218 protein-coding genes, 3 tRNA genes, 1 other RNA gene, 2 pseudogenes and 1 riboswitch (1 of these 225 only partly in view) are annotated in these 228658 nt (G+C 54.6%); of the genes and pseudogenes, 99 read left to right on the top strand and 125 right to left on the bottom strand.

Annotation, left to right across the window (positions count from 1 at the left end; genetic code table 11):
- Nucleotides 1-731: the 3' portion of a bifunctional ornithine lipid synthase OlsF gene (gene olsF / locus F3J28_RS17520; RefSeq protein WP_166878231.1), read on the top strand. Its footprint begins 985 nt before the window's first position; 731 of the gene's 1716 nt are visible here — the last part of the coding sequence; its start codon lies off the left edge, out of view; it ends in the stop codon at nucleotides 729-731.
- 30 nt (nucleotides 732-761) lie between these two features.
- Here olsF and F3J28_RS17515 read toward each other — a convergent pair whose 3' ends face one another.
- Entirely contained in the window at nucleotides 762-1631 is an 870-nt protein-coding gene (locus F3J28_RS17515; RefSeq protein ID WP_205247236.1) for a LysR family transcriptional regulator, read from the bottom strand.
- Between the two features lie 104 nt (nucleotides 1632-1735).
- Between F3J28_RS17515 and F3J28_RS17510 the strand changes: the two genes are divergently transcribed.
- The gene (locus F3J28_RS17510) at nucleotides 1736-2233 is read left to right on the top strand and encodes a lactoylglutathione lyase family protein (protein WP_166878228.1); all 498 of its coding nucleotides are present in this window, start codon (nucleotides 1736-1738) and stop codon (nucleotides 2231-2233) included.
- Between the two features lie 50 nt (nucleotides 2234-2283).
- Here F3J28_RS17510 and F3J28_RS17505 read toward each other — a convergent pair whose 3' ends face one another.
- Complete coding sequence (locus F3J28_RS17505) at nucleotides 2284-3180, bottom strand: LysR family transcriptional regulator (RefSeq protein WP_166878225.1); 897 nt, start codon at nucleotides 3178-3180, stop codon at nucleotides 2284-2286.
- A 112-nt stretch (nucleotides 3181-3292) separates the two neighbouring features.
- Here F3J28_RS17505 and F3J28_RS17500 point away from each other — a divergent pair, with 112 nt between their 5' ends.
- The 3 genes from F3J28_RS17500 (at nucleotide 3293) to F3J28_RS17490 (ending at nucleotide 5503) form a co-directional block, all read left to right on the top strand.
- Nucleotides 3293-4051, top strand: a complete 759-nt coding sequence (locus F3J28_RS17500) for an SDR family NAD(P)-dependent oxidoreductase (protein WP_166878222.1) — start codon at nucleotides 3293-3295, stop codon at nucleotides 4049-4051.
- Between the two features lie 331 nt (nucleotides 4052-4382).
- Nucleotides 4383-5024, top strand: coding sequence for an epoxyqueuosine reductase QueH (locus tag F3J28_RS17495; RefSeq protein ID WP_166878219.1), 642 nt, complete (start codon nucleotides 4383-4385; stop codon nucleotides 5022-5024).
- 59 nt (nucleotides 5025-5083) lie between these two features.
- A complete protein-coding gene (locus tag F3J28_RS17490; RefSeq protein ID WP_166878217.1) occupies nucleotides 5084-5503 on the top strand; it encodes a GNAT family N-acetyltransferase in 420 nt (139 codons plus the stop codon).
- A gap of 77 nt (nucleotides 5504-5580) precedes the next feature.
- Here F3J28_RS17490 and F3J28_RS17485 read toward each other — a convergent pair.
- The 7 genes from F3J28_RS17485 to xerD form a co-directional block, all read right to left on the bottom strand.
- Nucleotides 5581-5654: transfer RNA gene (locus F3J28_RS17485), tRNA-Gly, on the bottom strand.
- A gap of 88 nt (nucleotides 5655-5742) precedes the next feature.
- The gene (gene actS, locus F3J28_RS17480) at nucleotides 5743-6495 is read right to left on the bottom strand and encodes an amidase activator ActS (protein ID WP_286178305.1); all 753 of its coding nucleotides are present in this window, start codon (nucleotides 6493-6495) and stop codon (nucleotides 5743-5745) included.
- 66 nt (nucleotides 6496-6561) lie between these two features.
- Nucleotides 6562-8079, bottom strand: a complete 1518-nt coding sequence (gene lysS, locus F3J28_RS17475; protein WP_166878215.1) for a lysine--tRNA ligase — start codon at nucleotides 8077-8079, stop codon at nucleotides 6562-6564.
- Between the two features lie 9 nt (nucleotides 8080-8088).
- Nucleotides 8089-9187 (bottom strand): peptide chain release factor 2 gene (prfB, locus tag F3J28_RS17470; RefSeq protein ID WP_156107000.1). Its coding sequence is split into 2 segments (ribosomal slippage): nucleotides 8089-9111 and nucleotides 9113-9187, totalling 1098 coding nucleotides; the frame shifts between segments, so codons are not numbered across the junction.
- A gap of 139 nt (nucleotides 9188-9326) precedes the next feature.
- A complete protein-coding gene (gene recJ / locus F3J28_RS17465; RefSeq protein ID WP_166878213.1) occupies nucleotides 9327-11060 on the bottom strand; it encodes a single-stranded-DNA-specific exonuclease RecJ in 1734 nt (577 codons plus the stop codon).
- Between the two features lie 6 nt (nucleotides 11061-11066).
- Nucleotides 11067-11783 (bottom strand): bifunctional protein-disulfide isomerase/oxidoreductase DsbC, encoded by a 717-nt coding sequence (gene dsbC, locus F3J28_RS17460; protein WP_008461630.1) that lies wholly within the window; start codon nucleotides 11781-11783, stop codon nucleotides 11067-11069.
- A gap of 26 nt (nucleotides 11784-11809) precedes the next feature.
- Nucleotides 11810-12706, bottom strand: coding sequence for a site-specific tyrosine recombinase XerD (xerD, locus tag F3J28_RS17455; RefSeq protein WP_166878211.1), 897 nt, complete (start codon nucleotides 12704-12706; stop codon nucleotides 11810-11812).
- A 102-nt stretch (nucleotides 12707-12808) separates the two neighbouring features.
- On the opposite strand from xerD, the gene fldB reads away from it, so the two are divergent.
- Nucleotides 12809-13330, top strand: a complete 522-nt coding sequence (gene fldB / locus F3J28_RS17450; protein WP_166878209.1) for a flavodoxin FldB — start codon at nucleotides 12809-12811, stop codon at nucleotides 13328-13330.
- Here the strand turns inward: fldB and F3J28_RS17445 are convergent.
- The gene (locus F3J28_RS17445) at nucleotides 13327-13749 is read right to left on the bottom strand and encodes a protein YgfX (RefSeq protein ID WP_166878208.1); all 423 of its coding nucleotides are present in this window, start codon (nucleotides 13747-13749) and stop codon (nucleotides 13327-13329) included. The genes fldB and F3J28_RS17445 overlap by 4 nt on opposite strands.
- The gene (gene sdhE, locus F3J28_RS17440) at nucleotides 13730-13996 is read right to left on the bottom strand and encodes an FAD assembly factor SdhE (RefSeq protein WP_166878205.1); all 267 of its coding nucleotides are present in this window, start codon (nucleotides 13994-13996) and stop codon (nucleotides 13730-13732) included. The genes F3J28_RS17445 and sdhE overlap by 20 nt, the downstream gene beginning before the upstream one ends.
- A 246-nt stretch (nucleotides 13997-14242) precedes the next feature.
- Between sdhE and ygfZ the strand changes: the two genes are divergently transcribed.
- Nucleotides 14243-15229, top strand: a complete 987-nt coding sequence (gene ygfZ, locus F3J28_RS17435; RefSeq protein WP_166878203.1) for a tRNA-modifying protein YgfZ — start codon at nucleotides 14243-14245, stop codon at nucleotides 15227-15229.
- A 58-nt stretch (nucleotides 15230-15287) separates the two neighbouring features.
- On the opposite strand, the gene trhA is transcribed toward ygfZ, so the two are convergent.
- The gene (gene trhA, locus F3J28_RS17430) at nucleotides 15288-15941 is read right to left on the bottom strand and encodes a PAQR family membrane homeostasis protein TrhA (protein WP_008461624.1); all 654 of its coding nucleotides are present in this window, start codon (nucleotides 15939-15941) and stop codon (nucleotides 15288-15290) included.
- Nucleotides 15942-16115: 174 nt separating this feature from the next.
- On the opposite strand from trhA, the gene F3J28_RS17425 reads away from it, so the two are divergent.
- The 3 genes from F3J28_RS17425 to F3J28_RS17415 all read left to right on the top strand — a co-directional run bounded on the left by F3J28_RS17425 (nucleotide 16116) and on the right by F3J28_RS17415 (nucleotide 19078).
- Nucleotides 16116-16709 carry an HD domain-containing protein gene (locus F3J28_RS17425; protein WP_166878201.1) on the top strand — a complete coding sequence of 198 codons (594 nt, stop codon included), beginning with the start codon at nucleotides 16116-16118 and terminating at the stop codon, nucleotides 16707-16709.
- A gap of 42 nt (nucleotides 16710-16751) precedes the next feature.
- Nucleotides 16752-17480 (top strand): MurR/RpiR family transcriptional regulator, encoded by a 729-nt coding sequence (locus F3J28_RS17420; RefSeq protein WP_166878198.1) that lies wholly within the window; start codon nucleotides 16752-16754, stop codon nucleotides 17478-17480.
- Nucleotides 17481-17644: 164 nt separating this feature from the next.
- The gene (locus F3J28_RS17415) at nucleotides 17645-19078 is read left to right on the top strand and encodes a 6-phospho-beta-glucosidase (protein ID WP_166878195.1); all 1434 of its coding nucleotides are present in this window, start codon (nucleotides 17645-17647) and stop codon (nucleotides 19076-19078) included.
- Nucleotides 19079-19149: 71 nt separating this feature from the next.
- Here F3J28_RS17415 and F3J28_RS17410 read toward each other — a convergent pair whose 3' ends face one another.
- Together F3J28_RS17410 and F3J28_RS17405 are read right to left on the bottom strand one after the other, a co-directional pair.
- On the bottom strand, nucleotides 19150-20616 hold the full coding sequence (locus tag F3J28_RS17410; protein WP_166878191.1) for a sensor histidine kinase: 1467 nt from the start codon (nucleotides 20614-20616) through the stop codon (nucleotides 19150-19152).
- 4 nt (nucleotides 20617-20620) lie between these two features.
- Nucleotides 20621-21334, bottom strand: a complete 714-nt coding sequence (locus F3J28_RS17405) for a winged helix-turn-helix domain-containing protein (RefSeq protein WP_008461615.1) — start codon at nucleotides 21332-21334, stop codon at nucleotides 20621-20623.
- Between the two features lie 144 nt (nucleotides 21335-21478).
- Between F3J28_RS17405 and F3J28_RS17400 the strand changes: the two genes are divergently transcribed.
- From F3J28_RS17400 to F3J28_RS17390, 3 genes are read left to right on the top strand one after another with little or no spacing between them, the layout of a single operon-like run.
- Nucleotides 21479-22090 (top strand): cytochrome b/b6 domain-containing protein, encoded by a 612-nt coding sequence (locus F3J28_RS17400; protein WP_166878188.1) that lies wholly within the window; start codon nucleotides 21479-21481, stop codon nucleotides 22088-22090.
- 9 nt (nucleotides 22091-22099) lie between these two features.
- Nucleotides 22100-22861 carry a molybdopterin-dependent oxidoreductase gene (locus tag F3J28_RS17395; RefSeq protein WP_166878185.1) on the top strand — a complete coding sequence of 254 codons (762 nt, stop codon included), beginning with the start codon at nucleotides 22100-22102 and terminating at the stop codon, nucleotides 22859-22861.
- Between the two features lie 35 nt (nucleotides 22862-22896).
- Nucleotides 22897-23154, top strand: coding sequence for a pentapeptide MXKDX repeat protein (locus tag F3J28_RS17390; RefSeq protein WP_061275656.1), 258 nt, complete (start codon nucleotides 22897-22899; stop codon nucleotides 23152-23154).
- Between the two features lie 43 nt (nucleotides 23155-23197).
- Here F3J28_RS17390 and F3J28_RS17385 read toward each other — a convergent pair whose 3' ends face one another.
- From F3J28_RS17385 to F3J28_RS17350, 8 genes are all read right to left on the bottom strand, one after another.
- Nucleotides 23198-23941 (bottom strand): SDR family oxidoreductase, encoded by a 744-nt coding sequence (locus F3J28_RS17385; RefSeq protein ID WP_166878182.1) that lies wholly within the window; start codon nucleotides 23939-23941, stop codon nucleotides 23198-23200.
- Between the two features lie 219 nt (nucleotides 23942-24160).
- The gene (gcvP, locus tag F3J28_RS17380) at nucleotides 24161-27034 is read right to left on the bottom strand and encodes an aminomethyl-transferring glycine dehydrogenase (protein ID WP_166878180.1); all 2874 of its coding nucleotides are present in this window, start codon (nucleotides 27032-27034) and stop codon (nucleotides 24161-24163) included.
- Nucleotides 27035-27089: 55 nt separating this feature from the next.
- On the bottom strand, nucleotides 27090-27479 hold the full coding sequence (gcvH, locus tag F3J28_RS17375; protein WP_126354671.1) for a glycine cleavage system protein GcvH: 390 nt from the start codon (nucleotides 27477-27479) through the stop codon (nucleotides 27090-27092).
- Between the two features lie 29 nt (nucleotides 27480-27508).
- Complete coding sequence (gene gcvT, locus F3J28_RS17370) at nucleotides 27509-28606, bottom strand: glycine cleavage system aminomethyltransferase GcvT (protein ID WP_166878177.1); 1098 nt, start codon at nucleotides 28604-28606, stop codon at nucleotides 27509-27511.
- Nucleotides 28607-29096: 490 nt separating this feature from the next.
- Entirely contained in the window at nucleotides 29097-30296 is a 1200-nt protein-coding gene (gene ubiI, locus F3J28_RS17365) for an FAD-dependent 2-octaprenylphenol hydroxylase (protein WP_166878174.1), read from the bottom strand.
- Nucleotides 30297-30308: 12 nt separating this feature from the next.
- Complete coding sequence (gene ubiH, locus F3J28_RS17360; RefSeq protein ID WP_166878171.1) at nucleotides 30309-31487, bottom strand: 2-octaprenyl-6-methoxyphenyl hydroxylase; 1179 nt, start codon at nucleotides 31485-31487, stop codon at nucleotides 30309-30311.
- Nucleotides 31484-32800 carry a Xaa-Pro aminopeptidase gene (gene pepP / locus F3J28_RS17355; RefSeq protein ID WP_166878168.1) on the bottom strand — a complete coding sequence of 439 codons (1317 nt, stop codon included), beginning with the start codon at nucleotides 32798-32800 and terminating at the stop codon, nucleotides 31484-31486. The genes ubiH and pepP overlap by 4 nt, the downstream gene beginning before the upstream one ends.
- Before the next feature lie 23 nt (nucleotides 32801-32823).
- Nucleotides 32824-33402, bottom strand: coding sequence for a YecA/YgfB family protein (locus tag F3J28_RS17350; protein WP_008461600.1), 579 nt, complete (start codon nucleotides 33400-33402; stop codon nucleotides 32824-32826).
- A 168-nt stretch (nucleotides 33403-33570) separates the two neighbouring features.
- Between F3J28_RS17350 and zapA the strand changes: the two genes are divergently transcribed.
- From zapA to F3J28_RS17335, 3 genes are all read left to right on the top strand, one after another.
- Nucleotides 33571-33900, top strand: a complete 330-nt coding sequence (gene zapA, locus F3J28_RS17345; protein WP_008461599.1) for a cell division protein ZapA — start codon at nucleotides 33571-33573, stop codon at nucleotides 33898-33900.
- Between the two features lie 41 nt (nucleotides 33901-33941).
- Nucleotides 33942-34125, top strand: a non-coding RNA gene (ssrS, locus tag F3J28_RS17340) — 6S RNA.
- A 20-nt stretch (nucleotides 34126-34145) separates the two neighbouring features.
- On the top strand, nucleotides 34146-34742 hold the full coding sequence (locus F3J28_RS17335) for a 5-formyltetrahydrofolate cyclo-ligase (RefSeq protein WP_166878164.1): 597 nt from the start codon (nucleotides 34146-34148) through the stop codon (nucleotides 34740-34742).
- A gap of 37 nt (nucleotides 34743-34779) precedes the next feature.
- Here F3J28_RS17335 and serA read toward each other — a convergent pair whose 3' ends face one another.
- Together serA and rpiA are read right to left on the bottom strand one after the other, a co-directional pair.
- Nucleotides 34780-36018, bottom strand: a complete 1239-nt coding sequence (gene serA, locus F3J28_RS17330; protein WP_008461595.1) for a phosphoglycerate dehydrogenase — start codon at nucleotides 36016-36018, stop codon at nucleotides 34780-34782.
- 303 nt (nucleotides 36019-36321) lie between these two features.
- Nucleotides 36322-36981: a ribose-5-phosphate isomerase RpiA gene (gene rpiA / locus F3J28_RS17325; RefSeq protein WP_166878161.1), complete on the bottom strand. Its 660-nt coding sequence runs from the start codon at nucleotides 36979-36981 to the stop codon at nucleotides 36322-36324.
- A 188-nt stretch (nucleotides 36982-37169) separates the two neighbouring features.
- Here rpiA and argP point away from each other — a divergent pair, with 188 nt between their 5' ends.
- Nucleotides 37170-38069, top strand: coding sequence for a DNA-binding transcriptional regulator ArgP (gene argP, locus F3J28_RS17320; RefSeq protein WP_008461592.1), 900 nt, complete (start codon nucleotides 37170-37172; stop codon nucleotides 38067-38069).
- Nucleotides 38070-38122: 53 nt separating this feature from the next.
- Here argP and F3J28_RS17315 read toward each other — a convergent pair whose 3' ends face one another.
- From F3J28_RS17315 to tkt, 12 genes are all read right to left on the bottom strand, one after another.
- Nucleotides 38123-38860, bottom strand: a complete 738-nt coding sequence (locus F3J28_RS17315; RefSeq protein ID WP_008461590.1) for an oxidative stress defense protein — start codon at nucleotides 38858-38860, stop codon at nucleotides 38123-38125.
- 110 nt (nucleotides 38861-38970) lie between these two features.
- On the bottom strand, nucleotides 38971-39606 hold the full coding sequence (argO, locus tag F3J28_RS17310) for an arginine exporter ArgO (protein WP_166878159.1): 636 nt from the start codon (nucleotides 39604-39606) through the stop codon (nucleotides 38971-38973).
- Between the two features lie 142 nt (nucleotides 39607-39748).
- Nucleotides 39749-40609, bottom strand: coding sequence for a small-conductance mechanosensitive channel MscS (locus tag F3J28_RS17305; RefSeq protein ID WP_008461586.1), 861 nt, complete (start codon nucleotides 40607-40609; stop codon nucleotides 39749-39751).
- A 171-nt stretch (nucleotides 40610-40780) separates the two neighbouring features.
- On the bottom strand, nucleotides 40781-43075 hold the full coding sequence (pflB, locus tag F3J28_RS17300) for a formate C-acetyltransferase (protein ID WP_166878156.1): 2295 nt from the start codon (nucleotides 43073-43075) through the stop codon (nucleotides 40781-40783).
- A gap of 29 nt (nucleotides 43076-43104) precedes the next feature.
- Nucleotides 43105-44313, bottom strand: coding sequence for a propionate kinase (tdcD, locus tag F3J28_RS17295; protein WP_166878153.1), 1209 nt, complete (start codon nucleotides 44311-44313; stop codon nucleotides 43105-43107).
- Nucleotides 44314-44349: 36 nt separating this feature from the next.
- Nucleotides 44350-45681 carry a threonine/serine transporter TdcC gene (gene tdcC, locus F3J28_RS17290; protein ID WP_166878150.1) on the bottom strand — a complete coding sequence of 444 codons (1332 nt, stop codon included), beginning with the start codon at nucleotides 45679-45681 and terminating at the stop codon, nucleotides 44350-44352.
- Between the two features lie 15 nt (nucleotides 45682-45696).
- Nucleotides 45697-46695, bottom strand: coding sequence for a bifunctional threonine ammonia-lyase/L-serine ammonia-lyase TdcB (gene tdcB / locus F3J28_RS17285; protein ID WP_166878147.1), 999 nt, complete (start codon nucleotides 46693-46695; stop codon nucleotides 45697-45699).
- 101 nt (nucleotides 46696-46796) lie between these two features.
- Nucleotides 46797-47735 carry a transcriptional regulator TdcA gene (tdcA, locus tag F3J28_RS17280; protein ID WP_166878144.1) on the bottom strand — a complete coding sequence of 313 codons (939 nt, stop codon included), beginning with the start codon at nucleotides 47733-47735 and terminating at the stop codon, nucleotides 46797-46799.
- 402 nt (nucleotides 47736-48137) lie between these two features.
- A complete protein-coding gene (gene fbaA, locus F3J28_RS17275) occupies nucleotides 48138-49217 on the bottom strand; it encodes a class II fructose-bisphosphate aldolase (protein WP_085542353.1) in 1080 nt (359 codons plus the stop codon).
- Nucleotides 49218-49314: 97 nt separating this feature from the next.
- Nucleotides 49315-50478, bottom strand: a complete 1164-nt coding sequence (pgk, locus tag F3J28_RS17270; protein ID WP_008461573.1) for a phosphoglycerate kinase — start codon at nucleotides 50476-50478, stop codon at nucleotides 49315-49317.
- A gap of 21 nt (nucleotides 50479-50499) precedes the next feature.
- Nucleotides 50500-51546, bottom strand: coding sequence for an erythrose-4-phosphate dehydrogenase (gene epd, locus F3J28_RS17265; protein WP_008461572.1), 1047 nt, complete (start codon nucleotides 51544-51546; stop codon nucleotides 50500-50502).
- A 327-nt stretch (nucleotides 51547-51873) separates the two neighbouring features.
- The gene (tkt, locus tag F3J28_RS17260; protein WP_008461570.1) at nucleotides 51874-53865 is read right to left on the bottom strand and encodes a transketolase; all 1992 of its coding nucleotides are present in this window, start codon (nucleotides 53863-53865) and stop codon (nucleotides 51874-51876) included.
- 268 nt (nucleotides 53866-54133) lie between these two features.
- Between tkt and loiP the strand changes: the two genes are divergently transcribed.
- A complete protein-coding gene (loiP, locus tag F3J28_RS17255) occupies nucleotides 54134-54892 on the top strand; it encodes a metalloprotease LoiP (protein WP_008461569.1) in 759 nt (252 codons plus the stop codon).
- A 36-nt stretch (nucleotides 54893-54928) separates the two neighbouring features.
- On the opposite strand, the gene speB is transcribed toward loiP, so the two are convergent.
- The 4 genes from speB to yqgG all read right to left on the bottom strand — a co-directional run bounded on the left by speB (nucleotide 54929) and on the right by yqgG (nucleotide 58422).
- Nucleotides 54929-55849: an agmatinase gene (speB, locus tag F3J28_RS17250; RefSeq protein WP_008461568.1), complete on the bottom strand. Its 921-nt coding sequence runs from the start codon at nucleotides 55847-55849 to the stop codon at nucleotides 54929-54931.
- Nucleotides 55850-56049: 200 nt separating this feature from the next.
- The gene (speA, locus tag F3J28_RS17245; protein WP_008461567.1) at nucleotides 56050-58026 is read right to left on the bottom strand and encodes a biosynthetic arginine decarboxylase; all 1977 of its coding nucleotides are present in this window, start codon (nucleotides 58024-58026) and stop codon (nucleotides 56050-56052) included.
- Entirely contained in the window at nucleotides 58019-58159 is a 141-nt protein-coding gene (yqgB, locus tag F3J28_RS17240) for an acid stress response protein YqgB (protein ID WP_442892300.1), read from the bottom strand. Before yqgB ends, speA begins: the two co-directional genes overlap by 8 nt.
- A gap of 107 nt (nucleotides 58160-58266) precedes the next feature.
- A complete protein-coding gene (gene yqgG, locus F3J28_RS22640) occupies nucleotides 58267-58422 on the bottom strand; it encodes a small protein YqgG (RefSeq protein ID WP_502685432.1) in 156 nt (51 codons plus the stop codon).
- 427 nt (nucleotides 58423-58849) lie between these two features.
- Here yqgG and metK point away from each other — a divergent pair, with 427 nt between their 5' ends.
- The 8 genes from metK to ruvX all read left to right on the top strand — a co-directional run bounded on the left by metK (nucleotide 58850) and on the right by ruvX (nucleotide 66155).
- On the top strand, nucleotides 58850-60004 hold the full coding sequence (gene metK, locus F3J28_RS17235; protein WP_008461565.1) for a methionine adenosyltransferase: 1155 nt from the start codon (nucleotides 58850-58852) through the stop codon (nucleotides 60002-60004).
- A gap of 391 nt (nucleotides 60005-60395) precedes the next feature.
- The gene (locus tag F3J28_RS17230; protein WP_166878142.1) at nucleotides 60396-61802 is read left to right on the top strand and encodes a sugar porter family MFS transporter; all 1407 of its coding nucleotides are present in this window, start codon (nucleotides 60396-60398) and stop codon (nucleotides 61800-61802) included.
- A 70-nt stretch (nucleotides 61803-61872) separates the two neighbouring features.
- Nucleotides 61873-62388 (top strand): SprT family zinc-dependent metalloprotease, encoded by a 516-nt coding sequence (locus F3J28_RS17225; protein ID WP_008461561.1) that lies wholly within the window; start codon nucleotides 61873-61875, stop codon nucleotides 62386-62388.
- A 92-nt stretch (nucleotides 62389-62480) separates the two neighbouring features.
- Nucleotides 62481-63188: a deoxyribonuclease I gene (gene endA / locus F3J28_RS17220; RefSeq protein ID WP_166878139.1), complete on the top strand. Its 708-nt coding sequence runs from the start codon at nucleotides 62481-62483 to the stop codon at nucleotides 63186-63188.
- A gap of 145 nt (nucleotides 63189-63333) precedes the next feature.
- The gene (gene rsmE / locus F3J28_RS17215) at nucleotides 63334-64065 is read left to right on the top strand and encodes a 16S rRNA (uracil(1498)-N(3))-methyltransferase (RefSeq protein WP_166878137.1); all 732 of its coding nucleotides are present in this window, start codon (nucleotides 63334-63336) and stop codon (nucleotides 64063-64065) included.
- A gap of 12 nt (nucleotides 64066-64077) precedes the next feature.
- The gene (gene gshB, locus F3J28_RS17210; RefSeq protein ID WP_008461555.1) at nucleotides 64078-65025 is read left to right on the top strand and encodes a glutathione synthase; all 948 of its coding nucleotides are present in this window, start codon (nucleotides 64078-64080) and stop codon (nucleotides 65023-65025) included.
- Nucleotides 65026-65172: 147 nt separating this feature from the next.
- On the top strand, nucleotides 65173-65736 hold the full coding sequence (locus F3J28_RS17205) for a YqgE/AlgH family protein (protein ID WP_045783933.1): 564 nt from the start codon (nucleotides 65173-65175) through the stop codon (nucleotides 65734-65736).
- Nucleotides 65736-66155, top strand: coding sequence for a Holliday junction resolvase RuvX (gene ruvX, locus F3J28_RS17200; RefSeq protein ID WP_008461550.1), 420 nt, complete (start codon nucleotides 65736-65738; stop codon nucleotides 66153-66155). The genes F3J28_RS17205 and ruvX overlap by 1 nt, the downstream gene beginning before the upstream one ends.
- Before the next feature lie 4 nt (nucleotides 66156-66159).
- On the opposite strand, the gene F3J28_RS17195 is transcribed toward ruvX, so the two are convergent.
- The 3 genes from F3J28_RS17195 to F3J28_RS17185 form a co-directional block, all read right to left on the bottom strand.
- Nucleotides 66160-66615: a type II toxin-antitoxin system HicB family antitoxin gene (locus F3J28_RS17195; RefSeq protein ID WP_166878364.1), complete on the bottom strand. Its 456-nt coding sequence runs from the start codon at nucleotides 66613-66615 to the stop codon at nucleotides 66160-66162.
- Between the two features lie 23 nt (nucleotides 66616-66638).
- A complete protein-coding gene (locus tag F3J28_RS17190; protein ID WP_166868646.1) occupies nucleotides 66639-66821 on the bottom strand; it encodes a type II toxin-antitoxin system HicA family toxin in 183 nt (60 codons plus the stop codon).
- A 61-nt stretch (nucleotides 66822-66882) separates the two neighbouring features.
- Nucleotides 66883-67908 (bottom strand): type IV pilus twitching motility protein PilT, encoded by a 1026-nt coding sequence (locus F3J28_RS17185; protein ID WP_166878134.1) that lies wholly within the window; start codon nucleotides 67906-67908, stop codon nucleotides 66883-66885.
- 16 nt (nucleotides 67909-67924) lie between these two features.
- Between F3J28_RS17185 and F3J28_RS17180 the strand changes: the two genes are divergently transcribed.
- Genes F3J28_RS17180 through hemW form a run of 5 tightly spaced genes read left to right on the top strand, consistent with a single transcriptional unit; the run spans nucleotide 67925 to nucleotide 71246 of the window.
- Complete coding sequence (locus tag F3J28_RS17180) at nucleotides 67925-68629, top strand: YggS family pyridoxal phosphate-dependent enzyme (protein ID WP_166878131.1); 705 nt, start codon at nucleotides 67925-67927, stop codon at nucleotides 68627-68629.
- Between the two features lie 24 nt (nucleotides 68630-68653).
- Nucleotides 68654-69208, top strand: coding sequence for a YggT family protein (locus F3J28_RS17175; RefSeq protein WP_008461544.1), 555 nt, complete (start codon nucleotides 68654-68656; stop codon nucleotides 69206-69208).
- On the top strand, nucleotides 69205-69504 hold the full coding sequence (gene yggU / locus F3J28_RS17170) for a DUF167 family protein YggU (RefSeq protein ID WP_008461542.1): 300 nt from the start codon (nucleotides 69205-69207) through the stop codon (nucleotides 69502-69504). The genes F3J28_RS17175 and yggU overlap by 4 nt, the downstream gene beginning before the upstream one ends.
- A gap of 13 nt (nucleotides 69505-69517) precedes the next feature.
- On the top strand, nucleotides 69518-70111 hold the full coding sequence (locus F3J28_RS17165) for an XTP/dITP diphosphatase (RefSeq protein WP_166878128.1): 594 nt from the start codon (nucleotides 69518-69520) through the stop codon (nucleotides 70109-70111).
- Complete coding sequence (gene hemW / locus F3J28_RS17160; protein ID WP_166878124.1) at nucleotides 70104-71246, top strand: radical SAM family heme chaperone HemW; 1143 nt, start codon at nucleotides 70104-70106, stop codon at nucleotides 71244-71246. The genes F3J28_RS17165 and hemW overlap by 8 nt, the downstream gene beginning before the upstream one ends.
- Before the next feature lie 159 nt (nucleotides 71247-71405).
- On the opposite strand, the gene F3J28_RS17155 is transcribed toward hemW, so the two are convergent.
- The 3 genes from F3J28_RS17155 to trmB all read right to left on the bottom strand — a co-directional run bounded on the left by F3J28_RS17155 (nucleotide 71406) and on the right by trmB (nucleotide 73237).
- Complete coding sequence (locus F3J28_RS17155) at nucleotides 71406-72122, bottom strand: YggN family protein (RefSeq protein WP_166878122.1); 717 nt, start codon at nucleotides 72120-72122, stop codon at nucleotides 71406-71408.
- Nucleotides 72123-72191: 69 nt separating this feature from the next.
- On the bottom strand, nucleotides 72192-72518 hold the full coding sequence (locus F3J28_RS17150) for a YggL family protein (protein ID WP_166878120.1): 327 nt from the start codon (nucleotides 72516-72518) through the stop codon (nucleotides 72192-72194).
- Complete coding sequence (gene trmB, locus F3J28_RS17145; protein WP_085542334.1) at nucleotides 72518-73237, bottom strand: tRNA (guanosine(46)-N7)-methyltransferase TrmB; 720 nt, start codon at nucleotides 73235-73237, stop codon at nucleotides 72518-72520. The genes F3J28_RS17150 and trmB overlap by 1 nt, the downstream gene beginning before the upstream one ends.
- A 155-nt stretch (nucleotides 73238-73392) precedes the next feature.
- On the opposite strand from trmB, the gene mutY reads away from it, so the two are divergent.
- From mutY to mltC, 3 genes are read left to right on the top strand one after another with little or no spacing between them, the layout of a single operon-like run.
- On the top strand, nucleotides 73393-74475 hold the full coding sequence (gene mutY / locus F3J28_RS17140; protein WP_205247233.1) for an A/G-specific adenine glycosylase: 1083 nt from the start codon (nucleotides 73393-73395) through the stop codon (nucleotides 74473-74475).
- A 2-nt stretch (nucleotides 74476-74477) separates the two neighbouring features.
- Nucleotides 74478-74753 (top strand): oxidative damage protection protein, encoded by a 276-nt coding sequence (locus F3J28_RS17135; protein ID WP_008461529.1) that lies wholly within the window; start codon nucleotides 74478-74480, stop codon nucleotides 74751-74753.
- A 43-nt stretch (nucleotides 74754-74796) separates the two neighbouring features.
- Nucleotides 74797-75876 carry a membrane-bound lytic murein transglycosylase MltC gene (gene mltC, locus F3J28_RS17130; RefSeq protein ID WP_205247239.1) on the top strand — a complete coding sequence of 360 codons (1080 nt, stop codon included), beginning with the start codon at nucleotides 74797-74799 and terminating at the stop codon, nucleotides 75874-75876.
- 103 nt (nucleotides 75877-75979) lie between these two features.
- Here mltC and F3J28_RS17125 read toward each other — a convergent pair whose 3' ends face one another.
- A complete protein-coding gene (locus tag F3J28_RS17125) occupies nucleotides 75980-78115 on the bottom strand; it encodes an ornithine decarboxylase (RefSeq protein ID WP_166878114.1) in 2136 nt (711 codons plus the stop codon).
- A 432-nt stretch (nucleotides 78116-78547) separates the two neighbouring features.
- Here F3J28_RS17125 and F3J28_RS17120 point away from each other — a divergent pair.
- Nucleotides 78548-78623: transfer RNA gene (locus tag F3J28_RS17120), tRNA-Phe, on the top strand.
- 213 nt (nucleotides 78624-78836) lie between these two features.
- Here the strand turns inward: F3J28_RS17120 and F3J28_RS17115 are convergent.
- The 13 genes from F3J28_RS17115 to F3J28_RS17055 form a co-directional block, all read right to left on the bottom strand.
- Complete coding sequence (locus tag F3J28_RS17115; protein WP_166878361.1) at nucleotides 78837-79463, bottom strand: ParB N-terminal domain-containing protein; 627 nt, start codon at nucleotides 79461-79463, stop codon at nucleotides 78837-78839.
- Entirely contained in the window at nucleotides 79463-80683 is a 1221-nt protein-coding gene (locus F3J28_RS17110; RefSeq protein ID WP_166878112.1) for a phosphoadenosine phosphosulfate reductase, read from the bottom strand. Before F3J28_RS17110 ends, F3J28_RS17115 begins: the two co-directional genes overlap by 1 nt.
- A gap of 513 nt (nucleotides 80684-81196) precedes the next feature.
- Entirely contained in the window at nucleotides 81197-83059 is a 1863-nt protein-coding gene (gene gss, locus F3J28_RS17105; protein ID WP_166878110.1) for a bifunctional glutathionylspermidine amidase/synthase, read from the bottom strand.
- A 211-nt stretch (nucleotides 83060-83270) separates the two neighbouring features.
- A complete protein-coding gene (iolB, locus tag F3J28_RS17100; RefSeq protein WP_166878107.1) occupies nucleotides 83271-84089 on the bottom strand; it encodes a 5-deoxy-glucuronate isomerase in 819 nt (272 codons plus the stop codon).
- Nucleotides 84090-84098: 9 nt separating this feature from the next.
- Nucleotides 84099-84989 (bottom strand): myo-inosose-2 dehydratase, encoded by an 891-nt coding sequence (gene iolE, locus F3J28_RS17095; RefSeq protein ID WP_166878105.1) that lies wholly within the window; start codon nucleotides 84987-84989, stop codon nucleotides 84099-84101.
- 10 nt (nucleotides 84990-84999) lie between these two features.
- Complete coding sequence (locus F3J28_RS17090) at nucleotides 85000-86913, bottom strand: bifunctional 5-dehydro-2-deoxygluconokinase/5-dehydro-2-deoxyphosphogluconate aldolase (protein WP_166878102.1); 1914 nt, start codon at nucleotides 86911-86913, stop codon at nucleotides 85000-85002.
- A 9-nt stretch (nucleotides 86914-86922) separates the two neighbouring features.
- Nucleotides 86923-88056, bottom strand: a complete 1134-nt coding sequence (locus tag F3J28_RS17085; protein WP_166878099.1) for a Gfo/Idh/MocA family protein — start codon at nucleotides 88054-88056, stop codon at nucleotides 86923-86925.
- A 160-nt stretch (nucleotides 88057-88216) separates the two neighbouring features.
- Nucleotides 88217-89245 carry an ABC transporter permease subunit gene (locus F3J28_RS17080; RefSeq protein ID WP_166878096.1) on the bottom strand — a complete coding sequence of 343 codons (1029 nt, stop codon included), beginning with the start codon at nucleotides 89243-89245 and terminating at the stop codon, nucleotides 88217-88219.
- A gap of 11 nt (nucleotides 89246-89256) precedes the next feature.
- Entirely contained in the window at nucleotides 89257-90804 is a 1548-nt protein-coding gene (locus F3J28_RS17075; RefSeq protein WP_166878093.1) for a sugar ABC transporter ATP-binding protein, read from the bottom strand.
- 51 nt (nucleotides 90805-90855) lie between these two features.
- The gene (locus tag F3J28_RS17070; protein WP_166878090.1) at nucleotides 90856-91785 is read right to left on the bottom strand and encodes a sugar ABC transporter substrate-binding protein; all 930 of its coding nucleotides are present in this window, start codon (nucleotides 91783-91785) and stop codon (nucleotides 90856-90858) included.
- A gap of 35 nt (nucleotides 91786-91820) precedes the next feature.
- Nucleotides 91821-92807 carry an inositol 2-dehydrogenase gene (gene iolG, locus F3J28_RS17065; RefSeq protein WP_039287703.1) on the bottom strand — a complete coding sequence of 329 codons (987 nt, stop codon included), beginning with the start codon at nucleotides 92805-92807 and terminating at the stop codon, nucleotides 91821-91823.
- 318 nt (nucleotides 92808-93125) lie between these two features.
- The gene (gene iolD / locus F3J28_RS17060) at nucleotides 93126-95054 is read right to left on the bottom strand and encodes a 3D-(3,5/4)-trihydroxycyclohexane-1,2-dione acylhydrolase (decyclizing) (RefSeq protein WP_166878087.1); all 1929 of its coding nucleotides are present in this window, start codon (nucleotides 95052-95054) and stop codon (nucleotides 93126-93128) included.
- 11 nt (nucleotides 95055-95065) lie between these two features.
- A complete protein-coding gene (locus tag F3J28_RS17055) occupies nucleotides 95066-96571 on the bottom strand; it encodes a CoA-acylating methylmalonate-semialdehyde dehydrogenase (protein ID WP_008457016.1) in 1506 nt (501 codons plus the stop codon).
- 249 nt (nucleotides 96572-96820) lie between these two features.
- On the opposite strand from F3J28_RS17055, the gene F3J28_RS17050 reads away from it, so the two are divergent.
- Together F3J28_RS17050 and mgrA are read left to right on the top strand one after the other, a co-directional pair.
- Nucleotides 96821-97672, top strand: coding sequence for a MurR/RpiR family transcriptional regulator (locus F3J28_RS17050; protein ID WP_166878084.1), 852 nt, complete (start codon nucleotides 96821-96823; stop codon nucleotides 97670-97672).
- 79 nt (nucleotides 97673-97751) lie between these two features.
- Nucleotides 97752-98792 carry an L-glyceraldehyde 3-phosphate reductase gene (mgrA, locus tag F3J28_RS17045; RefSeq protein ID WP_166878081.1) on the top strand — a complete coding sequence of 347 codons (1041 nt, stop codon included), beginning with the start codon at nucleotides 97752-97754 and terminating at the stop codon, nucleotides 98790-98792.
- Between the two features lie 33 nt (nucleotides 98793-98825).
- Here the strand turns inward: mgrA and F3J28_RS17040 are convergent, their stop codons facing one another.
- A complete protein-coding gene (locus F3J28_RS17040) occupies nucleotides 98826-99323 on the bottom strand; it encodes a TIGR00645 family protein (RefSeq protein ID WP_008457009.1) in 498 nt (165 codons plus the stop codon).
- An 86-nt stretch (nucleotides 99324-99409) separates the two neighbouring features.
- Nucleotides 99410-99913 (bottom strand): ESA_00282 family adhesion-associated protein, encoded by a 504-nt coding sequence (locus F3J28_RS17035; RefSeq protein ID WP_166878078.1) that lies wholly within the window; start codon nucleotides 99911-99913, stop codon nucleotides 99410-99412.
- Nucleotides 99914-100006: 93 nt separating this feature from the next.
- Between F3J28_RS17035 and F3J28_RS17030 the strand changes: the two genes are divergently transcribed.
- Both F3J28_RS17030 and F3J28_RS17025 read left to right on the top strand, forming a co-directional pair.
- Nucleotides 100007-100408, top strand: a complete 402-nt coding sequence (locus F3J28_RS17030) for a hypothetical protein (RefSeq protein WP_166878075.1) — start codon at nucleotides 100007-100009, stop codon at nucleotides 100406-100408.
- 4 nt (nucleotides 100409-100412) lie between these two features.
- A complete protein-coding gene (locus tag F3J28_RS17025) occupies nucleotides 100413-100796 on the top strand; it encodes a cytoplasmic protein (RefSeq protein ID WP_166878072.1) in 384 nt (127 codons plus the stop codon).
- A gap of 803 nt (nucleotides 100797-101599) precedes the next feature.
- On the opposite strand, the gene exbD is transcribed toward F3J28_RS17025, so the two are convergent.
- Complete coding sequence (exbD, locus tag F3J28_RS17020; protein WP_061277273.1) at nucleotides 101600-102025, bottom strand: TonB system transport protein ExbD; 426 nt, start codon at nucleotides 102023-102025, stop codon at nucleotides 101600-101602.
- Nucleotides 102026-102031: 6 nt separating this feature from the next.
- Nucleotides 102032-102766: a tol-pal system-associated acyl-CoA thioesterase gene (gene exbB, locus F3J28_RS17015; protein ID WP_166868526.1), complete on the bottom strand. Its 735-nt coding sequence runs from the start codon at nucleotides 102764-102766 to the stop codon at nucleotides 102032-102034.
- Between the two features lie 256 nt (nucleotides 102767-103022).
- Between exbB and metC (F3J28_RS17010) the strand changes: the two genes are divergently transcribed.
- Together metC (F3J28_RS17010) and yghB are read left to right on the top strand one after the other, a co-directional pair.
- Nucleotides 103023-104210, top strand: coding sequence for a cystathionine beta-lyase (metC, locus tag F3J28_RS17010; RefSeq protein ID WP_166878069.1), 1188 nt, complete (start codon nucleotides 103023-103025; stop codon nucleotides 104208-104210).
- A gap of 176 nt (nucleotides 104211-104386) precedes the next feature.
- A complete protein-coding gene (yghB, locus tag F3J28_RS17005) occupies nucleotides 104387-105046 on the top strand; it encodes a DedA family general envelope maintenance protein YghB (protein ID WP_166868533.1) in 660 nt (219 codons plus the stop codon).
- Between the two features lie 60 nt (nucleotides 105047-105106).
- Here yghB and F3J28_RS17000 read toward each other — a convergent pair whose 3' ends face one another.
- The gene (locus tag F3J28_RS17000; RefSeq protein WP_008460951.1) at nucleotides 105107-105994 is read right to left on the bottom strand and encodes an AraC family transcriptional regulator; all 888 of its coding nucleotides are present in this window, start codon (nucleotides 105992-105994) and stop codon (nucleotides 105107-105109) included.
- Between the two features lie 187 nt (nucleotides 105995-106181).
- Between F3J28_RS17000 and yqhD the strand changes: the two genes are divergently transcribed.
- The 6 genes from yqhD to phnE (F3J28_RS16970) all read left to right on the top strand — a co-directional run bounded on the left by yqhD (nucleotide 106182) and on the right by phnE (F3J28_RS16970) (nucleotide 112171).
- Nucleotides 106182-107345, top strand: coding sequence for an alcohol dehydrogenase (yqhD, locus tag F3J28_RS16995; protein WP_166878067.1), 1164 nt, complete (start codon nucleotides 106182-106184; stop codon nucleotides 107343-107345).
- A gap of 103 nt (nucleotides 107346-107448) precedes the next feature.
- Nucleotides 107449-108276 (top strand): 2,5-didehydrogluconate reductase DkgA, encoded by an 828-nt coding sequence (gene dkgA, locus F3J28_RS16990; protein ID WP_166878064.1) that lies wholly within the window; start codon nucleotides 107449-107451, stop codon nucleotides 108274-108276.
- Between the two features lie 225 nt (nucleotides 108277-108501).
- Nucleotides 108502-109344 (top strand): phosphonate ABC transporter ATP-binding protein, encoded by an 843-nt coding sequence (phnC, locus tag F3J28_RS16985; protein WP_039287781.1) that lies wholly within the window; start codon nucleotides 108502-108504, stop codon nucleotides 109342-109344.
- A gap of 35 nt (nucleotides 109345-109379) precedes the next feature.
- Nucleotides 109380-110321: a phosphonate ABC transporter substrate-binding protein gene (phnD, locus tag F3J28_RS16980; RefSeq protein WP_008460942.1), complete on the top strand. Its 942-nt coding sequence runs from the start codon at nucleotides 109380-109382 to the stop codon at nucleotides 110319-110321.
- A gap of 102 nt (nucleotides 110322-110423) precedes the next feature.
- Nucleotides 110424-111293 carry a phosphonate ABC transporter, permease protein PhnE gene (phnE, locus tag F3J28_RS16975; RefSeq protein ID WP_205247232.1) on the top strand — a complete coding sequence of 290 codons (870 nt, stop codon included), beginning with the start codon at nucleotides 110424-110426 and terminating at the stop codon, nucleotides 111291-111293.
- Complete coding sequence (gene phnE / locus F3J28_RS16970) at nucleotides 111290-112171, top strand: phosphonate ABC transporter, permease protein PhnE (protein WP_166878058.1); 882 nt, start codon at nucleotides 111290-111292, stop codon at nucleotides 112169-112171. Before phnE (F3J28_RS16975) ends, phnE (F3J28_RS16970) begins: the two co-directional genes overlap by 4 nt.
- Nucleotides 112172-112211: 40 nt before the next feature.
- On the opposite strand, the gene F3J28_RS16965 is transcribed toward phnE (F3J28_RS16970), so the two are convergent.
- The 6 genes from F3J28_RS16965 to F3J28_RS16940 all read right to left on the bottom strand — a co-directional run bounded on the left by F3J28_RS16965 (nucleotide 112212) and on the right by F3J28_RS16940 (nucleotide 120493).
- Nucleotides 112212-112874, bottom strand: a complete 663-nt coding sequence (locus F3J28_RS16965; protein ID WP_166878055.1) for an HAD family hydrolase — start codon at nucleotides 112872-112874, stop codon at nucleotides 112212-112214.
- Nucleotides 112875-112991: 117 nt separating this feature from the next.
- On the bottom strand, nucleotides 112992-115160 hold the full coding sequence (locus F3J28_RS16960) for a YgiQ family radical SAM protein (protein WP_166878052.1): 2169 nt from the start codon (nucleotides 115158-115160) through the stop codon (nucleotides 112992-112994).
- Nucleotides 115161-115352: 192 nt separating this feature from the next.
- Nucleotides 115353-116765 carry a cell division protein FtsP gene (ftsP, locus tag F3J28_RS16955; RefSeq protein WP_039297975.1) on the bottom strand — a complete coding sequence of 471 codons (1413 nt, stop codon included), beginning with the start codon at nucleotides 116763-116765 and terminating at the stop codon, nucleotides 115353-115355.
- Between the two features lie 62 nt (nucleotides 116766-116827).
- Nucleotides 116828-117583 (bottom strand): 1-acylglycerol-3-phosphate O-acyltransferase, encoded by a 756-nt coding sequence (locus F3J28_RS16950; protein WP_008460931.1) that lies wholly within the window; start codon nucleotides 117581-117583, stop codon nucleotides 116828-116830.
- Nucleotides 117584-117673: 90 nt separating this feature from the next.
- Nucleotides 117674-119944, bottom strand: a complete 2271-nt coding sequence (gene parC, locus F3J28_RS16945; protein WP_166878049.1) for a DNA topoisomerase IV subunit A — start codon at nucleotides 119942-119944, stop codon at nucleotides 117674-117676.
- Nucleotides 119945-120091: 147 nt separating this feature from the next.
- Nucleotides 120092-120493: a YgiW/YdeI family stress tolerance OB fold protein gene (locus tag F3J28_RS16940; RefSeq protein ID WP_166878046.1), complete on the bottom strand. Its 402-nt coding sequence runs from the start codon at nucleotides 120491-120493 to the stop codon at nucleotides 120092-120094.
- 191 nt (nucleotides 120494-120684) lie between these two features.
- On the opposite strand from F3J28_RS16940, the gene qseB reads away from it, so the two are divergent.
- From qseB to F3J28_RS16920, 4 genes are all read left to right on the top strand, one after another.
- Nucleotides 120685-121347: a quorum sensing response regulator transcription factor QseB gene (gene qseB / locus F3J28_RS16935; RefSeq protein WP_166878043.1), complete on the top strand. Its 663-nt coding sequence runs from the start codon at nucleotides 120685-120687 to the stop codon at nucleotides 121345-121347.
- On the top strand, nucleotides 121341-122702 hold the full coding sequence (qseC, locus tag F3J28_RS16930; RefSeq protein WP_166878040.1) for a quorum sensing histidine kinase QseC: 1362 nt from the start codon (nucleotides 121341-121343) through the stop codon (nucleotides 122700-122702). Before qseB ends, qseC begins: the two co-directional genes overlap by 7 nt.
- Before the next feature lie 116 nt (nucleotides 122703-122818).
- The gene (locus F3J28_RS16925) at nucleotides 122819-123400 is read left to right on the top strand and encodes an NAD(P)H-dependent oxidoreductase (RefSeq protein WP_166878037.1); all 582 of its coding nucleotides are present in this window, start codon (nucleotides 122819-122821) and stop codon (nucleotides 123398-123400) included.
- A 30-nt stretch (nucleotides 123401-123430) separates the two neighbouring features.
- A complete protein-coding gene (locus F3J28_RS16920) occupies nucleotides 123431-123748 on the top strand; it encodes a putative quinol monooxygenase (RefSeq protein ID WP_166878034.1) in 318 nt (105 codons plus the stop codon).
- A 65-nt stretch (nucleotides 123749-123813) separates the two neighbouring features.
- On the opposite strand, the gene parE is transcribed toward F3J28_RS16920, so the two are convergent.
- The 5 genes from parE to nudF all read right to left on the bottom strand — a co-directional run bounded on the left by parE (nucleotide 123814) and on the right by nudF (nucleotide 128357).
- A complete protein-coding gene (parE, locus tag F3J28_RS16915; protein WP_008460924.1) occupies nucleotides 123814-125706 on the bottom strand; it encodes a DNA topoisomerase IV subunit B in 1893 nt (630 codons plus the stop codon).
- Between the two features lie 45 nt (nucleotides 125707-125751).
- A complete protein-coding gene (gene yqiA / locus F3J28_RS16910) occupies nucleotides 125752-126327 on the bottom strand; it encodes an esterase YqiA (protein ID WP_008460923.1) in 576 nt (191 codons plus the stop codon).
- Entirely contained in the window at nucleotides 126327-127154 is an 828-nt protein-coding gene (gene cpdA / locus F3J28_RS16905) for a 3',5'-cyclic-AMP phosphodiesterase (RefSeq protein ID WP_166878031.1), read from the bottom strand. The genes yqiA and cpdA overlap by 1 nt, the downstream gene beginning before the upstream one ends.
- 142 nt (nucleotides 127155-127296) lie before the next feature.
- On the bottom strand, nucleotides 127297-127722 hold the full coding sequence (locus F3J28_RS16900) for a DUF1249 family protein (RefSeq protein ID WP_166878029.1): 426 nt from the start codon (nucleotides 127720-127722) through the stop codon (nucleotides 127297-127299).
- A 2-nt stretch (nucleotides 127723-127724) separates the two neighbouring features.
- The gene (nudF, locus tag F3J28_RS16895; protein WP_166868565.1) at nucleotides 127725-128357 is read right to left on the bottom strand and encodes an ADP-ribose diphosphatase; all 633 of its coding nucleotides are present in this window, start codon (nucleotides 128355-128357) and stop codon (nucleotides 127725-127727) included.
- A gap of 212 nt (nucleotides 128358-128569) precedes the next feature.
- Between nudF and tolC the strand changes: the two genes are divergently transcribed.
- The 3 genes from tolC (at nucleotide 128570) to F3J28_RS16880 (ending at nucleotide 132232) form a co-directional block, all read left to right on the top strand.
- On the top strand, nucleotides 128570-130054 hold the full coding sequence (gene tolC / locus F3J28_RS16890; RefSeq protein WP_166878026.1) for an outer membrane channel protein TolC: 1485 nt from the start codon (nucleotides 128570-128572) through the stop codon (nucleotides 130052-130054).
- 333 nt (nucleotides 130055-130387) lie between these two features.
- Nucleotides 130388-131065, top strand: a complete 678-nt coding sequence (locus F3J28_RS16885) for a DUF1190 family protein (RefSeq protein ID WP_008460913.1) — start codon at nucleotides 130388-130390, stop codon at nucleotides 131063-131065.
- A gap of 6 nt (nucleotides 131066-131071) precedes the next feature.
- Complete coding sequence (locus F3J28_RS16880) at nucleotides 131072-132232, top strand: glutathionylspermidine synthase family protein (protein WP_166878023.1); 1161 nt, start codon at nucleotides 131072-131074, stop codon at nucleotides 132230-132232.
- A gap of 35 nt (nucleotides 132233-132267) precedes the next feature.
- Here the strand turns inward: F3J28_RS16880 and ygiD are convergent, their stop codons facing one another.
- Both ygiD and ribB read right to left on the bottom strand, forming a co-directional pair.
- Entirely contained in the window at nucleotides 132268-133056 is a 789-nt protein-coding gene (ygiD, locus tag F3J28_RS16875) for a 4,5-DOPA-extradiol-dioxygenase (protein WP_166878020.1), read from the bottom strand.
- A 178-nt stretch (nucleotides 133057-133234) separates the two neighbouring features.
- Complete coding sequence (ribB, locus tag F3J28_RS16870; RefSeq protein WP_008460907.1) at nucleotides 133235-133888, bottom strand: 3,4-dihydroxy-2-butanone-4-phosphate synthase; 654 nt, start codon at nucleotides 133886-133888, stop codon at nucleotides 133235-133237.
- Nucleotides 133889-133982: 94 nt separating this feature from the next.
- Nucleotides 133983-134131, bottom strand: a riboswitch (FMN riboswitch).
- Between the two features lie 122 nt (nucleotides 134132-134253).
- On the opposite strand from ribB, the gene ubiK reads away from it, so the two are divergent.
- Entirely contained in the window at nucleotides 134254-134514 is a 261-nt protein-coding gene (gene ubiK, locus F3J28_RS16865) for a ubiquinone biosynthesis accessory factor UbiK (RefSeq protein ID WP_008460905.1), read from the top strand.
- Nucleotides 134515-134563: 49 nt separating this feature from the next.
- On the opposite strand, the gene F3J28_RS16860 is transcribed toward ubiK, so the two are convergent.
- On the bottom strand, nucleotides 134564-135730 hold the full coding sequence (locus F3J28_RS16860) for a M20 aminoacylase family protein (RefSeq protein ID WP_166878017.1): 1167 nt from the start codon (nucleotides 135728-135730) through the stop codon (nucleotides 134564-134566).
- A gap of 15 nt (nucleotides 135731-135745) precedes the next feature.
- Nucleotides 135746-137080, bottom strand: a complete 1335-nt coding sequence (locus tag F3J28_RS16855; RefSeq protein WP_166878014.1) for an MFS transporter — start codon at nucleotides 137078-137080, stop codon at nucleotides 135746-135748.
- Between the two features lie 178 nt (nucleotides 137081-137258).
- On the opposite strand from F3J28_RS16855, the gene F3J28_RS16850 reads away from it, so the two are divergent.
- Nucleotides 137259-138194: a LysR family transcriptional regulator gene (locus F3J28_RS16850; protein ID WP_166878011.1), complete on the top strand. Its 936-nt coding sequence runs from the start codon at nucleotides 137259-137261 to the stop codon at nucleotides 138192-138194.
- A gap of 52 nt (nucleotides 138195-138246) precedes the next feature.
- On the opposite strand, the gene tsr is transcribed toward F3J28_RS16850, so the two are convergent.
- Entirely contained in the window at nucleotides 138247-139911 is a 1665-nt protein-coding gene (gene tsr / locus F3J28_RS16845; protein ID WP_166878008.1) for a methyl-accepting chemotaxis protein, read from the bottom strand.
- A 213-nt stretch (nucleotides 139912-140124) separates the two neighbouring features.
- Here tsr and fimW point away from each other — a divergent pair, with 213 nt between their 5' ends.
- The 4 genes from fimW to fimZ all read left to right on the top strand — a co-directional run bounded on the left by fimW (nucleotide 140125) and on the right by fimZ (nucleotide 143636).
- A complete protein-coding gene (gene fimW, locus F3J28_RS16840) occupies nucleotides 140125-140727 on the top strand; it encodes a fimbria biosynthesis transcriptional regulator FimW (protein WP_008460898.1) in 603 nt (200 codons plus the stop codon).
- A gap of 252 nt (nucleotides 140728-140979) precedes the next feature.
- Nucleotides 140980-141690 carry an EAL domain-containing protein gene (locus tag F3J28_RS16835; RefSeq protein ID WP_166878006.1) on the top strand — a complete coding sequence of 237 codons (711 nt, stop codon included), beginning with the start codon at nucleotides 140980-140982 and terminating at the stop codon, nucleotides 141688-141690.
- A gap of 20 nt (nucleotides 141691-141710) precedes the next feature.
- The gene (locus F3J28_RS16830) at nucleotides 141711-142439 is read left to right on the top strand and encodes a DNA-binding response regulator (RefSeq protein WP_286178284.1); all 729 of its coding nucleotides are present in this window, start codon (nucleotides 141711-141713) and stop codon (nucleotides 142437-142439) included.
- A 564-nt stretch (nucleotides 142440-143003) separates the two neighbouring features.
- The gene (fimZ, locus tag F3J28_RS16825) at nucleotides 143004-143636 is read left to right on the top strand and encodes a fimbria biosynthesis transcriptional regulator FimZ (RefSeq protein WP_008460895.1); all 633 of its coding nucleotides are present in this window, start codon (nucleotides 143004-143006) and stop codon (nucleotides 143634-143636) included.
- A gap of 75 nt (nucleotides 143637-143711) precedes the next feature.
- On the opposite strand, the gene sfmF is transcribed toward fimZ, so the two are convergent.
- The 6 genes from sfmF to fimA form a co-directional block, all read right to left on the bottom strand.
- Entirely contained in the window at nucleotides 143712-144233 is a 522-nt protein-coding gene (gene sfmF / locus F3J28_RS16820) for a fimbria assembly protein (protein ID WP_166878001.1), read from the bottom strand.
- A gap of 9 nt (nucleotides 144234-144242) precedes the next feature.
- On the bottom strand, nucleotides 144243-145247 hold the full coding sequence (fimH, locus tag F3J28_RS16815; RefSeq protein ID WP_166877998.1) for a type 1 fimbria D-mannose specific adhesin FimH: 1005 nt from the start codon (nucleotides 145245-145247) through the stop codon (nucleotides 144243-144245).
- 27 nt (nucleotides 145248-145274) lie between these two features.
- Nucleotides 145275-147869 carry a fimbrial biogenesis usher protein gene (locus tag F3J28_RS16810; RefSeq protein WP_166877996.1) on the bottom strand — a complete coding sequence of 865 codons (2595 nt, stop codon included), beginning with the start codon at nucleotides 147867-147869 and terminating at the stop codon, nucleotides 145275-145277.
- Nucleotides 147870-147900: 31 nt separating this feature from the next.
- Nucleotides 147901-148596 (bottom strand): type 1 fimbria chaperone FimC, encoded by a 696-nt coding sequence (gene fimC / locus F3J28_RS16805; RefSeq protein WP_166878358.1) that lies wholly within the window; start codon nucleotides 148594-148596, stop codon nucleotides 147901-147903.
- 44 nt (nucleotides 148597-148640) lie between these two features.
- A complete protein-coding gene (gene fimI, locus F3J28_RS16800; RefSeq protein ID WP_008460884.1) occupies nucleotides 148641-149186 on the bottom strand; it encodes a type 1 fimbrial protein subunit FimI in 546 nt (181 codons plus the stop codon).
- 78 nt (nucleotides 149187-149264) lie between these two features.
- Nucleotides 149265-149819, bottom strand: a complete 555-nt coding sequence (fimA, locus tag F3J28_RS16795) for a type 1 fimbrial major subunit FimA (RefSeq protein WP_039298013.1) — start codon at nucleotides 149817-149819, stop codon at nucleotides 149265-149267.
- 588 nt (nucleotides 149820-150407) lie between these two features.
- On the opposite strand from fimA, the gene nepI reads away from it, so the two are divergent.
- Complete coding sequence (nepI, locus tag F3J28_RS16790; protein ID WP_166877993.1) at nucleotides 150408-151589, top strand: purine ribonucleoside efflux pump NepI; 1182 nt, start codon at nucleotides 150408-150410, stop codon at nucleotides 151587-151589.
- 52 nt (nucleotides 151590-151641) lie between these two features.
- Here the strand turns inward: nepI and F3J28_RS16785 are convergent, their stop codons facing one another.
- The 10 genes from F3J28_RS16785 to F3J28_RS16740 all read right to left on the bottom strand — a co-directional run bounded on the left by F3J28_RS16785 (nucleotide 151642) and on the right by F3J28_RS16740 (nucleotide 160948).
- Complete coding sequence (locus F3J28_RS16785; RefSeq protein ID WP_008460879.1) at nucleotides 151642-152049, bottom strand: type II toxin-antitoxin system HicB family antitoxin; 408 nt, start codon at nucleotides 152047-152049, stop codon at nucleotides 151642-151644.
- Nucleotides 152050-152094: 45 nt separating this feature from the next.
- On the bottom strand, nucleotides 152095-152277 hold the full coding sequence (locus F3J28_RS16780; RefSeq protein WP_166877989.1) for a type II toxin-antitoxin system HicA family toxin: 183 nt from the start codon (nucleotides 152275-152277) through the stop codon (nucleotides 152095-152097).
- Nucleotides 152278-152353: 76 nt separating this feature from the next.
- On the bottom strand, nucleotides 152354-153202 hold the full coding sequence (gene tauD, locus F3J28_RS16775; protein ID WP_166877986.1) for a taurine dioxygenase: 849 nt from the start codon (nucleotides 153200-153202) through the stop codon (nucleotides 152354-152356).
- Nucleotides 153199-154026 (bottom strand): taurine ABC transporter permease TauC, encoded by an 828-nt coding sequence (tauC, locus tag F3J28_RS16770; protein ID WP_166877984.1) that lies wholly within the window; start codon nucleotides 154024-154026, stop codon nucleotides 153199-153201. Before tauC ends, tauD begins: the two co-directional genes overlap by 4 nt.
- Nucleotides 154023-154790, bottom strand: coding sequence for a taurine ABC transporter ATP-binding subunit (tauB, locus tag F3J28_RS16765; RefSeq protein ID WP_166877981.1), 768 nt, complete (start codon nucleotides 154788-154790; stop codon nucleotides 154023-154025). Before tauB ends, tauC begins: the two co-directional genes overlap by 4 nt.
- A gap of 15 nt (nucleotides 154791-154805) precedes the next feature.
- Entirely contained in the window at nucleotides 154806-155780 is a 975-nt protein-coding gene (gene tauA, locus F3J28_RS16760) for a taurine ABC transporter substrate-binding protein (RefSeq protein WP_166877979.1), read from the bottom strand.
- Between the two features lie 174 nt (nucleotides 155781-155954).
- On the bottom strand, nucleotides 155955-157406 hold the full coding sequence (gene murP / locus F3J28_RS16755) for a PTS N-acetylmuramic acid transporter subunit IIBC (protein ID WP_166877976.1): 1452 nt from the start codon (nucleotides 157404-157406) through the stop codon (nucleotides 155955-155957).
- A gap of 2 nt (nucleotides 157407-157408) precedes the next feature.
- Complete coding sequence (gene murQ / locus F3J28_RS16750; RefSeq protein ID WP_166877973.1) at nucleotides 157409-158317, bottom strand: N-acetylmuramic acid 6-phosphate etherase; 909 nt, start codon at nucleotides 158315-158317, stop codon at nucleotides 157409-157411.
- Nucleotides 158318-158470: 153 nt separating this feature from the next.
- Nucleotides 158471-159661 carry a cystathionine beta-lyase gene (metC, locus tag F3J28_RS16745; RefSeq protein WP_166877970.1) on the bottom strand — a complete coding sequence of 397 codons (1191 nt, stop codon included), beginning with the start codon at nucleotides 159659-159661 and terminating at the stop codon, nucleotides 158471-158473.
- A 42-nt stretch (nucleotides 159662-159703) separates the two neighbouring features.
- Nucleotides 159704-160948, bottom strand: coding sequence for a dicarboxylate/amino acid:cation symporter (locus F3J28_RS16740; protein WP_166877967.1), 1245 nt, complete (start codon nucleotides 160946-160948; stop codon nucleotides 159704-159706).
- Nucleotides 160949-161173: 225 nt separating this feature from the next.
- On the opposite strand from F3J28_RS16740, the gene F3J28_RS16735 reads away from it, so the two are divergent.
- Together F3J28_RS16735 and F3J28_RS16730 are read left to right on the top strand one after the other, a co-directional pair.
- Nucleotides 161174-162097, top strand: coding sequence for a LysR family transcriptional regulator (locus tag F3J28_RS16735; RefSeq protein WP_166877964.1), 924 nt, complete (start codon nucleotides 161174-161176; stop codon nucleotides 162095-162097).
- 206 nt (nucleotides 162098-162303) lie between these two features.
- On the top strand, nucleotides 162304-162561 hold the full coding sequence (locus F3J28_RS16730; RefSeq protein WP_166868601.1) for a YjhX family toxin: 258 nt from the start codon (nucleotides 162304-162306) through the stop codon (nucleotides 162559-162561).
- 232 nt (nucleotides 162562-162793) lie between these two features.
- On the opposite strand, the gene F3J28_RS16725 is transcribed toward F3J28_RS16730, so the two are convergent.
- Nucleotides 162794-162994: a glycogen synthesis protein GlgS gene (locus F3J28_RS16725; protein ID WP_205247231.1), complete on the bottom strand. Its 201-nt coding sequence runs from the start codon at nucleotides 162992-162994 to the stop codon at nucleotides 162794-162796.
- A 119-nt stretch (nucleotides 162995-163113) separates the two neighbouring features.
- Complete coding sequence (locus F3J28_RS16720; RefSeq protein WP_166877958.1) at nucleotides 163114-164301, bottom strand: MFS transporter; 1188 nt, start codon at nucleotides 164299-164301, stop codon at nucleotides 163114-163116.
- A gap of 138 nt (nucleotides 164302-164439) precedes the next feature.
- On the opposite strand from F3J28_RS16720, the gene F3J28_RS16715 reads away from it, so the two are divergent.
- Nucleotides 164440-165093 carry an ArsR/SmtB family transcription factor gene (locus F3J28_RS16715; protein WP_166877955.1) on the top strand — a complete coding sequence of 218 codons (654 nt, stop codon included), beginning with the start codon at nucleotides 164440-164442 and terminating at the stop codon, nucleotides 165091-165093.
- Here the strand turns inward: F3J28_RS16715 and F3J28_RS16710 are convergent.
- Both F3J28_RS16710 and F3J28_RS16705 read right to left on the bottom strand, forming a co-directional pair.
- A complete protein-coding gene (locus F3J28_RS16710) occupies nucleotides 165090-166283 on the bottom strand; it encodes an anthrax toxin-like adenylyl cyclase domain-containing protein (protein ID WP_286178283.1) in 1194 nt (397 codons plus the stop codon). The genes F3J28_RS16715 and F3J28_RS16710 overlap by 4 nt on opposite strands.
- Before the next feature lie 133 nt (nucleotides 166284-166416).
- A complete protein-coding gene (locus F3J28_RS16705) occupies nucleotides 166417-166749 on the bottom strand; it encodes a YegP family protein (RefSeq protein ID WP_166877952.1) in 333 nt (110 codons plus the stop codon).
- Between the two features lie 217 nt (nucleotides 166750-166966).
- Here F3J28_RS16705 and F3J28_RS16700 point away from each other — a divergent pair, with 217 nt between their 5' ends.
- From F3J28_RS16700 to F3J28_RS16680, 5 genes are all read left to right on the top strand, one after another.
- Complete coding sequence (locus tag F3J28_RS16700) at nucleotides 166967-167665, top strand: Crp/Fnr family transcriptional regulator (protein ID WP_502706912.1); 699 nt, start codon at nucleotides 166967-166969, stop codon at nucleotides 167663-167665.
- Between the two features lie 58 nt (nucleotides 167666-167723).
- Nucleotides 167724-168470, top strand: coding sequence for a nucleoside phosphorylase (locus F3J28_RS16695; protein WP_166877949.1), 747 nt, complete (start codon nucleotides 167724-167726; stop codon nucleotides 168468-168470).
- Between the two features lie 2 nt (nucleotides 168471-168472).
- Nucleotides 168473-169189 (top strand): nicotinamide riboside transporter PnuC, encoded by a 717-nt coding sequence (gene pnuC / locus F3J28_RS16690; protein WP_166877946.1) that lies wholly within the window; start codon nucleotides 168473-168475, stop codon nucleotides 169187-169189.
- 470 nt (nucleotides 169190-169659) lie between these two features.
- Nucleotides 169660-170187: a superoxide dismutase family protein gene (sodC, locus tag F3J28_RS16685; RefSeq protein WP_166877943.1), complete on the top strand. Its 528-nt coding sequence runs from the start codon at nucleotides 169660-169662 to the stop codon at nucleotides 170185-170187.
- Complete coding sequence (locus F3J28_RS16680; protein WP_166877941.1) at nucleotides 170184-170708, top strand: DUF3455 domain-containing protein; 525 nt, start codon at nucleotides 170184-170186, stop codon at nucleotides 170706-170708. Before sodC ends, F3J28_RS16680 begins: the two co-directional genes overlap by 4 nt.
- 70 nt (nucleotides 170709-170778) lie before the next feature.
- Here F3J28_RS16680 and F3J28_RS16675 read toward each other — a convergent pair whose 3' ends face one another.
- From F3J28_RS16675 to F3J28_RS16665, 3 genes and pseudogenes are all read right to left on the bottom strand, one after another.
- Entirely contained in the window at nucleotides 170779-171237 is a 459-nt protein-coding gene (locus F3J28_RS16675) for a DUF943 family protein (RefSeq protein WP_166878349.1), read from the bottom strand.
- A 65-nt stretch (nucleotides 171238-171302) separates the two neighbouring features.
- On the bottom strand, nucleotides 171303-171764 hold the full coding sequence (locus F3J28_RS16670) for a DUF943 family protein (protein WP_166877938.1): 462 nt from the start codon (nucleotides 171762-171764) through the stop codon (nucleotides 171303-171305).
- A 99-nt stretch (nucleotides 171765-171863) separates the two neighbouring features.
- A pseudogene (locus tag F3J28_RS16665) lies at nucleotides 171864-172550 on the bottom strand (YPO3983 family protein); the annotation flags it as partial.
- A gap of 275 nt (nucleotides 172551-172825) precedes the next feature.
- On the opposite strand from F3J28_RS16665, the gene F3J28_RS16660 reads away from it, so the two are divergent.
- Complete coding sequence (locus F3J28_RS16660; RefSeq protein WP_502706911.1) at nucleotides 172826-173104, top strand: DUF3455 domain-containing protein; 279 nt, start codon at nucleotides 172826-172828, stop codon at nucleotides 173102-173104.
- Between the two features lie 70 nt (nucleotides 173105-173174).
- Here the strand turns inward: F3J28_RS16660 and F3J28_RS16655 are convergent, their stop codons facing one another.
- The 3 genes from F3J28_RS16655 to F3J28_RS16645 all read right to left on the bottom strand — a co-directional run bounded on the left by F3J28_RS16655 (nucleotide 173175) and on the right by F3J28_RS16645 (nucleotide 174995).
- Nucleotides 173175-173633 carry a DUF943 family protein gene (locus F3J28_RS16655; RefSeq protein ID WP_166878346.1) on the bottom strand — a complete coding sequence of 153 codons (459 nt, stop codon included), beginning with the start codon at nucleotides 173631-173633 and terminating at the stop codon, nucleotides 173175-173177.
- Nucleotides 173634-173704: 71 nt separating this feature from the next.
- Entirely contained in the window at nucleotides 173705-174160 is a 456-nt protein-coding gene (locus F3J28_RS16650) for a DUF943 family protein (protein ID WP_166877935.1), read from the bottom strand.
- Entirely contained in the window at nucleotides 174144-174995 is an 852-nt protein-coding gene (locus F3J28_RS16645) for a YPO3983 family protein (RefSeq protein WP_166877932.1), read from the bottom strand. Before F3J28_RS16645 ends, F3J28_RS16650 begins: the two co-directional genes overlap by 17 nt.
- 244 nt (nucleotides 174996-175239) lie before the next feature.
- Between F3J28_RS16645 and F3J28_RS16640 the strand changes: the two genes are divergently transcribed.
- Together F3J28_RS16640 and F3J28_RS16635 are read left to right on the top strand one after the other, a co-directional pair.
- The gene (locus tag F3J28_RS16640; RefSeq protein WP_286178279.1) at nucleotides 175240-175380 is read left to right on the top strand and encodes a hypothetical protein; all 141 of its coding nucleotides are present in this window, start codon (nucleotides 175240-175242) and stop codon (nucleotides 175378-175380) included.
- 6 nt (nucleotides 175381-175386) lie between these two features.
- Nucleotides 175387-175710: pseudogene (locus tag F3J28_RS16635) on the top strand (DUF3455 domain-containing protein); the annotation flags it as partial.
- Nucleotides 175711-175775: 65 nt separating this feature from the next.
- Here the strand turns inward: F3J28_RS16635 and F3J28_RS16630 are convergent.
- A complete protein-coding gene (locus tag F3J28_RS16630) occupies nucleotides 175776-176165 on the bottom strand; it encodes a putative T6SS immunity periplasmic lipoprotein (RefSeq protein WP_166877930.1) in 390 nt (129 codons plus the stop codon).
- Entirely contained in the window at nucleotides 176162-176713 is a 552-nt protein-coding gene (locus F3J28_RS16625; protein WP_166877927.1) for a type IV secretion protein Rhs, read from the bottom strand. The genes F3J28_RS16630 and F3J28_RS16625 overlap by 4 nt, the downstream gene beginning before the upstream one ends.
- A 213-nt stretch (nucleotides 176714-176926) precedes the next feature.
- On the opposite strand from F3J28_RS16625, the gene F3J28_RS16620 reads away from it, so the two are divergent.
- The 5 genes from F3J28_RS16620 to qatC all read left to right on the top strand — a co-directional run bounded on the left by F3J28_RS16620 (nucleotide 176927) and on the right by qatC (nucleotide 182081).
- Complete coding sequence (locus tag F3J28_RS16620; protein ID WP_166877924.1) at nucleotides 176927-177379, top strand: acyltransferase; 453 nt, start codon at nucleotides 176927-176929, stop codon at nucleotides 177377-177379.
- A gap of 118 nt (nucleotides 177380-177497) precedes the next feature.
- Entirely contained in the window at nucleotides 177498-177755 is a 258-nt protein-coding gene (locus F3J28_RS16615; RefSeq protein ID WP_166877922.1) for a helix-turn-helix domain-containing protein, read from the top strand.
- A gap of 320 nt (nucleotides 177756-178075) precedes the next feature.
- Nucleotides 178076-179935 carry a KAP family P-loop NTPase fold protein gene (locus F3J28_RS16610; protein WP_166877919.1) on the top strand — a complete coding sequence of 620 codons (1860 nt, stop codon included), beginning with the start codon at nucleotides 178076-178078 and terminating at the stop codon, nucleotides 179933-179935.
- 2 nt (nucleotides 179936-179937) lie between these two features.
- Nucleotides 179938-180801 (top strand): Qat anti-phage system associated protein QatB, encoded by an 864-nt coding sequence (gene qatB / locus F3J28_RS16605; protein ID WP_166877915.1) that lies wholly within the window; start codon nucleotides 179938-179940, stop codon nucleotides 180799-180801.
- Nucleotides 180798-182081, top strand: a complete 1284-nt coding sequence (gene qatC / locus F3J28_RS16600) for a Qat anti-phage system QueC-like protein QatC (protein WP_166877913.1) — start codon at nucleotides 180798-180800, stop codon at nucleotides 182079-182081. The genes qatB and qatC overlap by 4 nt, the downstream gene beginning before the upstream one ends.
- A gap of 304 nt (nucleotides 182082-182385) precedes the next feature.
- On the opposite strand, the gene F3J28_RS16595 is transcribed toward qatC, so the two are convergent.
- Nucleotides 182386-182470 (bottom strand) — tRNA-Leu (locus tag F3J28_RS16595).
- Between the two features lie 266 nt (nucleotides 182471-182736).
- On the opposite strand from F3J28_RS16595, the gene F3J28_RS16590 reads away from it, so the two are divergent.
- The 4 genes from F3J28_RS16590 (at nucleotide 182737) to ahr (ending at nucleotide 186514) form a co-directional block, all read left to right on the top strand.
- Nucleotides 182737-183759, top strand: coding sequence for an HNH endonuclease (locus F3J28_RS16590; RefSeq protein ID WP_166877910.1), 1023 nt, complete (start codon nucleotides 182737-182739; stop codon nucleotides 183757-183759).
- Nucleotides 183759-184337, top strand: coding sequence for a class I SAM-dependent methyltransferase (locus tag F3J28_RS16585; protein ID WP_166877908.1), 579 nt, complete (start codon nucleotides 183759-183761; stop codon nucleotides 184335-184337). The genes F3J28_RS16590 and F3J28_RS16585 overlap by 1 nt, the downstream gene beginning before the upstream one ends.
- 18 nt (nucleotides 184338-184355) lie before the next feature.
- Nucleotides 184356-185414, top strand: coding sequence for a Gfo/Idh/MocA family protein (locus tag F3J28_RS16580; protein ID WP_166877906.1), 1059 nt, complete (start codon nucleotides 184356-184358; stop codon nucleotides 185412-185414).
- An 80-nt stretch (nucleotides 185415-185494) separates the two neighbouring features.
- Nucleotides 185495-186514 carry an NADPH-dependent aldehyde reductase Ahr gene (gene ahr / locus F3J28_RS16575; protein ID WP_166877903.1) on the top strand — a complete coding sequence of 340 codons (1020 nt, stop codon included), beginning with the start codon at nucleotides 185495-185497 and terminating at the stop codon, nucleotides 186512-186514.
- Between the two features lie 32 nt (nucleotides 186515-186546).
- On the opposite strand, the gene F3J28_RS16570 is transcribed toward ahr, so the two are convergent.
- The gene (locus F3J28_RS16570; protein WP_166877900.1) at nucleotides 186547-188187 is read right to left on the bottom strand and encodes a dihydroxyacetone kinase subunit DhaK; all 1641 of its coding nucleotides are present in this window, start codon (nucleotides 188185-188187) and stop codon (nucleotides 186547-186549) included.
- A gap of 136 nt (nucleotides 188188-188323) precedes the next feature.
- On the opposite strand from F3J28_RS16570, the gene F3J28_RS16565 reads away from it, so the two are divergent.
- Nucleotides 188324-189826, top strand: a complete 1503-nt coding sequence (locus F3J28_RS16565) for a helicase HerA-like C-terminal domain-containing protein (RefSeq protein ID WP_166877897.1) — start codon at nucleotides 188324-188326, stop codon at nucleotides 189824-189826.
- A gap of 439 nt (nucleotides 189827-190265) precedes the next feature.
- Entirely contained in the window at nucleotides 190266-191495 is a 1230-nt protein-coding gene (locus F3J28_RS16560; protein ID WP_166877894.1) for an amino acid permease, read from the top strand.
- A 125-nt stretch (nucleotides 191496-191620) separates the two neighbouring features.
- On the opposite strand, the gene lptG is transcribed toward F3J28_RS16560, so the two are convergent.
- Nucleotides 191621-192700 (bottom strand): LPS export ABC transporter permease LptG, encoded by a 1080-nt coding sequence (gene lptG, locus F3J28_RS16555; protein ID WP_166877891.1) that lies wholly within the window; start codon nucleotides 192698-192700, stop codon nucleotides 191621-191623.
- A complete protein-coding gene (lptF, locus tag F3J28_RS16550) occupies nucleotides 192701-193801 on the bottom strand; it encodes an LPS export ABC transporter permease LptF (RefSeq protein ID WP_166877888.1) in 1101 nt (366 codons plus the stop codon).
- A gap of 274 nt (nucleotides 193802-194075) precedes the next feature.
- On the opposite strand from lptF, the gene pepA reads away from it, so the two are divergent.
- From pepA to F3J28_RS16530, 4 genes are all read left to right on the top strand, one after another.
- Complete coding sequence (pepA, locus tag F3J28_RS16545) at nucleotides 194076-195587, top strand: leucyl aminopeptidase (protein WP_008460793.1); 1512 nt, start codon at nucleotides 194076-194078, stop codon at nucleotides 195585-195587.
- Between the two features lie 116 nt (nucleotides 195588-195703).
- Nucleotides 195704-196162 (top strand): DNA polymerase III subunit chi, encoded by a 459-nt coding sequence (locus tag F3J28_RS16540; protein WP_166877885.1) that lies wholly within the window; start codon nucleotides 195704-195706, stop codon nucleotides 196160-196162.
- A 6-nt stretch (nucleotides 196163-196168) separates the two neighbouring features.
- The gene (locus tag F3J28_RS16535; RefSeq protein ID WP_166877882.1) at nucleotides 196169-199024 is read left to right on the top strand and encodes a valine--tRNA ligase; all 2856 of its coding nucleotides are present in this window, start codon (nucleotides 196169-196171) and stop codon (nucleotides 199022-199024) included.
- Between the two features lie 108 nt (nucleotides 199025-199132).
- On the top strand, nucleotides 199133-199654 hold the full coding sequence (locus tag F3J28_RS16530; RefSeq protein ID WP_085938923.1) for a GNAT family N-acetyltransferase: 522 nt from the start codon (nucleotides 199133-199135) through the stop codon (nucleotides 199652-199654).
- Between the two features lie 21 nt (nucleotides 199655-199675).
- Here F3J28_RS16530 and F3J28_RS16525 read toward each other — a convergent pair whose 3' ends face one another.
- From F3J28_RS16525 to rraB, 10 genes are all read right to left on the bottom strand, one after another.
- Complete coding sequence (locus F3J28_RS16525; protein ID WP_008460785.1) at nucleotides 199676-200128, bottom strand: DUF1198 domain-containing protein; 453 nt, start codon at nucleotides 200126-200128, stop codon at nucleotides 199676-199678.
- A 155-nt stretch (nucleotides 200129-200283) separates the two neighbouring features.
- Entirely contained in the window at nucleotides 200284-201675 is a 1392-nt protein-coding gene (gene uhpT / locus F3J28_RS16520) for a hexose-6-phosphate:phosphate antiporter UhpT (RefSeq protein ID WP_039298084.1), read from the bottom strand.
- A gap of 138 nt (nucleotides 201676-201813) precedes the next feature.
- Nucleotides 201814-203142, bottom strand: a complete 1329-nt coding sequence (locus F3J28_RS16515) for an MFS transporter (protein ID WP_166877879.1) — start codon at nucleotides 203140-203142, stop codon at nucleotides 201814-201816.
- 9 nt (nucleotides 203143-203151) lie between these two features.
- Nucleotides 203152-204654: a signal transduction histidine-protein kinase/phosphatase UhpB gene (uhpB, locus tag F3J28_RS16510; RefSeq protein ID WP_166877876.1), complete on the bottom strand. Its 1503-nt coding sequence runs from the start codon at nucleotides 204652-204654 to the stop codon at nucleotides 203152-203154.
- Nucleotides 204654-205244 carry a response regulator transcription factor UhpA gene (gene uhpA / locus F3J28_RS16505; protein ID WP_008460776.1) on the bottom strand — a complete coding sequence of 197 codons (591 nt, stop codon included), beginning with the start codon at nucleotides 205242-205244 and terminating at the stop codon, nucleotides 204654-204656. Before uhpA ends, uhpB begins: the two co-directional genes overlap by 1 nt.
- Before the next feature lie 94 nt (nucleotides 205245-205338).
- Nucleotides 205339-206154, bottom strand: a complete 816-nt coding sequence (locus F3J28_RS16500) for a topoisomerase II (RefSeq protein WP_166877873.1) — start codon at nucleotides 206152-206154, stop codon at nucleotides 205339-205341.
- An 11-nt stretch (nucleotides 206155-206165) separates the two neighbouring features.
- The gene (gene miaE / locus F3J28_RS16495; RefSeq protein ID WP_166877870.1) at nucleotides 206166-206930 is read right to left on the bottom strand and encodes a tRNA isopentenyl-2-thiomethyl-A-37 hydroxylase MiaE; all 765 of its coding nucleotides are present in this window, start codon (nucleotides 206928-206930) and stop codon (nucleotides 206166-206168) included.
- Nucleotides 206931-207047: 117 nt separating this feature from the next.
- A complete protein-coding gene (locus F3J28_RS16490; RefSeq protein ID WP_166877867.1) occupies nucleotides 207048-207491 on the bottom strand; it encodes a lysozyme inhibitor LprI family protein in 444 nt (147 codons plus the stop codon).
- Complete coding sequence (locus F3J28_RS16485) at nucleotides 207482-208249, bottom strand: LysM peptidoglycan-binding domain-containing protein (protein WP_166877864.1); 768 nt, start codon at nucleotides 208247-208249, stop codon at nucleotides 207482-207484. Before F3J28_RS16485 ends, F3J28_RS16490 begins: the two co-directional genes overlap by 10 nt.
- Before the next feature lie 207 nt (nucleotides 208250-208456).
- Nucleotides 208457-208879 carry a ribonuclease E inhibitor RraB gene (gene rraB / locus F3J28_RS16480; protein WP_166877861.1) on the bottom strand — a complete coding sequence of 141 codons (423 nt, stop codon included), beginning with the start codon at nucleotides 208877-208879 and terminating at the stop codon, nucleotides 208457-208459.
- Between the two features lie 163 nt (nucleotides 208880-209042).
- Here rraB and argF (F3J28_RS16475) point away from each other — a divergent pair, with 163 nt between their 5' ends.
- The 9 genes from argF (F3J28_RS16475) (at nucleotide 209043) to ridA (ending at nucleotide 218503) form a co-directional block, all read left to right on the top strand.
- Complete coding sequence (argF, locus tag F3J28_RS16475; RefSeq protein ID WP_166877858.1) at nucleotides 209043-210047, top strand: ornithine carbamoyltransferase; 1005 nt, start codon at nucleotides 209043-209045, stop codon at nucleotides 210045-210047.
- Between the two features lie 649 nt (nucleotides 210048-210696).
- Nucleotides 210697-211917: an arginine deiminase gene (arcA, locus tag F3J28_RS16470; protein WP_166877855.1), complete on the top strand. Its 1221-nt coding sequence runs from the start codon at nucleotides 210697-210699 to the stop codon at nucleotides 211915-211917.
- 13 nt (nucleotides 211918-211930) lie between these two features.
- On the top strand, nucleotides 211931-212845 hold the full coding sequence (locus F3J28_RS16465; RefSeq protein ID WP_166877851.1) for a carbamate kinase: 915 nt from the start codon (nucleotides 211931-211933) through the stop codon (nucleotides 212843-212845).
- Between the two features lie 186 nt (nucleotides 212846-213031).
- A complete protein-coding gene (gene argF, locus F3J28_RS16460) occupies nucleotides 213032-214036 on the top strand; it encodes an ornithine carbamoyltransferase (RefSeq protein WP_166877842.1) in 1005 nt (334 codons plus the stop codon).
- Nucleotides 214037-214109: 73 nt separating this feature from the next.
- Nucleotides 214110-215579 (top strand): arginine-ornithine antiporter, encoded by a 1470-nt coding sequence (gene arcD, locus F3J28_RS16455; RefSeq protein ID WP_166877839.1) that lies wholly within the window; start codon nucleotides 214110-214112, stop codon nucleotides 215577-215579.
- A gap of 158 nt (nucleotides 215580-215737) precedes the next feature.
- Nucleotides 215738-216217: an arginine repressor gene (locus F3J28_RS16450; RefSeq protein ID WP_008454718.1), complete on the top strand. Its 480-nt coding sequence runs from the start codon at nucleotides 215738-215740 to the stop codon at nucleotides 216215-216217.
- Between the two features lie 416 nt (nucleotides 216218-216633).
- Nucleotides 216634-217566 carry an aspartate carbamoyltransferase gene (pyrB, locus tag F3J28_RS16445; protein ID WP_166877836.1) on the top strand — a complete coding sequence of 311 codons (933 nt, stop codon included), beginning with the start codon at nucleotides 216634-216636 and terminating at the stop codon, nucleotides 217564-217566.
- 16 nt (nucleotides 217567-217582) lie between these two features.
- Entirely contained in the window at nucleotides 217583-218044 is a 462-nt protein-coding gene (pyrI, locus tag F3J28_RS16440; RefSeq protein ID WP_008454720.1) for an aspartate carbamoyltransferase regulatory subunit, read from the top strand.
- A 72-nt stretch (nucleotides 218045-218116) separates the two neighbouring features.
- Nucleotides 218117-218503, top strand: a complete 387-nt coding sequence (ridA, locus tag F3J28_RS16435; protein ID WP_008454721.1) for a 2-iminobutanoate/2-iminopropanoate deaminase — start codon at nucleotides 218117-218119, stop codon at nucleotides 218501-218503.
- Between the two features lie 51 nt (nucleotides 218504-218554).
- On the opposite strand, the gene F3J28_RS16430 is transcribed toward ridA, so the two are convergent.
- Nucleotides 218555-220945, bottom strand: a complete 2391-nt coding sequence (locus F3J28_RS16430) for a beta-N-acetylhexosaminidase (protein WP_166877833.1) — start codon at nucleotides 220943-220945, stop codon at nucleotides 218555-218557.
- 114 nt (nucleotides 220946-221059) lie between these two features.
- Entirely contained in the window at nucleotides 221060-223777 is a 2718-nt protein-coding gene (gene mgtA / locus F3J28_RS16425) for a magnesium-translocating P-type ATPase (RefSeq protein WP_166877830.1), read from the bottom strand.
- 498 nt (nucleotides 223778-224275) lie between these two features.
- On the opposite strand from mgtA, the gene treR reads away from it, so the two are divergent.
- From treR to treC, 3 genes are all read left to right on the top strand, one after another.
- The gene (treR, locus tag F3J28_RS16420; RefSeq protein WP_166877826.1) at nucleotides 224276-225223 is read left to right on the top strand and encodes a trehalose operon repressor TreR; all 948 of its coding nucleotides are present in this window, start codon (nucleotides 224276-224278) and stop codon (nucleotides 225221-225223) included.
- A gap of 120 nt (nucleotides 225224-225343) precedes the next feature.
- Nucleotides 225344-226762: a PTS trehalose transporter subunit IIBC gene (gene treB / locus F3J28_RS16415; protein WP_008454726.1), complete on the top strand. Its 1419-nt coding sequence runs from the start codon at nucleotides 225344-225346 to the stop codon at nucleotides 226760-226762.
- 198 nt (nucleotides 226763-226960) lie between these two features.
- Nucleotides 226961-228619: an alpha,alpha-phosphotrehalase gene (treC, locus tag F3J28_RS16410; RefSeq protein WP_166877824.1), complete on the top strand. Its 1659-nt coding sequence runs from the start codon at nucleotides 226961-226963 to the stop codon at nucleotides 228617-228619.
- The last annotated feature ends 39 nt before the right edge of the window (nucleotides 228620-228658 follow it).

The raw sequence follows: 228658 nt of genomic DNA, 5'->3' as shown, positions 1-228658 counted from the left end.
GCGCCGTAGGTGAAGGCTGCGGCAAACGCCGGGATCTCGACAGGTATGATGACGATTACCTGCATTTAATCCTTTGGGATGAGCAGGACCTGGAGATCGTCGGCGCCTACCGCTTTATGCCTACCGCTCAGCAGATCAAAAAACGCGGTTTAGACGGGCTTTACAGCTATAGTCTGTTCCACTACGACGAAAAAATGGACGATGTGCTGCAGCACGGCATCGAGCTGGGGCGCAGCTTTATTCAACCTCGCTACTGGGGCCGCCGTGGCCTGGACTATTTATGGTCGGGGATTGGCGCTTACCTGGCCCGTTACCCGCAATATCGCTACCTGTTCGGCCCGGTATCTATTTCCGGTGGCCTGCCGCCGGACGCACGCGATCTGCTCGTCGCCTTTTACCGGCTGTGGTTTCCGGCGAGCCATCCGCTGGCCTCGTCCCGCAGCCCTTATCCGGCAAGCCTCCCCGACGTGCTGGCGCAATTCAAGGGAGAGGATTACGGCGAAGATCTGACTCGGTTAAAATCCCTGCTCAGCAATATGGGCTGCGGCATCCCGACGCTGTATAAGCAATATTCGGAACTCTGCGAGCCGGGCGGCGTGCAGTTTATTGATTTTGGCAGCGACCCGGCCTTCAACAACTGCGTCGATGGGCTGGTGCTGGTGGATTTAACCTTCCTGAAAAAGAGCCGCTATGAGCGGTATGTTGGAATGCATTTGTCGGCAGAAGCTTAAAATAAGCCGCAGAAATATTGCCGGGGAATGTTAAGCCAGCGTTTGTTTGATGAGCTTAATCATGGCCTGAATACGCAGGGGCTGCGGATGATAGCGGCGCGTCACCAGATAAACTGGCTCAAAAACCTGCTGCTCAAGGCGGTGAATGCGTATTTTATCCTGTTGGCTGAACGCCTCTACCGCGTGGCGGGCCAGTACCGTAAAGCCTAAGCCTTTAGCGACCGGTGCCAGGATGGTGCTGATAATATTGCAAAAACCACGCCGCGGCATGTTATCCAGGTGATCAAACTGCGGAAAATTGGCCTGCAGCAGGCGCGGGGCATTCCAGGACCCGTCGGGGTGGCTAATAAAGCCCAGCTGGCATAAGGCCTCCCAACTGGGCGTCAGGCAGTTAGCGGGCGTGACCAGGAGCAGCTCCTCCCGCGCTATCTCTTCAGAATGCAGCGTCGTCAGGACTGCAGCCCTGGTCGTCAGTGCGACGTCCAGGCGACGTTCGGCAATATCCCGCTCCACTCCATCATTGGAGCCTATATGGTAATCAAGCTGGAGATCGGGGTATTGCCCCTGCCACCCTAACAGGGCCGGATATAGCTTGAGGGCCAGGCTGCCGGGGCTGGCGATACAGCACTGCCCCCGCCAGGGGTCATCCTGACGCACGCTTAGCGTCAGGGCATTGAGATCCGCCAGTATCTGCCGCCCCTGCTGAAATACGCTTTCTCCTTCATGAGTCAGGGTGAAGCGCTTCCCCTGACGCACCAGCAGGCTTTTACCCAAGCTGGTTTCCAGCTTTTGAATATGCTGGCTAACACCGGGCTGCGTCATATGAAGTTTTTCCGCAGTCCGGGTGAAATGGCCGGTTTCCACCAAGGTACAGTACGTTTTTAGCCATTCGAAATTCATAATGATTCCTTATCAAAACTATCTATTTTGATAATTATATATTTTTATCCTGCCGCGTTATTGTGCTTTCCACAAGTTCACAGGAATATAATTTCGAGGCAAATATGAATCAGACTTACCCGCGTAATTTCTCCCACATCGGCCTGTCAGTGCCGGACCTGGACGCCGCCGTGAAGTTTTATACCGAGGTGATGGGCTGGTATTTAATTATGGAGCCGACCACCGTTCATCACGATGACAGCCCTATCGGCATTATGTGTGATGACGTATTCGGCAAAGGCTGGGGGTCATTCCGCATTGCCCACCTGGCAACCGGCGATAAAATAGGCATCGAAATTTTTGAGTTCAGCAATGCCGAAAACCCGCAGAATAACTTCGAATACTGGAAAACCGGGGTATTCCACTTCGCCGTTCAGGACCCGAATCTGGAAGATTTGGTTGAAAAAATTGTTGCCGCCGGAGGGAAGCAGCGAATGCCGGTACGTTACTACTACCCGGATCGGAAACCTTATCGCATGGTGTATATGGAGGATCCCTTTGGCAATATTATTGAAATCTACTCCCACTCTTACGAACTGACCTACAGCGCCGGCGCTTACTAAGGTGCATTGCCTGCAGGCTACAAAACCCTGCGACCTGGCGGGCACCGCTATCACTTACCGCTACGCTGCACAAATCTTATGGCCGCTATCAGCCCTTTCAACTGGGCGCTGACCTCTCCCGTCCTCCAGACGAGAGCCACTTCATTAGCCGGCGCGTCCGTCAGCGGCACAAAGGCAATATCTGGCCGGGAATAGTAGCGGGAGACAGAGGCGGCCACGGGAGCCACCCCTTTATTGGCCGCCACCAGCGTGAGCAAGGACTGAAAGCTGGCCACAGATTCTCCTCTGGCTATCGACAGGCCCGAGGGAGTCTGGCGCGGAACATGATGATCCCACCAGTAAGCCGGGGCATTGCCCTCCATGGAAAACAGTGTTTCCGTGGCCAGGTCGTTAAGGCTTATTGATGCGCTTTTCGCCCAGCGGTGCTGAACGCTGACTGCCAGCATAAATGCTTCCCGGATCAGAATCGGCCCAACCGTTAAATCATTTTCACGGACCGGCAGGCGGGTCAGCAAAGCCTCAACCTCCCCCCTCTGCAGCGGGCCCAGCGGATCGCTAAACTGAGTTTCTCTCAGTTTGACGGTGCAGCCGGGGTGCAGTCGCTGGAATTGCGCCAGGATCAGAGCGGTCAGCTCATTAGCCGCTGAGCCCATAAAGCCCAGGACCAGTTCCCCCGTGATTCCTTTCGCCTGCTGCTGCGCTTGGGTGACAGCAAACTGCAATTGCTTCCAGGCCGGCTCCAGCGCCTCGTGCAACTGTTCGCCGAGAAGGGTCGGCGTGACGTGCCGGCTGGTGCGAACGAATAGCTCGCCGCCAATTTTTTGCTCGGCCAGCCGAATTAACTGACTCATTCTCGGCTGAGAAACGCCAATATCGGCTGCAGATTGGCCAAAATGGCCCAGTCTGAAAAGCGTTAAAACCGCCTCGATTTCCCTGATCTCTAACATGCCGCAACCATCATCAATAAGTTTTACTTATTGAGTATGAAGCGCACTCATCTTGTTCGTCAACAAGGCGGCGGGGATACTCCTCCCGTGTTGAATCATCTGGAGAAAAGAAATGGCTAATCACGAGTTACAGGGTAAAACGGCCTTGATAACCGGCGGCGGCAGCGGCATTGGTTTTGCCAGCGCACAGGCAATGATCGCCCGGGGGGCAAGAGTTGTGCTGGTCGGGCGTCGCGAGGATGTCCTGATGCAGGCCAAAGAGACTCTTGGCGATCGGGCCTTTGCAATAGCGGCAGATGTCACCTCATCCACAGGGCTGAGCTCGCTGTTCAGCGAGCTCGAAACCCGCTTCGGCGCGCTGGATATTGTGTTTGCTAATGCAGGCTATGGTGTATTCCGCCCCTTCAGGGAGATTGATGAAACGGATTTTAGCAATCAGGTTGATATTAATTTTAAAGCGGTGTTCTTCACGCTACAGAAAAGCCTGCCGCTGATGAGCAGGGGCGGGGCAATGATTATCAATGCCTCCTGGACGCATCACCGCCCAATGGGACAGGCCTCTCTTTATGCAGCAACCAAGGCGGCGGCGGCAAATCTGAGCCACAGCCTGGCGGCCGAGCTTGCTCCGGAAGGCATCCGGGTCAATGCCATCAGCCCTGGCTACGTGAATACCCCTCTGTTTAACGAAACCAGCCTCTCGACAACAGAAGCTAAACTGCGGCAGACAGAGATCCCGCTAATGCATTTTGCTCAGAGTCAGGAAATCGGCGAGGTAGTCGCCTTTCTTGCCGGCCCGTCGGCATCCTATATTAACGGCCAGGATATCCTGATTGATGGTGGCATGGTCAGGAGCAAAATGGAGTCTTTCTAAACCGGCACACCGCCGACATTTCCCCCTGGGAAATACCACACTCAAAGCTGAAATATTAAGACTGGGGGCAAAATATATCGCATAGCTACGGGGGAGTCGTGGGCTTGCCGCCTCCCGTAGCCCGTTAGGGTGGCGCCGATGGGTTTAACATTCTTGAAAAATTCTACGGGCGATATGTTGGGATGTATTGACCGGCAAAAATGTAAAATAAGCCGCCGACACGAGAAAGTTCAGGCTCTTCCTCCCACGCCGAATCCAGGCTGTGGCCCGCCATTAACCACAAAGTTAATGGTACAATCTCCGCCATCTTGTTCTTTCCGTTGACATAGCCATGATACCCACCGAATTTAAGCGCCCGAAGCTTGTGCTGCCGGACGGTGCAAACAAGCTGTTATTGCATACCTGCTGCGCGCCCTGCTCTTCCGAAGTCATCGAGGCTTTGCTTGCCTCGGATATCGACTTTACGATTTTTTTCTACAACCCCAATATCCATCCGCAAAAGGAATATCTCATCCGCAAGGAGGAGAATAAGCGGTTTGCCGGGCAACACGGCGTGCCCTTCATCGACGCGGATTATGATACCGATAACTGGTTTGCGCGCATGAAAGGTATGGAGTGGGAACCCGAGCGCGGCGCGCGCTGTACGGCCTGTTTTGATATGCGCCTGGAGCGCACCGCGCTGTACGCGGCTGAACACGGCTTCGAGGCGATTTGCAGTTCGCTGGGAATTTCACGCTGGAAGAGTTTTCAGCAGGTTTGCGAATGCGGCCAGCGAGCGGCGGCGCGTCATCCGGGAATGTTTTACTGGACCCACAACTGGCGTAAGCAAGGTGGCTCCGCGCGCACGGTAGAGATCTGCAAACGCGAGCAGTTTTATCAGCAGGAGTATTGCGGCTGCGCTTATTCTTTGCGGGATGCCAACGCTTATCGAACATCGCTGGGCAAAGCGTTAATCAAGCCGGGGAAATCATGATTGTGCCGTGACTGATTCAATGTTAGTGATAATAAGCTCCCCTGAGAATGAGGTTAACAATGGACTCAAAATACACGCTGATTAACACGGTTCCCTCCCCCGAAGATTTCTGCCGCCTGAGAGTTATTTCAGGCCTGAGTCCCCGCCCTTTAGAAGCGGCCCGCAAAGGGCTACCGGCAAGCTGTTACGGCGTTCATATTAAGCATTTTGGGCATGTTGTCGGCATGGGCCGAATTGTCGGCGATGGAGCGTTGAACTTTGAAATCGTCGATGTTGCAGTCGATCCGGACTATCAGGGGCAAGGCCTTGGGCGTGCAGTCATGGAGAATTTGATGGCATGGCTTGAGCAGCTGTCTCCCGAGGGCGCATATATTACTCTCGTCGCAGATGTACCTGAGCTGTATGAAAAATTCGGTTTCAAAAGTGTGTGTCCGGAAAGCGAGGGGATGGCTCTGGTGTGGGGCAAAAAGGCTCTGTGAGTTATTGATCGTCAAGCTACAGCCGGGCAAGTTCAGCCGTTATGCAATCAGAGAGAATAGATATATCAGGGAAGTATTGGAGCGGGCGAAGGGAATCGAACCCTCGTATAGAGCTTGGGAAGCTCTCGTTCTACCATTGAACTACGCCCGCTTTGAGGTGCGTTACGCATTATAGACTTTCAGCACTCGCTGGCAAGTGCCTTTGTGTCCAGGTGATGGTTTTTCAAGCACTTTTTAAATTAACACGACGGTTTTAGATAACGCTGCGGGTCAATTGCTGTGGCCCGGTAGCGAATCTGAAAGTGCAAACGCACCGAATCCGCCCCAGTGTTGCCCATCGTGGCAATTTTCTGCCCGGCCTTCACTTTCTCTCCGGTATTCACCAGCATCGTATCGGTATGAGCATAGGCGGTGATGTACTCTTCGCTGTGTTTGATCATCACCAGATTGCCGTAGCCACGCAGCTGGTTACCGACATAAACCACCGTTCCCGCGCCGGAAGCATAAATAGGCTGCCCGCGAGAGCCTGAGATATCAATGCCTTTATTGCCGCCGTCGCTGCTGGAGAACGGTTCAACAATGTTGCCCTTCGTCGGCCACAGCCAGCAGCGTGCTCCCACCGGCGGCGGTGCCACCTTTGCTATGGTCGTGTTTTGCGAACGAGCTGGCGCAGTGGTGTTTTTGGCCGTGGCGGTGTTTTTCGGCCTGATGGCAGAGCCTGAGCCTTTGATCCGAATACGCTGGCCCACCTGGATAGTATAAGGCGCAGGGATCCCGTTCAGTCGGGCGAGGTCACCCACGCTGCTGCCGGTCATTCTGGAAATTTTTGAGAGCGTATCGCCGCGCTTAACGGTGTAAACCGAGCCGCTAAACGTGCCTTCGTTTCGGGTACTTTTGGCTGATTTTGAGGAGGAGCAGGCCGTCAGCATCAGGCTCGTCATGATAATGAAAGCGGTGATGTGCCAGCGTTTTAAAATGCTTTCCTTGCGCAAACCAGGCCCCGGAAACGTTGATGAGCTTGAGGGAAATCCCCCTCCTTGCGGAGAGGGATGAGGGCGTTACTTAGTCGGACGCAGAGCCGGGAACAGGATAACGTCGCGGATGGTGTGGCTGTTGGTGAACAGCATAACCATACGGTCGATACCGATGCCCAGACCCGCCGTTGGCGGCAGGCCGTGCTCCAGCGCGGTGACGTAGTCTTCGTCGAAGAACATCGCTTCGTCGTCGCCTGCCGCTTTCGCGTCAACCTGGTCCTGGAAACGCTGCGCCTGGTCTTCCGCGTCATTCAGCTCGGAGAAGCCGTTGCCGATTTCACGGCCACCGATGAAGAACTCAAAGCGGTCAGTGATTTCCGGGTTTTCGTCGTTACGGCGCGCCAGGGGAGAGACTTCTGCCGGGTATTCGGTGATGAAGGTCGGCTGAATCAGATGGCTTTCCGCAACCTCTTCGAAGATTTCGGTCACTACGCGGCCCAGGCCCCAGCTCTTCTCAACTTTGATACCGATACTTTCCGCGATGGCTTTCGCAGAGTCAAAGTTATCCAGGTCGGCCAGGTTGGTTTCTGGACGGTGCTTTTTAATAGCTTCACGCATGGTGAGCTTTTCAAACGGTTTGCCGAAGTCGAAGGTCTCTTCGCCATACTGCACTTCGGTGGTGCCCAGCACGTCCTGAGCCAAAGTACGGAACAGGGATTCGGTCAACTCAATCAAATCTTTGTAGTCCGCGTAAGCCATATAGAGTTCCATCATGGTGAACTCTGGGTTATGGCGCGGGGAGATGCCTTCGTTACGGAAGTTACGGTTGATTTCGAAGACGCGGTCGAACCCACCCACCACCAGACGCTTCAGGTACAGCTCTGGCGCGATACGCAGGTACATGTCGATGTCCAACGCATTATGGTGCGTGATGAACGGACGAGCGGATGCGCCGCCAGGGATCACCTGCATCATTGGGGTTTCAACTTCCATAAAGTCGCGGCCCACCATGAACTGGCGGATGCCGGCCATGATTTTAGAGCGCACTTTAAAGGTATTGCGGGACTCTTCGTTAGCGATCAGGTCCAGATAACGCTGGCGATAGCGGGTTTCCTGATCGGCCAGGCCGTGGAATTTGTCCGGCAGCGGGCGCAGCGCTTTGGTCAGCAGACGCAGTTCGGTACAGTGAATGGACAGCTCGCCGGTTTTGGTTTTAAACAGCTTACCGCGCGCGCCCAGGATATCGCCCAGGTCCCACTTTTTGAACTGCTCGTTGTAGATGCCTTCCGCCAGGTCATCGCGGGAGACATACAGCTGAATACGGCCGCCAACGTCTTGTAAGGTCACGAAGGACGCTTTACCCATGATACGGCGGGTCATCATACGACCAGCCACGCTTACCTCAACGCCGAGGTCTTCCAGCTCTTCGTTCTCTTTCGCATCGAAATCAGCGTGCAGTTGGTCTGAGGTGTGATCGCGGCGGAAATCGTTCGGGAATGGGATACCCTGCTCACGCAGAGCTACCAGCTTCTCACGGCGCGCTTTCAGTTCATTGTTAAGATCGGCTGCTGCGTCAACGCCCTGTGCTTGTTGTTCAGACATGTTGGTTCCTCATAACCCTGCTTTCAAACTTGCTTCGATAAATTTGTCCAGATCGCCGTCCAGCACAGCCTGCGTGTTGCGGGTTTCAACCCCGGTGCGCAGATCTTTAATGCGGGAGTCGTCGAGGACGTAAGAACGAATCTGGCTGCCCCAGCCGATATCCGATTTGTTGTCTTCCAGCGCCTGCTTCTCAGCATTCTTTTTCTGCATTTCCAGCTCGTACAGCTTCGCCTTCATCTGCTTCATCGCCTGGTCTTTGTTCTTGTGCTGAGAACGGTCATTCTGGCATTGGGTCACGGTGCCGGTTGGAATGTGGGTAATACGTACCGCAGATTCCGTACGGTTAACGTGCTGACCACCCGCACCGGATGCGCGATAAACGTCAATGCGCAGGTCAGCCGGGTTGATGTCGATATCAATGTTGTCATCCACTTCCGGGTAAACAAACGCGGAGCTGAACGAGGTATGGCGGCGGCCACCGGAGTCAAACGGACTCTTACGCACCAGACGGTGAACGCCGGTTTCGGTACGCAGCCAGCCAAAGGCATAATCGCCCTGAATGCGAATGGTCACGGACTTGATGCCCGCCACGTCGCCTTCGGACTCTTCAATAATTTCGGTTTTGAAACCGCGAGCTTCTGCCCAGCGCAAGTACATACGCTCCAGCATGCTCGCCCAGTCCTGCGCTTCCGTACCGCCTGAGCCTGCCTGAATATCGATGTAGCAGTCGGCGCTGTCGTACTCGCCAGAGAACATGCGGCGGAATTCAAGCTGCGCCAGTTTGGCGTCCAGCACATCCAGCTCGGCAACGGCCTCGTTAAAGGTCTCTTCGTCGTCGGCTTCTACCGCCAGCTCCAGCAGGCCGGAGACGTCTTCCAGGCCCTGAGACATCTGATCTAACGTGTCGACAATGGCTTCCAATGAGGAACGTTCTTTCCCCAACGCCTGTGCGCGTTCAGGTTCGTTCCAGACATCGGGCTGTTCCAGCTCGGCGTTTACTTCTTCGAGGCGCTCTTTCTTGGCATCGTAGTCAAAGATACCCCCTAAGAACGTCGCTGCGCTCTGTGAGGTCCTGGATGCGGCTTTTTACCGGGTTAATTTCAAACATGCGTAATTTCTTATGTTGATTTCAGAAGACGAAATGCGGTCGTAAACCGGAAAGTTTACCGGATTTACGCCGCATTTTGTAGCATTCTCCCTGACATATAGCCAAGTAATTAACGCTGCAGCAGCGTCGAGAATGCGGGCTATATCGGCCAGAGATGATCGATTAAAAGCTGCACGCTGCGGTTGCCGCGGAACTCGTTCACGTCCAGCTTGTAGGCCAGCTCAACTTCGCGCACGCCGTTGTCCGGCCAGCGGGTGGTATCCACGTTGAAGGCGATACCGTCCAGCAGCGGACCGCCACCGACAGGCTCCACCATCACCTTCAGGTGACGCTCGCCCACCAGGCGCTGCTGGAGAATACGGAACTTGCCGTCAAACAGCGGCTCCGGGAACATTTGCCCCCACGGCCCGGCGTCTCTGAGCATCTCCGCCACTTCGAGCGTCATCTCCTGCGCGGACAGCTGACCGTCGGACCAGATTTCCCCCTGTAACAACGCCGGGTCCAGCCACTCACCGACCAGGTCGCCAAAACGCTGGCGAAACTCCTCAAAGCGAGCCTCTTCCAGCGACAAGCCTGCGGCCATGGCATGACCGCCGAACTTCAGCATCATGCCCGGATAAAGCGTATCCAGACGTTCTAAGGCATCACGCATGTGCAGCCCCTGAACTGAACGGCCGGACCCTTTAAGCGTGCCGTCTCCCGCAGGCGCGAACGCGATGACCGGGCGGTGGAAACGCTCTTTGATGCGCGAGGCCAGAATGCCGACTACGCCCTGGTGCCATTCCGGGTGATACATTGCCAGCCCGTAAGGCAGGACTTCGCTACTGCGCTCCAGCTGTTCGCAAAGGGTCAGCGCTTCGACCTGCATGCCTTGTTCAATTTCTTTCCGCGTTTGGTTCAGCGCGTCCAGCTCGTTAGCCAGCATACGCGCTTCACCAATGTTTTCGCTGAGCAGCAGCGCCACGCCAACCGACATATCATCCAGTCGGCCTGCGGCGTTCAGGCGCGGCCCCAGTGCAAAGCCCAGATCGCTGGCGGCGATCTTTTGTGGCTCACGATTAGCCACTTCAAGCAGCGCGCGAATGCCGGGACGGCATTTCCCCGCGCGAATGCGGCTTAACCCTTGCCAGGTCAAAATGCGGTTGTTGGCATCCAGCGGCACAACGTCCGCCACGGTGCCCAGCGCGACTAAATCGAGCAGTTCTGCGAGATTCGGAATGGCCAGCCCACGCTGTTCGAACCAGCCGTTATCACGCAGATGCGTGCGCAGCGCCAGCATCAGATAAAACGCGACGCCGACACCAGCCAGGGATTTAGATGGAAATGCGCAGTCGGCGAGATTCGGGTTAATGATAGCTTCGGCAGCGGGAAGTGTTTCCCCTGGCAGGTGGTGATCGGTCACCAGCACCGGGATCCCCAGTGCATGGGCGCGCTCAACGCCCGCATGGGATGAGATGCCGTTGTCGACGGTCACGATCACCTGCGCACCGCGGGCATGGGCCTGATCGACCACTTCCGGGCTAAGCCCGTAACCATCCTCAAAGCGATTAGGCACCAGGTAGCCAATATTCTCAGCCCCCATGCTGCGCAGGGCCAGAACGCTTAGCGCGGTACTGGTTGCCCCATCGGCATCAAAATCGCCGACAACGATGATGCGCAAGCCTTCGCGAAAGGCGTTATAAAGCATGACCACGGCCCGCTCGATGCCGCTGAGCTGCTGCCACGGCAGCATTCCTTTTACGCCGCGTTCCAGCTCTTGTTCGCCACGCACGCCCCGGCTGGCATACAGCCGCTGTAACAAAGGAGGCAGCGTAGCCGGAAGCGCCACCGAGCTGTCAACGACCCGGCGGCGGAGTTGCGTTTGCTGTTTCACCCGAAATTAACCACCCGCTTTCATTAACTGCTTGTGGGCATCCAGCATTTGTTTCATTTCTTTAGGCCCCTGATAACCCGGGATCATGCTGCCGTTGCTCAGTACGATCGCTGGCGTCCCCTGCACGCCAAACTGCACGCCCAGGTTGTAGTGGTTAGCCAGGTTAATGTCACAGCTTGCAGGTGCCACATCACCGCCCTTCATTGCTGCATCGAACGCTTTGTTACGGTCTTTCGCGCACCAGATAGACTTCATGTCGCTCTCTGCCTGGCTTTGCAGCCCCTGACGAGGGAATGCCAGATAACGCACGGTGATCCCCAGCGCGTTGTAGTCGCTCATCTCTTCGTGAAGCTTGTGGCAGTAGCCGCAGGTGATGTCGGTGAACACCGTAATCACATGCTGCTCCTTCGGCGCTTTGTAGATAATCATCTCTTTTTCCAGCGCGTTCAGCTTGCCGATCAGCAGTTGGTTAGTCACATTCACCGGCTGAGCGCCGCTCACGTCATACAGCGGCCCCTGAATCACGTGTTTGCCGTCTTCGGTGACATAAAGTACGCCGCTATCGGTCAACACAGTTTTCATCCCGGCAACCGGTGCAGCCTGAATCTCCGCGCCCTGCACGCCCAGCTTCGCCAAAGATTGTTTAATAGCGGCGTCATCCGCGTGAGCAATACCGGAAACGGAAGCGGCCAGCAGCGAAAGCAGCCAAAAACCTTTTTTCATGAGGATTCCTTTATCTCTTGTAGCACTCACGCTCGAGGGTGGTGCTGTTGATGCAGCTGGCGTAAACGCGCCGTCGCTACATGTGTATAAATTTGTGTGGTGGACAAATCACTATGGCCCAGCAGCATCTGTACGACACGAAGATCCGCGCCATGGTTCAGCAGGTGCGTGGCAAAAGCGTGGCGTAGCACATGCGGAGACAGTTTTTCACTGTCGATACCGGCCAGCACGGCATAGTGTTTAATGCGGTGCCAGAAGGTTTGCCGCGTCATTTGCTGTGCGCGATTGCTAGGGAAAAGCACATCCAGAGACTGCCCGTTTAACAACTCCGGGCGGCTATACTTCAGGTACTCTTCAATCCAGTACACCGCCTCTTCGCCCAGCGGCACGAGACGCTCTTTGTTGCCTTTACCAATCACTCGCACCACGCCCTGCCGCAGGCTGATATCGCTCATTGTCAGCCCAACCAGCTCCGAGACGCGCAGCCCGGTTGCGTACAAGACTTCAAGCATGGCTTTATCGCGCAGCTCAATAGGCTGATCGACACACGGAGATTGCAACAGCCGTTCAACCTGAGCCTCGCTTAAATCCTTCGGCAAACGCTGGGGAAGCTTGGGCGATGAAAGCAGCGCACTGGGGTCGTCTTCCCGCATTTTTTCGCGATACAGATACTGAAATAACCGCCGCATAGCGCTAAGCAACCGCGCGGAACTGGTGGCTTTATAACCGCCCTCGACGCGCTCCGCAAGCAGCGACTGAAGATCCGAAGCCTGAACGGTTAAAAAATTGAGTTGCTGACGCTGCAGCCACTCGGCCACCATAGTGAGATCGCGGCGATAAGAGCTGAGCGTATTTTCGGCCAGATTTCTTTCCAGCCACAGCGCATCCAGAAACTGTTCGATACGGATCTTATCCTGCTCCACGCTCCACTCCTGATTTGGCGAATTGTGTCCATTATGCATGATGGCGAATGGGATCTGGTACACTTGGCCATCTGCACGCGATTAAAATGAGTTGTTATTGCTATGAACATTGGTCTTTTTTACGGCTCCAGCACCTGCTACACCGAAATGGCCGCCGAAAAAATTCGCGACATTATTGGTCCTGAACTGGTGACGCTTCACAACCTGAAAGATGATGCCCCGGCCATGATGGAGCAGTATGACGTTCTGATCCTGGGCATACCGACCTGGGATTTTGGCGAACTGCAGGAAGACTGGGAAACCGTCTGGCCGCAGCTGGATGACCTGAACCTGGATGGCAAACTCGTGGCGCTTTACGGCATGGGCGATCAGCTTGGCTACGGTGAGTGGTTCCTGGATGCGTTAGGCATGCTGCACGACAAGCTGGCACCGCGCGGGGCACAGTTCATCGGCTACTGGCCAACAGAAGGCTATGAATTTACCAGCCCAAAACCGGTCATTGCCGACGGGCAGCTGTTTGTTGGCCTGGCGTTGGATGAAACCAACCAGTACGACCTGAGCGACGAACGCATTGAAACCTGGTGCGAGCAAATTCTTGGCGAAATGGCCGAACGCTTCGCTTAAATCTGCCCGCTTCCGCTCGCCTGTTGTTGCATCAGCAGGCGGCGTAGATCGCGCCATTCACCGATGTCCATGCTGTCAGCAGCCAGCCAAAGATGCTGGCAACGATGCTTTCCGGCACGACGCAGTCTTAGCATCGCCCCGCTGTCAATCATCCATGGATTTCCGACGATATCCCAGTCACGCCCCTGCCAACGCAGACGAAAATCCGTCAGCAGTTTAATTTCGCCCTGGCGAGCGTGAATGCGGCGCTGGCTGCGCACGCTGTCGAAAACCACAAGGGAAAGCAGCAGCATCCAGACCAGCGTGTAGCTCATCGGCCACGGCATTAGCAGCACGAATAGCGCCACCAGGCCGTGGAGAAGCAACGACATCCATTGCGCGCGCCAGGAAACCCGGAGATCAGATTGCCACAGGACCACGTTCTTTATTCCGTGTCTGAATCAGGGCAACCATACGCTGAAGCTCGACATCTGCTGGTTTACCGTGATTCATCAACCAGTTAAACAGGTCTGGATCGTCAGACTCCAGCAGGCGAACAAACAGCTGTTTGTCGCTGTCGCTGAGCGTTTCGTATTCATGTTCGAAGAACGGCATAATCGAAATATCGAGCTCGCGCATTCCACGGCGGCATGCCCAGTGAATTCGGGCTTTATTATTGATATCCATGTGCACTTTCCTGCTTAGCCATCAAGTTGGGTACGGAGTTAGTGTAACGTGTTTTCATCACCGGGATTACCTGAATGTTCCATTGTGCGCGCTTTCCCCACACAAACCCGTGTAACAGCACCGATTGCACAAGATTCCCCGAGGCAACACGCAAACGCACGAATGGCGTTATCAAACTGCTTGCATTGCCCTCTGGCTCTTTTACCATTGAGAAATTAAACCGTTGGATAACCCGGGATCTTTGTTATGGCTTTTAATCCGTTTCCTCCTCGCCAGCCCAGTGCCGCCGCCCGTCTACCGCTGACATTAATGACGCTCGACGACTGGGCTCTCGTGACTGCCGTGGGTGCAGACACAGAGAAATATCTTCAGGGTCAGGTGACTGCCGACGTCGCGAAACTTGACGCGGGCCAGCATCTGCTCTGCGCCCATTGCGATGCCAAAGGGAAGATGTGGAGTAACCTGCGTCTGTTCCATCGGGGCGAAGGCTTTGCGTTTATTGAGCGCCGCAACCTGCGTGACGCCCAGCTTACAGAGCTGAAGAAATATTCCGTTTTCTCCAAAGTTACTTTCAATGCGGATGACGCCAGCGTCCTGTTAGGGTTGGCTGGTTTCCAGGCGCGTTCTGCGCTTGCAGCCGTTTTCACGACGCTGCCGGATGAAAATACTCAGGTTGTCCAGCACGGCGCAACAACTCTGTTGTGGCTAAATCTGCCGGCGGAGCGCTTCCTGATTGTCACTGACGAAGAAACGGCTCAGACGTTAACCGAAAAACTCAGTGAAGAAGCACAGCGTAATGATAGCCAGCAGTGGCTGACGCTGGATATCGAGGGTGGATTGCCGGTCATTGATAGTGTAAACAGCACTCAGTTTATTCCGCAGGCAACAAACCTTCAGGCGCTGGGCGGTATCAGCTTTAAAAAAGGCTGCTACACCGGCCAGGAAATGGTTGCCCGAGCCAAGTTCCGCGGGGCAAATAAACGCGCACTGTGGCTGCTGGCCGGGAGCGCAAGCCGCGTGCCTGAAGCAGGCGAAGATCTTGAGTTGCAGATGGGTGAAAACTGGCGTCGTACCGGCACCGTGCTGGCCGCTTCACGATTAGAAGATGGCCGTCTTGTTGTGCAGGCGGTGATGAACAACGATCTTGAACCGAACAGCGTCTTGCGCGTGCGTGATGATGCAAACAGCAAGCTCTCACTGGAGCCACTGCCCTATTCTCTGGAAGAAAATTAATCGAACATTGAGCCCCGAAGCCGGGGCTCAATCATTTGATTTTGGCGAGTTAGACGCTTTAACGAATATAAAGATAAATCGCGAGGAAATGGCAGACGCTGCCGCCCAGCACAAACCCATGCCAAATGGCATGGTTGTACGGAATACGTTTGCAGACGTAGAAAATCACCCCCAGCGAGTAAACAATACCGCCAATCGCCAGCAGCGTAACGCTGCCGGGCGCCAGTTTGACCACCATTTGGTAGATGACGACCAGCGACAGCCAGCCCATCAGCAGATAGGTCACCAGCGACAACACCTTAAACCGGTGTGCAATGGTGAGCTTAAACAGGATCCCCGCCAGCGCCAGGCTCCAGATAACAATCATCAGCCCTTTTGACAGCGGCGAGTTGAGCCCTACCAGCAAAAACGGGGTATACGTGCCGGCGATCAGCAGGTAAATGGCGCAATGGTCAAACTTTTTGAGCCACCGCTTGGCCCGCTCGTGCGGAATGGCGTGGTAAAGCGTTGAGGCGAGAAACAGCAGGATCATGCTGCCGCCGTAAAGACTGTAGCTGGTAATTGCCGTTGCGCTGGCATTGGCATCGACCGCCTGCACCAGCAACAACACCAGACCAACAATACCGAACACCAACCCAATGCCGTGGCTAATGCTATTGGCTACTTCCTCTGCCAGAGAATATCCATGCGCGACAAGTGGTTTACGAGCCATCTGGCTCCTCCCGAGATAAAGAAGAATAACGCAGCGTTCCTAGCCTAACTGAGAATGATTCCAGTGAACACATGTAAGCTAAAATAAATATGTGAGCGTCTGTGACGACTCCCTTCGTCAGCCTGGAGGATTTCTTTTACAATCAAACGACAGCCAAAAAACAGGGAAAACACGATGCAACAGGCATTTGGTGAAATGAGTGCGGTTATCCATTTCCTGATGGAGATTGATAAGCTGAAGCTGGTTCAGCGTCGCACCAAAATCATCGGTCATGAAAGACATGAAAACTCTGCCGAGCACAGCTGGCACTTCGCTATGGCGGCAATGAGCCTCGCCCCCTGGGCCGAAAAAGAGGTGAATATCCAGCGCGTGATCCAAATGGCGCTGCTGCACGACATCGTAGAAATCGATGTTGGCGATGTGCTGGTTTATGACATTGCGGCCCGTGAAGCCATCGCCGAAAAAGAAGCGGCGGCGGCACGCCGTCTGTTTGGTTTGTTGCCTGCGCCGCAGGGGCCACAATTTCTGGCTTTGTGGCAAGAATATGAGGCAGGCACCACGCCCGACGCCCGCTTTGCCGGGGCGCTGGATCGCATTTTACCTATTCTGCTTAACCTGCATAACGAAGGGCAGAGCTGGCGAGAGAATAATATTTCCCTGCAGCAGGTATTAACCCGCAATGCGCAGGTGGGAGAAAGCTGGCCGGAATTGTGGCAACATGTCGAGCGTCAATTATATCGGGCGCACGAGAAAGGCTGGCTGCGTTAGTTCCAGCCATCCGTAAGCGCCGTACCAGCAGGAAGAAAAAGTATGTTTACCCATGCGGCAATCGCCACCCTGAACGGCCTCGAAATGATGGTGTACAACTTTGTCATTAAAAACAAAGACAAAGTCATGTACATGACCATTCGAGAGCTGGCGGATGCCGCAGGAGTCTCCACCACGACCGTGTTGCGTTTTTGCCGCAAACTCAACTGTGATGGGTATTCCGAGTTTCGCGTTCGTTTTAAATTATATCTGGAGCAAACGGAAACTCAGCCCGCTAATTTCGGCAGCAGCGAAATTATCAGTTTTTTTAAAAGTACCAATAATGAAGAGTTCGATAATTTAATTGACCACGCCGTTGATATTATTTGCTCCTCCGAGCGTATTATTTTTGTTGGTGCGGGAACATCCGGTGCTTTAGCTAAATATGGTGCACGCTTTTTCTCAAACGTTGGTAAATTTAGCAACCATATTGATGACCCTTATTTTCCGGTCACCAATGATATGGCACGAAACGCGCTGGCTATTGTGCTTTCCGTTTCTGGTGAGACGGAGGAGATCCTGCGCTTTGCCAGCCAGTTCAGCCTTCACCACTGTAAAGTGATGTCTGTCACCAGCCATGAAAACTCGTCGCTGGCGAAATTAGCCGACTTTAATATTTCCTGGCATATTCCACCGGTACGTATCGCCGGTGTGTATGACATCACCACACAAATCCCCGTTATTTATATTCTTGAAACCATTGGCCGCCGCCTGGCAAAAAGAATGCTATAAAAAACACCTTGTTTTTTATTTGTGACAATTCACAATTCGCACTATTTGTTATATCGTGACAATCCGTTTTCATTTGTTAGACTCCAAAGCAGAAATAATACTTTCAGCGCGACGATGTGAACCTACGCACATTATTTCATGCGCTAACAATGAGATGAAAGAATATGAAACAACTTAAGTTACCGAAGGACTTTTTATGGGGCGGCGCGGTTGCCGCTCACCAGGTAGAAGGCGGCTGGAACAAAGACGGTAAAGGCCCAAGCATTTGTGACGTGCTGACGGGCGGCGCCCACGGCGTCCCGCGCGAGATAACCCTGCAGGTCGAAGCCGGGAAATACTACCCGAACCACGAAGCAATTGATTTTCATGGCCGCTACAAAGAAGACATTAAGCTGTTTGCCGAGATGGGCTTCAAATGCTTCCGCACCTCCATTGCCTGGACCCGCATTTTCCCTAAAGGCGATGAACTGCAGCCTAATGAGGCCGGGCTTAAGTTCTACGACGATATGTTCGATGAGCTGCTGAAATACAATATCGAGCCGGTCATCACCCTCTCCCACTTCGAAATGCCGCACCACCTGGTGACCGAATACGGCGGCTGGACCAACCGCAAAGTGGTCGATTTCTTTGTTCGTTTCGCCGAAGTCGTGTTCGAGCGTTACAAGAGCAAAGTGAAGTACTGGATGACCTTTAACGAAATCAATAACCAGCGTAACTGGCGCGCGCCGCTGTTCGGCTACTGCTGCTCCGGTGTGGTTTACACCGAGCACGACAACCCGGAAGAGGTGATGTACCAGGTGCTGCACCACCAGTTTGTGGCGAGCGCAATGGCGGTGAAGATCGGCCACCGCATCAACCCTGAAATGAAAATCGGCTGCATGCTCGCCATGGTGCCTCTGTACGCCTTCTCCTGTAAGCCTGAAGACCAAATGTTTGCGCAAGAATCGATGCGTGAACGCTATGTGTTTACCGACGTGCAGCTGCGTGGCTATTACCCGTCTTATGTACTGAACGAATGGGAACGCCGCGAGTTCAACATTAAAATGGAAGCCGGTGACGAGCAGATCCTGCGCGAAGGCGTCTGTGATTATCTCGGGTTCAGCTACTACATGACGAACGCCGTTCAGGCCGAAGGCGGCAGCGGCGATGCGCTTTCCGGCTTCCAGGGCAGCGTGCCGAACCCGCACGTCAAAGCCTCCGACTGGGGCTGGCAGATTGACCCGGTTGGCTTGCGCTATGCGTTGTGTGAACTCTATGAACGTTACCAGAAGCCGCTGTTCATCGTAGAAAACGGCTTTGGCGCTTACGACAAAGTAGAGGCGGACGGCACCATCAACGATGACTACCGCATTGATTACCTGCGCGCTCACGTTGAAGAATTGAAAAAAGCCGTGACCTACGACGGTGTGGATCTGATGGGCTATACGCCATGGGGCTGCATCGACTGCGTGTCGTTTACCACCGGCCAGTACAGCAAACGCTATGGCTTTATCTACGTCAACAAACACGACGATGGCACTGGAGATATGTCGCGCTCCCGCAAGAAGAGCTTCAACTGGTACAAAGAAGTGATCGCCAGCAATGGCGAGAATCTCTAAACGATCACCACCTCCATAGGAGGTGGTTTAGCGTTGATAAGCAAAAGGCGCCTTCATGGCGCCTTTTTTATTTAAACGGGCAACCCAAACCGGAAGCAGGCCCCGCGCTTTGGCTGATCCACCAGCGAAATATCGCTGCCGTGCAATTGCAGCATCTGACGAACAATCATGAGCCCGAGCCCGCCCACCCTGAGCCGGGATTGATTCACAATCGAAGGCCGCACAAACAGCCCCTCTTTTAGCTCCTGCGGAATGCCTGGCCCGCTGTCGCTGACCTGCACCATGACTTTATCCACCTCTTTCCACAGCCGGACTGAAATCATGCCTTTGTCCGGGGTATGGCGAATGGCGTTGTCCAACAGATTGGTCAACACACGCTCTATCATGCTGACATCGGCTTCAATCAGCGGCAATCCTGGTTGAATGTCAGCTAAAAGTTCAAGTTGGCGGGTTTGCGCCGGAAGCTCAAATTTCTGGAACACATCCTGCAGCAATTCGCTCAGGGAGAAGCTCTCTTTGTGTGGCTTCACCACCCCGTATTCCAGCCTGGCCAGTTCGAACAGCGACTGCGCCAGCGCCCCAACCTTCTGACTCTGGGCCAGCGCAATATCCAGATAGCGCTTTTTCTCCGCCTCGCTCAGCGTAGCCGACATGACAGAGAGGCTTTCCAGGTAACCATGCAGCGACGTTAGCGGCGTTCTCAGGTCATGGGAGATATTGGCGATAAACTCGCGCCGCAGCTGATCTTGCTGAGTCAGGCTATGCCACTGCTCGGAGATTCGCCCGGCCATAGCAATCACCCCGTGGCGCAGTTGGGCCAGCTCATCCCCATCTCCGCCCGGTTTTTGCGGCAGAGCCGCCATGGCCTGCATTTCGGACATCCCTCCTGATTCCAGCGCCTTAACGTGCTGCGAAAGTTCGCGTAACGGGCGTGTGATCCAGCGAAACGCCAGGCCGCCCACCACCAACCCCAGCACGCAGACCAGGCTGAGCAGAAACAGGCTTAGCTTTAAAACGGCATCAAACTGAGCGCTGTTGGCAAGCTGATTGTAGGTCTCCCCCAGCAGCACCACATACAAATAGCCCTCCAGCTTGCCGTCTCGCATCATCGGCGCCACGCTAAACACTTTCTGCCCGTCCAGGCTGCGCGGGTCGTCGCCATAAAGCGGGAATTTGCCGCCGTTCAGCGCGGCCTTTAGCGGAGCGAGATCGACCTGATGGCGCTTAATATGCCCATCCGGGGCTGCATCACCAATGATATTGCCTTGTTTATCCAGCAGATAAACTTCCACACTGGGGTTAACGGCCATCAGATGGTCGAACAGCGTGCGGACCGAGTCTTTGTTCAGCCCGTCCTGCCCGAGCAGCGGGTAGCTCTGGTTGATGTGCTGCGCCAGGTCACCGGAAAGTTGCTGAATCACGGCCTGGCTGTACTGCGTGCTGGTACGCACCTGCAGCCAGCCCAAAAAGGCGCAGGCGGTCAGCAGCAACACGGCAAAAACCAGCGTCAGGCGGCGGGAAAGCGTAAGAATTCGCATAGGGTTACTCACGTATCAGGGCGGTAAACTTGTAGCCTTTACCCCACACGGTGCGGATAAAATTCGGCTCCGCCGGGTTATCTTCAATCTTGATGCGCAGCCGGTTGATATGGGTGTTTACGGTGTGCTCATAGCCTTCGTGCTGGTAGCCCCAAACCTGGTTGAGCAGGTGCAGCCGCGAAAACACTTTGTCCGGGTTGCGGGCGAAAAAGTACAGCAAATCAAACTCACGCGGGGTGAGATCTATCGGCATCTGATTCAGCCGAACATCTCTGGCCAGCGGATCAATCGTGAGTGGGCCAAACGTCAGCGTGCCGGCGTCTATCTTGAGGTTCTGGCTCATGGCCTCCTGACGGCGGAACAGCGCCTTCACGCGGGCGACCAGTTCGAGCATTGAAAACGGTTTCGCCAGATAGTCGTCCGCGCCCAGTTCAAGCCCCAGCACGCGGTGCGTTTCGCTGGAGCGAGCGCTGATCATAATAATCGGCGTGTAGCGCGTCATGCTTCTGGCAAAGCGGCAAATCTCCAGGCCATCGACGCCGGGCAGCATCAGATCGAGAATCAGAGCATCCCAGCCGCCTTGCCTGAGCTTTTCCAGTCCGAGATTGCCGTCGGCGGCATGCACAATCTCGAAGCCTTCTTCCCGTAAATGCAGTTGCAGAAGCTCGGCGATATTTTCGTCGTCTTCCACGATCAGTATTTTTTTTGCCTGATTCACTTTGTCTGTCCCCACACGCTGGCATAGCCAAAGTTTACACAACTCGCGTCGGTTAAGTTGTCACATTTAATTTAACTTTGCGTGAGGCAATGGGGAACAAATCTGGCCAATACTCGCTGCATCGAATCACGAGGAAGCCGGACGATGGAAAGCTCAACGCTGCATACCGCCCCAACGCTCATTCACCCGCTATGGCTGAGGCTCTGCCACTGGCTGAATGCGCTGGCGATACTGATTATGGTCACCAGCGGCTGGCGAATTTATAACGCCTCTCCGCTGTTTCATTTCCAGTTTGCCAACGAATTGACGCTCGGTGGCTGGCTGGGTGGCGCGCTGCAGTGGCACTTCGCCGGGATGTGGCTGTTTGCGATCAACGGCGTGATTTATCTGCTGTGCAATCTCTTCAGCGGCCGCTTTAAGCAGAAATACTGGCCCTTATCGCCTCGCGAATTCTTCCAGGACGCCTTTGCGGCGCTGCGGGGGAAATTGGCCCACGCTGACCTGAGCCATTACAACATGGTGCAAAAGGCGGCCTATATGTTTGTTATCGCCGATAGCCTGCTACTGGTTATTTCCGGCCTCGTCGTGTGGAAATCCGTGCAGTTTGCCCTGCTGCGAGAATTACTTGGTGGCTACGACACGGCGAGGTTTATCCACTTTTATGCCATGTCCGCGCTGGTCGGCTTCGTGGCGATTCATCTGCTGATGGTGGCGCTGGTGCCCCGCACGTTGCTCGCCATGCTCCGTGGCCGCTGAGGAAGAAACATGAGCGATAAAAACGAAATCATTAAAGAAGCGACGCAGCTGATTAATAAGCAGCTCACGCAGGAAGGCCGCCGTCGTTTTTTAAAGCAGGGCTTAACGCTCGGCGGCATCGCGATGCTCACCGGCTGCGATATCAGCGATAACGCCACGGTTGAAAGTTCGCTCAGCAAGATTTCACGTTTTAACGACCGTATTCAGGCCTGGCTGTTTAACGGCAGCCAACTGGCACCGGTTTACCCGGAAAGCATGATCGACGCTAACTTCCCGTTTAACGCCTTTTACGGCGAGGACGAAGCGCCGGACATCAACGGCGACAGCTACCGCCTGGAGCTTGCCGGGCTAATTACCGACAAGCGCCCGTGGACGCTGGCACAGCTTCACCAGATGGCGCAGGTCAGCCAGGTGACTCGCCATATCTGCGTCGAAGGCTGGAGCGCCATCGGCAAATGGGGCGGCGTCCCTTTTGCCCTGTTTCTGAAAGGGATTGGGGCCGACCTGCGAGCCAAATACGTCAGCTTTAAATGCGCGGATGACTACTACACCAGCATTGATATGGCCACCGCGCTGCATCCACAAACGCTGATTGCTTTAACCTGGGATGGCAAAGTCCTGCCGCGCAAATATGGCTACCCGATGAAACTGCGTATCCCTACCAAACTCGGCTACAAGAACCCGAAGCATATTCAGGTCATTGAAGTCACCAATCGCTACCCCGGCGGCTACTGGGAAGACCAGGGCTATAACTGGTTCGGTGGTAGTTAACTCTCTGTCTCACTGCAAAATCAAGGAAATACATCATGAAGAAGATCTACGCTGCCCTGCTGTGCTCCACCATGCTGTTCGGTATCGCCGGGGCTAACGCTGCCGACTCGATGAGCAAGGATTCCATGGCCAAAGACGGCATGGGCAAAATGACCCACACCTGTAAAGACGGCATGAAGAAAGATTGCATGTCCAAAGATGGCATGAAGAAAGACGGGATGAGCAAAGACCATATGGGCAAAGACAGCATGGCCAAAGACGGTATGGCGAAAGACAGCATGAGCAAGCAATAAGCCTGACGCTACGCCAGTCTCACCCTCTTCTGGCGTAGCGAACTCATTTCCCACCAGCCGCATCAATAAAGGTGCCGGTCACGTAAGATGCCTTTTCGCTCAGTAGCCATAGAATGGCCTCCGCGATCTCTTCCGGCTGACCGCCGCGCTGCATCGGCAATGCCGTTTTCACCCGATCAACTCTCCCCGCTTCTCCACCGGAAGCATGCATTTCGGTATAAATAAAACCGGGCCGCACGCCGTTCACGCGGATCCCCTGCGCGGCAACCTCTACCGCCAGCCCGGTGGTCAACGTATCGACGGCTCCTTTGGACGCGGCATAATCAACATATTCCCCAGCAGCACCTAAGCGGGACGCGGCAGAAGAAACATTCACAATGGCTCCACCTTCCCCACCGTGACGCCAGGCCATGCGCTTCACCGCTTCCCGGCAGCAGAGAAAATACCCGGTCACGTTTGTCGTCAGTACGCGATTGATACGTTCCGCCGTAAGGTTTTCAATGGTCGATTGCTGGAACAAGATACCGGCGTTATTCACCAGCGCGGTCAGCGGCCCAAATGCGTTATCGATTTCGGCGAACATCGCCATCACCTGCAGCTCATCGGCAATATCCGCCCGCAGCGCCAGCGCTTTTCCGCCCTGGGCAATGATCGTATTGACCACTTCATCCGCAGCCTGCTTATTGCGGAGGTAGTTCACCACCACTTTATAACCATGCTGAGCCAGCAACAGCGAGGTGGCTTTGCCAATCCCCCGGCTGCCACCGGTAACCAGAGCTATTTTCATACGTCTTCTCCAGAAAACAAGAAAGGGCACCGAAGTGCCCTTAAGGTTGATGACAAAGAGGAAAAAAGCGTGGTTTTTTCCTCTTTGTGATTATCAGCCGAAAATCAATAAATTGATTTTCCTTATTTTTTTGACGAATCGTCTAGCATTTCTACTATCACCAGAGGATTGTCAGCAGTCTTTAGGGCACCGAAGTGCCCTTGATTCAATCTGTAAAAACTATTCGTACTCGCTCATCGGCACGCAGGAGCAGAACAGATTACGGTCGCCGTAAACGTCATCAAGGCGCTTCACGGTTGGCCAGTATTTATTGCTGAGACCTGCCGGGAAGACTGCCAGTTCGCGGGTGTACGGGTGCGCCCACTCGGCAACGATTTCGTCCTGAGTGTGCGGCGCGTTCACCAGCGGGTTGTCTTCCAGCGGCCATTCGCCTGCAACGACGCGGTCGATTTCGCTGCGGATGGACAGCATCGCATTAATAAAGCGGTCCAGCTCCACTTTGCTTTCGGATTCGGTTGGCTCAACCATCAGCGTGCCCGCTACCGGGAACGACATGGTTGGCGCGTGGAAACCGAAGTCGATCAGGCGCTTGGCGATATCCAGCTCGCTGATGCCGGTTTCTTCTTTCAGCGGACGAATATCCAGAATACATTCGTGAGCCACACGGCCATTCGCGCCGGTGTACAGCACCGGATACGCGGATTTCAGGCGGGTCGCGATGTAGTTGGCGTTCAGAATCGCTACGGAGCTGGCTTTCTTCAGGCCGTCCGCGCCCATCATGCGGATGTACATCCAGCTGATTGGCAGAATAGAGGCGCTGCCAAACGGGGCGGCGGAAACCGCGCCTTGCTGGGTCAGCATCTCTTCAATCTGCACCACGCTGTGGCCCGGTACAAACGGAGCCAGATGCGCTTTCACGCCGATTGGGCCCATGCCCGGGCCGCCGCCGCCGTGCGGAATGCAGAAGGTTTTGTGCAGGTTGAGGTGTGAAACGTCCGCGCCGATATACCCCGGCGTGGTGATCCCCACCTGGGCGTTCATATTGGCGCCGTCCAGGTAAACCTGGCCCCCAAACTGATGCACGATCTGGCACACTTCGCGGATCGTTTCTTCGTACACGCCGTGAGTGGACGGGTAAGTCACCATGATGCAGGAGAGCGCTTCGCCCGCCTGTTCGGCTTTAACACGCAGATCCTGCAGATCGATGTTGCCTTGTTTATCACAAGCCACGACGATCACTTCCATACCCGCCATTTGCGCCGAAGCCGGGTTGGTACCGTGCGCAGAGCTTGGGATCAGGCAGATGTTGCGGCTGCCTTCGTTGCGGCTTTCGTGGTAGCGGCGGATAGCCAGCAGGCCAGCGTATTCGCCCTGGGCGCCGGAGTTCGGCTGCATGCACAGCGCGTCGTAGCCGGTCAGTTTCACCAGCCAGTCGGACAGCTGGGCGATCATCTGGTGGTAGCCTTCGGCCTGGTTTGCCGGACAGAACGGATGCAGCTCGGCAAATTCCGGCCAGGTGATCGGGATCATTTCGGCCGCGGCGTTCAGCTTCATGGTGCAGGAGCCGAGCGGGATCATCGCCTGGTTGAGCGCCAGATCTTTACGCTCCAGAGAGTGCATGTAGCGCATCATCTCGGTTTCGCTGTGGTAGCGATTAAAGACCGGGTGGGTCAGGATCTCGTCATCGCGCAGCATCGGAGCCGGAATGGACTGGCTGTCGTTGGCAACGTCACGATCCAGCTTGTCGATATCCAGGCCGTGAGCATCGCCCAGCAGCACGTCGAACAGAGCAACAACATCTTCACGGGTGGTGGCTTCATCAAGAGTGATGCCTACCGCGTTCAGGATGTCGCTACGCAGGTTAATTTCACGCGCTTCGGCACGCGCCAGCACGGCGGCTTTATCAGCCACTTCAACACAAAGGGTGTCGAACCAGTGTTTGTGGCGCAGAACCAGACCTTTCTGCTGCAGGCCAGCGGCCAGAATGTCGGTCAGGCGGTGGATCCGGCCTGCAATGCGTTTCAGGCCAGCCGGGCCGTGGAAGACCGCATACAGGCTGGCAACGTTCGCCAGCAGCACCTGGGAAGTACAGATGTTGGAGTTCGCCTTCTCGCGGCGGATGTGCTGCTCGCGGGTTTGCATCGCCATGCGCAGCGCGGTGCGGCCAGCGGCATCGCGGGAAACGCCGATAATACGGCCTGGCATGGAACGTTTAAATTCATCGCGAGCGCCGAAGAACGCCGCGTGCGGGCCGCCGTAGCCCATTGGGACACCGAAGCGCTGGGCAGAACCGAAGACAATGTCCGCGCCCTGTTTGCCCGGCGCGGTCAGCATCACCAGCGTCATGAAATCTGCGGCTACGCTGACCACAACTTTGCGCTGTTTCAGCTCGGCAATCAGAGCCGTGTAATCATGCACTTCGCCGGTAGTGCCCACCTGCTGAAGCAGCACGCCGAACACATCCTGATGATCCAGCACTTTTGCCGCATCATCGACAATGACGTCAAAACCGAAGGTTTCCGCGCGGGTACGCACCACGTCCAGCGTTTGTGGATGAACGTCAGAGGCCACGAAGAAACGGTTAGCGTTTTTCAGCTTGCTGACGCGCTTAGCCATTGCCATAGCTTCGGCTGCCGCGGTAGCTTCATCAAGCAGAGAAGCGGAAGCGATATCCATGCCGGTCAGGTCAAGCGTGACCTGCTGGAAGTTCAGCAGCGCTTCAAGACGCCCCTGGGAAACTTCAGGCTGGTAAGGCGTGTAGGCGGTGTACCAGCCTGGGTTTTCCAGCATGTTACGCAGAATCACCGGCGGCGTTTGTACCGCGGTGTAACCCATGCCAATGTAAGTTTTGAAGCGTTTATTGCGGCTGGCAATGCCTTTTAACTCTGCCAGGGCCGCAAACTCGGTCGCCGCGGCGCCAATCTGAGGCGGCTCAGCAAGCTGAATATCCTGTGGGACAATGCTGGCGATCAGGTCTGGGAGCGTCTTCGCGCCGACGGTCTCCAGCATCTCTTGCTGCTGCTGCGCGTCCGGGCCAATGTGACGATCGATAAACGCTTCGTGATTCTCTAACTGACGTAAAGACTGGGTCATGAGCGGTGATTCCTGAAATGGTTTCCCCTCCCCACCAGGGAGAGGGGTTTAAAAATTACTCGTCTTCTAACAGTGCTTCATAGGCAGAAGCATCCAGCAGCGCGGCAATCTGTGCTTCGTCGCTGGCTTTAATTTTGAAGATCCAGCCTTCGCCGTAAGGTTCGCTGTTGACCAGCTCCGGGCTGTCGCTCAGCGCGTCGTTGACCGCAACGATTTCACCGCTGATTGGGGCGTAGATGTCAGAAGCCGCTTTCACGGATTCAGCAACGGCACAATCATCACCGGCAGAAACGGTGGCGCCCACTTCAGGCAGGTCAACAAATACCATGTCGCCCAGCAGTTCCTGCGCGTGTTCGGTGATGCCTACGGTGTAGCTGCCATCAGCTTCTTTACGCAGCCATTCGTGCTCTTTGCTGTATTTCAGTTCGTTCGGCACATTGCTCATTGTTTTCTCCTGATACCTGATTTCAAAATTTAAAGCGCGACCGGCTTACCGGCGCGAACAAAAATAGGTTTGGTGACTTTGACCGGCATTTCGCGGTTGCGGATCTGCACGATCGCCGTTTCACCGATGCCCGCCGGGACGCGAGCCAGCGCAATGCTGTAGCCGAGCGTTGGCGAGAAGGTGCCGCTGGTGATTGCCCCTTCGTGCGTATTGCCCTGCGCGTCGGTAAACCGTACCGGCAGCTCATTACGTAATACGCCTTTTTCGGTCATGATCAAGCCAACCAGCTCTTCGGTGCCGTTCGCGCGCTGTGCTTCCAGCGCTTCACGGCCGATAAAATCACGATCTTCAGGCTGCCACGCGATGGTCCAGCCCATGTTCGCGGCTAGTGGAGAAACGCCTTCGTCCATGTCCTGGCCGTAAAGATTCATGCCAGCTTCAAGACGCAGCGTGTCGCGAGCGCCCAGGCCGCAAGGCTTAACGCCCGCTTCAACCAGCTGCGCCCAGAATCCCGCGGCCTTGTCGTTCGGCATCGCAATTTCATAGCCCGCTTCGCCGGTGTAGCCGGTGGTGGCAATAAACAAATCACCGGACTGCACGCCAAAGAACGGTTTCATGCCTTCAACGGCTTTACGCTGCGCTTCGCTAAACAGCGTGGCGGCTTTGGCCTTCGCATTCGGCCCCTGAACGGCAATCAGCGCCAGGTCGTCACGCGCGGTGACGGACACGCCAAACGGTTCAGCGTGCTGGTTGATCCAGGCAAGGTCTTTTTCACGAGTAGCGGAGTTAACAACGAGGCGGAAATAGTCTTCGGTGAGGAAATAGATAATCAGGTCGTCAATCACACCGCCGGAAGCATTGAGCATGGCAGTGTAAAGCGCTTTGCCCGGCTGGGTGAGTTTGGCGACGTCGTTGGCGACTAAGTAACGCAGAAACTCGCGGGTACGGCTGCCGTGCAGATCGACGATGGTCATGTGCGACACGTCGAACATACCAGCGTCGGTGCGTACAGCGTGGTGCTCATCAATTTGCGAGCCGTAGTGCAGCGGCATCATCCAGCCGTGGAAATCAACCATGCGGGCACCGCAGAGCGTGTGCTGTTCAAATAAGGGGGTCTGTTGAGTCATCTTTTCCTCTTTAACCATCTGGTGGCAAGGCGGATTTGGCTTTGCCAACCGTCAGACGAAACCCGGCATCGCCACCGTTCCCCGATAGCGACGCAAACGTTACCTTTGACCTGAACTTACCACCGAACGGGGGCGTAAACCATAAGCGAAAAACGGTCATTGCATTAGCTTATGACCAAAATGGGAGAGGAAGCATGCAGAGTAATTCACTGTAAAAATGCGATTCACTCCACATTAACAGCAGGTATTTCGTGTCGAATTTAGCACTGGCTAACATTTACGACCATTTCAGAAACAAATTGACTACATCGCATAATTTGTAAGATTAGAAAATGTAATCCGAGATTTGTCCTGAGATTAGAATATTTCAAACGAGGGAGCAGATACCCTTCCCGGTCATCGGGAAGGGAAATGTGACGGGGTTATCACTATGGATTCCATCAGGTGGGTGAGTACTGCTCCCCCCTGTAGCTCGAAGTACGACGAGTATTTATTGCAGCCAGGATGGCAGATCTTGCAACCCCATCGCCTGGCGAACCAGCTGAGGTTTAACTCCCGGCAGCGTATCGGCAAGCTTCAGGCCAATATCTCTGAAGAGTTTTTTCGCCGGGTTGCTGCCGGCGAACAAATCGCGGAAGCCTTGCATACTGGCCAGCATCACCGCCGCGCTGTGCTTGCGGCTGCGCTCATAGCGACGCAGGTAGAGATGCTGCCCAAAATCTTTGCCTTCGCGATGCAGGCGGCGAATTTCCGCAATCAATTCAGCGGCATCCATAAAACCGAGGTTGACGCCCTGCCCGGCCAGCGGGTGAATGGTATGGGCGGCATCGCCCACCAACGCCAGACGATGGCCGGCAAAGCTGCGGGCGTAGCGGCCCGTCAGCGGGAAGGTGCGGCGCTCGCTTTCAACAGAACACAGGCCGAGACGCATATTAAACGCAACGGAAAGCGCCTGGTTAAACGCTTCATCGTCGGCCTGCTGCATACGAGCCGCTTCTTCCGGCGGCAGCGACCAGACAATAGAGCAAAGATGTGGGTCAGAAAGCGGCAGAAATGCCAGAATGCCTTCGCCGTGGAACACCTGACGTGCGACGGCCTGATGCGGCTCGGCGGTGCGAATCGTCGCTACCAACGCATGATGGTTATAGTCCCAGAACGTCAGCGGGATATCGGCTTTGTCCCGTAGCCAGGAGTTGGCGCCATCTGCGCCCACCACCAGCCTTGCAGTTAGCATTGTGCCGTCTTTCAGGGTCAGGAACGCGTCGTTTTCACCCCAGGCGACCTGGTTAATGTCCACGGGTGCCATCAGGCTGATGTCGCTGCATTGCTCCGCACGTTGCCACAGCGCCTGGTGGATCACCGAGTTTTCGATGATGTGCCCCAGGTGGCTAAAACCGAAGCTCTTATCATCAAAGGCGATTTGCCCGAAGCTGTCTCGCTCCCAGACTTCCATCCCGTGATAGCTGCTGGCTCGCTCGCTGATTTTTGGCCACGCGCCCAAATGCGTCAGCAGCTTTTCGCTCGCCGCATTGATAGCCGAAACGCGCAGTTCCGGGGCAGCTTCAGGCCCCAGCGGCTGGGGAAGATGACTTTCAATGACCGCAACGCGCAGGCCGCTGCCCTGAAGTCCGCAGGCCACCGCCAGCCCCACCATGCCGCCGCCGACAATCGCCACATCTACGCTTTGCAAATTGACTCTCCTTTAACGCGCCACCCAACCCAGGGTGCGCTGAGCCAGCACGTCTCGTGCCGGAGTAAAATGTTCCATCGTCATCAGGCCAAGGTTACGGCCCGCCACCAGCGGTGCCCAGCGGTTAGCAAACAGCTGAACCAGCCCGTCAGTGACGCCAATGGTTGCCGCTTTATCTGCGGCACGGCGCTGCTGATAAGCGGCCAGAACCGGGAAACTGCCGACATCCGTACCTGCAGCGTGCGCCTCTGCCAACCCTTCAGCCAGCGACATAACGTCGCGCAGGCCAAGGTTGAACCCCTGCCCGGCTATCGGATGCAGCGTTTGCGCGGCATTGCCTACCAGCGCCAGGCGATGGGATACGGTCTGAGAAGCCTGTTGTAACGCCAGAGGATAATGATGGCGAATGCCTGCATGGGTAATTCGCCCCAGCCGCCAGCCAAAGGCACGCTGAAGCTGCTGACAAAACTCTGCTTCGCTCCAGCTTTCAACCTCCTCACGGGCATCCAGCGCATGGCACCAGACCAGCGAGCAGCGCCCGTCGGACATCGGCAGCATGGCGATTGGCCCGTATTCGGTAAAGCGCTCAAATGCCCGGCCATGATGGGGTTCAGAAGTAGTGACGTTGGCAATCACGGCGATCTGCTGGTAGCTCTGCGGCTGCCAGGTGATGCCACACTGCGCCGCCAGCTTAGAACGGGTGCCATCCGCGGCAACCAAAACGTTGCCCTGCAGCTCAACGCCGTTATCCAGCACAACCTGCACGCTATGCTCATGCCGGGTAAACGACGAAACGCGCTGCGGACAGTGCAGCGTTACGCCAGGCGCTTTGCGCAGCAGGCTAAAAAGACGCAGCCCGACGTCGTGTAGCTCCACAACCTGCCCAAGCGCATCAATCTGGTAATCCTCAGCTTCAAGGGTGACGAAGCCGGCGTGGCCTTTGTCGCTGACGTGCACGGTTTTAATTGCCGTGGCGCAGTCGGCGAGCGCAGACCATACGCCAATGCGGGCCAACTGCTGCCGGGTGCCCTGGGCGAGCGCGATGGCTCTGGCATCAAACCCCGGATGAGCGGCTGAGTCCGGGGCAATCGCCTCGATGAGGTGCACCGGCAATTTTCCCTGGGTGAGGGTCGATATGGCTAATGCCAGCGTCGCCCCCGCCATCCCGCCGCCAACAATGATGACGCTCATGGCTGACGTGCCGCTGCCATCAGCGCTTCGATATCGTCTGCCGACTTCACCACGCTGGCGGTCAAGTTCTCGTTGCCGTCTTTGGTGATCACAATGTCGTCTTCAATGCGGATGCCAATGCCACGATACTGCGCGGGCACGTCCGCATCCGGAGCAATATAAAGCCCTGGTTCGACGGTGATGACCATACCCGGCTCCAGCACGCGTGACCTGTCCTGCCCGTAAGCGCCCACGTCGTGGACGTCCAGCCCCAGCCAGTGGCTCAGGCCATGCATAAAGAACGCGCGGTGGGCGTTATTGGCTATCAGATGATCGATATCGCCTTTCAGAATACCGAGCTTCACCAGCCCCTTAACCATGATGCGCACCACTTCCGTCGTCACTTCCTGCATGGACGTGCCCGGCCGGTAGAGTTTTAGCGAGGTTTCGAGCGATTCCAGCACGATGTCGTAAATTTCACGCTGCGCCGGGCTGAATTTGCCGTTAACAGGGAAAGTGCGCGTGATGTCTCCGGCGTAGCTTTGGTATTCACATCCGGCGTCTATCAGCACCAGATCTCCGTCGCGCAGTTCACTTTCGTTTTCGGTGTAATGCAGAATGCAACCGTTCTCACCGCCACCCACAATGGTGGTGTACGAAGGATAACGCGCGCCGTGGCGAGTAAACTCGTGGTGAATTTCACCCTCGAGCTGATATTCAAACATTCCCGGGCGGCAGGCCTGCATGGCACGAGTATGCGCCAGCGCGGAAATCTCCCCGGCACGACGCATAACGGCAATCTCTTCTTCGGATTTGAAGAGGCGTAGTTCGTGTACCGTCGGGCGCCAGTCGGTCAGGGTTGCGGGCGCAGCGAGATTTTGACGCGAACCACGACGCAACTTATCCAGCGCGGCAAAAACGATGTTATCCGCATATTCGTACTCGCCCTGAGCGTGGTAAACCGCATCCAGGCCGTTTAGCAGGAGATGTAATTGCTCACCGATTTCGCTGAAGGCCAGCGCGCGATCCACTCCTAACTTCTGCGGGGCAGCGTCCTGGCCAAGCCTGCGGCCAAACCAAATTTCTGCACTTTTATCCCGCACGCGGTTGAACAGCACGCTGTGATTATGCGACTCATCGCTTTTAATGAGCACCAGCACGGCTTCCGGCTCGTTAAAGCCGGTGAAGTACCAAAAATCGCTGCTCTGCCTATAAGGGTATTCGCTGTCGGCATTGCGGGTCGCTTCCGGGGCCGCGAAAATTAACGCAGCGCTGCCGGGCACCATTTTCGCCAGTAGCGCCTGGCGGCGGCGAAGAAATTCCTGCTGGGTCATCACATCTCCTGATTTTTTGATCGTTAGTGGAGCGTAGGTTTGCGTACCTCTGGCGCGGTCGGTGCCGCGTGAGTAAAGGTGTCGTGGCACAGCAGCGCGGCAACACGCACATACTCAATGATCTCTTCGAGCGACATCTCCAGCTCTTCCTGGTCTTCGTCTTCGTCGTAACCCAACTGGGCAATATTACGCAGATCGTCAATGGCTTCGCCGGTTTCACCGGTGACTTTGTCGAGCTTGCTCTGCATGACGCCGAGGCCCAGCAGGAAGTGGTTTACCCAGCCGGAAAGCGCATCGGCGCGATCGAAAACGGAGACATCATCCCCGTCCGGCAGGTAAAGCTGGAACAGGAAGCCTTCGTCTTCCAGCGCATCGCCAATGGCGCCGTGCATCTGGCGCAGCGGATCTGCGAGGTTCTGGCTAAAGGCCAGGCCTTCGTTGGTCAGGTCATGCAGCAGCGTTTGCCAGCTGGTGTCTTTGTTACCACCGCAAAGCATGCCGCTGATCAAGCCGTGCATTTCTGCAGGCGTCAGACCCACACCCTGTTGGTTCAAAAGTTGGCCGACTAAGTCGTAGTCCGGCATTGCGTTCTGTATTGACATGCGCATTCGTCATCGTTGGCAGGAATAGTGTGTGTTATGCTACCACCAGGACCCCCGCAGATACCAGAAAAGGGCTTGTATCTTGATATCGGGATAGCTATAGTGGCGCCCCTTCCGCTACCGGGGCCGGTAGCGTAAAGGCAGGCGAGTAAACAGCAGGAAGGTGGCATGTCTGCACAACCAGTCGATATTCAAATTTTCGGTCGTTCATTGCGCGTGAATTGTCCGCCTGAACAACAGGATGCGCTGAATCAGGCTGCGGAAGAGCTGAATCAGCGGTTGCAAGATTTAAAAGTTCGCACTAGAGTCACAAATACCGAGCAGCTGGTGTTCATCGCAGCACTTAACATTTGCTACGAACTGGCTCAGGAAAAGTCGAAAACCCGTGACTACGCCGCTAATATGGAAGAGCGTATTCGGATGCTACAGCAGACCATCGAACAAGCATTGCTTGAGCAAGGTCGCATTGCAGACCGACAGGGTCCAAAGTTTGAATAACACTTCGCAGTTGACTGTGGTAGAGTAACTTCGAAGACAAAATTTCTCTGAGATGTTTGCAAGCGGGCCAGTCCCCTGAGCCGATATTTCATACCACAAGAGTGTGGCGCTCCGCGGTTGGTGAGCATGCTCGGTCCGTCCGAGAAGCCTTAAAACCATGACGACACACTCACCTTGAACCAAGGGTTCAAGGGTTACAGCCTGCGGCGGCATCTCGGAGATTCCCTCTTTACTACCCGGCCATCATGACGTATACCCCGTTAACCTCAACGCTTCGTCAGGACATTCGCCAAACGATTCGGCAGCGACGCCGGTCGCTCACTCCCTCAGAACAACAAACCTTTGCCCTACAGGCTGCTGAACGCATGCTGGCGTTTGAGCCGGTCATTCGTGCTCAGACCGTAGCGTTGTTTCTCTCGTTCGACGGGGAACTGAATACCACCCCGCTGATTCAGGCTTTATGGCGGGCAGGCAAAAACGTTTATCTCCCGGTGCTTCATCCTTTTAGCCCCGGCAACCTGCTGTTTTTACGCTACACGCCGCAAAGTAACCTGGTCACCAATCGCCTGAAAATTCTTGAGCCTAAGCTGGATGTTCGCGACGTGCTGCCGCTGAATAAGCTGGATGTACTGGTCACGCCGCTGGTTGCCTTCGATGAAACAGGCCAGCGTCTGGGGATGGGCGGCGGGTTTTACGACAGAACGCTGCAAAACTGGCAGCAGCACGGTTTCTACCCGGTTGGCCTGGCGCATGATTGCCAGCAGGTGGAGACGTTGCCGGTAGAACAGTGGGATATTCCTTTGCCTGCCGTGGTGACGCCATCGCGCCTTTGGCAATGGTGATGCCCCTTCCCCCTTCGGGGAAGAGGCCATGGTCAGATCAGTACAGCAGACGGGCGCGGATGGTGCCCGGAATCGCTTTCATTGACTTCAGCGCTTTCTCAGCAACATCTTCCGGCGCATCAATATCAATTACTACGTAACCCATGTGCGGCGTGGTCTGCAGGAACTGAGCGGCAATGTTGATACCCTGCTCAGCAAAGATCTGGTTAAGCGCGGTCAGAATGCCAGGGCGGTTCTCATGAATGTGCAGCAGGCGGCTGCTGGTGCCCCCGTGCAGCGGCAGAGAAACTTCCGGGAAGTTAACCGCAGACAACGTAGAGCCGTTATCCGAGTATTTCGCCAGTTTGCCCGCCACTTCCAGGCCGATGTTTTCCTGCGCTTCCTGAGTTGAGCCGCCGATGTGCGGGGTCAGGATCACGTTGTCAAACTCGCACAGCGGAGAGTTAAACGGATCGCTGTTGGTGGCCGGTTCGGTCGGGAAGACGTCGATAGCCGCACCAGACAGATGCTTGCTCGAAAGCGCACCGCACAGAGCAGGAATATCTACCACCGTACCGCGAGAGGCGTTGATCAGCAGCGAGCCCGGCTTCATCAGCGCCAGTTCGTTCGCGCCAATCATGTTTTTGGTGGAGGCGTTTTCCGGCACGTGCAGACTAACCACATCGCTCATATTCAGCAGGTCGGAGAGATGCTGAACCTGAGTCGCGTTGCCCAGCGGCAGCTTGTTTTCGATATCGTAGAAGTAGACGTGCATCCCCAGGGATTCAGCCAAAATCCCCAGCTGTGTACCGATGTGGCCGTAGCCAATGATGCCCAGCTTTTTACCACGGGCCTCAAAAGAGCCTACCGCCAGCTTGTTCCACACGCCACGGTGAGCTTTGGCGTTAGCTTCAGGAATGCCACGCAGCAACAGCAGCAATTCACCAATAACCAGTTCGGCAACGGAACGGGTGTTCGAGAACGGGGCGTTGAACACCGGAATACCGCGCTTCGCCGCCGCATCCAGATCAACCTGGTTGGTGCCGATGCAGAAGCAGCCTACAGCCACCAGTTTTTCAGCCGCGGCAAAGATCTCTTCGGTCAAATGGGTGCGGGAACGCAGGCCAATGAAGTGAGCATCACGGATCGACTCTTTGAGCGCTTCGGAATCCAGCGCGCCTTTATGGAATTCAATGTTGGTGTATCCCGCTGCACGGAGGCTGTCTACCGCCTTCTGGTGCACGCCTTCCACAAGCAGGAATTTAATTCTGTCTTTATCCAGTGATACTTTTGCCATTTCCCGACCCTATTTTCAGTGCTGTTGTATTCGTTTTTAGGCGGTGATGCGCCACCGCCTATAAGTTACCCTTCTGTCAAAATATCAAAATCTACGTTTGGGGCAATATGAACGATTGCGTCGCCGTATCGTCAGGCGGGAATAAGGCGGCGAGAGTCAGAATAAAATGCTGAGCGGGAGAGTGAACCAGGTATGAATCACAGAACTGTTACCGAAATGTGATATATGTCACCAAAAATGCGGTTAAAATAATTTGTCATTTTTTATACGGTTTTTTGGGGCGCAGAACGCGCCCCGGTCAGATCATTTCAAGATGGTTTTTACGCCATCAGCGGTACCGATCAGCGCCACATCCGCGCCACGGTTCGCAAACAGGCCCACGGTAACAACGCCAGGCATGCCGTTGATGATGTTTTCCAGCTTCATCGGTTCCATGATGCTCAAACCATGCACATCCAGAATGATGTTACCGTTGTCCGTGACCACGCCTTGGCGGTACTCCGGGCGACCACCCAGTTTTACCAGTTCACGCGCGACGGCGCTGCGCGCCATAGGAATCACTTCCACCGGCAGCGGGAAGTTACCGAGAATATCAACCTGCTTGGAGGCATCCGCGATGCAAACAAACTTGTCGGCAACGGAGGCGATGATTTTCTCGCGAGTCAGCGCTGCGCCACCGCCTTTAATCATCTGCATCTGGTGGTTGATCTCATCGGCACCGTCGACGTAGACGCCTAATGAATCCACCTCGTTGAGATCGAAAACGGGGATCCCAAGACTTTTCAGTTTCGCGGTGGAAGCGTCGGAGCTGGAAACAGCACCTTCAATCTGGTGTTTGATGGTGCCCAAAGCATCAATAAAATGCGCGGCGGTTGAGCCCGTGCCCACGCCCACAATGGTGCCCGGCTGCACGTACTGGAGTGCTGCCCATCCGACTGCTTTTTTCAGTTCATCCTGCGTCATAATTTTATGCCTGTGATGTGGAAACTGACGCGCATTATAGAGCATGCGTCGGAAAAATGTCCCCGGCTTTGCCGCAATGCAAACCCCATCACGCTCAAACACAATGTCAGCTTGCTGATTTGGTCTGAATCAGCGGCAAATTTATGTCATAGTGGCTGCACGACGAAATCAGGAGCAGATGAACAACAATGAAACGCCCGGACTACAGAACGCTGCAGGCGCTGGATGCGGTAATTCGTGAACGAGGATTTGAGCGTGCGGCGCAGAAGCTGTGCATTACTCAGTCGGCGGTGTCACAACGTATTAAGCAACTGGAAACGATGTTCGGCCAGCCATTGTTGGTGCGTACCGTGCCGCCCCGCCCCACCGAGCAGGGCCAAAAACTGCTGGCACTTTTACGTCAGGTGGAGCTGCTGGAAGAAGAGTGGCTGGGCGATGAGCAAACCGGCTCCACGCCGCTGCTGCTTTCGCTGGCAGTTAACGCCGACAGTCTGGCCACCTGGCTGCTACCGGCCCTTGCGCCGGTTCTGGCCGACTCCCCCATTCGCCTGAATCTTCAGGTGGAAGATGAAACCCGCACTCAGGAACGCCTGCGTCGCGGGGAAGTGGTTGGGGCGGTGTCCATCCAACCTCAGCCGCTGCCGAGCTGCCTGGTGGATCGCCTGGGCGCGCTGGACTATCTGTTTGTGGGGTCGAAAGATTTTGCCGAGCGTTATTTCCCGAATGGCGTCACGCGGTCGGCGCTGCTAAAAGCCCCTGCCGTAGCCTTTGATCATCTCGACGATATGCATCAGGCATTTTTACAGCAGAACTTTGATCTGTCCCCCGGCAGCGTGCCTTGCCATATCGTTAACTCTTCGGAGGCCTTTGTGCAGCTGGCTCGCCAGGGCACAACGTGCTGTATGATCCCGCACCTGCAAATTGAGCGCGAGTTAAATAGCGGGGAATTAATTGACCTGACACCGGGTCTGCTGCAGCGCCGCATGCTCTACTGGCACCGCTTTGCACCGGAAAGCCGCATGATGCGTAACGTGACGGATGCGTTGCTGGAGTACGGGCACAAGGTCTTGAGGCAGGATACGGAATAACGCTTTGATTAACCCTCGCCGGCTGCGGCGAGGGTTAAGGTGAAGATCATATCTTACTGAGCAGGTGCCGCCGGGGTTTGTGCGCCCTGCAGTTCAAACACCACATCGACCTGATCGTCAAACTGAATAGTCTGCTGATCGTAGGTATCCTGAGCGGAAGCCGGTGCAGCCGCGTCCGCTTTCATCATGCGAACCATCGGCGCGGGCTGGTAGTTAGACACGTGGTAACGCACGCTGTAGACCGGGCCCAGCTTGCTGTTAAAGCCTTCGGCCAGCAGCTTCGCCTGGCGGGTTGCATCGTTAATCGCTTCTTTACGTGCTTTGTCTTTGTACTCTTCTGGATGCGCAACGCCCAGCGACACGGAACGAATTTCGTTCAGACCGGACTTCAGCGCACCATCCAGCAGCTCGTTCATTTTATCCAACTGACGCAGGGTAACTTCCACCTGGCGTACCGCACGGTAGCCCTTCAACTGAGTTTTACCGTCTTTCAGGTAGTCATACTCTGGCTGTGTGCGCAGGTTAGCGGCATTGATGTCCTTCTTCTCTACGCCATTTTTCTGCAGGAAGGTCAGGTATTGCGCCACGCGATCGTCGGCCTGTTTTTTGGCAGACGCGGCGTCCTTAGCGGACACGTTGACTTCGATAGCGAGCGTGGCGATATCAGGAACGGCATCGACGCTGGCTGTCCCGGAGGTGACCACGTGAGGGCCGTTTGGCAACTCACCCGCCTGCACAGAAACAGAACCTAATCCCATTAACGCGGCTAATGCTAAAATTTTAAACTTCACTGTAACTCCTCCGTGCTACGTTCCACTGTGATTACGCCGATCAACAAACTCCCGACGTCTGCCAGCAAGCTTAGCCTGTAATGGTAACTTGTCTATCAGATTATGGCGAATTAGCCCACGAGTGCCGCGATGTGCTGCACGCCATCCCGGGCCAGCTGAGCGGCAATAAACCACATCACAATCCCAACCACCCCGTTGATAATGCGCTGTGCTTTTGCAGTACGAAGACGAGGGGCCAGCCAGGCGGCAAGAATAGCCAGGCCGTAAAACCAGAGAATGGAGGCGCTAATGGTTCCCAGCGCGAACCAGCGTTTTGCTTCGTCCGCAAGCTGGCCCCCCAGGCTACCAAGTACCACAAAGGTGTCCAGATAGACGTGCGGGTTGAGCCAGGTCACCGCCAGCATGGTGACCACGATTTTCCAGCGCCCCTGCTTCAACACTTCGGCCGAAGCCAGCTCCAGGTTGCTGCTCATCGCCGTGCGCAGCGCACCCCAGCCATACCACAGCAGAAATGCCACGCCGCCCCAGGTGACCAGCGCCAGCAGCCACGGAGACTGCATCAGAATGGCACTGCCGCCAAAAATCCCGCCGCAAATCAGAATGATATCGCTCAGCGCGCACAGGGAAGCAATCATCAGATGGTACTGGCGACGAATACCCTGATTCATCACGAAGGCATTTTGCGGCCCCAGCGGCAGAATTAACGCGGCTCCCAATGCAATACCCTGAAAATAATAAGATAACACGCGGCACACCCTTTAAATGTGAATCATTGAGCGTGAGTGTAATGCGCGAAAATTATTAGAGGAAATTGATATTTTTAATCGCTTATAAGAATGACTAATTATTGCAGATAGAAATAAGGCCAGCGAAAGCTGGCCCCGGAGGTTATGCGTTATCAGAGTCTTTCATCTGGCGAACGTGAACGTCCATTTGCGGATAAGGAATACCGATGCCGTTGGCATCAAGCGCTTTCTTGATGCGCTCCAGCACGTCCCAATAAACGTTTTGCAGGTCACCGCTTTTGCTCCATGCCCGCACCACAAAGTTAACGGACGAAGGGCCAAGCTCGTTCAGGCGCACGGTGATGTCGCGATCCTTCAGCACGCGCTCGTCGCTGGTGATGATGTCAGTCAGGATCTGCTTAACTTGATCGATGTCGGCATCGTAGGCCACGCCGATGATGAACTCGTTGCGGCGGGCAGGTTCCCGGGAGAAGTTAATGATATTCCCGGCGATGATTTTGCCGTTCGGCACAACCACGATTTTGCCATCCACGGTACGCAGCGTGGTGGAGAAGATTTGCACGTTCAGCACGGTGCCCGCAATGCCGCCGAGATCGACATACTCACCGGTACGGAACGGGCGGAAGGTAACGAGCAACACGCCTGCGGCCAGGTTGGACAGGGAACCCTGCAGCGCCAAACCAACGGCCAGACCGGCGGCACCCAGCACGGCAATCACCGAAGCTGTCTGCACCCCGACACGGCTCAGGGCCGCAATCAGCGTGAAGGCAATAATCCCGTAGCGCACCAGCGCGGAAAGAAAGTCGGCGACAGTGCTGTCGATGCTGCGAGCCAGCATCAGGCGATTAACGGCTCCGGAGACCAGACGGGCAACGATCATCCCGGCGATCAAAATGGCCACGGCGGCGACGATATTTACCGCATAGCTCAGGAGCAGCTCCTGATTGCGAACCAGCCAGCCCCCCGCATTATGAATACTGTCTACTACGTTGAGATCTTCCATTTACTGTTCCTTGTCTGAAAAGTTTCTCCGCCCGGTAAGGCAGTTCAAACCGTAAAGGGTAAACAAAAACGCATGGATGTGCCAAGTACGTCACAAAATTGATCTCAAATTGAGTATTAATGCGGCAAAAGAAGGGAAAAGCCCGGACGAATGTCCGGGCTAAAAGTGGGCTTACAGCGTTTGCGTGAAGGTCCGGGAAATAACATCCTGCTGCTGCTCGCGGGTAAGCGCGTTGAAACGCACCGCGTAGCCAGAAACACGAATGGTCAGTGTCGGATAATTTTCAGGATGCGCGATGGCATCCATCAGCATTTCACGGTTCAACACGTTGACGTTCAGGTGCTGCCCGCCTTCCGTTTTGACATCGTGATGGAAGTAGCCATCAAGCAAGCCGACCAGGTTCAGGCAGCGAATGGAATCCTCTTTCCCCAGCGCCGCAGGCACGATGGAAAACGTATAAGAGATACCATCTTTTGCGTAGCTGAACGGCAGCTTAGCCACGGAGGTTAACGAGGCTACAGCTCCTTTAGTGTCTCGCCCGTGCATCGGGTTCGCACCGGGTGCAAACGGCGTTCCTCCCCTGCGGCCATCTGGCGTGTTCCCCGTTTTTTGCCCGTAAACCACATTCGACGTAATCGTCAAAATAGACTGCGTCGGCACGGCATCGCGATAAGTTGGCAGCGCCTGAATTTTCTTCATAAAACGCTCAACCAGATCGCAGGCAATGGCGTCCACGCGATCGTCGTTATTGCCGTATTGCGGATAGTCGCCCTCAATCACGAAATCCACCGCCAGCCCGGTATGGTCGCGCACCGGCTTAACCACAGCGTGTTTGATGGCAGAAAGTGAATCCACCGCCACCGAAAGCCCGGCGATGCCGCAGGCCATCGTGCGGTAAACATCCCGGTCATGCAGGGCCATCAGCGAAGCTTCGTAGCTGTATTTATCGTGCATGTAGTGGATCAGGTTCAGGGCCGTCACGTACTGCACCGCCAGCCAATCCATAAAGCTGTCGAGGCTGGTCATCACCTTGTCGTAGTCCAGCACATCGTCGAGCAACATTGGCGTTTTCGGCCCAACCTGGATCTTCAGCTTTTCATCCATTCCCCCGTTGATGCAGTACAGCAGCGTTTTTGCCAGGTTGGCGCGAGCGCCAAAGAACTGCATCTGTTTGCCAATCACCATCGGGCTAACGCAGCAGGCAATCGCATAGTCGTCGCTGGCGAAATCGCTGCGCATCAGATCATCATTTTCATATTGCAATGACGAGGTTTCAATCGACACCCTGGCGGCATAAACCTTGAACGCTTTCGGCAGCGCCTCAGACCAAAGGATGGTCAAATTCGGCTCCGGCGCAGGCCCCATGGTGTAAAGCGTATTCAAATAGCGGAAGGTGCTTTTGGTCACCAGAGTACGACCATCCTGCCCCATCCCGCCTAACACTTCCGTTGCCCAAATAGGATCCCCGGAGAACAGCGAATCAAACTCCGGCGTGCGCAGGAAGCGCACCATACGGATTTTCATAATAAAGTGATCAATAAGCTCCTGCGCCTGTTGCTCACTGAGCAGGCCAGAGCGAAGATCGCGCTCGATATAAACATCGATAAAGGTTGCGGTGCGCCCCAGCGACATCGCCCCACCGTTTTGCGACTTTACCGCTGCCAGATAGGCGAAATAAAGCCATTGAATCGCCTCCTGTGCGTTGCTCGCCGGCCTCGAGATATCGAAACCGTAGCCAGCGGCCATGTCCTGTATTTGCAGCAGCGCGTGGCGATGCTCCGCCAGTTCTTCACGCAGGCGAATCGTTGCCTCAAGATCCTCGCCGCGTTCAAGCTTTTGCTGCAGGTCGGCAAACTGTAGCTCACGTTCGCGAACCAGATAAGCAATGCCGTACAGCGCCACGCGGCGGTAATCGCCGATGATTCGGCCGCGCCCGTAACCATCAGGCAGCCCAGTCAGTACGCCGGACTTGCGGCAACGCAGAATATCCGGCGAATAAACGTCGAACACGCCCTGATTGTGCGTTTTCCGCAGCTCGGTAAACTGATACTCAAACTCAGGGTCCATTTTGCGGCCATAGGCTTCAAACGAACTTTTGATCATATTGATGCCGCCGAAAGGATGCAGCGCGCGCTTTAGCGGCTGGTCCGTCTGAAGGCCAACAATTTTCTCATGCTGCTGAATAATGTAACCGGGGGCATGGGCGGTAATGGACGTGGCCACGTTAGTATCAAAATCGACCGGGGCATGAGTGGCATTTTCAACGCGAATACCCTCCATCACCTTTTCCCAGAGCGCCGTCGTCTCAGATGTTGCGCTCGCCAGAAACGTATCATCCCCCTCATACGGCGTGTAGTTTTGCTGGATAAAATCCCGAACATTAATTTCATGCTGCCAGCATTCCCCACGAAACTGCTGCCAGGCCTGAGCATAATTATCATGGGAAATATCAATATCCATTTTCATTCATTCAATCCTCTGTACCGCAAATAAAATTAAGCGAACTCTGCAAGCCGGGATGCCTTGCCCAATTCACGGGCATCAAGAGCAATCATTTTTTCTTCGTTGGTCGGAATAACTGCACACAGTACTGCCGAGTTCTGGGTTGAAATAACACGCTCGCCGTCAGAATTAGGCCGCATATTTTTTTCTTCATTCAGTTCGAAACCGAATACCCTTAAATGTTGAATAACCAGACGGCGAATAAGAGCTGAGTTTTCACCTATGCCGCCAGTAAAAATTAGCCCATCAAAATGTGGCAGCGAAGTTGCGTGCCCGCCGATGGTTTTGGCAATACGATGTACAAACGTGTTGATAGCCAACTCCGCGCGGGTATCCCCCTGCTGCCAGGCTTTTTCCAGCGTTCGTAAGTCAGAAGATATACCTGAAAGCCCCAACAACCCTGACTCGGTATTTGCCACCTGCTCAAGATCGTCCAGCGACTGCCCGGTCTGCCTTGCCAGCCACACCATCGCCCCAAAGTCGACATCGCCGCAGCGTGTCCCCATGATCAAACCTTCCAGCGGCGTCATCCCCATCGAGGTATCAGCGCTTTGCCCGTCAACAACCGCGCACACTGAAGCCCCGTTGCCCAGATGAGCAATCACCAGCCCCAATGAACGCCCTTTCAGTTCAGGTAGCTCGCTTGCCTGCATGGAAACATAGCGGTGAGAGGTCCCGTGGAATCCATAACGCCTGACGCCGTGCTCTTTGAAATAGCGGTATGGCAGGCCGTAAAGATAGGCTTCAGGTTTCATCGTCTGGTGAAAGCTGGTATCAAACACGGCAACCTGCGGCACACCAGGGAAGCGCAGCCTGGCCGAAGCCACGCCACTGAGATTGGCATAGTTGTGCAGCGGCGCGAGAGGCGAGACCGCGCGGATTTGCTCCACGACGTCGTCCGTAATCAATACCGACTCGCCAAAAATCGCCCCGCCGTGAGCAATGCGGTGGCCTATATAGGCCACGCTTTCGGTCAAATGACGTCTTTCAAGCTCGAGGGAGATTGCCGCCAGCGCATCCTCATAATCAGAATGCGCCAGCTTCACCGGCTCACCGCTATTAACGATAAGCATTGCGGCTTCGGTATTTATACCTTCGCAAATACCCGTTAAAAGTGGCTCCATGGTTAATTCATCCAGCACGGAAAATTTAACCGAAGATGAACCGCAATTTATGGTTAATATTACCGGATATTCATTCATATTAACGTTCACTCATCCTGAGCCAATGACAGTTAATCACATGATTTTGTATACGATGTTAAGGATCGTCAGTAAGCCGATCACGGTAACAAAGATATTTTCACTTCTGCCTTTGTATTTGCTCAGCGCCGGCACTTTGCGAATCGCGTACATCGGCAGCAGGCAAAGCAACGAGGCAATAATCGGGGCGCCCATCGCTTCAATCAGGTCAAGAATATTTGGGTTGGCGTAGGCTACAACCCAGGTTGACCCCATGATAAACACCATGCTGATCAGATTAAGTTTGCCCTCGGAAACCTTCGTTTTGTCACTCTTATAGCCAAACTTCAGGACCAGGCCATTCAACCCTTCCAGCGTGCCCAGATAGTGGCCGAAGAAAGATTTGAAAATGGCGACCAGGGCAATAATCGATGCGCCATATTCCAGCACCGTGGCAAAAGTAGACTTCGAACCAGAGAGTGAAGAGAAATGGTTAGCAAGATAGGAGAGCACCGGGATGTTCTGCGCTTTTGCTTCGGCCATATTCTGTGGCGACAGCGTGAACAGGCAGCTAAAGGCGAAGAACATCACCACGCCAACCATCAACATGCTGGCACGCGAGATGATTTTTGAGCACTTGTCTTCGGTATAGGCTTTCCCGAAGTCCGCTTCGTACTCTTCACGCTTCGACACCACAAAGGAAGAGACGATCGGCGAGAAGTTAAAGGAGAACACCATGATGGAGATCCCGAGCCACACGGTCACCAGGATGCCGTCATGGCCGGTCAACGCGATTTCACTCAGGTTCACCTGATCGATAACGGCTGAATTCCAGTAGGGAATAAGCGACAGGGAAATAATGACCAGGCTGGCGATAAACGGGAACACAAGCCAGCTCATCACCTTCACCATCAGATCCTTACCAAAGAAGATGACAAAGGCCATCAGCATCAGCAGGAATAGCGCTACCAGCCCACGATTTAAGGGCATCAGCTGGAGCTGATTTTCCCAGAAGGTCATGAAGGTGTTAGTAATAGTGACGCCGTAAATCCACAGCAGCGGGCAAATCGCGAAGAAATAAAGAAAGGTGATAACGACGCCACCCGTTTTACCAAAATGCTCCTCGACAACTTCGGTGATATTTCCCGATGGATTGCTGCCGGAAAGGCACAGTCGTGCCAGCGCACGGTGGCAAAGGAAGGCTATCGGATAGGCCAGAACAAGCATGATAAGTATTGGGATAAGCCCGCCGTAGCCCGCGCGAATCGGGAAAAACAGGACCCCAGCGCCAATGGCGGTACCAAACAGACCTAAAGTCCAGGTGGTATCTGACTTACGCCACAGGGCGGACTCTTTTTGACCAACAAGGGTTGTTTCTACATTACTCATAATGAAGATCCTTATTTAGACCAGGCAGGCTTCCGCTGCGCCAGTAATTTCAGAAACACGAGACAAATCGATATTTCCACCAGAAATAATACTCACAGTTTTCCGGCCTTTAATGTACTGGTCGAGCTTGCCGCTTAATAATGCAGCAGAAGCCAGCGCACCAGCACCTTCAGTGACAATTTTGTTTCTCTGAATAAGTGCGACCATACTATTTCTGATATCGTCCTCGCTGACCAAAATAATATCGGTAACTAATTTTTTGACGATTTCAAAGGTTAGCTTTCCTGGGCGGGCAACGTCACAGCCGTCAGCTAACGTGCTGTCTGCCCGATACGCGGTAATTTCACCAGTACGGAAAGAGGAAGCCATGCCGTGGACGTTTTCCGCCTGCACGCCAATAATATTAATTGTTGGATTAATGGATTTAATGGCTACCGCAATGCCGGCAATCAGACCGCCGCCGCCAATAGGCACAATCACGTTATCGACGTCGTAAAGATCTTCAAGAATTTCCAGTCCAATAGTACCCTGTCCGGCAATGACTTTTTCATCATCATAAGGTGGGATAAAAATACGCCCTTCCATCTCAACAATTTCGCTGACCTTGGCGATGGTTTCATTAAAATTATCACCGTGGATAATGACTTGAGCCGAATAGTCAGTCGTGGCGGCGACCTTTGACTTTGGCGCACCTTTTGGCATCACCACTTTGCCGTTAATACCGAGCAGCGCACATGACAATGAAACACCCTGAGCATGGTTACCCGCAGAACAGGCCACCACGCCCCGGGCTCTTTCTTCTTCACTCATTGAGCTGAGTTTATTGAAAGCACCGCGCATTTTAAACGAACCGGTACGCTGCATATTTTCAAATTTCAAATAGATGTCGCCCTTACAGCATTCGCTAAGATAATTAGAGCGAGGCATCCCGGTTTTATACACAAATCCAGATATTCTTTTTTTCGCTTCAAGAACATCGTTAATTGTGACTGGCAATTCATTATCTATATGCATGTTAACCTCCGCATCAAAGCAATAAAAGATACTCGTAGCGAATAATAAAAAACTCGCTTCTTTAGTTTAATGAGTGATAAAAAGTGATTATGCTAAGTAAGCTAAGCCACCACCGTTAATTTATTAAATTGATATTTACTACGCACTGAATGCACTTTGGCTAATTCGACCAGAGTAGCCGCTGATTTTTTTATACGGCAATTTTTCGACCATACCGCAGCATAGCGTGCAACAGGTAATTCATCCGTTAATGGAATTTGAACAAACTCCTGAGAGCCAAAAGGTGCGATCATTTCACGGGGAATAATCGTCAGGAAACCGGCGGTCAACACCATGTTATAAATGGTGACAACTGAGTCGGTTTTAATGATTTTATCGCTGGTGATATGGTTCTGTTGCAGGATGGTCAGAAGTTCACTGTAGTAGCCCATTTCGGTTTGAGGCAACACCCACTGCTCATGGCTTAATGAGCGGAGCGTCATCACGCCTCCCCGCGTTCGCGTTCGTCCGGCTACCAGAACAAACTCTGATTCAAACAGGGGTTCGATGTGCAAATCCTGAAGCAACATCTCATCGCTCAGCGTACCGATAGCAAAATCCAGCCTGCCGTCGCGTATCGCCGGTAAGAAGGAGCAAAGTTGAGCTTCAAACATTGAAACTTCAGCCTGTGGATACTGCTCTTTAAAGGCTTTCATCATGCCCGGCAGGAAGGTAAAACCGATAAGCGAAGGATAGCCGAATGAAACATCTACCGCTTCGCTGCCGACCAGGCTGTTCATTTCGTTGCACATGTTGCGCATTTCGCGGGTAATCGACTCGGCGTAACCGAGCAGTACTTTACCGGCAACCGTAAGCTGAACACCGGTATTTTTGCGAATGATAAGCTCCAGGCCAAACAAGGCTTCCATATCGCTGATAATTTTACTTACCGCAGGCTGAGTCAAACTTAGCTGCTTCGCCGCAGAGCCAAATGAACCACTTCTTACCACTTCCTGAAATACAACCAGGTGCTGTGTTTTAGGTAATGTCGTATTATCCATAAAGCGCCATGCCTAATAAGTTATCAATGGCGGCGATCTTACGTATTCTCTCTTCTATGTTATGTGCGGCGACTCACAAGAGCTCAACCCTCATCAGTACAACAAGCAATCAAATGAATATAAAACCATAAATAACAATGAGTTAATGTTTTGTAATTTGCTATTTCCATGATTAAGGTCAACCTAAACATCCCGAATAAAAGAAATTTATGGAGATAATAAATTCATATAACCAGCAATAAACTCTTATTCAGACTGAAAATTTATCAATGTTGACGTTTATTTACTCAGATTAAGGTGCATAAAACAAAGAATTAAAAATGACTGCAAATATTACGCTTATATTTGAATATAAAAAAACCCGCCAAGGCGGGTTTTTATCGAAGCAAGTATTAGCTCAAATTACAAAACGTCTACCGCGTTCAGCTCTTTGAATGCCTGCTCCAGGCGAACGATCATAGAGGTCTGAGCTGCGCGCAGCCAGACACGTGGATCGTAGTATTTTTTGTTCGGCTGGTCAGCGCCTTTCGGGTTACCCAGCTGACCCTGCAGGTAAGCTTCGTTTTCTTTGTAGTACTGCAGGATGCCGTCCCAGGTTGCCCACTGGGTATCGGTATCGATGTTCATTTTGATTACACCGTAGCTTACGGAGTCTTTGATTTCCTGAGCAGAAGAACCGGAACCGCCGTGGAAGACGAAGTTCAGGCTGTTGTGCGGCAGGTTGTGTTTCTTAGAAACGTATTCCTGAGAATCACGCAGGATGGTCGGGGTCAGAACCACGTTACCTGGTTTGTACACGCCGTGTACGTTACCGAAAGAAGCTGCAATGGTGAAGCGTGGGCTGATTTTGCTCAGTTCGGTGTAAGCGTAATCAACGTCTTCTGGCTGGGTGTACAGAGCAGAAGCGTCCATGTGGCTGTTGTCCACGCCATCTTCTTCACCGCCGGTGCAGCCCAGTTCGATTTCCAGGGTCATGCCCAGTTTAGACATGCGAGCCAGGTATTTGGAGCTGATTTCGATGTTTTCTTCCAGAGACTCTTCGGACAGGTCAATCATGTGGGAAGAGAACAGTGGTTTACCGGTAGCGGCAAAGTGTTTTTCACCCGCGTCCAGCAGGCCGTCGATCCACGGCAGCAGTTTCTTAGCGCAGTGGTCAGTGTGCAGGATAACCGGCACGCCGTAGTGTTCAGCCATCTGGTGAACGTGGTGTGCACCAGAGATTGCGCCCAGGATAGCAGCCCCCTGTGGAACATCAGTTTTCACGCCTTTACCAGCGATGAACGCAGCACCGCCGTTAGAGAACTGAACGATAACCGGAGATTTTACTTTCGCAGCGGTTTCCAGAACGGCGTTAATAGAGTCGGTACCGACGCAGTTAACGGCTGGCAGAGCAAAGTTGTTCTCTTTTGCTACCTGGAAGATTTTCTGTACGTCGTCGCCAGTTACAACACCTGGTTTTACGAAATCAAAAATTTTAGACATGTTGATGTGTCCTGTAGGCCTTGGAAAAATCGAATCACCGTCCTGAATCTTGCCGGGCGGCAATAAATCAACGGGCAGGTTACCCTGCCCGTAGGAATTACTTCTTAGCGCGCTCTTCGAGCATCGCTACAGCTGGCAGTACTTTGCCTTCCACGAACTCAAGGAATGCGCCGCCGCCGGTAGAGATGTAGGAAATTTTGTCTGCGATACCGAACAGGTCGATAGCTGCCAGAGTGTCGCCGCCGCCTGCGATAGAGAAGGCTTCGCTGTCTGCGATAGCACGGGCAACGATTTCGGTCCCTTTACGGAAGTTAGGGAATTCGAATACGCCAACCGGGCCGTTCCACAGAATGGTTTTCGCGTTTTTCAGGATCACGGCCAGTTTCTCAGCGGAAACGTCGCCCATGTCCAGAATCTGCTCTTCGTCTTTGATGTCGTTCACAGACTTCAGGGTTGCGGTCGCAGTTTCGGAGAACTCGGTTGCCACACGCACGTCGGTTGGTACTGGGATGTCGCAACGAGTCAGCAGATCTTTAGCGGTATCAACCAGGTCTGCTTCGTACAGGGATTTACCTACGTTGTGGCCCTGGGCTGCAACGAAGGTGTTCGCAATGCCGCCGCCAACAATCAGCTGGTCAGCGATTTTGGACAGGGAGTCCAGCACGGTCAGTTTGGTAGAAACTTTAGAACCGCCAACGATAGCAACCATTGGGCGAGCAGGCTCTTTCAGAGCTTTGCCCAGTGCTTCCAGTTCGTCAGCCAGCAGCGGGCCTGCACAAGCAACGTCAGCAAATTTAGCGATGCCGTGAGTAGAAGCCTGCGCACGGTGTGCAGTACCGAAAGCATCCATCACGAACACGTCGCACAGTGCAGCGTATTTTTTGGACAGTGCTTCGTCGTCTTTTTTCTCGCCTTTGTTGAAGCGAACGTTTTCCAGAACAACCAGCTCACCGGCAGCAACCTCTACGCCGTCCAGGTAATCTTTTACCAGACGAACCGGGTTAGACAGTTTGTCTTTCAGGTAGTTAACCACAGGCAGCAGAGAGAATTCTTCGTTGTACTCGCCTTCGGTCGGACGACCCAGGTGAGAAGTCACCATGACTTTAGCACCCTGTTTCAGCGCCAGTTCAATGGTCGGCAGAGATGCACGGATACGCGCATCGCTGGTGACTTTCCCGTCTTTAACCGGCACGTTCAGATCGGCACGGATGAATACGCGTTTGCCCGCCAGATCCAGATCGGTCATCTTAATTACAGACATGGTGAATCCTCTCGTTGATTCTTAAAGTTTTGCAGACGCAACGTGCGCCTTACCTGAAATCCATTGAGCCATAACCAACGTGGTGTCGAGCATCCTGTTGGCAAAGCCCCATTCGTTATCACACCAGACTAGAGTTTTAATCAGATGTTGCCCACTGACCCGCGTTTGCGTGCCGTCGACGATTGCACTGTGCGGATCGTGGTTAAAATCAGTAGAGACCAACGGTAATTCCGTATAGTCAACTATACCATGAAATGCTTCCTGTGCCGCTTTTTGCAGCAAGTGGTTGACTTCACATGCATTTACTGAATTTCTGACCGTCACGCTCAAATCAATGGCCGTCACGTTTATCGTGGGAACGCGTACCGCGATCGCCTCAAAACGGTCATTAAATTGTGGGAAAATACGCGTGATACCGGCCGCAAGACGCGTATCCACCGGAATGATCGACTGACTCGCCGCACGAGTGCGTCGCAAATCAGGGTGGTAAGCGTCAATAACCTGCTGATCGTGCATGGCCGAGTGGATGGTAGTGACCGTCCCGGACTCAATGCCAAACGCTTCATCCAGCAGTTTAATGATTGGAATAATACAGTTTGTGGTGCAGGAGGCATTGGAGACGATACGGTGGCTGTCTTCTACCTGCTCATGGTTCACACCGTAGACGACGGTTGTATCGAGGTCGTTACCGCCAGGGTGTGAGAACAGGACTTTCTTCGCCCCTGCCGCGAGGTGGGCTTCACCATCAGCGCGGGAACCGAACACACCGGTGCAGTCCAGCACGATATCAACGCCCAGTTCACGCCACGGGAGCGCTTCAATGGTCGGTTCATGCAGCAGGCGAATGCTGTCATCGCCCACAAACAGGACTTCACGTTCCTGGCGAACATCCCAGGCAAAGCGGCCGTGGCTGGTATCGTACTTCAACAGATGCGCGATACCCGCAGCGTCTGCCAGTTCGTTGATTGCTACCACGGTAATTTCCGCACGGCGACCAGATTCGTACAAAGCACGTACCACGTTGCGCCCAATGCGACCGAAGCCATTAATAGCGATGCGTACGGTCATATCTCTCCTGCCAGAATCCCTGGGATTTAGTGGCTGACAGAGTAATCCAGCAACCGCCTGAGGGGAATCCTCGCACTCATGAAACTGCACTTGTTTGCTTAATTGTCGAACATTTATTCGACTGAAACGCTTCAGCTATGTTAAGCGAAAGCGGGAATAAAAGGAACGATACCCCAACATGCTCCGCTCAACTTCTGACGTACATCACAGTTTTGGTGGAATAACTGCAACTGAGCGCCCCGGTGGTGGAATAAAGAACAGGGTATAAGTGGAATAATCGGCATAAAAAAGGGCCGCCGAAGCGACCCTGATAGTTAGCGAGACGGATTACAGAATCGCTTTAGCCTGTTTCACCACGTTTTCCACGGTGAAGCCAAACTCTTCGAACAGCAGTTCCGCTGGTGCAGACTCACCAAAGGTGGTCATGCCCACGATAGCGCCGTTCAGGCCAACGTATTTGTACCAGTAGTCTGCGATGCCAGCTTCGATAGCTACACGAGCAGAAACGGCTTTCGGCAGCACGGATTCACGGTAAGCCGCATCCTGCTTGTCGAACGCGTCGGTAGACGGCATGGACACCACGCGCGCTTTCACGCCTTCGGCAGTCAGCTTGTCCCATGCGGCCACCGCCAGCTCAACTTCAGAGCCGGTAGCGATGAAGATAAGCTCTGGCTGGCCTGCGCAATCCTTCAGCACGTAGCCACCGCGAGCGATGTCTTTCAGCTGCTGCTCGGTACGATCCTGCTGAGCCAGGTTCTGGCGGGAAAGGATCAGCGCGGTTGGGCCGTCGTGACGCTCAACGCCGTACTTCCACGCGACTGCGGACTCAACCTGGTCACATGGGCGCCAGGTGCTCATGTTCGGGGTCACACGCAGGGAAGCGACCTGCTCAACCGGCTGGTGAGTCGGGCCATCTTCGCCCAGGCCGATGGAGTCGTGGGTATACACCATCACCTGACGCTGTTTCATCAGCGCAGCCATACGCACTGCGTTACGGGCGTATTCTACGAACATCAGGAAGGTAGAGGTGTACGGCAGGAAACCGCCGTGCAGGGAGATACCGTTGGCGATAGCGGTCATACCGAATTCGCGCACGCCGTAGTGGATGTAGTTCCCGGCGGTATCTTCGTTAATTGCTTTAGAACCAGACCAGATAGTCAGGTTAGAAGGCGCCAGGTCAGCGGAGCCACCCAGGAATTCCGGCAGCAGCGGGCCGAACGCTTCGATAGCATTCTGGGACGCTTTACGGCTGGCGATCTTGGATGGGTTAGCCTGCAGCTTAGCGATGAACTCGTTCGCTTTTGCGTCGAAGTCAGAAGGCATTTCGCCTTTCACGCGGCGAGTGAACTCTGCGGCTTCCTGCGGGAAGGCTTTCGCGTAGGCAGCGAACTTCTCGTTCCATGCGGCTTCTTTAGCCTGACCCGCTTCTTTCGCATCCCACTGCGCGTAGATGTCAGAAGGGATTTCGAACGGTGCGTGGTTCCAGCCAAGCGCTTCGCGGGTCAGTGCGATTTCTGCATCACCCAGCGGTGCGCCATGAGAGTCATGGGTACCGGCTTTGTTCGGGGAACCGAAACCGATGATGGTTTTGCACATCAGCAGGGATGGTTTGTCGGTCACCGCACGCGCTTCTTCTACTGCACGTTTGATAGCCGCGGCATCGTGGCCGTCTACACCGCGCACGACATGCCAGCCGTAGGCTTCAAAGCGTTTTGCGGTATCGTCGGTGAACCAGCCTTCAACGTGACCGTCGATGGAGATGCCGTTGTCGTCATAGAACGCAACAAGTTTACCCAGCTTCAGGGTACCAGCCAGGGAGCAAACCTCGTGAGAGATGCCTTCCATCATGCAGCCGTCACCCATGAATGCATAGGTGAAGTGGTCCACGATGTCGTGGCCAGGACGGTTAAACTGTGCCGCCAGCGTTTTCTCTGCGATAGCCATACCGACCGCGTTCGCAATACCCTGACCCAGTGGGCCAGTCGTGGTTTCAACACCGGCGGTGTAGCCCACTTCCGGGTGGCCCGGAGTCTGGGAGTGCAGCTGACGGAAGTTTTTCAGCTGTTCAATCGGCAGATCATAACCGCTGAGGTGCAGCAGGCTGTAAATCAGCATAGAACCGTGGCCGTTGGACAGCACGAAACGGTCGCGGTCTGCCCAGGAAGGGTTCTGTGGGTTATGGTTCAGGAAATCACGCCACAGGACTTCGGCAATGTCGGCCATGCCCATAGGGGCACCCGGGTGACCGGATTTGGCTTTTTGTACTGCGTCCATGCTGAGCGCACGAATAGCATTGGCAAGCTCTTTACGAGAGGACATTTTGACTCCAGATCGGATGGTTGAAGGTCGCGCCTTGACTACGATGCGTTATGGGCTACGCCCGAAAATGTGACAACAATGTACACCAGGGGAATGGTCATGTACATGCGGCGTGCCGTTGACAGGGTAAGAAATCTCTGGATAACGCTCGCAAGTTGCGCAACCTGATGCGCAGGCCATTTATTCTTCTTTATACTGGTTCTGGAGCCGCCTCGCCTGCGGTAAATCCGATTCTGTTTTTACCTATTATAAAGAAAGGAAAATGGCCATGAAGATGCGCCCAATATTGTTGAGCCTGAGCGTCGCAGCCCTGCTGAGCGGCTGCCAGGGAATGGATTCCAACGGGCTATTGACCTCTGGAGCCGAAGCTTTCCAGGCCTATACTTTAAGCGACGCGCAGGTGAAAACCCTGAGCGATGATGCCTGTAAGCAGCAGGACAGCAAAGCCACGATAGCCCCGGCAGACAGCCCATACACCCAGCGGCTGAACAAAATTGCCTCCGCGCTGGGGGATAACATCAACGGTCTGCCGGTTAACTACAAAGTTTATGTGACCAAAGACGTCAACGCCTTCGCCATGGCGAACGGCTGCATCCGCGTCTACAGCGGCCTGATGGACATGATGGACGACAACGAAGTGGAAGCGGTGATTGGCCACGAAATGGGGCACGTCGCGCTGGGCCACGTGAAAAAAGGTATGCAGGTCGCGCTCGGGGCTAACGCAGCCCGCGTTGCTGCAGCATCCGCAGGCGGCGTGATTGGCAACCTGTCGCAGTCTCAGCTTGGGGATTTAGGCGAAAAACTGGTGAACGCTCAGTTCTCTCAGCGCCAGGAATCTGAAGCGGACGATTATTCTTACGATCTGTTGCGCAAACGCGGCATCAATCCGACCGGTCTTGCCACCAGCTTCGAGAAACTGGCTAAGCTCGACGAGGGCCGTCAAAGCTCCATGCTGGACGACCACCCGGCGTCTGCCGCTCGTGCCCAGCATATCCGCGACCGCATGGCGGCGGATGGGATTAAATAAAGCGATACCGCCCCCAACGGGGCGGTATTTAAAGGCTTATTCGCCTTTCTTGGCCGCCTGGATATACAGCATTTCCAGCGCCAACGTTGCCGCAGCCAGCGCGGTGATTTCAGACTGGTCGTAGGCCGGAGCCACTTCCACCACGTCCATCCCCACGATATTCAGATCTTTCAGGCCCCGAACCAGCTTGATAGCACGATCGGACGTCAGGCCACCAATCACCGGCGTACCTGTTCCCGGCGCAAAAGCAGGATCCAGGCAGTCGATGTCAAAAGTCAGGTAAACCGGCATATCACCGACGATCTGCTTAACCTGGGCAATAATGTCGTCTACGCCGCGATCGTTAACCTGGCAGGCATCCAGCACGGTGAAGCCGTTATCTTTGTCGAACTCGGTACGAATACCGATCTGCACGGAGTGGTTCGGATCGATCAGGCCTTCGTTTGGCGCGGTGTAGAACATCGTGCCGTGGTCGAACTCGCAGCCATTCGCGTAGGTGTCGGTGTGCGCATCAAAATGCACCAACGCCATTTTACCAAAGTGCTTCGCGTGAGCACGCAGCAGCGGCAGAGTCACGAAGTGGTCACCGCCGAAGGAAAGCATACGCTTGCCGGAAGCCAGCAGACGCTCAGCGTGCGCCTGGAGATTTTCGCTCATCTCACGGGCATCGCCGAAGGCGTAAACCAGATCGCCGCAGTCCACAACGTTCAGACGCTCGCGCATGTCGAAGTTCCACGGGAAACGGTTTCCTTCCCATGCCAGGTTGGTGGACACCTGACGAATCGCTGCCGGGCCGTGGCGGCCGCCTGCGCGACCGGAAGTTGCCGCATCAAACGGAACGCCGGTGATCACCCAGTCTGCATCGCTATCGTACGGCTGGAAATTCAGCGGGAAACGTAAAAAACCAAAGGCATTAGATACCAGGGAGTTATCGTATTTGTGGCCTAAGGTGCTCATTGTCTGACCTCTCGGTTGGGGTTAAAAAACGCCTAAAAAAAATCCCCTCCGCGTCGTTAAACCCGACGAGGAAGGGATTGGATTGGGTGACTACTATTTATTGCGCGGATTATCGCCGCTAATTCATACAGGTTCAAGAGAGTATAGGCTATTGTGCGCTCTTTGCCCCTTTCCCTGAAGAGGAGAGGGAAAGCGATAGCTTACTCGTCTTCCAGATACGTATAACCGTACAGACCCGCTTCGAACTCTTCGAGGAACTGCTGCTGCAGCGCATCGTCAAGGCCGGTGTTCTTGACCTGGTCGCGGAACTGAGTCAGCAGCTTGTTCGGATCGAGCTGCACGTACTGCAGCATGTCCGCCACGGTATCGCCTTCGTCAGACAGTTCAACTTCCACGGAGCCATCAGGGAAGACGAAGACGTCCACAGCTTCGGTGTCACCGAACAGGTTGTGCATGTTGCCCAGGATTTCCTGGTACGCACCCACCATGAAGAAGCCCAGCATCGGCGGGTTCTCCGGATCGTATTCCGGCATTGGCATCGTCGTGGCTATGCCGTCGCCATCAATGTAGTGGTCAATTGCCCCATCGGAGTCGCAGGTAATGTCCAGCAGCACCGCACGGCGCTCAGGCGCGTGATTCAACCCTTCCAGCGGCAGTACCGGGAACAGCTGATCGATCCCCCACGCATCCGGCATCGACTGGAACAGCGAGAAGTTGACGTACATTTTGTCCGCCATGCGCTCCTGCAGTTCGTCGATAATTGGACGGTGTGCGCGGTTGCTTGGATCAAGCTGCTTCTGCACGTCGTGGCACATGTTCAGGTAAAGCTGCTCTGCCCAGGCACGCTCCTGCAGGCTATATGCCCCGGAGGAGTAGCCGACGTGGATATCGTGCAGGTCCATCTGGCTGTCGTGCAACCATTCACGCAGCGAGCGGCGAGTCCCGGGCTGATGCATCTCCTCCCAGGTTTCCCACATGCTTTGCAGTGCGCGAGGGGCGTCAACCGCAGGTGGAGTTGCTTCGGTATATTCGTTACGCTCCACGCCGATAATATTGGAAACCAGCACGGTGTGGTGCGCGGTCACGGCGCGGCCAGATTCGGTAATCACCGTTGGGTGCGGCAGACCATTTTCTTCACAGGCATCGCCAATTGCCCAAATAATATTGTTCGCGTATTCATTCAGGCCGTAGTTAACGGAGCAGTCGGACTGGGAGCGAGTCCCTTCGTAGTCCACGCCCAGGCCACCGCCAACGTCGAAGCACTGGATGTTCACGCCCAGTTTATGCAGCTCAACGTAGAAGCGGGCGGATTCACGAACGCCGGTGGCGATATCGCGAATGTTCGCCATTTGCGACCCCAGGTGGAAGTGCAGAAGCTGAATGCTGTCCAGGCGGCCGCGTTCACGCAGGATTTCCACCAGTTGCAGAACCTGGTTTGCCGCCAGGCCAAACTTGGATTTTTCGCCGCCGGAGGACTGCCATTTACCGGATCCCTGAGAGGCCAGACGTGCGCGAACGCCCAGGCGTGGGATCACATTCAGTCGCTCGGCTTCTTCGAGCACGATGCCAATTTCGGACATCTTCTCGATAACCAGATAGACCTTATGGCCCATCTTCTCGCCGATCAGCGCCAGGCGGATGTATTCGCGGTCTTTATAGCCGTTACAGACGATAACCGACCGGGTCATGCCCGCGTGCGCCAATACGGCCATCAGCTCGGCTTTAGAACCTGCTTCCAGGCCCAGCGGTTCGCCGGAATGAATCAGCGACTCAATCACACGGCGGTGCTGGTTAACTTTGATCGGGTAAACCAGGAAATAGTCGCCATTGTAGCCGTAGGATTCACGCGCACGCTTAAAGGCGGCGTTAATCGAACGCAGGCGGTGCTGCAGGATCTGCGGGAAGCAGAACAGCGCAGGCAAGCGCTGGCCCTGAGCTTCACGCGCTTTCACCAGTTCGGCGAGATCCACGCGAGCTTCAGGAACGTCCGGGTCCGGGCAAACGCTGATGTGGCCCAGTTCGTTAACGTCATAATAGTTATTGCCCCACCAGGCAATATTGTATGTACGCAGCATCTTGCTGGCTTCCTCGGAGCTCATGGCAACCTCCTGAATGGAACGATGTACATCCTGCTCGCCCACTGACGAACCCGAAACAGAAGTGATTTTGTCAGTCATGGCGAACCTCAAATTTTGTCGATTGTGCAAAACAGTTGACTACTATCGCAGGGGTATCCTGCAATAACAACCCATTAACAGCGCGCATTGACAGCACAAGACGCTGACAGCCAGGCTGTGCGACCGGTTTCATTTTCATATCATTGTAAAACACGTATCCGAACCCTGTATGACAGGACGGCGAAACCACGAGAAAACTCTTGTAATACAAGAGCGCCCTTGTTCAGTTACCACGGCGGATTACAGACCGGCCCGGGGATCCTGAGAAGCGCCGAGATGGGTAAAACATCGGCAAGTTTGAAAACATGAGATGCAGGCTGCGAGGAGCATATACGCGCCAGAACGGCGTGCTGGGTTATATGAATGACGGCGGTTCATTACTTGTATCACCTCCACGCATACGTTGAATATGTATGCGACAAGCCAAAGCTGCGAACACTGTACCTGACAGGCTCTAAATAATTGCTCAACCCGGCTGGAAGTGGGCAACACAAATCGTGTGCTTTTGATTAAGCCGCGCGCGCCGCTTTATACCCATATAAGGGGTAAAAAGCAAAACAAAATGTGTAAATTGCCAGCAGTGTCAGCTCCACTTTCCACTCAAGATTTATCACATATTGCCGTTACCCTAAAAAATTCTGGCTATCTGACGATTGTCTAATCTAAAATGGCCGTCCAGATGTTAATCCATCTATACTGATTAACTGTTAGACTGCCTGTTTTTCAATCTGTGGCAATAAGTTCCCGGGTTGGTCTATCTCGCCACCGCTGTGGCGTAGAGCAGCAGCCTGAACTAAATAAATCCTCTTAGGGTGAAGAAAATATGGCTAAACACCTCTTTACGTCCGAGTCTGTATCTGAAGGGCATCCTGATAAAATCGCTGACCAAATCTCCGACGCCGTCCTTGACGCGATCCTCGAGCAGGATCCGAAAGCACGCGTAGCCTGTGAGACCTACGTCAAAACCGGTATGGTTCTGGTTGGCGGCGAAATCACCACCAGCGCGTGGGTTGATATCGAAGAAATCACCCGCAAAACCGTGCGTGAAATCGGCTATGTGCATTCAGATATGGGCTTTGACGCCAACTCCTGCGCTGTTCTGAGCGCGATTGGTAAACAATCCCCGGACATCAATCAGGGCGTTGACCGTACCGATCCACTGGAACAGGGTGCGGGCGATCAGGGCCTGATGTTTGGCTATGCGACCAACGAAACCGACGTGCTGATGCCAGCGCCAATCACCTACGCCCACCGTCTGGTGCAGCGTCAGGCTGAAGTGCGCAAAAACGGCACCCTGCCGTGGCTGCGCCCGGACGCGAAAAGCCAGATCACCTTCCAGTACGACGACGGTAAAATCGTCGGTATTGATGCGGTTGTGTTGTCCACTCAGCACTCTGAAGACATCGCGCTGAAAGACCTGCAGGAAGCGGTGATGGAAGAGATCATCAAACCAGTTCTGCCGGGCGAGTGGCTGAACGCCTCCACCAAATACCACATCAACCCAACTGGCCGTTTTGTTATCGGTGGCCCAATGGGTGACTGCGGTCTGACCGGGCGTAAAATCATCGTTGATACCTACGGCGGCATGGCTCGTCACGGTGGCGGCGCATTCTCAGGTAAAGATCCGTCTAAAGTTGACCGTTCTGCTGCCTATGCTGCGCGTTATGTCGCGAAAAACATCGTGGCCGCTGGCCTGGCTGACCGCTGCGAAATTCAGGTTTCTTACGCTATCGGCGTGGCAGAACCTACTTCCATCATGGTGGAAACCTTCGGTACCGAGAAAATCTCTACCGAGCAGCTGACCCTGCTGGTGCGCGAGTTCTTCGACCTGCGTCCATACGGCCTGATTCAGATGCTGGATCTGCTGCATCCGATCTATAAAGAAACCGCCGCATACGGTCACTTTGGTCGCGAACATTTCCCATGGGAAAAAACCGACAAAGCCGCACTGCTGCGTGAAGCCGCTGGCCTGAAATAACCCGCCACCGCTTTGTACTTTAAAGGCCAGCTTATGCTGGCCTTTTGCTTTTTGGTTATGCACCACCAGCCGTTTCTTCGCCCATCTTCCCGTTTCTTCCGCAGCACTTTGAAACCGATTACACACACCAGGTAAGAACATTCACGCTATTTTCATTCAAATATGTTGCAACCACTTCATTTGTTACATAACGCTTCATACTTAACCAATTTTAAACCATTAAATTGGCTTTAATCGCTATTAACGCCATATTTTATCGGTTTACAGTCTCTTTTTGATCCATCAGCTCAGTGTAAACGATTACATTGCTGTGATTGTAATCACACACTTCTGCCGTTTACTGCCCTATCCTTAAAAACGTCAAATTCGAATAATCCACCTGGAGGGCGATATGCCTGACACTAAAAATATCGGGCGCTCAAACAGGCGCTCCAACAAAAGCATGACCTTTTTTGTCTGCTTCCTTGCCGCGCTCGCCGGCCTGCTGTTTGGCCTGGACATTGGGGTGATTGCCGGTGCGCTGCCGTTTATCGCTAAAGACTTCGCCATCACCTCCCACACCCAGGAATGGGTGGTGAGTTCGATGATGTTCGGGGCAGCCGTCGGGGCCATCGGCAGCGGCTGGCTCTCTTTCAAACTGGGGAGAAAATACAGCCTGATGATAGGTGCCATGCTGTTTGTGCTCGGTTCCCTGTTCTCGGCCTTTGCGCCCAACGTTGAAGTGTTGATCGTGTCTCGTGTCCTGCTGGGCCTGGCCGTGGGCGTCGCTTCCTACACCGCCCCGCTTTACCTGTCAGAAATTGCGCCGGAGAAGATCCGTGGCAGCATGATCTCCATGTACCAACTGATGATCACCATCGGTATTCTGGGCGCTTATCTCTCCGATACGGCTTTCAGCTACACCGAATCCTGGCGCTGGATGCTGGGCGTGATCACCCTTCCCGCTCTGCTACTGCTGGTTGGCGTCTTCTTCCTGCCGGACAGTCCGCGCTGGTTTGCCGCCAAACGCCGTTTCCACGACGCTGAACGCGTGCTGCTGCGTCTGCGCGATACCAGCGCAGAAGCGAAACGTGAGTTGGATGAAATCCGCGAAAGCCTGAAGGTCAAGCAGAGCGGCTGGTCGCTGTTTAAGGGCAACTCCAACTTCCGTCGCGCGGTCTTTCTCGGCGTACTGCTACAGGTCATGCAGCAGTTCACCGGCATGAACGTCATCATGTACTACGCACCAAAAATCTTCGAAATTGCCGGGTTCGCGAATACCACGCAGCAAATGTGGGGCACCGTGATCGTCGGCCTGATTAACGTGCTGGCTACCTTTATTGCTATCGGTCTGGTTGACCGCTGGGGACGTAAACCTACGCTGGTGCTCGGCTTCCTGGTCATGGCCGTCGGCATGGGCGTGCTGGGCACCATGCTACACGTCGGCATCCATTCCCAGGGCGCGCAGTACTTTGCGGTTGCCATGCTGCTGATGTTTATCGTTGGCTTCGCCATGAGCGCTGGCCCGCTGATTTGGGTGCTTTGTTCGGAAATCCAGCCGCTCAAAGGGCGCGATTTCGGCATCACCTGCTCCACCGCCACCAACTGGATTGCCAATATGATTGTCGGCGCCACCTTCCTGACTATGCTGAACACGCTGGGCAACGCTAACACCTTCTGGGTTTATGCGGCGCTGAACCTGTTCTTTATCGTCCTGACGCTGTGGCTTATTCCTGAGACGAAACATGTCTCGCTGGAGCACATCGAACGTAACCTGATGAAAGGCCGTAAATTACGCGAAATCGGCGCACACAACTGAGCCCTGAAAGCCCCTTCCGGTAACGGGAGGGGCTTGCACCGCGCTTCCTGCCCCATTATTCTCTGCCGTTATGAAAGCCCTCAGACTCCCTATCGCTCTCCAGCAAGCCGTTATGCGCTGCCTGCGTGAAAAACTTCAGCAGGCCAACGCGCATTTAGGCACTCATTATCCTGAGCCCAAAGTGGTCTATCAGCAGCGCGGCACCGCCGCCGGCACTGCCTGGCTGGAAAGCAACGAAATTCGCCTGAATCCGGTGCTGCTGATGGAAAATCAGCAGGCTTTTGTCGCAGAAGTCGTCCCCCATGAGCTGGCTCACCTGCTGGTATGGAAGCACTTTGGCCGCGTCGCCCCCCACGGCAAGGAATGGAAATGGATGATGGAAACCGTGCTCGGCGTCCCGGCCCGTCGCACACATAAATTTGAAGTCGATTCGGTACGCAAAAATACCTTCCCCTACCGCTGCCCTTGCCAGCAGCATCAGCTCACCGTGCGCCGCCACAATCGGGTGCTGCGCGGTGAAGCCGAATATCGCTGCACTCATTGCGGCCAGTTATTAAAACTCGACGTTACAACCCCATGTAATTAATCGTTTATTTCTGGAACTTTTACACTACCTCTGATTGAAACTGGATATCCGATCAGGTAGGGTGCGGGCACGTTTTAGTAAGGATTCTGGAAATGTCTCGCAAAATTTCTTGGGCTGTTGCATTCGTTGCAGCCTTCAGTTCGCTTCCCGCCTTCAGCAACGGCATCAATAGCTTCGCACAAGCCAAAACCGCAGGCGTCAAGGTCAACGCCGATGCTCCGGGCGACTTCTACTGCGGCTGTAAAATTAGCTGGCAGGGTAAAAAGGGTATCCCGGACCTGGAGTCCTGTGGCTATAAAGTGCGGAAGAACGAAAACCGGGCCACCCGCATTGAATGGGAGCACGTCATGCCTGCCTGGCAGTTCGGCCACCTGCTGCAGTGCTGGCAAGACGGTGGACGTAAAAACTGCGCCAAAGATCCGGTATACCGCAAAATAGAAAGCGATATGCACAACCTGCAGCCTGCCGTGGGCGAGGTTAACGCCGACAGAAATAACTTCATGTACAGCCAGTGGAACGGCGGCGAAGGCCAATACGGCCAGTGCGCAATGAAAATTGATTTTAAGGACAAAGTGGCCGAGCCACCGGAACGCGCTCGAGGCGCAATTGCGCGCACTTATTTCTACATGCGCGACCAATACCAGCTGTCGCTTTCTCGCCAGCAGACTCAATTATTCCAGGCCTGGGATAAACGCTACCCGGTCAACACCTGGGAGTGCGAGCGGGATGAGCGCATTGCGAAAGTCCAGGGCAATCATAATCCATATGTGCTGCGGGCTTGCCAGGCGCGAAACAGCTAACCTACACTAGCGGCAATTCTTTATTTGCTGTGACGAATATCGCCCCCAACCTACAGAACGAGGGGGCGAAAATCCCCTCTCCCTTTTTGGGATAGAGTCAGGATAAGAGCCCATTCCTGCAGCGCAACTAACCGGAACTCACTTCATGCGTATACCCCGCATTCACCATCCTGAAAATCTTTCCGTTGGCCAGGACGTTGCCCTGAGCGAAGATGCGGCTAACCACGTTGGACGCGTGCTGCGCATGAGCGCGGGCCAGGCCATTCAGCTGTTCGACGGCAGCAATCAGGTGTTCGACGCGGAAATCGTGCAGGCGGATAAAAAAAGCGTGCGCGTTAAAATCCTGGCGGGCAACGTGGACGACCGTGAGTCGCCGCTCTGGCTGCATCTCGGCCAGGTCATGTCCCGTGGCGAAAAGATGGAATTCACCATTCAAAAAGCCGTGGAGCTGGGTGTGAACGAGATTACACCATTGTTTTCCGAGCGCTGCGGGGTAAAACTGGATGCGGAAAGGCTGAACAAGAAACTCCAGCAGTGGCAAAAGATTGCGATTGCCGCCTGCGAACAATGCGGCCGCAACCGGGTGCCAGACATTCGCCCGGCGATGGACCTTGCCGACTGGTGCGCCGAGCAGGATGACGCCCTGAAGCTTAATCTGCATCCGCGAGCCAGCGCCAGTATCAACACGCTGCCGCAGCCGGTTCAACGCGTCCGGCTGCTGATTGGCCCGGAAGGCGGCCTGTCTGCGGATGAGATTGCCATGACCGCAGAGCACCAATTTACTGATATTCTGTTGGGACCGCGCGTTCTGCGTACTGAGACCACCGCGCTCACCGCCATCACCGCACTGCAGGTGCGCTTTGGCGACCTGGGCTAAAGGAGAACAACAATGATCAAGCTCGGCATCGTGATGGACCCCATCGCACACATCAATATTAAAAAAGACTCCAGCTTCGCCATGCTGCTGGAAGCGCAGCGTCGTGGTTACGAACTGCACTACATGGAAATGGCCGACCTGTATTTGAACAACGGCGAAGCACGCGCCCGTACGCGCCTGCTCAGCGTCGAGCAGAACTACGATAAGTGGTATGAGTTTGGCACCGAGCAGGATATCGCCCTGGCCGATCTGAACGTGGTACTGATGCGCAAAGATCCGCCGTTCGACACTGAATTTATCTACGCGACCTATATTCTTGAGCGCGCAGAAGAGAAAGGCACGCTGATCGTTAATAAACCGCAGAGCCTGCGCGACTGTAACGAAAAGCTGTTCACCGCCTGGTTTGCCGACTTAACGCCGGAAACGCTGGTCACCCGTAACAAAGCTCAGCTGAAAGCCTTCTGGCAGCAGCACGGCGACATCATTATGAAACCGCTGGACGGTATGGGTGGCGCCTCAATTTTCCGCGTGAAACAGGATGACCCAAACATCGGCGTTATCGCCGAAACGCTGACCGAACTGGGTACCCGCTACTGCATGGCGCAGAACTACCTGCCTGCCATTAAAGACGGTGATAAACGCGTGCTGGTGGTAGACGGCGAGCCGGTACCTTACTGCCTGGCTCGTATTCCGCAGGGCGGTGAGACCCGCGGTAACCTGGCCGCCGGTGGCCGTGGTGAACCACGTCCGTTGACCGACAGCGACTGGGAAATTGCCCGCCGCGTTGGGCCGACGCTGAAAGCCAAAGGGCTGATTTTTGTTGGTCTGGATATTATCGGCGATCGCCTGACCGAGATTAACGTCACCAGCCCAACCTGCATCCGCGAAATCGAAGCTGAATTCCCTGTGTCGATCACCGGGATGCTATTCGACGCCATCGAAAAACGCCTCGCTCACTAAGCGCATCTGGCGGGTAGCTGTTACCCGCCTTCCCCCTTCGAAGGCACGATTCACGGCGGGTAGCCCGCCTTCCTTCATTAGTGGTAAGCTGGCCACACTTCGCGCAGCCACTGCCGCTTTTATCAACCGGGATCAGAACCTCTGACAATGAATTTACAGCATCACTTTCTTATTGCCATGCCGGCTCTCCAGGACCCTTTATTTAAGCGCTCCGTAGTTTATATCTGTGAATACAATGATGAAGGCGCGATGGGGATTATCATTAATAAACCGCTGGAAAACCTGCAGGTGGATGGCGTTCTCGAAAAGCTAAAAATAGAACCAGACCCGCGCGACGAAACCATTCGCCTGGATAAACCCGTTTTCATCGGCGGCCCGCTGGCGGAAGATCGTGGCTTTATTCTGCACTCGCCGCCGGACAACTTCGGCTCAAGCATTCGCATCTCCGACGACACGGTGATTACAACTTCTCGTGATGTGCTGGAAACGTTAGGCACGGCCAAACAGCCGAAAGAGGTGATTGTTGCCCTCGGCTATGCTTCCTGGGAAAAGGGGCAGCTTGAACAGGAGATCATGGAAAACTCATGGCTGACGGCGCCTGCCTCGCCTGAGATTTTGTTCCATACGCCCATTTCAGAGCGCTGGCGCGAGGCCGCCCGCCTGATTGGTATCGATATCCACACCATGCCAAGCGAAGCGGGGCACGCCTGATGAGCAGCGGAACTTTAATGGCTTTCGACTTCGGCACCAAAAGCATCGGCGTCGCCATCGGCCAACGCATTACCGGCACTGCGCGCCCGTTAACCGCGCTCAAGGCGCAGGACGGCACCCCGGACTGGAATGCGGTAGAAAAAATCCTGAAAGAGTGGCAGCCGGAAGAAGTGGTTGTCGGCCTGCCGCTGAATATGGATGGCACCGAACAACCCCTGACGGCGAGAGCCCGCAAGTTTGCTAACCGCCTGCACGGCCGCTTTGGCGTAAAAGTTTCTCTGCAGGACGAGCGCCTGAGCACCGTCGAAGCCCGAGCAGGGTTGTTCGAACACGGCGGTTTTCGCGCTCTGAATAAAGGCAGTATCGACTCCGCCTCCGCCGTGATTATTCTCGAAAGCTGGTTCGAGTATCACCCGTGAAAACTTAACTGCCGGGCGCGTCATTCCCCGCGTTCAGCAGTTCATGCCTTGCGGCAATCGCCAGAAAGTGGCTGCGGTCCCGGTAGCCTGATGAGGGCTGCTTAACCCGGGAATCAATACGCCGCAGCAGTGCGTCCGGCAGCATGATGTTTAGCCGCTGCTGCTTTCCTTCCAGCGCGGATAAATCCACATCAACCAGCAGCCATTGCTGGCAGTAGCTGTACTCCGGGTCTGCGGCATAAGCAAAAGGCCCGGCATCACACAGTTGAGTAATGTCTTTGCCGCTCTCCACCATTAAATCCACAATCGACAGCACGGCGTCCTGCACCATCGGGGCGATATCTGCCTGGCTATCTGCTGCCGATACGCAGCCAAAGTCTTCATTGCATAGCGCGGGCACGACCAGGCCAAACGCTTCGTTTTCAGTTGCGGGTAATTCCACACCAACGGAAAAAAACATCATCAACCTCCGGCAGCGACAGGCTAAATGCCTGCCATTTTACGAATGGATTTGACAGTACCAGCGGGTAAATCCTTTTTAGGATGCGGAACGGGGAATGTTCTTCCGGTTGCGGGTGACCACCAGATCCAGTGACTGCCCCCGGAACGCCTGACGGGTTCGCAGCCTGCAGCCCTCAATTCCTTTATCAGCTCAGCGGAGGTCATCATGTTCTCCCTGAATAATGATGAATATACACACCAATACACACCATAGCAATAAAAGCGTTCAAAATGTCGCCTCCCATGACACGCTGGCTGCCCGATCGTTTCCAGCAATCCTACCTTCACTCAGTCGCTGGGCCTCGCTCTGAGCAAAGCTTTGCATGCCATGCTGCTGGCCGGTTTGCAGCACACCAGGCAGTTGATGCGTCTTCCCCTCACGAATCAAATTTGCTACGGCCGGGGTATTGACCAGCAGTTCGTACAGCGCCACCCGGCCACCATCACTTGCCGGCACAAGCTTTTGTGCCAGCACCGCTTTCAGGCTCCCGGCAAGCTGAGTTTGAATCAGGCTTTTCTCCTGAGCAGGGAACACATCCACCAGCCGTTCTACCGCCTGAGCAGCACCGCGTGTGTGCAATGTCGCCAAAACCAAATGCCCTGTCTCTGCTGCGGTCAGTGCCAGGCCAATCGTCTCGCTATCCCTAAGTTCGCCCAGCAGGATGACGTCCGGATCTTCCCTCAAAGCGGCTTTTAGCGCTGCAGCATAGCTTTCACAGTGCAGGCCGGGCTCGCGCTGCTGAATCAGGCAGCGACCAGAGGCGTGAATAAATTCGATGGGGTCTTCAAGCGTTAGCACATGGCCGTCAAGATGCTGGTTGAGATGCTGGATCATCGCGGCAAGGGTTGTAGACTTCCCGCTCCCGGTAGCACCTGTCACCAGTATCAGCCCTTCACTTTCCCGTAAAAGTGCCTTCAGTTGGGACGGTACGCCAAGCGTATGCAGATCCGGACAAGAAGACGCGAGTAATCTAAGCGCCAGCGAATAACCTTCCTGATGGCGAAAAGCATTGCCGCGCAACCTGAAACCGTTCGTGAGCGTAAGTGAGAAATCGAGCTGCCCCGCGCGATTAAGCTGCAACGCTTGCTCTTCACTTAACCATCTGTTGAGAACATCTTCGACTTCCGGCACCTTCTCCGGGCACACTTCCAGCCTGCCGCACTTTCGCCAGCGTGCCGCCTGGCGCGCGCACAGGTGTAGATCAGAGACATTATGCTTTACACTAAGGGCCACAATTTCTTCGATATCCATATCACTTCCAACGATCATGAATGAGATAGCGCACAATCTGGCACAGGTACATGGGAAAATCTCAGCCGCTGCGGCACGTTGCGGCAGAAGCCCCGAAGAAGTGACTCTGCTTGCGGTCAGCAAAACCAAGCCTGCGAGCGCCCTCGCAGAAGCGATTGCTGCCGGGCAACGCGCCTTTGGCGAAAACTATGTGCAGGAAGGCGTGGATAAGATTCACCACTTTGCTGAACAAGGTGTAACAGGGCTGGAGTGGCACTTTATCGGGCCGCTGCAGTCGAATAAAAGCCGCCTTGTGGCGGAGAATTTTGACTGGTGCCATACCGTCGATAGGCTGAAAATTGCCAGCAGACTCAGCGAACAACGCCCGTCGACGTTGCCGCCGCTAAACGTACTGATTCAAATTAATATCAGCGACGAAAACAGTAAGTCCGGCATCGCGCTGAGTGAGCTGGAGCAGTTAGCTGCCGAAGTGGCGGCCTTACCGGGACTGACGCTGCGAGGCCTCATGGCCATCCCTGCGCCAGAACCGGATTACGAGCGCCAGCTTGCCGTTTGCCGCAAAATGGCTGAGGCCTGCAATGCACTCAAAGGCCGCTTCACCACGGTCGATACATTATCTCTCGGCATGACCGATGACATGGAAGCCGCGATTACCGCAGGCAGCACCATGGTGCGCATTGGAACCGCTATTTTCGGCGCGCGGGATTACCCCGTTCGTTAATCACCATCATTTTTGAGGAAAACCATGCTTACGTTGACTTTCCTGGTCAAAACCCTGATTGAGCTTTACGTAATGGTGCTGCTTATCCGTATCTGGATGCAGTGGGCGCGCTGTGATTTCTACAACCCATTTGCCCAGTTCATCGTTAAAGTTACCCAGCCCGTTGTCGGACCGCTTCGTCGCGTACTGCCATCCCTGGGCCCTATTGACACCTCATCCCTGCTGGTGGCATTTATACTCACCACGCTGAAATTCCCTATTCTGCTGCTGATCCAGTCCGGCGGGCTGTCGCTCGATCCATTAAACTTACTCATCGGCGTGCTGTCGCTGCTGAAATCAGCCGGTACCCTGGTGTTCTGGGTGATCATCGTTCGTTCCCTGATGAGCTGGATAAGCCAGGGCCGCAGCCCTATTGAATACGTGCTGATGCAAATGACCGAGCCAATGATGGCGCCGATTCGCCGCATCTTGCCTGCCATGGGCGGCATTGATTTCTCCGCCATGGTGGTCATTCTTATTCTTTATGCGCTGAACTACCTCGGTATGGACCTGTTCCCTGGCCTTTGGTACGCGATTTGAGTGCTGTGACACAGCAGCCTGACGGGCTGGTTCTGCGGCTGTATATTCAGCCCAAGGCCAGCCGAGATAGCCTGGTCGGTATGCATGGCGACGAGTTAAAAGTCGCCATCACCGCACCGCCGGTGGACGGGCAGGCTAACGCTCACCTGGTAAAATATCTGGCCAAACAGTTCCGGGTAGCAAAAGGCCAGGTCGTGATAGAGAAAGGCGAACTTGGTCGCCATAAACAAGTTAAAATTATCGGCCCGCAGCAGATCCCGACGGAAGTCGCGGCATTGATTGCCCCCCTCGAATAACACAGGACTGACTATGCAAAAAGTCGTATTAGCTACCGGTAACGCCGGTAAAGTGCGTGAACTCGCCAATCTGCTGGCGGATTTTGGCTTCGATGTGGTCGCGCAAACCGAGCTGAACGTAGAGTCTGTCGAAGAGACCGGCCTGACCTTTATTGAGAATGCGATTATCAAGGCTCGCCATGCGGCTAAAGTGACCGGGCTACCGGCGCTGGCCGACGATTCCGGCCTGGCGGTGGATGCGCTGGGCGGCGCACCGGGTATCTATTCCGCACGCTATGCGGGCGAGGATGCCAGCGATCGGCAGAACCTCGACAAGCTTCTGGAAGCGCTGAAAGACGTGCCGGACGATAAACGCCAGGCTCAGTTCCACTGCGTGCTGGTCTATATGCGTCACGCGGAAGACCCAACGCCGCTGGTGTTTCACGGTAGCTGGCCGGGCGTGATTACCCACGCGCCAGCCGGGCAAGGTGGCTTTGGCTACGATCCTATCTTCTACGTTCCTTCCGAGGGTAAAACCGCGGCGGAGCTAACCCGCGATGAAAAGAGCGCGATCTCCCACCGTGGGCAAGCGCTGAAACTGTTACTGGAAGCAATGCGTAATGGCTAATTTGCCACCTCTTAGTCTCTACATTCACATCCCGTGGTGCGTACAGAAGTGCCCGTACTGTGACTTCAACTCCCACGCGCTGAAAGGCGACGTGCCGCACGACGAATACGTGAGCCATCTGCTGCACGACCTCGACCGCGACGTGGCGCTTGCTCAGGGGCGTGAGGTAAAGACTATTTTCATTGGCGGCGGTACGCCAAGCCTGCTCTCCAGCGAAGCCATGCAAACGCTGCTGGACGGCGTGCGCTCACGCCTGAAGCTGGCGGGCGACGCAGAAATCACCATGGAAGCCAACCCCGGCACGGTCGAAGCCGACCGCTTTGTTGGCTACCAGAAAGCGGGTGTGAATCGTATTTCTATCGGCGTTCAGAGCTTTAGCGAGCCCAAATTAAAGCGCCTGGGCCGCATTCATGATGCGGGTGAAGCCAAACGTGCCGCGAACCTGGCAAGCGGCCTGGGGCTGCGCAGCTTTAACCTTGACCTGATGCACGGCCTACCTGACCAGTCGCTCGAAGAGGCATTGGACGATCTGCGCCAGGCCATTGCCCTGAATCCCCCGCATCTTTCCTGGTATCAGTTGACCATCGAGCCGAACACGCTGTTTGGATCACGTCCGCCGAAGTTACCGGACGACGACGCGCTGTGGGATATCTTCGAGCAAGGCGATAAGCTACTGACCGCCGCGGGCTACCAGCAATACGAAACCTCAGCCTATGCTAAGCCCGGTTATCAGTGTCAGCACAACCTGAACTACTGGCGCTTTGGCGACTATTTGGGGATTGGCTGCGGCGCACACGGCAAAATCACCTTCCCGGACGGGCGCATTACGCGCACGGCGAAAACGCGCCATCCGCGCGGCTACATGGAAGGAAAGTACCTCGACCGCCAGCATGACGTTGAGCAGGCAGACAAACCGTTCGAATTCTTTATGAACCGTTTCCGCCTGCTGGAGGCCGCACCACGCAGTGAGTTCACGATTTATACCGGTTTAGATGAAGCGATAATTCGCCCGCAGTTGGATGAGGCGTTGGCGAAAAACTATATGACGGAAACGAGTGAACACTGGCAGATAACCGAGCACGGGAAGCTGTTTTTAAATTCCCTGCTGGAGCTGTTTTTAGCCGACGAAGCGTAAGTTTTTACCCTCACCCCGGCCCTCTCCCAGAGGGAGAGGGGGAAAACAAGTGATGGGCGACATGGTTTATCCCCTATCCCCTTTGGGGAGAGAACTGGTGAAGGGGAACTCGGTTTATCCCCTCTCCCCTTAGGGGAGAGGGTTAGAGTGAGGGGAAAATTACTTCAGCGCCCCCACAAGCCCTTTACGCTGATTTTCCAGCGACACCACCCGGTTACACACCTCGTGGCCGAACTGTTCAAAATCAGCCTGCTGATTATTCCACTCATTCTGCACCGCCGTTTGCAGACCGCCCAGGTTACCCAGTACATTCTGCAGCGGGTTGCCGTCGCCTTTCAGCACCGCCTGCGCGCCCATTTCATTAATGCTGTCCTGCAGAATGCCGCCCATCGCCTGGTTCACCAACTGCTGGCCATCGGCTCTCACCTGATCGACCGCTTTATAATGGAACGTCAGCCCGTCCTGGCGGCGCTCAATAATCCGGTTCATCTGCTCTTTTAACTGGGCATCCAGCTTGGTCAGGCGATTACGCATGCTGCTGCTTTCCCCAACCTGTTTAGCAATAATGCCGTCCAGCGCTACGCGGCTTTTCTCTACGCGAGAGCGAGCCCCGTTATCGATCCACGGTAAATCCGTGCGCAGGGCTTTCTGGTAGTTCAGCGCCTGCTGGCGCTGTGCAGCGGTCAGCGTCTTCTGAACACCGTTGTATTGCACGCTGCCGTCAGGCGCGATGACCAGATTGCCGTTCTCACCCACAACCTGCACGGACTGCGGGTTAATCACCACGTCATCACGTGGATTGACGCTGCACTGATAGTCCGCGTGTGCCGAAGCGGCGGTGACCAGCAGCGCACCTAAAAGAACCTTACGGATCATATTTTCTCCTGAAAAATCAGCTCCTGAAAAAAAGGCCGGTTAATTAACCAGCCTGTTTTTTGCTAAAGCTTAATCCCACCAGACGTCGAACAGATCGCTGATGCGAACATCTTCGAGCTTGCGGTCTTCTAACCATTTACGCACCAGCGCCTGATGCTCTTCGGTGCATTTGCCAATCTCTTCCATGCACACCAGACCTTCCCAGACCAGGTAACCGCTGCCGTCAAACGCCAGCTTGTTCGGCGCGATCGCTTCGGCGATCAGCTCGTCCACAGTTTTATCAATTTGCTCTTCGGAAGTGCCCTCCGGGAAGCGCCAGGCAATCGAGAACCCCAGTTCCTGGAACTCTTCGATGTGCATTTTCTTACGCAGACGACGGCTACGATTCTTTGCCATTATTTCACCCTCTCGAACATTAAGTCCCATACGCCGTGACCAAGACGATGGCCACGTTGTTCAAATTTGGTTACCGGACGTGAGTCCGGACGCGGTACGTAGTCGTGACTCTCCGACTGGTTTTTATACCCTTCGATAGAGGACATCACTTCGAGCATATGTTCAGCATAAGGTTCCCAGTCGGTGGCCATATGAAACACGCCGCCCAACTTCAGCTTGCGTTTCACCAGGTCAGCAAACGGTACCTGAACGATACGGCGTTTATTATGACGTGCTTTATGCCATGGATCAGGGAAAAACAGCTGAACCATGTTCAAAGAATTGTCAGGAATCATGTTTTCCAGCACTTCCACCGCGTCGTGGCACATTACACGAAGGTTCTCCACACCGGCCTCATGCGCGGTGCTCAGACAAGCGCCCACGCCCGGCGAATGCACTTCAATACCGAGATAGTTATGCTGCGGATTGGTTTGTGCCATGGTCACCAGCGAGGTGCCCATACCAAAACCGATCTCCAGCGTGACCGGCGCTTCGCGGCCAAAAATCTCGCTAAAGTCGGCAGGCTCGGCCTGGAACTCAACGCCCATCACCGGCCAGTAGTTATCCAGCGCGTGCTGCTGGCCTTTTGTCAGACGCCCCTGGCGACGGACAAAGCTGCGGATGCGGCGCAGCACACGGCCTTCTTCATTAAATTCCGGTGAAATGACGTCATTCTTCATGGTTTTCTTAACGCTTCGCTTAGTGTTCTGGAAACGGGCATTATCCAAAGTTAAGGATGAGAAGCAAGTGGCAGAAAGTTCCGGTTTACAGCTTTACGCCGCTGTGCTGGAATCGGCTCCTTTATTACACCTTTGCCGGATATCCCGCGTTGACCATGCAAGCTCCTCAATTCGCCCAACAAGTCCTCGACTGGTACCACAAGTATGGGCGTAAAACCCTGCCGTGGCAGCAGGAGAAAACGCCTTATAAAGTATGGCTCTCTGAGGTAATGTTGCAACAAACCCAGGTCGCGACGGTCATCCCTTATTTTGAGCGCTTTATGGCGCGTTTCCCCACCGTGACCGACCTGGCAAACGCCCCGCTGGACGAAGTGCTGCACCTGTGGACAGGACTGGGCTATTACGCTCGTGCGCGCAATCTGCATAAAGCCGCTAAGCACGTTGCCGATAAACACGGTGGCGTTTTCCCTCAAACGTATGACGAAGTGGCCGACCTGCCTGGCGTCGGGCGCTCAACCGCAGGCGCAATTCTGTCTCTTTCGTTGGGTAAACACTTCCCGATTCTCGATGGCAACGTAAAGCGCGTGCTCGCCCGTTGCTATGCCGTTTCCGGCTGGCCGGGCAAAAAAGAGGTTGAAAACCGCCTCTGGGAAATCAGCGAGCGCGTGACCCCGGCACAGGGCGTTAGCCAGTTTAATCAGGCGATGATGGACCTCGGGGCCATGGTCTGCACCCGCTCAAAGCCAAAATGCGAGCTTTGCCCGCTGAACAACGGCTGCGTGGCCTATGCCAACCACAGCTGGGCGAACTATCCCGGCAAGAAGCCTAAAGTGACGCTGCCGGAGCGCACCGGTTATATGCTGATGATGCAGCATGGCGATGAAGTCTTCCTGGCGCAGCGTCCGGCGGTCGGGCTATGGGGAGGTCTATTCTGCTTCCCACAGTTCGCTGAAGAACAGGAATTACATCGCTGGCTGGAGCAGAGAGGTATTCCGGCAGATAATCTCACGCAGTTAACGGCTTTCCGCCACACCTTTAGCCATTTCCATTTAGACATTGTGCCGATGTGGCTTCCGGTGTCGTCCATGGACGGCTGCATGGATGAAGGCCCCGCTCTCTGGTATAACTTAGGCCAGCCACCGTCTGTCGGGCTGGCGGCTCCCGTGGAACGCCTGCTACAACAATTACGAGCCGAACCGGTTGCCTTAGCGCCCGTTCGTGCCGAAGAAGAGGAATAATCATGAGCAGAACGATTTTTTGTACTTACCTGCAGCGCGACGCTGAAGGCCAGGATTTCCAGCTGTACCCGGGCGAACTGGGCAAGCGGATCTACAACGAAATCTCCAAAGAAGCCTGGGCGCAGTGGCAGTCCAAGCAGACCATGCTGATCAATGAAAGAAAGATGAGCATGATGAACCCGGAACACCGCAAAGAGCTGGAAAACGAGATGGTCAATTTCCTGTTTGAAGGGAAAGAAGTCCACATCGAAGGCTTCACCCCGCCAGAAAAACAGTAATCGTCGGCACCTTTTTGCAAACACAACACGCATACACGGAATGATGAAAAAACTTCTCGCGCTGGCTCTCGTGGCCCCGTTGCTGATCTCCTGCTCCAGTAAAAAAGGCGATGACGCTTTTAACGAAGCCTACGTAAAGGACACCAACGGGTTTGATATTTTGATGGGGCAGTTTGCCAACAACATCGAAAATATCTGGGGTATGAAAGAGGTCCTGATCGCAGGCCCGAAAGATTACGTCAAATACACCGACCAATATCTGACGCGTAGCCACATCAACTTTGATGAAGGTACCATCACCGTTGAGACCATCGCGGGCACCGATCCTGCCGCGCACCTGCGGCAGGCCATCGTTACCACCCTGCTGATGGGAGACGATCCTGGCTCAATAGATCTCTATTCCGATGCCAACGACGTCCAGATCTCCAAAGAGCCGTTCCTTTACGGCCAGGTCGTGGATAACACCGGCCAGCCTATTCGCTGGGAAGGCCGTGCGACGAAGTTTGCCGACTACCTGCTGCAAACGCGTCTGCAAAAGCGCAGTACCGGGCTGAAAATCGTCTATAGCGTGACCATCAATCTTGTGCCTAACCACCTCGACAAACGAGCACATAAATACATCGGTATGGTGCGTAAAGCGTCGAAGAAATACGGTGTGGACGAGTCATTGATTCTGGCAATCATGCAGACGGAATCCAGCTTCAACCCGTATGCGGTAAGCCACGCGGATGCGCTGGGCCTGATGCAGGTTGTTCAGCACAGCGCTGGGGTAGACGTGTTTAAGGCGCAGGGGAAATGGGGCAAACCAAGCCGCAGCTTCCTGTTCGACCCGGAAAGCAACATTGATACCGGCACGGCCTATCTGGCGATTTTGCAGAACAGCTATCTGGGGCAGATTGATAACCCAACGTCACGTCGCTATGCGGTGATTACGGCCTATAACGGCGGCGCGGGCAGCGTGCTGCGGGTGTTCTCTAACGATAAGATGCAGGCGTTTAGCCTGATTAACAGCATGGCGCCGGGCGATGTCTATCAAACGTTGACCACGCGCCATCCGTCCGCAGAGTCTCGTCGTTACCTGTACAAAGTGAATAACGCCCAGAAGAGCTATCGCCGGCGGTAATTTACCCTCACCCTAACCCTCTCCCTAAAAGGGAGAGGGGACATTTCGGGACTGCCTTGCTTCACCCTTTTCTGCTCCCACGGGGAGAGGGGGCTATTCCCTCTTACTTCAGCATATAGCCGTACAGCCGCTTAATGCCGTCCGAATCCGTCTCGCTGTACACGCCCTGCAGCTCAGGGGAGAAGCCCGGCAGCATATTCACGCCTTCTTCCAGCGCCAGGAAGTAACGCAGTGCCGCCCCGCCCCAAACTTCACCCGGCACCACGCAAAGCACGCCCGGAGGATAAGGCAACGCGCCTTCCGCCGCGATACGTCCTTCAGATTCGCTCAGGCGCACCAGCTCCACGTTGCCGCGAATAAACTCGATGTTGGCGTCCTGCGGGTTCACCACCACGGCAGGCAGGCTCTCCTTGCGGAACATCGCCTTCTGCAGCTCTTTGACCTCAAAACTCACGTACAGATCGTGCATCTCCTGGCAAAGCTGGCGCAGGGTGTAGCCCTTGTAGCGCACCGGGTATTTCTGATAAATCGTGGGCAGCACATCCGCCAGCGGCGTGTCGTCCTCAATATGCTGTTCAAACTGCGCCAGCATGGCCACCAGCTGAGCCAGCTTCTCGTGGCTCTCCGCCGGGGTAAGCAGGAACAAGATCGAGTTAAGATCCGACTTCTCCGGCACAATTCCGTTTTCACGCAGATAGTTAGCGAGGATTGCCGCTGGCACACCGAACTCGGTGTAGCGCCCGGTTTCGGGATCGATGCCCGGCGTGGTTAGAAGCAGCTTGCAGGGATCGACAAAATATTCGTCCTTCGCATAACCTTCAAAACCGTGCCAGCGCTCACCGGGTTCAAAGCTGAAGAAGCGGCGCTCCTGAGCGATCTTCTCCGTGGGGTGATCCTGCCACGGCCGCCCGGCCACTTCCGGCGGAATAAACGGTTTGATCATCTTACAGTTGGCGATAATCGCCTTGCGCGCTTCAATGCCCAGCGCCACGCATTCCGCCCACAGGCGGCGACCACTTTCGCCCTCGTGGATCTTGGCATTGATATCCAGCGCAGCAAAAAGCGGATAGAACGGGCTGGTTGAAGCATGCAGCATGAAAGCATTGTTCAGCCGCTTGTGCGGGCAAAAACGGGCCTGGCCGCGAAGATGGTTATCTTTCTTATGGATCTGCGAAGTCTGGGAGAACCCGGCCTGCTGCTTGTGAACCGACTGAGTAACAAAGATCCCCGGATCGTTTTCGTTCAGCTCCAGTAACAGCGGCGAACAGTCCGCCATCATCGGAATAAACTGCTCGTAGCCGACCCAGGCCGAATCAAAGAGGATGTAATCGCACAGATGGCCGATGTTATCTACCACCTGACGAGCGTTATAAATTGTGCCGTCATAGGTGCCAAGCTGGATCACCGCCAGGCGGAAAGGCCTTGCCTCCTGAGCTCGTTCAGGTGCCACTTCCGTAATCAGCTCCCGCAGGTATTTCTCATCAAAACAGTGCGCATCAATGCCGCCGATAAAGCCAAAGGGATTGCGGGAAGCTTCCAGATAAACCGGGGTGGCACCGGCCTGGATGAGTGCGCCGTGATGGTTTGATTTATGGTTGTTGCGGTCAAACAGCACCAGATCGCCGCGTGTCAGCAGAGCATTGGTCACCACTTTGTTCGCCGCAGAGGTGCCGTTAAGCACAAAATAAGTTTTGTCGGCGTGGAAAACTTTCGCGGCAAACTTCTGCGCGTGCTTAGCTGAGCCTTCGTGGATCAGCAGGTCACCCAGCTTAACGTCCGCGTTGCACATGTCTGCACGAAATACGTTCTCACCAAAGAAATCATAAAACTGCCGTCCCGCCGGGTGTTTTTTAAAGAATTTCCCGTGCTGGTGCCCCGGGCAGGCAAAAGTGCTGTTGTCCATCGCCACGTATTTGGTCAGCGTGTTGAAGAACGGTGGCAACAGATCTTCTTCGTAGCCGCTGGCCGCGGTTTCCAGCTCCAGATAATCCTGCGCTTTCCCGGCAATCACGCCGGTTACCGCAGGCAAACCGTCAACGGCGGTTTCGCTAAAAATAAACACCGGCAAATTAAAACCCGTGCGTTTAAGCAAAGCCAGAATGCCGCTGCGGCTGTCCGCAACGGAGATGACAACTGCCGCCACATCGGTGAAGTCAGTCTCGTCGAGCGTGACCACTTCACGATGCGTTGAGAGTAATGCAGCCACGTCGTGGCTGGCGGCAATTTTCAGTGATTTCATAAGCACAAATCCCCGTCTGCAAGGATGAGTGAGTGCCAACCGGCACGGCAAAGGGAAAATTCCCCAACGAAGGCGTTCTGAAGGTCTTAGGTGTGAATCCACTTCGACCGCCAGACATCAGTAAAACCAGGCGATTCCTGATTTTACTGATGTCCTGCAGCAAGCAAGCATTGCCCTCACCGCATGGTGAGCAAGGGACTTCGGAAGGTTATAGCAGCACGGACGAGCGCCATCCCGAAAGATACATGGGAATTGAGAGTGAACATCAAGGCGCCCCGTAGTGGATAAGAAAACTGGCGCAATCATGGCACCTTCTGCCAGGGGGTTCAACATGAAGTCTGTAACAGCCCGCACATAAATCAGGCAAACGCACCGTGCTGTGCAACAAAGCCATTGACGCGGAATGGGGTTTACGGTTTAATGCGCCCCGTTGCCCGGATAGCTCAGTCGGTAGAGCAGGGGATTGAAAATCCCCGTGTCCTTGGTTCGATTCCGAGTCCGGGCACCACTATTTAGAAGAACCCGCCTATGGCGGGTTTTTTGCTTTTAGCGATACGGACTCTGCATCGAACTGAAATTCGATTATTCGTCTCATCCCTGAGACTCACCCCTTCGGGGCCAGCACAAGCGCTGTTCAAAAATGTTCCCGAGGTTTTTGTCCGAGTCCGTCTTCAGATTGCTATAAACGAGCACATTAAATATTGCGGCATGATTTACGACTCTACTTTATCGTCCAGGCATCACTGAACTGTTCGCCGCTGAATAGCTCTGACAGGCCGCTAATTTGCTTGAGGCGCAGCACTTCATCAGCGTCCATCCCCAATTCTGACCCGATTTTCATATCATCCCAGCCCAGACGGGAAAGATCGCGGACAACATCGGACATCGCCGTTACCTGATGTTTTCCGCGCGCCCTGTTATGGCGGACCGTCACGGCGATACATTCGGCTTCGCCGCTGGATTCCAGGTTAACCACCGCAACCGGAAGAAAACCGTTAATTCTCTTTTTTGCCACCGGCGATGTTTTTCCCACCAGATGCCGGTGAAACCCATCCACAACCTGAAACTTATCTTTCAGCGGTGTCACCACAATCGGCTGAGTGAAACCATCTGTCTCGATTGAAAGCTGTAACAAACTGCGCTCAACGGGTGCCATGACGTTAGGGTTATAATCATTGGCCACAACCTCTCCCTCACGCACCCAAAGGACGCAATCAACTGGCTCTTTTTTAAAAGGGCTGTGCTGATGCATAACTTTTTTGACTTCATTTATTGCGGCCACTTTTGATTCATCCGACTCGACGGAAGAAAGATAATTATTCAGTTGTTTTAATAGTGCATTAAGCATCAGAAAATCCCCCACATTTGCCGTTTCTTTTGTATCCGTTCGAGGTAGCGATTGTAGTGCTGTGGCTTATTAGGGCTAAAGGAGAGCGACCGGCACCAAAAGTCATTCTTCAATATCGTCTTACATATCCTTCGCCACGACGGTATATCCCTCGATCCTGAATCTTTATCCTGCTCATCAGGAATATTTTCTGGAAACTCTCGTTCTCTATACCATTTTAAATAAATGGCAATTTTATTCTTATAATGCTCCGCTGTTTTTTCCGGCATCGATGCCAGTAAAAACATGGCGTACTCTTGCCAGGTTAAATGGCTCGGTTTTGTGATGCTAGTATTACGGGCATAGAAAGAACCGCTCTGATGCGCATAAATAGCGCCGCTGTTGGCGCCAGCCACGCGCATGCATACCCGGGACCAGGTTTCCGGCTCCAGAACATGGTAAAGCCAAAGCCCACGGCGCGCCTCCGGGCCAAAAGGTTCACACACCCTCATCGCTTTCATAGGGACACCAGCGCGATACATCAGGTCATAAAGCGGATTTCCGGCAGCTTTGTATTTACCGTTAAAAATCCAGATATCCTGTACCTTCCAGTCGTACAAAGGATAAGCGACACAAAAATTCCCTTCCCGGCTGGCCGTAGTCCAGGGCTTATCATCGGCATAGCGCGTTTTTCTTTGTGAAGCCAGCGCTAAAAAACGGTTGAGGGATTCGTCGGCCCGGATGCCGGTTAACGTGGCCAGGCCTTTATCGCCGGAAAGCCAGCGCGAGAACGCTGGCATAAACTCTTCAAAGGTCATGCCATAGCGATAGAAGGGGAAGAAGTTTGGATCGGTAATGGCGTCTTCCGGCGGCTGGCGAACCCATTCCACGCCCTCCTCCCAGCAAATCCATTCCGGCTGAGCCTGCGAAACCCCGTTCACCGTGGTTAGCGGCAAAGCGACCCAGTAAAAATGCCCAACGATATCGTCATATTGCTGCCTGAGCCGCAATACATGGTCGATGGTATACTGGAACTGAACTTCCCAGTCGATAAATAGCACGTCAAACTGACGCTTCCGGCGGCGAGCGATTTCTGCCACAAGGTGAAAAAGCACGCTGGAATCCTTTCCACCGGAAAAAGAGACGCAGACCTGATCAAAGGTATCGAATACCCAATCGATTCTCTTTTTAGAAGCATTAAGAACATTATCATCAAGAATGATTTTTTTATCTTTTCTCACAAAAACTCCCTTTTACTGCTGTCTCAAAATTACTACGACAGCAAAATCCCTGCATTTCGTCCAATCCACCCAGGATATCTTAGCGCACCAGCCTGGTAATATCCTCCGCCAGGAAAATCACTCTCTCCGGATAAAACATTCATGTAAATCATCAATCGCATAATTTATATAAATGCCATCAATACCGCAGTGCGGTTATGTTATATCCAGCCTAAACCCCAGACAATAAAAATTTAAAATCACCAAGAAAAAATCGTAATTAATTGAATTACCTACATTTAAAATGCAAACAAAAAACACATCAACAAAAAATCAAAGAAGCCCCATCTACAGCCTGGCATTAATTTGATTAAAATAATCGTAGATTAATAAAATGGATAACCACGATAGAAATAAGAAATAGCGCAGGCCACGCCGAAAAGGAATAGAGGAACTATCGTGGTATAAGCGGGCGACTTGCCCGGATCGAAGCAACATCCGGGCCATCAACTCATCCTTAGGTACGATCAACCGCTACCTGTCTTTGACCACAATCAGCGGTTCGATATCGCTCTCTTTTTTAATCACCAGCGAATCATCTCCACGCAGGCAAGTGCCGCCGTAGCTGCCGCCCACGGTAAAAGTGCAGACCTGGATGTATTTGCCATCCACCTTCGGCAGGCACCACAGCTGCTGATAGATATTCTTGCGATCCACGAACTTGCCGCTGGTTTTATCCAGCAGTTCATCATGGTGGCTGACCAGATCGATATTGCTGCCGCAGCGCCCGGCAATCGGCTTCACCGCGTAGCCGGTTTTTGACAGCAGGTTGTTCACCTCGAAATCCGTATCCAGCAGATAACGGTGGTTCGGGAACAGCTGCCAGAGCACCGGTAGAATGGCTTTGTTACCGGGGATCACCGTCCACAGCGGCTCAAACACCAGCACTTCCGGGCGAAGCAAGACGTCAATCAGGCGCACTTCTCCCTGCGGATGGCCGGTACGGATCGGCACGGCGGCATATTCGGTTTCGCTAACCTCACGAATTTGCTCAATCGCGGTTTCCCACGCCCAGGTTTTCCAGACACAGTTCACCGCCCGGCCATCATTATCAATAAGCTGCCCGGCGCTGTCCCAGCTCAACTCGCCCAGGCCGTGCAATATTTTGGTATCAAACCCGGCCTGCATCAGCGAACGCTGCATAAACAACGCGTGGTAATCCTCCTCGGCGTCATTGTCCTGCATGATATGGACAAACGGCCGGGCGCTGCTGTGCTTCCAGGCCCCGGTAAGCTCTTCCAGCAACCCTTCCGCCGGATTATGCCCGGTGCCCCGGTATCCCGTCTTAACCCACTCCTCAAGGATAAGCCCGCTTTCGGTGTGGCAGGAGGCTGAATCGGCGTTGTATTCGTACACCTTCAGCCCGCGCTCATCCATGCAAAAATCCATGCGGCCGCTGACCATCTGGTGGCGGCGCCATTGCCAGGAAAGCCTCAGACGCGGCCAGAGAATTTTGGGAATATCAAAGAGTGCCAGAAGATTGTCGTCTTTCAGCACTTTATCCGTGGCGTGCAGGTACATCAGGTGTAGCTCGTTGGTGGCCTTGATCAGTTCCTGTTCGGCGCTTTCGGTAATAGTGAAATACTGGCAAGGATCTTTATTAATAATGTGGCCATTGGCCTGTATATAGGCCAGCTGGAGTTCATCTTTTTCATTCAGCCATTTGCCGTCGAACTGGCGCTTATTGGCCAGGCGAGCCCCGCCAATTTTTAGCGCTTCACCGCCGATTTCCGGCTGTGGCTCGCTGTCGGTCGTCTCTTCAGTTTGAATCATCCAGCCAAGAATCGACGTGTCGGCAAACGTATCCTGCAGCGTGTAGTGACCGTCGCGTTCAACCAGGGTTAGCTCGCGCGTCCACTGCTGCCCGGCCGGTAACGGCGCATGAATCACGTTCTGCTCGGCGATACGCACTTTGTTGCCGATTAGCTGAGTGATCACCGCGACATGGCCGGTTTCATGAAACTCGCCGCCCTTCTGCCAGATAAGCAGCGCGCCCGCCTCCGGCGCTCGTTTTGAGCCATTCGCAAAGGCCTGAAGCGGCAGAATATTGTCGTTCACAACCTGACGTAAAAAACGCAGCGAGAAGATTTCCCAGGCCATGTGAACGTCGGTAAAGACAAAGCCGTAGTTTAAGAAGAGGAAGCGGCGCGCAAACTCTACGCACTGCCATTTGTGGCCCATGTATTCGTTGCCGATGTAGCTGCGAAACTCAGCGTCTTCGGGGTAATTTTTCGGGTCGAGGCTGCCGTAATTAGAGGAGTAAATCGCTACGCCACCCGGGGCATAGCCCAGAAGTGTACCAAAGGGCGAATCGTTGTCTGGTGTTCCTGTATGCATGTGTCCAACCTAAATCAGGCAGGCGGCAAAGGTCACGCGGATTGTCGTCTGCACGTTAAAATTAACCTGACAGAGAAGCCGTTATCATACACCTCTGCCAACGGTTTTGTGCAGTCGCGCTTCGTTTAAACAGACATATTCCGGCAGGTCGGGGCCCAAAGAAAAAGGCTGCCTCAGCGGGCAGCCTTTGTTAAAAAGTGACTCAGCCAGTTTATTTGTTCCCGTACTCGCTGCCGTTAACCCAGGCGTGATCTTTCTCCCAGGTGAACATCCACTTGCGTACCGGCCCCGCCATCACGTTCAGGTAATAGCTGTCGTACCCGGCCATCGTCGCCACCGGGTGGTAGCCTTTCGGCACTTTCACCACGTCTTTATCGTACACCGCCATGCACTCATCCAACGAGCGGTCGTTGGTATACACACGCTGCAAACAGAACCCCTGCGGCGGGTTGAGCCGGTGATAATAAGTCTCTTCGAGATAGGTTTCGTTGGGCGGATTATCGGTGTCGTGCTTGTGGCTCGGGTATGAACTGGTGCAGCCCTCGTTGGTATACACCTCCACCACCAGCAGGCTGTCGGCGGGCTTATCCTCCGGCAGAATATTGTGGACATAGCGCTGGTTGTGGCCTTTGCCGCGCGCCTCGGCATCAATATCCTGCGGGGCAATGAGCCGCGTGGCATAAGTCCCTTTGCCTGGCGCGGAACAAACGGCCAGTTCGAGCGCGGTGAGCGCCTGAACCTTAACCGCCTCGCCGGACGTCACGTACACAGCCCAGGGTTTACGGCGCTCAAACGGGCTCATGCGGTCGCCTATTTCAGGGAAGCGAGCGAGCGGCGTGTCCACCGTCGCGCGCCCTGCGACCAGCACCAGGCAGCGCTCTTCCTCCACGGCGGGCAGTTCCAGAATCTGCCCTTCCTGAAGCTGATAAGCGGCAAATCCCACGTAGCCCCAACCCGCGTTTTCCGGCGTGACGCACTGCGTCTGCCCCTGCGCGTCCGGTTGCTGCCAGCGGGAAAGTAATTCGGCCATGCTCCCTCCTTATATCAGCCCGGCTTCGCGAGCAAAACGGCTCAGGTTAGCGTGGCCCAGACGCGCGTAGGTCATCGGGTGCGCCACCGCCGGATCCTGCTCGGCCTCAACAACCAGCCAGCCCTGATAGCCGTGTTTTTTCAGCAACGCCATGATCGGCGGATAGTTCACGCAGCCATCGCCCGGCACGGTAAATACGCCACTCAGGACCGCATCCAGGAAGCTGGTTTTGCGGTTTTTCACGTCCGCCAGCACGCCAGCGCGCACATCTTTGCAATGCACGTGGTTAATACGCGAGATCCAGCGCTCGGCCACCGCCAGCGGATCGGCCCCCGCAAAAGTCAGGTGCCCGGTGTCCAGCAGCAGCCCGACTTCCGGCCCGGTGTGAACCATCAAATTATTCACGTCATCCGCACTCTCAATTACCGTTCCCATATGGTGGTGATAGGCAATTTGCACGCCCTGCTGCTGGGTATAACGGGCGAATGCGGTAAGCTTTTCGCCGTACTCCTGCCAGCGTTCGGCCGGAAAACGGGGCCGTAAATGCACCGGGGTTTGCTGCTCCCCGTGAATGCAGTGGGTGACTTCGGCAAACACCAGCACCTTCGCGCCCAGCTCGCGCAGCAGCGTCAGGTGCGGCTGCACGGCCTCAATTTCCTGCTCAACGGAGCGCTCAAGCAAACGGCCAGAATACCAGCCGGAGACCAGCTTCAAATCATGCTTATCGAGAATCGGCCCCAGCACGCCGGCCTCTCGCGGGAACTTATTCCCCAGTTCAAAGCCTTCAAATCCGGCCTCTTTTCCTTCGCTCAGGCAGGTGTCCAGCGGCGTGTCGGCGCCCAAAGAAGGCAGATCGTCATTGGTCCAGGTCAGCGGGTTGATGCCTAAATGCACGGTCATAATGCTCTCCTTATTGTTTATGCTGGCCGCGCTCGCGCCACAGGGCGATCAGCCGCAGGTAATTGTCACGGATGCGCGCCACCAGCTGCGCATCGTCGATATCGCGTTTTAACCAGGCCTGCGAGGCTTCGCCAAACAGCGTGCGCCCTACCGCAAAACCTTTCACAATCGGGTAATTAGCGGCGGCATTGAAGCCATCACGCAGCACCTCTATCGGGGCATCCAGGCCGAGGATCACCACGCCGCGGCAGTGGGGATCGCGTTTATCCACCAGCTCGCTCAGGGCCGCCCAGCCAGCGCTGCTCAGCGGCGGCAGCTTCCACCAGTCCGGGTAGATACCGAGGTTGTAGAAGCGGGAAACGGCTCTGAGATAAAGCTCGTCGCTGCGTGGCATATTCGCCGGCAGAATAACTTCCAGCAGCAGCTCGTGGCCCGACTGGCAGCAGGCGCGGTACACTTCGGCAATCTTCTGCTCCTGCTCCAGACGCAGAGCGTGGGCATCTTCCGGATGGAAAAAGACCAGGCACTTAACAATGTGTTCCTGCGGCCAGCTAATCAGCTGCGAGCCAATATTGCCGTGTTCCATTTCCAGCGGGCGTGACCCCGGCAGCTCAATCGGGCGACCGATCCACCAGCCTTCACCGGTGATGGAATTCAGCGCGTCCTGGCCGAAGGTACCGTCGCACAACAGCCCGGCTTTGCCCCCCAGCTCGGCACGCAGAGCGGCTTCGCGGCTAGCCTGTAAAATCAATTGTTTAAGCACCGGAATACGGCGTAAATCCGCGCCGCTTTTCAGCGCCATCTCTTCCAGTTGGCTGCGGTGATCGAACGCCATCACGCAGAGTTCCGGCCACTGGCGGCGGCGAGTGGTGACGCGGTGCAGATGGTTCAGACGCGCGTCGAGATCCGGGCGAGGTACCTGATGTTCACGCGAAAGGTAATCATCCAGCTCAATTTTGCTCGGCATCGCCGGTGCGCAGCCGTGACGTGAAACCACCAGTGCGCCGCAGGCATTGGCATAGCGACAGGCCTGCTCCCAGCCTTCGTCATTGAGGTAACCGCGCAGCAGGCCGGACATGAACGCGTCCCCCGCGCCCAGCACGTTAAGCACTTCCACGCGCACGCCGCTGACGTTTATTCCGCCATCCAGTGAATCAGGGATCAGCCCAAGGAACACGGAGCAACCTTGCGCGCCTCGCTTACAGACCAGCGTTGCTTCGGTGTTCTGACGCACTTTTTTCAGTGCAGCCAGCGTATCGGTTGACCCACCGGCAATGTGGAACTCTTCTTCGGTGCCGACAATCACATCAAAAAGATGCAGGACCGATTGCAGCTGATTTGTGACCTGGCCGGCTGCAACAAAGCGCGTCTCGCCGTCGCCAAGGGACGTCAGCCCCCACAGCACCGGGCGATAATCAATATCCAGCACGGTACGTACATCGTTCCGACGGGCATAGCTCAGCGCGGTCAGCACCGCCTCGCGGGTACGCGGATTTGATAGATGTGTACCGGTGATGGCCAGACAGCGCGCGGAGGCAATGTACTCTTCGCTGAAATCGTCCGCCGTAATCGCCATATCCGCGCAGTTGTCGCGGTAAAAAATCAGCGGGAAAGTGTCGCGATCTTTGATGCCCAGTAGCACCAGCGCCGTCAGCCGCTCTTTGTCGGTAATTAAATGGCTGGTGTCGCAGCCAACCTGGCTAAGTTCTTCGCGCAGAAAGCGCCCCATGTGCTCGTCGCCAACGCGCGCCAGCATGGAAGATTTCAGCCCTTGCCGGGCTGTGCCATAGGCCACATTGCCGGACGAACCTCCAAGGTAACGGGCGAAGCTGCTGGCATCTTCCAGCCGCGCACCAATCTGCTGGCTGTAGAGATCTACCGCGACCCGCCCCATGCAAATCAGATCCAACTGCTTTTCTTTCATGCTTCGTCCTCAGACAATGTCAGATACGTTGACCCAGCGCCCCTGCTGGTGGGACAGGGCGATAGCATCGAGAATGCGCGACACCTTCCAGCCCTCTTCGAAGTCAGGCCACAGAGGAACATCGGCGGCAATGCCGTCGATCAGATCGCGCACTTCCACCGTTTTTTGATCGTTAAAACCAATGCCGTGCCCCGCCCCCATACAGAACGAGCCGTAATCCGGGTGAGCCGGGCCAACCAGCAGCGTGCGGAACCCCTGGCGGCCTTCGGGATCGCTTTGCAGATAAAGCTTCAGCTCCGCCATGCGCTCCTGAGTAAAGCTCAGCGCCCCTTTCGTGCCGGTGATTGTCCAGGTCAGCCCCATTTTTCTGCCGCTGGCGACGCGGGACGTTTCGATCACGCCCTGGGCGCCACCTTCAAAACGCACCATCGCGTGGGCCTGATCTTCGTTTTCCACAGCGATCATCTCGCTGCTGCCAGCCGAAGCAGGGCGCTGCGGCACCACGATTTTCAGGTCGCCGCAGACTTCGCGGATATCGCCGACCAGGTACTGAGCCATATTGACGATGTGCGCCGCCAGATCCCCCAAAGCGCCAAGCCCGGCGGTTTCTTTGAAGCAGTGCCAGTGGATAGGCGAAAGCGGATCGGCCATATAGTCTTCGTTGTGGGTGCCGTAGAAGTGGATCACTTCCCCGATCTCACCGCGTGCGATGATCTGCTTTGCCAGCTGCGCCGTCGGGTTCTTCATGTAGTTGAAGCCGACCAATGTCTTCACTCCAGCCAGATCGGCAGCGTCCACCATCAGGCGTGCGTCGCGGGCGTCAAGCGCCAGCGGCTTTTCTGAATAGACGTGCTTGCCGTGGCGAATCGCTTCCAGCGCCATCTCTTTATGCAGGTGGTTTGGGGAACAAATGTCCACCACGTCGATATTCGGGTCCGCCACCAGTTCGCGCCAGTCGCCGGTGGAGCGATTAAACCCAAACGCCGCGGCGCGTTTTGCCGCCAGCTCCGGCGTGACTTCCGCTACCATTTCACGCACCAGTTCGCCCTGCAGGTCAAAGACCGTCGGCGCCTGGGCGTAGGCGATGGCGTGGGCTTTGCCGATGTAGCCGGTGCCGATTAAACCAATTCTGACCTTTTTCATGTGTTGTTCCTGAAGTCGTGACCAGCCTTTGTACCCTCACCCCAGCTCTCTCCCTGAAAGCGAGAGGGGGAAAACAGAGGCTGCTTTGAAAATTTCCCCTTTGGAGGCATGAGTCATCTCCGCTCTTATCCCCTCTGGGGAGAGGGGATAGGGGCAATCCCTACAGCGCGCCGCGCCGGTTCTTGGCGTAAGTATCAAACGCCACCGCCAGCACGATAATCAGCCCGGTAATGATCTGCTGGTAGTAGGCCGACACGTTCATCAGCACCAGGCCATTAATCAGGATCCCCATGATGATGGCGCCGATGATGGTGCCGCTGATCCGCCCGTAGCCGCCCATCAGCGATGTCCCGCCGATCACCACCGAGGCGATAACGCGCAGCTCGAAGGAGATCCCCGCTACCGCTTCAGCGCTGCCCAATCGGGCGCTGAGCACAAAGCCCGCCAGCCCGGCAAGACAGCCAATCACCACATACACGCTAACCAGCACGCGCCTCACGTTAACCCCGGCGAGGCGAGCCGCTTCCGGGTTGCCGCCGATGGCATACACAAAGCGCCCCCAGCGAGTTTTATGCAGCGCCAGATAACCCAGAATTGAGACGATGGCGAAGATCCAGATAGGTATCGAGATGCCGAGCATTTCGCCGCGTCCCCACCAGCGGTAGCCGGCATCAAACCCGGCAATTGGCGCGCCGTCGTTGATCACCAGCGTCAGGCCGCGCCAGATAGTCATCCCGCCCAGCGTGACAATGAACGGCGGCAGACGCAGGCGAGTGACGCCCAGACCGTGCAGGAACCCAATCAGCGTGCCGAGCGCCAGGCAAATCCCCAACCCCAGCAGCCAGCTAAAGCCGCCCCAGGCGTTCGGATCGACGGTGGTAAAGTTATCCCCCTTGATCACGTAGGCTGCGGTCATCGCGCACACGGCCAGGATCGAACCCACCGACAGATCGATACCCGCCGTGAGAATGACAAAGGTCATGCCCACCGCGATGATCCCGTAGATAGAAACCTCGGTCAGGATATTGAAAATATTGCGTTCAGACAGGAAGTTGCTGTTCTGCGACTGGAAGAAGATCAGCAGCAGGAACATGAAGATCAGCACCCCGAAGCGCTCGAAGAAAGCGATCGGATCGAAGCGTGAGGCACTTTTTGCCGGCGTCTGGGTTTTGGTAATCATCTGCGTCATGGGCTCCCCCGTTATGCGGCGCTTAAGGCGCTATGGTTGATGGCCATCAGGGTCATCAGCCGTTCTTCGTTGGCTTCGTCGCCGTGCAGTTCGCCGGTCACTCGCCCTTCACTGAGGGTGATGATCCGATCCGACACCGCGAGAATTTCCGGCAGGTCGGAAGAGATCACGATCACCGCCACGCCTCGCTTAGCCATATCAAACAGCACCTGATGCACTTCAGATTTGGTGCCTACGTCAATGCCGCGAGTCGGCTCGTCGACGATCAACACCCTTGGATCCAGCGCCATACAGCGCGCCAGGATCACTTTTTGCTGGTTCCCGCCGGAGAGCTTGCGCACCTCCTGCCCGGCGTTAACCATTTTGATTTGCAGCGCCTGCCGGTAGGACTCAATCAGCGCATCTTCTTTGCGCGGGCTAACGAAATAGCGCCAGGTCAGCAGGGACGAAAGGCTAGAGAGCGACAGGTTGTCGCGGATCGACAGGCCCAGCACCGCCCCTTCTTTTTTACGATCTTCCGGCACCAGCGCGATGCCCTGGTCCAGCGCGTGCATCGGGTTTTGTGGCCGGTAAGGTTTGCCGTCCAGCTCGAAGCTGCCGGTGGTGAATTTGTCTGCGCCAAACAGGCAGCGAGCAACCTCGGTGCGTCCGGCACCAACCAGCCCGGCGATGCCCAATACTTCTCCGGCGTGCACGTGGAAACTGATGTCTTTCAACGCAATGCCGTGTGGATCAAGCGGCGGCTTTTCACGGCTCAGCCCCTTCACCGCCAGGCGGATGGGCTTGTCTGCATGGTGCGTGAGGCTGGCATCGCGGCGGTTAAACACCACGTCTCGGCCGACCATCAGGCGAATAATTTGCTCCACGTTGGTGCCCGCCACGTCGCCGGAGCCGGTATAGCGGCCATCCTGGAACACGGTGAAACGGTCACAAAGCTGGAAGACTTCATGCAGACGATGAGTCACATAAATAATGCTGACGCCACGGCCTTTAAGCTCGCGTACCACGCGGTGCAGGCTCTCAACTTCGCTGTCGCTCAGGGCAGCGGATGGCTCATCCATAATGATCAGCCGGGCGTTCAGCGTCAGCGCCCTGGCAATCTCCACCATTTGCTGCTGGGCAACGCTCAGGCGGGCAACGGCGGTCGTCGGCGCAACGTTGAGCTGCAAATAATCCAGAATGACCTGCGCTTCCTGGTTCACCGCTTTGCTGTCGACGATCAGGTTGCGGCGGCGCGGCTCGCGGCCAAGAAACATGTTTTCCGCCACCGTCATATTGGGCAGCAGGTTAAATTCTTGATAAATCGTGATAATGCCTTTGTTCTGGCGCGCTACCGGCGAGTCATCCGCAGAAAGCGTTTCACCGTTAAACCAGATCTCACCGCGCGTTTGCGGCTGCGCCCCGGCCAGCGCCTTCAGCAGCGTGGATTTTCCCGCGCCGTTTTCCCCCAGCAGGGCATGGATTTCCCCCTGCCCGACGCTGAGCTGCGCGCTGCTTAACGCCCAAACGCCGGAGAAACTCTTCGCCAGGTCGGTCACTTTCAGTAAAGGTTGCGACATCAGACTGCTCCTCTGTTGCGCCCGCCCGCAGGCGGACGGGCACGTTCAGATTTATTTGCCGGCTTCGCCGATACGCTCTGCTTGATCGAGGTTATCTTTGGTGATCATCGTGGGCGCGTAATCTGCCCCGGTAATCGCCTTCTTCTCGCGAATGTTGGCCACCAGCTGGCTCATCGCCGTTTTCACCGCAAAACCAGGGCGCTGATCGGCCGTTGCCGCCATCCAGCCATCGCGTACGCGGGCCAGCGCTTCCGGCACTGCGTCAAAGCCGGTCACCAGCACTTCACCCGGCTTCATGCCCTGGCCCTGCAGCGCTTCAATCGCGCCGAGCGCCATATCGTCGTTGGCGGAGAGGATCACCTGAGGCTTTTTCGGCAGAGACGGCAGAACGCTTTCAACGATGCGCATGCCTTCGGAACGCATCCAGTTCCCGGTCTGATCGGCGACGATCTTGTATTTATCGCCCCCGGCTTTCAGACCATCGCGGATCCCTTTAGTACGTTCGATATTGGAGGAGGAGCCAGGCTGCCCGGTCAGCAGCACGATGTCCGCGCCGTCAGGGAATTTGGCTTTCACAAAGTCCGCCACCGCCTGGCCGCCTTTATAGTTGTTGGCACCAAAGTGCGGCACCGGCTTATCGCTAACAACCGAGCGGTCGAGTGTCACCACCGGCAGCCTGGCATCCTGAATTTCCCCTACCGCGCTCGACACGGCATTAACGTCGTTTGGCGAAACGATAAAGCCCTGAGCGCCACGGGTGATGGCATTTTCCAGGTCCGCGACCTGCTTAGGAGAGCTGCCCTGGCTGTCGAGAACCTGCAGCTTGACGCCCATCTCTTTGGCGGCCTGCACGGCGGTGCGCTGCATATGCACTTCAAACGGCATCGCAAGGTTGGGGGTGCTAAAAACAATCTGTTCGTTTTCGGCCAGCGCCGGAGCCGTGGTCAGGGCGATGAGGGCGGCGAGGATCAGCTTTTTCATTGTTATCTCTCTTCTGTGTGTAGGGTCTTCGGAGGTTACAAAGCAACTTCGCGCTGGCTACGCAGTGACTCCAGCGCCTTGTCGGCCAGGTACAGGGCGCGTTCACCGTCATCGCCGCTGCACTCGGGTTTGGCCTCGCCGCGCAGGACGGCAACAAAGTGCTGCCATTCGGCGGCGTAGGCATCTTTGTAGCGCTGGAGGAAGAAGTGTTCTGGCAACGCGCTGGTGTTCCCGCCGTCGCCAAAGAATTGAACCTGGTTTTCCAGGATATTGCCCGCTGTCAGCAGGCCCTTAGCGCCGTGCAGCTCCAGACGCTGGTCGTAGCCATAGGCCGAGCGGCGGCTGTTCACAATGGTCGCCAGCGCCCCGGAGGCATATTTCAGGACGATAAAAGCAGTGTCGATGTCGCCTGCCTCACCAATCGCCGGATCCACCAGATTGCTGCCCTGGGCATACACGGCCACCGGCTCTTCGCCCATGATGAAGCGAGCCATATCAAAGTCGTGAATGGTCATGTCGCGGAACATGCCGCCGGAGACACGCACATATTCAGCGGGCGGCGGCGACGGGTCGCGGGAGATAATCACCAGCGATTCCGGCGTGCCGATGCGCCCCTGTAGCGCTTCGTTTTTCAGCTTGCGGAACTGAGGGTCAAAGCGGCGGTTAAAGCCGATAAACAGCGGCACATTATGAGCTTTCACCACTTTCAGGCAGTCGCGCACGCGGGCCAGATCCAAATGCACCGGCTTTTCACAGAAGATCGCTTTGCCGTGTTTGGCGGCAAGCTCAATCAGGTCAGCGTGAGTGTCGGTCGCCGAGGCGATCAGCACCGCATGAACCTCCGGGTCGCTCATCGCCTGGGCAACGCTCTGCTGGCGCGCCTGGTATTTTTCGGCAATGCGCGCGGCGTTTTCTGCATTAGGATCGACAACGGACCAGAGGGTGGAATGGGGATGGGCGGCAATATTGGCGGCGTGGATTTGGCCGATACGGCCCGCGCCCAGTAAAGCAATGTTAAACATGGCGGCTCCCGAAAGTGGTGTTGCAGTAGGGTCATGAGCCGGGTCTTCCGGCTTTCACATGCAGCTGAATAACGACGCCTTAAATAAAACATTTATTTCATTTTAATGCAGAGTGAAAGTTTCATTTTTGCGCAGAGGTTAACATTTTGATAATTTATCGGCTGTGTTTTGTTAGCAAAATCACAACGCCGAATGAATTAAAACCTGCACAGAGAAGGAATTTGAGAGGAAGAGCGCGCCCATGCTCCAGCCCGAGAAGAGAATAAAGCAAAAATGAAATAAACATTCCGCCAGATAGTCCAGCGGAATGCTAAAAGGTTAGTACTGACGGGCGTTTTTGAGCTTAGCGGCGGTTTGTTCAGCGGCATCGGCCACAGCGCCCGAACGAGCAACCTGAGCATCGCCGGTGCGCCACCAGGCCTCGTAGTCGTGGGTCATGGTTTTAGGCAGCACTTTGATGTCCAACAGCGTTGGTCCTGGCTCCCGACGAGATGCCTCCAGCGCGGCCAGCAGCTCAGCCTCGCTATTGACCCGCCAGGCTTTGCAGCCGTAGCTTTCGGCATTTTGGGCAAAATCAACCTTCACCAGCGGGCCATCCAGTCTGCCGCTGTGTGGGTTCCGATGGCGGTTTTCGGTACCAAAACTGCCCATCCCGTGGCCCATCTGCAGGTTATTGATGCAGCCGAACCCGGCATTATCGAACAGCAGAATGGTGATTTTTATCCCTTCCTGCACGGCGGTTTGCAGCTCGGAATGCAGCATCAGGTAAGAACCGTCCCCCACCATCGCATACACTGGCTGCTGCGGCTTCGCGAGCTTTGCCCCCACCGCCGCGGCAATCTCGTAGCCCATGCACGAATAGCCGTATTCGAGGTGATAGCTGTCCGGCGTTTTTACCTGCCACAGGCGCTGTAAATCCCCCGGCAGCGAACCCGCCGCGCCCACCACGATAGCGTCATCTTCAATATGCTGATTCACCAGGCCCAGCACGCGGGTTTGAGTCAATGACGTACCTAGCTCACGGCTGTATTCCTGCAACGTTTCGTCCAGATGGCCCGCCACTTCCGGGACTTCTCCCGCCTGCCATTGCCGAGTCCACAGCCGCTGGCACTCCTCGCGCCAGGCCGCCAGAGCGTTAGCAGCTTCGTTCTGCCAGGCGGCGTGATAGCCAGCCTGATGCAGCCCGGCAGTCAACTGCTCGAGCCCAACCCGGGCATCGGCCACCAGCGGCGTGGCGTCCAGCTTCAGGGCGTCGAATTCGGCTACGTTTAGCAGCAGGTACTCAGCCTCAGGTGAAAACAGCGATTTAGAGCCGGTGGTAAAATCGGTCAGCCGGGTGCCGACGCCGATGATTAAATCCGCCTGCGGGGCCAGTAGGTTAGCCGCCAGGCCGCCCGTCACGCCGAGGCCGCCCAGATTAAGTGAGTGCTCGCTTACAAGCGCACCTTTTCCGGCCTGGGTTTCGGCAAACGGTAGCCCGAAGCGTTCCACAAAATCCTGGAAAACCTGATGCGCGCCGGAATAGCGAACCCCACCGCCGCAAATAACCAGCGGACGACGCTTGCTGGCAATGAGCTTTAGCGCGGCATGCAGCCGGTTTTCATCCGGCGGACGCCGCTCGATATGGTGCACTCGCCGGGCAAAGAAGCTCTGCGGATAATCCCAGGCTTCACCCTGCACATCCTGCGGCAGGCAAATCGTTACCGCGCCGGTATCCGCAGGGTTAGTAAGCACTCGCATGGCGCTAATCATGGCGCTCATCAGCTGTTCCGGGCGGTTGATTCTGTCCCAGTAACGGGACACCGGCCGGAAGCAGTCGTTGGTGCTAATGCTCAGGTCATGAAACTGCTCGATTTGCTGGAGCACCGGGTCCGGCTGGCGGCTGGCGTAAATGTCGCCGGGCAACAGCAGAAGCGGAATACGGTTGGCGGTGGCCGTTGCGGCGGCAGTCACCATATTGGCTGCCCCCGGCCCCACGGAGGAGGTCACGGCATAAATACGCTGCCGCCGGTGTTGCTTGGCGAAGCCGGTGGCGATATGCGCCATGCCCTGTTCGTTACAGCCCTGATGCACCTTCAGGTGGCCGGGGTCCTCCTCCAGCGCCTGCCCAAGCCCGAGCACGTTGCCGTGCCCGAAAATGGTCATTACGCCTTCCACAAAGGGCGCTTCCTGCCCGTCGATTTCAACGTACTGCTGGTTTAAAAACCTGACCAGCGCCTGCGCCATGGTCATGCGGTGTGTGGTCATCTTTTCTCCCCTTAGCCCAGCGTCGGCATTGAGAATGCAGATCCTTGCTGATGGCTGGTTTCCGGCCAGCGAGCGGTGACGGTTTTCATCCGCGTATAGAAACGCACGCCGTCGCTGCCGTGCACGTTCAGCGGCCCGAAGATAGAACGCTTCCAGCCGCCAAAGCTGTGGAAAGCCATCGGCACCGGGATAGGCACGTTCACGCCGACCATGCCCACCAGAACTTCTTCGGTGAATCGCCTTGCGGTACCACCGTCACGGGTAAAAATCGCCGTGCCGTTGCCGTATTCGTGCTTGTTGATCAGTTCCAGCGCGCTGGCGTAATCCGGCACGCGCACCACGCTCAGTACCGGGCCGAAAATCTCTTCTTTATAAATGGTCATCTCAGGCGTGACATGGTCAAACAGCGTTGGGCCAACAAAATAGCCGCCTTCATGGCCTGCCAGCCTGAGGCCACGACCGTCCACGCGCAGCGTCGCGCCCTGCTGCTCTCCGCTATCAATATAGCCCAGCACTTTGGCCCGGTGCGGTGCAGAAATGAGCGGCCCCATTTCGTTTTCCGGCTCCTGCCCAAGGCCGGGCCCCACACGCAGCGTAGCAAGCTGTTTTTCCAGCCCAGCGCACAGCGCATCTGCGGTTTCATCCCCCACGGCAACCACCACCGAAAGCGCCATGCAGCGTTCCCCCGCGGCACCAAAAGCCGCCCCCATAATGGCGTTAGTTGCCATCTCCAGATCGGCATCCGGCATCAAAATACAGTGGTTTTTCGCCCCGCCCAGCGCCTGGCAGCGCTTGCCGTGGGCAGAAGCGGTCTGGTAAATGTATTCGGCAATCGGCGTAGAGCCGACAAAGCTAACGGCCTGAATCCTTGGGTCGGTCAGCAATACGTCCACCGCTTCTTTATCGCCCTGCACCACGTTAAACACGCCGTCCGGCAGCCCGGCTTCCTTCAGCAACTGAGCCAGACGCAGCGACAGAGACGGATCTTTTTCCGACGGTTTGAGCACAAAGGTATTCCCGGTTGCCAGCGCGATAGGGAACATCCACATCGGCACCATTGCCGGGAAATTAAACGGCGTGATCCCCGCACAGACGCCAAGCGGCTGCATCAGAGAATGGCTATCGACGCCCGTTCCCACGTTGGCTGAATGTTCGCCCTTTTGCAGATGCGGAATGCCGCAGGCGAATTCCACCACTTCAAGGCCGCGGGTCAGTTCGCCCACTGCGTCAGAATAGACTTTCCCGTGCTCTTCGCTGATGAGCTTCGCCAGGCCGTCCATGTGTTCCTCAAGCAGGCTTTTAAAGCGGAACATCACGCGGGCGCGCTTGAGCGGAGACTGGCGAGCCCAGCCTGGAAACGCCTGCTGGGCAGCGGCAATGGCCTGCTCCGTCTGCCTTGCCGTGCTCATCGCGACCTGACGGATCTGCGCGCCGGTCGCCGGATTGAAGATCGCCTGTACTCGCTGGCCTTCGCCCGCGACGCATTCACCGTGGATAAAATTCGCTACCGTCTCCATCTCTGGCCTCTTGCTGTTAGGGTTGTCTCCCGAACACTGTATATGAAACAAACATTCCATTTTAAGTTGAAATAAAATAAATGTTGATTATTGTGATCAACACTTCGTTTTTATGTTAACTCGCAGAATGCGGCGTCAAGACTTAGTAACCAGGGGCGTTTCAGCCCCCGCTAGTTTTGGTGCATCTGTTTCATTTTTGGCGGTACTACGCTTAAATACGTTTCAGCAACTACTTTTGAGGATGGCAAATTGACCCCGGCGACAACCCTGAGCGAACTCCAGCAGCAGATCCGCGACCGCTATGACAGCCTGAGTAAAAGGCTGCAGCAGGTTTCCCGCTACGTGCTGGATAACACCAACAGCGTGGCATTTGATACCGTGGCCGCCATTGCCGAGCGGGCGGAAGTGCCGCCCTCTACGCTTATCCGCTTTGCCAATGCCTTTGATTTCAGCGGGTTCAACGAGATGAAACAGCTGTTTCGCATGAATCTGGTGGAAGAGACGGCCAGCTATACCGATCGGGCGAGGCTGTTCCGCGAGCTGGGCAGCGAAGCCGTGCCGGAAACGCCGCTGGATATTTTGCAGGAGTTTGCCCGCTCAAATGCTCAGGCCCTGCAGCAGCTGGCCGCCCGTACCGAACCGGACATGCTGCAGCGTGCCGTGGAACTGCTTGCCGAAGCAGACACGATCTACGTTGTTGGCCTGCGTCGCTCCTTTAGCGTGGCGGCTTATCTGACCTATGCCCTGAGTCATCTGGATTGCCGCGCTGTGCTGCTGGACGGGCTTGGCGGGATGCTGCGTGAGCAGGTCAACCGGGTGAAAGCGAAAGATATTGTGGTGTCGATAAGCTTCTCCCCGTATGCCGAAGAGACGCTGATGGTGAGTGAAATTGCCGCCCAGGCGGGGGCTCGGCAGATAGTGATCACGGACAGCCAAATTAGCCCATTCGCCACGTTTAGCGATCTCTGTTTTGTGGTGAAAGAGGCGCAGGTAGACGCCTTCCGCTCGCAGTCCGCCACGCTTTGCCTGGTGCAGTCGCTGATGGTGGCGCTGGCGTATTATCAGGGCACGCCCCACAGCGCGCTTTCGCCGGAGGCCTGATTTTCGGATTGCCGAATGTCTCCGCAGGGTTAAGATGGAAACAACGTTTCAAAAAGAACTCTTACCCTAAGGAGACACCATGCCCTACGAAGCCAGCCCGTCGCGTTATCAATCTATGCAGTATCGCTTCTGCGGCCAGAGCGGCCTGCAGCTGCCCGCGCTTTCTCTCGGCTTGTGGCACAGTTTTGGCGGCGTGAGTCCGCTGGAGTCCCAGCGCGATCTGCTGCGCACCGCGTTCGATCTTGGCATTACGCATTTCGATCTGGCGAATAACTACGGGCCGCCTCCGGGCTCGGCGGAAGAAAACTTTGGCCGCCTGCTGAAGCAGGATTTTGGCAGCTACCGCGACGAGCTGATTATTGCCACCAAAGCGGGGTATGACATGTGGCCAGGCCCTTATGGTTCCGGTGGCTCACGTAAGTACCTGCTGGCAAGTTTGGATCAGAGCCTGAAGCGCATGGGGCTGGAGTACGTCGATATCTTCTATTCCCACCGCGTGGATGAGAGAACACCGATGGAAGAAACGGCCAGCGCCCTGGCACATGCGGTGCAAAGCGGCAAAGCGCTTTACGTCGGGATATCCTCTTACTCCTCCGAAAGAACACAGAAAATGGCCGATCTGCTGCGAGAATGGAAAATTCCGCTGCTTATTCACCAGCCCTCCTACAACCTGTTAAACCGCTGGGTCGATAAAAGCGGCCTGCTGGACACGCTGCAGCACAACGGCAGCGGCTGTATCGCCTTTACCCCGCTCGCCCAGGGCCTGCTGACCGGCAAATACCTGAACGGCATCCCGGAAGGCTCAAGGATGCAGGTGGAAGGCAATAAAATTCGCGGGCTGAATGAAAAGATGCTGACCGAGGCGAATCTCAGCAGCCTGCGCTTACTCAACGAGATGGCGCTGGAGCGTGGCCAAACAATGGCACAGATGGCGCTGAGCTGGCTGCTGAAAGACGAACGCGTCACCTCAGTGCTGATCGGTGCCAGCCGGGCAGAACAGCTAAAAGAGAATGTGAAAGCGCTGGATAATCTGCACTTTACCGCAGAAGAGCTGGAGCGAATTGACCGCCACGTCACCGATGGCGAGCTAAATCTGTGGCAGGCATCGTCCGACAAATAAAAGCCAAAGCCCCTGTAAGCAGGGGCTTAGTTTTTAATACTTCCCGCTGCGAGAAAGCTTGTCGAGATAGCCCATCACAAACGCCGACAGCACAAACGTCAGGTGGATGATCACGTACCACATCAGCTTGTTGTCCGGCACGTTTTTAGCGTCCATAAAAATACGCAGCAGATGGATGGAAGAGATGGCCACGATGGATGCCGCGACTTTATTCTTCAGCGAGCCAGAGTCCATTTTCCCCAGCCAGCTTAGTTTCTCTTTGCCTTCGTAAATATCCAGCGTCGAGACAAAGTTCTCATAGCCGGAAAACATCACCATCACCAGCAGGCCGCCGACCAGCGCCATATCCACCAGCGAGAGCAGGGTCAAAATTAAGTCAGCTTCCGCAATCGAGAAGATATTCGGGAGAACGTGAATGATCTCCTGGAAAAACTTCACCGTCAGCGCAAGCAGGGCCAGAGATAACCCGAAGTAAACCGGGGCCAGAAGCCAGCGAGAGGCGTACATCGCATTCTCAATAAAACGTTCCATAATGTCCTGTCTGGAAATAGCAAAAGGGCGTCATTATAGCGAATTCCGGCGTTTAAGCGTGAGCCCCAGACGCTGGATTACAGGGCTCACACGCTGTTCAGGTCGATCTCCGGGCGCTGATACTGCGGCCATACCAACGCGACCAGTGCAGGATAAGCGTCGCGGCTAAACTCGTTAAAACACTGGCGCAGGTTCAGCACTTCAATATCTGACAATGGCACCTGCTCACCTTCGGCACAGCGTTTTTTAATATTGTCATAATATTTATACACCGCCGAATTTAAATCACTGCAGCGGCGCTGGGCGCTAAATAAAACCGGCTGGGAAGTCAGTTCATCGATACGCATTTTTTTTATTGTGGCGTGAGTAAAATCAATATACTCACTGTTAATACGCCAATAATAGCTGGGCGTAATTTTAGACATCAGCATGCCGAAATAATCTTCCCGCTCTTCGCTGGTAGTGATGGGTTGTATTTCACCCGCCGCACGATTTCTCTTATTATTTGAAGCGCTAAACTCCTTGAGCATAACCAATACAGCACACAACAAAATCAAAATGGTGACAATAGAATAAAATATGCTGTGCATAAGAAACTCCTGTTTTTTTTATTTTTGAATTGAGGCATCATATCGCGAATCTCTGAACCTGAATATTGAACCGATTTCAAAGGATCACATTCGATGCTGCCTGAACACTTCTTACCTCGGCGCTATCCCGTTGTTGCACCGTCAAAGCTCCCTGCAGAAGCTGAAAATAGTACCACGTCGGAAGTCGTTCAGGACAAGATTTTAACGCTGGAAAAAAACATCCTGAGCGGCAGTCATTATGCCGGACAGGCCAAGAACCGCCTGCTTGAAGAAACCGACCGTCATATTAAAGAGCGGCTGCTGTGCGCGGTTAGGATAGAGGCGTTACATGCCCTGATTGGCGAACTGGTTGAAAAAGAACTTATTAGTGCCGCCGATTTGCAGATGCTTATCGAAGACAAAACCGCCTGGGTGGGTAGCAAGGAACAGGAAATTTGGGTTAATCAAATGACCCAAGAAAAACCCTGGCCATTATGCTATTCAATTGAGGAGTAGTGCTATGGCAGAACCTATAAAAAAACAGCCCTTGTTAATTAGCGCTGATGAAAATAAAGACCATGAATTTACGTTAAGTAAAAATATAGCGATTCTGGTTCGCCTTAAGAATGAAAATATCACCCGTAATACGCAGGAAGTTACGGATATTACTTCGGCGCTTATCGACCTGAAGTGGATGAACCGCCGTGAAATCTTCCCGTGGCGTGCCAAAGAAGAGGTGTATGGGGCGGTGCTGGAAGAGATCCTCAGCCATCATCCAAAGCTTAAAGAGCAGATTCTTAAGCGGCTGGAAGGGCATTATCAGCGCCTGAAAGAGCAGGAAGCCCAGACGCTGTCGATGACCCGTGGTCTTGCAGAGAAGACGTGGAAGAGTTCTACGCTGTGAGTGGGGTTTGCCTCTTCCCCGGGGGAGGGTTTCGAGTTTTCTTCCTCTTCCAGGCTGCCTCTTCTACACATTTTCCTTTCAAATCTTCCGGGAGATATCTTTCGCTCCGCGGTTTTTCCGTTCACCTTTAGATCTGCCTCCCCTGCACTCTCAGCGCAAGGTGAACGTGTCCGGGGGATAACGCCATTCCCCGGACAGCCCCGGCGCCCGGCGAGCTCATCGCCGCTGAAGCGGTAAACCCACCGGCTATCACCCAAACATTCGGGGTCGTTCGCGATTCGTTCCCGACGATCGCTCTCTTTCGCTGTTCCCGACAGCTCAACCCCGCCTGAGTTGGGTCATACCCGGGGGCGATGAGAGCCGGGGACAAATCTCCCCTCACCCCGGCCCTCTCCCCAAAGGGGCGAGGGAGAAAACAAAATCTACGGGAAACATTGTGTATTCCCTCTCCCTTCCAGGGAGAGGGTTAGGGTGAGGGTAAAAGAAGCAGAGACGTTGTGGCTGAGAGCGTCGGGAACGCATCTCAGCCGACCCAGGACTGGGAGATAAAACGGAGATCTGCCGCTCACGCGGTCGATTTATTTGGCCGGGAGTCCGGGTTCTTAGGGGAGTGACGGTGACTCCCCTAAGACGTTCACCGGTACCGTGGCTACATATAAAAAGGGCCGGAAGTGAACGGAATCTTAGCCGCGCCTTCATAGAGCATATTTGTAGCCAAGAAACTGTGCCTGGAGAGGAGATTTATAGAACAAGAAGATTTTCGCCCTCTCCAGATAAGAAGAGGGCTGAAGAACAAGTGGCGCTTACTTCGCCTTCGTGACTTCCTGGCCGACCAGGCCAATCTTCAGATACCCTGCCTGGTGCAGCGTATCCATCACGTCCATCAGCGTTTCGTAGTCCACCGTTTTGTCCGCGCGGAAGAAAATGGTGGTGTCTTTTTTCCCTTCTGTCGCGGCAATCAGCGCGTTGACCATCGACTCTTTGCTTACCGGATCGTTACCGATAAACATCGAATGATCGGCTTTTACCGACAGGTAAACCGGCTTCTCAGGGCGTGGCTGCGGTTCACTGCTGGAGGCCGGAAGGTTAACCTTCACGTCCACCGTGGCCAGCGGCGCCGCCACCATGAAGATGATCAGCAGCACCAGCATCACGTCGATAAACGGCGTAACGTTGATTTCGTGCATTTCACCATTGTCATCGAGGTTTTCGTTCAGACGCATTGCCATGGGGCATTAACCTACTCGCAGTTGCTGGGTATTACGCACCGGACGCGGCTGAGCGGTACCATCCAGGTCCAGATCGCGGCTTTGCAGCAGCAGAACCTGCGCAGCAACGTCGCTGAGACTCGCTTTGTAGCTGCCTATCATACGCGCGAAGATGTTATAGATGACGACCGCCGGGATGGCGGCGACCAGGCCGATTGCCGTCGCCAGCAGCGCTTCTGCGATGCCCGGGGCAACGACCGCCAGGTTAGTGGTCTGGGACTGGGCAATACCGATGAAGCTGTTCATGATGCCCCAAACGGTCCCGAACAGGCCGACGAACGGCGAAATCGCACCGATGGTGGCCAGGAAACCGTTACCGCGCCCCATGTGACGCCCAACGGCGGCCACGCGGCGCTCAAGGCGGAAGCCGGTACGATCTTTAATACCTTCGTTATCTTCCACGCCGGCTGAAAGTTCCAGTTCGTTCTGGGCTTCATTGATTAACAGCGTGCTCAGGCTTTTACTGTCAAACGCTTCGGCCGCGCTGCTCGCTTCATTCAGGGAGCGCACGTTAGCCAGCTGCTGCTGCTCTCGCTTGAGGCGACGTTTCTGGGTAATCAGCTCCACGCTCTTACTGAAAAAGATGGCCCAGGTGACAACAGAGGCCAGAATCAGGCCAATCATCACGATCTTCACTACGATGTCAGCATGTTGATACATGCCCCAAACGGACAGATCCGTCTGCATCAGATTACTCGTCACGTCTTACGCTCCAGCGAGAAATAAATGTCAAAACTGAGACTAATATATCAAAAAACTATCGAATTGATAGTCGTTCTCATTAGTATTTACAGACTGCCGGAAATTGTTGAAGCATTCCTTGCGCTTACGCAGGAAAAGCGCCCACCTGGCGAAATGATGACTTTTTTCGCCAACCTGAGAAAACGCCATGATGCCCTTTGCCCATTCTGTGTTAATTTACGTCCAGACATCCAGATGGTTAGACGGGGAAGCGGAAATGGCGGAAAAACACATCGAAACGGCGCTGGTCAACGCCGGGCGCAGCAAGAAGTTTACTCAGGGTTCGGTTAACAGCGTGATTCAGCGCGCCTCCTCCCTCGTCTTTGAAAGCGTTGAGGCCAAAAAGCAGGCCACCGCTAACCGCGCTAAGGGCGAGCTGTTCTATGGCCGCCGCGGCACGCTGACCCATTTCTCGTTGCAGGAAGCGATGTGTGAACTTGAAGGCGGCGCGGGCTGTGCCCTCTTTCCCTGCGGCGCCGCCGCGGTGGCTAATACGATTCTGGCCTTTGTTGAACAGGGCGACCACGTTCTGGTGACCGAAACGGCCTATGAGCCAACGCAGGATTTCTGTACCAAAATTCTCTCAAAGCTTGGGGTTAGCACCGGCTGGTTCGCGCCGGAGATTGGTGCCGATATTGCCAGCCTGATTCAGCCGAATACCAAAGTCGTTTTTCTGGAATCCCCTGGCTCCATTACGATGGAAGTCCATGACATTCCGGCGATTGTCGCGGCGATAAGGCGCGTTGCCCCTGACGCTATCATCATGATCGACAATACCTGGGCGGCTGGCGTGCTGTTTAAAGCGCTGGAGTTCGGCATCGACATCTCCATTCAGGCGGGAACCAAATATTTAATTGGCCATTCGGATGCGATGGTTGGCACCGCGGTATCCAATGCCCGATGTTGGGATCGGCTGCGCGAGAATGCCTACCTGATGGGGCAAATGCTGGATGCAGACACCGCGTATATGACCAGCCGCGGTATTCGGACCCTGGGTGTTCGTCTGCGTCAGCATCAAGAAAGCAGCTTAAAAGTCGCCGAATGGCTGGCACAGCATCCGCAGGTTGAGCGCGTGAATCATCCAGCGCTGCCCGGCAGCAAAGGGCATGAATACTGGAAACGTGACTTTACGGGCAGCAGCGGGCTGTTCTCATTTGTGCTGAAAAAGCGGCTGAGTGATGAAGAGTATGAACAGTACCTCAATCATTTCGAGTATTTCAGCATGGCCTATTCCTGGGGCGGCTATGAATCGCTTATTCTCGCTAATCAGCCCGAAGAACTGGCGGAGATCCGCCCGGCAGGCGGCGTCGACTTTAGCGGCACCCTGGTTCGCCTTCATATTGGCCTGGAAAACGTGGACGATCTGATTGCGGATCTGGAAGCGGGTTTCCAGCGTATTGCCTAAAAAATCCGTTTATCGGTAACCGCGGAACAGTTTTTTGCCATTATCGGGATTTTGTTGAGCCTGGGATCAAGGTGTCGAGAGGATTTTAGCAGTACAATGTGTAGAAATTAAGGTGAGCCTAAGTTGCGGGTGTAATACTCGGGGCGAACTCAATAAGCGGTTCCACAGGAATACCTATGGCTGTTATACAAAATATTGTCGAGGCGCTTTGGCATCACGATTTTGCCGCGCTGGCCGACCCCCATGTGATTGGCATTGTCTATTGCGTTATGTTTGCGACGCTGTTCCTGGAAAATGGGCTACTTCCTGCTTCATTTTTGCCGGGCGATAGCCTGTTGCTGCTCGCGGGAGCGCTGATCGCCAAAGGTGTGATGGGCTTTGTACCGACGCTGGTGATTTTAACCATCGCAGCCAGTTTGGGCTGCTGGCTTAGCTATTTACAAGGTCGCTGGCTCGGCAATACCCGCACGGTTAAAGGCTGGCTGAAACAGCTGCCAACCCAGTACCACCAGCGCGCCACGCAAATGTTTGATCGCCACGGTTTACTGGCGCTGCTCGCGGGCCGATTCCTGGCCTTTGTTCGTACTCTGCTGCCTACCATGGCGGGGATTTCCGGCCTCAGCAATCGCCGTTTTCAGTTCTTTAACTGGCTAAGCGGCCTGCTGTGGGTCGGCGTTGTGATTAGCCTGGGCTACGCGCTCAGCATGATCCCCTTTGTTAAGCGCCATGAAGATCAGGTGATGACCTTCCTGATGATTTTGCCGATTGCTCTGCTGGTTGTGGGCCTGGTCGGCACGGTGTTTGTGGTGCTGAAAAAAAAGGTTAGCGCCGCGTAACCACGCTTAATAAAGAAAGAGCGGATAAGCCCGACTTATTCGCTCTTCGCTTTAGCCTCATTAAATAACCCGCATCCTCGCCATATCTTCCCCCGGCGTCACGCCAAAATAGCGCTTAAACTCCCGGCTAAACTGAGATGCGCTCTCGTAGCCGACGCGAATAGCCGCCGCGCTTGCCTTCATACCGTCATGCAGCATTAACATTCTTGCCTTATGCAGGCGGTAAGTTTTCAGGTATTGCAGCGGCGACGTGCTGGTCACCGACTTGAAGTTGTGATGAAACGCAGAAACGCTCATGTTGGCCTCGGCCGCCAGCTGGTCCACGGACAAGTTTTCTGTGTACTGATTTTCAATCCGGCGCAGCACGCGGCTGATCAGGCTAAAATGCGTCTGACGGCTTACCAGCGCCAGTAGCGCCCCGCCGCTTGGCCCCGTCAAAACATGATAAAGGATCTCGCGGATAATCTGCTTGCCCAGGACTCGGGCATCGAGAGGCCTCTCTAATACGTCCAGCAACCGCTCTGCAGCGCAAAGAATTTCTTCCGACAGTTCGGCAGAATTTATCCCGTCGGTACAGGACTGCGGACGGAAGAGATCGTCTTCTCCGATGTCCATCAGCAAATCCTGCAGTTGCTGGATATCCACTTTCACACGCATCCCGGCGAGCGGTACGTCGGCCGTCGCAAAAGTTTCGCACTCGAAGGGTAAAGGCACCGTCAGCAGCAGGTATTCATTGGCGTCATAGCGGAATACGCGGTCATTAAGATAACCTGTTTTATGACCCGAAAAGAGAAAAACAATGCCCGGCTCGTACATGACCGGGGTACGAGCCATCGGTTTGGTGCCGTACATCAGCCGTACGCCATCAAAAAACACATCACTCTTTTCTTTTAAAATCAGCTGATTGATTTTATCCGTCAGCTGCTGACAGATAGCCTGGCGGTTCATTTCTTACGTCTCCACGGCGCTTTTTATCCGGCTTACAGTGTGCGATGGATTCTGCGTTTTCTCCAGTCGTTTGGAGAAACAGGCAAGATAAAGGCAGGAATATGCATTGAGAGAGGCAGAGTGGCGGACCACAATAGGCGCCATCAGATTTAGCAATGTGACTCATCTAACGAACGGGAAACCCATCATGAATAACTTCAATCTTCATACCCCAACCCGCATCCTGTTTGGTAAAGGCTCCCTGGCAGAACTGCGTGACCAGATCCCAGCCGACGCTCGCGTACTGATTACCTACGGCGGCGGCAGCGTGATTAAAACTGGCGTACTGGACCAGGTTAAAGACGCGCTGAAAGGCCTCGATGTGCTGGAGTTTGGCGGCATCGAACCTAACCCGTCTTACGAAACGCTGATGAAAGCCGTAGAGATTGCGCGTAAAGAAAAAGTGACTTTCCTGCTGGCAGTCGGCGGTGGCTCCGTGCTCGACGGCACTAAATTTATCGCCGCTGCGGCGCACTATCCGCAGGATATCGATCCGTGGAACATTCTGCTGACCCGCGGTAGCGACGTGAAAAGCGCGATCCCAATGGGTTCCGTGCTGACGCTGCCGGCCACCGGCTCCGAATCTAACAAAGGCGCAGTGGTTTCCCGCCGCTCTACCGGCGACAAACAGGCGTTCATGTCTGACTTCGTGCAGCCTGTCTTTGCGGTTCTGGATCCGGTTTACACCTACACCCTGCCGCCTAAACAGGTTGCTAACGGCGTGGTGGATGCCTTTGTTCACACCATCGAGCAGTACCTGACCTACCCGGTCAACGCCAAAGTGCAGGATCGTTTTGCGGAAGGCATTCTGCTGACGCTGATCGAAGACGGCCCTAAAGCGCTGAAAGATCCTGAAAACTATGACGTGCGTGCGAACGTGATGTGGGCTGCAACAATGGCGCTGAACGGCCTGATCGGGGCTGGCGTGCCGCAGGACTGGGCGACCCATATGCTGGGTCACGAACTGACCGCGATGCACGGCCTGGATCACGCTCAAACGCTGGCGGTGGTTCTGCCTTCGCTGATGAATGAAAAGCGTAACGAGAAGCACGCCAAACTGCTGCAATACGCAGAACGCGTCTGGAACATCACCTCCGGCAGCGAAGAAGAGCGTATTGATGCGGCCATCGAAGCAACCCGCAATTTCTTCGAGAAAATGGGCACCGCGACTCGCCTGTCCGCCTACGGCCTGGACGGCAGCTCCATCCCTGCTCTGCTGCTGAAACTGGAAGAAAAAGGCATGACTAAGCTGGGCGAACATCAGGACATTACGCTGGACGTTAGCCGCCGCATTTACGAAGCCGCGCGCTAAGAGAATCCAGGTTAGCGATTTGATCGCCTGAGTTTCGACTAGACTTAATACAAAACTTACACCGGGCTTGCCCGGTGTTTTTCGCACTATTAAGGAGGTACGCATGACTCATCCAACCTTAATCAAGCTCCAGGATGGCAACGTAATGCCGCAGCTTGGGCTCGGTGTCTGGCAGGCCAGCAACGACCAGGTCAGAACGGCCATTGAGAAAGCCCTGGAAGTGGGATACCGCTCCATTGATACCGCCGCCGCCTACAAAAACGAGGACGGCGTAGGTGCCGCGCTGAAAAGCGCAGGCATTGCGCGTGACGATCTGTTTATTACCACCAAACTCTGGAACAGCGACCAGCAGCGGCCCCGCCAGGCGCTGGAAGACAGCCTTGAAAAACTGCAGCTTGATTATGTCGATCTCTACCTGCTGCACTGGCCGGTGCCGAGTAAAGATCATTATCTCGAAGCCTGGAAAGGGCTGATTGAGCTGCAAAAAGAGGGGCTGGCGAAGAGTATTGGGGTGTGTAACTTCAATCTTAATCATCTCCAGCGGCTGATCGACGAAACCGGCGTTAGCCCGGTGATCAACCAGATTGAGCTGCACCCTCTGCTGCAACAGCGCCAGCTCCACGCCTGGAACGCGACCCACAAAATCCAGACCGAGTCCTGGAGCCCGCTGGCCCAGGGCGGTGAAGGCGTGTTTGATCAGAAAATCATTCGTGATTTGGCGGAAAAATACGGCAAAACCCCGGCTCAGGTGGTGATTCGCTGGCACCTCGATAGCGGGCTGGTGGTTATCCCTAAATCGGTCACGCCTGCCCGTATTGCTGAAAACTTTGACGTGTTCGATTTCCGGCTGGACAAAGAAGAGCTGGCTGAAATTGCGAAGCTCGACAGCGGCAAACGCCTTGGGCCAGACCCGGACGTGTTTGTCGGCTAAATCCGGCTTCTCTTTTCGTCCCCAAAACCACCTTCGCCTTCACCCGCAGGGTGGTTTTTTATTTCCCGCACACCCCCTGCCCCAGCGCTTTCTACGTGTAACACATCCGTTTGATCGTCGCGTGAATTTTCACGGCGTTCATTATTTGTTCTTTTAGCCGTAATCAAAAAGTCACACAACACCACGATAAATAGGGCCAGCTTCGCTAACTCATTTGGAATGGTTATGAACAGATCCCTTGCCGTAGTTACCAACTCTGACCTGGAGTCGCTGCCGCAGTTTGCGCCCGCGCCGGGGCGTAAAGTCCTGAGCGTTAAGAGTCTGAGTAAGGCCTATAACGCACACCAGACCGTGCTGCACGACATTAACTTCGACCTGCATGCCGGTGAACTGGTGGGCGTGATTGGCCGTTCAGGCGCAGGTAAATCTACGCTGCTGCATATTCTTAACGGTACGCATTCTGCCACGTCGGGCGAGATCCTCAGCTTTCCGGAAGTCGGGATGCCGCACGATGTGTCTAAACTCAGCGGTCGCGCCCTGAACCAGTGGCGCACCGAATGCGGCATGATCTTCCAGGACTTCTGCCTGGTGCCAAGACTGGACGTGCTGACTAACGTCCTGCTGGGTCGCCTGAGCCAGACCTCCACGCTGAAATCCCTGTTTAAGGTTTTCCCTGAAGCAGACCGCGCCCGCGCTATTTCGCTTCTGGAGTGGATGAACATGCTGCCCCACGCCCTGCAGCGCGCCGAGAACCTTTCCGGTGGCCAGATGCAGCGCGTTGCCATTTGCCGCGCGCTGATGCAAAACCCAAGTATTCTGCTGGCCGATGAGCCGGTAGCTTCACTCGACCCGAAAAATACCCAACGCATCATGAAAGTGCTGCGTGAAGTGTGTGAGCAAGGCATCAGCGTGATGGTGAACCTGCATTCCATCGAGCTGGTGAAAGAGTACTGCACCCGCGTTATCGGGGTTGCAAAAGGAAATATCGTGTTTGACGGTCATCCGTCGATGTTAACGGACGACGTGCTGCATCTCTTGTACGGCGATGAAATCAATCAAGTGCATTAATTCTCTCTCCAATTGATACAACACAGGCAATGATAATGAAAAAGCAACTGACTGGCGCATTACGTTTATCCGCAGTGATTACTGGCCTTGTGATTGCAGGCCACGCTATGGCTGCTGACCAGCCGCGCGAACTGAACCTCGGGATCCTCGGCGGGCAGAATGCGACCCAGCAAATTGGTGATAACCAGTGTGTGAAGCAGTTCATGGATAAAGAACTGAATGTCGACACTAAACTGCGTAACTCTTCTGACTACTCTGGCGTTATTCAGGGCTTGATCGGCGGTAAAGTCGACCTGGTGCTGAGCATGTCCCCTTCTTCCTACGCTTCGGTGTACATGAACGACCCGAAAGCGGTGGATATCGTCGGCATCGCGGTTGACGATAAAGACCAGTCCCGCGGCTACCACTCCGTAGTGATCGTGAAAGCCGACAGTCCGTACAAAACCATCGAAGATCTGAAAGGCAAATCCTTCGGCTTCGCGGATCCGGACTCCACCTCTGGCTATCTGATCCCGAACCACGAGTTCAAACAGAAACTCGGCGGCACCGCGGACAACAAATACAACAACTTCTTCTCCAGCGTCACATTCTCCGGCGGCCACGAACAGGACATCCTGGGCGTGCTGAACGGCCAGTTTGCTGGCGCGGTGACCTGGGCTTCCATGGTTGGCGACTATAATGACGGCTACACCGCCGGGGCATTTAACCGCCTGATCCGTATGGATCACCCTGACCTGATGAAGCAGATCCGCATCATCTGGACCTCGCCACTGATCCCGAACGGCCCGATCCTGGTCAGCAACAAGCTGCCAGCTGACTTCAAGGCCAAAGTGGTGGATGCGGTGAAAAAACTGGATAAAGAAGATCACGGCTGCTTTGTGAAGGCGATGGGCGGCACCCAGCACATCGGCCCGGCGTCAGTGGCTGACTTCCAGCAGATCATCGACATGAAGCGTGAGCTGGTTAGCGCTCGCTAATTGACGCCCACCGCATAAAAAATCGCACCCCGGCGGCCTGCCTGGGTGCTTTTTTATCAGGGCGGGGCAACCCGTCACCGGAAACAAACCGGATAATAAGTGATGATGTTGAATACGGAATTTGAGCGTTACTATCACCAGGTCAGAATGCGCCAGAAGCGCGACACCCTGATTTGGTCCCTGCTGCTGGTAGGCCTGTATCTTACCGCCGGTCATATCGCTGAGTTCAGCCTGACCACCATCTGGCAATCGCTGCCAAACTTCCTCGACTACATGTTCGAAACCCTGCCGACACTGCACCTCCCGGTTCTGCTGGCCGACGTCCACACCAAAGGCTCGCTGGCCTACTGGGGATACCGCCTGCCGATTCAGCTGCCGCTGATTTGGGAAACGCTGCAGCTGGCGCTGGCGTCGACGCTGATTTCGACCTGCATTGCCGCTGTGCTGGCATTTTTGGCCGCCGGTAATACCTGGACGCCGCCCGCCGTGCGCTTCGGCGTTCGTGCTTCAGTTGCCTTCCTGAGGACCATGCCGGAGCTGGCGTGGGCGGTCATGTTCGTGATGGCCTTTGGCATCGGCGCTATTCCGGGGTTTCTGGCGCTGGCCCTGCACACCATTGGCAGCCTGACCAAGCTGTTTTATGAAGCCATCGAAAGCGCGTCCGACAAACCTGTGCGCGGCCTGGTGGCCTGCGGTGCCACGCCAATTCAGCGCGTGCGCTTCGCTCTGTGGCCGCAGGTGAAACCGATCTTCCTGTCCTACAGCTTTATGCGCTTTGAAATTAACTTCCGTTCCTCCACCATTCTCGGCCTCGTTGGCGCGGGCGGGATCGGCCAGGAGCTGATGACCAACATTAAACTCGACCGCTACGACCAGGTCAGCATCACGCTGCTGCTGATTATCGTGGTGGTTTCCATCCTCGATGTCCTGTCCGGCAGGCTGCGCCGCTGGGTTCTGGAGGGGAAAAAATGAGCATTTCACAGGCAACACCGGATATCGCTAAAAGCCGCGAGCAGTACCGCGAACTTTACCGGATGCAGGGACGCTATCTGCGTCACATCGGCCTGCTGGCCGCCGCCATTCTCGGCTACTACGTCTGGTTTTTCTTCACTTTCGGCATCGACTCCGGGCAAATCCTGACCGGCATCGCTCAGCTCGGGCGCTATTTCCTGCGCATGTTTGTCTGGCATGACTTTGTTAACTGGCCGTTCGCCTATTACTTCTCGCAAATCGCTATTACGCTCGCCATTGTCTTTGCCGGGACGCTAACCGCCACTGTGCTGGCGCTGCTGCTGTCGTTTTTTGCTGCCCGCAATATCATGCAGGGCCCGGTGGCAAGGGTCATTGCGCTGCTGGTGCGCCGCCTGTTCGACCTGCTGCGCGGCGTGGATATGGCAATCTGGGGGCTAATATTTGTGCGCGCCGTGGGGCTTGGCCCACTGGCTGGCGTACTGGCAATTATCATGCAGGATACCGGCTTACTGGGCAGGCTGTATGCCGAGGGGCACGAAGCGGTAGAACGCTCTCCGAGCCGGGGATTAACCGCCGTGGGCGCGGCGGGCATTCAGAAGCACCGCTTCGGGATCTTCACCCAGTCGTTCCCGGCGTTTCTCTCCCTCAGCCTGTATCAGATTGAGTCCAACACCCGTTCAGCGGCGGTGCTGGGTTTTGTCGGCGCGGGCGGTGTCGGCCTGGTTTATGCCGAGAACATGCGGCTGTGGAACTGGGACGTGGTGATGTTTATCACCCTGATTCTGGTCTGCGTGGTAATGGCGATGGATGCTATTTCTGCCTGGCTGCGCCGCCGCTATATCACCGGGAAGCCGGTGCCGCTGTATTCTCCGCAATAACGCCTAAACGGGGCACGGTTTTCGCCATGCCCCGGTTTCGCTATAAAGACCAGCTCAGCGTTTGCCAGCCGTAGCGAGCGCCCTGCGCCGCAAGCTTCTGGCAAGGATTTACCATCAGCACTTTATCGGCCTCAAGGCAGAGCGGTAGGTCGTTAATAGAGTCGGTATAAAACGTCAGTTCTCCGCTGTATTCGGGGTTCACCGTCAGCCACTCCTTCAGACGGGTAATTTTACCTGCCTGATAGCTCGGCACGCCGCTTATCACGCTGGTGTATGCGTTATTGCCGGTCACCAGATCGATACCGATGGCGTGTTCAATGCCCAGCCGCGGCGCAATGGCCTTCACCAGCAGGCTGACCGACGCGGAGATGATCATCATCTGCTGGCCCTGAGCGTGTAATTGCTCAATCAGGCGCTTCGCCTCCGGGTAAACCAGCGGCAGTACATCATTTTCTACGCAGCGAGCCACCAGCGTATCGACATCGGCAACTGTCATGCCGGCCAGCGGGGCTAGCGTGACGCCAACGTATTCGTGAATGTTCATTTCGCCACGCTGGTAGTCGAGCATCAGCTTGTGCTCTTTGGCCAGATAATCAGGGTCTTTGATCAGCCCTTCGCGAGAAAGAAAGCGGCTCCAGAGAGTGCTGCAATCAGCGTCAATCAGGGTGTGGTCGAGGTCAAAAACGTACAGCGGGTTAGACATGTTCATTTCTCATTTCAGCAAAGAGGCCGCCGGGCAGCTTAGCACCAGACCCGGCGGACAGGGATTCCCACTTCTCTTTGTCGCAGAAAAAAATGACAGCGGCATGAAAGCACGCCGTTACTTCACATGCGGCTTCCTCTTTCCTGCTGCTGCCGGACGGCGCTGGTGCGCAAGCGGGGTATGTTTCGTCAGCGCCGGGCGGGCGTGACGAGCATGTCTGCGGGCCTCACGCATCTCTTCCAGGGTCGGGGCTGGCACCAGGCATTCACGTCTGCCACCAATCAGGTGCTTTTTCCCCATCGCCTCCAGCGCCTCACGGATCAGCGCCCAGTTAGCCGGGTCGTGATAGCGCAGCAGGGCTTTATGAAGGCGGCGCTGGCGGTCACCGCGAGGCACAACAATATCCTCGCTTTTGTAGTTCACCTTACTCAGCGGATTTTTGCCCGTGTAATACATGGTGGTTGAGTTAGCCAGCGGCGACGGATAGAAGTTCTGAACCTGATCGAGGCGGAACCGATGCTGCTTCAGCCACAGTGCCAGGTTCACCATGTCCTCATCACGCGTCCCTGGGTGCGCGGAGATAAAGTATGGGATCAGATACTGCTCTTTGCCAGCCTGCTTCGAATAGGTATCAAACAGCTCTTTAAAGCGATGATAGCTGCCCATCCCCGGCTTCATCATCTTCGACAGCGGCCCTTCTTCTGTGTGCTCTGGGGCAATTTTGAGATAACCGCCCACGTGGTAAGTGGCCAGCTCTTTGATGTAACGCGGATCGGCAACCGCCAGATCGTAACGCACGCCGGAGGCAATCAAGATCTTCTTCACGCCCTGCAGATCGCGGGCGCGGCGGTAGAGATCGATAGTCGGCTGATGGTTGGTGTCCATATGCTGGCAAATTTCCGGGTAAACGCACGACAGGCGACGGCAGGTTTGCTCCGCGCGCGGCGACTTACAGCGCAGCATATACATATTGGCCGTTGGGCCACCGAGATCGGACACCACGCCGGTGAAGCCCGGCACGCTGTCGCGCATGGCTTCGATTTCGCTGATGATGGAATCTTCGGATCGGCTCTGAATAATGCGGCCTTCATGCTCGGTGATGGAGCAGAAAGAGCAGCCGCCGAAGCAGCCACGCATAATGTTCACCGAGAAGCGGATCATCTCATAGGCCGGAATGCGGGCCTTGCCGTAGGAAGGATGAGGCACACGCTGGTAAGGGAGCGCGAACACGCTATCCATCTCTTCGGTAGAAAGCGGGATTGCCGGAGGGTTGATCCAGATATAGCGATCGCCGTGCTTTTGCATCAGCGCTCGGGCACAACCGGGGTTAGTTTCATGATGCAGGATCCGCGAGGCGTGGGCATACATCACCTTATCGGCCTTCACCTTCTCAAAGGACGGCAGCAGAACATAGGTCTTTTCCCACGGCTTTGGTCGCGGCGGCTGCACGGTTACAGCTTTGGTTTCATCCGCCTTCTTGTCCTTCGGTTTATTGCCGTCGGCACAGGGGAGATCGTCCCCGTAAGGATGCGGAATGGGGTCGATTTTTCCTGGCGTATCAAGCCGGGTGGAATCGACGCCTGCCCAGCCCGGCATCGCTTCTTTGCGCATGATGGCGGTATTACGCACGTCGCAAATGTCAGCGATCCCTTCTCCGTTAGCCAGACGATGCGCCACTTCCACCAGCGGACGTTCACCATTGCCGAAGATCAGCATATCAGCTTTGGCATCAACCAAAATCGAGCGGCGCACGGTATCAGACCAGTAATCATAATGCGCGGTACGCCGCAGGCTGGCCTCGATGCCGCCGAGGATCACCGGCACATCACGCCACGCTTCTTTACAGCGCTGGGTGTAAACCAGAGAAGCACGATCGGGGCGCTTGCCTGCCACGTTATCCGGCGTGTAGGCGTCGTCGTGGCGCAGCTTGCGGTCCGCCGTGTAGCGGTTAATCATCGAGTCCATGTTCCCGGCGGTCACGCCAAAGAACAGGTTCGGCTTGCCGAGGCGCATAAAGTCCTGTTTAGAAGACCAGTCCGGCTGAGCAATGATACCGACACGGAAACCCTGCGCCTCTAACATACGGCCACAGATGGCCATCCCAAAGCTGGGGTGATCCACGTAGGCATCGCCGGTGACCAGAATGATGTCGCAGCTGTCCCAGCCGAGTTCGTCCATCTCCGCGCGAGACATGGGTAAAAACGGCGCCGGACCAAAACAGGCGGCCCAGTATTGAGGCCATGAAAAGAGTTCGCGATCCGGCTGGATCAGGCTTTTGACGCTCATAATATTTCCGAAGAGATGATGTAGAAATGAACAAAAGGGCGGCGATTATACGCTTATTAGCAGTAATTTTTGAAGGGTTATTCGGTGTTTTACGCCCCTCACCCTAAAGGGGCGAGGGGGAGAAAGACTCTGCGTAGAGTGCCATGCTATCCCCTCTCCCTTGTAGGGAGAGGGTTAGGGTGAGGGTAAAAACTAGGGCGCGGGCTGAACCAATAGCTGACCGATGGAGCCGCGATCGGCAAGCTCCAGCGTCTGGCTGGAGTAGAGGAACGGGAAATGCTCCCAGGAAGGCTGCCCAAAGTAGACCAGCAGCTCAACCTGCCCGTCTATCCACACGGTATCCTTCCAGCCGCGATCTTCCCCGAACGGTGAAGCTCCGTTGACGTTGCGCACCAGGAAACTGACGCCCTCAATGTGGAAAGACTGCGGCGTATCGGCGCGCACCGTCCAGCGTTCCCAGGTGCCCTGCTGAGTCTGAATATCTATCCGTTTCATGTCCCACAGCTGGCCGTTAATGCCCGGATCGTCACCGAGGGTGATTTCACGGCTGCGCGTTGGGTTACCGCCGATAATCTCTTCCGGCAGAAGGCGCATTGGCAGCGTGTCGGTCACCAGCGGCAGCAGCCCGGTAGGACGCAGCGTTAACACCAGCGTAGAAATCAAAATGCTCGACGGCTCAAAGAAACCACGAATGCGATCCATGATCCCCGCCGCTTCACCGGCGGTAATCGAGACCTCTTTGCCTTCGGTCATGTCGATAAGAATTTCTCGCCGCTCTCCCGGCGCCAGCGACAGCTGCTTAACCGAAACGGGCGCCGGCAGGAACCCCTGATCGCTGGAAATCACCGCGATGGAGCGACCATCGCTCATTTGCAGCTGGTAGCGACGCGAGTTTGAGGCGTTCAACAAACGCAGGCGCACCCAACCACGGGACACTTCCACGTACGGGCTTTGCACCCCATTCACCAGCAGCGTATCGCCAACAAAACCGCCGCTGCCTGGCTCCTGATACTCCGGTGCACCGAAGTTGTCGAGCCGCTTGTCCTGGATGATAATCGGGAAGTCATCCACGCCGTAATGGTTAGGGATTGGCAGAGATTTGCTGACTTCATCCTCAATTAACCACATCCCCGCGAGGCCGTTGTAAACCTGCCTTGCGGTGCGATTCGGCGTGTTGGCGTGATACCACAGCGTAGCGGCTCGCTGGCGAATGGGTAAAACAGGCGCCCAGTCTACGTTCGGCGACATCATACGTGCGGCCCCGCCAATCAGCGGCCCCGGCACCTGCAGGCCAGCAATCGTCATCGCAACATTTTCCTGCAGACGGTTGCTGTAGATCATCTTCACGTCATCCCCGCTCCAGACGCGAATGGTTGGCCCCATATAGCGCCCGTTAAAGCCCCAAACGGGTGCCTTCGCGCCGCCGGTAAATGACCAGTGAGCGCGCTGCAGCGTCAGGAATAAGGGCTGGCCGCGACGAGATTCAAGCAGAGGAGGGACAGGTAAAGGCTGCTGCTGCCCTGCCGCGTTTGCCCTCAGCGGCACCGAGCCGGCACAAAGCGCAACTCCGGATGCCTGAATAAACTGACGCCGACTGAGTGACATAATTGCTCCATGTAAAACTGAATAACGAAAGGCGATACAAACCGTACCGCCAAAGGCGGCATTTAACTCGCCTGATTCTTTTCAACTTTGCCGGCTGCTTCACGCGCGGCAACTTCTTGATTGAGTTCGTCAATTTTGGCCATCATCAGTTCACGACAGTCAGTGGCCAGCTTACGGACCTGATCTTTCCCATAAGCACTGGTATCAATTGGCGGCAGCATTTCGACGATGACCAACCCGTTGTTCCAACGGTTTAGCTTAATTTTATTACTGGTATTGGAAACGCACACCGGAATAATCGGCACGCCCGCGGCAATCGCGGCATGAAACGCCCCGGTTTTAAACGGCAGCAGGCCTCGACCACGGCTGCGGGTCCCTTCCGGGAACATCCAGATAGAAACATTACGTTTGCGAATCTGCTCGACAACCTGGGAGATAGTACCGTGGGCTTTTGCCCGGTTATCCCGGTCAATCAACAGGTTGCCCGTCAGCCAGTAAAGCTGGCCAAAAAACGGGATCCACACCAGGCTTTTTTTCCCAACCGTCACCGTCGGAGGCTGCACGATACTCGAGGCCGTCACCATATCGTAGTTGTTTTGATGGTTACCGATGTAAATCGCAGTGGGATGGTTTTCTGCACCGGCAGGTAAGCGAGTTTCAACCTTGAGACCGAATACCGGCGCCAGACGCCCGAAAAGGTGCCCAAAAGTTGCCACATGGCGCGGATTGCGCGGGCTAAACAGACAATAAATTGAACCAAAGATGCATACCAGGATGCAGTAAATAACGACAATAATAAAACGTACAATCGCTAGCATAACTACCTCATGAGCCGAAGCCGTTGATAAGTATATCGGCTTTAGCGTAAAACACACCGGACGGCGACAACGCTGCCGCCGTACCCCGGATTATTCTTCGCTGTCTCCAGCTCCAGCCCGCATCGGGGAATCGACGTCCACGCGGTCGATACGCTGCAGGCCACGCATCAGCGTCCCGCGGCGGCCTCGCTCACCGGTAATTTTCTGCAACTCTTCTGGGCGCAGCTTAATTTTACGCTTCCCGACGTGTAGCGTCAGCGTACTCTGCGGCGGCAGGATAAACAGATGTGCCAGCTTATCTTCACCTTTCGCCGCTTCGGCTGCCGGGATAGAGATAATTTTATTGCCCTTGCCTTTCGACAGTTCCGGCAGATCACTCACCGGGAACATCAGCATGCGACCGGCGGCGGTGATCGCCAACAGCATGTCGTCTGCGCTGTGAATTTCCAGCGGAGGGAGGACGCGGGCGTTATCCGGAAGGGAAATCAGCGTTTTACCTGCGCGGTTGCGTGAAACAACGTCGTTAAAGGTACAGACGAAGCCATAACCTGCGTCCGAAGCCATCAGCAGCTTCTGATCGTCTGCGGCCATCAGCACATAGTCAACCGTCGCACCCGGCGGTGGCGTCAGCTTACCGGTCAGAGGCTCACCCTGACCACGCGCTGACGGCAGCGTGATAGGATCCAGCGCGTAGCTTCGCCCAGTGGAGTCAATGAATGCCACCGGTTGATTGCTCTTACCTTTGGCTGAGCCAAGGTAGCTGTCACCGGCTTTATAGCTCAGGCCCGGCGCGTCAATATCGTGGCCTTTGGCGCTGCGCACCCAGCCCATTTGCGACAGCACAATCGTCACTGGTTCAGACGGCACCATGTCATGCTCGCTCATCGCCTTCGCTTCACCGCGCTCGTGCAGCGGAGAGCGACGGTCGTCGCCGTAGGTATCGGCATCCGACTGCAGCTCTTTTTTCAGCAGCGTGTTCATTTTGCGCTCTGAAGCGAGAATGCCCTGCAGCTGATCGCGTTCTTTTTCCAGCTCGTTCTGCTCGCCGCGGATCTTCATCTCTTCCAGTTTGGCGAGGTGGCGCAGCTTCAGCTCAAGGATAGCTTCGGCCTGCGTTTCGCTGATATCAAAGCGAGACATCAACACCGGCTTCGGCTCATCCTCGGTACGAATGATATGGATCACTTCGTCGATATTGAGGAACGCTACCAGCAAACCTTCCAGGATATGCAGGCGTTTAAGGACTTTTTCCAGACGGTAGTTCAGGCGGCGGCGCACCGTGTCACGACGGAAGACCAACCATTCGCTGAGGATCTCCAGCAGGTTTTTCACCGCCGGGCGACCGTCCAGGCCAATCATATTCAGGTTAACGCGATAGCTTTTTTCCAAATCGGTGGTCGCGAACAGATGGTTCATTACCTGCTCAACGTCCACGCGATTGGAACGAGGCACAATCACCAGCCGGGTCGGGTTTTCATGATCTGACTCGTCGCGCAGATCTTCAACCATTGGCAGCTTTTTCGCACGCATCTGGCTGGCAATCTGCTCCAGAACGCGAGCGCCTGATACCTGATGAGGCAGCGCGGTAATCACAACGTCGCCGTCTTCTTTGCGCCACACCGCACGCATGCGGATGGAGCCGCGCCCGTTCTGGTAGATTTTGCGAATATCTTCACGCGGCGTGATGATTTCCGCTTCGGTCGGATAATCCGGACCGTGGACGATATCCAGCAGGCTGTCCAGCGTCGTTTTTGGCTGGTCAATCAGCGTTATGGCGGCCTGGGCGACTTCACGCAGGTTATGCGGTGGAATGTCGGTTGCCATGCCCACGGCGATACCGGTTGTCCCGTTAAGCAGGATGTTAGGTAAACGCGCAGGCAGCATTTTGGGCTCCTGCAGCGTTCCGTCAAAGTTCGGGATGTAGTCTACCGTTCCCTGCCCGAGCTCACTGAGCAGCAGCTCCGCGTACTTCGACAGGCGGGATTCGGTATAACGCATGGCAGCAAAGGACTTAGGATCGTCCGGCGCGCCCCAGTTCCCCTGCCCGTCCACCAGCGGATAGCGGTAAGAGAATGGCTGCGCCATCAGCACCATCGCTTCATAACAGGCGCTGTCGCCGTGCGGATGGTATTTACCCAGCACATCACCCACGGTACGGGCTGACTTTTTGAATTTTGCGCTGGCGTTTAGCCCCAGCTCCGACATCGCATATACGATTCGACGCTGAACCGGCTTGAGCCCGTCGCCAATAAACGGCAGGGCGCGGTCCATGATGACGTACATGGAATAGTTGAGATACGCATTTTCCGTGAATTCGTGCAACGCAAGACGCTCAGCACCATCATGAGTCAAATCACTCATTGCTCATTCATCCTCAAACTGACGAACCGATTGTGGCCACAATCGGCGTAATTGCCGCCGATAGTACCTTATCTGGCCTGTTGAGTCATAGCGATGAATAGCTTTATACGAAGCGGCAGCCCATATGGGCAAGCCGCATTTTCAGCGTTACTTCAGTTTGTTAATTTGCTTTACGTCGATTTCTATCGAGTTCCAGTCTTTATCCACTTTACCCTGAATTTCCACGGTGTCCTGAGGGGTGACCGTTTGGCCGTTCCAACGCTTATGGTCAATGTCTACGTTGATACTGTCGGTTGCATCGCGGAAAATATAATCATCACCACCAATGCGCTGCTCAATTTTACCGGTCAGCGTCACCCAAGTGTCATCAGATAACGTTTTGGCCTGTTTTACCGTGGTTTTACTCCCCGTTGGGCCCACAAAGCCGCCCTGCTGTACAGGCTGAGTTTGTACCGAGGCATTAGGGTCAACAAATCCGCCGGTCTGAGCAGCAAATAGAGGGGCTGAAGTTAAAGCGATAATGGCACATAAAGCGGCTGTCTTTTTCATAATGTAATTCTCCTTTCGTTTCTTAGCCCCTATTAAAGCGCCCAAATCTTAACGAGATCTTAACCCCTCGGCAGGAAGTGTTTTTTATTACAAATTTGCGGTCTTTGCCGAAGGAGCAGGCTTTTCTTCTGTACACACAAAGACGACAGGTATTTACTGCTCGTCTTAACGGCAGCAACAAGGAGTGCGCCATGCGCCTGTTACTTATTGAGGATGACCCACTAATTGGTGACGGCATTAAAGCCGGATTAATCAAAATGGGGTTTGCAGTTGACTGGTTTAGCGATGGGCCAGAGGGGCAAGCCGCACTTGGCCTGGCCCCCTACGACGCCGTAGTGTTAGATCTCAGTCTCCCGGGCATGGATGGCCTGGATATTCTGCGCGCCTGGCGTAAAGAGGGGCACAGTCAGCCCGTACTAATCCTGACTGCCAGAGACTCGCTGGAAGAGCGCATTGAAGGATTGCAGCTGGGTGCGGACGACTACCTTTGCAAACCATTCGCCCTGACAGAAGTGGCAGTGCGGTTGCAGGTACTCATCCGCCGGGCGCACGGCCACGCGCAGCCAGAGATTACCCACGGAAATGTCGTGCTTTCTCCGGCAAACCATACGGTATCTCTCAACGGCGAGCCCCTACAGCTAAAGCCTAAGGAATTCGCTTTACTCGAGTTGCTGATGCGTAATGTCGGGCGTGTTCTGCCACGTACACTGATCGAGGAAAAAATCTATAGCTGGGACGATGAAGTCTCGCGCAACGCCCTTGAAGTTCACATCCATCATCTCCGTAAAAAGCTAGGCAGTGGTTTTATTCGCACCGTACACGGCATCGGCTATACGTTAGGTGATGCATGCTAAGAACGTTGACCAAAAGCTTACGCACACGCCTGACCGTAGGCTTTATAGTGCTGACCCTTGCAGCAGCAGCCTTTGCCAGTGCCGCCGCTTGGTATGAAGCCCGTAAATCGCTCAACAAACTCTTCGATACCCAACAATTGCTTTTTGCTAAGCGGCTAAGCGTGCTGGATTTCGATGGCGCAAACAGCGCCGAGCCACAGCTTCCTCGCAGCAAAAACATACTGAAAAAACATCGCGGTAAGCTCGATGATGACACATTAGCCTTCGCCATTTTCACCGCTGAGGGCAGGCTTGTGCTCAATGACGGCGACAGCGGTAAAGGACTGATCTATTCATGGCATAGGGATGGATTTGCGGACGGGCGACTCGATGATGATGACGATCTGTGGCGTCTGGTCTGGCTGACAACAGCTGATGGTCGTTATCGTATCGTGGTCGGCCAGGAGTGGGATTACCGGAACGATATGGCTCTGGATATCGTGTCTGCTCAGCTCACGCCCTGGCTAATAGCGCTGCCGCTGATGCTGCTTCTGTTGATTTGGTTAGTCAGCAGAGAGCTGGCACCGCTGCGCAAACTGGCGCAAAAACTACAGCGTCGCCCCCCCGGTGACAACAGCAGACTCGAGACTCAACCTCTCCCGCTGGAGGTCAGGCCCCTTGTGGATGCCTTAAATCAGCTCTTTGAGCGTACAGAAGCATTTATGCAGCGTGAAAGGCGCTTTACGTCCGATGCCGCCCACGAACTCCGAACCCCACTTGCGGCCCTGAAGGTACAGGCAGAGGTGGCTCAACTGGCGGAAGATGATGCCCAAGTCAGAGAGCAAGCGCTGAACCAGCTTCATCAGGGCATTGACCGAGCCTCCCGTCTTGTTGAACAGCTGCTGACGCTTTCTCGCCTGGACTCCCTGGCTGAACTGAATGATGTCCAGGACGTGCCACTGCAGACTCTGCTTCAGGAAAGCGTGATGGAAGCCTGGCACGCGGCCCAGCGAGAGCATATTGATATCCACCTGCAGATGCCGGAAAAACCAGTAATCCAGCTCGTTCAGCCACTTCTGCTTGGGTTGATGTTGCGCAATATCATTGATAACGCCGTCCGCTACAGCCCTGCAGGCAGCGTTGTGAACGTCGTACTTAAGGAGAATGAGCTTGAGGTTATCGACAATGGACCGGGCGTGAACCCTGAATATCTTGCCTCTTTGGGGGAACGCTTCTTTCGCCCACCAGGGCAGCTAAAAACCGGCAGCGGGCTGGGGCTGTCAATCGTAAGTCGAATTGCGGCGTTGCACGGTATGCAGGCAACTTTCGACAACGCAGAAAGCAGCGGTTTTAGGGTTCGCATCAGTTGGAACTGAGAAATTTCAGCCGGATTATTGCTCGTGCAGCAAAAGTCTTTGCACATCCTGGTCATTTTTTCACAGTAAGGTTCTCATTATAATGATTAGCAAACGTAATTATTTAAGGGCTAACAATGAGCAACATCCTGATTATCAACGGCGGTAAAAAATTCGGCCATTCCAACGGCCAGCTTAATGACACCATGACCGAAGTCGCGGAAAGCTATTTGCGCGACCTCGGGCATGATGTCCAGGTCACCCGCGCTGACAGCGAATATGACGTTAAAGCGGAAGTTGAGAAATTCCTTTGGGCAGACAGCATCATCTGGCAGATGCCGGGCTGGTGGATGGGCGCCCCGTGGACGGTCAAAAAGTACATTGACGATGTGTTCACCGAAGGCCACGGTTCGCTGTATGCCAGCGATGGTCGTACCCGTTCAGACGCCTCTAAAAAATATGGTTCCGGCGGCCTGATTCAGGGTAAAACCTACATGATGTCCTTGACCTGGAACGCTCCTTTAGAAGCTTTCACCGAAAAAGATCAGTTTTTCCATGGCGTTGGCGTAGACGGCGTTTATCTTCCATTCCACAAGGCTAACCAGTTCCTGGGTATGGAAGGGCTGCCAACCTTTATCGCTAATGACGTCATCAAGTCACCTGATGTGCCACATTATGTAGCAGAATATCGCAAGCATCTGGCTGGTATTTTTGCTTAACTGTTTGCCGGATAACATAAGGAGTTAGTCATGCTGACAGTGATTGCAGAAATTCGCACACGTCCTGGGTCACACCATCGCCAGGCGGTAATTGCAGCGTTTGAGAAAATTATTCCAACCGTGCTGAAGGAAGAAGGCTGCCACGGCTACGCGCCGCTGGTCGATCATAACGCCCAGGTCGCGTTCCAGACTACCGCCCCGGACTCCATCTTCATGCTGGAAAAATGGGAAAGCGTTGCGCATCTGGAAGCCCATCTTGAGACGGTCCACATGAAAGAACATAGCGCCCGCGTGAAAGACGACGTGCTGGAAGTGCATATCCGCATTCTCGAAGAAGCCGTGAAGTAACTGGCGTCTGAGAATGCAAAAAGGGATGGCCTGAGCCATCCCTTTTACGTTTTGGAGAAAAACGTTTAGCCCTCAATATCGGCCATGTCGCCTTTTTCCTGCAGCCAGTTGCGGCGATCTTCCGAACGCTTTTTGGCCAACAGCATATCCATTGTCGCCAGCGTGCGCTGGTCGTCTTCATCGCTGATGGTCAGTTGAACCAGACGGCGCGTATTCGGATCAAGCGTGGTCTCGCGAAGCTGAAGCGGGTTCATCTCGCCCAGCCCTTTAAAGCGCTGCACGTTTGGCTTGCCTTTCTTGCGCTTAAGCTGTTCCAGCACGCCGGCTTTTTCTTCTTCATCCAACGCGTAATAAACCTCTTTACCCAGATCGATGCGGTAGAGCGGCGGCATCGCCACGTAAACGTGACCACCTTTCACCAGTGCCCGGAAGTGGCGCACAAAGAGCGCGCACAGCAGCGTGGCAATGTGCAGACCATCTGAGTCCGCATCCGCAAGGATACAGACCTTGCCATAGCGCAATTGGCTCAGATCTTCACTGTCTGGATCAATACCGATCGCCACAGAAATATCGTGCACTTCCTGCGAGGCCAGTACTTCGTCAGAAGAAACTTCCCATGTGTTCAGGATCTTCCCTTTCAGCGGCATGATCGCCTGATATTCGCGATCGCGAGCCTGCTTCGCGGAGCCGCCCGCAGAGTCCCCTTCCACCAGGAATAGTTCGGTCCGGCTTAAATCCTGCGCAGTACAGTCTGCCAGCTTACCCGGCAGCGCTGGCCCGCTGGTCAGCTTTTTACGCACAACCTTCTTCGCGGCGCGCATACGGCGCTGAGCGCTGGAAATAGCCAGCTCTGCCAGCTGTTCTGCCGCCTGAACGTTCTGGTTCAGCCACAGGCTGAAAGCATCCTTCACTACGCCGGAGACAAAGGCCGCACACTGGCGTGAGGAGAGACGTTCTTTCGTCTGGCCAGCAAACTGAGGATCCTGCATTTTGACCGACAGCACATAGGCGCAGCGTTCCCAAATATCTTCCGCAGAGAGCTTCACACCACGCGGCAGAATATTGCGGTATTCGCAGAACTCACGCATGGCATCGAGCAGCCCCTGACGCAGGCCGTTAACATGAGTACCGCCCTGCATGGTTGGGATCAGGTTTACGTAGCTTTCCGTCAGCAGCTCACCGCCTTCCGGCAACCAGAGCAGCGCCCAGTCAACGGCTTCGGTGTCGCCCGAAAAATTGCCGATAAACGGCGCTTCCGGGAGGGTAATCAGGCCATTTACGGCTTCGCACAGATAGTCGTTCAGGCCGTCCTGGTAGCACCAGCGCTGCTCGGTATTATTCACCTTATCGGTAAAGGTAATCTCAACCCCCGGGCACAGTACCGCTTTCGCTTTCAGCAGATGGCTGAGGCGTGAAACGGAAAAGCGCGGGCTGTCGAAGAAGCTTTCATCCGGCCAAAAATGCACGCTGGTCCCGGTATTGCGCTTCCCGCAGGTGCCAATCACTTCCAGATCCTGCACCTTCTCGCCGTTTTCAAAAGCGATGCTGTATACCTGAGCGTCGCGGCGGACGGTCACTTCAACGCGTTTGGAAAGGGCGTTAACCACAGAGATCCCTACGCCGTGGAGGCCGCCGGAGAATTGGTAGTTTTTATTCGAGAATTTACCGCCCGCATGCAGACGGCAAAGGATCAGCTCAATGGCCGGGACCTTCTCTTCGGAATGGATATCAACAGGCATCCCGCGCCCGTCATCAATGACTTCCAGCGACTGGTCGGCGTGCAGGATGACATCCACGCGCTTAGCGTGACCTGCCAGCGCCTCATCCACGCTGTTATCAATGACTTCCTGTCCTAAATGGTTAGGACGAGTGGTGTCAGTGTACATCCCCGGGCGGCGGCGAACAGGCTCAAGCCCGGTGAGTACCTCTATATCATCGGCATTATAGGATTGCGTCATGGTTTATTCATTCAGATAGCGAAACAGGAAATCGGCCGTCAGGCCTCAGCGCAAGCCGAGGAAGTCGACAATCTGTGTGAAATAATCTTCGAAGCCCGTGAAGGCATGATTGCCACCGGGTTTCACCGTCTGGCGGCAGAGCGCGTAGTAGGCTACGGCCTGGCGGTAATCAAGCACCTCATCGCCCGTTTGTTGCAGCAGCCAAATCAGGTCTGGCGCTTCCAACGGGTCAATCTGCATGACTTTCAGATCGTAAATATGGCGTGACTCTAGCACATATTGCTGCCCGGTGTAGGGGTTCTCGTTTTTACCAAGGTAACCCACAAGCAGCTCAAAAGGGCGAACTGCCGGGTTAACCACCACCGCAGGCAGAGTAAAGCACTGCGAAAGCCAGGTCGCGTAATAACCGCCGAGGGAAGACCCCACAATGCCCAGTGGCTCTCCTCCACGTTTGAGTACCAGCGACTCTAGCAGTTCGGAAGCCTCTGCCGGATAAGGCGGTAACTGAGGCACAATCATCTCAATTTCAGGATGATGCTGAGCCAACCACGCCTTAAAACGGGTCGCTTTTGCGGAGGCCGGAGAGCTATTAAACCCGTGCAGATACAGTAACGCAGGCATTAATAACCCTCAGAAGCCGTATCAGGACTGAATTTACCGCTTTGCAGACGGCAAACTTCCGTCGTCAGGCTGCCGTCAGGGTAAAGATCGAGCCAGCGCCACCCCGGCTCAATGGTGTCGAGCGTGAAATTGGCGCAGTGGGGTTTGAACTGGACGCATGTCGAAGGCGTGGCCAGCATTCTGCGGCCGTTCCAGTCGAGATCCAGTTCCTGGTGAATGTGCCCACAAAGCAGCGTTTTCACCTGCGGCCAGGGCTTAAGCACGGCATCCAGTGCGGCAGCATTGCGCAGGCTGTGCTGATCCAGCCAGCTACAACCAGCAGGAAGAGGATGATGATGCAGCAAAAGTAGGGTGTGACGCTCTGGAGCCGCAGCCAGCTGACGCTCAAGCCATTCCAGCTGATAGTCGCTCAGTTCACCGTGGGGAACGCCAAAGACCTGGCTGTCCAGCAGCAAGATTTGCCAGCGATCGCCGATATAAACGCGCTTGGCCGGAGAAATACCCGCTTCCTGCAGAGCGTTAAACATTGCAGGCTGAAAATCGTGGTTACCCGGCAGCCAAACGCAAGGCGCAGAAATGCGGGAGACTCCTTCAGCAAAATGCTGATAAGCCTCCACGCTGTGATCCTGGGCCAAATCCCCGGTTGCCACCAGTAAGTCGCAGGCACGCTGTTCGGCTAGAATAGCGGTCAACACCGCCTGATAGCTCTTCCAGGTATTAATCCCGAGCAGCGTTTCGTTCTTTCCAGCGAACAAATGGGTATCGGTTATTTGCAATATCCTGATTCGGCCTCCATCGGCCACAGGAAGGGTTAACAGGCTTTCCAAATGGTGTCCTTAGGTTTCACGCACTCACTACCCACCACACTTAAGCTGCTGATATCCAGGCGGCAGCTCGATTTATTCAGGGTATCAATATCATCCATTTATTCAGGGCGTTGTGCCGTTAGCCGTCCTGGTCCCTAAAAAACTAGGTATACACGGGCACGGCCATTGCTCCATGCGCTAAACAGTAGCGCAGCCAGTCAGCAAGAAACTGGTTAATTTGATGCTTTTCGTCGCGTTGATGCAACTTTTTATTCGGATAATCATATCGCGCTTTGAAGCGAAAGATCTGCTGGCTTGAACACACTTCCGCGACCATCGCATCGTGATACAGCCTGACCGACATTGACGGCAGGCTCCAGTAACTCACTGCGGGTTGCGTTTGTTCTATTTCCACCAGAGTGGTATAACGCGTTGATTCTGAGACAGTTAATCGATATCTGGCGCTATTAACCTGATAGGTTACCGTTTCGCCCGCCGCATCATTTTTCGGCAACAGACGGCGCAGCTGCGCGAAGTTGGTTTCGCACAAACGCATCATTTCGGGGAAGTCAGGGGTATAGCGCTTCATAATCAGTGATTCCACTCTTTTCTTAGTTGCTCATAATGCAGCTGCAGCCATTGCAAAGCGATGACCGTCGCCGCGTTGTCGATGCTCCCCTCTTCGACACACTGGTAAGCCTGCTCCCGGCTCACCACATGAACACGAATATCTTCGTTTTCTTCCACCAGGCCATGAATACCGTTGGCCTGAGTGGCATCCACTTCGCCGACTAAAATAGACAACCTTTCGCTGGTGCCGCCGGGGCTGGCTAAATAGCTCAGAACCGGTTTGGTTCGGCCCACGGCAAGGCCCGCTTCTTCTACGGCTTCACGGCGCGCAACATCCTCTACGCTTTCACCCTCTTCAATCATGCCGGCGATCATTTCTAACAGCCATGGGGTTTTGCTGGTATCCCAGGCGGCAATACGAATCTGCTCTATCAGCACGACTTCATCACGCACAGGGTCATAGGGTAGCAGCACCGCAGCGTGACCGCGCTCAAAAATTTCACGCCTGACTTCGCCACTCATTTCGCCGTTGAACAAACGATGGCGAAAACGATAAAGATCGAGTGAAAAAAAGCCACGATAAAGCGTTTCCCGTGCAATAATTTCTACATCCTTTTTGGCGAAAGTAGCCGCTAGCTTTTCTGACTTGTTCATAGATGATGTCCTGATGACAAATGGGCGCTGACCGGGTGATTTCAACCCTGCGTAACTGCCCTTTCAATTTTGATGTGGTAGATTGGTGAAAATTAAGGTAGATGGCACTTTACGCCAACCTGCCCGGCTGACGGAATCTGTAGAATCGGCGATCATCTTTGACTCCTGTCGGCGTTAAACAAAATAATTCTGCTTCACAACAAGGAATGCAAATGAAGAAACTGCTCCCCATTCTTATCGGTCTGAGCCTAACGGGTTTCAGCGCCATGAGCCAGGCAGAAAACCTGCTGCAGGTTTATCAACAGGCGCGCACCAGCAACCCGGACCTGCGTAAATCCGCTGCTGACCGTGACGCCGCATTCGAAAAAATTAATGAAGCACGCAGCCCATTACTGCCACAGCTGGGCCTGGGTGCAGATTACACCTACGGTAACGGTTTCCGCGACTCTAACGGTATTAACTCCAACACGACCAGCGCAACGTTACAGCTGACGCAAACCATTTTTGATATGTCTAAATGGCGCGCACTGAGCCTGCAGGAAAAAACAGCAGGGATTCAGGATGTTAGCTTCCAGACCGATCAGCAGTCTCTGATCCTGAACACGGCCACAGCCTATTTTAACGTGCTGAGCGCCATTGACGCGCTTTCCTATACTGAAGCGCAGAAACAGGCCATCTACCGCCAGTTGGATCAAACCACTCAGCGCTTTAACGTAGGCTTGGTTGCCATCACTGACGTACAGAACGCCCGCGCGCAGTACGACACCGTGCTGGCGAACGAAGTCACCGCCCGTAATAATCTGGACAACGCGGTGGAATCGCTGCGCCAGGTCACCGGGAACGACTACCTCAGCCTGGCTTCTCTGAACGTGGACGGTTTCAAAACCACCAAGCCAGATGCAGTCAATAACCTGCTGAAAGATGCTGAAAAACGCAACCTCAGCCTGCTGCAGGCTCGTCTGAGCCAGGATCTGGCGCGCGAACAAATTCGCCTGGCTGAGGACGGCCACCTGCCGACCCTGAGCCTGAACGCATCCAGCGGCGTCACTAACAGCAGCTACAATGGTTCTAAAACCGGGAATAACTCGGCGTATGACAACAGCTACAAAGGGCAGAACCAGGTTGGCCTGAGCTTCTCCCTGCCGCTGTACCAGGGTGGCCAGGTTAACTCTCAGGTTAAACAAGCTCAGTACAACTTTGTAGGTGCCAGCGAGCAGCTGGAAAGCGCGCACCGCAGCGTGGTACAGACCGTGCGTTCTTCCTTTAACAACGTAAATGCCTCTATCAGCACCATCAACGCTTACAAACAGGCCGTTGTGTCTGCGCAAAGCTCCCTTGATGCGATGGAAGCCGGTTACTCAGTGGGTACCCGTACTATCGTTGACGTACTGGACGCGACCACCACACTGTATAACGCCAAGCAGCAACTCTCCAGCGCACGTTACAACTACCTGATTAACCAGCTGAATATCAAATCAGCGCTGGGTACGTTGAACGAGCAGGATCTGATTGCGCTGAACAATACGCTGGGCAAACCGGTTTCAACCTCTGCGGACAGCGTTGCGCCGGAAACCCCGGAGCAGGATGCCCGGGCTGACGGTTACAACACCGCGCCAGCGACGGCTTCCACTAAGACAACTCATGCCACTCCGGCTGCGGCCACCAGCGGGAAAAAAGCGAACCCATTCGCTAATTAATCGCCGGAATGCCAACGAAAGGGGCGTATTTTTACGCCCCTTTCAGACTGCTGACAAACCTCTGGTACTAAAGAAGTACCAGCGGCACGTTAAAAAAAACAGGAAAATCAATTCATTGATTTTCGGCTGACTACTACAAAGGGGGAAAAACCACGCTTTTTCCCTCTTTGTTAGCAATCCTTGAGGGGCGTATTTTTACGCCCCTTTTTTTCTGCCTCGCGTTTGAACGTAAGGCAACGTAAAGATCTCCTGCCAACAGGCCAACATCGCTTCAATTTCAACCGCTCATCCCCTATCCTTAGCACCAAACCTACTGGGCTCAGGACTGATTAAATGAAACGGACAAAAAATATAAATCATTCATCGTTCCGCAAAAGCTGGAACGCACGCCATTTAACGCCGGTGGCGTTGGCGGTCACCGCCGTCTTTATGCTGGCCGGCTGTGAACAAAGCGACGAAACTGTCTCAATGTATCAAAACGCGGACGACTGCTCGCAGGCAAACCCGAGCAAAAGCGCGGAATGTACCACCGCCTATAATAACGCTCTGAAAGAAGCCGAGCGCACGGCACCGAAGTACGCTTCCCGTGAAGCCTGCGTGGCCGAGTTTGGCGAAGGCCAGTGCCAGCCAGCCCCTGCTCAGGCAAGCCTTGCCGGCGAAAGCCAGGCTCAGGCTCAACCGCAGCAAAGCGGCAGCTTCTGGATGCCGCTGATGGCGGGCTACATGATGGGCCGTCTGATGGGCGGCGGCGCGGGCTTTGCGCAGCAGCCGCTGTTTACCTCAAAAAACCCGGCCAGCCCGGCTTACGGCAAGTACGCCGATGCCAGCGGTAAAAGCTACGGCGCGGCCACACCAGGCCGGACGACAACCGTTCCGAAAAGCGCGATGGCACCAAAACCTGCGACCACCTCAACGGTGACTCGCGGCGGCTTTGGTGAGTCAGTGGCCAAGCAATCCACCATGCAGCGCAGCAGCGCCACCTCCGGCAGCAGCCGTTCGATGGGCGGCTGATAAATCATGGAAAGAGTTTCTCTCGTTGAACGCCCGGACTGGCGCGAAAAAGCCACGGAATACGGCTTCAATTTTCACACCATGTACGGGGAGCCGTACTGGTGTGAAGACGCCTATTACAAGCTCACGCTGGCTCAGGTTGAACGCCTGGAAGAGGTCACCGCCGAGCTGCATCAAATGTGTCTGCAGGTTGTGGAAAAAGTGGTGGCCAGCGACGAGCTAATGGCCCGTTTCCGCATTCCGAAACACACCTGGGAATTTGTTCGCCAATCATGGCGCAGCCAGCAGCCCTCCCTTTATTCCCGCCTGGATCTGGCGTGGGATGGCGTGGGTGAACCCAAGCTGCTGGAAAACAACGCCGATACGCCAACGTCGCTGTATGAAGCGGCCTTCTTCCAGTGGATCTGGCTTGAAGATCAGGTCGCTGCAGGCAAGCTGCCGGCAGGCGCAGACCAGTTCAACAGCCTGCAGGAAAAGCTGATCGAACGTTTCGCCGAGCTCAAGCAGCAGCATGGTTTCAATCTGCTGCACTTTGCCTGCTGTCAGGACACGGTAGAAGATCGCGGCACCGTGCAATATCTGCAGGACTGCGCCGCCGAATCTGACGTCGCCAGTGAGTTCCTGTTTATCGAGGAAATTGGCCTCGGCGAGAAAGGTCAGTTTACCGATCTGCAGGATCAGGTTATCAGTAACCTGTTCAAGCTCTACCCGTGGGAATTCATGCTCCGCGAGATGTTCTCCACCAAGCTGGAAGATGCCGGCGTGCGCTGGCTGGAGCCAGCCTGGAAAAGCATTATCTCCAACAAAGCCCTGCTGCCGATGCTGTGGGAGATGTTCCCGGGCCACCCTAATCTGCTGCCGGCTTATTTCGCCGAAGACAACTTCCCGCCGATGGAAAAATACGTCGTGAAGCCAATTTTTTCCCGCGAAGGCGCCAACGTGAAGATCATCGAGAATGGCCAGGAGATCGCGCGCGTTGACGGGCCGTACGGCGAAGAAGGCATGATCGTCCAGCAGTTCTATCCGCTACCAAAATTCGGCGACAGCTATACGCTGATTGGCAGCTGGCTTATTAACGATCGGCCTGCAGGGATCGGGATTCGTGAAGATCGCGAACTTATCACCCAGGATCTTTCCCGTTTCTATCCGCATATCTTTATGGAATAGATCGCTAAAAAAGCGCCCATTGGGCGCTTTTTTGTTTACCCTACCACAACCGACAGCATACTCAGCGATCCCATCTCTATTCCGTCGACCGGAATCGTCACCGGCTCTTTGCCGTCCCACGCGCCCAGTACATAAAGCAGCGGCAGGAAATGCTCCGCCGTCGGGTTAGACAGTGAACCGCCTTCATGACTGAGATAGTTCACCAGCGGATGCTCCTCCGCAGGCCCCTTCCAGGTCAGGTTGGCTTTAACATAGTCGTTAAACGACTCGGCCCAGGGGTAAGGTGTATTTTCACCGTGCCAGCGCGCAGTTCTCAGGTTATGCACCACGTTACCGCTCGCCACCAGCATAATCCCCTGGTCACGTAGCGTGGCCAGTTTGCGGCCAATCTCCAGATGCCAGGCTGCCGGCTTCGTGCTGTCAATACTCAGCTGCACCATCGGGATATCCGCGTTAGGGTACATCTTGATAAGCACCCCCCACGAGCCGTGGTCAAAGCCCCACGCTTCTTTATCTAACGCCACCGGCGTTGGTGCCAATAATTCAACCAGCTGCTGCGCCAGCTCAGGCGAACCGGGTGCCGGATAGTGCGTGTCATACAGCGCCTGCGGAAAACCACCAAAGTCGTGAATCGTCTTCGGCGCTTCCATCGCGGTCACGCCCGTTCCACGGGTGAACCAGTGGGCCGACACCACCACAATCGCTTTTGGCCGCGGCAGCGTTTCGCCGAGCTGAGCCCAGGCGCGGGTATAGCGGTTATCTTCCAGCACGTTCATCGGGCTACCGTGGCCAAGGAACAGCGCGGGCATACGTGGGCTTGTCATGATGGTGTCCTTAAATGGCTAAGATTCAATACACACAGATTACGCCCAATTTTTGTGGGAAGAACTCAGATAAGCATGATGATGATCATCAGAAATTTTGAACAGGTCTGAAAAGACGAAAACAGCGAGGCGGGAGTGAATAACAAAAGCCCGATCGCGCTGACCGGGCTTTACTTTTTTAGCTGGCTTTACGCGCTTGCGCCTGGCGATATTCCACCAAATCTTCGATGGTCACAACCGCCATATTATGTTTGCGGGCAAACTCAATGCACTCCGGCGCACGCGCCATGGTGCCGTCGTCGTTGGTCAGTTCACACAGCACACCCGCAGGTTTGAAACCGGCCAGGGAAACGAGGTCGATAGTGGCTTCGGTGTGGCCGCCGCGAGTTAACACACCGCCCGGCTGCGCACGCAGCGGGAAAACGTGACCAGGGCGGTGCAGGTCGCTCGGCTTAGCGCCGTCGGCAATAGCTGCACGAACGGTGGTCAGACGGTCGGCTGCGGAAACGCCGGTTGTCACGCCGTGAGCGGCTTCGATGGTCACGGTAAACCCGGTGCCGAAAGCGCTGGTGTTGTTTTCGACCATCATCGGCAGATCGAGCTGTTTACGGCGTTCGTCGGTCAGGCACAGGCAAACAATGCCGCTCCCGTGGCGAATGGTCAGCGCCATTTGCTCCACGGTCATGGTTTCAGCCGGGAAGATCATATCGCCTTCGTTCTCACGATTTTCATCGTCGAGAACCATGGCGCCACGGCCTTCGCGAAGCGCATCAAGAGCACGCTCAACGCGCTCAGTCGGGGTGCCAAATGCAGAAAGTAGCGTCTGATTCATGGTAATAAAAACCTCATTAATATTATGGTTACCAGAATCAGGGCAGTCTTAGGAGCTAAAAAAATAACGCGGGCAGGCCAGGGCCTGACGTGATCGTTACTCTCTCCCATCCGGACTTTAACCGTCGGCCCCGGAATTACACCGGATCTGCTGACCTTCAGGCAAAGCCTGAAGCGCTCGCGGGCTTTCAGCGTTCGCTGATTTACCGCCGGTGGGGAGTTTCGCCCCGCCCTGAGAATAAGCAGGTTCACTATAGCGCTAATCATTTTTGTGGGCAACGATTACACAGGCAACATTTCCAGTTTATCCCCTGGCAATCAGGCATTACAATTAGCCCTATTACTCGCCAGATAATGGAAGCCGCTATGATTGACCCGAAAAAAATTGAACAAATCGCCCGTCAGGTCCATGAGTCAATGCCGAAAGGGATTCGTGAGTTCGGGGATGATGTGGAGAAGAAAGTACGCCAGATCCTGCAGTCTCAGTTGACCCGTCTTGACCTTGTGAGCCGCGAAGAGTTTGACGTGCAAACTCAGGTCCTGCTGCGCACCCGCGAGAAACTGGCTCTGCTGGAGCAGCGACTGACCGAACTGGAAAACCGCGAAGCCCCGAAAGACGCCGAGTAACGCTCCGCCTCCTGACGCTCCCGCAAAGGAAAGCGTCAGGGGGAAATTCTCAGAGTAAAAATGCCTCACTCAACCGAACCCAATATGTAGCCCCCACCGAAATACAGTCATCGTTAAACTGATACAGAGGATGATGCACTGAATAGTCGTCTTTCCCCGTCGCCGTACCCAGCCAGAGATAACACCCCGGCACCTCTTCCAGCATAAAAGAGAAATCCTCGCTGCCCATCATGCTCTTCACGTGCTGAGGATCCGCGACGTTATCCGCGCCGAAAGTATCCCGGGCAACCTGAAGCGCGAATGCCGTCTGTGCTTCGTTATTTATCGTCACCGGATAGCCAAAATCCACCTCTATACAGGCCTTCAGGCCAAAACTTTCCGCCTGAGCGTGGACGAGGGTTTCAACCCGTTGTTTGAGCGCCTCACGAACCTCTTTTTTAAAGGCACGCATGTTCAGCTTCAGCACGGCTGTGTGCGGAATAATGTTGTGCGTTGTGCCGCTCTGCAGGCTGCCCACGGTCACCACCGCCGCATCCTGCGGATCGATATTGCGAGAGACAATAGTTTGCAGCGCCATCACAATAGAGGCTCCGGCAATCGTAGGATCGATACAGTGCTCCGGCATCGAGCCATGCCCACCTTTACCTTCCAGCGTGATGGTCAGGCTGTCAGAAGAGGCCATTAACGCCCCCGGCTTCGTCACCCACTGACCGGCGGGGATCAGGGGAAAATTATGCAACCCAAACACCGCGTCGCACGGGAACAGCCTGAACAGACCGTCGTCGATCATGCGCTTAGCACCGCCGATTTTTTCTTCCGACGGCTGAAAGATCAGATGCAGCGTCCCGTTAAAAGGCTTCTTCTCCGCCAGGTAGCGAGCCGCAGAAAGCAGAATGGCGCAGTGGCCGTCATGCCCGCAGGCATGCATCTTACCTTCCACCTGGCTTGCCCAGGGCAGCCCGGTTTGCTCTTGCATCGGCAGCGCGTCCATATCGGCGCGGATCCCCAATCTTTTACTGCCGCTTCCCACTTTTAGCGTCCCAACCACCCCGGTGCCGCCTAACCCGCGATGTACTTCATAACCCCAGCCGGTCAGCAGTTCAGCAATACGATCGCTGGTGCGGAATTCTTCAAACCCCAGTTCCGGGTTTTGGTGGAAATCACGCCGAAGGGCGATCATCTCTTCTTCACGATCCAGAATCTCTTTAATCAACATAGGTAGCTCCTTGTATTAAGCGTCAGGTTGCGTTTTCCGTTCCCGCCAGACAAGCAGCGCCGCCAGCGAAACGAAAGAGCAAAAAATCAGATACCAGGCCGGCGTCATCGGCTGACCCGTCGCTTTAAGCAACCAGGTCACGTTAAATTGCGCAAAGCCTCCAAATAGGGTGACGCCAACGGCATACACAATGCTGATGCCCGAGGCCCGAACCGTTTTCGGAAATGCTTCGAGCAGCAGCAGGAACAGCACCACCGTGCACACATTCGCCAGCACCTGATCGACAGCGATTAACGCAATAGTGATCCACAGCGGCATACCGTTCAAAATCGACGCGAAGATTGGCCAAACCAACAAGAGTGAAACGGCAAAGCAGAACGTCATGATCGGCTTACGTCTGGGCAGCCTGTCCGCCAGCTTTCCTGCGAAAAAAGGGATCAGGAGCGTCATCAGCGCCGCCGTCAGGCTTATCCAATAGGAGGTCGCCGCCGGCATGTGCACCGTGTTCACCATGTATGCAGGCATGTAATAAATGATGATGTAGAACGTTGTCGTGCCTTTCATTATCAGCAAAATGCCCAACAGCATAGCCCGACGATGCTCCCGCCAGAGGATTTTGGCCGAGTTCTCCTTTTGGGGAGTCGCTTCAGTATGATGCGTTTCCGGCAAATGGCGCCGGATGTACATCCCAATGGGCATGATCGCCAGACCCAGAATAAAGGGCACGCGCCAGCCCCAATCGTACAGGGCCTCTTCGCTGAGGTAATGGCTCAATCCAGCTCCCATTGCCGCCCCAAACAGCGCCGCGCCGCCCTGGCTGGTCATCTGCCAGCTCACGCGCTGCCCGCGCCTGGATTTATCTCCGGCCTCCATCAGCCAGCTGGTTGCCGCGCCGATTTCGCCCCCGGCGGAAAATCCTTGCAGCAGGCGGCCAGCAATCAACACGATGGGCCCCAGTATTCCGACCTGGCTGTAAGTCGGCGCAAACGCCACCAGCATCACGCCAAGGGCCATCAGTCCGAGGATCAACGTCATCCCGGAACGGCGGCCATGCTTATCCGCATAGTTACCCAGCACCAGGCTGCCCAATGGGCGCATCACAAAACCGACGCCAAAGGTCGCTACCGCCAGCAGCAGCGAAACATAGTCATTACTGGAGGGAAAAAAAAGGTGGCCAATGATCACTGAAAAGAAGCTATAAACCGCAAAATCATAGATTTCTAATCCGTTTCCCAATGTTACCGCCACCAGAGACTTAGCGCTGGTTCGCCCTTCCAGAGGACGGCTTTGAGGCGGCATCGCGGCGATCAACCCGCTAGCCGCTGAGGCAGTACTTGCAGATGATTTCATGCTCACTTCCTTCTCATTATTTTTTGCATGTCGGGCTGTGACTTCTGAGGGTGATTCGACTATCTGCATAAAAAAATAACATCGCAAACATAAAAATTAGTTATGGCTTTGGTTATATTCTTCGTATCCTGAAAGTGCATTTTTTGCACTATGGCGAAAGCCGATGGCGGAGTGACAAATGAAAATCAAAATAAATCAATTAGATGTATTACTAGAAGTTGCAGCACAGGGCAGCATAGGCAAGGCTGCCCGGGCGCTGCATCTCACTCAACCCGCTATTTCCAAAACCATTCAGGAGCTGGAGACGGAAATCGGCATGCCAATTTTGCAACGCTCATCACGGGGGGTGACGCTAAATGAGTACGGGCAAGTGCTGTTGCGCCATGCCAGGGATATCGATCGCTCGTTACATCAGGCGCGAGATGAAATCGATAATCTGCTCGGAAAAGCCATGCGTCAGCTGCGCATTGGATTTACCTCCGCCGCCTCTTACGGTCCCTTTAGCACCACAATGAGCCAGTACCAGAGCCGCTTTCCCGGCGTGAAGTTAATCGCCATGGAAGGCAGGCCGCTCCAGATTCTGGATGCGCTCGCTAATCAGCGGCTGGATATGGCGGTGATGACCAGTGCCAGCGGAACGCCCATCGGCACGTTTTACCAGGAAACGCTCTACGCCCTCAGCAACACCATTATTGCCGGCGAGCATCATCCCGTCACCCACACCACCACGCTGAAAAGCCTGATGCAATTTCCCTGGCTGGACTGGGATGAGCCGGGAGAGCACTCTATTCTGGGCCAGGTCTTCCGCCGCTATAACATGCCGCTACCGCCGACGATTGTGCACTGCTCCTCGCCGTGGATTATGGCGCGCATGATGGAACAGGCGCCCATTGTCAGCATGTGGACTTCGGTCAGGCTTCGCTTTCCTGGCTATGAAAAAAATCTTCGGCCACTGACGCTTAAAGAAGTGCTGCCGGCAACCAGCGTGAACATCGTTTGCCCCAGTATAGGGCGGCTGTCCACCGCAGGGACGACCTTTATGGAAATGCTGAGGATCAATTCGCGCGACTGGCTTCAGGAGAGCGACGCGCTGGAAATGGTAGCGAGGATATAAAAAAGGCGGACAGCATTGAGCTACCCGCCTTGTTGTTCCTATACAGCTCGAATCAGAAGGTTTCCCAGTTATCGTCAGACGTAGCAGCCACGGCTTTACGCGGGGCAGCCGTCGTCACAACAGCCTTCGGCGCAGCGGCCTGGGCTTTGGCCTGGCGTTCCTGAGCGATACGGAATACGGAAACGGACTGCGTGAGCCTGCTGGCCTGTTCTTCCAGCGCAGCGGCGGCGGCGGCAGACTCTTCCACCAGCGCGGCGTTCTGCTGGGTCACACGGTCCATTTCTGCAACCGCTAACCCAACCTGATCGATCCCGCGGCTTTGCTCGTCAGAAGCAGAGGCAATCTCGCCCATGATATCGGTCACGCGGGTCACCGCATTAACGATTTCCCCCATGGTTTCCCCGGCGCTTTCAACCAGCGTTGAGCCGGTATCCACCTTGCTAACCGAATCCTCAATCAGGGTTTTGATCTCTTTCGCGGCCTGCGCGCTTCGCTGCGCCAGATTACGCACTTCCCCGGCTACCACGGCAAAACCACGTCCCTGCTCACCCGCACGGGCAGCTTCAACGGCGGCGTTAAGAGCCAGGATGTTGGTCTGGAAGGCGATGCCGTCAATAACGCTAATAATGTCAGCAATTTTCTGCGAACTGCCGGCAATTTCGCTCATGGTATGCACCACATTGTCCACGACTTTACCGCCGCGCTGCGCGGTTTCAGAGGCGCTTAGCGCCAGCTGGCTAGCCTGACGGGCGTTTTCAGCATTCTGTTTAACCGTGGCAGTCAGCTGCTCCATGCTCGCGGCCGTTTCCTCAAGCGAAGCCGCCTGTTGTTCGGTACGAGAAGAGAGATCGTTATTGCCGATGGAAATCTCGCTGGCGCCGCTATAAATGGCATTCGCGCCGTTGCGGACCTCGCCCACGGTAATCACCAGCTCGTTTTGCATATGGCGCAGGTTCTCGGCCAGCTGCCCCATTTCGTTGGTGCCTTCCACGTCGATTTTGCGCACCAGATCGCCGCTGGCGATGTGGCGAATGCTTTCGATCAGGCGATTCAGCGGAGAGATAAGCGTGGTGCGGATCCCCTGCCAGACCACAAGGATCACCACCAGCACCACAATCAGGACGCCAATCAGGATCCAAATCGCCATGCTGTAGGAGCTGTTGCTGCTGTCGACCGCTTCCTGATAAAGGTGATCGTTTTGCTGCAGATAGTTAACGTATTGCTTCTCAAAGCCATCCTGATATCCCTGGGTTGGCTGATCGAAGAATTCATTAATTTTCCCCGCGCCAAGCAGTTGAATCAGCTCTGCCAGCGCACCGTGATAAATATCGTAGTTGCGCTTAATTTCTTGTGCGGCCGCGTCGCTTTGGCGTGGATCGCGCGGTAAAGCTTCATAAGCCGCCCACTCAACCTCAGCCTGTTTCAGCGAAGTGCTGGCAATCGCCATCAGTTCTTCAACGGTTGCACCGCTGCCAATTTTATTGGCATCCATCATGTAGCGAATACCGGCGCGATTCAGGGTGTTACGGGTCTGCAACAGCGCGACCCAGCTGCCGTTCAGCGTTGACTGCTGCTGACGAATGGTTTGTAGAACGGTGAAATTTTCTTTGTCCTGCTTCAGCGCATTGAAGAACAATCCGCCGGAAGCTATCTGCAAAATGCCAAACAGCCCCAGGACGACCAGTAAGCTTGTAACGATTTTGATACGGTTTAACATTGCTTCTCATTCCCTGTAAGACAAGTCTTAATCATCGGCGTAACAGCAGAAAACTTTACCCAAAGCGTTTTTTTGCCGTTTTTTCTGCTACTCCCAGGAAATGGCCTGGCAATAATTCATCCTCCACACCTGCGGGGTTAAGTCGTAACACATTCATAACCCGAGTTTTTTTCACTATCATTTTTTTAATAGTCAACCAGCCCGGAGGAAGGCATGCTTACCGTTGCTATCTGTGAAAGAAATAGCCATTTTGCCAATGGCATTAAAATTATTATCCAGCAGCTCTGCCGTCAGTTTAGCGAGACTTATCATTTCCTACCGTTGGCGCACCAGGACGTCGCCGATCTGGTTTTTTTCGCGCTAGACGACAACTGGTCAACCGCCAACTGCTACAAAATACCGCAGACGACGCGCCATCAGCGGGTGATCCTCATCTGCAAAAAGCAGGACCAGGAGAACCTGATGTTTCGTCCCTGCCTGTATATGCTGCCGTCTATCTACCGTGAGGACGAGGTCGAAGATGTCAGGCTCAAACTGGCCCCCTGGATAGATCCAGAACGGCGCAAAAAAAACACCCTGCCCGTGCCTACGTCTATTTGCCACTACTGCACAACGCGGCATTTCAACATGCAGGAGCGTGAATTACTGAAGCTAATGGCCTGTGGTTACTCGCTGATTGACGCGGCTTTTATTATGCATATTGATGAAAATACTGCGCGGGATAAACGACTGTCGATTATGAAAAAACTTAATATCAAGAGCCAATATAAACTCATGAATTATATCAAACTCAATCTGCCGTTCTTGCTGGATTGAATTATTTAATTAAGTACTTTCTTATTATGCCAGGGAATTACTCTTAATTATAAAAAAAACGCGCCCTTCACTCTTCAGGGTTGCGAATTTTCGCAACCTGGAATAAGCCATCCCCGGTATTCACTCATTCGAGGCGCTGAGAGAATACGCTCAGAAAAATCTCCAAATTTGCTGAAAGCACACCACCTCTTCCTCTCAGGGCATTGATTGCTCAGCAATTCAGTAATAGCTGTCACAATTAGCGACAAAATAATGATAAATATTTCTAGAGATAACAATTTATTATCTGTTGACCAGCATATTTCCGGTTTCCGTCTGGAACCGATTGTTAATTTATTTAGCGGACACGTTATTAGCCACGAAGTACTCAGCCAGCTCGCCGCGCCATCACGCGATTCCGAGGTTTTTTTTGCGAACCTGTCGGCTGCCGACAGCGTGGCGCTTTTTTGCCGTCAGGCCAACCTGCTGAAGTCCCGACAGGCATCCGGTAGCTTCTTCCTTAACCTTCCCATTATGGCGCTGATTGACGAGCGGCTATTCGCCCGGCTGCTTGATGTTTGTGAATCATGGATAACAATTGAGATACAGGATGCTCCACTTTTTGATACGTGCTCCAGGCGGCATCAGCTTTGCCTGCGGGAGCGAATTAAGCTGTTACAGCAACAAAGGATATCGGTATGGCTGGATGACCTTACCGAGGGCTGTATTGAAAGCTTCCACCGCTACGCCATTGATGTCGGCGGAGTAAAAATTGATAAGCAAGCATTCTGGACGCTCGGTAAAAATCCCAGGGCACTTCAACGCCTGGTCGCACGGTGCGCGGATATTTCACCCCACATTATCATTGAAGGTATCGAAGACACACATCATCTCGAGCTCGCTCGCCAGTCAGGTGCCAGCTTCGGGCAAGGCTATTTATGGCCGCATAAACGCTGGCTGCTCTCTGATACCTTGTCATTGTGAGCAGGCTTATGTGCGCAGCTATGAGGCGAAATAAACACCGTCGTACCAGGACTGATTATCTTCTAAACCCCGCTAACTCCACCGCGCCACTTTTTTTTGATCGACTCGAATATATTCAACAGCAATTGATTGGGGGGCAAAAACCAAAGAAGCCCGACGCCATCCTCGTTTCTGCCGACAATTTCCTCAGCAGCGCAATCACCGGCACTCTTTTCCATCGCCTTAACATTCCCGTGATCTCTTCGCTGGATGACGTTATCGCGCATCAGGTGCACTCTCCCGTACCGCGACTGATCGTCGACCTCGACAGCCTGGAGATCCCCACACTTGACGTTTTGAAGGCCATTCGCCAACAAATTATCACCACGCCGCAACACCAAATCATGCTGCTTAGCGCGCAGCGAAAGCCCGAAATCACACGATTTATTCAGCAGGCCGTTGGCTGCAAGATTGTCGAGCGTCGTCTGCCCCCGGACAAACTGAAACAGGCTTTAAGCCCCGGCGACCCAGATTTGGCGGCGAGTTGCGACACGCAGGGTTTTTCCCTCAGAGAGTGGGCGATTTTACTGGCGCTGAGCCGCGGAGAGTCATTGAAATCAATCGCCCTTTTACTTGAGAAACCCTATCATTACGTCGTTTATCGCTTCAACGTTTTGCTGACCCGACTGGCGCTCGATAACCGCAGTAAATTGCTGCACCTTCTACATGAAATTTCTGTTGCAAATAGCGCACATTGGCTATCGAACTAACCTACTGAGGCATAAGATATTTTAAGAATTTACTTAATTTCAATGTTCAAATTGAGTTAAAAACAAACAAAAAATTAACAATTACAACTATTCCTGGAAGCAATTATTCCGCTATGACGCCATTCAGCACTTTTTGATCCAAAACAAAATAACAACATTTAGAACTAAATGTCATTTTTTCTCCAATAAAAAGTCTTTTAACCCACCTTAACTAAAAAATTAGGTTCGTTAATTCAATTTAGAAAAAGGTCAATTAACTACACAGCATTTCGTATTGACTCAGACTTATTACAGGAACATCAGACTTTTCCCACAAAAACTGCGCTGTATAATCACCTCATCACATATTTATATTTGCCATGGCATTTATAAGGATTACATGTGAAGTTATTTAGGCAGTCATTCTCCCGCCGACAATAACGAATTTAAAAAGGAAGAGAGTTAAAAAAAACAAGGAGGTTCCCGCATAAAGACCGGCAACCGCCAACTCACTGTTTATCACTTTCGCTGCCATTGACGCTGTGTCAAAGCGATGTTTTTATCAAACAATCGAGGCAAAAAAAAATGAAACCGGCATCCGTAATCATTATGGACGAGCATCCTATTGTCAGAATGTCGATAGAAGTTCTCCTCCAGAAAAATAAAGATATTAATGTTGTTTTAAAAACAGATGATGGTCGGGAAGTTATCGACTATATGCGCGCGAATCCAGTCGATCTGGTGATTCTTGACGTTGAACTCCCCAACACAGATGGCTTTACATTACTTAAAAGAATCAAAGGATTACAGGAAAAAACCAAAATCCTTTTCCTGTCGTCAAAATCAGAGTCGTTTTACGCAGGGCGCGCTATTCAGGCCGGCGCCAACGGATTTGTGAGCAAACGTAAGGAACAGGAAGATATATTTAACGCGGTTGAAATGTTGCTTTCTGGCTACTCCTTTTTCCCTTCGGAAACGCTGCATTTTATCAGCAGCCATAAATCACGCCGGGGAACGATGGACGATATGCCGTTATCCAACCGCGAAATCACAGTCTTGCGTTATTTGGCAAACGGCCTGTCGAATAAAGAGATTGCCGAACAGCTATTACTGAGTAACAAGACCATTAGCGCACATAAAGCTAATATATTCTCTAAACTCGGACTCACTTCCATTGTCGAGCTGATTGACTATGCCAAGGTGCATGAACTGCTATAAAGGACCATTACGCACCGGAAGCGGAAATACCGGGAAGACTCCTCCCGGTTATTTTCTGGAACCATTAACGATGTTTTAATTGTAGTTAATCAGAAACGTCGCATCCGCATTGGCCAGCCCGGCATCCGCGTTGTCCGCCGTGGCAATATAGTTTGCCCAAAACTTGAGCGTCACATCGCCGTTGGCATCAACCGGCATCGTTTTACTGGCATCATTCAACAACAATCGGGACTTATCCTCATTCAGTAGCTCAATAGCCACATTTTTCGCCGTACTGGCAGCGTTTAGCGCCAGCAGTCCCGTGCCGGTAGTCTTGCCATTAAAGGTGATTGATGCGGTACCGCTCGGCGGGCAGCCGGTTAGCTTCAGGTTAAACGGCATTGCCTGAGTTGTGCTCCCGGCGGTGCGCAGCTGTTTGGTCGGCCACGAGCCAAGCTTCACCGTCTTATTGTCCCCGCCCGTCTCCACGACACAGGTGTAATCCACGATTGTTCCATGCAGCTCAACGTTGATTTCCCCCAGCGGCGAAGCCGCTTTCACTGAGGGCACGCAGAGTATCGGGACCAGCGCCAGCGCGCTCAGGATAAACTTGTTCATCAGGTCCCCTTAGTCGAAATCAACGCGCAGATAGCCACGAGCCGTGAACGGCCCTTCCTTCGGCTTAACGCCCGTCACGCTTACCGGCCAGGCGCGAATTCCCACCCGGGCCGCAGCGGCATCATCAAGCTGGAAATTAATCTTGCTGCCAAGGTTGTTTGGCGTCAGCGGCGTACCGCTGGCGTTCGCCACGATAAAGCCCAGATCGCTGTTATCGGATATCATCATATTGCCGCTGCTTTTCTCAGCCTCAAGGCGCAGCGTGAGGTAAGCCTGGGCATCGATATTAGTGCATTTGATGCCGACCGTTTTACTTTGCGGCGTCACGCTTTGCGGGCGGTTACCGGCCCCGGCCTGGCTGAATAACGATGCCCCGATGCTGCCAAAATCAAACTCCACCACCTGCCCGGCGTTGATTTCGCAGGTCTGCGGGACTTCAACTTTGCCGCTGTAGCTGATGGTGTAAACGACGGTATCTAACGGGTCCGCAGAGGTCGTCGTTACGTAGACCCGGAACATCGTCTGGCGTGGAATCGGCACCATGTTAATAAAACGGCGGGTGACTTTAAGGCGAAACACCAGCTTCGAATCCGTGACCCCAAAAGGTTTGTTCTTCGATACGTTAGGGTGCGACCCCATTTGCATGTAGCTCACCGGCGGATAAAAGTCGCCCGCATAGCTGTCGTTTATTTTCATGGCACCATTAAGGTAGTCATTTATCTTCAGATACTTATAACTCCCCACCACTTCTTGGATGGGTAAATCGGTAACATAGCTACGCTTGGTGGTATTCCCTGACGTTCCTTTAGGACAGATGGCATTCACGCCAATCAGCCCTGTTTTTTCGCTCAGAGTCACGATCTGCCCGACGTTGTTGTTGCTACTATTAAATTTGTCAGACAGGTCGTACGCAATATCGGTTGGGACCTTAAGCTCGTTTTCACAAACCGTCGCCAGAGCTGGGGTAGCGAACGCCAGTAGCAGCGACCCGGCCATCAAATTTTTCAGTTTCATTTTCATCTTCCTGAATCTCTCCGCACGCTATGAACAGGTGGCGGTTGCCATGACGACAGCCTGCTTCAGGCTCTCTTCCGGCAGGGAATAGTTGGCGCGGCACTGGGAACCCTTCCCGTCGCCCCACTGGATCAGCAGCTTGCCCTTCAGCGGCAGGCCGCTGAGGTAAATCTGCCCGTCGTCACCGGCCATGCTGGTCACACCGCTTTGCTCTTCCCGCACCACGGAACCAAACGGCACCGGGCGGTCGCCGCGTTTCACGGTGAGAATGGCGCGCACGCCAATTCGGGCGTCGAAGGTGGCACGAACCAGCGCGCCCTCCGTCGGCACTACGCTGCTGACGTTGTTTTCAATGTCGGTGTGGTTGTCCATTGTGTTGGTGTCGAGCGCTACGCGGTTGTAGCGGTAAACCGTGGCATACGGCATAACGGCATAGCCACGCCAGTCGGTTTTCACCCCGGTCTGGTTTTCAATGCTGACGCCGGAAGCGCCCGGCGCTTTAATCAACACGTTGGTGTCGCCCAGCGGCTGGCTGAAGGTCACCCCGTCCGCATGGCCAACCACGCCGCCGGAAGCCTGCCAGTTGAAGTCATGCTGGTTGCGGTCATAGTTGTAGCCCAGGCCAAGCGTGCCGTACGTGGCCTGCCAGTTGGCAGTGGCGCTGCCGGAATAGCCGTTATTGCTGGTATGCCCCTGACTCACGCTGTAGTTCAGGTTGCGACCTTCCAGCAGCGTGCCGCCGACCCCGGATTGCCAGCTGTTTTTGCCGTCAGAGCTGCGGCTTGTGGCCAGCGTGGCGTAGGCACGATCCAGCGCCGTATCGCGCGAATAACCGTGCCCAAGCAGCGTGCTAAACGGAATCGAAAGGTTGAAGGCGACAATCCGGTTGGTGTCTGCCAGGCCGAGCGACTTACTCCACGACCAGGAAAGCGAGTAGCTGATCCCGCGCCAGCCGCTGGAATAGCCCAGTTGATACCAGGTGTTGTCCTGATCGGTTCCCCAGTAAGTTTGCTGGCTACCGGAAACATAGACCGAGCCGTAATCCCCCAGAGACTGGGAGATATTGACCTGAAATCGGCCCTTTTTGTTGTAGCGCAGGTTGTGATAGCTGGTCGCCACCAGCTCCTGCCGGTTGCTGTCGTTGTTTTGCCACTCGTACTGGTAGCCTTCCATATTCCGGTAGGCCACATCATCCAGAGTGTAAAAACCGCGAGTGGAGTAGCGATAGCCCAGCAGCTGGAAGTTAGTTCCGTAGCCGCTCAGGGATTTGGCGTACAGGAAGCGCAGCGACTGCCCCTGATGATCGCTGTCATCCGCCAGCTTGCTGCGCGCATGGGTAAGATCGAGCGAAATCGCCCCCCAGTCACCGAGGTTTTTCCCGGCACCTAACGCAACGGCGGTATAGCGTTCTGCCAGCTGTGTCCCACCATAGGCGGTATAGCCGTTCGGCAGACCGGCAATCAACGTACCCTGAGTAAAGAACGGCTTATCCTGCTGGTTATTCCCGCTGCGGAAATCCCCCATCACCACATCATATTTAAAACGGCCTTCACGCTGCAGCATCGGCACGGTGGAATAAGGCACGGAGTATTTCTGCACTGAGCCGTCTTTCTCCTCTACCGTAACCTCTAAGTCACCGCTTGAAGACGTCGGGTTAAGGTCGCTGATGGCAAACGCGCCCGGAGAGACATAGCTCTGATAAATCACGTAGCCGTTCTGGCGGACAACAATCTTGGCGTTGGTGCGGGCAATCCCGCGCACGGTTGGCGCGTAGCCCTGCAGGCTGTCCGGGTACATGCTGTCTGAAGAATAGAGGCGCGCCCCGCGAAACCCGAGGCTGTCGAACACATCGCTGCCGGTGTTGCTGTCGCCCATGACCAGCTCTCCCTTGAGCGGAATAATCGTGCGCTGCAGCGTGGTACTGATATTCTGCCATTGATTCTGGTGGTGGCCATCGCCGCTGGTGTAGTTCCAGGCCCCGTTGTTGCGCAGGCGCCACGGGCCCAGATTCAGCCCGCTTTGCAGGTTCAGATAGTAGCTGTCGTTGTAAGTGCCGCGGTTGCCGGTGAAGGTGTAGTTCAGCAGCGCCGCAGGGATCCCTTCATCCCACTGATCTGGTGGAATGTAACCGCGGGCGCTGTTGATTAAAGAGGCCTGTGGCAGGCTAATGTCCAGTCGCAGACGCGAAAAGTCATAGCTCATTTCAGCGCCTGGCACGGCCGTTGTCACGGGGACGCACTCCCCGGACTTGTATTTCGCCAGCTCAGGATACGCCAGCATATTCAGCCCGAGCCGCTTGAGCCAGTCGACGTCGAGGCAGGCCGTCAGCCCGCCGGACTTCACGGCTTCAGAAGCAGGGACTTTCGATTCCGTCGCCGTAAAATGCACGTCTTCGGTGGCAACAAATTCATCGTTGCGCCAGATATCCACGCGATAAACGCCCGGCGGCTGGCTGCTGCCTTTTTCGAAGCGAGACAGATCCGCCACCGCCGCGGTATCGTCCGACAAAAATGCCGGGTTGAAATAGCTCTCAGCGGCAGCGAACGCGGGCCAAAATGAGGCCACAATGGTCGCCGCCAGCGGCGCTAGCGTAAACACTTTACGCGAGACTGATCTCTTCATGATTTACCTGCTTCCCTTTGCCAGCCTGGCGTTACTGCATGACACCCGCTTGTGCTTTAGTCACCGCGCCGTAGTCGTTCACAGTCTGGAAGCTCACTGTCCCCTGAACGCCGGACGGTACGGCAACCTGTACGCTATTTTTTGGTGCCACCATGGTGTTAGGCAGTTTTTCACTGCCCATTTTCAGGTTGACCAGCGAAACGTAGTAAGGTGAAGGGTTGCTGATCTTCAGGTACTGGCCGTTACGCGCGAAGCGGATCTCTTTCAGCGCATCTTCCGGCTGCATCTGCAGATTTTTAGGGCGCACGAACAGCTTGATGCGGGAAAGCACGGCGAGCTGAAGGACGTTTTTGCCCTCAACGCTGTTTTTATCCACGGAAGGAATGGCCTTCACGTTCATCCAGAAAATAGACTCGCGATCCGTCGGTAACGCCGGTCCGGCATAGATAATACGCAGCGTGTTTTCGCTTTTTGGCTCACTGACAAACAGCGGCGGCGTCACCACAAAACTTTTCTCTTTCTGGCCGAGATCGTTCTCGATCCATGAGTTCACCAGGAAGCGCTCTTTCGGATCGCTGTTGGTGATAGCCAGCGAAGTTTGTTTCGCATCGGCCGGATAAATAACGCGCGTAGCGCCCAGGGCAATACCGCCCGCAGCCTGCGCATTAAAAGTCATCATCATTAAAGAGAGCATCAGTGCCGAAGCGGCTTTATATAATTTGTTCATCACGACAGGTACCATCAAAATAGCCAGAATGGAAAAGCAGAGGTTCAGGGATAAACCAGCGTGAACCAGACGTCAGAGCGAATATTTCCGGGCGACATATGCTTAGAAACCGCGCGATAACGGGCAGTAAAATGAAAACTCATTTCCTGCGTGGTTATTTCCGAATAAGACGCCGGTTCGCTATTGGGAATAATCAGCTGCTGCTGCTGGTCGAATAGTGCGAGGCCAATGCCGCTGCTGGCGTCATTGCCACTTACGCTGGACGTGGCCAGAAAGACCAGAGGATCTTCCGCCGGAGTAGATCCCTGAAACGCGATGCCCACATGGTCATAAACCTCCGGGCGACAGTCCGTCAGCCGAAGGGTAAAAGGGATGCTGGGCGGCGCGTAGCTGCCAACATCTTTAAATACGTTGCTCGGGTACTGGCCCATTTGCACCGTCATTTCCTGACTTTCAGGCGCGACGGCGCAGGCGCCGTTGACCAGCTCACCCTGCATATGCACTTCCCCACCGTGGATAACCACAATGCGCTTTGCCTGAACGGGATTCACCGCAGCCAGCATCGCCAGGAGCAGGATTTTCCTTATCATCATCGTCCTCTCTGGACTCGCGTCGGACAAGCCTCATCCGTGAGGCTGAATCATCCCTGTGCTCTCAGCCGTGGCTGATTATTCGTATTTCATAACGAAAGTTGCGTCCGCGTTCGCAGCACCGGCAGTAGCAGTTGCAGCGGTTGCTTTATAGCGAGCGGTGAACGGAATGGTGTTCTCGCCGTCGTTCAGAGTCTGAGCGGTAGAGAAGGTAGAGCCGTTCGGAGACAGAGTCTTAGAGGTACGATCCAGGATCTCGATACCCACGCCTTTCGCGGTGGTTGCGTTCCCGCCGGAGTTCACCGCCAGCAGCGTTGGGTCGGTCGCATCAGTCTGGCCGGTGAATGCCACAGAAGCGGTGGCCGCCACGGTGCTATCGCAATCGGTCAGAACGATGTTGAATGGGATCTGGGAAGAAGTATCGCCCACTTTGGTGAAAGCGGCGGTACGGTACTGGCCCAGTTTAACGATCTGGCCGTCGGACTGAGTGCTTACCGCACAAGCGGCGTTAACCAGCTCGCCCTGGAAGTGCACGGTCCCGCCATTAACGGTAACAGGATCTGCTGCGTTAGCGGCGCTGCTGACCAGAGCAACGGTTGCGATCAGAGAAGAGGCGATTTTGCTTAATTTCATGGGTATTCCTTCATATATAAAACGCACATCGGAGTCAGGCATCCTTCATGACTCCGTTTGAATCATCATCGGTCTTAAATGACCGCATAACGCATTCCCCACATCCTGTGGGAATTCCTTAGAATGCTCAGTGGCTTCATTAGAATTAAAGACAAACGTTTCCCCAGCACATTATTTAATGTGCCGTATAAAGTTATCTTTAATAATTCAAGATGAAATTTTTATATATTCGTGATGGGCTACGAAGTATGTCTAAATTAAGCCAAATTTGAATTAAGTAATAGATACCAATTCTTTATGTTGCATAAGCGCAGTCTTAATAACGCCTAAGAAATGACCAGGTAAATCTTTCGGGAAAATGATTCTGGAGAGATAAAAGCCTCGTTAATTTAGTGGGTTATATTATTCTCTTAGCCCCAGAAAATTGTTCATTTTTTGTTAAATTTGTTTATTTTTTGTTTGGTTCAGATAAAGGGATCTTGAACGCCTGCCGCGCAATACTGAGTGAAGTTGCCAAAAGGTTAAAGACGTTGCGCAAGCGGTGATACACTGGAAGGCTTGCCCCAAACTTTGACCCAGGACTTCAGGATGAATGAAACCGCCCCCCATACCATTCCGGCACCCTCGATAACCCGTCCCAACTGGTCGGCAGTCTTTGCCATCGCGTTTTGCGTGGCCTGCCTGATTACCGTTGAGTTTTTGCCGGTTAGCCTGCTGACGCCGATGGCGCAGGAACTGAATATCTCCGAAGGCCTTGCCGGGCAGTCGGTCACGGTCACCGCCTTTGTGGCGATGTTTGCCAGCCTGTTTGTCACCAACCTGATTGGATCGACCGATCGCCGCCGAGTGGTGCTACTTTTTGCCGTGCTGCTCACCGCCTCCTGCCTGCTGGTTTCGTTCGCGGGCAACTTCTCTCTGCTGCTGCTTGGTCGCGCCTGTCTTGGGCTGGCACTGGGCGGGTTCTGGGCCATGTCGGCCTCGCTGACCATGCGCCTCGTTCCCGCGCGCACAGTGCCTAAGGCGCTGTCCGTTATCTTCGGAGCCGTCTCGATTGCGCTAGTGATTGCCGCCCCGCTGGGCAGCTTCCTCGGCGGGATTATCGGCTGGCGCAACGTCTTTAACGCCGCTGCGCTGATGGGTGTCGCCTGTATTATCTGGGTCTGGAAAGCGCTGCCTTCTCTGCCGGGCGAAGCGGCGCACCAGAAGCAAAACATGTTTGGCCTGCTCAAACGCCCGGGCGTGCTGGCGGGTATGCTGGCAATTTTCATGGCGTTCGCCGGGCAGTTCTCGTTCTTTACCTATATTCGCCCGGTTTATATGACCCTGGCGGGCTTTGACGTGGACGGGCTGACGCTGGTGCTGCTGAGCTTCGGTATCGCCAGCTTCGTCGGCACCTCTCTTTCCGCTCCGATCCTGAAACGGTCACTCAAGCTGGCCCTGGCCTGCGCGCCGTTGATTCTCGCTATCAGCGCGGCGGTGCTGGTGCTGTGGGGGGCGAACAAAGCCGTGGCATCGGTGATTGCTATTGTTTGGGGACTCGCCTTTGCCCTCGTGCCGGTCGGCTGGTCAACGTGGATCACCCGCTCGCTGGCGGATCAGGCTGAAAAAGCCGGGTCAATTCAGGTCGCGGTGATTCAACTGGCCAACACCTGCGGGGCGGCAATAGGCGGCCTCGCGCTGGATAACCTCGGCCTGCTGGCCCCGCTTATCTTGTCCGGTAGCCTGATGCTGCTGACAGCGGTGCTGGTAACGGTGAAGGTTCGGGCTTAAGTTGTAGAAACAACAAGGCCCGCACCAGGCGGGCCATATTCGAGATAAGAAGCTACAGGCGTTTAGTTAATTCACGGCGAGCCAGCTCTGCTAAAAAACCACTTCGGCTGGCGTACTCCCTATTACCACTGACATAGCTATCGATTCTCGCCAGCAAGGATTGTGGCAACGTAATATTCAATTTTACCGATTTACCTTCGTACCGGGTAATATCGATATCAACAAATCCCCAAACGCCCCCCTGGCAACTCTCATCATTTTTATGATCGTTAATCGTCAGAGCAACAGGCACCGCTCTGCCTTTCTCGCTTTGATATTCCAGATGCGCATTAATCGCGCCATGGGCGTCATCGATAGCCTCATCGATGGTGTCTCCGGCGAAATAGCAGCCTTCAATATCCGGCACAAACCCTGACCAGCTTCCACTTTCGGCCTGGTGCAAATACACAGGATATTTCATACGTTCCTCTCTCCTGAAAGCGCTACTCGTTGGCACGCCACTTATTCATTTCTCACCCAGTAGCTTAAGAATTTTATGCAACGTTCCCGGGGCCAAATCCTTGGTTGGGTGGGGTACCACGACAGGGTTTGGCTCACCTTCTTTTTCAAAAATGTGGTGGCTGCCTCTGGTACGCACATGTAGCCATCCCAACTTTTTCAACATCCTTATCAGCTCTGCGCTTGTCATTCCTTCATCCATGAAGTGAAATCTGGTGGTTATAATAACCACCAAAAGAGCAAATATCAATCACACCTTCGGATGCTCAGCCGCGCCAGAAAGGCTTATCCCCGAGGATTGTCGCGCGGTGCATGATACGGCGAGCCGGGAGATAATCGGCGTTGGCGTAATGCTGCGTCACGCGATTGTCCCAGATGGCAATATCGTTTTGCTGCCAGCGCCAGCGTACCTGGAACTCCGGTTTGGTGATGTGGGCAAACAGGAAGCCCAGCAGCGTCTCGCTCTCTTTTTCTGTCAGGTTGACAATGCGCGTGGTAAAGCCTTCGTTGACGAACAGCGCCTGCTTCCCGCTAACCGGATGAGTACGAATCACCGGATGGCGCAGCGGCGGGTTCTTCGCCACGGCTTCACGCCAGCGCTGGTGTTCCACTTCATTATGAGCGTACTTGTACTCCTGGAACGATTTACGGAAATCGTGCTCGGCCTCCAGCCCGGACAACAGCTTTTTAAACGGTTCCGACAGCGCCTCGTAAGCGGCAATCCCGCTGGTCCACAGCGTATCGCCGCCGGTTTCCGGCAGCTGCTTCGCCGCCAGAATCGCTCCGGCAGGCGGCGTTTCAATAAAGGTCACGTCGGTGTGCCAGTTATCGTTATCCGGCGGATTATCGTTGTGGGTATCCAGCACGATAATTTCTTCCACGCCTTCGGCATGGGGGTAAACCGGGTGAATATGCAGATCGCCGAAACGCAGAGCCAGCGCGCGCTGCTGCTCGGGCGTAATTTCCTGCTCGCGGAAGAACAGCACCTGATGGCGGATCAGCGCGTGGTAAATCTGCTCGAACTGGTTGTCGCTCAGGGCGCGCGTTAAATCCATGCCGTCAACCTGCGCCCCGATATACGGCCCCAACGGTTTAATGTTCACTTTTTCACTCATTGCCCTTCTCCATGCCACGGGGTCAGGCGGCGCTGTAGCGCCCGTAGCCCCAGTTCTAAACAAAATGCGATGACGGCAATGACGCCGATCCCCGCCAGCACCACGTCGGTAGCCAGAAACTCACCTGCGGACTGCACCATAAAGCCCAGCCCGCGCGTGGCGGCGATCAGCTCTGCGGCCACCAGCGTGGACCAGCCCACGCCCAGCCCGATGCGAAATCCCGTCAAAATTTCCGGCAGCGCACCCGGTAAAATCACATGCCAGATAACCTGCCAGCGAGACGCGCCGAGCGCCTGAGCCGCACGAATGCGTACCTGCTTTGCGCTGCGCACGCCCGCCATGGTGGACATGGCCACCGGCGCAAAAATCGCGAGATAAATCAGCAGGATTTTGGATGTCTCGCCGATGCCAAACCAAATCACCATCAACGGTAAATAGGCCAGCGGCGGCACCGGACGATAAAGCTCGATCAGCGGATCAAGAATGCCGCGCACGGTGGGACTCAGCCCCATTGCAATGCCCACCGGGATGCCTATCAGCACCGCAGCGGCAAGCGCGGTAAGAATGCGCCCCAGGCTCGCGGCCAGATGCTGCCAAAGCGTGGCGTCCATAAAGCCCTGCGGCCCGGCGATGGTGATAAGTTTCGCCAGCACCTGCCCCGGCGGCGGCAGAAACAGCGGGCTTATCCAGTGCTGCGCCGCCACCCACCACCAAAGCAGTACCAATACGATCAGCGTGGTTGCGCTCAGGGTGAGCTGACGCGAAAACGGCCAGCGCCACGCTAATCTGCGACGCACGGGTTTGTCCTGAATCACTACGCTCATAAGAAGCCCTCCCGCTGATCGAACACGCGGCTCAGCACGTATTCACGTTTGGCGATAAATTCTGGATCGGATTTGATGCTGCGGCACGGCTCTCCGGCGGCAAAGCGACGGCCAAAATCAAGCTGGAGCCGCTCCAGTACGCGGCCAGGGCCTGGCGACAGCAGGATCAGTTCCGTCGCCAGAAAGACCGCCTCTTCAATGTCGTGGGTGATCAGCAGCACCTGCCGACGGCTTTCGTACCACAGCTTCAGCAGTAGGGTTTGCATCTGCTCGCGGGTAAAGGCATCCAGCGCGCCGAAGGGTTCGTCCAGCAACAAAAGCTGGGGCTTCGTCGCCAGCGCCCGGGCAATGCCCACCCGCTGCCGCTGCCCGCCCGAAAGCTGCCAGATGGCGTTTTTCGCCTTATCTTCCAGTCCAACCTTGCGCAGCATGTCGAGCGCAATCTCTTCCCGCTCGGGCTTGCCCTGCCCGGCAAGCTGCAGCCCGAAGGCCACGTTATGCAGTACCGATCGCCAGGGCAGCAGCCCTTCGTTCTGAAAAACAACCCCGCGCTCGGCGCCAGGGCCTGCAACCATTTTGCCCTGAAGCGTAATGCTGCCGGAATGATAGGGAACGAAACCGGCGATCAGGTTAAGCAGCGTGGTCTTACCGCAGCCGGAAGGGCCGAGCACCACCAGCAGCTCGCCCTCGTCCACCGTCAGATTAATGTCGTCGAGTACCGGCTTGCCGCCGTACTCCGCGCTGAGATGCGAAACCTGTAGCATCGCCGAGTCTCCTGTTTACTGCGCCAGCGGCTTCACGAAGCGGTCGGTCACAAACTGGCTATAATCGGTGGCAACCGCCGGCACTTTACCCTGCTCTTTCAGGAAGTGCGCGGTGTCCACGATAGCTTTATTCACCGGGCCGCTAAGCTGCTCAACCTGCTGCTTCGCCGTCAGGTAGGTATTGCCCTTCACCAGCCCAGGGACGTCGCTTTCCGGTACGCCGCTCAGGCGCGAAAGCTTGCTCAGGTTGTCCGGCTGCTGAAGCCAGCCGTCAGGGTTGTCGAGGTAGCCTTTCTGAGCCGCAACGGCGCTGCGGGCAAAAGCGGTGACCACATCAGGGTGTTTTTCAGCAAAGTCTTTACGTACGACCCAGACGTCGAGCGTCGGGGAGCCCCATTTGCCCACCTGCGCCGAGTCCGTCAGCACGTTGCCGTCTTTTTCCAGCTCGTTCACCGCCGGAGCCCAGACGTAAGCGGCGTCGATATCCCCGCGCTGCCACGCGGCAATAATTGCCGGAGGCTGAAGATTTAGAATTTGAACCTGATCCGGCTTGATGCCCCAATGTTTGAGGGAAGCCAGCAGGCTGTAATGGGTAGTGGAAATAAACGGCACTGCGATGCGTTTGCCGATCAGGTCCTGCGGCGTTTTGATGCCTTTTTTGACCACCAGCGCTTCAGAGTTACCGAGCTGGGAGGCCAGGAGGAAGACTTCAATCGGTACGTTTTGGCTGGCGGCAACGGCCAGCGGGCTGGAGCCGATATTGCCGATTTGCACATCGCCCGAGGCGAGCGCACGCACCACGCTCGCGCCGCTGTCGAACTTACGCCATTCCACTTTCGCCCCGCTGTCTTTGGCAAAAGCGTCGTCGGCTTGCGCAACTTTGGCGGGTTCGGCGGAGGTTTGGTACGCCACGGTGACGTCCACCGCGTGGGCCTGAGCCGCAATTAGGGCCAGTGCAACCAGCCAGAGTGAGTGTCGTTTTGCTGCCATGATTCTGCTCCTGTCTCGGGGGAGAGAGCAGTATTTCCAACGGCAACGATTCCATAAAAGAATAAAAAATTATCGCTAATGCCTTTCCGTCCTTAGAAAAAAAGTGGGCAAGGTTAGCTGCTGAGCGGGAATAACGCCGCCCGCAGAAGGCGGGCGGGCAAGAGTCATATTAACTTAAGTCAAATCAACGTTCTTACTGCCAAAACACCAGGTCATGATAAACCCGGCCACATAGGCGATCACAATCCCGGCAACGTAAACCGCCATCCCGGCGAAGATCCCCTGATGGGAAGTCATCAGCGGAATCGACACCAAACCTGACGGCCCAAACACCGTATTCAGTCCGACGGGCAGCCCCAGCCAGGCCACCAGCCCGATAAAGAACCCGCCGATGCCTCCGCCGATACAGGCGGTGATAAACGGCTTCAGGCGCGGCAGCGTCACGCCGTAAATCAGCGGCTCGCCAATGCCCAGCAGGCCGGGAATAATCGCCCCTTTGATTTGCGTACGCAGGACCGAACCTTTCGGCGAACGGGCAAACAGGGCCAGCGCCGCCCCAACCTGCCCCGCACCGGCCATCGCCAGAATCGGGAACAGCGAGTTAAAGCCCTGGGCATCCATCAGCGCGAAGTAGACCGGGACAAATCCCTGGTGAATACCAAACACCACGGCAATCAGGAACAGCCCGGCCAGAATCGCCGTGCCGAACGGGTTGCCGTTCAGGTGCATAAACAGCCAGGACATGCCTTTGAACAGCTCGCCGCCGATGGGCATGATCGCCACAAAAGTGATCGCCCCGGTGATCAATAAGGTGATCGTCGAGGTGAGGATCATATCCAGGTTGTCCGGGATCATCCGTCGAACCTGCCGTTCGATCCACGCCCCGAGCATACAGGCCAGCAGCACACCAATAATGTTGCCGCGCGGGTCGATAGCCAGCCCGAAGAAGGTATCCATCCCGGCGTAGTAACCCACTTTGCCTTCAGGCACGTAGCGCAGAATAAACAGCGAGGCGACGATCGCCCCGTTCACGCCGGTGCCGCCGAAAGCTTTCTGGGTGTTGAAGCCAATCAGAATGCTCAGGAAGGTAAACAGCCCGATGCTGAACACCTTCATATAGGCAATAAGCTGGGGCAGCCAGGCCGCAGGCGCTGTTCCTTCAACGATCAGCGTTTGCTGCAGCAGCGTAGCAATACCCAGCAGCAGCCCGGCGGCGATAAAGCCCGGGATCAGCGGCGTAAAGATGGTGGCAAACTTGGTGAGGAAGTTATGCACCGCGCTGTTCTGCTTCGCCTTCATCTGCTGTTTGTTCTGGCTGGCGAGCGCGGCCAGGTCCGCGCTTTCGCCACGCTCCGGCTCGCTTAAGCCCTCCTGCTTTAACAGGCCATTCATCAGATCGCTGGCAGTTTGTGCTTTGCCGGGGCCGAGAATAATTTGCAGCTGGTCGTCGCCGTTGACCACGCCCATCACGCCGGGGATTTTCTTCAGGTCGTCGTGCTGAACGAGATCTCTGTTTTTGAGCGTCAGCCTGAGGCGCGTCATGCAGTTGCCGCAGACAAGGATATTGCCGCTGCCGCCCGTCAGGCGCAGGATGTCTTCCATCATCGAGCCGGTGATTTTCGCCATAGCTACCCGTTTAACCCCCGCAATGCTTCACGTATAAAACCTTGTTTTTTCGCCAGCAGATCGCTTGCCTCTTCGGCTGACAGGCCGCTCAGCAGCATGAAGATCGCCGTTTTGCAGTGGCGGCGGCAGGCGCTAAGCGCGGCTTCGGCCTGCTCCGGGCTGCATTCGGTCGCCGCCACCACGATATTGACCTGGCGCTGGATCAGCTTGGCGTTGGTGGCTTCCACATCCACCATCAGGTTGCCGTAGACTTTGCCGCTGCGAATCATCGACCCGGTAGTGATCATATTCAGGATCAGCTTTTGCGCCGTCCCGGCCTTCATGCGTGAAGAGCCGGTGACGATTTCCGGGCCGACGACCGGTTCAATGGCGATATCCGCCGCCAGGCTCATTTCGCTGCCCGGATTACAGGAGATCGCGGCGACGGTGGCACCCACGCTTTTTGCATAGGCCATAGCGCCCAGTACGTAAGGCGTGCGCCCGCTGGCGGCAATTCCTACCAGCACGTCACTCGCGCTAAAGTTCAGGTTACGCAGATCCTGCTCACCCATTTCACGGTTGTCTTCGGCGTTTTCTACCGCCTGCAAAATGGCCGGGTGCCCACCGGCAATCAGCCCGACGACCTGCTCACGCGGCGTGCCAAAGGTTGGCGGGCACTCACTTGCATCCAGGATCCCCAGACGGCCGGACGTTCCTGCGCCGCTGTAAATCAGCCTGCCGCCCTGGGCGAAAGCCGCCACCACTTTATCGACAACCTGAGCGACCTGCGGCAGCGTGGCTTCCACCGCCAGCGGCACCTGCTTGTCTTCGTTATTAATAACTTTAAGCATCTCTAAGGTGGGCAGAGTGTCGATTTCCGCGCTGGCCGGATTGCGGCCTTCGGTGACCAGTTTGGTTAAGTTAATTTTCATCGGGGCATCCGTTGTGTGTGTTCTGTTGTGCATAGTATGGAATATTTTATTCCATGTGCGTGAACACAATCACGAATATTTTATTCCACGACAAAGGGAATAGCAGAATAACTCGGGCGAGAAAGCCGCCCTTGCGGGCGGCAAAAGAGGGAATCAGGCGATGCGGGTAAAACCGGCTTCCAGGTCGGCAATCAGTTCTTCAACGTTTTCCAGGCCAATATGGACTCGCACCAGCGTGCCGCTGAAATCCACCTTACCTGCCGGACGAATGTCGTTCAGCTCTTCCGGCTGGTTGGCCAGGATTAGTGACTCAAACCCGCCCCAGGAATACGCCATATGGAACAGCGTAAAATTATCCAGGTAACCCGCAAGCTGCTCGTCCGTCAGGCGCTGTTTTAGCACAAAGGAGAACAGGCCGGAGCTGCCGGAAAAGTCGCGTTCGAAGAACGCATGTCCCGGACATTCAGCCAGCGCGGGATGGTTAACCCGTTCCACCAGCGGATGAGCCGACAGCCAGCGGGCAATCGCGAGGCTGCTTTCCTCATGCTGCTTCAACCTCACCCCCAGCGTGCGCAGGCCACGGGCAGCCATATACGCCGTATCGGCATCCAGCGTCTGGCCCATCAGGTACGAGTTTTCACGCAGGCGATCCCAGCAGCGTTCGTTGGCAACAGCCGTCCCCAACATGCCGTCCGAATGGCCGATGGTGTATTTGGTCCCGGCCTGAATCGAGATATCCACGCCATAATCCAGCGCACGGAAAAGCACCCCGGCGGCCCAGGTGTTGTCCAGCATGACAACAATTTCCGGGTTAACGGCGCGAATCGCCTTAATCATCCCGGGCACGTCCTGAACCTCCATGGTAATTGAGCACGGAGATTCAAGAAAAACGACGCGGGTATTGGGCTGGATAAGTTCAGCGATTCCGGCGCCAATCAGCGGATCGTAATACGTTGTTGAGACGTTGAATTTGCTCAGGATCTTGTTGCAGAAATCCTGAGTTGGCTCGTAGGCCGCGCCGGTCATCAGGATATGATCTCCGCCGCTGACAAAAGCCAGAATCGCATTGGTGACCGCCGCCGCGCCGCACGGATAAAGCGAGCACCCGGCACCGCCTTCTAACTCCGTCATCGCCTTCTGGAAGGAAAAATGCGTCAGCGTGCCTCTGCGGCCATAGAACAGCTCGCCGTTTGCCCGGTTGGCAGTGGCAAATTTTTTGGCTTTCACGCTGTCAAATACCAGCGAGGACGCGCGCTGGATGACCGCGTTTACCGCCCCCTGGGTGTAGCGTTTTTCACGCCCGGCGACGATCAGCTGAGTTTCAAGATGACTTTTCTGTTTCATAAAATTCTCCCGTTATTTCCTGATTCATTCCATTCAGAGGGCTTAGCCAGCGAGGCTGTTTGCGGCCAGCGGAGCGCTGGTTTCCGGTTCACCACGTTTCTTTCCGGCGAAGCGTTCAACGATTTGTGCCGCATTAAGATCGTGGATCACGTTGATAAGCGTGGCCGGTGCATCGGTAATGGTGCCAAGCACCACCAGCAGCGGGATGGCTTCCATCGGCAGCCCCAGCGTCGTGACAATAAAGATCTCCCCGAGGAACGCGCCGCCCGGCACGCCGCCAACGATAATGGCCGACAGCACGGCAATCAGCATCGCGAGGAAGAAGGTTTCGCTGGTAAACGGCAGGCCAAGAACTGAATAGATAAAGACGATTTTCAACGCGGCAATCATCGCCACGCCGCCTTTATTGAGGTTCACCAGCAGCGGAATCGAGACATCGACAATTTCAGGGTTGATGCCCATTGCCTTGCCCGCACGCAGCGTAACCGGCAGAGTACCGAGCGAAGAGCAGGTCCCCAGCGCGGTCGCGGAAGGTTCAATCGCGTGTTTCCAGAACGCTTTTACTGCCGGAAGCCCGCCGCCAATCCACGAATAGAAAATGGAGCCAAGCACGTAATAGATAAGCGTTGTCGCCATAAATAACCCGATGGCGCGAGCGAAGGTCATCAGCAGCGAAGCATCCTGGCTCGCCATGGTTGCAGCGAAGTAGCAGCCCAGGCCGACAGGTGCCACCTTCATGATAATAGAGACAATTTTCATGATAACGGTGTTGGCGTCCTGCAGCAGAGCGGCGATGCGTTTACCCGCATCCGCCGACTGACCAATCGCTACACCGGCGATAATCGCAATCACGATCAGCGCCAGGATGTTCGACTTGGAGAACAACCCGACAAAGTCGCTGGTAGTCACCATGCTGACAAAATCCATTTCCCCCGAGCCACCTTTCACCGAATGGGAAAGATCGATGGTCACGCCCTGAGCCGGGTTGTACCAAAGCGCCAGCAGCACAATGCCTGCGGCGGGAATAAGCGCCATGGCGATGGAAACAATAAAAATAACCACCATGATGCGCCCCAATCTTTTAAGGTCGGTCATACCGGCAATAGAAGACATCACGCTGACGCCGACCAGCGGCACAATAATCATAAACAACAGGTTGAGGAATATTTGACCGACTGGCTGTAATTTAATGGCGTAAGTCGGGGCATAAATACCCAGCAGGCCGCCGACAATAAGAGCAAATAAAAGAACAAAGGAAGATTTGTAGGGTTCGAGGCGTGTCCACATAAAGGATACCTTCTCAATAAAAGTAATAATAACTGGGACGAAAATCACAATTATCAGCTGCTGTAATTAAATCCCCGGGATTTTGTGATTCAAATCACGAATGATGTATAAAATTCATTTTCTCACTTCTTTATTTACTACATCGCAATAGTTACACTTTTAAAATTCGATTGGTATGGGGAATTAATACCGTTTTCGCAAATCACTTGTGAATAAAAGGAAAAAATGAGCGCGCCAATTTCACTCAAGCATCTCGAGGTATTCGTCAAAATTATTGATTGCGGCGGGCTGTCTGAAGCGGCAGCACAGCTCAGCGTGTCGCCTTCGGCGGTGAGCAAGAGCCTGGCGGCGCTGGAGGATTTGCTGGGCACTACGCTTATCAAAAGAACAACCCGCAGCATCACGCTAACCGATGCGGGGCAATATTTGTTTAACCGCGCTAATAAGTTAATTAAAGAATTCGACGATACGCTAAATACCACATCAAGCTATTACAACAATCCGCAGGGTGAATTGCGCATCACCTGTTCTATTGCGTTTGGCTACGCCAGGCTGGTCAACCTTGTTGATAAATACCGGGCGAACTTCCCCGATGTGAATCTTTATATTGACCTCAACGATAACTTTATTAATCTTAATGAATCTGACTTCGATATCGCCCTGCGAATATCCACCTCTCCGCCGCAAAATTACGCCATGCGCAAACTGGCTCCCGTACGCTGGGCTTACTGTGCCACCGCAGACTACCTCAGCAAGAAAGGGATGCCGGGCAAACGCACGGATCTGGTCACGCACGACTGCCTGGTTTACCCTGGGTTAACGCCGCAGATAAAAACTACCGATGAGCATGAACGGCAGCACCTGCTAAAAATGCGCACGCCAATCCAGGCCAACAGCAGCCTGGTCCTGCTTAAATCGGTGCTGGAAAACCAGGGCGTTGCCTACCTGCCTACCTACCTGATTGGCGACCATATTCAAAAGGACGAGCTAACTCCGCTGCTGCTGGACGGTATCATCACCTACGACACCCACGCGCTGTACGCCCTTTATTTCCCGAGCAAATACAGCAACCCGAAGGTTCGCTCGTTTATTGATTTCCTGGTGGGGGAGCTTTCGCCGCAGCCGGCATGGGATAACTGGATCCCTTGATTATTCCCTTTAGTTTTTATGTGTTATTATTCGCCCGTTTACTCAACCAAAGTCACTCAGAGGCCTGATGCTGGAGAATGTCATCATCCGATAATCAGTTTCCCGCCCACCAAAGGACGGACTGATTATCACTGCGCTTAATCCGTATGCGAACACACGCGTTGTGTTGGCACGTTTAGCACATGATGATGAAAAGGTTTTTCAGCATGAATTTATCCCGTCAGGAACAGCGTACCCTCCACGTTTTAGCGAAAGGGGGACGAATCGTTCACACTCGCGACCAGTCAGGCCGCGTCACAGCCGTTGAATGTTATTCCCGCGAAGGGTTGCTGTTGAGCGACTGCACGCTGGCCGTGTTCAAAAAGCTCAGGACCAAGAAGCTGATTAAATCCAGCAACGGACAACCGTACCGGATCAACACCAGCGGGCTGAACAACGTTCGCGCCCAGCCGGATAACAGGTAATTGACGAAAGCCTGGATGAAACTGGCGTTTTGAAGGGCTGAAACAGATAACGGGCCACCCGGCCCGTTGAGACTGATGACAAACCTCATGCGGATAAAATTCTGCAATTTGTCGCCAGAAAAATAAACTGGAGAATCAATGCATTGATTTTCGGCTGCTCACCACAAAGAGGGAAAAACCGCGCTTTTTCCTTCTTTGTCTGCAACTTTAACGGGCCGCATGGCCCGTTATTTCAGTGTTCGAGCTCGGCGGCCCGGGATTCCTCTTCGCAATACTGGTTAAAACGTTCGCAGAACCACATTTTTTGCTCGCGGCTCATGTTGCCGGTCACGGCCTGGAGATTCACCTGCTGCCCCGAAGCCTGCATACGCGCGAAGCTGCGCGCCAGAAAATCAAAATTCTTTACTGCCTGTAGGTCTCTGTTCATCAGCATATCCCTCTGTGAGTTAACTTTTGGGTAAGTCATATGCTTCTGGTTTCAGTATCGACCCGATGACGATTGTTTTTTGAACAATGAATGCGTTTTTGGCAAAAGGAGCGGAACGCCAGCTGTCAGTACCCGGAAACAGAACGCTGACGCAACGCCTGCCACAGCAAAACAATCGCCGACAAAGCCAGCCACGGCAGGAGCAGCTCGTTAAGTTTTTCCCAGCCAAGCCACTCGAGTAATGCCCCGGCGCTTAAAGAACAGCTCAGGCCAACAATAAAGATAGTCATATCGTTAACTGCCTGCGCAACGCCCTTTTCCGTTGCAGAAAATGTGGTGGTTAGCAGGGCAGTCCCGCCGATATAAAGGAAGTTCCACCCCAGACCAACGAAGATCAGCGCGCTGGCAAACGAGGTGAGGCTAGTTCCCGTCAGCGCCAGCAGAATATGGCAGCCAAATAGCGCCACACCGGACAGCATCACGCGAATACTGCCGAAGCGGGCAATCAGTTTGCCGGTAATGAAAGAGGGGAGAAACATCGCCAAAACATGCAGTTGAATAACGCTAGAAGTTTGCGCCAGCGAATGGTGGTGGTGCGACATCGCCAGAGGCGTAGCCGTCATCGCCAGAATCATGATGCCGTACCCGGTTGCCGCGCTAAAAAGCGCCGTCAGATAAGCAGGCTGCCTGATAACCGTCCCCCAGGGCCGCGCCGGGGCATAATTAGCGGCGGCTTCCCGGCTCGCGGGAGCGGAAAGACGGGCAAGCAAAAGCACCGCCACAGAGGAGATCCCGGCCAAAATAATGAAGGATCCCAAATAGCGTGGGGTCATGAGATCGCTGCCGAATCGGGCAAGTAATGGTCCCGCCAGCGCCGCCACAATCCCACCCGTCATGACCAGTGAAATGGCCTTTGGCCGGAAGGCATCGCTGGCCACTTCGCTGGCGGCGAAACGATAGAACTGAGCAAAAGATTGATACACCCCCACCAGCAGTGTGCCAACGCACAGCAGAAGAAATGAGGCAGACATAATCCCTAAACCCGCTATCACACCGCCACTTACCCCCGCAGCAGCTCCGGCCATAAATCCTGTTTTTCGTCCCACTCTGGCCATCCACAGCGAAGCGGGAAATGTCGTCAGCGCGGTACCGAGGAACATCGCGGCGATAGGTGCCGTCGCAAGCCCAGGTGAAGGGGCCAGCCGCCCACCCGCCAGGCCGCCAATTGTCATCACCAACACTGAGACGGTCTGAAAAATTGCCTGGGCACCCACCAAAAGGAGCACCTGGCGGTACATGTTTTTATATGACATCGGATTTATCCCGTATAACATTGAGCTGGTTACCGACGAAAATCCTTTCTCTTCAGGTGGAATTTTTCGTCCTATTACGCCATCATTTAAACATTCAATTGAATGATTGAATGTTGCTGTTAACGAGGTGAAGAGTCAATGAGCCAGCCGGAAAAATTTTTGTATTCGCACCTCGGCGAACTGGCGAGGTTGCTGGGCAATGGCGCGAGGATTGAAATTCTGGAGCATCTTGCCGGAGGAGAACTGTCCGTTGATATGCTGTCCGGACTGACGGGTATGTCCACGGCCAGCACCTCGCAACACCTGCAAAACCTTCGAAAGGGCAACTTTGTGACCTCCCGGCGCGACGGTAAACATATCATTTATCGGCTGGCTGACGGCCCGGTCAGAAGCGTGATTGCCAGCCTTCGCTGCTTTGCTGAATACCACAGCGAGGCTATTCGCAGCATTGCTGCCGACTTCCAAAATGCCAGTGAGAGACTGGAACCGGTTGGTCGGGATGAGTTGTTAAGTCGCCTGGAATCCGGCGCCGTGACGCTGCTGGACGTCAGGCCAGAGGACGAATTTGGCGATGGTCATCTTCCGGGAGCCCTGAATATTCCACTTAAAGAGCTGGAAGCACGCCTGGCCGAACTGCCCAAAGATAAAGAAATTGTCGCCTACTGCCGGGGCGCGCACTGTATTCTTTCCGTCGAAGCAGTCGAGTATCTTCGTCGCAAAGGCTACAAGATACGCCGCTTTGATGCCGGGTACCCGGAATGGGTGGCTGCAGGTCTGGAGACTGAGGCTTAGCGCCGCCGCACCGGCTTTGTAAGCTGCGCCGCCTCCAGCGTTAACCTTGCGGCAGCAAATCTGTCGCTGCGCACGGCAAGGACCTCCTTTTCCCACAGCGGATTCAGCGGAACGTGGTAGCCCGCGTTCTTGGCCTGCAGCACCAGCTCCGCAAGATCGTCTTTGTTTTCAATAATGCACAAAGGCGCGAAGCGTCCGATTTTATGGGGCAGCGCGAACGTGGCCGGGTAGTTGCTCTCAGGATCGGTAACCGGGTTGGCGCTGTCCGTGGCGTGATGTACCACTTTTTCTCCGTTCCCCACCAGCGCCTGGTTCAGCACGCCAATCATCCGGCGGGCGCGCTCGCTCGTGTTGCCTGTGTCCTCGTCGCTCTTGCGGTAGAAACTCGCCGGGTTGTCATAGTCCCCGCGCAGCGCCTGGTGCTCAGGCAGCGTGCGGTAATTTTCCAGCCGCTGGCGAAATACCTGATGGGACACATCCGGCACCTGCAAATTATCCTCAGGCCCTAACTCGCTGACGTGCGGGGCGATGACCAGCAGATCATAATCCGCGGTGAAGGGCCGGGCTTCAGCGTGTGGGGCAAGCACCTGCAAGGGTGCACCGTGATGGGAAATTTGATACTGCGCTTCTCCGCTGCCCGGCAGGCGCCGGGCCTCAAACGCATAAGGCTCCCCCCCTGGCCCGCTGGCCCTGAGATGACTCACGCCGCCGGCGCTCTCAGGTGACAGCTTGTCGATAAGCCCCTGTTCAAACAGGTCGTGCAGGCGGCTCTGGGAAACTTCCAGTGGCACGGCTGCGGCATGCCCGTCAACAATGCAGGCCTGCGTTTGCAGGTTAAACTTCGCGATTCGCTCGGGCGAGGCGTTCTCCAGCTTGCTGAACCGCTGCTCCACGCAGATAAACCCCGCCTGCGGCCCCCACGAGGCGCTTTTCCCCTTGATGTGAAATCCTTTGGTCGGATAGCCGGCCTCAATCAGCGCCGTTGCCAGCTTGTCCACCGGGCGAACGCCAATGATGCAATTGTGTTCCGAGGCGACTTTTTGAAGCGGAATAAGGTGCTCAGGCACGATGCCGGTTTTGTCTTTGATGTGCGAGACAAGCTGCGAGAGATCCGTGCCGGGCGTTTGACTCGCTATGGACAGGTGAAGTTCTAAAGGGCGATACGCCGCAGGGAGGGATTCAACTTTCATTTTTACGGCCAGGCTCCCGGCGATAAACAACAAGCCATTGAGGCTGCGACCGGGAAAAGGCGGCCGGGGCAGCATCACGCGAAAACATCACCCAGGTGAATGCTCGCGGATTGCCCCGCCGCCCTGGTTCCGGTTAAGTCTTGTCTTTCACCGTTTCGGTTCCACCGTTATTTTTCACCGAGGCAATGCCTTTATCCCGGGATTGCTCCGTGGCGTACATCTGGCTGGTGCCAATCACCTGATGATTGCCGGCCTTGAGGTTGAAGTAGAACTTCCCGTTGCTGGCAATCTTCTTGTCGTAGCGCTCCTCCAGCGGGCTGTTGGTGCGCACGGAGGCGATGCCGTTGTCCGCCGAGGCGCGGGTTTTATACAGCTCGCTGGTGAGCACCACTTCGCCATTGCCCGCCTTGAGCACGAACTTAAACTGCCCGTCGCTGCTTTTGCTTAATTCGAACCAACCAGACATGTTAACTCCTTGATTAAAATCATAAACAGTTAATAGATTGGGTGAACGTCAAAAACAGTATGTACGAAAAACAAACAAATAGCCCACCCCGCCAGCGCCCTGGCGGGACAAATGTCCCGGCCACGATGCGGATTTAAGATCCCGCTGGCAGTTTTCACGCTAATCTGTGGGCAACGCGGGACGGGCGTCCTGTCCTTATTTGACGGGAAATTTTATAGTGAACACCATGAAAAACGAGAGCAGGCCCGGCGACTGGCTGAACGTCATTGAACGCGTGACCGGCGACCCGGTGCTGTATGAGCTGCTGAAGTACTGCCCGCTGGATATTCTGCGCAGCTGGCAGCTAAAACATTACCCACGCGGCTCGCTGATTTTTCGCCAGGGTGAAATATGCGATGAGTTTCACCTGATCGTTAAAGGAGAAATCGACGTTTTCACCACCGCCGACGACGGGCGAAAATATTCCCAGGCGCGCTATAAAAAAGGCGACATTCTGGGAGAGCTGGAAATCTTCGAGCGGCGGCAATACATCTGCTCGGTAGAAGCGGTTAGCGACGCGGCACTTTTAGTGCTGACGCGGGAAGAATTTATTCGCTGGCTGGGGTTAGACAATTACTTTAATCAAAAAATATTACAGGCCGTGAGCGATCAATATTATCAGCTCTCCAAAAAGGCCGGGGAAGACATTCTTTATTCGTTACATCAGCGTCTTTGCCTGGTGCTGTGGCAGAAATACCAGCAAATACAGGGCAGTATTCCGCTTAATAAGCAGCAATTAAGCGAGCAGTTTGCGGTGGCTCCGCGCAGCATTAACCGCATTTTATCCGAACTGCGGGAAGACAATATCATTGCGATTCACGGCGAGCAGATTCAGGTTCTCGACCCTCAGCGCCTGCGCCAGCACGCCGAACATTAAATAACAGCAGCCAATCCTGAGCCATGCCAAATGGCTCGTTTAACGCCAGGTAACTATCATGACCCAACTCCAGCCCCATATCCGGCTCAGCCGGGAGATGACGCACGCCCGTTATGCGCTCCTGCCGGGCGATCCGAAACGCGTGGAACACGTCGCGCAGTTTCTGGACAACGTGGAAGACTTCGGCAGCAACCGGGAATATCGCGCCCTGCGCGGCTGGTTCCGCGGCGTGGAAGTGCTGGTGATGTCCACCGGCATGGGTGGGCCTTCTACCGCCATCGCCGTGGAAGAGCTGCGCCAGATTGGCGTCACCAACCTCATCCGCATCGGCAGCTGCGGGGCGATGCAAAACCACATCCGCCTCGGCGACCTGGTGATCGCCACCGCCGCCGTGCGGGACGAAGGCACCAGCCAGATGTACATCGACAAAGGCTACCCGGCCTGCGCGGACATCGGCCTGGTGCACCACCTGACTCAGCAGGCCAAACGCCTGGGCTACGTCAGCCACTGCGGCTATGTGCGCAGCCACGACAGCTTCTACACCGAACGCGAAGACGAGATTAACCAGTTCTGGTCCGGCAAGGGCATTCTGGCTGCGGATATGGAAACAGCACCGTTGATGGTAGTTGGCGCATTGCGCGGTTTGCGCATCGCCTCCGTGCTTAACGTGGTGGTTGAGCACAGCGGCAATCTGGAAGAAGGCATTAACAACTACCAGCAGCAGGAACACTCCTGCCTGCAGGGTGAATCCCGCGAGATTTTACTCGCCCTCGAAGCGCTCTACCTTGACAGCCAGGAGCAGTAATCATGGATTTCTTCAGTATTAAGAATGTGATGGTCACCATTCCGCTCGGCGAGGGCGGCTACGCGCTGTCGTGGATCGAGGCCATCGGCACCGTCTTCGGCCTGCTCTGCATCTGGTTCGCCAGCAAAGAGAAGATCATCAACTACCTGTTCGGCCTGATTAACGTCACTCTGTTTGCGGCGATCTTCTTCCAGATCCAGCTTTACGCCAGCCTGCTGCTGCAGGTGTTCTTCTTCGCCGCCAACATTTACGGCTGGTATGCGTGGAGCCGCCAGAACGAGGCCAACGAGGCCGCGCTGAAAATCCGCTGGCTGCCGCGCAGCAAGGCGTTCACGCTGGCGGCAGTTTGCCTGGTCGCCATCGCGCTGATGACTTTCTTCATCGACCCGGTCTTCGCCGTGCTGACCCATATTGCGGTGGGCATTATGCAGAGTGTCGGCGTTGCAGTTGAGATGCCAACTCTCCAGCCGGATGCCTTCCCGCTATGGGATTCCGCGATGCTGATCCTGTCGATTGCCGCGATGGTGCTGATGACGCGTAAATACGTCGAAAACTGGCTGCTTTGGGTGGTTATCGACGTGATTAGCGTGGTGATTTACGCCATTCAGGGCGTGTATGCCATGTCGCTGGAATACATCCTGCTGACGGCGATTGCGGTAATGGGATCTATGGCGTGGATCAAGAGCGCCAGAATGATTGGCTCCCGGCCGCTGGCTTAAATCGTTTTATTCAGTTTAAGGGCCGCTAAGCGGCCCTTTTGCTATTCAGATATATCTCATTTATCAAGCCGGATGAAAATTAAAGGCTTTTTAAAAATCTCGCGATTTTCAGCGACCGCTTTCAACTCCCTCAGCGTATTCATCTACACTTTATTTCAGGCACAGCAGCGAGATAATTTTTAACGATCGTTAGCAGGTCTTTTTCACTCTCTCTTTTTACTGCCTTATCCGTTTTTATTTTCATTCAGGCCGCTCCCTTTAATCGCTCAAGACCACAGGATAACCTCATGAAAATATTGTTTTTAAAAATCTTCACGCTGAATTTCAACCCACAATTTTACCTATCAGAGCAATCAAACAACTCGCAAAACAGTTTGTTATAACCAGCTGAGTGCCGCGCATAAGCCCGCAGCACAAAATTTTGCGACATCTGTTTTTTGCACCTTCTAATTAAAGTACGGGGTTAAACGATGAATAAGTTAAAAACATTAAAACTGGCGCTGGGTATTGCCGCCCTCGCCTGCACCGGGCTGGCACAGGCCGCCACTGTCGCAATGAACACCGTCGACGCCAGCGGCACTTCCACCCCGGCGGGCACCATTGAATACCACGCCACCCAGTACGGCGTGGTCTTTACGCCGAACCTGAAAGGCCTGCCGCCGGGCATTCACGGCTTCCACGTTCACACTAATCCGAACTGCGGCCCCGCCATGCAGGACGGCAAAATGGTGGCTGGCCTGGCGGCCGGCGGCCACTTAGATCCGGCCCACACCGGCAAGCATGAAGGCCCGTGGGGCAACGGCCACCTCGGCGACCTGCCTGCGCTGTACGTCGACAGCGACGGCACCGCGACCTACCCGGTGCTGGCTCCTCGCCTGCGCATGTCTGACTTAAAAGGCCACTCGCTGATGATCCACGCCGGCGGCGACAACCACTCTGACCACCCGGCAATGCTCGGCGGTGGCGGCGCACGTATGGTTTGTGGAGTGACGTCATGAGCAAGCGTGTTTTAACGGCGGCGTGTTTCACGCTGATGATGGGCGGGCTTCCGGCCCTGGCGAACGCGGCTGATACCTCCATCGACGCGCCCAAAGGCGAGCACCTGCAAACCGAGCTTTATGCCCGAGGCGTGCAAATCTACCGTTGCGCGGCGGCGGACGCCGAGGCCAAAACCGGGAACTGGGTATTCCAGGCCCCGGAAGCCGACCTGTTCAGCGACAAAGGCCTGAAGCACCTCGTCGGCAAACACTTCGACGGCCCGCACTGGCAGGCCACGGACGGCAGCGTGGTAGCCGGCACGCTAAGCGCCACTCGCCCGTCGAAAGATAAAGGCTCGATTCCATGGCTGCTGCTAACCGGCACATCCGAAGCGCAGCCAGGCCTGTTCGCCAACGTGAGCAGCATCCAGCGCGTGGACACCCGTGGCGGCGTAACCGGCCCCACGGTTTGCGACCCGGCGACCTTTGGCGCAACGCTGAAAGTGCCTTATACGGCGACTTATAAGTTTTATACGAAGTAGCGGCATGCAAAGTCCTGGCTGAAAGGCCGGGGCTTTGTGCTGATGGAGTTGTCTTCAGGGGAACGGGCGTTCACTGATATTTTATCAGCTCCCCTTTTTCGCTTAATCGATATTGACCATCACGAAAAATAACTACTGTATTTTTATATCTATCTTGCCACACCGTAAAAGCTTTATCTTTATCGATGCAATTTAACGGTGGCTCCAGATCGTCAAAACATAGCCGATCGTAACCATCCGTTTCTACATAACCGTCCCCAAAATACCAAAATATAATTTCAAAAAAAGCATCTTTCCCTGTACCTGGAACATCATATTTTTCTTTGAGCATATCTTTATTTTTCAACCACCAGTGTACTTTACCTTTATTTGTTAAGGGGAAGTTCTTCACTAAAATGTGACTGTAACTATTTCTCTTATGAACTGCAACAATTTCTACCGGTCGAAATGCTAACCATAAGCAATATCCTGCCAATAGACCAGCAGCTAGAAATTTCAGTCCCCTTATTATGTTACCTTTCAATTTAATCACTCCAAAAAACTGACTAAAAGCTAAAACATTTTCTGTTTATTCAAAACTGCAGACATTATATTCTAATATTCAAGCCTGACAATCTTACCGTTCTCTTCCTCTCGATAAATAGCATCATCCACAGTAAATGTAATTCCTCTGTTTTTACTATTCCTTATAGTAAAAACAGAGTTTTTATCAATGCAGTTTATTTTTGGATTTATATCATCAAAACAGAGCCTGTCATACTTACCCTCTTCTTTATAGCCATCTTTAAATATCCAAATAGTGATAGTAAAACCCCCATAAGATGCAGGCTTTGGAATATCATACTTTGCTTTAAGTGCATCCTTATTTTTTAACCACCAATAAATCTTACCTTTGTCCGTGAACGGAAAGCTTTTGACCAAAATACTGCTGTAGTTATTTCTCTGATGAACAGCGACGATTTTAACGGATCGAAAGAACAGCCATAAGCAGTATACCGCCACTATACATCCAGCCAGACAGAACAAACCCACCATCATTTTATTTTTTAACTGCATTTCGCCGCCCAATAATATGAATAGTGGCTTCCATATTGGTAATAAAGGGTTTGAAGGCAACTCGCTGTAGCGTTGCAGGACAAACCATATACGAAATAATCGAATACTTTTAAATTTTATTTTTAAAATATCATCATCATCCAATCCAAAATGGTCCTGAACTTTATAGTGAACATTAGCGTGATATTGTTCGTTATCAATCGTTAGGGACTTAATTGTGATATGCGTTGCCCAGGTATCATGCACGGTAATTCCCATACCATTCACCCGATCCCGAAGACGATCGAATTTTGGTAGTATTCCGTTCATAATTGTTTCTGTTAGCTCATTTTTATATTTTGCAGGATAACATCTACGCTCCCAATCAATTTGGATATCAAAAACTTTCTTCAGACGGAGCCGCGTACTGTTTTCCTCCGAGCGATCGTTCAATATTTGCTCCTCCAGCGCACTATTCAGTAATGGATGACTGAAGGGCTTCCCGCCACACTTTTGCATGTGCGTGATCATTAGTTCGATCAAAGATGTGTAAGGACCGTTCCACGAAAAAGGACGTGATAAATACCGGAACTCATCAAAGAGGATGCGAGCGCACTCCCAGTTTGTCAGTTTTTTTACCTCCTTCTTAGGGCGAAAGAACTGCACCATCGGATGCTCATATGAAGGGATCTCCGTCAACGTGTAAGGATTTACACTTATAGAAATATCTGTCAGGTGGAATTTTGCCTTCAGATCGATTTCGGACAGATCGCCGGACTTCATATCTTTGGCGTTTTTGTCATCCATCTTTTTCTGGGTTTCAAATATCTTGCAGGGAAATTGCAATGCCGACATAAATCACGTCCTTGTATATTTTGGTCTCTACCATCCCGGTAGCCAGGCATGATAAGCAGCCACTAGCCGCTGTGTAAATTTTGTACATTATTAAGAGTCTGAATTCAGATTTCTTAATTGCGATTTTGTTCATATCAGAAATGTTGATTTACGTCGTTCCCCAGCGCCACTGCTAGATCGGAGCCGGTACCCTGAAAGGCCTGCCGCCGGGCATTCACGGCTTCCACGTGTACACTAATCCGAACTGCGGGCCAGGCATGCAGGACGGCAAAATGGTGGCCGGCGCGCTAAGCGCCACTCGCCCGTCGAAAGATAAAGGCTCGATTCCGTGGCTGCTGCTGACCGGCACTTCAGACGCACAGCCGGGCCTGTTCGCCAATTTGAGCAGCATCCAGCATGTGGACATTCGTGGCGGCGTAACCGGCCCCACGGTTTGCGACCCGGCGACCTTTGGCGCGACGCTGAAAGTGCCTTACACGGCGACTTATAAGTTCTATACAAAGTAGCAGCCTGCGAAGTCCTGGCCGGAAGGCCGGGGCTTTGTGCTGATGGAGATGTCTTCAGGGGAACGGGCGTTCACTGATATTTTATCAGCTCCCCTTTTTCGCTTAATCGATATTGACCATCACGAAAAATAACTACTGTATTTTTATATCTATCCTGCCACACCGTAAAAGCTTTATCTTTATCGATGCAATTTAACGGTGGCTCCAGATCGTCAAAACATAGCCGATCGTAACCATCCGTTTCTACATAACCGTCCCCAAAATACCAAAATGTAATTACATAAAAACCATCCTTGTCTGGCCCTGGAGCACCATATTTTTCTTTGAGCATGGCTTTGTTTTTCAACCACCAGTGTACTTTCCCTTTTTTTGTAAAAGGAAAATTTTTCACTAATACATCGCTGTAACTATTTCTCTTATGAACTGCAACAATTTCAAATGGTCGAAATGCTAACCATAAGCAGTATCCTGCCAATAGACCGCCAGCTAGAAATTTCAGTCCCCTTATTATGTTACCTTTCAATTTAATCACTCCAAAAAACTGACTAAAAGCTAAAACATTTTCTGTTTATTCAAAACTGCAGACATTATATTCTAATATTAAAGCCTGACAATCTTACCGTTCTCTTCCTCTCGATAAATAGCATCATCCACAGTAAATGTAATTCCTCTGTTTTTACTATTCCTTATAGTAAAAACAGAGTTTTTATCAATGCAGTTTATTTTGGTATTCATATCACCAAAACAGAGCCTGTCATACTTACCCTCTTCTTTATAGCCATCTTTAAATATCCAAATAGTGATAGTAAAACCCCCATAAGATGTAGGCTTTGGAATATCATACTTTGCTTTAAGTGCATCCTTATTTTTTAACCACCAATAAATCTTACCTTTGTCCGTGAACAGGAAGTTCTTGACCAAAATACTGCTGTAGTTATTTCTCTGATGAACAGCGACGATTTTAACGGATCGAAAGAACAGCCATAAGCAGTATACCGCCACTATACATCCAGCCAGACAGAAAAAACCCACCATCATTTTATTTTTTAACTGCATTTCGCCGCCCAATAATATGAATAGTGGCTTCCATATTGGTAATAAAGGGTTTGAAGGCAAACTCGCTGTAGCGTTGCAGGACAAACCATATACGAAATAATCGAATACTTTTAAATTTTATTTTTAAAATATCATCATCATCCAATCCAAAATGATCCTGAACTTTATAGTGAACCTTAGCGTGATATTGTTCGTTATCAATCGTTAGGGACTTAATTGTGATATGCGTTGCCCAGGTATCATGCACGGTAACTCCCATACCATTCACCCGATCCCGAAGACGATCGAATTTTGGTAACCTTCCTCTCATTATCGCATCGGTCAAATCCTTTTTATGTTGTGCCGGATAGCATTTATTATCCCAATCAATTTTGGCATCAAATACATTTTGCATTAGAAGCCGCGTACTGTTTTCCTCCGAGCGATCGCTCAATATTTGCTCCTCCAGCGCACTATTCAGTAATGGATGACTGAAGGGCTTCCCGCCACACTTTTGCATGTGCGTGATCATTAGTTCGATCAAAGATGTGTAAGGACCGTCCCACGAAAAAGGACGGGATAAATACCGGAACTCATCAAAGAGGATGCGAGCGCACTCCCAGTTTGTCATTTTTTTTACCTCCTTCTTAGGGCGAAAGAACTGCACCATCGGATGCTCATATGAAGGGATCTCCGTCAACGTGTAAGGATTTACACTTATAGAAATATCTGTCAGGTGGAATTTTGCCTTCAGATCGATTTCGGACAGATCGCCGGACTTCATATCTTTGGCGTTTTTGTCATCCATCTTTTTCTGGGTTTCAAATATCTTGCAGGGAAATTGCAATGCCGACATAAATCACGTCCTTGTATATTTTGGTCTCTATCATCCCGGTAGCCAGGCATGATAAACAGTCGCTTGCCACTGTGTAAATGTTGTACATTATTAAGAGTCTGAATTCAGATTTCTTAATTGCGATTTTATTCATATCAGAGATGTTGATTTACGTCGCTCCCCAGAGCTCTACGACAAATTGCCTCATTAAAAGGCCATGAATTATCCTCAATAAAATTCATTCTACTCACCGGGGCAGACAACAATGAAAATACTAAAAAGCGGTATCCGCGACGTAATTGCCAGCGACGACGTCACCGTTGTGGAGCCGGTCAACCTCTACGAATGCACGCTGCAGAGCGGCGTATTCGTCGGGCCTTTTGTTGAGATCCAGCGCCACTGCTAGATCGGAGCCGGTACCCTGAAAGGCCTGCCGCCGGGCATTCACGGCTTCCACGTGCACACTAGTCCGAACTGCGGGCCAGGCATGCAGGACGGCAAAATGGTGGCCGGCGCGCTAAGCGCCACTCGCCCGTCGAAAAATAAAGGCTCGATTCCGTGGCTGCTGCTAACCGGCACCTCAGAGGCCCAGCCAGGCCTGTTCGCCAACGTGAGCAGCATCCAGCATGTGGACATTCGCGGCGGCGTAACCGGCCCCACGGTTTGCGACCCGGCGACCTTTGGCGCGACGCTGAAAGTGCCTTATACGGTGACTTATAAGTTCTATACGAAGTAGCAGCATAAAGCCCTGGCCTTACTGCCAGGGCTTTATGCTGCTGGGATCAATTCAGAGAGTAAGCACTAATTCGGGTGCTGAATACTTATTCCGCCGGAAGCGTTCTCCGTGATAGAAAACTCTGCTGTGACCAGATGAGAGGAAGAATTATCAGATTTTACATCGTAAGCGACTGAGTATTTTTTGCCGGGAGAGAAGGTAAAACCAAAGGCGGGCAGACAGTCTCCCTTCGCGACATAAACTGGAGCATCATCGAAAGTCTTGTACTGCACGTTCCCATGCCCTTCGTTAATTTGTACGGCCGTTATGCGCTCGCCGCTGCCAAGCGGAGACACCACGCAAACAATATTACCTTTGGCCACGACTTCTGCAGGCTGACGCGGCACCATTCTGTCGCCCGGACCAGGACACCCGGCCAGCAAGAGCACGGCAGCGGCTAACAAACATTTTCTCATAGCGTTGTTCTCACCTTCCCTGTGACTATTTTGCGATACAGCACCGGAACTTCACGGCTACTGTCTGTACCTCTGTATTTCCCCATCCGCCCGGGCCTTTGGTAGTAGGACCACGCGTCTATACCATAAACCAATAACAGCCAGTAATCCGCTAAAATGGAGGCCTGCTGCTCCAGGGAATAATCTGTTAGCGCCTCTTTATCTAATTTATAGGTATATTCAGCCGCCCAGCTAAAAGCCCCCCTTAGCCTTACCCATTGCCCGTGTTGATGTTGCCACACATGGACCAGCTCATGGATAAAAACATATTTATCTTCAAGAAAGACGCTGCCAGATGAGAAATCATCTTTATACATCGTCTTGCGGTACCACAATTCTCCGTTTGGCGTCATCGCGTAGTTTTGTTTCTGCAGGCCGAACGGGAGATAGCTGTCGCAATGAATCCATACTCGGCTGTAAGAAATTGAATCGCCGAAAACCCGGCGAGCCATTGCAATTTCGCCCAATGTCATTCTTCTGAGGCTGCCCTCTTCCGCCTGTGCGCTCATTCCTTTTCCTTAAGGTTTGCTTTTCCACAGCATAAAACCAACGCTCAATATAATCTATGTCCCGATTTCTTATTTTTCGATAGTCAGAATTTGGCGCTTAGAAATTTATGGGATAAAAAAATGTTATGTAGCCGGTGGTTCCAACAAAGTTGTGGCCGTTGGACAGTGACTTTTGTCTAATGGAGACCACTTTATTCGCCAGGACAAACCAAGATGAAAATCCTGAAAAGCGGCATCCGCGACGTGATTGCAGCGGACGACGTCACCGTTGTGGAGCCGGTCAACCTCTACGAATGCACGCTGCAGAGCGGCGTATTCGTCGGGCCTTTCGTCGAGATCCAGCGCCACTGCGCGATCGGAGCCGGTACCCGGATCCAGTCCCACTCATTCCTGTGCGAAAACGTCACCACCGGCAAAAACTGCTTTATCGGCCACGGCGTCACCTTTGCCAACGACCTGTTCCGCAGCGGCAGGCCAGACCCCAACCCGGAGAACTGGATAGCCATCACCCTCGGCGATAACGTCACCATAGGCAGCGGCAGCACCATTCTGACGGAGCATATTTGCAGCGGCGCGGTGATCGGCGCAGGCAGCGTGGTGACGAAAGATATTCTGGTGGCCGGGGTTTATGTTGGGAGCCCGGCGAGACTGGTGCGGGCGTTTTAAATCGCCTCAACTTTACCCATCAAAAGCTACGTTTCTCGTAGTATCCAACCTTCTGAATTACTTATAGATTAACTTATAAAGTAAGTAAGAATTCTATAAGAATGAACAGGAGGGAATCATGAATAAAGGTTGGCATCCGGCGGATATCATCGCCGGCTTACGCAAGAAAGGAACATCCCTGGCGGCACTTTCCCGAGAATCAGGCCTAGCCTCTTCAACGCTGGCAAATGCGCTTACGCGACCTTGGCCGAAAGGTGAGTTTTTGATAGCTAAGGCGCTTGAGGTTCATCCGAGTGAGATATGGCCTGAGCGGTATGTTGGGGAAGATGGGGAGATTGTTGATCGGGAGAGATCTATTCGCGGGAGTCGAGAGTAAGTGCGTTCACCAGCAGCATAACCACTTCGCGTTGAATTACTTTGGAGCAGGCCGCTTATGTGCGGCTTTTTTTATTTGGCTGGGTGCGAAGGCCGGACTCGCAAAGCAATACTAACGCAATGTTTTTTATGTATATTTATTTTATTAATTAAAACAAAGACCACCAAATTTCCCCTTTAGCGTTTAGTGCTATAAAAGCACTTTACTTTAGATTTCCTCGATTGGGTCATAAAACAATCATCCAATTCTTAAAAAACATTGCTAGTAGAGAAAGTCATTAGATAAGGTGGGGGATGAACTTTTCCTGATGGTATGGACACATGTGGAACGATGTAGAAACAGCGGACGACTTACTGAATTTTAAACTAATAGCAAGCATTGCAACGCGCCTTGTCTTCGAATCTAACGGAGAACCGGTATCTATAGGTATCTCAGGAAAATGGGGGACGGGAAAATCCTCACTTGTCAAAATGATTGGTGAAAAACTTCAAAAAGAAGGGTCTAAAGAAGAATATGTCTTCTTAGAATTCAATGCATGGCTCTATCAAGGTTACGATGATGCAAAATTAGCGCTACTGCAATCTGTCTCAGATAAAATACTATCAATAGCAGAAGACAGACAGAGTTTTGTCGACAAGGCCATTTCTTTCGCTAAAAGAATAAATTATTTTAGAGCATTAAAAATTGCAGCTCCAGTCATATCTGGGGCATTAGTTGGAAGCACTATTGGTGGCCCTATTGGTGGGATATTAGGCGTGGTTAGTGGGATTGCTTCTGCGGGAAAAGTCACTAATGATGATATAGAAAAGCTAAAAGATGGTTATTCTAAGCTATCTCCAGAGCTCAACGGTTTATTAAGCCCTGAACAATCAACATCACTGCCAAGACAAATAGAAGAGCTCAGGCTTAGCTTAACGAGCTTATTAAAAGAATTAAATATAACATTAGTTGTATTAGTTGATGATTTAGATAGATGCATGCCAAACACTGCAATATCTACTTTAGAGGCTATGAGATTGCTTTTATTTGTCCCTCAAACTGCGTTCATTATTGCAGCAGATGAAGGTATGATCCGCAGTGCCGTGCGCTCCCATTTTTCGCAGACAGATCTTGATAGCGATCTTGTTACTAATTACTTTGATAAATTGATACAAGTTCCACTCAGAGTTCCAAGACTTAGTACTAATGACGTAAAAGCCTACGTGGTCATTCTATTGTCAGAGCTTGCAGTAAGACATAAAATAATCCCCAAAGATAATGCTGAAACTGCAAAAAAAATCATACTGGAAAAGGCGAAGAGATCATGGCAAGGATTATTAACTAAAAAAGATTTGCAAGAAGCTTTTGCCGATTATTCATCTGCTCTCGAAAAAGAAATATCTATAGCCTTGGAAATATCTGAAATACTATCGAGCACGAAAGAAATAGCAGGAAACCCAAGACTAATAAAAAGATTCCTTAACAACTTGATTATACGGCAGCAAATAGCAGAAGAGCAAGGATTAGCTATTTCTTTTGAAGAACTAGTTAAAATGCAATTATTTGAACGATGTGCTACTTCAACTGCTTTTGATTATCTTGCACGGGCAGTTACTGAGAGTGAGGATGGAAAACCAAGCTTCATTGCTAAAATAGAGAAAGATTTACAAAAAGGTAACCCATACACAGCACCAGATATAAGCTGGAGTAATCCATTCATTGAGTCGTGGCTAGGAATTAAACCTAGTTTATCATCAATTGATTTACGCCCATTATTATATCTCAGCCGAGAAAAATTCATATCGATATCCAGCATCGATGAAATGAGCGATAATGCAAGAGCATTGTTAGAATCAATAATAATTTCTGATGATATACTTGATATACTTTCCGAACAACTTAGGCAAGTGGGCGAAATAGAAGCAGAAAAAATACTGACTAAGTTAAAAGTTAAGTGCAGGTCAGAACAATGGAGCTTTGAATACCTCAAGAAATGTCTATTTGTCGTTTCAGAATACGAATCCCTGAGCAATGAATTGATTTCCATACTTAAAGAAATACCAGCAAATGTACGTCCAGCTCCGTTGGTTCCGTTAATTTTTAAATATCCATGGGCAGCTGAAACCCTTGAATCCTGGAAAAACGATCCAGACACTAATAAACCTACAATCAATGCTATAAAGTTGAAAGCAAGGAGATAATTATGGGCACTTCGACTTCAAGCTCAGGTGCAGGTCCAAATGTACCGTTTATTCCTCCCTGGGAGGAAAAATTGCAAACTTTACCTATAGGTACAGGTGAAATCAATCCCGTCCCCCAAGAAGAGGATGAAGTAAACGATCAGGACAGTGAGACACCTGTTGAAGGAGTTGAAAAAATTGGAGAACTGGCGCCACCACGGCGTTATGCTAACGCTAGAAGAGAGTTAAGAAACTATGCATTAAGCTCGGATAATTCCTATCTTAAAAAAGCTGTTGGGAGCTTTTCAAAAGTAGGAAGTGGAGGTGCGAAAAAAGCCTCTAGAAAAATGAGAGCATCAACACACGCTGCAACAAATCTATTATCTCTGTTAATGTCACTTAGAGATGGTCGCGATAGCACAGTCAATGGTTGGGCACAAAAACTCTTAAGTAAAACTCCTTCGGTCTCTGAGATTATTGATGCAATAATCTCAGAGACAACTACCTCTGGCGGCACTGTTGACGAAGAGTCAATTAAAAACTCTATGTCTTTCGCACTATCTGAACTTATAAAAAAAGATGAAAATATAGATTTGTTTAAAATGACTGATAACAATATCTGGAGTTTTATTGAATTATATTTATCTAACGAAGTGAAGAACAAATTAATACATGAAATAGGACAATTATTTGAGGGTTCGAAAAACGCACCATCAAAGTCCATGAAAAATATCAATATGATGAGAAAGTATCTTCAATCTGAGATTTCCGAACAATTATCATATTTGAGGAAAGAGAATCCAGATCCAAGCATCAAACAGTTTCAACAAATCATGGATAAAGCCCTTGAAAACACATTTATTGTTTATGAAGGAGCATTGCAATGAAAGTGGTATGTGCACCAGAAAAGCTATTACCAGTAGTCTTGGATGAAAATACAGAGTATTTTTCTCTGTACACTATCCCAGCCAATAAAAAAATTGGACATATAGCCCAAGATTGGAGGGTAAGACTAAAAAAAATGGGTTTATACCCTGATGTTGTAACTTGGGATTTTGTAACTATTGCAATGTCAATTTGCGCTGCAGATTTAGCTTGCCTACGAAAAAAATCTGCGGATGGGTGGACTAGAGAAATTGAAATAAATATAACTGTCTGCAACAAGGCTAATTGGATTCAACATATAAATAAGCTTCAAGATGCATTCCGTTTTCTAACTGGAGATTTTTGGGAGATAACATTAAATGATGGGGGCGATCCCCCTCTCGAGCCAGTAAGTATTACGACTTCATCCGCAGACTGTATTTCATTACTCTCTGGTGGCATGGATAGTTTAATTGGCGCTATTGATCTTACTGAAGCTGGACGTTCTCCATGTTTTGTTTCACAAATGGCGAAAGGTGATTCAAAGAAACAATCAGAATTCTCAGCAGCTTTCAACAGTAAAGTGCGACATTATCAGTGGAACCATAGAATAAAAGTCCCACATACAACAGAGCGTTCCACAAGAGGCCGTTCATTAATATTCATTTCTTATGGTGTCCTTGCAGCGACAGTTTTAAATAAAAACCGTCCTATTGAATTATTTATTCCTGAAAATGGGTTTATAAGTCTAAATATACCACTTAATGAAGGTAGATTTGGTAGCCTTAGCACAAAAACCACTCACCCTGTTTTTTTAAGTATCATACAAGATATTTTCAACGCTGCAGGAATGCAAATTTCTATAAAACGTCCTTATCAGGGTTACACGAAAGGAGAAATGATCAAGAACTGTAAAAACCAATCTATTCTTCTCAAACATATCGGTAATACAACAAGTTGCGGACGCTTTGGTTATTATAATTATCAGCATTGTGGTCGTTGTGTACCATGCCTAGTTCGTCGTGCTGCATTTTTAAGCGCAGGTATAGTAGATACCACAGTAAAAGATTATTATTTTGACGATATAGGGAAACTTGAATCAGCAAGAGAGAAAGGTGCCAATGATATTGGCGCTGTTGCTAGAGCCTGTCTGTTGTATAGAAGCAATGGCATAAATGACGTTATTGGTGGATCACTCGCCTTCTCAAGTAACTCAGCAGAAGGACGCCAGTTTTATGCAGATGTTGTTGAAAATGGTCTCACTGAGCTAGAGAGCCTTTTAGTAAAACATGGAGTTCTATAGACAACTAAGCTGAGCGCATTGTTCCCATGATATGCGCTCGCTACTATCTATAAGGCCCAGTATTAATTAATCTCCTTTAAAACATCTCAAACAATTATTAGTTCATAATATTAATAATATTTCTGCTGAAACATATTGAGGATATTTTTCATCTGCGCGCAATGCTTTCACCACGCCTGCCTGTACCCGCATCAGTAAGTTGATGTAGATTGAATCAGGTTGACTTAGGTTGAGTGAAAAAGCGAGGAAAGCCTTGCGGATACTGGATTTCAGGCACAAAAAAAGACGTCTATTGATGTTCCGATGGTGCCGAAGGCCGGACTCGAACCGGCACGTATCTCTACGGTTGATTTTGAATCAACTGCGTCTACCGATTTCGCCACTTCGGCACTGAAGGGGTATGCGGAAACGTTGTGGATTATACCTGTCGCTGGCGGCCTTGCAAGCGGCGCTGTACGTAAGTGGCGTTAAGTGCTGAATTTTTCATCGTTCCCCTTTGCTCAGACCTGCACGCCTGATAAGCCCCCCTCCATCTCACACATTCAGCAAATCTATCGTTCTACGGTTTACATCATCTTTCATTTGTTATGTGATCCGGTTACGGGTTTTAGTACCCACCTCCCTTTGCACTAGCAAACCGTAACCAGGAAAACGTATGCGTTTTTACCAGGTCGATCCTGCGCTGGAAAACTACTGGCGGGGCGTGATCCTCTTTGGGAACAACTTCGCCACCTACAAGTTTGCGCTGGCCCATGCGCTGTATGACGTCGAGCGTAATAATACGCTGGTGATGCTGGAAGATTTAGCTGTGCCCTTCAGCAAACATATCTGCGAGCACCTGAAGCTAGCGCCGAAACAGACGCTCAATATGAGCAAACAGGGGCCATTTTTAACCGCAGCCGTGCAGTACAACAACGGTGAAATCTCCCATGGACAGCTGATTCAGGCGACGGTAAAACACGGCTTTAAAGTGGTGCTGGGCGCCTTCCATAACGTCAGCGGCAGCCAAATTGATAAGCAGTTTTTTATCAACGAAGTACGAAGCAGCCAGGGCATTCGCCTGACGGATGATTTTTACCGGCTGATGGAAGCCCCACAGTTTCACAGCCTGATTCATGAAACCGATGCCCGCTGGCGCCTGGTCGAGAAAGCCTGGGAGATGAACCTGCCTCCACAACTGCTGGACGTGCATTTCGATCCGCAGCAGGAAACGTTATTTACCCAGTTAGCCAATAGCCGTATCACGCTAACCAGCTGTCGTAACAGCCTGAATGGCTATCAGAAAGGTCATTGTTTTTACTGCCACGCCCCTATCAGCCTCGAAACCGGTCACCCGCTGCTGGCGGATGTCGATCATTTCCTGCCGCTGGTTGCTCAGCATGGCATGCCGGGGACTAACCTCAACGGCGTCTGGAATCTGGTTCTTGCCTGCCAGAGCTGCAACCGGGGTGAACAAGGCAAGTTTGCCAGAGTGCCACACATCGATCTGCTTTACCGGCTTCACGCCCGCAATGAATACTTCATTAACAGCCGCCTGCCGCTACATGAGGCAATCATCAACCAGACGGGCAATAATGAGGCTAAACGCAGAGCATTTTTAAACGACAGGTGGAATGAGGCACATGCCTGCCGCCTGCAAACCTGGCAACCGCCTATGCAGAAGGAACTGGTTCTCTGATGTCCCAAAACTATTACCAGACCCACGCCCAAACTTTCTTCGACGGCACGGTGAACGTGGATATGTCCTCGCTATATCTGGCTTTCACTCACCGTTTACCTGCCCATGCAAAAGTGCTGGATGCTGGATGTGGTTCCGGGCGGGACGCTTTTGCCTTTACGCAGATGGGCTATCAGGTAGATGCTTTCGATGCTTCTCCTGAGCTGGTTACGCTGGCACGCGAGTATAGCGGGCTGCCGGTGAAACAGATGACTTTCGCTGAGGTAGATACAAAGGACGAGTACGACGGTATCTGGTGCTGTGCCTCCCTGCTGCACGTCCCTTTTGTACAGTTGCCGGGCGTAATGCAGAAACTGGCGGCGGCTTTAAAGCGGAAGGGCATCTGGTACTTCTCATTTAAGTATGGCGATAGCGAGCGTGAGAAGGATGGTCGCAGCTTTACCGATATCAACGAGGAAAGGCTGGCTACTCTTTTACAGGATCTGCCCGATCTCGAGATAGCAGAACAATGGATCACTCAGGATGTTCGCCCCAATCGCGATGAGATGTGGCTGAACGTTATTCTTATTCGCCGCTAACAAACCCGAGGAGCCTCCATGCCCAACCCCAACTCCACTCCCCCCATGCGAGTCGCCATCATCGGGCCGGGGCAGATCGCTGAGAACGTGCACGCGGCTTACTATGCCACTAATTCCTCTCTGGCTTTGGTGGCGGCCTGCGGGCGCGACCTGGCGCGTGCTCAGGCATTTGCGGAAAAGCTCGGCATTCCGGCGGCGTATGACGATGTCGGGCAGATGCTGCGTGAGGCGAAGCCGGAGATCGTCAGCGTTTGCTCGCCCAATATTTTGCACTACGAGCACGTAATGCTGGCGCTGGAGGCGGGTTGCCATGTGCTCTGTGAGAAGCCTCCGGCGATGACGGTGGCACAGGCCGACGAGATGCGGCGGGCGGCGCAAAAGGCCAATCGGGTACTGGCCTATAATTTCCACCATCGCTTTGCGCTGGACAGCGTCCTGCTGCGTGAGCAGGTTCAGGGCGGGGCGCTGGGGGATGTCTATGTCACCACGGCCAAAGCGCTGCGCCGCAGCGGCGTGCCGTCGTGGGGGAATTTCATCAGCAAAGATTCTCAGGGCGGCGGCCCACTGATCGATCTCGGCATTCATATGCTGGACGCCGCACTGTACGTGCTCGGCTTCCCGAAGGTGACGCGGGTGATGGCCCACAGCTTCCGCAGGCTGGGCAACACGAAAAACAGCGGGCAATTTGGCGAGTGGGATCCGGCGCTTTATACGGTGGAAGACGCGCTGTTCGGCGTGATCGAGTTCGAGGGTGGCGGCATTCTGCGGCTGGACACCTCTTTTATTCTCAACGTGGAAGAAACCTCGCAAATGAACGTCGAGTTCTGCGGCGAACGTGCCGGTGCCACGCTGTTCCCGGCGCATATTTATCACGACCGCGACGGCAAGCTGGAAACGCTCCAGCGCCGGGAGGCCGCCGACGACCGTCGTCATTTCCGCGCCATGGAGAGCTTTGTCCGCCACATTCAGGGCGAACCGATTATGGTGGCCGATGCCGAACAGGGTTATGTCGTGCAGCAGATCGTCGCCGCGCTCTACGCTTCGGCGGAACAGGGCGGCGGCTGGGTAAAGCTTTAACCCTTCTGGGCACATTCCACCAGGTCGCTCCTTCCCCCAATGTTCTACACTGGTTGCAGAGCCAATATGGAGGAAGAGCGATGTCTGTTATCAAAAGTTATGCCGCGCCAAAGGCCGGTGCGGAGCTGGCGCTTCAGGATTTCGACGCGGGCGATCTGCTGCCGGAAGATGTCGAGGTGAAAGTCGAGTACTGCGGCATCTGCCATTCGGATCTGTCGATGATCGACAACGAATGGGGTTTCTCGCAGTATCCGCTGGTTGCCGGGCATGAGGTGATTGGCCGCGTGCACGCGCTGGGATCGGCAGCACAGAATAAAGGGCTCAAAGTCGGCCAGCGCGTGGGCATCGGCTGGACGGCAAGAAGCTGCGGCCACTGCGACGCGTGTATCAGCGGCAGCCAAATAAACTGCCAGGCAGGCAGCGTGCCGACCATCGTGAACCGTGGCGGCTTCGCCGATAAAATTCGCGTGGACTGGCAATGGGCGATCCCGCTGCCGGACGCCATTGACATAGAATCTGCCGGGCCGCTACTGTGCGGCGGCATCACGGTGTTTAAACCGCTGCTGATGCACCACATCACCGCCACCAGCCGCGTGGGCGTGATCGGCATCGGCGGCCTCGGGCATATCGCCATCAAGCTGCTGCATGCTATGGGCTGCGAGGTGACGGCGTTCAGTTCTAACCCGTCCAAAAAAGAAGAAGTGCTGGCGATGGGTGCGGATAAAGTGGTGAACAGCCGCGATCCGGCCGCGTTAACCGCGCTGGCAGGTCAGTTTGATCTGATCATCAATACCGTCAGCGTTGACCTCGAGTGGCAGCCCTATTTCGAAGCGCTGGCCTACAGCGGCACGTTCCACACGGTGGGCGCGGTGATGAAGCCGTTCCAGATCCGTTCCGGCACGCTGATCGGCGGCGACCGCAGCCTCTCCGGGTCGGCAACCGGCTCTCCGCACGAGCTGCGTTCGCTGATGAAGCTGGTCAGCCGGGCGAAGGTTCAGCCGCAGATCGAGCTGTACCCGATGTCGAAAATCAACGAAGCCATCCAGCACGTACGCGACGGCAAAGCCCGCTACCGCGTGGTGTTGAAAGCGGATTTCTGATGTAAGAAAGGCTCCCTCGGGAGCCTTTTTAGTCACTTAACCAGCCCGGCAAATACCGAAGCGACGGCGACCGCCCCCGGATCTTTCACGCCATCGAGGTTGTCGCTGTTCACATAGGACGAACGCCCGGCGTTGGCTTTTTGCATCTTCGCTGTGTCGGCCGCGCCCTTCTCTGCTGCCTTCGCGGCGGCTTTCAGGTCTTTATCCCTCAGCGCTTCCAGCGCCGGCTGCAGGGCGTCGATTAACGTTCTGTCGCCCAGGTCCGCGCCACCGTAGCGCTTCATCTGCGCCAGACCAAACAGCAGGGACTCCGCCAGCGGCTGCTTCTCACTGACTTTTTGCCCGGCGGCGGTGAAGAAGATTGACATCAGCACGCCGCTGGAGCCGCCCATCACCGTTGCCAGTCGCTCGCCCACCAGCCCCAGCAGCGCGGCGGTATCGTTCAGCGGCAGCTTGCCTTTGTCGTTCAGGTGGGCGATGTCGCGCGCACCTTCGGCAAAGGTTGAGCCGGTGTCACCGTCGCCCACTTTGGCGTCCAACGCGTTAAGGTGGTTCTCCTGGGCGATCAGCGTTTGGGTCACGCTTGCTACCAGGGCGTTCACCTCGTCGTTAGCCGAAGGTTTAACCGCGTGGTCTTCGCGGATAACCGCCTGCTTCTGCTCCGGCATCGGGTGGTATTTCACCATCGGCTGCCAGCCTGCGGTTTCCACGTCAGATTCAAGCGCCTGAATAAAGTCCGGGCTCAGCTTGATGGCGGAGAGCGAGAAGCCTTTCATGTCCAGGGCGCTGACCAGCGGCGCGGGGCCGATCAGATATTTGATCTGCGAACCGAGATTCGAATGCATCAGCTCTTTGGTCAGGAGCGCCATTTCCAGCGAGGAAACGCCGCCGAGATTGTTGATCAGCACCGCCAGGTCGCTCTCTTTGCCCGTCGCTTTGCGCAGGTGCTTCACCAGCGTGGCAATCACTTCTGCGCTGTTTTGGGTGTCCACCGTGCTGGCTCCTGGCTCGCCGTGAATACCCAGCCCAAGCTCGACGTGGCCGCCTTTAATACGCCCTTCTGCATCATCGCTGCCCGGCAGGTTACAGGTTTGCATCGCCACGCCCATGCTGGCAATGCTGTCGCAGGCCTTTTGCGCGATGTCCCGCACGTCACAGAGAGATTTGCCCTGCTCTGCGGCATAGCCCGCAATTTTGTGCACCAGCGCTGTGCCGGCGATGCCGCGCGGCTGTTTGTTATCCGGCAGCGAAATGTCGTCGCCGACGATCACCATCTCGACCTTCAGCCCGTGCTTTTTGGCTTTCTCTGCGGCCAGGCCGAAGTTCAGCCTGTCGCCGGTGTAGTTTTTGACGATCAGCAGGCAGCCGCGATCCCCGGTGACGCCGACAATGGCGTTCAGCACCGCATCCACGCTCGGGGAGGCAAACAGGTCGCCGCACACCGCCGCAGTCAGCATCCCTTTACCGACGAAGCCCACGTGCGCCGGTTCGTGGCCGGAGCCGCCGCCTGAGATAATCGCCACTTTGCTTTTGTCCCAGTCGCTGCGGGCCACCACGCGGATCGCCGGATCGATATCCAGCCGCACAAGGTTGCGGTAGCGGGAACTGACAATGACGCCTTCGATGGCATCGTTAACCAACTGCTTGCGATCGTTATAAAAGAATCTGGACATAGCTTTCCCTGGTTGTGTAAGAGATCTGCCAAGCATAGACCTTCGCCGGGCCGAGGGGGTAAACATGGGAAGATCCTGATGCTCAATTCGTGCGGAAGGCTATGCTTTAGACAAATGTTGCCACAGGGAAACGCTCATGACTGAACCACTGCTGATTGCCAGAACCAAAGAGACTGAACTGCATATTCTGCCCAACATGGCGAACCGCCACGGGTTGATCACCGGCGCAACCGGGACGGGCAAAACCGTGACGCTGCAGAAACTGGCTGAGTCCTTCTCAGAGATTGGCGTGCCGGTGTTTATGGCCGACGTGAAGGGAGATTTAACCGGCGTGGCCGAAGAAGGTGCCGAGTCTGAGAAGCTCCTCGCCAGGCTTGCCAATATCGGCGTGGCGGACTGGTCGCCGCACGGCAATCCGGTGGTGCTGTGGGATATCTTCGGCGAGAAAGGGCATCCTGTTCGCGCCACCGTCTGCGATCTAGGGCCTTTGCTGCTGGCACGGCTGCTGAACCTGAATGATGTGCAAAGCGGCGTTCTGCAGATCATTTTCCGCATTTCGGACGACCAGGGCCTGCCGCTGCTGGACTTTAAAGACCTGCGCGCCCTGACTCAGTACATCGGTGATAACGCCAAAGCCTTCCAGACGCAGTACGGCAATATCAGCAGCGCTTCCGTCGGGGCCATTCAGCGTGGGCTGCTTTCTCTTGAGCAGCAGGGCGCGGAGTATTTCTTCGGCGAGCCGATGCTGGATATTAAAGACTGGATGCGCACCGATTCAAACGGCAAAGGGATCATCAATATTCTGTCGGCGGAAAAGCTCTACCAGATGCCGAAGCTGTACGCCGCCAGCCTGCTGTGGATGCTGTCCGAGCTTTATGAGCAGTTGCCGGAAGCGGGCGATCTCGATAAACCGAAACTGGTGTTCTTCTTCGACGAGGCGCACTTGCTGTTTAACGACGCCCCGCAGGTTCTGCTGGATAAAATCGAGCAGGTGATCCGCCTGATCCGCTCCAAAGGCGTGGGCGTGTACTTCGTGACGCAAAACCCTGCCGATGTGCCGGACATTGTGCTTGGCCAGTTGGGTAACCGCGTCCAGCACGCCCTGCGCGCCTTTACGCCCAAAGACCAGAAGGCTGTGAAAGCGGCGGCGCAGACCATGCGGGCGAATCCGGCTTTCGATACCGAAAAGGCTATTCAGGAACTGGGCACCGGCGAGGCGCTAATCTCCTTCCTCGACGCCAAAGGCAGCCCGACGGTGGTCGAGCGCGCGATGGTGATCGCCCCTTGTTCACGCATGGGGCCGGTGACGGACGACGAGCGTAACGGCCTGCTGAATCACTCCCCGCTGTACGGCAAATATGACGAAGTGATTGACCGGGAATCGGCCTACGAGATCCTTCAAAAAGGCGTGCAGGCCGCGGGAGAGCAGCAGGACGCGCCACCGGCCAAAGGTCAGGCCGTGGCGGTGGACGACGGAATTCTCGGCGGGTTGAAGGATATTCTGTTCGGCAGCACCGGGCCACGAGGCGGCAAGCGCGATGGCGTGGTGCAGACGATGGCAAAGAGCGCGGCGAGGCAGGTGACGAACCAGATTATTCGCGGCGTACTGGGCAGCATTATGGGGGGGCGTAAGCGGTAGGTGCCGTGATTTCCCCCTCACCCTAACCCTCTCCCTCAGGGAGAGGGGACTTTCTTTTTCTGCCCCGAACAATTGAGCAGCCACAGCCTTCCTTCCCCCTCTCCCTTCCAGGGAGAGGGGACTTTCTTTTTCGACCCGAACAAGTGAGCAGCCACAGTTTTCCTTCCCCCTCTCCCTCAGGGAGAGGAGACTTTCTTTTTCGACCCGAACAATTGAGCAGCCACAGCTTTCCTTCTCCCTCTCCCTTCCAGGGAGAGGGGACTTTCTTTTTCGACCCGAACAAGTGAGCAGCCACAGTTTTCCTTCCCCCTCTCCCTTCCAGGGAGAGGGCCGGGGTGAGGGTAATAACCTCTGCAATAACAGCCAAATGACTCACCAGGTCAGTTTTGTGCTAGATTACGCCGGTTTTTGGAAATCAGTCAGAAGAAAAGATTAAATAATGCGCAAATTCTGGACAAAAGAAGAAACTTTGTGGAGTTTCGCCTTATATGGTACTGCCGTTGGCGCAGGAACCCTTTTTCTCCCTATTCAGCTCGGCTCCGCCGGCGCCATCGTTCTGCTTCTTACGGCATTGATCGCCTACCCGCTGACCTACTGGCCGCACCGGGCGCTCTGCCAGTTTATCCTGTCGGCAAAAACCCCAGGCAGCGGCGGCATCACCAGCGCCGTGACCCACTACTACGGCAAAACAATCGGCAACCTGATCACCGGGCTCTACTTCGTCGCGTTCTTTGTGGTGATTCTGATTTATGCCGTCGCGATTACCAATTCGCTCATCGAGCAGTTAGCCAAACACGGGCCGATTACGACCACAATCAGAGTGCTGGTTAGCCTTGGCGTCGTTGCGGCGCTGAACCTGATCTTCCTGATGGGGCGGCAGGTTACCATCAAAGTGATGGGGCTCCTGGTTTTCCCGCTGATTGCCTACTTCCTGTTTTTATCCCTCTATTTGACCAGCAGCTGGCAGACGTCTTTGCTGACAGAGGGCTTAGTCCTCGACCGCCACGCATTGGGTGAGATCTGGATGTCGATTCCGGTGATGGTCTTCGCCTTCAGCCACACGCCGATTATCTCTACTTTTGCCGTAGCGCAGCGTGAAAGCCACGGCGAAGGCGCGATGAATAACAGCAAGAAAATCATGCGCGTCGCCTATTTTGTGATTTGCTGCAGCGTGCTGTTCTTCGTGTTTAGCTGCTTCCTGTCTATTCCTGCTCAGGACATTACCGCCGCGAAGGCTCAGGGCCTGACCATTCTGTCCGCGCTGTCGATGGTGCCGGGCACGCCGGCCTGGCTGGGTATTTCAGGCTTTATTGTTGCGATAGTGGCGATGTCCAAGTCGTTCCTGGGCACCTATTTCGGGGTGATTGAAGGGGCAACGGCGATTGTTAAGTCCACGCTGGGTGCGTCGGGTATGAGCCGAAGCCGGGCCTTCTGTCGGGCGCTGTCTATTACCCTGATTTCGCTGCTGACCTTCGTGGTGTGCTACATCAACCCGAATGCGCTGGCGATGATTTACGCCATCAGCGGGCCGCTTATCGCACTGATTCTGTTTATTATGCCAACCCTGTCGACATATCTCGTGCCCGCGCTTAAGCCGTGGCGTTCGCTGGCGAATCTGTTGACGCTGATTATCGGGATCTTGTGTGTGTCGGTGATGTTTATTCACTGATTTCCCTCACCCCGGCCCTCTCCCTTAGGGAGAGGGGGAAAGAAACACTAAAAGGCAAGAAAAACAGAAGAGTATCAGTGAGATCCCCTCTCCCTTTTAGGGAGAGGGTTAGGGTGAGGGTAAACTTATCCCGCTCTTTTCGTCAGCATCCAGAGGCTGATCAGCAGGAAGGTCACGCTAGGCAGCAGCGCCCCCAGAATCGGCGGAATGTTGTACACCAGCGTTAGCGGGCCAAACACCTGATCCAACACGTAGAAAATAAAACCGAAGCTTATCCCCGTCACCACTCGTACGCCCATCGGCACGCTACGCAGCGGGCCAAAGATGAACGACAGCGCCATTAGCATCATTACCGCCACCGAGACCGGGGCGAAAATCTTGCTCCACATATTCAACTGGTAGCGTCGGGAGTCCTGGCCGCTGGTTTTCAGGTACTTGATGTAATCATAAAGCCCACTGATCGACAGCGAGTCAGGATCAAGCGCAACCACGCCAAGCTTGTCGGGCGTCAGGTTGGTTTTCCATTCCCCGCTCACGGTTTGCGACCCGGTAATCTGCTTTGGATCGGAGAGATTTGACTCGTCAACCTGCGACAGGCGCCAGACTTTATGCTCAGCGTCATACTTCGCCGCCGCGGCATTGCGAACCGAAAGCAGGCGACGCTCACCGTTGAAGTGGTAAATCATGATGCCGGAAATTTCTGTTTCGCTGTTGACGTGGTCGATGTAGACGAAGTCATGGCCGTCTTTCGCCCAGATGGCGTTGGTGGTGGACAGCAATGAGCCGCCCAGCAGCATTTGCGCACGGTAGTTACGCGCCATTTGCTCGCCCTGAGGGGCGACCCATTCACCGATTGCCATGGTCAGCAGCACCAGCGGAATCGCGGTCTTCATTACCGAGGAGGCGATTTGCATCCGGGTGTAGCCGGACGCCTGCATCACCACCAGCTCACTGCGCTGAGCAAGCATCCCCAGCCCCAGCAGTGCGCCTAATAACGCGGCCATCGGGAAGAAGATCTGAACATCTTTTGGCACGCTAAGCAGGGTGTACATCCCCGCACCCGCTACGGAATAAGAACCCTGGCCCGTTTTTTTCAACTGGTCAACGAACTTAATGATTCCCGACAGCGACACCAGCATAAACAGCGTCATCATGATGGTGTTTAAGATGGTTTTACCGATGTAACGGTCAAGTACGCCAAACATTTAAGCCGCTCCTTTATAGCTAAAGCGGGCACGCACTTTGCGCATCGGTACCGTATCCCACAGGTTCAGGGCAACGGCCAGCGCCAGGTACGCCAGGTTGACCGCCCACATCCAAATCATCGGATCCAGCTTTTCCTTTGACCCGCTGGAACGCAAAGAGCTTTGCAGCAGGAAGAAGACCAGATAGAGCAGCATGGCTGGAAGCATCGACAGCACGCGCCCCTGACGCGGGTTCACCACACTTAGCGGGACTACCATCAGGGCCATAATCACCACCGACATGATGAGCGTCAGGCGCCAGTGCAGCTCGGCTCGCGCAGAAGGCTCCGGATTCTTCCACAATTCGGTCATGCTCATTTGGCTGATATCGGAGGGATCAAGCATCACCGCCTGATGGCCCACCACGGCCTGGTAGTCTTTAAAATCTGTAATACGGAAATCGCGCAGCGTTGAGGTTCCTTCAAAGCGCGTGCCGGTATTCAGCTTAACAATCTGCGTGCCGTCCGGGCGCTGGAAGATTTGGCCAGAGTCCGCGACCACCACGGAAGGACGTGTATTGCCCTTCGGACGCACCTGAACAAGGAAAACATCGTTGAATGTTTTGCCCTGCACGCTTTCGATAAACAGCACCGCGCTGCCGTTGGTCGCCACCTGGAACTGCCCTTGCGCCAGGGCAGCCATACCCGGGTTCGCTCTGGCTTCAGCCAGCACTTCATCCTGGTGACGAGCGGACCACGGGTTCAGCCACATCACGTTTACGGTGGCAACAATTCCGGTGAAGAGTGCGAGAACCATCGCGGCTTTGACCAGTACTGCTTTACTCAGACCGCAGGCATGCATTACCGTGATTTCACTCTCGGTGTATAAACGGCCGAGCGTCATCAGTAAGCCGAGGAAAAGGCTCAGGGGAAGGATTAGCTGCGCCATTTCAGGCACACCTAAACCCAGCAAAGATAAAACCAGATTTGTCGGGATTTCGCCGTCGGCCGCAGCACCGAGGATCCTAACCAGCTTCTGAGCAAAGAAAATCAGCAGCAGGATGAAAAGGATCGCCAGCTGGCTCTTAAGCGTCTCCCGAACCAGATACTTTATGATAATCACATTAAATACGCCTGTAGAAACGAGTCTTTTTGCAGGAAAATCGCTTGTTTCATCGCTTATACGTCATTTATTCTCTTTAATCGTCGAAAACATCGCTAAGATTAGATAGCCCGGCGAACTCGCATTACGGGACGATGTTCAGACACAATAGAAAACGTAAATCCATTCGTTAAGATTAACACGAAGTCATCGCAACAGCGGAGATGAGTTACGAAAGCTTGCAATTCTAGCCTGTAGCCCCCGCCGTTGTCTTTAAGATTCAGGAGCGTAGTGCATGGAGTTCAGTGTAAAAAGCGGTAGCCCCGAGAAACAGCGTAGTGCCTGCATCGTTGTGGGAGTCTTTGAACCGCGTCGCCTGTCCCCGATCGCAGAACAACTCGATAAAATCAGCGATGGCTACATCAGCGCGCTTCTGCGCCGTGGTGAGCTGGAAGGAAAACCAGGGCAAACCTTATTGCTTCACCACGTGCCGAACGTGCTGTCTGAACGCATTCTGTTGATTGGCTGCGGCAAAGAGCGCGAGCTGGATGAGCGCCAGTACAAGCAGGTGATTCAGAAAACCATCAACACGCTCAACGACACCGGCTCAATGGAAGCCGTTTGCTTCCTGACCGAACTGCACGTCAAAGGCCGTAACACCTACTGGAAAGTACGCCAGGCGGTTGAGACAGCTAAAGAGACGCTGTACAGCTTCGATCAGCTGAAAACCAACAAAACCGAACCACGTCGTCCGCTGCGTAAAATGGTGTTCAACGTGCCAACTCGTCGTGAGTTGACCAGCGGGGAGCGCGCCATTCAGCACGGCCTGGCTATCGCGTCCGGCATCAAAGCCGCGAAAGATCTCGGCAACATGCCGCCAAACATCTGTAACGCCGCTTACCTGGCTTCTCAGGCTCGTCAACTGGCGGACTCGTTCAGCAAAAACGTGGTCACCCGCGTGATTGGCGAACAGCAGATGAAAGAGCTGGGCATGCACTCCTATCTCGCGGTAGGCGAAGGCTCGCAGAACGAATCACTGATGTCGGTGATTGAATATAAAGGCAATGCCTCCCCGGATGCTCGTCCGATTGTGCTGGTTGGCAAAGGCTTAACCTTTGACTCCGGCGGTATCTCCATCAAACCTGCCGAAGGCATGGATGAGATGAAGTACGACATGTGCGGCGCGGCTTCCGTTTACGGTGTGATGCGCATGGTGGCGGAGCTGAACCTGCCGGTGAACGTCATTGGCGTCCTTGCCGGTTGTGAAAATATGCCAGGCGGGCGCGCTTATCGCCCGGGTGATGTGCTGACGACTATGTCCGGCCAGACCGTTGAAGTGCTAAATACCGATGCCGAAGGCCGTCTGGTGCTGTGTGACGTGCTGACCTACGTCGAGCGCTTCGAGCCAGAAGTAGTTATCGACGTCGCAACGCTGACCGGCGCCTGCGTAATTGCCCTTGGCCATCACATCACCGGCCTGATGTCGAATCACAATCCGCTGGCGCACGAGCTGATCAGCGCGTCTGAGCAAGCCGGTGACCGCGCATGGCGTCTGCCGCTGGGTGACGAGTATCAGGAACAGCTGGAGTCCAACTTTGCCGATATGGCAAACATTGGCGGCCGTCCTGGTGGCGCGATTACGGCGGCGTGCTTCCTGTCTCGCTTTACCCGCAAGTACAACTGGGCTCACCTGGACATCGCCGGCACCGCATGGCGCTCCGGCAAGGCAAAAGGCGCAACTGGCCGCCCTGTCGCCCTGCTGTCCCAGTTCCTGTTGAACCGTTCCGGGTTTAACGGCGAAGAGTAAGCGTAAAGCTTTACCCTCACCCCGGACGGGCATAAAAACGCCGTTTGGTTCCCTCGCCCCTCTGGGGAGAGGGTTAGGGTGAGGGGCAACAACATTCAACTTAACAAGCTGGTCTCATGAAAAACGCAACGTTTTACCTGCTGGATAACGACACCTATGCCGAAGGGCTGAGTGCCGTGGAACAGCTGGTGTGCGAACTGGCTGCGGATGGATTCCGTGCAGGCAAGCGGGTGCTGGTCGCCTGCGAAAACGAACAGCAGGCGATTCGCCTCGACGAAGCCCTCTGGCAGCGAGATGCTCAGGCATTCGTCCCGCACAATCTGGCTGGTGAAGGCCCACGCTACGGCGCGCCGGTTGAGCTGGCATGGCCTCAGCGCCGCGGCAGCGCGCCCCGGGATTTGCTGATTAGCCTGCTGCCACAGTTCGCAGATTTTGCCACCGCTTTCCTGGAAGTGATAGACTTCGTACCTTACGAAGAATCCCAGAAACAACTGGCCCGCGAGCGCTACAAAGCGTACCGCGTTGCCGGTTTCCACTTGACTACGGCGACCTATACCCCGCCGGGAACGACATAGCAGACAATGGAAAAGACATATAACCCGCAAGATATCGAACAGCCGCTTTACGAGCACTGGGAACAGCAGGGCTACTTCAAACCGAATGGCGACACCAGCCAGGAAAGCTTCTGCATCATGATCCCACCGCCGAACGTCACCGGCAGTTTGCATATGGGTCACGCCTTCCAGCAAACCATCATGGATACCATGATCCGTTACCAGCGCATGCAGGGCAAAAACACCCTGTGGCAGGCGGGCACCGACCACGCCGGTATCGCAACGCAGATGGTTGTAGAACGTAAAATCGCCGCCGAAGAAGGCAAAACCCGCCACGATTACGGCCGCGATGCGTTCATCGACAAAATCTGGCAGTGGAAGGCAGAATCCGGCGGCACCATTACCCGTCAGATGCGTCGTCTCGGTAACTCCGTAGACTGGGAGCGCGAGCGCTTCACCATGGACGAAGGCCTGTCCAACGCGGTGAAAGAAGTGTTCGTCCGCCTGTATAAAGAAGACCTGATTTACCGCGGCAAGCGCCTGGTCAACTGGGACCCGAAACTGCGTACCGCGATTTCCGATCTCGAAGTTGAAAACCGCGAGTCCAAAGGCTCCATGTGGCACCTGCGTTACCCGCTGGCCGACGGTGCCAAAACCGCAGGCGGTAAAGATTACCTGATCGTCGCCACCACCCGCCCGGAAACTGTTCTCGGTGATACCGGCGTGGCCGTTAACCCGGAAGATCCACGTTATAAAGACCTGATTGGTAAATTCGTGGTACTGCCGCTGGTTAACCGCCGCATTCCTATCGTGGGCGACGAGCACGCGGACATGGAAAAAGGCACCGGCTGCGTGAAAATCACCCCGGCGCACGACTTTAACGACTACGAAGTTGGCCGCCGCCATCAGTTGCCAATGATCAACATTCTGACCTTCGACGGGGATATCCGTGAAGCCGCAGAAGTGTTCGATACCAACGGCGAAGAGTCCACCGTTTACGCCTCCGACATCCCGGCTGAATTCCAGAAACTGGAGCGCTTTGCAGCACGTAAAGCCGTGGTCGCGAAGTTCGATGCAATGGGCCTGCTGGATGAAATCAAACCCCACGACCTGACAGTGCCTTACGGCGACCGTGGCGGCGTGGTTATTGAGCCAATGCTGACCGACCAGTGGTATGTGCGTACCGCGCCGCTGGCAAAAGTGGCGGTAGAAGCCGTTGAGCAGGGCGACATCCAGTTCGTGCCTAAGCAGTATGAAAACATGTACTTCTCCTGGATGCGCGATATTCAGGACTGGTGTATCTCCCGTCAGCTGTGGTGGGGTCACCGTATCCCGGCCTGGTACGACGCGGAAGGCAACGTGTACGTTGGCCGGAACGTTGAGGAAGTTCGCGCCGAAAACAACCTGGGTGACGACGTGGCGTTGAACCAGGACGAAGACGTGCTGGACACCTGGTTCTCCTCTGGCCTGTGGACCTTCTCCACCCTGGGCTGGCCGGAAAACACCGAAGCGCTGCGCACCTTCCACCCGACCAGCGTTATGGTCAGCGGCTTCGACATCATCTTCTTCTGGATTGCCCGCATGATCATGCTGACCATGCACTTCATCAAAGATGAAGACGGCAAGCCGCAGGTGCCGTTTAAGACCGTCTACATGACCGGCCTTATTCGCGATGACGAAGGCCAGAAGATGTCCAAATCCAAAGGCAACGTTATCGACCCGCTGGACATGGTGGACGGCATCTCTCTGGAAGATCTTCTGGAGAAACGTACCGGCAACATGATGCAGCCGCAGCTCGCGGAGAAAATCCGCAAGCGCACCGAGAAACAGTTCCCGAACGGCATCGAGCCGCACGGCACCGACGCCCTGCGCTTCACCCTGGCAGCGCTGGCCTCTACTGGCCGCGACATCAACTGGGACATGAAGCGCCTGGAAGGCTACCGCAACTTCTGTAACAAACTTTGGAACGCCAGCCGCTTCGTGCTGATGAACACCGAAGAGCAGGATTGCGGCTTCAACGGCGGCGAAATGGTGCAGTCTCTGGCCGATCGCTGGATCCTGGCCGAGTTCAACCGCACCGTGAAAGCATACCGTGAAGCGCTGGACAGCTACCGCTTCGACATCGCCGCCAACATCCTGTACGAGTTCACCTGGAACCAGTTCTGTGACTGGTATCTGGAGCTGACCAAGCCGGTCATGAACGGCGGTTCTGAAGCCGAACTGCGCGGCACCCGCAATACGCTGGTGAACGTGCTCGAAGGTCTGCTGCGCCTGGCACACCCGATCATTCCATTCATCACCGAAACTATCTGGCAGCGCGTGAAAGCGCTGAAGGGCATCACCGCAGACACTATCATGCTGCAGTCATTCCCGGCCTACGATGCGTCTCAGGTTGATGAAGCGGCGTTCGCAGACACCGAATGGCTGAAGGACGTGATCACCGCGGTGCGTAACATTCGCGCCGAGATGAACATCGCTCCAGGCAAACGTCTGGACGTGCTGCTGCGCGGCTGCAGCGAGGAAGCAATTCGTCGCGTGAGCGAAAACCGCACCTTCCTGCAGAACCTAGCTCGCCTGGAAAGCATCACCATCCTGCCAGTCGATGACAAAGGCCCGGTTTCCGTGACCAAGATTATCGACGGCGCAGAGCTGCTGATCCCGATGGCCGGTCTGGTGGATAAAGCCGCTGAGATCGAGCGTCTGGCGAAAGAAGTAGCGAAGATCGAAATCGAAATCGGCAAGATCGAAGGCAAACTGTCCAACGAAGGCTTTGTCGCCCGCGCGCCAGCTGACGTTGTCGCCAAAGAGCGTGAGCGTCTCGAAGGCTTTGCCGACGCCAAAGCGAAGCTGATTGAGCAGCAGGCCGTTATCGCCGCGCTGTAATCGGTCCCAGGCATAATTCGCCCCGCACCTCGGTGTGGGGCGTTTTTTATGCAGCTTGCGCCCTCCGTAATGAAGTGCTATTAACTGCTTTTATCCTTCCCTAAGCCTATGAGTCACATGATGAACACCACCGCCCCGGTTGATGTGAAGCTCCAGCTGCGCCGGATTGCTGCCGAAGATAATTCGGCTATCGCCCGGGTTATTCGCCAGGTGTCCGCCGAATACGGCCTGACCGCCGATAAAGGCTACACCGTTGCCGACCCTAATCTTGACGAGCTTTATCAGCTCTACAGCCAGCCAGGCCATGCGTACTGGGTGGTAGAAATCAACGGCGAAGTGGTGGGGGGCGGCGGCGTGGCGCCGTTATCGTGTAGCGAGCCGGACATTTGTGAGCTGCAGAAAATGTATTTCCTGCCGGTGGTTCGCGGCCAGGGATTAGCCAAGAAACTGGCGCTACAGGCGCTGGATCACGCCCGGGATCAGGGCTTCAAGCGCTGCTACCTGGAAACCACCGCGTTTCTGAAAGAAGCCGTTGGGCTATACGAACATTTAGGCTTTGAGCATATTCCTGCCCCACTAGGCTGCACCGGCCATGTGGATTGCGAAGTCACCATGCTCAAAACGCTGTAATTCTCTGTGAAACGGCGTGCACTAGTGCAGCCAGTGCACGCCATCTTCAGGCTGGAAGTAGCCGTTATAGCGCATCTGAAAAGCTGTGATCTCCGGCTTCTCCGGCTCCATCTCTCGTAAAAACCCCTGCGCCAGGCGAACCTGAGCGTCGGTTATCGGCGTGGCAAGCCGGGCTTTTTGCAGCCTTCGATACCACTGCTGGAGATTTTGATCGCTGCCGTCGACAATCACCATCTGCCAAATCAGCAAAACCTGCGCCGCATTTTGCAAATGGGACTCATCCGGGCGGTGCAAATACTGTAAAAACGCGTCGCCCTGCGCTTTCCCCATTTGATCGATCATCGATTCAACCGGCACCACGTCGATCCCCAGCCGCTCACTCAGTCGGCGAATAGCCCGCCGTGAATCCGACGTGAGCACCCGAAAGCCGACAATAAACACCACGCAAAGCGTGGCTAACATAATCCAAATCATGAAGTTAAATACCCGGCAGCTTAACGACAATTTGCTATCAATGAATGCCGGGCAGTATAGCGCAATCACTTTACCCAGTAATGCCTCGCGCTGGCGTTATTCGCGGGCATAAAAAAGCCCGGCGTTATGCCGGGCTGGAACAGTTCAGAATGCGCTTAAGCGATGTTCAATTGCTGAATTTTTTTCTCGCGGCGAATTTTGCGCTCTTCAAACACGGCGACAATGGCCATCAGCACGATACAGCCGATTGCGGCGGCATCCAGGGCAGCGAACGTGCCTGCCCAGCCGGTGAGGCCGAAGATTGGCGTCCCGTCGGCAATCATCCCCAGGCCCAGTTTGGCGAAGCTGTCGCCGATCAGGTAAGCGAAGGTGCCTTTGATGCCGTCGGCTGCGCCGATAGCTTTCTTAGGCACGAAGCCGACTGCCGCCACGCCGATCAGCAACTGCGGGCCGAAGACGAGGAAACCAAGGGCAAACAGCGAAGCCAGGTACACATACTGATTGCTGGCATGCTGGTACACGCCCAGCGTGGCGATGATCAATGCCAGCGCCACGCAGGCCACCAGCGCACGGCGGCCGTTGGCAAGGTCAGACAGCCAGCCCCACAGCAGCGTGCCAACCAGCGCGCCCACTTCAAACAGGGTGAAGCCCTGAATCGCCACTTCTTTGGAGAGTTTCAGCTCCTGGAAAGCATACACGGTGGACCACTGGTCGATACCGATACGCACCACGTACAGGAAGATGTTGGAGAAGCACAGCAGCCAGATCACTTTGTTTTTCAGCACGTACTCAACAAAGATCTGCCATTTGGTCATCGAATTATCTTCGGCTTCTTTGTCTTCTTCGCTGACCTCTTCGCCAAACAGCTCTTCGGCGGTGCCGAGGCCGTAGGACTCAGGGGAATCGCTGCCGTAGCGCAGGGCAATAAAACCGACAATCAGGGCAATAACGGACGGGAAGATAAACATCCCGATAACGTGGCCGTTAAACAGGTAGTTAGCACCAAACAGGGCCACACCGGCCGCGCCAGCGCCGCCGAGGTTGTGGGAGATGTTCCACATGCCCAGGTAGCTGCCGCGCTTGCGGCGTGGCGTCCACTTGGTGATGGTCGAGTAGCTGCACGACCCGCCGGTGCTCTGGAAGAAACCGCTCAGAGCGTAGAAAGCAATCATCAGGAACAGGCTAACCGAGCCTGCGCCCATGCTGGCGCTGAAGCCGAGCATACAGATGGCGGAAAGGATCAGCATAAACGGCAGGAACTGCTTGGTGTTTTTGCCGTCCGCGTAATAAGAAACCAGGGTCTTGCCCACGCCGTAGGTAATGGAGAAACCGAGGCCGATCATCCCCAGCTGTGTCATGCTCAGCCCGTAGGTGGAGATCATGTCGTTCTGGGCGATGTTAAAGTTTTTGCGGATCAGGTACATCGTCAGGTAGCCAATAAACACCACCAGATACGACTGCATGAACGGTTTGAACCACATTTTTCGCCGCACTTCGAGCGGCAGATCCAGGGTGGGCTTACGCACCTGGTTTAGAAAGGCCAGCATGGATGACTCCTGATTTGAATACCTGCTTAATGGCAGGCATTGTAAAAATCAGCGAGCAAACTGGCCTGAGACAGCGTCCAGGCCGAACCGGGAAAATTTCTTAGTTTTGCCCTTTATGGCGCAAAAGGGTGAGGAGTATCACGCTTCGTTAGCCTCGCGCGGGGCCTGGGCGTTCAAGAACGGCAGCAGCAGCAAAGCCGATATCCCGGCGGCAATTGCGATCACGGCAAAGAAGCCGCTCCAGTGCCAGATGTCGATCACCCGCGCCAGCGGCCAGCCGGAAAGCGAGGCGCCAAGATAGGCAAACAGCCCGACAAATCCCGTCGCCGCGCCCGCCGCCTCTTTGTGCGAACATTCTGCCGCCGCCATACCAATCAGCATCTGCGGCCCAAACACGAAGAAGCCGGTGGTAAAGAAACAGGCCGCCTGCATCACGTAGCTGGCAAAGGGCATCAGCCATAGCGAGCCCACGGAAAGCAGAATGCCTGCCGCGAAGATCAGGTTCATCGGGCCACGGTTGCCGTTGAACAGCTTGTCCGAGCCCCAGCCCGCCACCAGTGCGCCGATAAATCCGCCCAGCTCAAACATGGTCACCGCCGAGTTCGCGGTAACCAGTCCAACCCCGAGCGTTTCGGACATGTAAAGATTACCCCAGTCGTTGATCGCCGCCCGCACCACATACACCAGCACGTAGCACAGCGAGAGCAGCCAGATGTAAGGGTTAACCAGCACATACTTGTAGAGGACTTCTTTGCGCGTCAGCCCTGCACCTTCTTGCTGCTGGGCGATTTCCAGAGCGTCATGCTGCCAGTCACCCACCGCAGGCAAGCCCACGGTTTGCGGCCTGTCGCGTAGCCGCCAGCAGAGGAATAACCCGGCGATAATCGCCAGCCCACCGGCGATCATCATCCCGACACGCCAGCCGTACTGCAGCGCCGCAGCACCCATGACGATCGGGATTAACGCCCCGCCCACGTTGTGCGCCGTGTTCCAGACGGCCCACCAGCCGCCGCGCTCGCTGCGGGAATACCACGCCGTCAGCAGCCGGGCGCAAACCGGCGATCCCCAGCCCTGGAAAAAGGCGTTCAGCGCCCACAGCAGCGCAAACGCCCAAAGCGAGGTCGAGAAGCCAAACAGAATATTCACAATGCCGGTAGCTATCAGCCCGATGCCCATAAAGTAACGGGCATTGGAAAAGTCACTGACAATCCCGGAGAAGAACTTCGACAGGCCGTAGGTGATGTAAAACAGCGTCGCCAGCAGGCCGATATCGGTGCGCTCCATCACGCCGGTGGCGAGGATTTCTGGCGCGGCGGCGTTAAAGCTTTTGCGGGTAAAGTAAAACAGCGCGTAGCCGAGCCAGATAGTGATCAGGATATGACGACGCCAGTAGCGGTAGCGGGCATCAATCTCACTTTTGTCGCTAAGCGGCGCAGCGCTTGCCGGGACTTTTAAAAAACTGAACATGCTCGCCCCTCAGACATAACGTAATGGCAGGCTAACGCTGACGCGCGTGCCGTGAGTGCAGGAAATAGCGAACGTCCCGCCCAGCGCCGTCACGCGCTCACGCATGCCGGTAAGCCCAAAGCCCTGCTGCCCGGACCCCGGCGGCAAACCGCTGCCGTCGTCTTCGATCACCAGCATCAGCCGCTCGTCCTGCTGCCAGCCCTGAAGCGTTACCGCGCTGGCGCTGGCGTGCTTCACGATGTTATTGAGCCCTTCCTGGCAAACGCGGAACAGCGTCACGCGCTGCCCCTCGCTAAGCAGAGGCTCATCGATTCGCCAGTTGATATGGCCGACAATGCCGCGACTTTCCAGCTCCATTTCGCGCATCAGGGAACGAATCGCCTGCTCGAGCGATAAATCATCCAGCTGGCGCGGACGTAAGCGCCCCAGCAGACGGCGAACCGAGTCATAAACCCCCAGCGAAAGCTGTTCGATATGCGCGCCGCTGCGCTTAACGCCCTCACTTTCTGGCGCCAGCCGCTGCACGATCCCGGCCTGGGTGCGGATCGCCGTAATGGTCTGCCCAATGTCGTCATGCAGTTCCCGCGCCACTTCCCGCCGCACGCTTTCTTCGGTTTCCAGCAGGCGTTCGGCCAGGCGGCGATTTCGCGCCAGCTCGGTTTGCAAAGACTGGTTCAGTTCACGCAGGCGCTGGATCCCTGCGCCCAGCAGCAAGCCGGTCAGGCTTTGAGCCAGCAATGAAAGCAGAAGATCCACCGGATGATCGTGCCAGGTCTGGCTGGCAATCAGCGCGATGGCGTTCATAAGGGTGGCAATCAGCGCCCCCTGCCAGCCGTAGTGCCAGGCCAGGGCGATAATCGGCAGCGCCAGGCAGAACGGCGTAAAGCGGGAGAGTTCGGCGGGTAACCCCAACTGCAGCCAAAGGCTGACGGCAAACAGCAGTAAATACCAAATCAGATGCCGCCCGCGCCAGTTGACCGGCTGGGAAACCAGCGCCGGGCCAAGAGGTTGCCAGACGGTGCTGGTCAGATAGTGCCAGAGTACCAGGCAGGTCGGCGCCAGCGTTAACCCGCCGGTCAGGGTCAGCAGCAGCGCATTCAGGGCATCGCTGCCCTGGTCCAGCCACGGCAGCGACTGCAGTAAAGCGGCCGCGATAAGCGCCGCGCCCTGGCGCAGCAGAGTCCGCCAGTCACGCTGATGACGATAACGAGAAATGAGCGCCACCGGCAGGACGGTGAACACCCCGCCCAGCATTAACAGCGGCAGATGCGCCAGCGCCACTTCCTGCGCGAGCCAGAAAAGCATCAGCCACTCCGCGCCCAGCAGAACCGGCCAGTAGCCGCGCGGGCACTGCAGCATCAGCCCTAAACGCAATCCAAAGGGAAATAACAGCACCGCCAGCTCAGGCCGCTCCACCAGATGCAGGCTGATGCTCCACAGGCAAAACCAGCCGGCGGAAAAGATAAAGAAACTGGCGATAACGGCAATCAGCCGCGAGAAGAAAGGCCGCATTACCAACCGTCAAACAGGCGTCGCGCCAGCGCCACATCGTTGCTGACGTCGAGCTTTTCCATCAGGTTGGCGCGGTGCACGTGCACCGTTTTTGGCGAAAGTCCCAGCTCGGTGGCAATCTCTTTCACCGCCATGCCCTGCGCCAGCTTTTCAGCCACCTGCCGCTCGCGCTTCGTCAACGGATCCTGCCGCCCGGCGGCCAGCTTCATGGCAATGTCCGGCGTCAGGTAGCATCCGCCCGTCGCCACCGTGCGCACGGCGGCAATCAGTTCGTCGGGGCTGCAGCGTTTAGATAAAAAGCCGCGCGCTCCGGCGTTTAGTGCCTGTTCAACCAGCGCCGGGCTGTCGTGTACCGACAGCATGACGATCGCCATCCCTTTTGGTAACTGGCTTAACAGCTCCAGCCCGGAAATGTCCGGCATCGAAATATCGCAGATACACACCTGCACGCCCTGCCCCGGCAGCCCGGCCAGCGCCTCGCGCCCGGAACCAAACTCGGCCACGACCTGGAAATCCGCCTCCAGCCCAAGAAGTTGGGCAAAGCCGGAGCGGACGATAAGGTGGTCGTCGATAAGGGCGATAGCGGTCATGATGCTTTCCAGGAAGGTAAAAAAACGCGCTTACCTTAGCGATAAGCGCGTAGCTGTTCAAGCCTTAAGCGATTTCGATCGCTATCGCTACGGGTTATTCCTGCGCAACCGACAGGCGAATGATCCCGGCCGCGCGGGCTGGAGGCAGCTGCAGAACGTTGCGCCACAGCTCCTGAACCTGGTTACAGACCAGCCCCTCTTTGCCCACCGCTTTATGCGGGTCCGACATAAGCTGGAGGTCGCTCCCGTAGCGCTTAGTCAACTGCTGCACGATGGGCTGAATGTCTTTGCGGGCCTGATCGCGCTCGGCGTCAGTTACGCTGTGTTTGTCTGCGCCGTAGGCGGAACGCATCATCGCCGCATCCACCTGCATGCGGCGCATCGTCACATCCTTAGGCAGTATTTTCGTGGAGTTGATGCCGCCCTTCACGTCCGGGAACAGGAAGCGGAAACAGGCGTCGTCACTGGATTTTTGCACCATCGCCGTTTGCTGCATGTTCACCTGCATAAACGCCACGACGTTGTCGTCCGTCGCGCTTTGCAGGCGCTTCGTCTCCACGGCGAGGATCTGCGGCTGGATGGTGTCGATCACTTCCTGCTCGGTTTTCCCCTGCTGGTGCATCTCTACCGCCTGCTGGCGAATGGACATCCACAGCGCGGGCTCCTGCTCTTTCAGCACCTGGTAAACCGGCATCCGGGCCATCGCATCATCCAGCCCGGCCAGTTCCTGCCCGGCCCGATCGCGAGGAATAAGGTATTTCACGTCAAAGATGTTCCACGCCATGATAGCAACCAGCGCAATGGCCACCGCGCCCGCTTTACCGACCCAGCCCTTTTTGCGGAAAACCGCTACCACCGCGGCGATCACAGCCCCGACATAGCCTGCAATAATGACGTGGGTCCAGTTCATGGTACATCCTTCTACTCTGCGGCGGGTACGCCGCTATGGAAACGAAACTCGTCGTCATGGCTTTGGATAAGCCCGGCCTCAACCTTGCCAAAGAAACGCACGCGTTCACTGATATCGCCCCCGGCAATCTGCTCCGCCAGGGTTAAATAATCCTGATAATGACGCGCCTCAGAGCGCAGCAGCGACAGGTAAAAACGCTGTAATTCATCATCCAGGTGCGGCGCCAGCGCGGCAAATCGTTCACAGGATCGCGCTTCAATGTAGGCCCCGCAGATAAGTTTATCGACCAGCATCAGCGGTTCATGAGTGCGAGTTTCACTCAGTAAACCTTTAGCGTAGCGGCTGGCGGTGATTTTGGCGTACGGGATGTTACGGGCAATCATAATTTCCCGCACCTGCCAAAAATGGTGCAGCTCTTCTTTGATCAGCAGCACCATGCTGTCGATAAGCTGCTGCCCCCAGCCGTTCGCCGTTTTCGGCATGATGCTTTTGCTCAGCCCTTTGTGGAGCGAGAGAAAATCGGGTTCCTCGCCGTCACGGAAGGTAAAGGCTTCATAAGGCTGGAGCCAGGCCAGCAGCGCCTGGGAACTCTCTTTATCGGCAACGTATTTGCGGATCAGCAGCATCGCAGTCTGCGCGGCTTTCAGCTCGCACACCATGTGGTCGGTTAGCAGCAGCGGCAGATTTTCCGGGCGACGTGCCTTTTGAATCCACGCCTCGGGCGTCGGGCACTGCAGGAATTGGGTAATCGGGGAGAGGAGTTGCTGGTAGTCCATGAGGATATCCTGATGCGCAGCGGCTGAACGCCGCTGCACCGCTTACTTTTCGTAAAGGACAGCATAATCACTGCCCACACTTTTGTCAGTAAGCCCGGCAACAAAGAGCGTGCTGCACTATTTCACGGCTAGCCCTGAAACCGCGTGGGTTAGCTGCTCAGCGCGACCATAGTTGAGTTCAGCTATGCAAGACAGCCGCCTGATTTCACGCGCATTGCCTGCCGCACCTCCGCTGAGCGAAGCCGCAAGCTGGCATTGACCGTTGCGGTAATGAATGAACCGTTGATTTGATGTCTCGAGCGCTGCGCTAGCTTTCTCGATATAGCGCTGGTCTTCATCCCATTCGGCGATTCTGGCGGCGGCGGATTTGCTGGCTTTTTCCAAAACTTGCTCACTCTCTTTCGACTGCTTAATCAGACAGTCACGCATCCCCGCTTCCGCATATTCACTACACGCTTCTCGCAGGGCCGTGGCATCCTTAACTGGCTGAGGATCGTCAGCCAGCGCCAGCATCGGCAGACAAGCGGCGATAACCAGGCAAGCTTTCAGTGTCATTTGCATAAAGCGCTCTTCCCTTTTTTAATCAGTGATAATGCGTAATCGAGTTTTCTGGAATAGTTAGGATCGCCGCCGCCGTTATAGCGAAGAGCGATCGTCGTGGTCGAAATGCTCCGCCATCCGGCAATCACTCTGCGAGCGTTTGCCTTCTGGCACTTGAGCGTCTGACCAGCACGGAGAATCTTGACCTGTGGATTAAGCTTTTGCAGCAGTTCCAGAGTGCTTCCCTGCGCTTTCGCTATTTTTGCCAGGCTGTCACCGGGTTTCACGGTGACGTCATAAATTTTGCTGTCAACAGTGAGTATCGTTCGGTGCTCGAATTGCGCCATACGCATCAGCAGGTAGCCGATGCCCGCACGCAGGTTATTTAACGGTGTGGTTCTGATCGTGGCGACGGTTAACTGTTTCTTCCACGCGTCAGGCAGGATGAGCTCACCGCCTTCCTTACCGGACAGGAAAGATGTCATCCCAGGATCGCCCTTAACACCGATTTGCATCGGTCGGAAATGCCAGTCAGAGCTCAGGGCTCCCGTTTCGACCCAGACCATCGCTTTAATCAGATGCCAGTCCAAAGTCCTGTAGCCTGGCGTAGAGGAGAGATGGCGATTGTATCCATCGACTACCCGCTGGATGTCACAATCCCAGGCATTCCACCGCGTATCGCCGGGGGCCTTATTAATACCGTCCTGCCACTTTTCAAAACCTGTTCTGGGCGTTTTTTGTGCTGGGGTCGAGGAGGGAGTAAGACTGGAAGCTGTCATATTACACATCCTGTGCTGACTGATAATTGAAATGGCGAGACTTTAGCCTCATTTGCGCATTTTTAATACAATATGACGATGCTAAGGCAGAATCGGCGGCCTGAAAATCATTTATTTAAGAAGAAAGGAAAAAAGAGAATTTTGCCCGATCGGGTAAGAATGACACATGCCAGGCGCAGCGGCTGAACGCCGCTGCACCGCTTACTTTTAGTGACGTACGCCGTCGTCGTCGTCGTCCTGGTATTCGTCGTCGTCTTCTTCACCCTCTTCGCCGTTCGGGTCTTCGAAGTAGGTGCCCCAGCCGTCGTATTCCACACCGAATTTCTCGGCCAGGTTCAGCAGTTGCTCAACCTGGGCACCGATCAGCTCAGCGTTCAGCGCGCATTCGCTCAGAATGTCGCAGCAGATGACGGTATCACCCTCTTCCACTTCCAGCTCTTCCGGGTCAGTCACTTCATAACCCAGCTTGAACGCTTCAACGGCCGCTTTCTCCAGCGTTTCGAAATCATCCGCAGAAAGGTGGTGTTCGATGGTGTACAGCGCGTCCGGGTCGCTCCCGTCGTCCAGCAGTTCTTCAATGATTAAACGTGTTTCTTCGCGCTGTTCTTCCAGCTGTTCTGGATTTGCCATGGCCCTTTCCTCAAATGTGTCGGCAGATACTCTCATTTTCACACACGCCGGGGTTTGCCTCCACCTTTCACCGCAAAGTTTTAACACACGGGGTTGCAATTGAATATTCATACATATAAATTGAATTTTAATTCAATTAAGGCTTGCGCCCTGCGAGGAAAAAATGAGTCACTTCTATCAGAAAAACTTTCTTAAGCTGCTCGATTTTACCCCTGCCCAACTGAACGAATTGCTGACCCTGTCCGCCAAGCTGAAAAGTGACAAGAAAAAAGGAACAGAGATTCAGCACCTTACTGGTAAAAACATTGCGCTCATCTTCGAAAAAGATTCGACTCGTACTCGTTGCTCTTTCGAAGTTGCCGCTTATGACCAGGGCGCCCGCGTCACTTATCTCGGCCCAAGCGGCAGTCAGATCGGGCATAAAGAATCAATTAAAGATACCGCTCGCGTGCTGGGGCGCATTTATGACGGCATCCAGTACCGCGGCTACGGCCAGGATATTGTCGAAACCCTTGCCAGCTATGCGGGCGTACCGGTGTGGAACGGCCTGACCAACGAATATCACCCGACCCAGCTGCTGGCGGATTTGCTCACCATGCAGGAACACCTGCCGGGCAAAAACCTGAATGAGATGACGCTGGTGTACGCCGGGGACGCGCGCAACAACATGGGGAACTCCATGCTGGAAGCTGCCGCGCTGACCGGGCTAGATTTGCGCCTGGTGGCGCCTAAAGCCTGCTGGCCGGATGAAAAGCTGGTCGCCGAATGCAAAGCCATGGCCGAAAATACTGGCGGAAAAATCACGTTAACCGAAGACGTTGCCGCGGGCGTTAAAGGGGCGGATTTCATCTATACCGACGTCTGGGTGTCGATGGGCGAAGCCAAAGAGAAGTGGGCCGAGCGTATCACCCTGCTGCGCCCTTATCAGGTCAACAGCGCCATGCTGGCGTTAACCGGCAACCCGCAGGTCAAATTCCTGCACTGCCTGCCGGCGTTTCACGACGATCAAACCACGCTGGGTAAACAAATGGCGCTGGAGTTCGATCTGCACGGCGGCATGGAAGTCACCGACGAAGTTTTTGAATCCTCCCACAGCGTGGTGTTCAACCAGGCTGAGAACCGGATGCACACCATCAAGGCCGTGATGGTCGCCACGCTGGCAAATTAGTTTCTTCGCTCCCAGGGCTTCTCCTGGCCCCTCGGCGGCTTTCCGCCCGAGGGGTTTTCTTTTCTCCCGCCTGGTTATTACTAAAAATGTTGCGCGTCTGATGCACGCCCAGCATTTTTTATGCACTAAAAGGACATAACCTCATCTCCCTCTCTTTTTATGCCCCACACAACAGTCTGTTTTCATTAAGATAAAAAGAATAAATCCGCTGCGCTCACAGTTTGCATGCACTGCATTAATAGCAAAATAAAAATAACTATTTTTCCGTGAACTTCTCTTCACGGCATTAAACAGATTCCATAATGAATAATCATGCAAACAGAAAATAAAAATCAATGATAATCAATATGTTGCGACATTCACCCTTAGGAATAAACTTACATATTTTTAACACTTCAAAATAATTAAAAACGATTTATCGTATAATTATGCATTCATCAACCCCAGTTAAATTACCGTTCTCTGACAGCCATCAATTAATAACAAAACAAATAAAAACCACCTTGAGCGCGTGATAAATCTCACATTAAATGGTTGTGAAGAAATTAATATACGCCTCGAAGAAAACTTTACAGGTTAATAAAATCGCGACGCAATATTCATTGCGCCAATGGCACGTCTATCTCCGAATTAATGCAAAGGAATAGTCATGGACAAACATTATGTCGGCTCCGAAATAGGTCAACTACGCAGCGTGATGCTGCATCGCCCAAACCTCAGCCTGAAAAGACTTACCCCTTCAAACTGTCAGGAATTGTTATTTGACGATGTGCTTTCCGTTGAGCGCGCCGGTGAAGAGCACGACGTTTTTGCCAATACGCTGCGCGGCCAGGGCGTGGAAGTTATGCTGCTAACCGACCTGCTGACGCAAACGCTGGACGTCAGCGATGCCAAGGCCTGGCTGCTGAACACCCAGATTTCAGACTATCGGCTCGGGCCGGCATTCGCCTCGGACGTTCGCGGCTGGCTGGCCGATATGCCACATCGCGAACTCGCCCGTCGCCTTTCCGGCGGGCTGACCTACGGGGAAATTCCGACACATATTAAAAATATGGTCGTGGATATTCATGCCACAACAGACTTTATTATGAAGCCGCTCCCCAACCATTTATTCACCCGAGATACTTCCTGCTGGATTTATAACGGCGTCTCTATTAACCCAATGGCAAAAGCCGCTCGTCAGCGCGAAACAAATAACTTAAGGGCCATTTATCGCTGGCATCCGGCATTCACCGACGGGAAATTCATTAAGTATTACGGTGACGAAAATATTAATTACGATCATGCCACGCTGGAAGGCGGTGACGTATTAGTGATTGGCCGAGGTGCGGTATTAATTGGCATGTCCGAACGAACCACCCCTCAGGGCATTGAGTTCCTCGCTGAATCATTATTCAGGCATCAACAGGCAACACGCGTAATTGCCGTCGAGCTACCGAAGCACCGCTCCTGTATGCACCTCGATACCGTCATGACTCATCTCGATCTCGACACCTTCTCCGTTTACCCGGAAGTCGTCCGCAAAGACGTGCAGTGCTGGACGTTAACCCCTGACGGCCACGGCGGCATCAAACGCCAGCAGGAAACCAGCCTGGTGAACGCCATCGAAAAAGCGCTGGGTATCGATCAGGTCAAGCTCATCACCACCGGCGGCGATGCTTTTGAAGCCGAGCGCGAACAGTGGAACGACGCCAACAACGTGCTGACCGTTCGCCCCGGCGTGGTCATCGGCTACGAACGCAATATCTGGACCAACGAGAAATACGATAAAGCCGGGATCACCGTCCTGCCTATTCCAGGCGATGAACTGGGCCGCGGACGTGGCGGCGCGCGCTGCATGAGCTGCCCGCTGGAACGCGACGGGATTTAAGGGAGGAAAGCATATGCAACAGAAACCCACTCTAGTAGTCGCGCTCGGCGGGAATGCCCTGCTGAAGCGTGGTGAACCGCTGGAAGCCGACCTGCAGCGTAAAAATATTGAGCTGGCGGCAAAAACTATCGCCCAGCTCACCCACGCCTGGCGCGTGGTGCTGGTGCACGGCAACGGTCCGCAGGTCGGCCTGCTGGCCCTGCAAAACAGCGCCTACCAAAACGTAAGTCCTTATCCGCTGGACGTTCTCGGCGCTGAGAGCCAGGGAATGATCGGCTACATGCTGCAGCAGGCGCTGAAAAATCATCTGCCTGACCGCGAAGTCAGCGTGCTGCTGACTCAGGTTGAAGTGGATCCGCAGGATCCGGCCTTTAGCAATCCGACCAAGTACATCGGCCCGGTGTACAGCAAGGAGCAGGCGGATGCGCTGGTACGTGACAAAGGCTGGTCGGTAAAAGCCGATGGCCAGTATTTCCGCCGCGTGGTGCCGTCCCCGCTGCCTAAACGCATCGTCGAGAGCGATGCCATTACGGCGCTAATCCAGCGTGACCACCTGGTTATTTGTAACGGCGGCGGCGGCGTGCCGGTGGTGGAGAAAGCCGATGGCTACCACGGGATTGAAGCTGTCATTGATAAGGATCTTTCCGCCGCATTGCTGGCTCGCCAGATAGAGGCCGACGCCCTGCTGATCCTCACTGACGCAGACGCCGTTTATCTCAACTGGGGCACACCAGCGCAGCGCCCGCTCACCAGCGTGACGCCAGCCGAGCTTGAAAGCATGAGCTTCGATGCAGGCTCGATGGGGCCAAAAGTGTCCGCCTGCAGTCACTTTGTCGCCAGTTGCCACGGTATCGCCGGGATAGGCGCCCTGGAGGATGGCCCGGCAATTCTGGCCGGGGAGAAAGGCACGTTAATTAGGGAGCCGTGAAAGCCCCCTCACCCTAACCCTCTCCCCAGGGGGAGAGGGGATAAAACCGAGCCGCCTGCACTTCCTCCTCCCCTCGGGGAGAGGGGACAGGAAACGAAACAGAATCACCAGCATTTCCCCCCTCTCCCTTCCAGGGAGAGGGCCGGGGTGAGGGTAAAAAAACTTCTCATTCAAAGGATAACGAAAATGACTATCAACCTAAAAAACCGTAATTTCCTGAAACTCCTCGACTTCAAACCGGCAGAAATTCAGTACCTCATCGACCTGGCCCGTGAACTGAAGGCCGCCAAACAGGCCGGAACGGAGAAAAAAACGCTATGCGGTAAAAACATCGCGCTGATTTTCGAGAAAACCTCCACCCGTACCCGCTGCGCCTTTGAGGTTGGCGCGTTTGACCAGGGCGCGCTGGTGACCTATCTGGGGCCAAGCGGCTCGCAAATCGGCCATAAAGAATCCATGAAAGATACCGCTCGCGTGCTGGGGCGGATGTACGACGGGATTGAATACCGCGGCTATGGCCAGGACATTGTCGAAGAGCTGGGGGAATACGCTGGCGTGCCGGTCTGGAACGGGCTAACCAATGAATTTCACCCGACCCAGATCCTCGCCGACCTGATGACCATGCTGGAGCACGCTCCGGGTAAAAAACTGCAGGATCTCTCCTTCGCTTATCTCGGCGATGCCCGTAACAACATGGGCAATTCCCTGATGGTGGGCGCAGCCAAAATGGGCATGGATATTCGTCTTGTCGCGCCGAAAGCCTTCTGGCCTGAAGCGGCGCTGGTCGAGCAATGCCGCGCCATCGCCAAAGAAACCGGTGGCCGCATCATGCTGACGGACAGTGTGGAAGAAGGCGTTGCGGGCGTGGATTTCCTCTACACGGACGTTTGGGTTTCGATGGGCGAGCCTAAAGAAGCCTGGGCTGAACGCGTAAGTATCATGACGCCCTACCAGATTAACCAGAGCGTTCTTAATGCGACCGGCAACCCGAACGTCAAGTTCATGCATTGCCTGCCTGCCTTCCATAACGAACACACCAAAGTCGGCAAAGAGATCGAAGAAACCTACGGCCTGAAGGGGCTGGAAGTGACCGAGGAAGTCTTTGAGTCAACACACTCCATTGTCTTCGACGAAGCCGAAAACCGCATGCACACCATTAAAGCCGTGATGGTCGCCACGCTCGGCGCGTAACGCTGTCGGGCAGTGGGAACCCCTCGCTGCCCGTATTGCCCTTGTGCTGCTTCGCGCAGCGGGAGAAAAGGAAATGGCCGATGTTACCCATGAAGGTGCCGCAGACACCTCCACAAGCAGTGAAAGAAAACTCGGACTCAGCGCGCTGGTGGCGCTGGTTATAGGCTCCATGATTGGCGGGGGCGTTTTCAGCCTGCCGCAAAACTTTGCTTCGGTAGCGTCCCCCAGCGCATTGCTGATCGGCTGGGCCATTACCGGCGTCGGCATGCTTTGCCTGGCGTTTATTTATCAGAATCTCAGCGCTCGCTGCCCGGATCTTGACGGCGGCGTTTACAGCTATGCCCGGGCCGGGTTTGGCGACTTTATTGGCTTCCAGTCCGCCTGGGGCTACTGGTTCTCCGCCTGGCTGGGGAACGTCTCTTACGCGGTGCTGCTGTTCAGCGCCATGAGCTTTTTCATCCCGGTGTTTGGCGATGGAAACAACCTGCCGTCGATTATCGGCGCCTCCATCGTGCTTTGGTTAGTTCATGCCCTGGTACTTCGCGGGGTACGAGAAGCCGCCTACATCAACACCATCCTCACCGTAGTCAAGGTCATCATTCTGCTGGTCTTTATTGTCGCGGTGCTGATTGCCTTTCGGATTGGTGTGTTCACGGCGGATTTCTGGGGCCGCATGATGCTGGTCGAAGGATCTCGCCCGGAAATTTTCGACCAGGTTAAAAACACCATGCTGGTCACCACCTGGGTGTTTATCGGCATTGAAGGGGCAACCGTTGTTTCTGCCCGGGCCGCAAAACGTGAGGATATCGGTAAGGCGACGGTCATTGGTCTGCTGGGCGCGCTGGCGATTTACGTGCTGGTCAGCGTGCTGTCGATGGGGATCCTCGATCAGGCGAGCCTGGCCGGGCTGAAGAATCCGTCGATGGCCGGCGTGCTGGAAAGCGTGGTCGGGGCATGGGGAGCGAAGTTCGTTGCCGGAGGCGTGATTCTGTCCGTAGCCGGCGCGCTGCTGGCCTGGACGCTGTTTGCCGCAGAATTACCGCGTGTCGCGGCAATTGATGGCATTTTCCCTAAAATTTTCGCCAAAGAGAACGCCCGTCATTCGCCTTCGTTTTCACTGTGGATCACCAATGGCTTAATTCAGCTCTTCCTGATCCTTACCCTGTTCTACGCCGCCGGCTACCAGGCGCTGTTCTCCATTGCCACGGCGGCCATTTTACCTCCGTACCTGTTCAGCGCGGCCTACGGGCTGAAGCTGGCCTGGACCGGGGAGCGCTATGGACAGGGGGAATCACGAACCGGCGGCATCGTGCTTGGCCTCGTTGCAACAGTTTACGGCTTCTGGCTTTGCTACGCCGCAGGCGATTCGATGTTGCTCAGCTCGCTGTTATTCACGCCGGGCATTCTGGTGTTCCTGTGGCAGAAAAAAACCCAGGGTCAGCCGCTGCTGAAAAGCTATGAACTGGCGATCTCCGTGGCCATTCTGGCTCTGGCCGCATGGACATTAAAACTGGTCATAAGTGGAAATTTACAGATAGCCTGACGCCATTAACGCCACGATTGTGGCGTTAAACGCTTCATCTCAAACCATTGGCGACATTTTAAAAAGATAAAATTAATAAAAATCATTTCTATCAATAAATTATGTTCATCAACCGTGCAATGAAAACGCACCGGCCATCACAGGAGTGTATAGAGATCATGAGGACATCCCGCCTCTCGTTCGAGAAAGAGCAGCGCCAGCTTGAACTGTGCCAACAGCTCATCAGCCACAAGAGTTATCACTCCCAGGAGCAACTGCGCCATGACCTGAAACAGCACGGCTTCGAAGCCATCAGTCAGTCCACCGTCTCCCGCCTGCTCAAGCTGCTGGGCGTTATCAAATTACGCAATGCCAAAGGGCAAAAAATCTATGCTCTTAGCCCGCAGACTTTGCCCCAGCCCAACGCAGCGCGTTCGGTGGCCGAAATGGTGTTAAGCGTTGAGCACAACAGTGAATTTGTCATGGTGCATACGGTGTCAGGCTACGGCAAAGCGATAGCAAAAATTCTCGATCATCACGCCATCGCCGAGATTTTGGGCGTGGTCGCCGGCAGCAGCGTGGTCTGGATTGCGCCGCGTGAAGTGCAAAAAACGCCGCTGGTGCATCGCCGCATCATGCGTATGCTGGGCCAGGCCTGAATGCACCGCAACCGATTGCAGCGCCCCTGAAAAAGTGTGATTTTAGCGCTTGCAGAGAACACCCACGCGCGTATAATGCGCCACAATTTGCCGGGAGGAAGCATGGTTTACTGTGTTCAAAAAAATGTCGCAGCTCGACGTCTGAAAGCAGACGCGGCAGGGCGTTTTTCTTCCCGTTGCACCGTCGAATTTCTAAATTCCCAAATATCAGGCCCCGCTTTAAGGGGCCTGATGTTATTGGCAAAGTACATTGTTCCCGTCGGTCCTGAGCACCGCTCTAATAGAAGCAATGAATTATGCCTTCTGATTTACACCAAACAGCCGAAAACCACGCTTTTCGGCTGTTTGTCATCAATCTTAGGCCCCTCGTTGAGGGGCCTTTTTTTTGCCCGTCGGCCCGAGAACAGGAGAGAAGCATGACTAACCCGCTCTATAAAAAACACATCATTTCCATCAATGATCTCAGTCGTGAAGAACTTGAACTGGTGCTGGCAACCGCGGCAAAGCTAAAAGCTAATCCACAGCCGGAGTTGCTGAAGCACAAAGTTATCGCCAGTTGCTTCTTTGAAGCGTCGACCCGAACCCGTCTCTCTTTTGAAACCTCCATTCACCGTCTGGGCGCGTCCGTGGTGGGTTTCTCCGACAGCAGCAACACTTCGCTGGGCAAGAAAGGTGAGACGCTGGCGGATACCATCTCCGTCATCAGTACCTACGTGGACGCCATTGTGATGCGCCACCCGCAGGAAGGCGCGGCTCGCCTGGCCACCGAGTTTTCCGGTGAGATCCCGGTGCTGAACGCCGGTGACGGCGCGAACCAGCACCCGACCCAAACCCTGCTGGATTTATTCACCATTCAGGAAACTCAGGGCCGCCTGGAGAACCTGAATATCGCCATGGTCGGCGACCTGAAATATGGCCGCACCGTGCATTCGCTGGCCCAGGCGCTGGCGAAGTTCAACGGCAACCGCTTCTATTTCATCGCGCCAACTGCCCTGGCGATGCCGCAGTACATTCTCGACATGCTGGATGAAAAAGGCATTGTCTGGAGCCGCCACGAGTCTATCGACGAAGTGGTAGGCGAGCTGGACATTCTGTATATGACCCGCGTGCAGAAAGAGCGTCTGGATCCGTCTGAGTACGCCAACGTTAAGGCGCAGTTTATCCTGCGCGCCGCCGACCTGGCCGGCGCACGCGGCAACATGAAGGTACTGCACCCGCTGCCGCGCGTGGATGAGATCACCACCGACGTAGACAGCACGCCGCATGCCTGGTACTTCCAGCAGGCCGGGAACGGTATTTTTGCTCGCCAGGCGCTGCTGGCGCTGGTGTTGAATCGCGAACTGGTTTAAGTGAGAGGACAAGAAGATGACGCACGATAATAAATTACAGGTTGAAGCCATCAAGCGCGGCACCGTTATCGACCACATTCCGGCTCAGGTTGGCTTTAAGCTGCTGACCCTGTTCCAGCTGACCGAAACCGACCAGCGTATTACCATCGGCCTGAATTTGCCGTCCCGCGAGCTGGGCCGCAAAGATCTGATCAAAATTGAAAATACTTTCCTGACCGACGAGCAGGTGAATCAGCTGGCGCTGTACGCTCCGCACGCCACGGTGAACCGCATCGACGAATACGAAGTGGTGGGCAAAAGCACCCCAAGCCTGCCGGATCGCATCGAGAAAGTGCTGCTGTGCCCGAACACCAACTGCATCAGCCACAACGAGCCGGTGGCTTCTTCGTTCGCCGTGAAGCAGCGCGCCGACGATATCAGCCTGAAGTGCAAGTATTGCGAGAAAGAGTTCGCTCGCCACGTGGTTCTGGTAGATTAACGGCGACTAATGACAAGCAACTTCCCGTCCCTATAATGGGCGGGAGTTTATATCCAATACTAAGGAGAAAGTATGTCACGTACGCTTAGCACGGAAAATGCACCGGCCGCTATCGGTCCTTATGTTCAGGGTGTCGATCTCGGGAGCATGATCATCACTTCCGGGCAGATCCCGGTGAACCCAAAAACCGGCGAAGTGCCGGAAGATGTAGCCGCTCAGGCTCGTCAGTCCCTGGAAAACGTGAAGGCTATCGTTGAGTCCGCGGGCCTGAAAGTGGGCGACATCGTGAAAACCACCGTGTTTGTGAAAGATCTGAATGATTTCGCGACCGTGAACGCCACCTACGAAGCCTTCTTCAACGAACATAACGCGACCTTCCCGGCTCGCTCTTGCGTTGAAGTAGCTCGTCTGCCGAAAGACGTAAAAATCGAAATCGAAGCTATCGCCGTTCGCCGCTAGTTCGCCGCCGCGCTTTACTTCTGGCCCCGCTTTCACGGGGCCATTTCTTTCTTACTTCACGGCAGCCCGCAGCAGTTTCTCCAGCGGATACACCGCCGCAATCACCACTTCATCACGAGTCTGCGCCGCAGCATCCAGCTGAGCCTGAATGGCTTTCAGCTCGTCATCGCTGAGCGAACCTTGCTTCGCCACCAAATCCGTCAGCCTTAAGCCCAGCCCGGCGAGCTTGTCCACGTCTTCAGCAACCGGCTTAAGCGGTTTTAGCTCGTAGTTGCCGTCGATCAGCGCCAATACATCCGGGGTGTTGTTCTGCCAGCGAGTGAAGATATGGCGCAACGCTTCCGCACTGTTCCCGTCTTCCCTGTCGGCAATCAGTTTGTCCACCCAACCGTTAATCGCCCTGACCTGCCCACTTTCTGCCCCAAGCGCATCGGCAAAGCGGTTCAGCGGCTCAAAGTGGTTGTAATTCCCTGCCTGGAATTTCAGATGCTGGCGCGTGTAGTACTGCGCCGGCTCAATGGCCTGGGCGAGGATTTGCAGAGGCATGATCTCCGGTGTACCAGCCAGGCGAGTGAGCTGCGTAACGGACTCGGTATGCTGACGCAGGCCAACGGACACCGTGGACCAGGCATCAATGGCCTGCATACGCTGGTACATATTGTCCACGTCTGTGACGTCTTTAGCCGACCACAGCCGCTCGGCTACGGCAAAAGTCCGTGGCCAGAGCTTGATATCCAGCAGCGGGGAGATCACGTTTTCCGCCCACAGCGCCGCTTCGCCGCCGAGGATATTGCTCATCTGCGCTTCGGTTGGGACCACAGGCTGTTTGCCATCCGGGATGCCTTCGAGCTTCTGCCCGGTCGCCGGATAGCGCACGTTGCCCACCAGGAAGTAGCCGTTAAGCTTGTCGTTTTCCAGCGTAACTACCGGGCGCGTTTCCCCCATCCAGGTGTCTACCGTAAAGGTTACCTGAGTCGGGTTCAGCCATTTTACGTCATGAACTGCACGGCGGGATTTGCCCTTGAAGTCGATAAATCCGCGCCAGCCACCGTCACTTTTCACCAGCGTAAAACTGCCTTCTACCGCGCTGCCTTTCAGGCGAGGCATGCTGAAGAACCAGCTCTGTGCGCTGTCGGCCTCGCGGATGTGATCCACCCCGTTTAGACCAACCGGCAGGACTTCATTGCGGTAGTGGTAGGCGGTGGACTGCGGCTGATCGAGGTAAAAGCCCGTGGACAGAATGCCTTTGTAGCCGTTGGCCGCAATAGCCCCCAGCGAATCCTGCCCCTGCCAGGACTGGATCAAAATGTTCTTCGGCAGATCCGGGTGATAAATCTCATCCCAGCCCATCATCTGGCGCTTATGTTTCTCGAGGATCTTCTCCAGCCGCTGGTTGAAGTACGTTTGCAGCGCGTGAGAGTCCGCCAGGTTGTGCTGCTTCATAAATTGCTGGATGGCGGCGTTTTCTTTCCACTGGGTGTCATCCACCTCATCACCGCCGATATGCAAGTAACTGTCCGGGAAAATGGCTGTAACTTCGCCAATCAGCGTATCAACAAATTTGTAGGCCGCTTCGTTTGCCGGGTTCAGCAGCGGCTTCAGGACGCCCCAGTTGCGCTCCATTTGGTAAGGCCCCGGCGCGCTCATCAGCTCCGGGTAAGCGACAGCCAGCGCGGAACCGTGGCCCGGCAGGTCGATTTCCGGCACCACGCGAATGCCCAGCGAGGTGGCATAGCGTACCACCTGTTTCATTTGCGCCTGTGTATAGAACTGCCCGTCGCTCGCCAGCTGCTGCAGCTTTGGATAATGAGTCGACGCAAAGCGCCAGCCCTGATCGTCCGTCAGGTGCCAGTGGAAGACGTTCAGCTTGGCGGCGGCCATCCCGTCCAACTGACGGAGAATGTCGTTCACCGGCATAAAGTGGCGGGCCGAATCAAGCAGCAGCCCGCGCCACGGGAAACGCGGGACATCTTTTATTTCGACATAAGGAATCGACGTGTTTTGCGGGCCATTTTGAATCAGCTGCAGCAAGGTCTCCATGCCGCGCATTGCCCCAAATCGCGTGTTAGCGGTGAGCTTCACGCCGTCCGCCGTCACGCTTAAGGCATAACTTTCGTCGCTGTCAGCTTTAGGCCGTGGGTCAACGACTTGTTTAATTTGAATAGCAATCGTGGGTTTGGCCGGCTGTGCAGCCGCAGGCTGAAGCTGCCAGCCGGTTTGCAGGCTGATACGCTGCCGCCAGCGGTCAATGGCGCCGTCGAGCTTGTCGCCGCTAATGGCGATAGACACGGCGTTAGTCAGCGGCAGGCTACCCTGCGTGGCCGGGAGTTCGACCTGCTGCGGCCAGGGCATCAACGGGAGATCTCCTGCCGGGGCGGCCTGCGCCTGGCAGGCAACGGCGATACCTGCGGCCAGCAGGCTGAAACGAAGCGATTTGAACATGGATAATCCTTTCACGTGACGGGCCAGAAAACAGCAAAAACAATCTGTTATCACGTGGAGGATTTTTCAGCAAGGCGGCGGCGAGACGTGGATCACATCTCGCCATTATTTGGATTACTGCCAGCCGTAACGGCGGCTATAGAAACCTTTTACCGCCTGAGTCAGCATCATGTAGCCTGCCAGGATGATCACCAGCAGCGGGAAGTAGCTCAGCGGCAGCGCCTGCAGGTGGAGGTAATCCGCCAGCGGGGAGAACGGCAGCGCAATCCCGAGCGCCATCACCAGCAGCGTCATCACCATCAGCGGCCAGGCCGGACGGCTTTGCAGGAACGGAATGCGACGGGTACGGATCATGTGCACAATCAGCGTCTGCGACAGCAGGCCTTCCACGAACCAGCCGGACTGGAACAGCGTTTGCGCTTCCGGGGAATTGGCTTTGAAAATCCACCACATCACGCCGAAGGTCACGATATCGAAGATGGAGCTGAGCGGCCCGAAGAACACCATAAAGCGGCCCAGGTCAGCCGGATTCCAGCGCTGCGGCTGCTTGATTTGCTCATCATCGACGTTATCAAACGGGATCGCGACCTGCGAGACATCGTACATCAGGTTCTGAATAAGTAAGTGGATCGGCAGCATCGGCAGGAACGGCAGGAAGGCACTGGCCACCAGCACGCTGAAAACGTTGCCGAAGTTGGAGCTGGCGGTCATTTTGATGTACTTGAGCATGTTGGCGAAGGTACGACGGCCTTCAATCACGCCCTCTTCCAGCACCATCAGGCTTTTTTCCAGCAGGATGATGTCGGCAGCTTCACGGGCGATATCCACCGCGCCATCGACGGAAATACCGATATCCGCGGCACGTAACGCTGGAGCATCGTTGATGCCGTCGCCCATAAAGCCCACGACATGGCCTTCACCGCGCAGCAGGCGAACGATACGCTCTTTGTGCATCGGCGTCAGGCGGGCAAACAGCGTGGTTTGCAGCGCCACACGAGCCAGCTCGTCATCGCTCATCTCTTCGATGTCGCTGCCGATAATCAGGTCGCCGACTTCCAGGCCGACTTCACGGCATACTTTCGCCGCGACCAGTTCGCTGTCACCGGTCAGGATTTTCACCGCGATGCCGCTGGCTTTCAGCGCTTTTAGCGCCGGAGCGGTGGTTTCTTTCGGCGGATCGAGGAAGGCAATGTAGCCTTCGAGGATCAGATCGGACTCATCCACGCGGCTGTAGTCTGCGCTGCGGGCTGGCAGGAATTTGGTGGCTACGGCAACGACGCGCAGCCCCTGGCTGTTTAGCGAGTCGGTTACGCTGCGAATACGCGTCAGCATCCCTTCACTAAGCGGTACGATTTCATCCCCGTGGCGCACATGGGTACAGACGTTGAGGATCTCCTGCAGCGCACCTTTACAGATAAGCTGATGCACGTCGGCCTGCTCGGAGACCACAACCGACATGCGGCGACGGTCAAAGTCGAAAGGAATTTCATCTATTTTGTGCCAGCGGGCAACCGCCGTGCGGGCGTGATCGGCATCGACGCCTTCCAGTACCGCCACGTCGAGCAGGTTTTTCAGGCCGGTTTGGTAGTGGCTATTCAGCCAGGCGGTATGCAGCACGCGATCGCTTTGTTCACCGAAGATATCGGTGTGGGTTTCCAGCACGATGCGGTCCTGCGTCAGGGTGCCGGTTTTATCGGTACACAGGATGTCCATCGCGCCAAAGTTCTGGATAGCATCCAGGTGCTTCACAATGACTTTTTGCTTCGACAGCTTGACCGCCCCGCGCGCCAGCGTGGAGGTCACAATCATGGGCAGCATTTCCGGCGTCAGGCCGACGGCAACGGAGAGCGAGAACAGCGCCGCTTCCCACCAGTCGCCCTTGGTGAAGCCGTTAATCAGCAGCACCACCGGCACCATCACCATCATGAAGCGGATCAGCAGCCAGCTTACGCGGCTGATACCCCGCTGGAAGGCGTTAGGTTCGCTTTCCTGCTGGGTGACACGTCCGGCAAGCTGGCCGAACCAGGTGTTGCCGCCGGTGGCGATAATCATCGCCAGCGCAGTGCCGCTCACCACGTTGGTGCCCATAAAGCAGAGGTTGTCGCACTCGAGCGGGTTGTGCTGGTCATGTTGGCGGCTGACGGCAACTTTCTCGACCGGCAGAGATTCCCCGGTCAGCGACGCCTGGCCAACAAACAGGTCACGCGCCTGCATCACGCGCAGGTCGGCTGGGATCATGTCGCCCGCGGCAAGCTTAACGATATCCCCCGGCACCAGCTGGTCCAGCGGAACTTCGACGTAGGCATATTCGCCCTGTTCGTTGATCACGCGCAGCACGGTGGCGGTGTTGCTGACCATCGCCTTCAGCGCATCCGCCGCGCGGGTGGAGCGGGTTTCCTGGATGAAGTTCAGCAGCGTGGAAATCACCACCATCAGCGCGATGACGCTGGCGCCAAACAGATCATCTTCCGTTGCGTAGGAGAAAATCCCCAGCGCCGTCAGCAGCAGGTTGAACGGGTTGCGGTAACAAACCCAGAGATGCACAAACCACGGCGCAGGCTGCTGCGCCGGGATCTGGTTCAGACCGTGGGTTTCGCGCGCCTTTTCGACTTCGCGAGCGTCCAGCCCTTCCGGGTGGCTGCCAAACTCAACGTAGAGCTGCTCTTCGCTGGCGGCGGCATATTTCAGGCAGGCCTGGGTCAGCGTCGCCGGAATATCGGCGGCCTTCGCCACTACTTTCCCGTCAGGCATAGGATCGCGCTGCACCAGGCGGCGCGGCAGATGGCGGCTCAGCTGGGACATCAGCTGGCGTGTGAGGTTTTTGAATTGCATAAACGTCCTTAGCACCGTCTTGAGCGGTACCTAAGTTTCCTGCAGGCGCAACAAAGCTCCATCAGGCAGGAGAGCATCAACAAGCAGGGACGTAAAAGAGAGCGGTCGTCACTGCCTTACAAAACCGGTAAGGCAGCGGGCGTTAACCTGTGGCTTACCGGAAAATTCCTGTTACTTCAGGGTGAGGACTGGGATCGGGTTCCATGTCATCTCCGGTAGCGTTGAAAGAAAAATAGCATTACGCCTTCTGGCATAATGAGAATGCCAGGTATACTACGCCCGTAAAACTAAACCGTCTGTAAACCAGATTTTGCCCATATCGGGAACGGGATAGAGCGTTAAAATTTTAATCCTGGTAAGTATATTCTAAATAATCCGGATTACAGGTTGGTGGCAAACGAGTGACAATCACTGCATTCGTGTCCCTAAGGGAACAGGGCTAGCCGCCATTGTCTAACCAGCCAATTTGCACCGTGACCGCCAGGGAAAAGAACAACCATGCAAAGTCGCCTTACCATCAAAGATATTGCCCGCCTGAGCGGCGTGGGGAAATCTACCGTTTCTCGCGTATTGAACAATGAAAGCGGCGTCAGCGCCCGCACGCGGGAAAGGGTTGAAGCGGTAATGCAGCAGCATGAGTTTTCCCCCTCCCGCTCGGCGCGCGCGATGCGGGGCCAAAGCGATAAAGTCGTCGCCATTATCGTGACCCGCCTGGACTCCCTGTCGGAAAATCTGGCGGTGCAAACCATGCTGCCTTGCCTTTACGAGCAGGGCTACGATCCGATCATGATGGAAAGCCAGTTCTCACCAGAGATGGTTGAGGAGCATCTTGGCATGCTGCGCCGCCGCAACATCGACGGCGTGATTCTGTTTGGCTTCACCGGCATCAACGAGAAAGTGCTGCAGCCATGGCGTTCCACGCTGGTGCTGATGGCGCGAGACGCCAGCGGCTTCGCTTCGGTGTGTTATGACGATGAAGGCTCTATTCACATCCTGATGTCTACGCTTTATCAGCAGGGTCACCGGGATATCAGCTTCCTTGGCGTGCCGCACGGCGACGTCACCACCGGTTACCGCCGCCACCAGGCGTATCTCGCTTTTTGCCGTGACCACGATATCGTTCCAAATGCCGCCCTGCCCGGCCTTGCCATGAAGCAGGGCTACGAGCATGTGGTTGAAGTTCTGACCCCGAAAACCACCGCCCTGCTGTGCGCCACCGACACCCTGGCGCTGGGCGCAAGCAAATATCTCCAGCAGCAAAATCGCAGCGATATTCAACTGGCGAGCGTGGGGAATACGCCGCTGATGAAATTCTTGCATCCTGAAATCATTACCGTTGACCCAGGCTACGCCGAAGCCGGTCGCGCCGCGGCTTTACAGCTGATCGGGCAGATTTCTCAGGACCAACAGCTGCGGCAAATCGTCATCCCTAGTCACCTGCAATAAAACCGCCCCTGATCGGGATTTTGTGATCTTCGCCCGATTTCGGGAACGTTCCCATTTTCGCAAAATAGAAACCTGGCTACCCTTACAACAGGTCATTACCTCCTACCCAGGGTGTTACTTATGAGCAAAGTAAAACAACAAGACATCGACAAACTGATCGAACTGGTTGGCGGGCGCGAGAATATCGCCACCGTCAGCCACTGTATTACCCGACTGCGTTTTGTGCTGAACCATCCCGAAAATGCCCATCCTAAAGAGATCGAAAATCTGCCCATGGTGAAAGGCTGCTTTACCAATGCCGGCCAGTTCCAGGTGGTTATCGGTACCGATGTGGATGATTACTACAAAGCGCTGATCGCCACGACCGGGCTGGACTCCGCCGACAAAGAGCAGGCCAAGACGGCGGCGCGTCAAAATATGAAATGGCACGAGCAGCTGATCTCCCACTTCGCAGAGATCTTCTTCCCCCTGCTGCCAGCGCTTATCAGCGGGGGTTTGATCCTCGGTTTCCGTAACGTCATTGGCGACCTGCCGATGAGCAACGGGGAAACCCTTGCCCAGATGTACCCGGCGCTGAAAACCGTCTATGACTTCCTGTGGCTGATTGGTGAAGCGATCTTCTTCTATCTGCCGGTGGGCATTTGCTGGTCTGCGGTGAAGAAAATGGGCGGCACGCCGATCCTCGGCATCGTGCTGGGCGTTACGCTGGTCTCCCCGCAGCTGATGAACGCCTACGAGCTGGGCACCAAGATCCCGGAAGTGTGGAACTTCGGCTGGTTCACTATTGAGAAAGTCGGTTACCAGGCGCAGGTTATCCCGGCGCTGCTGGCCGGCCTGGCGCTCGGCTTCATCGAAACTCGAATGAAACGTATCGTGCCGGATTATCTGTATCTGGTTATCGTGCCGGTTTGCTCGCTGATCCTGGCTGTTTTCCTGGCGCACACCGTCATCGGGCCGTTTGGCCGTATGATCGGCGACGGCGTGGCGTTCGCGGTTCGCCACTTGATGACCGGCAGCTTCGCCCCTATCGGCGCCGCGCTGTTTGGTTTCCTGTATGCACCATTGGTGATTACCGGCGTTCACCAGACCACGCTGGCCATCGACATGCAGATGATCCAGAGCCTGGGCGGGACACCGGTTTGGCCGCTGATTGCGCTGTCTAACATCGCGCAGGCTTCTGCGGTTGTCGGCATCATTATCTGTAGCCGCAAGCAGAATGAACGTGAAATCTCCGTCCCGGCGGCCATTTCTGCCTATCTCGGCGTAACCGAACCGGCCATGTACGGGATCAACCTGAAGTACCACTTCCCGATGCTGTGCGCGATGGTCGGTTCCGGCCTGGCTGGCCTGCTGTGCGGCCTGAACGGCGTGATGGCGAACGGGATTGGCGTCGGCGGTCTGCCGGGCATCCTGTCCATTCAGCCTAAGTTCTGGGGCGTCTACGCCATTGCGATTGTTATCGCGGTGATTGTGCCGATTATCCTGACTTCCATCGTCTACAAGCGTAAATTCCGCCAGGGCACGCTGCTGGTGGTGTAGTGAGATAGACCGGGGGCAGAAATGCCCCCTTTTCGTCAGAGCAAAGTGACTTTTTCTCGCTTTGTGGGTTATCAGCTGAAAATCAGCCCGTTGATTTTCCTTGTTTATTTTTGATGGCACTTACGGTTCTTTCTACTGCCAGAAGTTTGTCATCAGTTTATGGGGCAATTCAGCCCCTTCAGCTAGCAGGAACTCGCTATGAATATCACTCCTCCATGGTGGCAGAACGGCGTCATCTACCAGATTTACCCGAAGAGTTTCCAGGACACAACCGGCAGCGGGACCGGCGATCTGAAGGGCGTGATTCAGCGTCTGGATTACCTCAAAACGCTGGGTGTAGATGCCATTTGGCTGACGCCGTTTTATGTGTCGCCTCAGATAGACAACGGCTACGACGTCGCTGACTACTGCGCGATAGATCCGACCTACGGCACGCTGGAAGATTTTGATTTGCTGGTGGCCGAAGCCCACCAGCGCGGTATTCGTCTGGTGCTCGATATGGTGTTTAACCACACCTCCACGGAGCACGACTGGTTCAAGCAGGCGCAGGATAAACACAGCCCGTACCGCGGGTTCTATATCTGGCGCGACGGCACGCCGGATATTCTGCCGAATAACTGGCGTTCGAAGTTTGGCGGCAACGCCTGGCAGTGGCAGGCGGAAACCGGGCAATACTACCTGCACCTTTTCGCGCCTGAGCAGGCAGACCTTAACTGGGAAAACCCGACGGTTCGCGCCGAGCTGAAGAAGGTTTGCGAGTTCTGGGCCAACCGCGGCGTGGACGGCCTGCGCCTCGACGTAATTAACCTGGTGTCAAAAGACCAGACGTTCCCGAATGACGTGCACGGCGGTGATGGGCGTCGTTTTTACACCGATGGCCCACGGGTTCACGAGTACCTGAGGGAATTCAGCCGCGATGCCTTTAAGCCGCTCGGCCTAATGACCGTCGGCGAGATGTCCTCCACCTCGCTGGATAACTGCCAGAAATATGGCGCTCTCGACGGCAGCGAGCTGTCGATGACCTTTAACTTCCATCACCTCAAGGTGGATTATCCTGGCGGTGAGAAATGGACGCTGGCAAAACCTGACTACGTGGAGCTGAAGTCAATCTTCAACCACTGGCAGCAGGGGATGCACAACGTGGCATGGAACGCGTTGTTCTGGTGTAACCACGACCAGCCGCGCATCGTGTCCCGTTTTGGTCACGAAGGCGAGCTGCGAACCACCTCCGCGAAGATGCTGGCGATGGTGCTGCACGGCATGCAAGGCACGCCGTACATCTATCAGGGGGAAGAGATTGGGATGACCAATCCGCATTTCTCCAACATCGATCAGTACCGCGATGTGGAAAGCCTCAATATGTTTGCCGAGCTGCGAACCCTTGGGCGCGACAGCGACACGCTGATGGCTATTCTTGCCAGTAAGTCACGCGATAACAGCCGCACGCCGATGCAATGGGATGCAGGCAGTAATGCCGGCTTTAGCGAAGGCACACCGTGGATTGGCCTGTGCGATAACTACCAGACGGTCAACGCCGCAGCGGCGCTGGAGGACAAAGAGTCGGTTTTCTATACCTACCAGCAGTTGATCAAGCTGCGTAAGGCGGAGCCGGTGCTGACCTGGGGAAATTATCAGGATCTGCTGCCGGAGCACCCGCTGGTGTGGAGCTACAGCCGCCAACATGAAGGCCAGACGCTGGTCGTTGCCGCGAACCTTAGCGCGGAAGCGCAATGGCTGCAGCTGGAAGGACACGAAGGCGAATGGGAAGTACTGATGAGTAACTACGCTGATGCCGCACCGAAGCCTGCGGAGATGAGCCTGAGGCCGTTTGAGGCAGTGTACTGGGTTAAGCGTTAGTCTGATTACTGACAACCCCCAATGTCGCTTCTGACCCTC

The organism is Enterobacter sp. Ap-1006 (assembly GCF_011752835.1).
Taxonomy (GTDB): Bacteria; Pseudomonadota; Gammaproteobacteria; order Enterobacterales; family Enterobacteriaceae; genus Cedecea.
The sequence above is the reverse complement of the archived record's forward strand: the minus strand, read 5'-3'. Positions and strand labels throughout refer to the sequence as shown.

Coding starts and splice junctions, on each gene's coding strand:
- F3J28_RS17515 (WP_205247236.1), bottom strand. CDS start 1,631: ATGAATTTCGAATGGCTAAAAACGTACTGTACCTTGGTGGAAACCGGC.
- F3J28_RS17510 (WP_166878228.1), top strand. CDS start 1,736: ATGAATCAGACTTACCCGCGTAATTTCTCCCACATCGGCCTGTCAGTG.
- F3J28_RS17505 (WP_166878225.1), bottom strand. CDS start 3,180: ATGTTAGAGATCAGGGAAATCGAGGCGGTTTTAACGCTTTTCAGACTG.
- F3J28_RS17500 (WP_166878222.1), top strand. CDS start 3,293: ATGGCTAATCACGAGTTACAGGGTAAAACGGCCTTGATAACCGGCGGC.
- F3J28_RS17495 (WP_166878219.1), top strand. CDS start 4,383: ATGATACCCACCGAATTTAAGCGCCCGAAGCTTGTGCTGCCGGACGGT.
- F3J28_RS17490 (WP_166878217.1), top strand. CDS start 5,084: ATGGACTCAAAATACACGCTGATTAACACGGTTCCCTCCCCCGAAGAT.
- lysS (WP_166878215.1), bottom strand. CDS start 8,079: ATGTCTGAACAACAAGCACAGGGCGTTGACGCAGCAGCCGATCTTAAC.
- dsbC (WP_008461630.1), bottom strand. CDS start 11,783: ATGAAAAAAGGTTTTTGGCTGCTTTCGCTGCTGGCCGCTTCCGTTTCC.
- fldB (WP_166878209.1), top strand. CDS start 12,809: ATGAACATTGGTCTTTTTTACGGCTCCAGCACCTGCTACACCGAAATG.
- sdhE (WP_166878205.1), bottom strand. CDS start 13,996: ATGGATATCAATAATAAAGCCCGAATTCACTGGGCATGCCGCCGTGGA.
- ygfZ (WP_166878203.1), top strand. CDS start 14,243: ATGGCTTTTAATCCGTTTCCTCCTCGCCAGCCCAGTGCCGCCGCCCGT.
- trhA (WP_008461624.1), bottom strand. CDS start 15,941: ATGGCTCGTAAACCACTTGTCGCGCATGGATATTCTCTGGCAGAGGAA.
- F3J28_RS17425 (WP_166878201.1), top strand. CDS start 16,116: ATGCAACAGGCATTTGGTGAAATGAGTGCGGTTATCCATTTCCTGATG.
- F3J28_RS17420 (WP_166878198.1), top strand. CDS start 16,752: ATGTTTACCCATGCGGCAATCGCCACCCTGAACGGCCTCGAAATGATG.
- F3J28_RS17415 (WP_166878195.1), top strand. CDS start 17,645: ATGAAACAACTTAAGTTACCGAAGGACTTTTTATGGGGCGGCGCGGTT.
- F3J28_RS17410 (WP_166878191.1), bottom strand. CDS start 20,616: ATGCGAATTCTTACGCTTTCCCGCCGCCTGACGCTGGTTTTTGCCGTG.
- F3J28_RS17400 (WP_166878188.1), top strand. CDS start 21,479: ATGGAAAGCTCAACGCTGCATACCGCCCCAACGCTCATTCACCCGCTA.
- F3J28_RS17395 (WP_166878185.1), top strand. CDS start 22,100: ATGAGCGATAAAAACGAAATCATTAAAGAAGCGACGCAGCTGATTAAT.
- F3J28_RS17390 (WP_061275656.1), top strand. CDS start 22,897: ATGAAGAAGATCTACGCTGCCCTGCTGTGCTCCACCATGCTGTTCGGT.
- F3J28_RS17385 (WP_166878182.1), bottom strand. CDS start 23,941: ATGAAAATAGCTCTGGTTACCGGTGGCAGCCGGGGGATTGGCAAAGCC.
- gcvP (WP_166878180.1), bottom strand. CDS start 27,034: ATGACCCAGTCTTTACGTCAGTTAGAGAATCACGAAGCGTTTATCGAT.
- gcvH (WP_126354671.1), bottom strand. CDS start 27,479: ATGAGCAATGTGCCGAACGAACTGAAATACAGCAAAGAGCACGAATGG.
- gcvT (WP_166878177.1), bottom strand. CDS start 28,606: ATGACTCAACAGACCCCCTTATTTGAACAGCACACGCTCTGCGGTGCC.
- ubiH (WP_166878171.1), bottom strand. CDS start 31,487: ATGAGCGTCATCATTGTTGGCGGCGGGATGGCGGGGGCGACGCTGGCA.
- pepP (WP_166878168.1), bottom strand. CDS start 32,800: ATGACCCAGCAGGAATTTCTTCGCCGCCGCCAGGCGCTACTGGCGAAA.
- F3J28_RS17350 (WP_008461600.1), bottom strand. CDS start 33,402: ATGTCAATACAGAACGCAATGCCGGACTACGACTTAGTCGGCCAACTT.
- zapA (WP_008461599.1), top strand. CDS start 33,571: ATGTCTGCACAACCAGTCGATATTCAAATTTTCGGTCGTTCATTGCGC.
- F3J28_RS17335 (WP_166878164.1), top strand. CDS start 34,146: ATGACGTATACCCCGTTAACCTCAACGCTTCGTCAGGACATTCGCCAA.
- serA (WP_008461595.1), bottom strand. CDS start 36,018: ATGGCAAAAGTATCACTGGATAAAGACAGAATTAAATTCCTGCTTGTG.
- rpiA (WP_166878161.1), bottom strand. CDS start 36,981: ATGACGCAGGATGAACTGAAAAAAGCAGTCGGATGGGCAGCACTCCAG.
- argP (WP_008461592.1), top strand. CDS start 37,170: ATGAAACGCCCGGACTACAGAACGCTGCAGGCGCTGGATGCGGTAATT.
- F3J28_RS17305 (WP_008461586.1), bottom strand. CDS start 40,609: ATGGAAGATCTCAACGTAGTAGACAGTATTCATAATGCGGGGGGCTGG.
- pflB (WP_166878156.1), bottom strand. CDS start 43,075: ATGAAAATGGATATTGATATTTCCCATGATAATTATGCTCAGGCCTGG.
- tdcD (WP_166878153.1), bottom strand. CDS start 44,313: ATGAATGAATATCCGGTAATATTAACCATAAATTGCGGTTCATCTTCG.
- tdcC (WP_166878150.1), bottom strand. CDS start 45,681: ATGAGTAATGTAGAAACAACCCTTGTTGGTCAAAAAGAGTCCGCCCTG.
- tdcB (WP_166878147.1), bottom strand. CDS start 46,695: ATGCATATAGATAATGAATTGCCAGTCACAATTAACGATGTTCTTGAA.
- tdcA (WP_166878144.1), bottom strand. CDS start 47,735: ATGGATAATACGACATTACCTAAAACACAGCACCTGGTTGTATTTCAG.
- fbaA (WP_085542353.1), bottom strand. CDS start 49,217: ATGTCTAAAATTTTTGATTTCGTAAAACCAGGTGTTGTAACTGGCGAC.
- pgk (WP_008461573.1), bottom strand. CDS start 50,478: ATGTCTGTAATTAAGATGACCGATCTGGATCTGGCGGGCAAACGCGTA.
- epd (WP_008461572.1), bottom strand. CDS start 51,546: ATGACCGTACGCATCGCTATTAATGGCTTCGGTCGCATTGGGCGCAAC.
- tkt (WP_008461570.1), bottom strand. CDS start 53,865: ATGTCCTCTCGTAAAGAGCTTGCCAATGCTATTCGTGCGCTCAGCATG.
- loiP (WP_008461569.1), top strand. CDS start 54,134: ATGAAGATGCGCCCAATATTGTTGAGCCTGAGCGTCGCAGCCCTGCTG.
- speB (WP_008461568.1), bottom strand. CDS start 55,849: ATGAGCACCTTAGGCCACAAATACGATAACTCCCTGGTATCTAATGCC.
- speA (WP_008461567.1), bottom strand. CDS start 58,026: ATGACTGACAAAATCACTTCTGTTTCGGGTTCGTCAGTGGGCGAGCAG.
- yqgB (WP_442892300.1), bottom strand. CDS start 58,159: ATGAAACCGGTCGCACAGCCTGGCTGTCAGCGTCTTGTGCTGTCAATG.
- metK (WP_008461565.1), top strand. CDS start 58,850: ATGGCTAAACACCTCTTTACGTCCGAGTCTGTATCTGAAGGGCATCCT.
- F3J28_RS17230 (WP_166878142.1), top strand. CDS start 60,396: ATGCCTGACACTAAAAATATCGGGCGCTCAAACAGGCGCTCCAACAAA.
- F3J28_RS17225 (WP_008461561.1), top strand. CDS start 61,873: ATGAAAGCCCTCAGACTCCCTATCGCTCTCCAGCAAGCCGTTATGCGC.
- endA (WP_166878139.1), top strand. CDS start 62,481: ATGTCTCGCAAAATTTCTTGGGCTGTTGCATTCGTTGCAGCCTTCAGT.
- rsmE (WP_166878137.1), top strand. CDS start 63,334: ATGCGTATACCCCGCATTCACCATCCTGAAAATCTTTCCGTTGGCCAG.
- gshB (WP_008461555.1), top strand. CDS start 64,078: ATGATCAAGCTCGGCATCGTGATGGACCCCATCGCACACATCAATATT.
- F3J28_RS17205 (WP_045783933.1), top strand. CDS start 65,173: ATGAATTTACAGCATCACTTTCTTATTGCCATGCCGGCTCTCCAGGAC.
- ruvX (WP_008461550.1), top strand. CDS start 65,736: ATGAGCAGCGGAACTTTAATGGCTTTCGACTTCGGCACCAAAAGCATC.
- F3J28_RS17195 (WP_166878364.1), bottom strand. CDS start 66,615: ATGTTTTTTTCCGTTGGTGTGGAATTACCCGCAACTGAAAACGAAGCG.
- F3J28_RS17190 (WP_166868646.1), bottom strand. CDS start 66,821: ATGACCTCCGCTGAGCTGATAAAGGAATTGAGGGCTGCAGGCTGCGAA.
- F3J28_RS17185 (WP_166878134.1), bottom strand. CDS start 67,908: ATGGATATCGAAGAAATTGTGGCCCTTAGTGTAAAGCATAATGTCTCT.
- F3J28_RS17180 (WP_166878131.1), top strand. CDS start 67,925: ATGAATGAGATAGCGCACAATCTGGCACAGGTACATGGGAAAATCTCA.
- F3J28_RS17175 (WP_008461544.1), top strand. CDS start 68,654: ATGCTTACGTTGACTTTCCTGGTCAAAACCCTGATTGAGCTTTACGTA.
- F3J28_RS17165 (WP_166878128.1), top strand. CDS start 69,518: ATGCAAAAAGTCGTATTAGCTACCGGTAACGCCGGTAAAGTGCGTGAA.
- hemW (WP_166878124.1), top strand. CDS start 70,104: ATGGCTAATTTGCCACCTCTTAGTCTCTACATTCACATCCCGTGGTGC.
- F3J28_RS17155 (WP_166878122.1), bottom strand. CDS start 72,122: ATGATCCGTAAGGTTCTTTTAGGTGCGCTGCTGGTCACCGCCGCTTCG.
- F3J28_RS17150 (WP_166878120.1), bottom strand. CDS start 72,518: ATGGCAAAGAATCGTAGCCGTCGTCTGCGTAAGAAAATGCACATCGAA.
- trmB (WP_085542334.1), bottom strand. CDS start 73,237: ATGAAGAATGACGTCATTTCACCGGAATTTAATGAAGAAGGCCGTGTG.
- mutY (WP_205247233.1), top strand. CDS start 73,393: ATGCAAGCTCCTCAATTCGCCCAACAAGTCCTCGACTGGTACCACAAG.
- F3J28_RS17135 (WP_008461529.1), top strand. CDS start 74,478: ATGAGCAGAACGATTTTTTGTACTTACCTGCAGCGCGACGCTGAAGGC.
- mltC (WP_205247239.1), top strand. CDS start 74,797: ATGAAAAAACTTCTCGCGCTGGCTCTCGTGGCCCCGTTGCTGATCTCC.
- F3J28_RS17125 (WP_166878114.1), bottom strand. CDS start 78,115: ATGAAATCACTGAAAATTGCCGCCAGCCACGACGTGGCTGCATTACTC.
- F3J28_RS17115 (WP_166878361.1), bottom strand. CDS start 79,463: ATGCTTAATGCACTATTAAAACAACTGAATAATTATCTTTCTTCCGTC.
- gss (WP_166878110.1), bottom strand. CDS start 83,059: ATGCATACAGGAACACCAGACAACGATTCGCCCTTTGGTACACTTCTG.
- iolB (WP_166878107.1), bottom strand. CDS start 84,089: ATGGCCGAATTACTTTCCCGCTGGCAGCAACCGGACGCGCAGGGGCAG.
- iolE (WP_166878105.1), bottom strand. CDS start 84,989: ATGACCGTGCATTTAGGCATCAACCCGCTGACCTGGACCAATGACGAT.
- F3J28_RS17090 (WP_166878102.1), bottom strand. CDS start 86,913: ATGAAAGAAAAGCAGTTGGATCTGATTTGCATGGGGCGGGTCGCGGTA.
- F3J28_RS17085 (WP_166878099.1), bottom strand. CDS start 88,056: ATGAAAAAGGTCAGAATTGGTTTAATCGGCACCGGCTACATCGGCAAA.
- F3J28_RS17080 (WP_166878096.1), bottom strand. CDS start 89,245: ATGACGCAGATGATTACCAAAACCCAGACGCCGGCAAAAAGTGCCTCA.
- F3J28_RS17075 (WP_166878093.1), bottom strand. CDS start 90,804: ATGTCGCAACCTTTACTGAAAGTGACCGACCTGGCGAAGAGTTTCTCC.
- F3J28_RS17070 (WP_166878090.1), bottom strand. CDS start 91,785: ATGAAAAAGCTGATCCTCGCCGCCCTCATCGCCCTGACCACGGCTCCG.
- iolG (WP_039287703.1), bottom strand. CDS start 92,807: ATGTTTAACATTGCTTTACTGGGCGCGGGCCGTATCGGCCAAATCCAC.
- iolD (WP_166878087.1), bottom strand. CDS start 95,054: ATGACCACACACCGCATGACCATGGCGCAGGCGCTGGTCAGGTTTTTA.
- F3J28_RS17055 (WP_008457016.1), bottom strand. CDS start 96,571: ATGGAGACGGTAGCGAATTTTATCCACGGTGAATGCGTCGCGGGCGAA.
- mgrA (WP_166878081.1), top strand. CDS start 97,752: ATGCCCTACGAAGCCAGCCCGTCGCGTTATCAATCTATGCAGTATCGC.
- F3J28_RS17040 (WP_008457009.1), bottom strand. CDS start 99,323: ATGGAACGTTTTATTGAGAATGCGATGTACGCCTCTCGCTGGCTTCTG.
- F3J28_RS17035 (WP_166878078.1), bottom strand. CDS start 99,913: ATGCACAGCATATTTTATTCTATTGTCACCATTTTGATTTTGTTGTGT.
- F3J28_RS17030 (WP_166878075.1), top strand. CDS start 100,007: ATGCTGCCTGAACACTTCTTACCTCGGCGCTATCCCGTTGTTGCACCG.
- F3J28_RS17025 (WP_166878072.1), top strand. CDS start 100,413: ATGGCAGAACCTATAAAAAAACAGCCCTTGTTAATTAGCGCTGATGAA.
- exbD (WP_061277273.1), bottom strand. CDS start 102,025: ATGGCAATGCGTCTGAACGAAAACCTCGATGACAATGGTGAAATGCAC.
- metC (WP_166878069.1), top strand. CDS start 103,023: ATGGCGGAAAAACACATCGAAACGGCGCTGGTCAACGCCGGGCGCAGC.
- yghB (WP_166868533.1), top strand. CDS start 104,387: ATGGCTGTTATACAAAATATTGTCGAGGCGCTTTGGCATCACGATTTT.
- F3J28_RS17000 (WP_008460951.1), bottom strand. CDS start 105,994: ATGAACCGCCAGGCTATCTGTCAGCAGCTGACGGATAAAATCAATCAG.
- yqhD (WP_166878067.1), top strand. CDS start 106,182: ATGAATAACTTCAATCTTCATACCCCAACCCGCATCCTGTTTGGTAAA.
- dkgA (WP_166878064.1), top strand. CDS start 107,449: ATGACTCATCCAACCTTAATCAAGCTCCAGGATGGCAACGTAATGCCG.
- phnC (WP_039287781.1), top strand. CDS start 108,502: ATGAACAGATCCCTTGCCGTAGTTACCAACTCTGACCTGGAGTCGCTG.
- phnD (WP_008460942.1), top strand. CDS start 109,380: ATGAAAAAGCAACTGACTGGCGCATTACGTTTATCCGCAGTGATTACT.
- phnE (WP_205247232.1), top strand. CDS start 110,424: ATGATGTTGAATACGGAATTTGAGCGTTACTATCACCAGGTCAGAATG.
- phnE (WP_166878058.1), top strand. CDS start 111,290: ATGAGCATTTCACAGGCAACACCGGATATCGCTAAAAGCCGCGAGCAG.
- F3J28_RS16965 (WP_166878055.1), bottom strand. CDS start 112,874: ATGTCTAACCCGCTGTACGTTTTTGACCTCGACCACACCCTGATTGAC.
- F3J28_RS16960 (WP_166878052.1), bottom strand. CDS start 115,160: ATGAGCGTCAAAAGCCTGATCCAGCCGGATCGCGAACTCTTTTCATGG.
- ftsP (WP_039297975.1), bottom strand. CDS start 116,765: ATGTCACTCAGTCGGCGTCAGTTTATTCAGGCATCCGGAGTTGCGCTT.
- F3J28_RS16950 (WP_008460931.1), bottom strand. CDS start 117,583: ATGCTAGCGATTGTACGTTTTATTATTGTCGTTATTTACTGCATCCTG.
- parC (WP_166878049.1), bottom strand. CDS start 119,944: ATGAGTGATTTGACTCATGATGGTGCTGAGCGTCTTGCGTTGCACGAA.
- F3J28_RS16940 (WP_166878046.1), bottom strand. CDS start 120,493: ATGAAAAAGACAGCCGCTTTATGTGCCATTATCGCTTTAACTTCAGCC.
- qseB (WP_166878043.1), top strand. CDS start 120,685: ATGCGCCTGTTACTTATTGAGGATGACCCACTAATTGGTGACGGCATT.
- qseC (WP_166878040.1), top strand. CDS start 121,341: ATGCTAAGAACGTTGACCAAAAGCTTACGCACACGCCTGACCGTAGGC.
- F3J28_RS16925 (WP_166878037.1), top strand. CDS start 122,819: ATGAGCAACATCCTGATTATCAACGGCGGTAAAAAATTCGGCCATTCC.
- F3J28_RS16920 (WP_166878034.1), top strand. CDS start 123,431: ATGCTGACAGTGATTGCAGAAATTCGCACACGTCCTGGGTCACACCAT.
- parE (WP_008460924.1), bottom strand. CDS start 125,706: ATGACGCAATCCTATAATGCCGATGATATAGAGGTACTCACCGGGCTT.
- yqiA (WP_008460923.1), bottom strand. CDS start 126,327: ATGCCTGCGTTACTGTATCTGCACGGGTTTAATAGCTCTCCGGCCTCC.
- F3J28_RS16900 (WP_166878029.1), bottom strand. CDS start 127,722: ATGAAGCGCTATACCCCTGACTTCCCCGAAATGATGCGTTTGTGCGAA.
- nudF (WP_166868565.1), bottom strand. CDS start 128,357: ATGAACAAGTCAGAAAAGCTAGCGGCTACTTTCGCCAAAAAGGATGTA.
- tolC (WP_166878026.1), top strand. CDS start 128,570: ATGAAGAAACTGCTCCCCATTCTTATCGGTCTGAGCCTAACGGGTTTC.
- F3J28_RS16885 (WP_008460913.1), top strand. CDS start 130,388: ATGAAACGGACAAAAAATATAAATCATTCATCGTTCCGCAAAAGCTGG.
- F3J28_RS16880 (WP_166878023.1), top strand. CDS start 131,072: ATGGAAAGAGTTTCTCTCGTTGAACGCCCGGACTGGCGCGAAAAAGCC.
- ygiD (WP_166878020.1), bottom strand. CDS start 133,056: ATGACAAGCCCACGTATGCCCGCGCTGTTCCTTGGCCACGGTAGCCCG.
- ribB (WP_008460907.1), bottom strand. CDS start 133,888: ATGAATCAGACGCTACTTTCTGCATTTGGCACCCCGACTGAGCGCGTT.
- ubiK (WP_008460905.1), top strand. CDS start 134,254: ATGATTGACCCGAAAAAAATTGAACAAATCGCCCGTCAGGTCCATGAG.
- F3J28_RS16860 (WP_166878017.1), bottom strand. CDS start 135,730: ATGTTGATTAAAGAGATTCTGGATCGTGAAGAAGAGATGATCGCCCTT.
- F3J28_RS16855 (WP_166878014.1), bottom strand. CDS start 137,080: ATGAAATCATCTGCAAGTACTGCCTCAGCGGCTAGCGGGTTGATCGCC.
- F3J28_RS16850 (WP_166878011.1), top strand. CDS start 137,259: ATGAAAATCAAAATAAATCAATTAGATGTATTACTAGAAGTTGCAGCA.
- tsr (WP_166878008.1), bottom strand. CDS start 139,911: ATGTTAAACCGTATCAAAATCGTTACAAGCTTACTGGTCGTCCTGGGG.
- fimW (WP_008460898.1), top strand. CDS start 140,125: ATGCTTACCGTTGCTATCTGTGAAAGAAATAGCCATTTTGCCAATGGC.
- F3J28_RS16835 (WP_166878006.1), top strand. CDS start 140,980: ATGATAAATATTTCTAGAGATAACAATTTATTATCTGTTGACCAGCAT.
- F3J28_RS16830 (WP_286178284.1), top strand. CDS start 141,711: ATGAGGCGAAATAAACACCGTCGTACCAGGACTGATTATCTTCTAAAC.
- fimZ (WP_008460895.1), top strand. CDS start 143,004: ATGAAACCGGCATCCGTAATCATTATGGACGAGCATCCTATTGTCAGA.
- sfmF (WP_166878001.1), bottom strand. CDS start 144,233: ATGAACAAGTTTATCCTGAGCGCGCTGGCGCTGGTCCCGATACTCTGC.
- fimH (WP_166877998.1), bottom strand. CDS start 145,247: ATGAAACTGAAAAATTTGATGGCCGGGTCGCTGCTACTGGCGTTCGCT.
- F3J28_RS16810 (WP_166877996.1), bottom strand. CDS start 147,869: ATGAAGAGATCAGTCTCGCGTAAAGTGTTTACGCTAGCGCCGCTGGCG.
- fimC (WP_166878358.1), bottom strand. CDS start 148,596: ATGAACAAATTATATAAAGCCGCTTCGGCACTGATGCTCTCTTTAATG.
- fimI (WP_008460884.1), bottom strand. CDS start 149,186: ATGATAAGGAAAATCCTGCTCCTGGCGATGCTGGCTGCGGTGAATCCC.
- fimA (WP_039298013.1), bottom strand. CDS start 149,819: ATGAAATTAAGCAAAATCGCCTCTTCTCTGATCGCAACCGTTGCTCTG.
- nepI (WP_166877993.1), top strand. CDS start 150,408: ATGAATGAAACCGCCCCCCATACCATTCCGGCACCCTCGATAACCCGT.
- F3J28_RS16785 (WP_008460879.1), bottom strand. CDS start 152,049: ATGAAATATCCTGTGTATTTGCACCAGGCCGAAAGTGGAAGCTGGTCA.
- F3J28_RS16780 (WP_166877989.1), bottom strand. CDS start 152,277: ATGACAAGCGCAGAGCTGATAAGGATGTTGAAAAAGTTGGGATGGCTA.
- tauD (WP_166877986.1), bottom strand. CDS start 153,202: ATGAGTGAAAAAGTGAACATTAAACCGTTGGGGCCGTATATCGGGGCG.
- tauC (WP_166877984.1), bottom strand. CDS start 154,026: ATGAGCGTAGTGATTCAGGACAAACCCGTGCGTCGCAGATTAGCGTGG.
- tauB (WP_166877981.1), bottom strand. CDS start 154,790: ATGCTACAGGTTTCGCATCTCAGCGCGGAGTACGGCGGCAAGCCGGTA.
- tauA (WP_166877979.1), bottom strand. CDS start 155,780: ATGGCAGCAAAACGACACTCACTCTGGCTGGTTGCACTGGCCCTAATT.
- murP (WP_166877976.1), bottom strand. CDS start 157,406: ATGGCGAAAATCACCGGCTCGATGATGGAAGACATCCTGCGCCTGACG.
- murQ (WP_166877973.1), bottom strand. CDS start 158,317: ATGAAAATTAACTTAACCAAACTGGTCACCGAAGGCCGCAATCCGGCC.
- metC (WP_166877970.1), bottom strand. CDS start 159,661: ATGAAACAGAAAAGTCATCTTGAAACTCAGCTGATCGTCGCCGGGCGT.
- F3J28_RS16740 (WP_166877967.1), bottom strand. CDS start 160,948: ATGTGGACACGCCTCGAACCCTACAAATCTTCCTTTGTTCTTTTATTT.
- F3J28_RS16735 (WP_166877964.1), top strand. CDS start 161,174: ATGAGCGCGCCAATTTCACTCAAGCATCTCGAGGTATTCGTCAAAATT.
- F3J28_RS16730 (WP_166868601.1), top strand. CDS start 162,304: ATGAATTTATCCCGTCAGGAACAGCGTACCCTCCACGTTTTAGCGAAA.
- F3J28_RS16725 (WP_205247231.1), bottom strand. CDS start 162,994: ATGCTGATGAACAGAGACCTACAGGCAGTAAAGAATTTTGATTTTCTG.
- F3J28_RS16720 (WP_166877958.1), bottom strand. CDS start 164,301: ATGTCATATAAAAACATGTACCGCCAGGTGCTCCTTTTGGTGGGTGCC.
- F3J28_RS16715 (WP_166877955.1), top strand. CDS start 164,440: ATGAGCCAGCCGGAAAAATTTTTGTATTCGCACCTCGGCGAACTGGCG.
- F3J28_RS16710 (WP_286178283.1), bottom strand. CDS start 166,283: ATGAAAGTTGAATCCCTCCCTGCGGCGTATCGCCCTTTAGAACTTCAC.
- F3J28_RS16705 (WP_166877952.1), bottom strand. CDS start 166,749: ATGTCTGGTTGGTTCGAATTAAGCAAAAGCAGCGACGGGCAGTTTAAG.
- F3J28_RS16695 (WP_166877949.1), top strand. CDS start 167,724: ATGACCCAACTCCAGCCCCATATCCGGCTCAGCCGGGAGATGACGCAC.
- pnuC (WP_166877946.1), top strand. CDS start 168,473: ATGGATTTCTTCAGTATTAAGAATGTGATGGTCACCATTCCGCTCGGC.
- sodC (WP_166877943.1), top strand. CDS start 169,660: ATGAATAAGTTAAAAACATTAAAACTGGCGCTGGGTATTGCCGCCCTC.
- F3J28_RS16680 (WP_166877941.1), top strand. CDS start 170,184: ATGAGCAAGCGTGTTTTAACGGCGGCGTGTTTCACGCTGATGATGGGC.
- F3J28_RS16670 (WP_166877938.1), bottom strand. CDS start 171,764: ATGCAGTTAAAAAATAAAATGATGGTGGGTTTGTTCTGTCTGGCTGGA.
- F3J28_RS16650 (WP_166877935.1), bottom strand. CDS start 174,160: ATGCAGTTAAAAAATAAAATGATGGTGGGTTTTTTCTGTCTGGCTGGA.
- F3J28_RS16645 (WP_166877932.1), bottom strand. CDS start 174,995: ATGTCGGCATTGCAATTTCCCTGCAAGATATTTGAAACCCAGAAAAAG.
- F3J28_RS16640 (WP_286178279.1), top strand. CDS start 175,240: ATGAAAATACTAAAAAGCGGTATCCGCGACGTAATTGCCAGCGACGAC.
- F3J28_RS16630 (WP_166877930.1), bottom strand. CDS start 176,165: ATGAGAAAATGTTTGTTAGCCGCTGCCGTGCTCTTGCTGGCCGGGTGT.
- F3J28_RS16625 (WP_166877927.1), bottom strand. CDS start 176,713: ATGAGCGCACAGGCGGAAGAGGGCAGCCTCAGAAGAATGACATTGGGC.
- F3J28_RS16620 (WP_166877924.1), top strand. CDS start 176,927: ATGAAAATCCTGAAAAGCGGCATCCGCGACGTGATTGCAGCGGACGAC.
- F3J28_RS16615 (WP_166877922.1), top strand. CDS start 177,498: ATGAATAAAGGTTGGCATCCGGCGGATATCATCGCCGGCTTACGCAAG.
- F3J28_RS16610 (WP_166877919.1), top strand. CDS start 178,076: ATGTGGAACGATGTAGAAACAGCGGACGACTTACTGAATTTTAAACTA.
- qatB (WP_166877915.1), top strand. CDS start 179,938: ATGGGCACTTCGACTTCAAGCTCAGGTGCAGGTCCAAATGTACCGTTT.
- qatC (WP_166877913.1), top strand. CDS start 180,798: ATGAAAGTGGTATGTGCACCAGAAAAGCTATTACCAGTAGTCTTGGAT.
- F3J28_RS16590 (WP_166877910.1), top strand. CDS start 182,737: ATGCGTTTTTACCAGGTCGATCCTGCGCTGGAAAACTACTGGCGGGGC.
- F3J28_RS16585 (WP_166877908.1), top strand. CDS start 183,759: ATGTCCCAAAACTATTACCAGACCCACGCCCAAACTTTCTTCGACGGC.
- F3J28_RS16580 (WP_166877906.1), top strand. CDS start 184,356: ATGCCCAACCCCAACTCCACTCCCCCCATGCGAGTCGCCATCATCGGG.
- ahr (WP_166877903.1), top strand. CDS start 185,495: ATGTCTGTTATCAAAAGTTATGCCGCGCCAAAGGCCGGTGCGGAGCTG.
- F3J28_RS16570 (WP_166877900.1), bottom strand. CDS start 188,187: ATGTCCAGATTCTTTTATAACGATCGCAAGCAGTTGGTTAACGATGCC.
- F3J28_RS16565 (WP_166877897.1), top strand. CDS start 188,324: ATGACTGAACCACTGCTGATTGCCAGAACCAAAGAGACTGAACTGCAT.
- F3J28_RS16560 (WP_166877894.1), top strand. CDS start 190,266: ATGCGCAAATTCTGGACAAAAGAAGAAACTTTGTGGAGTTTCGCCTTA.
- lptG (WP_166877891.1), bottom strand. CDS start 192,700: ATGTTTGGCGTACTTGACCGTTACATCGGTAAAACCATCTTAAACACC.
- pepA (WP_008460793.1), top strand. CDS start 194,076: ATGGAGTTCAGTGTAAAAAGCGGTAGCCCCGAGAAACAGCGTAGTGCC.
- F3J28_RS16540 (WP_166877885.1), top strand. CDS start 195,704: ATGAAAAACGCAACGTTTTACCTGCTGGATAACGACACCTATGCCGAA.
- F3J28_RS16535 (WP_166877882.1), top strand. CDS start 196,169: ATGGAAAAGACATATAACCCGCAAGATATCGAACAGCCGCTTTACGAG.
- F3J28_RS16530 (WP_085938923.1), top strand. CDS start 199,133: ATGAGTCACATGATGAACACCACCGCCCCGGTTGATGTGAAGCTCCAG.
- F3J28_RS16525 (WP_008460785.1), bottom strand. CDS start 200,128: ATGATTTGGATTATGTTAGCCACGCTTTGCGTGGTGTTTATTGTCGGC.
- uhpT (WP_039298084.1), bottom strand. CDS start 201,675: ATGCTGGCCTTTCTAAACCAGGTGCGTAAGCCCACCCTGGATCTGCCG.
- F3J28_RS16515 (WP_166877879.1), bottom strand. CDS start 203,142: ATGTTCAGTTTTTTAAAAGTCCCGGCAAGCGCTGCGCCGCTTAGCGAC.
- uhpB (WP_166877876.1), bottom strand. CDS start 204,654: ATGCGGCCTTTCTTCTCGCGGCTGATTGCCGTTATCGCCAGTTTCTTT.
- uhpA (WP_008460776.1), bottom strand. CDS start 205,244: ATGACCGCTATCGCCCTTATCGACGACCACCTTATCGTCCGCTCCGGC.
- F3J28_RS16500 (WP_166877873.1), bottom strand. CDS start 206,154: ATGAACTGGACCCACGTCATTATTGCAGGCTATGTCGGGGCTGTGATC.
- miaE (WP_166877870.1), bottom strand. CDS start 206,930: ATGGACTACCAGCAACTCCTCTCCCCGATTACCCAATTCCTGCAGTGC.
- F3J28_RS16490 (WP_166877867.1), bottom strand. CDS start 207,491: ATGCAAATGACACTGAAAGCTTGCCTGGTTATCGCCGCTTGTCTGCCG.
- F3J28_RS16485 (WP_166877864.1), bottom strand. CDS start 208,249: ATGACAGCTTCCAGTCTTACTCCCTCCTCGACCCCAGCACAAAAAACG.
- rraB (WP_166877861.1), bottom strand. CDS start 208,879: ATGGCAAATCCAGAACAGCTGGAAGAACAGCGCGAAGAAACACGTTTA.
- argF (WP_166877858.1), top strand. CDS start 209,043: ATGAGTCACTTCTATCAGAAAAACTTTCTTAAGCTGCTCGATTTTACC.
- arcA (WP_166877855.1), top strand. CDS start 210,697: ATGGACAAACATTATGTCGGCTCCGAAATAGGTCAACTACGCAGCGTG.
- F3J28_RS16465 (WP_166877851.1), top strand. CDS start 211,931: ATGCAACAGAAACCCACTCTAGTAGTCGCGCTCGGCGGGAATGCCCTG.
- argF (WP_166877842.1), top strand. CDS start 213,032: ATGACTATCAACCTAAAAAACCGTAATTTCCTGAAACTCCTCGACTTC.
- arcD (WP_166877839.1), top strand. CDS start 214,110: ATGGCCGATGTTACCCATGAAGGTGCCGCAGACACCTCCACAAGCAGT.
- F3J28_RS16450 (WP_008454718.1), top strand. CDS start 215,738: ATGAGGACATCCCGCCTCTCGTTCGAGAAAGAGCAGCGCCAGCTTGAA.
- pyrB (WP_166877836.1), top strand. CDS start 216,634: ATGACTAACCCGCTCTATAAAAAACACATCATTTCCATCAATGATCTC.
- pyrI (WP_008454720.1), top strand. CDS start 217,583: ATGACGCACGATAATAAATTACAGGTTGAAGCCATCAAGCGCGGCACC.
- ridA (WP_008454721.1), top strand. CDS start 218,117: ATGTCACGTACGCTTAGCACGGAAAATGCACCGGCCGCTATCGGTCCT.
- F3J28_RS16430 (WP_166877833.1), bottom strand. CDS start 220,945: ATGTTCAAATCGCTTCGTTTCAGCCTGCTGGCCGCAGGTATCGCCGTT.
- mgtA (WP_166877830.1), bottom strand. CDS start 223,777: ATGCAATTCAAAAACCTCACACGCCAGCTGATGTCCCAGCTGAGCCGC.
- treR (WP_166877826.1), top strand. CDS start 224,276: ATGCAAAGTCGCCTTACCATCAAAGATATTGCCCGCCTGAGCGGCGTG.
- treB (WP_008454726.1), top strand. CDS start 225,344: ATGAGCAAAGTAAAACAACAAGACATCGACAAACTGATCGAACTGGTT.
- treC (WP_166877824.1), top strand. CDS start 226,961: ATGAATATCACTCCTCCATGGTGGCAGAACGGCGTCATCTACCAGATT.